Annotated in this window: 222 protein-coding genes and 9 pseudogenes (1 of these 231 cut by a window edge); 116 read left to right on the top strand and 115 right to left on the bottom strand. The window is 71.3% G+C overall.

The window, feature by feature from the left end:
• Positions 1-632 carry the 5' end (the start) of a cytochrome ubiquinol oxidase subunit I gene (locus ACQB60_RS20240; RefSeq protein WP_496927412.1) on the bottom strand. Its footprint begins 874 nt before the window's first position, so only the first 632 of its 1,506 coding nucleotides appear in the window; the start codon lies at positions 630-632; its stop codon lies beyond the left edge, outside the window.
• A gap of 358 nt (positions 633-990) precedes the next feature.
• Between ACQB60_RS20240 and ACQB60_RS20235 the strand changes: the two genes are divergently transcribed.
• Together ACQB60_RS20235 and ACQB60_RS20230 are read left to right on the top strand one after the other, a co-directional pair.
• A complete protein-coding gene (locus ACQB60_RS20235) occupies positions 991-1,725 on the top strand; it encodes an MgtC/SapB family protein (RefSeq protein WP_496927411.1) in 735 nt (244 codons plus the stop codon).
• Between the two features lie 101 nt (positions 1,726-1,826).
• Positions 1,827-2,738 (top strand): endonuclease/exonuclease/phosphatase family protein, encoded by a 912-nt coding sequence (locus ACQB60_RS20230; RefSeq protein ID WP_496927410.1) that lies wholly within the window; start codon positions 1,827-1,829, stop codon positions 2,736-2,738.
• Here ACQB60_RS20230 and ACQB60_RS20225 read toward each other — a convergent pair.
• Positions 2,735-4,495 (bottom strand): sigma-70 family RNA polymerase sigma factor, encoded by a 1,761-nt coding sequence (locus tag ACQB60_RS20225; protein ID WP_496927557.1) that lies wholly within the window; start codon positions 4,493-4,495, stop codon positions 2,735-2,737. The genes ACQB60_RS20230 and ACQB60_RS20225 overlap by 4 nt on opposite strands.
• Positions 4,496-4,752: 257 nt before the next feature.
• Here ACQB60_RS20225 and ACQB60_RS20220 point away from each other — a divergent pair, with 257 nt between their 5' ends.
• Positions 4,753-6,081: a cytochrome P450 gene (locus tag ACQB60_RS20220; RefSeq protein ID WP_496927409.1), complete on the top strand. Its 1,329-nt coding sequence runs from the start codon at positions 4,753-4,755 to the stop codon at positions 6,079-6,081.
• Between the two features lie 56 nt (positions 6,082-6,137).
• On the opposite strand, the gene ACQB60_RS20215 is transcribed toward ACQB60_RS20220, so the two are convergent.
• From ACQB60_RS20215 to ACQB60_RS20205, 3 genes are all read right to left on the bottom strand, one after another.
• A complete protein-coding gene (locus tag ACQB60_RS20215) occupies positions 6,138-6,986 on the bottom strand; it encodes an NAD-dependent epimerase/dehydratase family protein (RefSeq protein WP_496927408.1) in 849 nt (282 codons plus the stop codon).
• 75 nt (positions 6,987-7,061) lie between these two features.
• Positions 7,062-8,387, bottom strand: coding sequence for an MFS transporter (locus tag ACQB60_RS20210; RefSeq protein WP_496927407.1), 1,326 nt, complete (start codon positions 8,385-8,387; stop codon positions 7,062-7,064).
• A gap of 167 nt (positions 8,388-8,554) precedes the next feature.
• Entirely contained in the window at positions 8,555-9,385 is an 831-nt protein-coding gene (locus tag ACQB60_RS20205) for a maleylpyruvate isomerase family mycothiol-dependent enzyme (RefSeq protein ID WP_496927406.1), read from the bottom strand.
• A 62-nt stretch (positions 9,386-9,447) separates the two neighbouring features.
• Between ACQB60_RS20205 and ACQB60_RS20200 the strand changes: the two genes are divergently transcribed.
• The 4 genes from ACQB60_RS20200 to ACQB60_RS20185 all read left to right on the top strand — a co-directional run bounded on the left by ACQB60_RS20200 (position 9,448) and on the right by ACQB60_RS20185 (position 12,651).
• Positions 9,448-10,437: a MerR family transcriptional regulator gene (locus ACQB60_RS20200; protein ID WP_496927405.1), complete on the top strand. Its 990-nt coding sequence runs from the start codon at positions 9,448-9,450 to the stop codon at positions 10,435-10,437.
• A 43-nt stretch (positions 10,438-10,480) separates the two neighbouring features.
• Positions 10,481-10,978 (top strand): hypothetical protein, encoded by a 498-nt coding sequence (locus ACQB60_RS20195; RefSeq protein WP_496927404.1) that lies wholly within the window; start codon positions 10,481-10,483, stop codon positions 10,976-10,978.
• 227 nt (positions 10,979-11,205) lie between these two features.
• Positions 11,206-11,766, top strand: a complete 561-nt coding sequence (locus tag ACQB60_RS20190) for a DinB family protein (protein WP_496927403.1) — start codon at positions 11,206-11,208, stop codon at positions 11,764-11,766.
• A 66-nt stretch (positions 11,767-11,832) separates the two neighbouring features.
• Positions 11,833-12,651, top strand: a complete 819-nt coding sequence (locus ACQB60_RS20185; RefSeq protein ID WP_496927402.1) for an SDR family oxidoreductase — start codon at positions 11,833-11,835, stop codon at positions 12,649-12,651.
• A 67-nt stretch (positions 12,652-12,718) separates the two neighbouring features.
• Here ACQB60_RS20185 and ACQB60_RS20180 read toward each other — a convergent pair whose 3' ends face one another.
• Entirely contained in the window at positions 12,719-13,696 is a 978-nt protein-coding gene (locus tag ACQB60_RS20180; RefSeq protein WP_496927401.1) for a helix-turn-helix transcriptional regulator, read from the bottom strand.
• A gap of 145 nt (positions 13,697-13,841) precedes the next feature.
• Between ACQB60_RS20180 and ACQB60_RS20175 the strand changes: the two genes are divergently transcribed.
• Positions 13,842-14,237, top strand: coding sequence for a RidA family protein (locus ACQB60_RS20175; RefSeq protein ID WP_496927556.1), 396 nt, complete (start codon positions 13,842-13,844; stop codon positions 14,235-14,237).
• A gap of 16 nt (positions 14,238-14,253) precedes the next feature.
• On the opposite strand, the gene ACQB60_RS20170 is transcribed toward ACQB60_RS20175, so the two are convergent.
• The 6 genes from ACQB60_RS20170 to ACQB60_RS20145 form a co-directional block, all read right to left on the bottom strand.
• Positions 14,254-15,690: an FAD-dependent monooxygenase gene (locus ACQB60_RS20170; RefSeq protein WP_496927400.1), complete on the bottom strand. Its 1,437-nt coding sequence runs from the start codon at positions 15,688-15,690 to the stop codon at positions 14,254-14,256.
• A gap of 190 nt (positions 15,691-15,880) precedes the next feature.
• Positions 15,881-16,411, bottom strand: a complete 531-nt coding sequence (locus ACQB60_RS20165) for a VOC family protein (RefSeq protein WP_496927555.1) — start codon at positions 16,409-16,411, stop codon at positions 15,881-15,883.
• Between the two features lie 246 nt (positions 16,412-16,657).
• Entirely contained in the window at positions 16,658-17,851 is a 1,194-nt protein-coding gene (locus ACQB60_RS20160) for a 4-hydroxybenzoate 3-monooxygenase (protein WP_496927399.1), read from the bottom strand.
• 181 nt (positions 17,852-18,032) lie between these two features.
• Positions 18,033-18,710: a helix-turn-helix domain-containing protein gene (locus ACQB60_RS20155; protein ID WP_496927398.1), complete on the bottom strand. Its 678-nt coding sequence runs from the start codon at positions 18,708-18,710 to the stop codon at positions 18,033-18,035.
• A 312-nt stretch (positions 18,711-19,022) separates the two neighbouring features.
• Positions 19,023-19,502 (bottom strand): DUF5959 family protein, encoded by a 480-nt coding sequence (locus ACQB60_RS20150; protein WP_496927397.1) that lies wholly within the window; start codon positions 19,500-19,502, stop codon positions 19,023-19,025.
• A 27-nt stretch (positions 19,503-19,529) separates the two neighbouring features.
• Positions 19,530-20,504: a GlxA family transcriptional regulator gene (locus ACQB60_RS20145; protein WP_496927396.1), complete on the bottom strand. Its 975-nt coding sequence runs from the start codon at positions 20,502-20,504 to the stop codon at positions 19,530-19,532.
• Positions 20,505-20,755: 251 nt separating this feature from the next.
• Here ACQB60_RS20145 and ACQB60_RS20140 point away from each other — a divergent pair, with 251 nt between their 5' ends.
• Positions 20,756-21,703 (top strand): NADP-dependent oxidoreductase, encoded by a 948-nt coding sequence (locus ACQB60_RS20140; protein ID WP_496927554.1) that lies wholly within the window; start codon positions 20,756-20,758, stop codon positions 21,701-21,703.
• A 219-nt stretch (positions 21,704-21,922) separates the two neighbouring features.
• Positions 21,923-22,468 carry a hypothetical protein gene (locus tag ACQB60_RS20135; protein WP_496927395.1) on the top strand — a complete coding sequence of 182 codons (546 nt, stop codon included), beginning with the start codon at positions 21,923-21,925 and terminating at the stop codon, positions 22,466-22,468.
• A gap of 101 nt (positions 22,469-22,569) precedes the next feature.
• On the opposite strand, the gene ACQB60_RS20130 is transcribed toward ACQB60_RS20135, so the two are convergent.
• Complete coding sequence (locus tag ACQB60_RS20130) at positions 22,570-22,791, bottom strand: hypothetical protein (protein ID WP_496927394.1); 222 nt, start codon at positions 22,789-22,791, stop codon at positions 22,570-22,572.
• Positions 22,792-23,084: 293 nt separating this feature from the next.
• Here ACQB60_RS20130 and ACQB60_RS20125 point away from each other — a divergent pair, with 293 nt between their 5' ends.
• The 3 genes from ACQB60_RS20125 (at position 23,085) to ACQB60_RS20115 (ending at position 25,310) form a co-directional block, all read left to right on the top strand.
• Positions 23,085-23,858, top strand: coding sequence for an AraC family transcriptional regulator (locus ACQB60_RS20125; RefSeq protein WP_496927553.1), 774 nt, complete (start codon positions 23,085-23,087; stop codon positions 23,856-23,858).
• Positions 23,859-23,923: 65 nt separating this feature from the next.
• Positions 23,924-24,823, top strand: a complete 900-nt coding sequence (locus tag ACQB60_RS20120) for an NADP-dependent oxidoreductase (protein WP_496927393.1) — start codon at positions 23,924-23,926, stop codon at positions 24,821-24,823.
• Between the two features lie 31 nt (positions 24,824-24,854).
• A complete protein-coding gene (locus ACQB60_RS20115) occupies positions 24,855-25,310 on the top strand; it encodes an SRPBCC family protein (protein WP_496927392.1) in 456 nt (151 codons plus the stop codon).
• A gap of 52 nt (positions 25,311-25,362) precedes the next feature.
• Here the strand turns inward: ACQB60_RS20115 and ACQB60_RS20110 are convergent, their stop codons facing one another.
• Entirely contained in the window at positions 25,363-25,632 is a 270-nt protein-coding gene (locus ACQB60_RS20110) for a nuclear transport factor 2 family protein (protein ID WP_496927391.1), read from the bottom strand.
• Between ACQB60_RS20110 and ACQB60_RS20105 the strand changes: the two genes are divergently transcribed.
• Entirely contained in the window at positions 25,564-26,166 is a 603-nt protein-coding gene (locus ACQB60_RS20105; RefSeq protein WP_496927390.1) for a LysR family transcriptional regulator, read from the top strand. The two genes, ACQB60_RS20110 and ACQB60_RS20105, sit on opposite strands and share 69 nt — an antisense overlap.
• A gap of 218 nt (positions 26,167-26,384) precedes the next feature.
• Positions 26,385-26,747 (top strand): hypothetical protein, encoded by a 363-nt coding sequence (locus tag ACQB60_RS20100; protein WP_496927389.1) that lies wholly within the window; start codon positions 26,385-26,387, stop codon positions 26,745-26,747.
• Positions 26,748-26,772: 25 nt separating this feature from the next.
• On the opposite strand, the gene ACQB60_RS20095 is transcribed toward ACQB60_RS20100, so the two are convergent.
• The 3 genes from ACQB60_RS20095 to ACQB60_RS20085 all read right to left on the bottom strand — a co-directional run bounded on the left by ACQB60_RS20095 (position 26,773) and on the right by ACQB60_RS20085 (position 31,184).
• Positions 26,773-28,476 (bottom strand): FAD-dependent oxidoreductase, encoded by a 1,704-nt coding sequence (locus ACQB60_RS20095; protein ID WP_496927388.1) that lies wholly within the window; start codon positions 28,474-28,476, stop codon positions 26,773-26,775.
• Positions 28,477-28,570: 94 nt separating this feature from the next.
• Positions 28,571-29,626, bottom strand: a complete 1,056-nt coding sequence (locus tag ACQB60_RS20090; RefSeq protein WP_496927387.1) for an AurF N-oxygenase family protein — start codon at positions 29,624-29,626, stop codon at positions 28,571-28,573.
• A gap of 25 nt (positions 29,627-29,651) precedes the next feature.
• Positions 29,652-31,184 (bottom strand): flavin-containing monooxygenase, encoded by a 1,533-nt coding sequence (locus ACQB60_RS20085; protein WP_496927386.1) that lies wholly within the window; start codon positions 31,182-31,184, stop codon positions 29,652-29,654.
• Between the two features lie 332 nt (positions 31,185-31,516).
• On the opposite strand from ACQB60_RS20085, the gene ACQB60_RS20080 reads away from it, so the two are divergent.
• Together ACQB60_RS20080 and ACQB60_RS20075 are read left to right on the top strand one after the other, a co-directional pair.
• Positions 31,517-32,218 (top strand): TetR/AcrR family transcriptional regulator, encoded by a 702-nt coding sequence (locus ACQB60_RS20080; RefSeq protein ID WP_496927385.1) that lies wholly within the window; start codon positions 31,517-31,519, stop codon positions 32,216-32,218.
• 31 nt (positions 32,219-32,249) lie between these two features.
• Positions 32,250-32,990 carry a nucleotidyltransferase domain-containing protein gene (locus ACQB60_RS20075; RefSeq protein WP_496927384.1) on the top strand — a complete coding sequence of 247 codons (741 nt, stop codon included), beginning with the start codon at positions 32,250-32,252 and terminating at the stop codon, positions 32,988-32,990.
• A gap of 37 nt (positions 32,991-33,027) precedes the next feature.
• On the opposite strand, the gene ACQB60_RS20070 is transcribed toward ACQB60_RS20075, so the two are convergent.
• The gene (locus ACQB60_RS20070) at positions 33,028-33,882 is read right to left on the bottom strand and encodes an SDR family NAD(P)-dependent oxidoreductase (protein WP_496927383.1); all 855 of its coding nucleotides are present in this window, start codon (positions 33,880-33,882) and stop codon (positions 33,028-33,030) included.
• A 58-nt stretch (positions 33,883-33,940) separates the two neighbouring features.
• On the opposite strand from ACQB60_RS20070, the gene ACQB60_RS20065 reads away from it, so the two are divergent.
• Positions 33,941-34,609 carry a TetR/AcrR family transcriptional regulator gene (locus ACQB60_RS20065; protein WP_496927382.1) on the top strand — a complete coding sequence of 223 codons (669 nt, stop codon included), beginning with the start codon at positions 33,941-33,943 and terminating at the stop codon, positions 34,607-34,609.
• Between the two features lie 178 nt (positions 34,610-34,787).
• Here ACQB60_RS20065 and ACQB60_RS20060 read toward each other — a convergent pair whose 3' ends face one another.
• Positions 34,788-35,765, bottom strand: a complete 978-nt coding sequence (locus tag ACQB60_RS20060; protein WP_496927381.1) for a pyridoxal-phosphate dependent enzyme — start codon at positions 35,763-35,765, stop codon at positions 34,788-34,790.
• Between the two features lie 136 nt (positions 35,766-35,901).
• Positions 35,902-36,636, bottom strand: coding sequence for a TioE family transcriptional regulator (locus tag ACQB60_RS20055; RefSeq protein ID WP_496927380.1), 735 nt, complete (start codon positions 36,634-36,636; stop codon positions 35,902-35,904).
• A gap of 58 nt (positions 36,637-36,694) precedes the next feature.
• Between ACQB60_RS20055 and ACQB60_RS20050 the strand changes: the two are divergent.
• A pseudogene (locus ACQB60_RS20050) lies at positions 36,695-37,921 on the top strand (erythromycin esterase family protein).
• 6 nt (positions 37,922-37,927) lie between these two features.
• Here the strand turns inward: ACQB60_RS20050 and ACQB60_RS20045 are convergent.
• A complete protein-coding gene (locus ACQB60_RS20045) occupies positions 37,928-38,260 on the bottom strand; it encodes a hypothetical protein (RefSeq protein WP_496927379.1) in 333 nt (110 codons plus the stop codon).
• A gap of 96 nt (positions 38,261-38,356) precedes the next feature.
• Positions 38,357-39,160 (bottom strand): alpha/beta fold hydrolase, encoded by an 804-nt coding sequence (locus tag ACQB60_RS20040; protein ID WP_496927378.1) that lies wholly within the window; start codon positions 39,158-39,160, stop codon positions 38,357-38,359.
• A 178-nt stretch (positions 39,161-39,338) separates the two neighbouring features.
• On the opposite strand from ACQB60_RS20040, the gene ACQB60_RS20035 reads away from it, so the two are divergent.
• From ACQB60_RS20035 to ACQB60_RS20005, 7 genes and pseudogenes are all read left to right on the top strand, one after another.
• A complete protein-coding gene (locus tag ACQB60_RS20035; RefSeq protein ID WP_496927377.1) occupies positions 39,339-40,316 on the top strand; it encodes a LysR family transcriptional regulator in 978 nt (325 codons plus the stop codon).
• A gap of 449 nt (positions 40,317-40,765) precedes the next feature.
• A complete protein-coding gene (locus ACQB60_RS20030) occupies positions 40,766-41,887 on the top strand; it encodes a zinc-dependent alcohol dehydrogenase (protein ID WP_496927376.1) in 1,122 nt (373 codons plus the stop codon).
• Positions 41,884-43,128, top strand: a complete 1,245-nt coding sequence (locus ACQB60_RS20025; protein ID WP_496927375.1) for an MFS transporter — start codon at positions 41,884-41,886, stop codon at positions 43,126-43,128. Before ACQB60_RS20030 ends, ACQB60_RS20025 begins: the two co-directional genes overlap by 4 nt.
• A 13-nt stretch (positions 43,129-43,141) precedes the next feature.
• Positions 43,142-44,455 carry an amylo-alpha-1,6-glucosidase gene (locus tag ACQB60_RS20020; protein WP_496927374.1) on the top strand — a complete coding sequence of 438 codons (1,314 nt, stop codon included), beginning with the start codon at positions 43,142-43,144 and terminating at the stop codon, positions 44,453-44,455.
• Position 44,456: 1 nt separating this feature from the next.
• Positions 44,457-45,428 carry a Gfo/Idh/MocA family protein gene (locus ACQB60_RS20015; protein WP_496927373.1) on the top strand — a complete coding sequence of 324 codons (972 nt, stop codon included), beginning with the start codon at positions 44,457-44,459 and terminating at the stop codon, positions 45,426-45,428.
• A gap of 40 nt (positions 45,429-45,468) precedes the next feature.
• Positions 45,469-47,229 (top strand): annotated as a pseudogene (locus ACQB60_RS20010) (sugar phosphate nucleotidyltransferase); the annotation flags it as partial.
• A 1,048-nt stretch (positions 47,230-48,277) separates the two neighbouring features.
• A complete protein-coding gene (locus ACQB60_RS20005) occupies positions 48,278-48,967 on the top strand; it encodes an HAD family hydrolase (RefSeq protein ID WP_496927372.1) in 690 nt (229 codons plus the stop codon).
• On the opposite strand, the gene ACQB60_RS20000 is transcribed toward ACQB60_RS20005, so the two are convergent.
• The 4 genes from ACQB60_RS20000 to ACQB60_RS19985 all read right to left on the bottom strand — a co-directional run bounded on the left by ACQB60_RS20000 (position 48,957) and on the right by ACQB60_RS19985 (position 51,121).
• On the bottom strand, positions 48,957-49,688 hold the full coding sequence (locus ACQB60_RS20000) for a GntR family transcriptional regulator (protein ID WP_384840992.1): 732 nt from the start codon (positions 49,686-49,688) through the stop codon (positions 48,957-48,959). The two genes, ACQB60_RS20005 and ACQB60_RS20000, sit on opposite strands and share 11 nt — an antisense overlap.
• A gap of 180 nt (positions 49,689-49,868) precedes the next feature.
• Complete coding sequence (locus ACQB60_RS19995; RefSeq protein ID WP_496927371.1) at positions 49,869-50,108, bottom strand: DNA glycosylase AlkZ-like family protein; 240 nt, start codon at positions 50,106-50,108, stop codon at positions 49,869-49,871.
• The gene (locus ACQB60_RS19990) at positions 49,994-50,293 is read right to left on the bottom strand and encodes a DNA glycosylase AlkZ-like family protein (RefSeq protein ID WP_496927370.1); all 300 of its coding nucleotides are present in this window, start codon (positions 50,291-50,293) and stop codon (positions 49,994-49,996) included. The genes ACQB60_RS19995 and ACQB60_RS19990 overlap by 115 nt, the downstream gene beginning before the upstream one ends.
• A 228-nt stretch (positions 50,294-50,521) precedes the next feature.
• On the bottom strand, positions 50,522-51,121 hold the full coding sequence (locus tag ACQB60_RS19985) for a TetR/AcrR family transcriptional regulator (RefSeq protein ID WP_496927369.1): 600 nt from the start codon (positions 51,119-51,121) through the stop codon (positions 50,522-50,524).
• Positions 51,122-51,345: 224 nt separating this feature from the next.
• On the opposite strand from ACQB60_RS19985, the gene ACQB60_RS19980 reads away from it, so the two are divergent.
• Positions 51,346-52,077 carry an NADPH-dependent F420 reductase gene (locus ACQB60_RS19980; protein WP_496927368.1) on the top strand — a complete coding sequence of 244 codons (732 nt, stop codon included), beginning with the start codon at positions 51,346-51,348 and terminating at the stop codon, positions 52,075-52,077.
• 48 nt (positions 52,078-52,125) lie between these two features.
• On the opposite strand, the gene ACQB60_RS19975 is transcribed toward ACQB60_RS19980, so the two are convergent.
• The 7 genes from ACQB60_RS19975 to ACQB60_RS19945 all read right to left on the bottom strand — a co-directional run bounded on the left by ACQB60_RS19975 (position 52,126) and on the right by ACQB60_RS19945 (position 61,691).
• Entirely contained in the window at positions 52,126-52,563 is a 438-nt protein-coding gene (locus tag ACQB60_RS19975; RefSeq protein ID WP_496927367.1) for an STAS domain-containing protein, read from the bottom strand.
• A gap of 266 nt (positions 52,564-52,829) precedes the next feature.
• Positions 52,830-55,571, bottom strand: a complete 2,742-nt coding sequence (locus tag ACQB60_RS19970) for an AAA family ATPase (protein ID WP_496927366.1) — start codon at positions 55,569-55,571, stop codon at positions 52,830-52,832.
• A gap of 73 nt (positions 55,572-55,644) precedes the next feature.
• Positions 55,645-55,842: a hypothetical protein gene (locus tag ACQB60_RS19965; RefSeq protein WP_496927365.1), complete on the bottom strand. Its 198-nt coding sequence runs from the start codon at positions 55,840-55,842 to the stop codon at positions 55,645-55,647.
• A gap of 39 nt (positions 55,843-55,881) precedes the next feature.
• Entirely contained in the window at positions 55,882-57,372 is a 1,491-nt protein-coding gene (locus tag ACQB60_RS19960; RefSeq protein WP_496927364.1) for a peptidoglycan-binding domain-containing protein, read from the bottom strand.
• Between the two features lie 5 nt (positions 57,373-57,377).
• Positions 57,378-59,357, bottom strand: a complete 1,980-nt coding sequence (locus ACQB60_RS19955; RefSeq protein WP_496927363.1) for a hypothetical protein — start codon at positions 59,355-59,357, stop codon at positions 57,378-57,380.
• A gap of 10 nt (positions 59,358-59,367) precedes the next feature.
• The gene (locus ACQB60_RS19950; RefSeq protein ID WP_496927362.1) at positions 59,368-60,717 is read right to left on the bottom strand and encodes a hypothetical protein; all 1,350 of its coding nucleotides are present in this window, start codon (positions 60,715-60,717) and stop codon (positions 59,368-59,370) included.
• Positions 60,718-60,722: 5 nt separating this feature from the next.
• Positions 60,723-61,691 carry a hypothetical protein gene (locus ACQB60_RS19945; RefSeq protein ID WP_496927361.1) on the bottom strand — a complete coding sequence of 323 codons (969 nt, stop codon included), beginning with the start codon at positions 61,689-61,691 and terminating at the stop codon, positions 60,723-60,725.
• 186 nt (positions 61,692-61,877) lie between these two features.
• Between ACQB60_RS19945 and ppk2 the strand changes: the two genes are divergently transcribed.
• Positions 61,878-62,678, top strand: a complete 801-nt coding sequence (gene ppk2, locus ACQB60_RS19940) for a polyphosphate kinase 2 (RefSeq protein WP_496927360.1) — start codon at positions 61,878-61,880, stop codon at positions 62,676-62,678.
• Between the two features lie 55 nt (positions 62,679-62,733).
• On the opposite strand, the gene ACQB60_RS19935 is transcribed toward ppk2, so the two are convergent.
• On the bottom strand, positions 62,734-63,264 hold the full coding sequence (locus ACQB60_RS19935) for a flavodoxin domain-containing protein (protein WP_496927359.1): 531 nt from the start codon (positions 63,262-63,264) through the stop codon (positions 62,734-62,736).
• A 260-nt stretch (positions 63,265-63,524) separates the two neighbouring features.
• On the opposite strand from ACQB60_RS19935, the gene ACQB60_RS19930 reads away from it, so the two are divergent.
• From ACQB60_RS19930 to ACQB60_RS19915, 4 genes and pseudogenes are all read left to right on the top strand, one after another.
• Positions 63,525-64,388 carry a universal stress protein gene (locus tag ACQB60_RS19930; protein ID WP_496927358.1) on the top strand — a complete coding sequence of 288 codons (864 nt, stop codon included), beginning with the start codon at positions 63,525-63,527 and terminating at the stop codon, positions 64,386-64,388.
• A 79-nt stretch (positions 64,389-64,467) separates the two neighbouring features.
• Positions 64,468-66,840, top strand: coding sequence for a phosphoketolase family protein (locus tag ACQB60_RS19925; RefSeq protein ID WP_496927357.1), 2,373 nt, complete (start codon positions 64,468-64,470; stop codon positions 66,838-66,840).
• A gap of 209 nt (positions 66,841-67,049) precedes the next feature.
• Positions 67,050-68,885: pseudogene (locus tag ACQB60_RS19920) on the top strand (RICIN domain-containing protein); the annotation flags it as partial.
• A 293-nt stretch (positions 68,886-69,178) separates the two neighbouring features.
• Positions 69,179-69,658 (top strand): hypothetical protein, encoded by a 480-nt coding sequence (locus ACQB60_RS19915; protein WP_496927356.1) that lies wholly within the window; start codon positions 69,179-69,181, stop codon positions 69,656-69,658.
• Positions 69,659-69,688: 30 nt separating this feature from the next.
• On the opposite strand, the gene ACQB60_RS19910 is transcribed toward ACQB60_RS19915, so the two are convergent.
• The gene (locus tag ACQB60_RS19910) at positions 69,689-70,465 is read right to left on the bottom strand and encodes a polysaccharide deacetylase family protein (RefSeq protein ID WP_496927355.1); all 777 of its coding nucleotides are present in this window, start codon (positions 70,463-70,465) and stop codon (positions 69,689-69,691) included.
• A gap of 7 nt (positions 70,466-70,472) precedes the next feature.
• Positions 70,473-70,916: a GPI anchored serine-threonine rich family protein gene (locus tag ACQB60_RS19905; protein WP_496927354.1), complete on the bottom strand. Its 444-nt coding sequence runs from the start codon at positions 70,914-70,916 to the stop codon at positions 70,473-70,475.
• 590 nt (positions 70,917-71,506) lie between these two features.
• Between ACQB60_RS19905 and ACQB60_RS19900 the strand changes: the two genes are divergently transcribed.
• The 5 genes from ACQB60_RS19900 (at position 71,507) to ACQB60_RS19880 (ending at position 74,949) form a co-directional block, all read left to right on the top strand.
• Positions 71,507-72,022 carry a hypothetical protein gene (locus ACQB60_RS19900; RefSeq protein ID WP_496927353.1) on the top strand — a complete coding sequence of 172 codons (516 nt, stop codon included), beginning with the start codon at positions 71,507-71,509 and terminating at the stop codon, positions 72,020-72,022.
• A 121-nt stretch (positions 72,023-72,143) separates the two neighbouring features.
• A complete protein-coding gene (locus ACQB60_RS19895) occupies positions 72,144-73,277 on the top strand; it encodes an MFS transporter (RefSeq protein WP_496927552.1) in 1,134 nt (377 codons plus the stop codon).
• Between the two features lie 10 nt (positions 73,278-73,287).
• A complete protein-coding gene (locus tag ACQB60_RS19890; protein ID WP_496927352.1) occupies positions 73,288-73,740 on the top strand; it encodes a GNAT family N-acetyltransferase in 453 nt (150 codons plus the stop codon).
• A 192-nt stretch (positions 73,741-73,932) separates the two neighbouring features.
• Positions 73,933-74,307: a hypothetical protein gene (locus tag ACQB60_RS19885; RefSeq protein WP_496927351.1), complete on the top strand. Its 375-nt coding sequence runs from the start codon at positions 73,933-73,935 to the stop codon at positions 74,305-74,307.
• Positions 74,308-74,478: 171 nt separating this feature from the next.
• Positions 74,479-74,949 (top strand): nuclear transport factor 2 family protein, encoded by a 471-nt coding sequence (locus ACQB60_RS19880; protein ID WP_496927350.1) that lies wholly within the window; start codon positions 74,479-74,481, stop codon positions 74,947-74,949.
• A 78-nt stretch (positions 74,950-75,027) separates the two neighbouring features.
• Here the strand turns inward: ACQB60_RS19880 and ACQB60_RS19875 are convergent, their stop codons facing one another.
• The 8 genes and pseudogenes from ACQB60_RS19875 to ACQB60_RS19840 form a co-directional block, all read right to left on the bottom strand.
• Positions 75,028-75,645, bottom strand: a complete 618-nt coding sequence (locus tag ACQB60_RS19875; RefSeq protein WP_496927349.1) for a hypothetical protein — start codon at positions 75,643-75,645, stop codon at positions 75,028-75,030.
• 71 nt (positions 75,646-75,716) lie between these two features.
• Positions 75,717-76,397: a LysE family translocator gene (locus tag ACQB60_RS19870; protein WP_496927348.1), complete on the bottom strand. Its 681-nt coding sequence runs from the start codon at positions 76,395-76,397 to the stop codon at positions 75,717-75,719.
• 9 nt (positions 76,398-76,406) lie between these two features.
• Positions 76,407-78,026, bottom strand: a complete 1,620-nt coding sequence (locus ACQB60_RS19865) for a carboxylesterase/lipase family protein (protein ID WP_496927347.1) — start codon at positions 78,024-78,026, stop codon at positions 76,407-76,409.
• Between the two features lie 130 nt (positions 78,027-78,156).
• Positions 78,157-78,879, bottom strand: coding sequence for an RICIN domain-containing protein (locus ACQB60_RS19860; RefSeq protein WP_496927346.1), 723 nt, complete (start codon positions 78,877-78,879; stop codon positions 78,157-78,159).
• A 5-nt stretch (positions 78,880-78,884) separates the two neighbouring features.
• On the bottom strand, positions 78,885-79,559 hold the full coding sequence (locus ACQB60_RS19855) for an RICIN domain-containing protein (protein ID WP_496927345.1): 675 nt from the start codon (positions 79,557-79,559) through the stop codon (positions 78,885-78,887).
• A gap of 214 nt (positions 79,560-79,773) precedes the next feature.
• Positions 79,774-80,367, bottom strand: a complete 594-nt coding sequence (locus ACQB60_RS19850) for a DUF4291 domain-containing protein (RefSeq protein ID WP_496927344.1) — start codon at positions 80,365-80,367, stop codon at positions 79,774-79,776.
• Between the two features lie 209 nt (positions 80,368-80,576).
• Positions 80,577-81,118: pseudogene (locus ACQB60_RS19845) on the bottom strand (GNAT family N-acetyltransferase).
• A gap of 96 nt (positions 81,119-81,214) precedes the next feature.
• A complete protein-coding gene (locus ACQB60_RS19840) occupies positions 81,215-82,108 on the bottom strand; it encodes a DUF3626 domain-containing protein (RefSeq protein WP_496927343.1) in 894 nt (297 codons plus the stop codon).
• A 501-nt stretch (positions 82,109-82,609) separates the two neighbouring features.
• Here ACQB60_RS19840 and ACQB60_RS19835 point away from each other — a divergent pair.
• On the top strand, positions 82,610-83,581 hold the full coding sequence (locus tag ACQB60_RS19835; protein ID WP_496927342.1) for a hypothetical protein: 972 nt from the start codon (positions 82,610-82,612) through the stop codon (positions 83,579-83,581).
• A gap of 215 nt (positions 83,582-83,796) precedes the next feature.
• Entirely contained in the window at positions 83,797-84,639 is an 843-nt protein-coding gene (locus ACQB60_RS19830; protein ID WP_496927341.1) for a hypothetical protein, read from the top strand.
• 10 nt (positions 84,640-84,649) lie between these two features.
• Here the strand turns inward: ACQB60_RS19830 and ACQB60_RS19825 are convergent, their stop codons facing one another.
• Positions 84,650-85,228, bottom strand: coding sequence for a TetR/AcrR family transcriptional regulator (locus tag ACQB60_RS19825; RefSeq protein ID WP_496927551.1), 579 nt, complete (start codon positions 85,226-85,228; stop codon positions 84,650-84,652).
• A 217-nt stretch (positions 85,229-85,445) separates the two neighbouring features.
• Between ACQB60_RS19825 and ACQB60_RS19820 the strand changes: the two genes are divergently transcribed.
• The 6 genes from ACQB60_RS19820 to ACQB60_RS19795 all read left to right on the top strand — a co-directional run bounded on the left by ACQB60_RS19820 (position 85,446) and on the right by ACQB60_RS19795 (position 91,381).
• On the top strand, positions 85,446-86,492 hold the full coding sequence (locus ACQB60_RS19820; RefSeq protein WP_496927340.1) for an aldo/keto reductase: 1,047 nt from the start codon (positions 85,446-85,448) through the stop codon (positions 86,490-86,492).
• Between the two features lie 402 nt (positions 86,493-86,894).
• The gene (locus ACQB60_RS19815; RefSeq protein ID WP_496927339.1) at positions 86,895-88,073 is read left to right on the top strand and encodes a hypothetical protein; all 1,179 of its coding nucleotides are present in this window, start codon (positions 86,895-86,897) and stop codon (positions 88,071-88,073) included.
• A 2-nt stretch (positions 88,074-88,075) separates the two neighbouring features.
• Positions 88,076-89,212 carry a hypothetical protein gene (locus ACQB60_RS19810; protein ID WP_496927338.1) on the top strand — a complete coding sequence of 379 codons (1,137 nt, stop codon included), beginning with the start codon at positions 88,076-88,078 and terminating at the stop codon, positions 89,210-89,212.
• 228 nt (positions 89,213-89,440) lie between these two features.
• Entirely contained in the window at positions 89,441-89,710 is a 270-nt protein-coding gene (locus tag ACQB60_RS19805) for a hypothetical protein (protein ID WP_496927337.1), read from the top strand.
• Between the two features lie 44 nt (positions 89,711-89,754).
• The gene (locus tag ACQB60_RS19800) at positions 89,755-90,714 is read left to right on the top strand and encodes a TIGR03621 family F420-dependent LLM class oxidoreductase (RefSeq protein WP_496927336.1); all 960 of its coding nucleotides are present in this window, start codon (positions 89,755-89,757) and stop codon (positions 90,712-90,714) included.
• 79 nt (positions 90,715-90,793) lie between these two features.
• On the top strand, positions 90,794-91,381 hold the full coding sequence (locus ACQB60_RS19795; RefSeq protein WP_496927335.1) for a GNAT family N-acetyltransferase: 588 nt from the start codon (positions 90,794-90,796) through the stop codon (positions 91,379-91,381).
• A gap of 7 nt (positions 91,382-91,388) precedes the next feature.
• Here ACQB60_RS19795 and ACQB60_RS19790 read toward each other — a convergent pair whose 3' ends face one another.
• Positions 91,389-91,916, bottom strand: a complete 528-nt coding sequence (locus tag ACQB60_RS19790) for a DinB family protein (protein ID WP_496927334.1) — start codon at positions 91,914-91,916, stop codon at positions 91,389-91,391.
• Between the two features lie 253 nt (positions 91,917-92,169).
• Here ACQB60_RS19790 and ACQB60_RS19785 point away from each other — a divergent pair, with 253 nt between their 5' ends.
• From ACQB60_RS19785 to ACQB60_RS19765, 5 genes are all read left to right on the top strand, one after another.
• Positions 92,170-93,165 carry a hypothetical protein gene (locus ACQB60_RS19785; protein ID WP_496927333.1) on the top strand — a complete coding sequence of 332 codons (996 nt, stop codon included), beginning with the start codon at positions 92,170-92,172 and terminating at the stop codon, positions 93,163-93,165.
• A 204-nt stretch (positions 93,166-93,369) separates the two neighbouring features.
• Positions 93,370-93,678, top strand: coding sequence for a WhiB family transcriptional regulator (locus tag ACQB60_RS19780; RefSeq protein ID WP_496927332.1), 309 nt, complete (start codon positions 93,370-93,372; stop codon positions 93,676-93,678).
• Positions 93,679-93,752: 74 nt separating this feature from the next.
• Positions 93,753-94,631, top strand: coding sequence for an alpha/beta fold hydrolase (locus ACQB60_RS19775; RefSeq protein ID WP_496927331.1), 879 nt, complete (start codon positions 93,753-93,755; stop codon positions 94,629-94,631).
• Between the two features lie 106 nt (positions 94,632-94,737).
• On the top strand, positions 94,738-96,864 hold the full coding sequence (locus tag ACQB60_RS19770) for a glycosyltransferase (protein WP_496927330.1): 2,127 nt from the start codon (positions 94,738-94,740) through the stop codon (positions 96,862-96,864).
• A 107-nt stretch (positions 96,865-96,971) separates the two neighbouring features.
• Entirely contained in the window at positions 96,972-97,499 is a 528-nt protein-coding gene (locus ACQB60_RS19765; protein WP_496927329.1) for a hypothetical protein, read from the top strand.
• Between the two features lie 68 nt (positions 97,500-97,567).
• Here the strand turns inward: ACQB60_RS19765 and ACQB60_RS19760 are convergent, their stop codons facing one another.
• The 3 genes from ACQB60_RS19760 to ACQB60_RS19750 form a co-directional block, all read right to left on the bottom strand.
• Positions 97,568-97,801: a hypothetical protein gene (locus ACQB60_RS19760; protein WP_496927328.1), complete on the bottom strand. Its 234-nt coding sequence runs from the start codon at positions 97,799-97,801 to the stop codon at positions 97,568-97,570.
• A gap of 123 nt (positions 97,802-97,924) precedes the next feature.
• Entirely contained in the window at positions 97,925-98,482 is a 558-nt protein-coding gene (locus ACQB60_RS19755; RefSeq protein WP_496927327.1) for a hemerythrin domain-containing protein, read from the bottom strand.
• Positions 98,483-98,803: 321 nt separating this feature from the next.
• Positions 98,804-99,826 carry an NAD-dependent epimerase/dehydratase family protein gene (locus tag ACQB60_RS19750; RefSeq protein WP_496927326.1) on the bottom strand — a complete coding sequence of 341 codons (1,023 nt, stop codon included), beginning with the start codon at positions 99,824-99,826 and terminating at the stop codon, positions 98,804-98,806.
• Between the two features lie 190 nt (positions 99,827-100,016).
• On the opposite strand from ACQB60_RS19750, the gene ACQB60_RS19745 reads away from it, so the two are divergent.
• Positions 100,017-100,364 carry a DUF3040 domain-containing protein gene (locus ACQB60_RS19745; protein WP_496927325.1) on the top strand — a complete coding sequence of 116 codons (348 nt, stop codon included), beginning with the start codon at positions 100,017-100,019 and terminating at the stop codon, positions 100,362-100,364.
• 19 nt (positions 100,365-100,383) lie between these two features.
• Positions 100,384-101,628, top strand: a complete 1,245-nt coding sequence (locus ACQB60_RS19740; protein WP_496927324.1) for an FUSC family protein — start codon at positions 100,384-100,386, stop codon at positions 101,626-101,628.
• Between the two features lie 12 nt (positions 101,629-101,640).
• Here the strand turns inward: ACQB60_RS19740 and ACQB60_RS19735 are convergent, their stop codons facing one another.
• Positions 101,641-102,018, bottom strand: coding sequence for an STAS domain-containing protein (locus ACQB60_RS19735; RefSeq protein WP_496927323.1), 378 nt, complete (start codon positions 102,016-102,018; stop codon positions 101,641-101,643).
• Positions 102,019-102,149: 131 nt separating this feature from the next.
• On the opposite strand from ACQB60_RS19735, the gene ACQB60_RS19730 reads away from it, so the two are divergent.
• Entirely contained in the window at positions 102,150-102,938 is a 789-nt protein-coding gene (locus tag ACQB60_RS19730; protein ID WP_496927322.1) for an MBL fold metallo-hydrolase, read from the top strand.
• Between the two features lie 32 nt (positions 102,939-102,970).
• On the opposite strand, the gene ACQB60_RS19725 is transcribed toward ACQB60_RS19730, so the two are convergent.
• Positions 102,971-103,525, bottom strand: coding sequence for a GNAT family N-acetyltransferase (locus ACQB60_RS19725; protein WP_496927321.1), 555 nt, complete (start codon positions 103,523-103,525; stop codon positions 102,971-102,973).
• 138 nt (positions 103,526-103,663) lie between these two features.
• On the opposite strand from ACQB60_RS19725, the gene ACQB60_RS19720 reads away from it, so the two are divergent.
• The 4 genes from ACQB60_RS19720 to ACQB60_RS19705 all read left to right on the top strand — a co-directional run bounded on the left by ACQB60_RS19720 (position 103,664) and on the right by ACQB60_RS19705 (position 107,829).
• Positions 103,664-104,107 carry a helix-turn-helix transcriptional regulator gene (locus ACQB60_RS19720; protein ID WP_496927320.1) on the top strand — a complete coding sequence of 148 codons (444 nt, stop codon included), beginning with the start codon at positions 103,664-103,666 and terminating at the stop codon, positions 104,105-104,107.
• 60 nt (positions 104,108-104,167) lie between these two features.
• Positions 104,168-104,605: a VOC family protein gene (locus ACQB60_RS19715; protein WP_496927319.1), complete on the top strand. Its 438-nt coding sequence runs from the start codon at positions 104,168-104,170 to the stop codon at positions 104,603-104,605.
• A gap of 141 nt (positions 104,606-104,746) precedes the next feature.
• Positions 104,747-105,487, top strand: a complete 741-nt coding sequence (locus ACQB60_RS19710) for an HAD family hydrolase (protein WP_496927550.1) — start codon at positions 104,747-104,749, stop codon at positions 105,485-105,487.
• Positions 105,484-107,829: a glycoside hydrolase family 65 protein gene (locus ACQB60_RS19705; RefSeq protein ID WP_496927318.1), complete on the top strand. Its 2,346-nt coding sequence runs from the start codon at positions 105,484-105,486 to the stop codon at positions 107,827-107,829. The genes ACQB60_RS19710 and ACQB60_RS19705 overlap by 4 nt, the downstream gene beginning before the upstream one ends.
• Before the next feature lie 66 nt (positions 107,830-107,895).
• Here the strand turns inward: ACQB60_RS19705 and ACQB60_RS19700 are convergent, their stop codons facing one another.
• The gene (locus ACQB60_RS19700) at positions 107,896-108,999 is read right to left on the bottom strand and encodes a baeRF2 domain-containing protein (protein ID WP_496927317.1); all 1,104 of its coding nucleotides are present in this window, start codon (positions 108,997-108,999) and stop codon (positions 107,896-107,898) included.
• A 525-nt stretch (positions 109,000-109,524) separates the two neighbouring features.
• Between ACQB60_RS19700 and ACQB60_RS19695 the strand changes: the two genes are divergently transcribed.
• The 3 genes from ACQB60_RS19695 (at position 109,525) to ACQB60_RS19685 (ending at position 111,112) form a co-directional block, all read left to right on the top strand.
• Positions 109,525-109,965: a CBS domain-containing protein gene (locus ACQB60_RS19695; protein ID WP_496927316.1), complete on the top strand. Its 441-nt coding sequence runs from the start codon at positions 109,525-109,527 to the stop codon at positions 109,963-109,965.
• A 130-nt stretch (positions 109,966-110,095) separates the two neighbouring features.
• The gene (locus ACQB60_RS19690) at positions 110,096-110,761 is read left to right on the top strand and encodes an HAD family hydrolase (RefSeq protein WP_496927315.1); all 666 of its coding nucleotides are present in this window, start codon (positions 110,096-110,098) and stop codon (positions 110,759-110,761) included.
• A 144-nt stretch (positions 110,762-110,905) separates the two neighbouring features.
• On the top strand, positions 110,906-111,112 hold the full coding sequence (locus tag ACQB60_RS19685) for a hypothetical protein (protein ID WP_496927314.1): 207 nt from the start codon (positions 110,906-110,908) through the stop codon (positions 111,110-111,112).
• A 60-nt stretch (positions 111,113-111,172) separates the two neighbouring features.
• On the opposite strand, the gene ACQB60_RS19680 is transcribed toward ACQB60_RS19685, so the two are convergent.
• The 6 genes from ACQB60_RS19680 to ACQB60_RS19655 all read right to left on the bottom strand — a co-directional run bounded on the left by ACQB60_RS19680 (position 111,173) and on the right by ACQB60_RS19655 (position 115,741).
• Positions 111,173-111,454, bottom strand: a complete 282-nt coding sequence (locus ACQB60_RS19680) for a CDGSH iron-sulfur domain-containing protein (RefSeq protein ID WP_496927313.1) — start codon at positions 111,452-111,454, stop codon at positions 111,173-111,175.
• Positions 111,435-112,094 (bottom strand): HemK2/MTQ2 family protein methyltransferase, encoded by a 660-nt coding sequence (locus ACQB60_RS19675; protein ID WP_496927312.1) that lies wholly within the window; start codon positions 112,092-112,094, stop codon positions 111,435-111,437. Before ACQB60_RS19675 ends, ACQB60_RS19680 begins: the two co-directional genes overlap by 20 nt.
• The gene (locus tag ACQB60_RS19670) at positions 112,091-113,164 is read right to left on the bottom strand and encodes an iron-containing redox enzyme family protein (RefSeq protein ID WP_496927311.1); all 1,074 of its coding nucleotides are present in this window, start codon (positions 113,162-113,164) and stop codon (positions 112,091-112,093) included. Before ACQB60_RS19670 ends, ACQB60_RS19675 begins: the two co-directional genes overlap by 4 nt.
• 82 nt (positions 113,165-113,246) lie before the next feature.
• Positions 113,247-114,116, bottom strand: coding sequence for an endonuclease/exonuclease/phosphatase family protein (locus tag ACQB60_RS19665; RefSeq protein ID WP_496927310.1), 870 nt, complete (start codon positions 114,114-114,116; stop codon positions 113,247-113,249).
• A 30-nt stretch (positions 114,117-114,146) separates the two neighbouring features.
• Positions 114,147-114,485 carry an STAS domain-containing protein gene (locus ACQB60_RS19660; RefSeq protein WP_496927309.1) on the bottom strand — a complete coding sequence of 113 codons (339 nt, stop codon included), beginning with the start codon at positions 114,483-114,485 and terminating at the stop codon, positions 114,147-114,149.
• Between the two features lie 488 nt (positions 114,486-114,973).
• Positions 114,974-115,741, bottom strand: a complete 768-nt coding sequence (locus ACQB60_RS19655; protein WP_496927308.1) for a TrkA C-terminal domain-containing protein — start codon at positions 115,739-115,741, stop codon at positions 114,974-114,976.
• Positions 115,742-116,042: 301 nt separating this feature from the next.
• On the opposite strand from ACQB60_RS19655, the gene ACQB60_RS19650 reads away from it, so the two are divergent.
• Positions 116,043-116,213, top strand: coding sequence for a hypothetical protein (locus ACQB60_RS19650; RefSeq protein ID WP_496927307.1), 171 nt, complete (start codon positions 116,043-116,045; stop codon positions 116,211-116,213).
• Between the two features lie 67 nt (positions 116,214-116,280).
• On the opposite strand, the gene ACQB60_RS19645 is transcribed toward ACQB60_RS19650, so the two are convergent.
• A complete protein-coding gene (locus ACQB60_RS19645) occupies positions 116,281-116,757 on the bottom strand; it encodes an SRPBCC family protein (RefSeq protein ID WP_496927306.1) in 477 nt (158 codons plus the stop codon).
• A 156-nt stretch (positions 116,758-116,913) separates the two neighbouring features.
• Between ACQB60_RS19645 and ACQB60_RS19640 the strand changes: the two genes are divergently transcribed.
• Both ACQB60_RS19640 and ACQB60_RS19635 read left to right on the top strand, forming a co-directional pair.
• Positions 116,914-118,449, top strand: a complete 1,536-nt coding sequence (locus tag ACQB60_RS19640; protein ID WP_496927305.1) for an FAD-dependent oxidoreductase — start codon at positions 116,914-116,916, stop codon at positions 118,447-118,449.
• A gap of 232 nt (positions 118,450-118,681) precedes the next feature.
• A complete protein-coding gene (locus ACQB60_RS19635; protein ID WP_496927304.1) occupies positions 118,682-118,864 on the top strand; it encodes a hypothetical protein in 183 nt (60 codons plus the stop codon).
• A gap of 109 nt (positions 118,865-118,973) precedes the next feature.
• Here the strand turns inward: ACQB60_RS19635 and ACQB60_RS19630 are convergent, their stop codons facing one another.
• Complete coding sequence (locus ACQB60_RS19630) at positions 118,974-119,732, bottom strand: SDR family oxidoreductase (RefSeq protein ID WP_496927303.1); 759 nt, start codon at positions 119,730-119,732, stop codon at positions 118,974-118,976.
• A 100-nt stretch (positions 119,733-119,832) separates the two neighbouring features.
• Entirely contained in the window at positions 119,833-120,768 is a 936-nt protein-coding gene (locus ACQB60_RS19625) for a LysR family transcriptional regulator (protein WP_496927302.1), read from the bottom strand.
• A gap of 199 nt (positions 120,769-120,967) precedes the next feature.
• Between ACQB60_RS19625 and ACQB60_RS19620 the strand changes: the two genes are divergently transcribed.
• Positions 120,968-121,168, top strand: coding sequence for a hypothetical protein (locus ACQB60_RS19620; RefSeq protein WP_496927301.1), 201 nt, complete (start codon positions 120,968-120,970; stop codon positions 121,166-121,168).
• A complete protein-coding gene (locus tag ACQB60_RS19615) occupies positions 121,165-122,118 on the top strand; it encodes an EamA family transporter (RefSeq protein WP_496927300.1) in 954 nt (317 codons plus the stop codon). Before ACQB60_RS19620 ends, ACQB60_RS19615 begins: the two co-directional genes overlap by 4 nt.
• Positions 122,119-122,536: 418 nt before the next feature.
• On the opposite strand, the gene ACQB60_RS19610 is transcribed toward ACQB60_RS19615, so the two are convergent.
• A complete protein-coding gene (locus ACQB60_RS19610; RefSeq protein ID WP_496927299.1) occupies positions 122,537-123,403 on the bottom strand; it encodes a helix-turn-helix transcriptional regulator in 867 nt (288 codons plus the stop codon).
• A 140-nt stretch (positions 123,404-123,543) separates the two neighbouring features.
• Between ACQB60_RS19610 and ACQB60_RS19605 the strand changes: the two genes are divergently transcribed.
• From ACQB60_RS19605 to pspAB, 5 genes are all read left to right on the top strand, one after another.
• Entirely contained in the window at positions 123,544-123,759 is a 216-nt protein-coding gene (locus ACQB60_RS19605) for a tautomerase family protein (RefSeq protein WP_496927298.1), read from the top strand.
• A gap of 48 nt (positions 123,760-123,807) precedes the next feature.
• A complete protein-coding gene (locus tag ACQB60_RS19600; protein WP_496927297.1) occupies positions 123,808-124,230 on the top strand; it encodes a hypothetical protein in 423 nt (140 codons plus the stop codon).
• A gap of 50 nt (positions 124,231-124,280) precedes the next feature.
• Positions 124,281-124,526 carry a hypothetical protein gene (locus ACQB60_RS19595; protein ID WP_496927296.1) on the top strand — a complete coding sequence of 82 codons (246 nt, stop codon included), beginning with the start codon at positions 124,281-124,283 and terminating at the stop codon, positions 124,524-124,526.
• A 196-nt stretch (positions 124,527-124,722) separates the two neighbouring features.
• Complete coding sequence (gene htpX, locus ACQB60_RS19590; RefSeq protein WP_496927295.1) at positions 124,723-125,622, top strand: zinc metalloprotease HtpX; 900 nt, start codon at positions 124,723-124,725, stop codon at positions 125,620-125,622.
• 23 nt (positions 125,623-125,645) lie between these two features.
• Positions 125,646-126,218, top strand: coding sequence for a PspA-associated protein PspAB (gene pspAB / locus ACQB60_RS19585; protein WP_496927294.1), 573 nt, complete (start codon positions 125,646-125,648; stop codon positions 126,216-126,218).
• A gap of 14 nt (positions 126,219-126,232) precedes the next feature.
• Here pspAB and ACQB60_RS19580 read toward each other — a convergent pair whose 3' ends face one another.
• The gene (locus ACQB60_RS19580; protein WP_496927293.1) at positions 126,233-126,772 is read right to left on the bottom strand and encodes a nucleoside deaminase; all 540 of its coding nucleotides are present in this window, start codon (positions 126,770-126,772) and stop codon (positions 126,233-126,235) included.
• A 207-nt stretch (positions 126,773-126,979) separates the two neighbouring features.
• On the opposite strand from ACQB60_RS19580, the gene ACQB60_RS19575 reads away from it, so the two are divergent.
• Positions 126,980-127,624, top strand: coding sequence for a dihydrofolate reductase family protein (locus ACQB60_RS19575; protein ID WP_496927292.1), 645 nt, complete (start codon positions 126,980-126,982; stop codon positions 127,622-127,624).
• Between the two features lie 192 nt (positions 127,625-127,816).
• Positions 127,817-128,170, top strand: a complete 354-nt coding sequence (locus tag ACQB60_RS19570) for a DoxX family protein (protein WP_496927549.1) — start codon at positions 127,817-127,819, stop codon at positions 128,168-128,170.
• A gap of 75 nt (positions 128,171-128,245) precedes the next feature.
• Here the strand turns inward: ACQB60_RS19570 and ACQB60_RS19565 are convergent, their stop codons facing one another.
• Positions 128,246-129,034, bottom strand: coding sequence for an SAM-dependent methyltransferase (locus tag ACQB60_RS19565; RefSeq protein WP_496927291.1), 789 nt, complete (start codon positions 129,032-129,034; stop codon positions 128,246-128,248).
• A 298-nt stretch (positions 129,035-129,332) separates the two neighbouring features.
• Here ACQB60_RS19565 and ACQB60_RS19560 point away from each other — a divergent pair, with 298 nt between their 5' ends.
• The 3 genes from ACQB60_RS19560 to ACQB60_RS19550 all read left to right on the top strand — a co-directional run bounded on the left by ACQB60_RS19560 (position 129,333) and on the right by ACQB60_RS19550 (position 132,913).
• On the top strand, positions 129,333-130,823 hold the full coding sequence (locus ACQB60_RS19560) for an NCS1 family nucleobase:cation symporter-1 (protein WP_496927290.1): 1,491 nt from the start codon (positions 129,333-129,335) through the stop codon (positions 130,821-130,823).
• A gap of 87 nt (positions 130,824-130,910) precedes the next feature.
• On the top strand, positions 130,911-131,639 hold the full coding sequence (locus ACQB60_RS19555) for an aspartate/glutamate racemase family protein (RefSeq protein WP_496927289.1): 729 nt from the start codon (positions 130,911-130,913) through the stop codon (positions 131,637-131,639).
• Between the two features lie 104 nt (positions 131,640-131,743).
• Positions 131,744-132,913 (top strand): PQQ-dependent sugar dehydrogenase, encoded by a 1,170-nt coding sequence (locus ACQB60_RS19550; RefSeq protein ID WP_496927288.1) that lies wholly within the window; start codon positions 131,744-131,746, stop codon positions 132,911-132,913.
• A 307-nt stretch (positions 132,914-133,220) separates the two neighbouring features.
• Here ACQB60_RS19550 and ACQB60_RS19545 read toward each other — a convergent pair whose 3' ends face one another.
• Complete coding sequence (locus ACQB60_RS19545) at positions 133,221-133,853, bottom strand: type III effector protein (RefSeq protein ID WP_496927287.1); 633 nt, start codon at positions 133,851-133,853, stop codon at positions 133,221-133,223.
• Between the two features lie 126 nt (positions 133,854-133,979).
• Between ACQB60_RS19545 and ACQB60_RS19540 the strand changes: the two genes are divergently transcribed.
• From ACQB60_RS19540 to ACQB60_RS19530, 3 genes are all read left to right on the top strand, one after another.
• Positions 133,980-134,432, top strand: coding sequence for an Hsp20/alpha crystallin family protein (locus ACQB60_RS19540; protein WP_496927286.1), 453 nt, complete (start codon positions 133,980-133,982; stop codon positions 134,430-134,432).
• A gap of 82 nt (positions 134,433-134,514) precedes the next feature.
• A complete protein-coding gene (locus ACQB60_RS19535) occupies positions 134,515-134,910 on the top strand; it encodes a DUF2267 domain-containing protein (protein WP_496927548.1) in 396 nt (131 codons plus the stop codon).
• A 65-nt stretch (positions 134,911-134,975) separates the two neighbouring features.
• Complete coding sequence (locus ACQB60_RS19530) at positions 134,976-135,413, top strand: DUF2267 domain-containing protein (protein ID WP_496927285.1); 438 nt, start codon at positions 134,976-134,978, stop codon at positions 135,411-135,413.
• Between the two features lie 91 nt (positions 135,414-135,504).
• Here ACQB60_RS19530 and ACQB60_RS19525 read toward each other — a convergent pair whose 3' ends face one another.
• The 3 genes from ACQB60_RS19525 to ACQB60_RS19515 form a co-directional block, all read right to left on the bottom strand.
• Complete coding sequence (locus ACQB60_RS19525) at positions 135,505-136,005, bottom strand: nucleoside deaminase (protein ID WP_496927284.1); 501 nt, start codon at positions 136,003-136,005, stop codon at positions 135,505-135,507.
• Positions 136,006-136,043: 38 nt separating this feature from the next.
• Complete coding sequence (gene cynS / locus ACQB60_RS19520; RefSeq protein ID WP_496927283.1) at positions 136,044-136,514, bottom strand: cyanase; 471 nt, start codon at positions 136,512-136,514, stop codon at positions 136,044-136,046.
• A 78-nt stretch (positions 136,515-136,592) separates the two neighbouring features.
• Positions 136,593-137,186 (bottom strand): carbonic anhydrase, encoded by a 594-nt coding sequence (locus ACQB60_RS19515; protein WP_496927282.1) that lies wholly within the window; start codon positions 137,184-137,186, stop codon positions 136,593-136,595.
• Positions 137,187-137,354: 168 nt separating this feature from the next.
• On the opposite strand from ACQB60_RS19515, the gene cynR reads away from it, so the two are divergent.
• On the top strand, positions 137,355-138,290 hold the full coding sequence (cynR, locus tag ACQB60_RS19510) for a transcriptional regulator CynR (RefSeq protein WP_496927547.1): 936 nt from the start codon (positions 137,355-137,357) through the stop codon (positions 138,288-138,290).
• 131 nt (positions 138,291-138,421) lie between these two features.
• On the top strand, positions 138,422-139,645 hold the full coding sequence (locus tag ACQB60_RS19505; RefSeq protein WP_496927281.1) for an amidohydrolase: 1,224 nt from the start codon (positions 138,422-138,424) through the stop codon (positions 139,643-139,645).
• Between the two features lie 102 nt (positions 139,646-139,747).
• Here ACQB60_RS19505 and ACQB60_RS19500 read toward each other — a convergent pair whose 3' ends face one another.
• The gene (locus tag ACQB60_RS19500; protein WP_496927546.1) at positions 139,748-140,089 is read right to left on the bottom strand and encodes an InlB B-repeat-containing protein; all 342 of its coding nucleotides are present in this window, start codon (positions 140,087-140,089) and stop codon (positions 139,748-139,750) included.
• Positions 140,090-140,533: 444 nt separating this feature from the next.
• Here ACQB60_RS19500 and ACQB60_RS19495 point away from each other — a divergent pair, with 444 nt between their 5' ends.
• Positions 140,534-141,295: a bestrophin-like domain gene (locus tag ACQB60_RS19495; protein ID WP_496927280.1), complete on the top strand. Its 762-nt coding sequence runs from the start codon at positions 140,534-140,536 to the stop codon at positions 141,293-141,295.
• 42 nt (positions 141,296-141,337) lie between these two features.
• On the opposite strand, the gene ACQB60_RS19490 is transcribed toward ACQB60_RS19495, so the two are convergent.
• The 3 genes from ACQB60_RS19490 to ACQB60_RS19480 form a co-directional block, all read right to left on the bottom strand.
• Positions 141,338-142,003 (bottom strand): GntR family transcriptional regulator, encoded by a 666-nt coding sequence (locus ACQB60_RS19490; protein WP_496927279.1) that lies wholly within the window; start codon positions 142,001-142,003, stop codon positions 141,338-141,340.
• A 166-nt stretch (positions 142,004-142,169) separates the two neighbouring features.
• A complete protein-coding gene (locus tag ACQB60_RS19485; RefSeq protein WP_496927278.1) occupies positions 142,170-142,952 on the bottom strand; it encodes a sugar isomerase domain-containing protein in 783 nt (260 codons plus the stop codon).
• A gap of 94 nt (positions 142,953-143,046) precedes the next feature.
• Positions 143,047-144,117: an N-acetylglucosamine kinase gene (locus tag ACQB60_RS19480; protein ID WP_496927277.1), complete on the bottom strand. Its 1,071-nt coding sequence runs from the start codon at positions 144,115-144,117 to the stop codon at positions 143,047-143,049.
• A gap of 155 nt (positions 144,118-144,272) precedes the next feature.
• Here ACQB60_RS19480 and ACQB60_RS19475 point away from each other — a divergent pair, with 155 nt between their 5' ends.
• The gene (locus ACQB60_RS19475) at positions 144,273-145,145 is read left to right on the top strand and encodes a MurR/RpiR family transcriptional regulator (protein ID WP_496927276.1); all 873 of its coding nucleotides are present in this window, start codon (positions 144,273-144,275) and stop codon (positions 145,143-145,145) included.
• A gap of 94 nt (positions 145,146-145,239) precedes the next feature.
• Here the strand turns inward: ACQB60_RS19475 and ACQB60_RS19470 are convergent, their stop codons facing one another.
• Positions 145,240-145,575, bottom strand: a complete 336-nt coding sequence (locus ACQB60_RS19470) for an STAS domain-containing protein (protein WP_496927275.1) — start codon at positions 145,573-145,575, stop codon at positions 145,240-145,242.
• A gap of 1,007 nt (positions 145,576-146,582) precedes the next feature.
• The gene (locus ACQB60_RS19465; protein ID WP_496927274.1) at positions 146,583-147,203 is read right to left on the bottom strand and encodes a DJ-1/PfpI family protein; all 621 of its coding nucleotides are present in this window, start codon (positions 147,201-147,203) and stop codon (positions 146,583-146,585) included.
• Between the two features lie 552 nt (positions 147,204-147,755).
• Here ACQB60_RS19465 and ACQB60_RS19460 point away from each other — a divergent pair.
• On the top strand, positions 147,756-148,013 hold the full coding sequence (locus tag ACQB60_RS19460; protein WP_496927273.1) for a hypothetical protein: 258 nt from the start codon (positions 147,756-147,758) through the stop codon (positions 148,011-148,013).
• A gap of 230 nt (positions 148,014-148,243) precedes the next feature.
• Here the strand turns inward: ACQB60_RS19460 and ACQB60_RS19455 are convergent, their stop codons facing one another.
• Positions 148,244-148,981, bottom strand: coding sequence for an ANTAR domain-containing protein (locus ACQB60_RS19455; RefSeq protein WP_496927272.1), 738 nt, complete (start codon positions 148,979-148,981; stop codon positions 148,244-148,246).
• 201 nt (positions 148,982-149,182) lie between these two features.
• Positions 149,183-150,034, bottom strand: coding sequence for a GntR family transcriptional regulator (locus ACQB60_RS19450; protein ID WP_496927271.1), 852 nt, complete (start codon positions 150,032-150,034; stop codon positions 149,183-149,185).
• 297 nt (positions 150,035-150,331) lie between these two features.
• Here ACQB60_RS19450 and ACQB60_RS19445 point away from each other — a divergent pair, with 297 nt between their 5' ends.
• The 5 genes and pseudogenes from ACQB60_RS19445 to ACQB60_RS19425 all read left to right on the top strand — a co-directional run.
• Positions 150,332-151,609, top strand: coding sequence for an extracellular solute-binding protein (locus ACQB60_RS19445; RefSeq protein ID WP_496927270.1), 1,278 nt, complete (start codon positions 150,332-150,334; stop codon positions 151,607-151,609).
• Positions 151,610-151,681: 72 nt separating this feature from the next.
• Positions 151,682-152,680 carry a carbohydrate ABC transporter permease gene (locus ACQB60_RS19440; protein WP_496927545.1) on the top strand — a complete coding sequence of 333 codons (999 nt, stop codon included), beginning with the start codon at positions 151,682-151,684 and terminating at the stop codon, positions 152,678-152,680.
• A 65-nt stretch (positions 152,681-152,745) separates the two neighbouring features.
• Positions 152,746-153,573: a carbohydrate ABC transporter permease gene (locus ACQB60_RS19435; RefSeq protein ID WP_496927269.1), complete on the top strand. Its 828-nt coding sequence runs from the start codon at positions 152,746-152,748 to the stop codon at positions 153,571-153,573.
• Positions 153,574-153,655: 82 nt separating this feature from the next.
• Positions 153,656-155,248, top strand: coding sequence for a beta-N-acetylhexosaminidase (locus tag ACQB60_RS19430; protein WP_496927268.1), 1,593 nt, complete (start codon positions 153,656-153,658; stop codon positions 155,246-155,248).
• A gap of 226 nt (positions 155,249-155,474) precedes the next feature.
• Positions 155,475-156,326: pseudogene (locus ACQB60_RS19425) on the top strand (glycoside hydrolase family 16 protein); the annotation flags it as partial.
• Between the two features lie 33 nt (positions 156,327-156,359).
• On the opposite strand, the gene ACQB60_RS19420 reads toward ACQB60_RS19425, so the two are convergent.
• The 3 genes and pseudogenes from ACQB60_RS19420 to ACQB60_RS19410 all read right to left on the bottom strand — a co-directional run bounded on the left by ACQB60_RS19420 (position 156,360) and on the right by ACQB60_RS19410 (position 158,251).
• Entirely contained in the window at positions 156,360-156,509 is a 150-nt protein-coding gene (locus ACQB60_RS19420) for a hypothetical protein (RefSeq protein ID WP_496927267.1), read from the bottom strand.
• Positions 156,510-156,912: 403 nt separating this feature from the next.
• Positions 156,913-157,638: pseudogene (locus tag ACQB60_RS19415) on the bottom strand (GNAT family N-acetyltransferase); the annotation flags it as partial.
• Positions 157,639-157,858: 220 nt separating this feature from the next.
• Positions 157,859-158,251: a DUF3662 domain-containing protein gene (locus ACQB60_RS19410; protein WP_496927266.1), complete on the bottom strand. Its 393-nt coding sequence runs from the start codon at positions 158,249-158,251 to the stop codon at positions 157,859-157,861.
• Between the two features lie 182 nt (positions 158,252-158,433).
• Here ACQB60_RS19410 and ACQB60_RS19405 point away from each other — a divergent pair, with 182 nt between their 5' ends.
• Together ACQB60_RS19405 and ACQB60_RS19400 are read left to right on the top strand one after the other, a co-directional pair.
• On the top strand, positions 158,434-158,964 hold the full coding sequence (locus ACQB60_RS19405; RefSeq protein ID WP_496927265.1) for an STAS domain-containing protein: 531 nt from the start codon (positions 158,434-158,436) through the stop codon (positions 158,962-158,964).
• 141 nt (positions 158,965-159,105) lie between these two features.
• Positions 159,106-160,326 (top strand): cytochrome P450 family protein, encoded by a 1,221-nt coding sequence (locus ACQB60_RS19400; protein WP_496927264.1) that lies wholly within the window; start codon positions 159,106-159,108, stop codon positions 160,324-160,326.
• Positions 160,327-160,373: 47 nt separating this feature from the next.
• Here ACQB60_RS19400 and ACQB60_RS19395 read toward each other — a convergent pair whose 3' ends face one another.
• The 4 genes from ACQB60_RS19395 to ACQB60_RS19380 all read right to left on the bottom strand — a co-directional run bounded on the left by ACQB60_RS19395 (position 160,374) and on the right by ACQB60_RS19380 (position 163,888).
• Positions 160,374-161,234: a maleylpyruvate isomerase family mycothiol-dependent enzyme gene (locus ACQB60_RS19395; protein WP_496927263.1), complete on the bottom strand. Its 861-nt coding sequence runs from the start codon at positions 161,232-161,234 to the stop codon at positions 160,374-160,376.
• A 66-nt stretch (positions 161,235-161,300) separates the two neighbouring features.
• On the bottom strand, positions 161,301-162,170 hold the full coding sequence (locus ACQB60_RS19390; RefSeq protein WP_496927262.1) for a helix-turn-helix domain-containing protein: 870 nt from the start codon (positions 162,168-162,170) through the stop codon (positions 161,301-161,303).
• Positions 162,171-162,393: 223 nt separating this feature from the next.
• Entirely contained in the window at positions 162,394-163,305 is a 912-nt protein-coding gene (locus tag ACQB60_RS19385) for a SigB/SigF/SigG family RNA polymerase sigma factor (RefSeq protein ID WP_496927261.1), read from the bottom strand.
• 163 nt (positions 163,306-163,468) lie between these two features.
• Entirely contained in the window at positions 163,469-163,888 is a 420-nt protein-coding gene (locus tag ACQB60_RS19380; protein ID WP_496927260.1) for an ATP-binding protein, read from the bottom strand.
• 280 nt (positions 163,889-164,168) lie between these two features.
• On the opposite strand from ACQB60_RS19380, the gene ACQB60_RS19375 reads away from it, so the two are divergent.
• The gene (locus ACQB60_RS19375; protein ID WP_496927259.1) at positions 164,169-164,666 is read left to right on the top strand and encodes a hemerythrin domain-containing protein; all 498 of its coding nucleotides are present in this window, start codon (positions 164,169-164,171) and stop codon (positions 164,664-164,666) included.
• Between the two features lie 348 nt (positions 164,667-165,014).
• Positions 165,015-165,158 carry a hypothetical protein gene (locus tag ACQB60_RS19370; RefSeq protein WP_496927258.1) on the top strand — a complete coding sequence of 48 codons (144 nt, stop codon included), beginning with the start codon at positions 165,015-165,017 and terminating at the stop codon, positions 165,156-165,158.
• Positions 165,159-165,258: 100 nt separating this feature from the next.
• On the opposite strand, the gene ACQB60_RS19365 is transcribed toward ACQB60_RS19370, so the two are convergent.
• Positions 165,259-167,232 (bottom strand): InlB B-repeat-containing protein, encoded by a 1,974-nt coding sequence (locus ACQB60_RS19365; protein ID WP_496927257.1) that lies wholly within the window; start codon positions 167,230-167,232, stop codon positions 165,259-165,261.
• Between the two features lie 358 nt (positions 167,233-167,590).
• On the opposite strand from ACQB60_RS19365, the gene ACQB60_RS19360 reads away from it, so the two are divergent.
• Positions 167,591-167,959: a hypothetical protein gene (locus ACQB60_RS19360; protein WP_496927256.1), complete on the top strand. Its 369-nt coding sequence runs from the start codon at positions 167,591-167,593 to the stop codon at positions 167,957-167,959.
• 379 nt (positions 167,960-168,338) lie between these two features.
• Here the strand turns inward: ACQB60_RS19360 and ACQB60_RS19355 are convergent, their stop codons facing one another.
• The 3 genes from ACQB60_RS19355 to ACQB60_RS19345 form a co-directional block, all read right to left on the bottom strand.
• A complete protein-coding gene (locus ACQB60_RS19355; protein ID WP_496927255.1) occupies positions 168,339-169,529 on the bottom strand; it encodes a M20 family metallopeptidase in 1,191 nt (396 codons plus the stop codon).
• Positions 169,530-169,594: 65 nt separating this feature from the next.
• A complete protein-coding gene (locus tag ACQB60_RS19350) occupies positions 169,595-170,020 on the bottom strand; it encodes a pyridoxamine 5'-phosphate oxidase family protein (protein WP_496927254.1) in 426 nt (141 codons plus the stop codon).
• A 375-nt stretch (positions 170,021-170,395) separates the two neighbouring features.
• Positions 170,396-170,833 carry a nuclear transport factor 2 family protein gene (locus ACQB60_RS19345; RefSeq protein WP_496927253.1) on the bottom strand — a complete coding sequence of 146 codons (438 nt, stop codon included), beginning with the start codon at positions 170,831-170,833 and terminating at the stop codon, positions 170,396-170,398.
• On the opposite strand from ACQB60_RS19345, the pseudogene ACQB60_RS19340 reads away from it, so the two are divergent.
• Positions 170,832-171,164, top strand: a pseudogene (locus ACQB60_RS19340) (VOC family protein); the annotation flags it as partial. The gene ACQB60_RS19345 and the pseudogene ACQB60_RS19340 overlap by 2 nt on opposite strands.
• A gap of 83 nt (positions 171,165-171,247) precedes the next feature.
• Here ACQB60_RS19340 and ACQB60_RS19335 read toward each other — a convergent pair.
• From ACQB60_RS19335 to ACQB60_RS19325, 3 genes are all read right to left on the bottom strand, one after another.
• Entirely contained in the window at positions 171,248-171,481 is a 234-nt protein-coding gene (locus ACQB60_RS19335; protein WP_496927568.1) for a hypothetical protein, read from the bottom strand.
• A 592-nt stretch (positions 171,482-172,073) separates the two neighbouring features.
• Complete coding sequence (locus ACQB60_RS19330) at positions 172,074-172,616, bottom strand: NUDIX hydrolase (protein ID WP_496927252.1); 543 nt, start codon at positions 172,614-172,616, stop codon at positions 172,074-172,076.
• Positions 172,617-172,620: 4 nt separating this feature from the next.
• The gene (locus ACQB60_RS19325) at positions 172,621-173,742 is read right to left on the bottom strand and encodes an adenosylhomocysteinase (protein WP_496927251.1); all 1,122 of its coding nucleotides are present in this window, start codon (positions 173,740-173,742) and stop codon (positions 172,621-172,623) included.
• Between the two features lie 201 nt (positions 173,743-173,943).
• Here ACQB60_RS19325 and ACQB60_RS19320 point away from each other — a divergent pair, with 201 nt between their 5' ends.
• Positions 173,944-175,173, top strand: a complete 1,230-nt coding sequence (locus tag ACQB60_RS19320) for an NsdA family TPR-like regulatory protein (RefSeq protein ID WP_496927250.1) — start codon at positions 173,944-173,946, stop codon at positions 175,171-175,173.
• 106 nt (positions 175,174-175,279) lie between these two features.
• Here the strand turns inward: ACQB60_RS19320 and ACQB60_RS19315 are convergent, their stop codons facing one another.
• From ACQB60_RS19315 to ACQB60_RS19305, 3 genes are all read right to left on the bottom strand, one after another.
• On the bottom strand, positions 175,280-176,215 hold the full coding sequence (locus ACQB60_RS19315; RefSeq protein WP_496927249.1) for a major capsid protein: 936 nt from the start codon (positions 176,213-176,215) through the stop codon (positions 175,280-175,282).
• A 1,019-nt stretch (positions 176,216-177,234) separates the two neighbouring features.
• The gene (locus tag ACQB60_RS19310) at positions 177,235-177,381 is read right to left on the bottom strand and encodes an HNH endonuclease (protein ID WP_496927248.1); all 147 of its coding nucleotides are present in this window, start codon (positions 177,379-177,381) and stop codon (positions 177,235-177,237) included.
• Positions 177,382-178,376: 995 nt separating this feature from the next.
• A complete protein-coding gene (locus tag ACQB60_RS19305; RefSeq protein ID WP_496927247.1) occupies positions 178,377-180,131 on the bottom strand; it encodes a recombinase family protein in 1,755 nt (584 codons plus the stop codon).
• Between the two features lie 88 nt (positions 180,132-180,219).
• Between ACQB60_RS19305 and ACQB60_RS19300 the strand changes: the two are divergent.
• Positions 180,220-180,294: pseudogene (locus ACQB60_RS19300) on the top strand (VOC family protein); the annotation flags it as partial.
• A 138-nt stretch (positions 180,295-180,432) separates the two neighbouring features.
• Here ACQB60_RS19300 and ACQB60_RS19295 read toward each other — a convergent pair.
• Together ACQB60_RS19295 and ACQB60_RS19290 are read right to left on the bottom strand one after the other, a co-directional pair.
• Positions 180,433-181,299, bottom strand: a complete 867-nt coding sequence (locus ACQB60_RS19295; protein WP_496927246.1) for a GNAT family N-acetyltransferase — start codon at positions 181,297-181,299, stop codon at positions 180,433-180,435.
• Positions 181,300-181,374: 75 nt separating this feature from the next.
• Positions 181,375-181,905, bottom strand: coding sequence for a DUF2690 domain-containing protein (locus ACQB60_RS19290; protein ID WP_496927245.1), 531 nt, complete (start codon positions 181,903-181,905; stop codon positions 181,375-181,377).
• Between the two features lie 515 nt (positions 181,906-182,420).
• Here ACQB60_RS19290 and ACQB60_RS19285 point away from each other — a divergent pair.
• Complete coding sequence (locus ACQB60_RS19285) at positions 182,421-183,266, top strand: glycoside hydrolase domain-containing protein (protein WP_496927244.1); 846 nt, start codon at positions 182,421-182,423, stop codon at positions 183,264-183,266.
• Positions 183,267-183,425: 159 nt separating this feature from the next.
• Here the strand turns inward: ACQB60_RS19285 and ACQB60_RS19280 are convergent, their stop codons facing one another.
• Positions 183,426-183,854 carry a nuclear transport factor 2 family protein gene (locus ACQB60_RS19280; protein ID WP_496927243.1) on the bottom strand — a complete coding sequence of 143 codons (429 nt, stop codon included), beginning with the start codon at positions 183,852-183,854 and terminating at the stop codon, positions 183,426-183,428.
• A gap of 617 nt (positions 183,855-184,471) precedes the next feature.
• Here ACQB60_RS19280 and ACQB60_RS19275 point away from each other — a divergent pair.
• The 3 genes from ACQB60_RS19275 (at position 184,472) to ACQB60_RS19265 (ending at position 187,994) form a co-directional block, all read left to right on the top strand.
• On the top strand, positions 184,472-186,088 hold the full coding sequence (locus tag ACQB60_RS19275) for an eCIS core domain-containing protein (RefSeq protein ID WP_496927242.1): 1,617 nt from the start codon (positions 184,472-184,474) through the stop codon (positions 186,086-186,088).
• A gap of 137 nt (positions 186,089-186,225) precedes the next feature.
• Complete coding sequence (locus tag ACQB60_RS19270) at positions 186,226-186,831, top strand: dihydrofolate reductase family protein (protein ID WP_496927241.1); 606 nt, start codon at positions 186,226-186,228, stop codon at positions 186,829-186,831.
• Positions 186,832-187,007: 176 nt separating this feature from the next.
• On the top strand, positions 187,008-187,994 hold the full coding sequence (locus ACQB60_RS19265) for an aldo/keto reductase (RefSeq protein ID WP_496927240.1): 987 nt from the start codon (positions 187,008-187,010) through the stop codon (positions 187,992-187,994).
• Positions 187,995-188,080: 86 nt separating this feature from the next.
• On the opposite strand, the gene ACQB60_RS19260 is transcribed toward ACQB60_RS19265, so the two are convergent.
• Positions 188,081-188,728 carry an LUD domain-containing protein gene (locus ACQB60_RS19260; protein ID WP_496927239.1) on the bottom strand — a complete coding sequence of 216 codons (648 nt, stop codon included), beginning with the start codon at positions 188,726-188,728 and terminating at the stop codon, positions 188,081-188,083.
• 157 nt (positions 188,729-188,885) lie between these two features.
• On the opposite strand from ACQB60_RS19260, the gene sigJ reads away from it, so the two are divergent.
• Positions 188,886-189,881: an RNA polymerase sigma factor SigJ gene (sigJ, locus tag ACQB60_RS19255; protein ID WP_496927238.1), complete on the top strand. Its 996-nt coding sequence runs from the start codon at positions 188,886-188,888 to the stop codon at positions 189,879-189,881.
• A gap of 76 nt (positions 189,882-189,957) precedes the next feature.
• Here sigJ and ACQB60_RS19250 read toward each other — a convergent pair whose 3' ends face one another.
• Entirely contained in the window at positions 189,958-190,770 is an 813-nt protein-coding gene (locus ACQB60_RS19250) for a hypothetical protein (RefSeq protein WP_496927237.1), read from the bottom strand.
• 295 nt (positions 190,771-191,065) lie between these two features.
• On the opposite strand from ACQB60_RS19250, the gene ACQB60_RS19245 reads away from it, so the two are divergent.
• Positions 191,066-191,653, top strand: coding sequence for a DinB family protein (locus ACQB60_RS19245; protein WP_496927544.1), 588 nt, complete (start codon positions 191,066-191,068; stop codon positions 191,651-191,653).
• Positions 191,654-191,744: 91 nt separating this feature from the next.
• Here ACQB60_RS19245 and ACQB60_RS19240 read toward each other — a convergent pair.
• A pseudogene (locus tag ACQB60_RS19240) lies at positions 191,745-192,003 on the bottom strand (cupin domain-containing protein); the annotation flags it as partial.
• Between the two features lie 127 nt (positions 192,004-192,130).
• Between ACQB60_RS19240 and ACQB60_RS19235 the strand changes: the two are divergent.
• Entirely contained in the window at positions 192,131-192,541 is a 411-nt protein-coding gene (locus ACQB60_RS19235; protein WP_496927236.1) for an NADPH-dependent FMN reductase, read from the top strand.
• A 110-nt stretch (positions 192,542-192,651) separates the two neighbouring features.
• Here ACQB60_RS19235 and ACQB60_RS19230 read toward each other — a convergent pair whose 3' ends face one another.
• Positions 192,652-192,987: a cupin domain-containing protein gene (locus tag ACQB60_RS19230; protein ID WP_496927235.1), complete on the bottom strand. Its 336-nt coding sequence runs from the start codon at positions 192,985-192,987 to the stop codon at positions 192,652-192,654.
• A gap of 72 nt (positions 192,988-193,059) precedes the next feature.
• Here ACQB60_RS19230 and ACQB60_RS19225 point away from each other — a divergent pair, with 72 nt between their 5' ends.
• The 3 genes from ACQB60_RS19225 to ACQB60_RS19215 all read left to right on the top strand — a co-directional run bounded on the left by ACQB60_RS19225 (position 193,060) and on the right by ACQB60_RS19215 (position 195,565).
• Entirely contained in the window at positions 193,060-193,995 is a 936-nt protein-coding gene (locus ACQB60_RS19225) for a GlxA family transcriptional regulator (protein ID WP_496927234.1), read from the top strand.
• Positions 193,996-194,241: 246 nt separating this feature from the next.
• Positions 194,242-194,652 (top strand): RidA family protein, encoded by a 411-nt coding sequence (locus ACQB60_RS19220; RefSeq protein WP_496927233.1) that lies wholly within the window; start codon positions 194,242-194,244, stop codon positions 194,650-194,652.
• Between the two features lie 73 nt (positions 194,653-194,725).
• Entirely contained in the window at positions 194,726-195,565 is an 840-nt protein-coding gene (locus tag ACQB60_RS19215) for a polysaccharide deacetylase family protein (protein WP_496927232.1), read from the top strand.
• Here ACQB60_RS19215 and ACQB60_RS19210 read toward each other — a convergent pair.
• From ACQB60_RS19210 to ACQB60_RS19195, 4 genes are all read right to left on the bottom strand, one after another.
• The gene (locus ACQB60_RS19210; protein ID WP_496927543.1) at positions 195,489-196,181 is read right to left on the bottom strand and encodes a class I SAM-dependent methyltransferase; all 693 of its coding nucleotides are present in this window, start codon (positions 196,179-196,181) and stop codon (positions 195,489-195,491) included. The two genes, ACQB60_RS19215 and ACQB60_RS19210, sit on opposite strands and share 77 nt — an antisense overlap.
• Positions 196,182-196,382: 201 nt before the next feature.
• Complete coding sequence (locus tag ACQB60_RS19205) at positions 196,383-197,003, bottom strand: 2'-5' RNA ligase family protein (RefSeq protein WP_496927231.1); 621 nt, start codon at positions 197,001-197,003, stop codon at positions 196,383-196,385.
• Between the two features lie 57 nt (positions 197,004-197,060).
• Positions 197,061-197,780, bottom strand: coding sequence for a helix-turn-helix transcriptional regulator (locus ACQB60_RS19200; protein WP_496927230.1), 720 nt, complete (start codon positions 197,778-197,780; stop codon positions 197,061-197,063).
• 10 nt (positions 197,781-197,790) lie between these two features.
• On the bottom strand, positions 197,791-198,768 hold the full coding sequence (locus tag ACQB60_RS19195; protein WP_496927229.1) for an alpha/beta hydrolase: 978 nt from the start codon (positions 198,766-198,768) through the stop codon (positions 197,791-197,793).
• A gap of 260 nt (positions 198,769-199,028) precedes the next feature.
• On the opposite strand from ACQB60_RS19195, the gene ACQB60_RS19190 reads away from it, so the two are divergent.
• Positions 199,029-199,937, top strand: a complete 909-nt coding sequence (locus ACQB60_RS19190) for a lysylphosphatidylglycerol synthase transmembrane domain-containing protein (protein ID WP_496927228.1) — start codon at positions 199,029-199,031, stop codon at positions 199,935-199,937.
• A gap of 103 nt (positions 199,938-200,040) precedes the next feature.
• Here the strand turns inward: ACQB60_RS19190 and ACQB60_RS19185 are convergent, their stop codons facing one another.
• Positions 200,041-200,451 carry a BlaI/MecI/CopY family transcriptional regulator gene (locus ACQB60_RS19185; RefSeq protein ID WP_496927227.1) on the bottom strand — a complete coding sequence of 137 codons (411 nt, stop codon included), beginning with the start codon at positions 200,449-200,451 and terminating at the stop codon, positions 200,041-200,043.
• Between the two features lie 255 nt (positions 200,452-200,706).
• On the opposite strand from ACQB60_RS19185, the gene ACQB60_RS19180 reads away from it, so the two are divergent.
• Positions 200,707-200,955, top strand: a complete 249-nt coding sequence (locus tag ACQB60_RS19180; RefSeq protein ID WP_496927226.1) for a hypothetical protein — start codon at positions 200,707-200,709, stop codon at positions 200,953-200,955.
• Positions 200,956-201,100: 145 nt separating this feature from the next.
• Positions 201,101-201,472: an iron chaperone gene (locus ACQB60_RS19175; protein WP_496927225.1), complete on the top strand. Its 372-nt coding sequence runs from the start codon at positions 201,101-201,103 to the stop codon at positions 201,470-201,472.
• Positions 201,473-201,561: 89 nt separating this feature from the next.
• Here ACQB60_RS19175 and ACQB60_RS19170 read toward each other — a convergent pair whose 3' ends face one another.
• The 4 genes from ACQB60_RS19170 to ACQB60_RS19155 all read right to left on the bottom strand — a co-directional run bounded on the left by ACQB60_RS19170 (position 201,562) and on the right by ACQB60_RS19155 (position 204,418).
• Entirely contained in the window at positions 201,562-202,422 is an 861-nt protein-coding gene (locus ACQB60_RS19170) for an alpha/beta fold hydrolase (RefSeq protein ID WP_496927224.1), read from the bottom strand.
• Between the two features lie 32 nt (positions 202,423-202,454).
• Positions 202,455-202,775 carry an alpha-amylase inhibitor gene (locus ACQB60_RS19165; protein WP_496927223.1) on the bottom strand — a complete coding sequence of 107 codons (321 nt, stop codon included), beginning with the start codon at positions 202,773-202,775 and terminating at the stop codon, positions 202,455-202,457.
• Between the two features lie 187 nt (positions 202,776-202,962).
• A complete protein-coding gene (locus tag ACQB60_RS19160; protein ID WP_496927222.1) occupies positions 202,963-204,009 on the bottom strand; it encodes a methyltransferase in 1,047 nt (348 codons plus the stop codon).
• A gap of 160 nt (positions 204,010-204,169) precedes the next feature.
• The gene (locus ACQB60_RS19155) at positions 204,170-204,418 is read right to left on the bottom strand and encodes a hypothetical protein (protein WP_496927221.1); all 249 of its coding nucleotides are present in this window, start codon (positions 204,416-204,418) and stop codon (positions 204,170-204,172) included.
• A 401-nt stretch (positions 204,419-204,819) separates the two neighbouring features.
• Between ACQB60_RS19155 and ACQB60_RS19150 the strand changes: the two genes are divergently transcribed.
• Together ACQB60_RS19150 and ACQB60_RS19145 are read left to right on the top strand one after the other, a co-directional pair.
• Entirely contained in the window at positions 204,820-205,062 is a 243-nt protein-coding gene (locus ACQB60_RS19150) for a hypothetical protein (protein ID WP_496927220.1), read from the top strand.
• A 147-nt stretch (positions 205,063-205,209) separates the two neighbouring features.
• On the top strand, positions 205,210-205,839 hold the full coding sequence (locus tag ACQB60_RS19145) for an HdeD family acid-resistance protein (protein WP_496927219.1): 630 nt from the start codon (positions 205,210-205,212) through the stop codon (positions 205,837-205,839).
• Positions 205,840-205,860: 21 nt separating this feature from the next.
• Here ACQB60_RS19145 and ACQB60_RS19140 read toward each other — a convergent pair whose 3' ends face one another.
• A complete protein-coding gene (locus ACQB60_RS19140; protein WP_496927218.1) occupies positions 205,861-206,541 on the bottom strand; it encodes a TetR/AcrR family transcriptional regulator in 681 nt (226 codons plus the stop codon).
• Between the two features lie 71 nt (positions 206,542-206,612).
• Here ACQB60_RS19140 and ACQB60_RS19135 point away from each other — a divergent pair, with 71 nt between their 5' ends.
• Positions 206,613-207,728 carry an FAD-dependent oxidoreductase gene (locus ACQB60_RS19135; protein ID WP_496927217.1) on the top strand — a complete coding sequence of 372 codons (1,116 nt, stop codon included), beginning with the start codon at positions 206,613-206,615 and terminating at the stop codon, positions 207,726-207,728.
• Between the two features lie 65 nt (positions 207,729-207,793).
• On the opposite strand, the gene ACQB60_RS19130 is transcribed toward ACQB60_RS19135, so the two are convergent.
• Both ACQB60_RS19130 and ACQB60_RS19125 read right to left on the bottom strand, forming a co-directional pair.
• The gene (locus ACQB60_RS19130) at positions 207,794-209,383 is read right to left on the bottom strand and encodes a bifunctional phosphatase PAP2/diacylglycerol kinase family protein (RefSeq protein ID WP_496927542.1); all 1,590 of its coding nucleotides are present in this window, start codon (positions 209,381-209,383) and stop codon (positions 207,794-207,796) included.
• A gap of 126 nt (positions 209,384-209,509) precedes the next feature.
• Positions 209,510-210,862 carry an NsdA family TPR-like regulatory protein gene (locus ACQB60_RS19125; RefSeq protein WP_496927216.1) on the bottom strand — a complete coding sequence of 451 codons (1,353 nt, stop codon included), beginning with the start codon at positions 210,860-210,862 and terminating at the stop codon, positions 209,510-209,512.
• Between the two features lie 398 nt (positions 210,863-211,260).
• On the opposite strand from ACQB60_RS19125, the gene ispH reads away from it, so the two are divergent.
• From ispH to ispG, 3 genes are all read left to right on the top strand, one after another.
• A complete protein-coding gene (ispH, locus tag ACQB60_RS19120) occupies positions 211,261-212,256 on the top strand; it encodes a 4-hydroxy-3-methylbut-2-enyl diphosphate reductase (RefSeq protein ID WP_496927215.1) in 996 nt (331 codons plus the stop codon).
• A 116-nt stretch (positions 212,257-212,372) separates the two neighbouring features.
• Positions 212,373-214,364 carry a 1-deoxy-D-xylulose-5-phosphate synthase gene (dxs, locus tag ACQB60_RS19115; RefSeq protein ID WP_496927214.1) on the top strand — a complete coding sequence of 664 codons (1,992 nt, stop codon included), beginning with the start codon at positions 212,373-212,375 and terminating at the stop codon, positions 214,362-214,364.
• A 7-nt stretch (positions 214,365-214,371) separates the two neighbouring features.
• Positions 214,372-215,457, top strand: coding sequence for a flavodoxin-dependent (E)-4-hydroxy-3-methylbut-2-enyl-diphosphate synthase (ispG, locus tag ACQB60_RS19110; RefSeq protein WP_496927541.1), 1,086 nt, complete (start codon positions 214,372-214,374; stop codon positions 215,455-215,457).
• A 116-nt stretch (positions 215,458-215,573) separates the two neighbouring features.
• On the opposite strand, the gene ACQB60_RS19105 is transcribed toward ispG, so the two are convergent.
• The gene (locus ACQB60_RS19105) at positions 215,574-215,993 is read right to left on the bottom strand and encodes a TOBE domain-containing protein (protein WP_496927213.1); all 420 of its coding nucleotides are present in this window, start codon (positions 215,991-215,993) and stop codon (positions 215,574-215,576) included.
• Positions 215,994-216,380: 387 nt separating this feature from the next.
• Between ACQB60_RS19105 and ACQB60_RS19100 the strand changes: the two genes are divergently transcribed.
• A complete protein-coding gene (locus ACQB60_RS19100) occupies positions 216,381-217,178 on the top strand; it encodes a class I SAM-dependent methyltransferase (protein WP_496927212.1) in 798 nt (265 codons plus the stop codon).
• Between the two features lie 393 nt (positions 217,179-217,571).
• On the opposite strand, the gene ACQB60_RS19095 is transcribed toward ACQB60_RS19100, so the two are convergent.
• Together ACQB60_RS19095 and ACQB60_RS19090 are read right to left on the bottom strand one after the other, a co-directional pair.
• Positions 217,572-218,630, bottom strand: coding sequence for a cytochrome P450 (locus ACQB60_RS19095; RefSeq protein WP_496927211.1), 1,059 nt, complete (start codon positions 218,628-218,630; stop codon positions 217,572-217,574).
• 194 nt (positions 218,631-218,824) lie between these two features.
• Complete coding sequence (locus tag ACQB60_RS19090) at positions 218,825-220,405, bottom strand: threonine/serine exporter family protein (protein WP_496927210.1); 1,581 nt, start codon at positions 220,403-220,405, stop codon at positions 218,825-218,827.
• Positions 220,406-220,539: the final 134 nt, after the last annotated feature.

Here is a 220,539-nt window from a genome sequence, read left to right as displayed (position 1 = left end):
GCCAGGTGGTAGGCGGAGATGCCGACCATGAACGCGCCGCCAGCCAGGAAGCAGGAGGTGAGGGTGTGGAACACCTGGGTGAGGGTGGTGTTCTGGCTCAACACGTGCCAGAAGTCGGTGAGTTCGGCCCGCCCCGTCACCTTGTTGATCTTGTAGCCGACCGGGTGCTGCATCCACGAGTTGGCCGCGAGGATGAAGTACGCCGACAGGACCGTCCCGATCGACACCATCCACATGCAGGCCAGGTGGACCTTCTTCGGCAGCTTGTCCCAGCCGAAGATCCACAGGCCGATGAACGTCGACTCGAAGAAGAAGGCGATCAGCGCCTCGAAGGCGAGCGGCGCCCCGAAGATGTCACCGACGAACCGCGAGTAGTCCGACCAGTTCATGCCGAACTGGAACTCCTGCACGATGCCGGTGACCACCCCCATCGCGATATTGATCAGGAAGAGCTTGCCCCAGAACTTCGTCGCCCTGAGGTACTTCTGGTTCTCGGTGCGCACCCAGGCGGTCTGCAGTCCGGCGACCAGCGCCGCCAGCGAGATCGTCAGGGGGACGAACAAGAAGTGGTAGACGGTGGTGATCCCGAACTGCCAGCGCGCCAGCGTGTCAGGCGCCAGAGCCAGGTGCATGGGTAGTCCTCTCGTGCCACGGCGGCCAGGGCTGCGTGATCATGAGCACGCAGTCGCACCATTAAGCCGGGAAGGAATCCCTCAGAAAGGGACCATTGCTTACATGTCCGTCGGCGTCACCCGCGCGACACGCTCGCCGGGGCAGTGAGGGACCCGCCGGGAGCCCGGAGCAGGGACACACAGGATCTTGATGGGGGTCGACGGATACTGGAGCCGGCGCTCGGCCATGTGCGCGACGACTCGCGACGCGACGGCTCGACGAGTCGGGCCGGGCCAGGCGCGGACCGAACGGCACGGGTACGTGGGCCGGCAGCTCGCCCGCAGGTGGGTGAGAGCGGGCCCGGTGAGGCGGTGAAGCATGCGAGAGCTGATGGAGGCCGGAGGGCAGGGCTGGCGGCAGGTGGCCGAGTTCGGCGTGGCCCTGGCACTGTCCGGTGCCATCGGTCTGGAGCGGGAGATCCGCCAGAAGTCCGCCGGGCTGCGCACCTACACCACGGTCGGTGTCGGCGCCGCGCTGTTCACGCTGGTCAGCAAGTACGGCTTCAGCGACGTCCTGCACGCGGGCACCGTCGAGGTCGACCCCTCCCGGATGGCCGCCCAGATCGTGTCGGGGCTCGGCTTCATCGGCGCCGGGGTCATCTTCGTGCAGCGGGGCTCCGTGCAGGGGCTCACCACCGCGGCGACGATCTGGCTGACGGCCGCGGTCGGCGCCGCCGCGGGCGCCGGGCTGCCGCTGCTCGCGGTGCTGGCGACCGCCGCGTACTTCCTGGTCGCGTACGCCATACGGCCGCTGGCCCACCGGCTGTCCGTGCTGCGCTCGGCGCCCGTGCACTACCGCATCGCGTATCTGCGGCGCACAGGGCTGCTGCACGAACTCCTCGAGGCGTGCGACCAGAGCGGGTTCACGGTCGCCGAGCTGCGCGTCCTCGCGCCGCAGGGATCTCTCGCGACGTCGACGGACGACTCGGAACAGCTCGCCGAGGTGCACCTGGCGGTGATCGGCCGCGGCGGCGACGCCGGGACGCTGACCGCCCGGTTCGCGGAGGTTTCCGGGGTCGTGGCCTGCAGCCGCGGCGGCCAGGGCGATGAGTGACCGGATGCCTGGACCTGTGACTTCCCACTGCGCACAACCTTCACCGAAGCGTCAGGCCAACGCCTCGTCAGACAGGGCGATGTGACGGTAGAACTTCCGCCATGGTCACCCCCCGAAACTCCACCCCCTTCATAGCCGCAGCCTCCGCCGCCTGCCTGGCCGCCCTGGCGCTCCTGCCCGGCTCCGCCAGCGCGAGTTCGCGCGTGAGCGCGAACGCGCACCCGAAGTCGAGCGCGGTGCAGGCGAACACGCTGAAAGTGATGACGTTCAACACGTGGAACGGAGGCACGCACGTCAGCGACGGCATCGGCAAGATCTCCTCGGCGATCACCAGCTCCGGGGCGGACGTCGTCGCCCTCCAGGAGAGCAACGGTGACGTCGCCCAGCGGGTCGCCGACCGCCTGGGCTGGTACACCACCGCCACCGGCACCCACGTCGACATCGTCTCCCGCTTCCCGATCGAGAAGAAGGACTGGACGAACAGCGGCAACGGCGTCGCCGCGGCGAAGATCAAGGGATTCTGGATCTACTCCGTCCACTTCAACTACACCAAGTACGGTCCCTACAACGCCTGTTGGGACAACGACTCGTACGAGACGATCTACGCCGACGAGACCCTCCGGGGCCAACAGGCCAAGGAGACCGTCTCCTGGGCGGGCAGCAGCCCGGCCATCGTCGCCGGCGACTTCAACTCGCCCTCCCAGCTCGACTGGACCACCAAGACGAAGTCCAGCCACTGCAACTCCGTGGTCCAGTGGCCCGCGACCAAGGCGTTCTGGGACGGCGGCTACTGGGACTCGTACCGCGAGGTCCACCCCGACGAAGCGGCCACGCCCGGCAACACCTGGTCCCCGGTGGTCAAGGAGACCGACGGCAAGCGCGAGCCGCAGGACCGCATCGACTTCATCCAGTACAAGGGCTCGACGCTGGACGCGACCTCCTCCACGACCGTGGGCGGCGGCCCGGACTGGCCGAGCGACCACCTCGCCGTCGTCACCACCTTCACGTACTAGAAGCCGAACATCTGCGTCCAGGTCCAGTCGTCGTCGACCAGGCCGAGGCCCATCGTGGTCAGGTCGCAGTTGAGGATGTTGGCGCGGTGGCCGGGCGAGTTCATCCAGGACTGCATCACGGAATCGGGCGAGTTCTGGCCCCGCGCTATGTTCTCGGCGCCGGGCGTCTTGTAGCCCTGGGCCGTCGCCCGGTCGCTGAAGGTGCGTCCGTCCTGACTCGTGTGGTCGAAGTAGTGGTTCGTCGACATGTCCTCGCTGTGCAGCTGCGCGGCGCGCGAGAGGCGGCTGTCGAGCTTCAAGGGGCGGCAACCTGCCTTGGACCGCTCCGAGTTGACCAGGGCCAGGACCTTCTCCGCCGGGGTGTCGGCGGGGGCCGCAGTGGGCTTCGGGGTCGGCCGGGGCTTCGGCGGCGGCGTCTTGGTCTTCGACGGCTTCGGCGTCGGCTTGGGCTTGGCGTGGGTCTTGCGCGGCTTGGGCGAGCGGGACGTGTGGTGCGACGGCGAGGGTGTGGCCGTGGATGACGAGGGCGTCGCGTCCTCCGTGGGGGTCGCGGACGTGGAGTCGGCCGCGGAGCGCACCGTGTCGTCCTTGCGGTCCCCGTCGGACGGCATCGCCTCCAAAGTGGCGAGCGTTCCTCCGGCGATGAGCACGGCGATCGCCGCGGCCATGCCGGTGGTCCGGCGCCGCCTGCGTATTCGCTCCTGGGCACGGAGCTGCTGCCGGGCGCCGTGCGGCGGTCCGGCGGCGCCCGCCGCGTGCAGGACGGTCGTGTCATCCCCGGCATTCCCGGTATCCCCGGCATCCGCGGCATCCCCGAAGGACGGCGTCGGGGCCGTTTGCGCGTACGGGTATCCGAGGCCAGGCTCTCCCGCGGCGCCGACGTCGCCGCCGGGCCCCGTCACCGGTGTGCCGCCTCCCGTCGACGCGTGACCGGCCTCCGCCCCGTGGAAGGGGGCAAGCCCCGGAAGGCCGACCGCGGCGCCCACCACCGGCACCAGGGCCAATCCCACCAGCAGCCCCTCGGCGGGCACCAGTCCGGCCTGGTGCCCCGAGCACACGGTGCAGTCCCGCGCATGCCGGGCGATGCGCTTGCGCCACAGGGCCGAGGGACGGCGGTCCCAGTCCGCGGTCAGCCTGGCGAGACCGGGGCACGGCGGCGTGGCGGCGAGCGCGCGCACCACGAGGCGCGCGGTCTCCAGCTGTGCCTTCATGCGCTGGACGCGCACCCCGGTGTGCTGCGGCGAGAGGCCCAGCGCGGCGGCGACCTCGGCCCGGCTCAGTTCGCCCGCGGCCTCCAGCCACCACAGGGCGAGGAGCGCGCGGTCGTCGGTGTCGAGCCAGCGCGTGGCCTGCGCCACCTCGCGCCGCTGGCCCTCCAGTCCGAGGCGGACGATGGTCAGGTCCACGAAGTCCGCGCCGGGGTCGGCGACTTCGTAGGCGTCCTGCAGATCCGAACCCGGGACGGCGGCCTGCTGTCTCGACCAGTACGTGCGGACCTGGTTCATCGTGATCGCCACCAGCCAGGACCGGAACCCGGCCGGGTCGTGCAGCGCGCCGAGCCCGCGCAGGGCGCGCAGCATGGACTCCTGCACCACGTCGTCGACGTCCGCGTGGCCGTTCAGCGCCCGCCCGACGATGTTGTACACCAGGGGCAGATACGCGCTGACCAGCTCGTCCTGTGCCCACAGCGCCCCCTGCTGAGCCGCCTCGACCACCGCACGGTCGGCTTCGCCTGTCGCTGCCACGCCCGCACACATCCTTTCCACGTCCCGGCATTATCTGTCCGACACATGGGAGACCTTGGGGCAGGGGTGCTCATAACAAAAACAGCAGTGCTGCCTGGGACCGGAGCCGACGCAGGACGGGAGCGCCGCCCGGCAGGGCCGTACCGCCCCGTGGGGGAAATCCCTCAACTCCCCTTGCACTGCCCGGGGTTGCCCGGTGCCGACGGGGATTGACCCGGCCCCGTCCCCCTGATGCAATCGTTGATTACTTCCGCTGAAGGGGCCACCCGATGAAGCAGGACATATCCGCCAAGTCGCCTCTGCCCGACTTCGCCGCCTCGGCCGTCCGCTGGGGCATCTCCCAGCGCTTGCCCCGCACCGTGCTGCAGCTCGGGGCCCTGCGCGGCGACCCGCTCGCCCGTATCGCCCTGGAGCCCCAGCGCGCCGACCGCATGGCGCTCTACGCCGGACTGCGCCGCCGCGGCCCGGTGGTCCTCAGGCCCGGCCTCGGCGCGGTGGTATCGCATGCCGCCGCCAACACCGTGCTGCGCAGCGATCAGTTCGGCGTGGGCGGCGGGCACGGCGAACTGCCGGGCAGGGCGGCCCAGTTGCTGGAGCGGGTCACGCGCGACCAGGTCCGCGGCCCGCTGGATCCGCCCTCGATGCTGGCCGTCGACCCGCCCCTGCACTCGCGCTACCGCCGCCTGGTGTCGCAGGCGTTCACGCCCCGGCACGTGGCCGCCCTGGAGGAGCGGGTGACGAAGACCGCGGCGCAGCTCCTCGACTCGCTGGCGGGGAACGGGGCGAGGCGGTTCGACCTGGTCGAGCGGTTCGCCTCGCAGCTGCCGGTGGCGGTGATCGGCGACCTCCTGGGCGTCCGCCCTGCGGACCGGCCTGACCTGCTGCGCTGGGGCGACGCCGCGGCCCTGTTCCTGGACCCGGGGCTGACCTGGCGGCAGTACCGCTCGGCCGAGCGGGGTGTGACGGCCCTCGCCGAGTGGTTCACCGGCCATGTGCGGCGCCTGCGCGCGGACCCCGGCGACGACCTGCTGAGCCGCCTCGCGCTGCTCGACGGGGACGACGCACTCGACGAGGTCGAGCTGCGCGCGGTCGGGCTCCTGGTCCTCGGCGCCGGCTTCGAGACCACCGTGGGCCTGATCAGCAACGCGGTGGCCCTGTTCGACGGCCACCCCGCCCAGCTGGACGCCGTGCGCGCCGACCCCGGCCTGTGGGCGAACGCCGTGGACGAGGTGCTGCGCTTCGACGCACCGGTGCAGCTGACCCTGCGCGTCGCGTACGAGGACACGGCCGTCGACGGCGTCCGCGTGCCCCGGGGCCAGCCCCTGCTCGTCCTGCTCGCCGCCGCCAACCGGGACCCGGCCGTCTTCGACGACCCGCACCGCTTCGACGTGACGCGCGACAACGCCGCCGACCACATCGCGTTCTCCTCCGGCGTGCACTACTGCCTGGGGGCCGGTCTGGCTCGACTGGAGGCGCGGGTGGCGCTGCGCCAGCTCTACGAACGCTTCCCGGACCTGCGGATCGCCGGACCGCCCCGGCGGCGCCAGACCCGGGTCCTGCGGGGGTTCGCGCGGCTGCCGGTGGCCGTCGGCGGCTGATCCGCTGCTCCTCCGCCGCCTTGTCCGGCACCCGGACAGGCGCGCGCACGTGCCGGTCAGTCCTGGTTGCCGAAACCGGTGCGCCAGGTGGGGTGGTCGAGCGTCAGGCCCCGCGAGGCTGCCAGGGCGTTGGCCGCGCCGCGTTCCCAGGGAGCGCCGCCCCTGGTGCGGGCGGGCACGGGCCGGTCCAGGGCGGCGGCGAGGACGGGGACCCAGGCGTGGGCCGGGGCAGGTTCGTCATCGACGATGTTGACGGGACCGTCCGGCCAGGTCAGCGCCGCCACGGCGGCCCGGGCGGCGTCGTGGACATGCACGAACGAGGAGACACCGTCGTTCGCGGGCAGCTGTCCGGCGGCGAGCTTGTCGGCCATCAACCCGCCCGGGGCGAACCAGGTGCCGGGCCCGTAGAGGGTCCCGTAGCGCAGGACGACGTGCTCGGGCAGTTCGGCCACGGTGTCCTCCAGGGCGCGCACGCCCGCGATGGAGGTGGCCCTCGGTTCCGGGGCGGCCAGGTCCAGGGCGGCGCCCTCCCCGGCCGGTGCGCGCCCGGGAGCGTAGGCCCACGCGATGGACTGCGCGACGATGCGGCCGGTGCCCGCCTTCTTCGCGGCATCGACGAGATTGCGGGTGCCTTCGCTGCGGATGCGGGCGTTGTCGGCGGGGCTGCCGCCGCTCAGCGCGGTGAGCTGGTGGATGACGACGTCCGGCCGGAATCCGGTGAGCGCGGAGGTGACGGCGTCGGCATCGAAGACGTCGAGCTGAACCGCTCGCGCTCCGCCTCGCTCCAGGAGGGCGAGCCCGTGGGCGCTCCGGGTGGCGCCGAGGACGTCGTGCCCGGCCTGGACGAGCAGCGGCAGGAGGTGCCGGCCGATGGCGCCGGTCGCACCGGCGACGAAGATGCGCATTGCTGTGCCTTTCTGATCCTTGGAGATTCTTGGACGGACGGTTCGAAGGGCGGGGGCCCGTGTTCTCTTCAGGGCTCAGGCAGAGTCCGGCGTGCCGACCGTGCCGACCGTGCCGACATCCGTATGACGGGGCTCGGTCAGCCACAGCACGAGCGCGGCAGCCATGAGGACGCCTCCGGCCGCGCACACCCCGCCCCAGCCGGTGTCCGCGTACAGGCGCACCCCCAGCGCGCCGCCCACCGATCCGCCGAGGAAGTAGGCGGTCATGTACGCGGTGGTGACCCGCGACCGGATCTCCGGGCGGTACCCGAGGATCCGTGCCTGATTGAGTACGTGGATGCCCTGGACGCCGATGTCCAGCACGAGGATGCCCGCGATCAGCAAGGCCAGGTGCCCGCCGCCCGCGGCGAGCGCCCAGGCCAGGCCGATCGCCAGCAGGAAGCCCCCACTGGCCCGGTGTGCCAGGCCCCGGTCCATGAGCCGTCCGGCAGGCTGCGCGCACAGGGCTCCGGCGGCGCCGAGCAGCCCGAACAGGCCGATGGTGGCGGCACCGTAGTGGTACGGCGCGGTGTGCAGCAGGAACGGCATGGCGGTCCACAGGAGTTGGAAGCTGCAGAACCCGAGGGCGCCGATCATCATCCGGCGGCGCAGGAAGCCTTCGGTGCGCACCAACGAGGCGGTGGACACGAGCAGTTGCCGATACCGGGCGCCCCGTGTGATCTGGGCGCCCCCTGCCGTCCGGGGGCGCTCGGCGGCCGGAAGGTCGGGCATGCGCAGCCACAGCGTCACGGTGAGAGCGGCGATGACGACAGCGGCCACCCCGTACACCCAGCGCCATCCGGCGATCTCCTCGAGGGCGCCCGCGACGGTGCGGGCGAGCAGGATGCCCAGCAGGAGACCGGTCATGAGCGCCCCCACCACCTTTCCGCGCCGGGAGTCGGCGGCGAGGGTGGCGGCGAACGGGATCAGAACGTTGATGGCGGCGCCGGTGACCCCGACGACGGTGAGCGCGGCGACCAGGGCGGCGGCGCCGGGGGCGAGGGCCGCGGCGGCCAGAGCCAGGGTGTCGATGCCGAGCATCACCACGACCAGGCGGCGCCGGGAGAGCAGGTCGCCGAGCGGGACGAGCAGCACCAGCCCTGCGGCGTAACCGAGTTGGTTGAGGGTGACGGTCAGCCCCGCCGCGTCGAAGGAGGTGTGCAGGGCGGCGGCGATGTCGGGGAGCAGCGGCTGCGCGTAGTAGTTGTTGGCGACGATCAGGCCGCAGGCGAGGGCGAGGAGAAGGACGAGTGACGGTGGTATGCCGTCGCCGGGCACCGCTGGTCGGGCCCGGCGGCCGGGGCGTGGGCGGGGATCGGAGCCGGATGCGTCGCCGGTGGCGGCGAAGGTCTGGGGCGCCATGGCTGAACCTCCTTGTTCATCGCGGGATGTGGCGGCGGACCGGACCACGTGATCCGGTCCGTCCGCCGCCGGACACCGGGAACCTAAGGCGGCGCCACTGATCAAGGGAAAGTCCTCTTTCCGATGGCCCCAGAACGGGACGGCATAGCCACAGGTCAGCGCGGGAGCTAGAAGGCGGAGTGGGCCAGCCAGTGGTCCAGCAGCGCGCGGTCACCCGTCACCGACACCCCGCCGTCCCCGCCCGGGACCGGGACACGGCCGGACATCGCCAGCATCAGCTCCACGACCGCCCCCGACACCACCACGTCGGCCTCGACCGGCCCGCGCTCCCGCTCCCAACTCAGCCCCTCGGAAGCCCTGGTGATCACCCAGCCCTCCACGGAGGCGGCGGCGGGCCGCAGCCCGATCCGCTCTCCCCTCCCCCGCAGTTGACCGACGCCCGGCCTGACCGCTTCAAAGCCCGGCGTGGACAGCAGGTCCAAGGTCTCGCTGATGACCTCGGCCGCGAGGTCGTCGGCGATCTCGTGAGCGAACTCACTGGCGATCCCGCTGACGATCTCACTGGCGCTGTGCGTCGCCACCACCGCGTCGTAGTGGTGCACGCACGTGTCGCTCAGCACCCTGCGCAGCCAGAACCCGGCCGGGCGTGGCCCGAAGAGCGTGCGCACCTCGGTGTCCGCACCGAGGCACTCGACCGCACGGATCAGCTCCTCCGCGCCCTCGTACAACCACCGCGACCAGCCCTCAGGCGCACCGGGATCGGCGAGCTCCGGCACCGGTACGGGCAACTGCTCCCCCGTGCGGACGAGTTCGGCCGCCCACCGATGTTCCTGGCCGACGTGGCCGACCAGGGTGCGCAGCGACCACTTGGGGCAGGTGGGCACGGGCAGGTCCGAGGCCCCGCGGCTTCCGGCGACGCCCACCACCCGGGCCAGGCCCCCCGTCTGCTCCCTGAGCCCCTCCACGAGCCGGGCCATGGCCGGCGTCGACCTCATCATCAAGAACTCCCCTCACTCGGTGACGCCGGTACGGTAGAAACTCCAGCCCAGTGGAGATTCAAGTGCCTTTGCTCGACGAGACGTTCGGGATAGGCGACCTGTCGCGGCGGACCGGCGTCCCGGTGCGCACCATTCGCTTCTACTGCGACGAAGGCATCATCGATGCGGTGCGCAGCACGGGCGGACACCGCAGGTTCGCCCCGTCGGCGGTGGAGCGGCTCACCCTGGTCAGCCGCCTGCGTCGGCTGGGACTCGGGCTGCCCGCCATCCGCTGCGTACTCGCAGGCGAGCGCTCCATCGCGGAGGCCGTGGCCGCCGAACGGGCGGCGCTCGACGCCGAGTTCACGGACCTGGCGTGGCGACGGGCCGCACTGCGGGCGCTCGAAGAGACCGGCGGACCGACGCACCGAGCGGACCGCCTCCACCTGCTCCTCCACCTGCTGGCCGCCGTGCAGAACGGGAGCGCCGCCCGCGACGCGCTGATCGACTTCTGGAGACGGTCGATGGCCGCGCCGGTGTCGGAGGCGATGCTGAGCGCGTTCGTGACCCTGGCGGTGCCGGGACTGCCCGCCGACCCGACACCACGGCAAGTGGTGGCCTTCGCCGAGCTGTTCGCACTGGCCGGCGACCGGACGCTGACGCGCCGCCTGCGGGACAGGGCGCGGTCGACGGCCGAAGTGGTCGCGGACGAGGACGAGTTGATGACCGGGATCGGCGAGGCGTGCGCCCTGGCGGAGCCACTGCTGCACGCGGACGAACCTCCCTGCCCGGGCCCCGCCCTGGACCGCTTCGTCGCGGCACACGCCTGGGCGCGGGCGGACCGCGACACGCCACGCTTCAGGCGCCGACTGCTCACGTACGTGGCTCTGGACCGCGAGCCGCGCATGCGCCGCTACTGGCGCCTGGCGGCGGAGGCCGATGCCGCCCCCGTCACACCCGGAACGGCCTACCTGTGGCTGACCGACTCCCTCGCACGCTCAGTGGGCCCTGACGAGCGCTCAGGGCTCATTGCCCCAATGGACAATTGCGGGGAGCCCGGCGGTGATCGTTAGATGGCTGATGACGTCACCACCTTCCGTTGGAGGTCATCAGCACGTGTTGAACCACACGGGGAAGGCGCTCTTCCTTGGCGCCGCCACAGCACTCGCCGTCACGGCCGCGGTACCGGCGGCTCAGGCCCAGAGCCAGAGCCAGGGCCAGGGGTCCGGCCAGGTCCGGGCGAAGGCCGCCGCGCAGGTCGACCGGCACCAGGCCACGCCCTGTGCGCGCAAGAAGCACGGTACGTGCACGTACTCGGCCACCTTCTTCTACTGGAACAAGAAGGGGTCCAGCAAGCGTGGTCTGAACTACATCCAGACCTCCAAGTCCCCGTACAAGGCGGGCAAGGCCCGCTGGCTGTACAAGAAGCCGGGCCAGCGCAAGGCCCACGTCGGCATGGACTGGCGCAAGGCCCGCGCGGTGCAGCACGGCCAGACCGCCGAGGTCCAGTGGGGCAAGCCGAACGGCACGGGCGGCCCGAAGCTCCCCAAGGGCACGCTCGTGTGCGTGCAGTGGAAGCACGACTCGAAGAAGGCGTGCCACAAGCTCAAGTAGGCCGAGAGGGCTCAGCCGGCTGATGAGGGAGGCGGGATCGCGACCCCGGGCGCACAGTCACCGGGAACGCCACCCCGCCTCCTCTCATATCCCCTGTCACCCGTGCCTCACGGCCCGCGTGCCCGTATACCCGTTCCCGTGTCTCGTGTCCCGTGTCCGGTAACCAGAGGGCCCATTCCCTCAAAACTCGCTGGCGAGCACGGGCCCCACGAACGACGATGGCCCGCATGAGCGACCAACCCGAACGCTGGACCCAGGCGAATGTCTACCCCGACATGTGGGTCGACCCGGCCGACGACCCCCGCGAGCGCGAAGGAGACGGCCCCGAGGGCGAGCTCGCGACGCTGCAGGAGTACCTCGAGGACTACCGCACGACCTTGCGGATGAAGTGCGAGGGCCTGAACCCGGAGCAGCTGGCCCGCCGATCGGTGCCGCCGTCGACGATGTCGCTGCTCGGCCTGATCCGTCACCTCGCCGAGGTGGAGCGGGACTGGCTCAACTGGATCAGCGACGGCGAGCCGCTGCCGAAGCTGTACGGGGATCCCGACGGGGACTTCATCGGGGCGGTCGCCGAACAGACCGAGGTGGACGCCGCGTTCGCCACGCTCGAACGCGAGCAGGCCGCGACCGACGCCGAGCTGGCCCGGCACTCCGATCTGGGCGTGCGCCTGGGCAAGGACGAGATCGCCGTCCGGGAGCTCCTGGTGCACCGGATCGAGGAGTACGCCCGCCACTGCGGCCACGCCGACCTGTTGCGCGAGTGCGTCGACGGACGGGTGGGGCAGTGATCGACGGCGCAGCCGCATGAGGAGGGCGCTCCGCGCCGCCACGCGTTCTGGGGAGGGGCGTGATGCATGAACGTTCTGATCGTGGGCGGAAGCGGCTTCCTGGGCCGTGAGTTGGCTCGGCAGGCGCGGGCGGCCGGGCATGGGGTGACGGCGACCTTCGCGACCCGTGCCGGTGATGTCCCTGGCGTTCGCTGGCTGCCCCTGGACCTGCGCCGGGGCGACGAGATCACGCGGGCGCTCAAGACGGCTCGGCCGGAGGTCGTCATCAACGCGGCGTACCGCAAGGCCGACTGGGCGATCACAGCTGAGGGCGCGATCCGCCTGGCCATGGCCACCGTCCGGTACGGAGCCCGGCTGGTGCACATGTCCAGTGACGCCGTCTTCTCCGGCGCAGACGTCCACTACGACGAGTCCGCCCTGCCGGATCCGATCACTCCGTACGGGGCGGCGAAGGCCGCGGCAGAGACGGCGATCCGCCTGGTCGCGCCGGGCGCCTTGATCGCTCGCACCTCGCTCATCATCGGTGACGGTGGTTCCGAGCACGAGGTGCGCGTCCATGACTTGGCCATGGGGCGACGCGACGGTGTTCTCTTCGAGGATGACATCCGGTGCCCGGTGCATGTCGGCGATCTCGCAGGGGCCGTTCTTGAGTTGGCCGACTCCATGCATGCGGGCGTGGTGCACCTTGCCGGTTCAGATGCTGTGAGCCGTCATGAGCTCGGCGTGCTGATCGCCGCCCGTGATGGCCTGGATGTCTCCCGATTGGCCGTGGGCCGCCGCGCCGAGGTCGGTCCTCCGGGTCCGCTGGACGTTCGTCTGGACAGCACTCGGACACAACGTGCCCTGTCCACTGGGCTTCGCGGCGCCCGCGCCTTCTTGCAGTAGCACCAGGACCGACACCTCGTACCGCCCTGCTCCGGAGTCGTTGAGTCCGCCTTCCAGGTTCGTGCTGTCAGGTTCGGGCTTCGTAATGGGTGGCCATCGCGGTGGCGTGCCTGTGCAGGGCTGCGCGCAACGACTGCGGAGCCAGGGCTTCGGCGTCCGTGTTGAGCTGCCACAGCGCCCATTCGGCGTGGCGGGAGTCCTGGAAGGTCACCTCGAGGCGCAGCCAGCCGTCCGCGTCAGGGGCCTCCGCGCGGACCGCCAGCGCGGTGTCCAGCAGCTCCTCGCGCCGTGCCGGGTTCACCCGTACCTGCACGGTGATGTGGTCGCCGCCGGAGAGGAACTGTGCGGAGCGTTCGCGCCAGATCCGGTCCAGGTCGACCTGGTCGGGGCGCTGTGCCGGTTCGGGGAGCGCTTCCGCGGCCACCACTCGCGACAGCCTGTAGGTGCGGTCCGCGCCCGCTCTCGTGGCCAGCAGGTAGCCCCGGTCGCGCACCGTGACCAGGCCGATCGGGTCGACCGTGCGCCACTGTGCGCTCTGGCCCGTGGCCGCGTAGTGGATGCGCAGCTTGTGGCCGGAGAGCACCGCACGTCTGATCTCGATCATTGTCGTGCCGGATACCTCCTCCGTGGCCGGTTGGCGTGAGAGCAGGTCGGTCTCCGGGTCGACGAGGAATCGCCGGGCCGCTTCGTTCGCGGAGGTCCGGTGGTTCTCGGGCAGCGCGTCGACCACCTTCCGCATGGCCGAGGCCAACGCCGAGCCGAGGCCGAACACCTGCTCCCCGCCGCGCCCCGACCCGGCGGCCAGCAGGGCGAGCGCCTCGTCGTGGTTCAGTCCGGTGAGCTCGGTCTGGAAGCCGGGCAGCAGCGCGAAGCCGCCGTGCCTGCCGCGTTCGGCGTAGACCGGGACGCCGGCCGCGGACAGCGCCTCGATGTCGCGCAGCACGGTGCGGGTGGACACCTCCAGCTCGCGGGCCAGCGTGTCCGCCGTCAGCCGGCCGCGCCGGCGCAGCAGGAGGACCAGTGACACCAACCGGTCGGCACGCATGCGGGAACTCTATTCGAATACGTGACTGAAGGTGTCGTGATTTGTTGCCAGGCTCCTTGAGGCGACGGGCGTCAAGGGCCGGTGGCTGCGGCGCCGTTGGACGTACGCGCTTGTGATGAATGAATCGAATGGAGCTGATGTGGCAGTGGAAAGAACGGCGGTCAACCCGGTGCCGTGGTCGGTGGAGCTGGGCTTCAACCAGGGTGAAGTCGTCTCCGGGCACACGCGGACCCTGTACATCTCCGGGCAGACCGCGATGAGCAGCGACGGCAAGCCTCAGCATGAAGGCGACATGGCGGCGCAGTTGGCGTTGAGCGTCGACAACCTGGAGGCCGTGCTCGGCGAGGCCGGCATGACGCTCGCGAACCTCGTGCGGCTCAACGTCTACACGACCGACGTCGATCAGCTCTTCCCTCACTACGGTGTGCTGGCGGCGCGGTTGGGTGCCGCCGGGGTGGCGCCGACTTCCACGATGCTCGGGGTGACGCGGCTGGCGGTCCCCGGCCAGCTGGTCGAGCTGGAGGGGACCGCCGTCGCGTAGGAGGCGCACGCACGGCTCAGCGGGGTTCACCGAACCAGCGGTCGAGGGCCGGTTCCAGGTCGGACTCGCCTGCCCAGCACACGTAGCCGTCCGGCCGGATGAGCATCGGCTCGGTGTCGGCCCCTTGGCCCACCCGGTCCACCCGGTCCGACCACGGGTCGGCAGCCTTGGCGAACGCGTCGGCCGGGTCCAGCAGGATGCCGTGTCCGGAGCGCAGCAGTGCGTGTACCCGCGTCGGGCCGAGGTGCAGGTCCGGTGCGGGGCGGCCGACGAGTGGATGGGTTTCGGTGCCCGGCATCGGGTAGCGGTTGGCCATCCCGGACATCAGGTCGGCCAGATGGTGCTGGACGTCCGGGAGTTGGGCCATCGCCCTGAAGATCTCCCGGGCGGCCACCACCTCCGGGTCGCGGGTACCGGCCCAGTCCATCAGCAGGCTCTGGGCCCGTACGTTGCGCAGGACGGCGGCCCCGGCCGGGTGCCGTTCGTCGTGATAGGTGTCGAGCAGGTCCTTCGCCGCCCAGCCGTGCACGGCGGCGGCGAGCTTCCAGCCGAGGTTGAACGCGTCCTGCATCCCGGTGTTCATGCCCTGGGCGCCGAGCGGAAGGTGGACGTGGGCGGCATCGCCCGCGAGGAAGACCCGCCCGTGCCGGTACTGCTCGACCTGCCGTGACGCGTTGGTGATGCGGCGGGCGTAGCGCAGTTCGAGGAGGTGCACCCGCGTGCCGAACACGGTGCTCAGGCCGTCGCGGATGCCGTCCTCGGTGACCGGGGTCTCCCTCGGCCGTAACTGGTCCGGCCCGCCGAGGACCAGCCGCCGCAGCGGCCTGCCCTGCGGATCGGTGCCGAGCGGGAAGTGCGCCGCCCAGTGCCCGTCCTCGCTCCAGGTGTGCGACGCGCACTGCTCGATTCCGCTCAGTCGTACGTCGGCGGCGGTGACCGTCAACGTGCCCGGCTGACCGGGGAATTCGGCCCGCAGGAGAGACCGTACGGCGCTGTGGGCACCGTCGGCGGCGACGAGGTACCGGGAGCGGAGGGTGGTGCCGTCGGCGAAGGCCGCGGTGACCCCGTCGCCGTCCTGGGCGAGGCCGACCAGTTCCTTGTCCCTGCGGGCGTGGAGGCCGTGCGCGGCGAGGTGCTGCTCGAAGAACCCCTCGATCACCACCTGCGGTACGGCCCGCCAGGGCAGTTGGTGTCGGTGGGAGCGGTGCGGAAGTGGGACACCGGCGAAGTGGCCCGTGGTGACGGGGTGGTCTCCGGTGGCCAACAGGGGCTCCAGCAGCCCGCGTTGGTCGAGCGCTTCCAGTGTGCGGGACTGCACGCCTCCCGCCTTGGACAGGTCGCTGCGCTGCGACAATTTGTCGACCAGCATGGTCGACACCCCCGCCAGCAGCAGCTCGTTGGCCAGTGTCATGCCGGTGGGGCCGGCGCCGACGACGAGCACATCGGTGTCCACGGACTCTCCTCTGCCTGGGTCGATCAGGACAGAAGCCACGCTCCGCCTACCGCGCCGCCCAATCCAGAATCCGGCTCGACCACACCGCTTTCCGACACCACCCGACGTCAACTCGGCGGAATCCGACTACGACCCGCCGCCTCGTCGACTCGGTGCGCTGCGCGTCGGCGGCTCGGGCCGGCGGCGGAGGTCAGCGCCAGCGGTTGTTGCTGGTGTGGTCACCTGCGAGCCAGCGCGCGAGGTCGGCGTGTGCCGTGGTGCGCTGCTCGGCGTCGATCTTCTCCACGTCGGGGTGGTCGACAGCGAACTCCAGTATCAGCCCGTTGGGGTCCGTGACGTACAGCGAGACACAGAACCCGTGGTCGATCACATGGGCGTTCGCCTCCGCATGGCCGGCCGCGGTGATGCGCTTGAGCATGGCTTCCTGGGCCTCCGCCTCGACCTTGAAGGCGATGTGGCGCAAGGGGGTGGAATTGATCTCGGTCTTGAACTCCTCCTGGTCCTTGGGGTCGGCGAACTGGAAGAAGGCGAGCGCGCTGCCGTCGGCCAGCCCGTAGAGGGCATGACTGTAGGCGCGCTCGGCCCCGGACAGCACTTCGCGCTCGGTCCAGGTGGCCACCAGGGGCAGGCCGATCACGTCTTCGTAGAAGCGCCGGTTGGCTTCCTGGTCGTCGGTGATCCAGGCGTGGTGGTGGAGGCGAAGCGGAAGGGTCTGGCTCATGCTCATCTCGGGTCATCTCCGTTGGTCAGAGGGGGTGTTGCGCCGGACACCCGGGCGGTTGCCGACGCTCCGACCAGCATGCCGCCCCATACGGTTGAACGTTAAATCACTTTGAGCCATTGTTCGTACGCCGGAGGCGCCGACTGCCCACCGGTCGGTCCGCGAGGGGTCCGACCTGGTTCGATGGGCACCCGTCCACCCCGCGAACACCTCAGTGATCACCCGTCAGAACCCTTCAGACAGGCCCTAGTTCACTCCGGCCATGAATTCGGTGAAGAGGCGGTTCGCCGCGGGCGAGGTGAACTGGCGCTCCAGTTCCGCCCGGGCGATCTGCTTGCGGAACTCTCCTTCGTAGGCGGCGTCCCCGGCGTTGTGCATGAGGTCGGTGATCCAGGCCGCGAATGCCTGGTAGTTCCAGATGTGGCGCAGACAGGTCTCCGAGTAGCGGTCGAGCAGGCTCGCATCGCCCTTCTGCGCCTGCCTGATGACGGCACGGGCGAACACCTCGGCGTCGTGGAGCGCGAGGTGTATTCCCTTCGCGCTCATCGGCGGAACGATGTGTGCCGCGTCCCCGAGCAGGTAGAGCCTGCCGTGGCTCATCGGGCTGTAGACCACGCTGCGCAGCGGCACGAGCCGCTTGTCGATGATCGGGCCGCTCGTCACGGGGGTGCCGAATCGGGCGTCCAGTTCGCTCCAGATGCGGTCGTCCGGCCACTGCGCGAGCGTGTCGTCGCCTGCGCACTGGAGGTAGAGGCGGCTGGCGTGCGCGCCGCGGGGGATCACTCCGGCGAGGCCCCGTGCGTGGATGGCCATGCCCGAGGGGCTCGCCGGTACGTCGGCCAGGACGCTCAGCCAGGAGTACCCGTACTCGTGCGCGTAGCGCGTCAGGGCCTCTGCGGGCACGGACGCCCTGCTGACCCCGCGGTCGCCGTCGCAGCCTGCGACGAAGTCGCAGCTGAGGGTCTTCGTCGCGCCGTCGGTGTCCCGGTAGCGGACGCGGGGGCGCTCGCTGTCGAGATCGCTGTCGGGATCGGTGAGGGCGACGTCGGCAGCCTCGTAGCGGAGGTCTCCGCCCTCGCGCAGGAAGACGTTCGTGAGGTTGCGTACGAGGACCTGTTGGGGGCAGAAGACGCTTTCGCTGTCGTCGTCCTCAAAGTCGACCGGCAGTGCCTCTCCGTCGAGGAAGAAGCCGACGCCCCCGGTCTCCGCGACGGGGTTGCCCTCCAGCACCTCTTCGAGTCCCCACGCACGCAGCATGCGCACCCCGAAGGTGTCGATGGTCCCGGCGCGCTGGCGCTGCTCGACGTAGGCGCGGCTGTGCTTCTCCAGGACGATGCAGTCGACGCCGTTGCGGAGCAGGAAATTGCCGAGCGTGAGCCCTGCCACTCCGGCTCCGATGATGACGACGGCGGTGTTCTCGCTGGTGCTGGTCTCAACCATGGTGTGTTCCGGTTCTCTGTGCGGGCCGCTTCGGTGATCGTGCGGCGTCGTGCACCCCACTGTGGGCCGCACAGAGATAGCCGCCAACTGGTGAATGGACAGCCAATACCGGAAAGCCGCCAGCAGGCGAAGGCAGCCGTCGTCAGCCATCTGCCATCGGCCGTCGGCCGTCGGCCGCCTGTCAGCCGGGGCTCTTCGTCCTCGCGTCGTCGCGCAGGTCCGCCTGGTAGCGGCCCGGGGTCTGGCCCACGACCTCGGTGAACGCGTCGATGAAGCTGGAGGGGTTGGACCACCCGCACTCCATCGCCGTGTCGGTGACGGACATGCCGTTGGTGAGGTGGGCCAGGGCGTGGTGGATGCGCAGGGTGGTGCGCCAGCGGTGGAAGCTCATGCCGAGCTCGGTGTGGAACAGACGGCTCAGGGTGCGCTCGCTCGCCCCGGCGGAGCGGCCCAGCTCGGCCAGGGTCACGGACCGGCCGGGATCGGCGTGCAGGAGGTCGGTGACGGCGCGCAGCCGGTCGTCACGGGGTTCGGGCAGATGCAGGGACTGCTCAGGAGTCTCGGCGAGCTCGTCGACCACGACCGCCAGCAGCCGTCGGTGGGCGCCGGGGCGGGACTCCTGCCGGTCGGTCAGCGCCAGGAGGGCCTCACGCAGCAGGGGGCTCACCGCGAACACGCTGGGGTGTGCCACGAGCTCGTCGCACAACTCGGCCGGTACGGCGACGAGTCGGGCGTCGGTCCTGCCGTAGATGCGGTGGGAGTGCGCGAAGCCGGGCGGCGTCCACGTCACCCGGTGGGCGGGGGCGACCCAGGTGCCGCGTTCGGTCGTGGTGGCCAGGGCGCCTGCGGCGGCGTACACGAGCTGGCCCTGGGGGTGGGAGTGGGGGTCGAGGTGGAATCCGTGCGGGAGCCAGCCGCCGCCGCTGGGGGTCGCGGTCCAGGGTGTCGGGGGACGGGAGGTGGCGCGCGCGGAGGTCCTGGGGGAGGTCTTGGAGGAATTCCTGGAGGACGAACCGGGGGACGACCTGGGGAATGGCTCAGGTGCAGCCTGGCGGGATTTCGGCATCAGCTGGGTTCCTCGTCGACAGAGTCCGAGTCCAGGTTCCACTCCCCCGGAAGGTCCAGATCACAGAAGACACAGGCGTAGTGGTCCTCGCGCACGATGCTGCGCTCACGGCAGCCGGGACAGCGGCGGAATACGACCTCGTGCGTGAAGAAGTCCGGGTGCCCGAGGCCGACTTGACCGAGCGCCGCTGCCACGACCGGCCGTGACGCGGTGTCCGGGCAGTATCCGGTCGGCTGATTGCTGACCTCCTCCACCCGCCGGCGCTCCCCGTCGGCGCGGGGCCAGTCGCAGGGCTCCGTCCAGACCGACGACGAAGGTGAACGGCTCCGTCAGTTCCTCGGCGGTATGCCTGGCCGCCCACTGCGCGAAGTCGGCTTCAGGGCAGTCACGCTCACCGGCGAGCCGGATGCAGAGCGAGGCGCCACGGGACATCTCCATCCAGGCGATGTCCTCCCCCGCGTCGAGCGCGTCCAGCGCGGCCGCCCATGCGTCCAACTTCCGCTCGTAGAGGACCAGATCGACGCGGACGCTGTTGCCCTCGTCGTCGGCGAGATGCACGAGATCCATCGGCACGAAGCCGGCCACGGCTCCCCCCTCCCTCTCGTTCCTTCTCTACGGACTGACCGCGTGCGCAGGACGGAACGTACGCCGATACGCCTGCGGCGTGACCCCGAGCGCAGCGTGCAGGTGTTGGCGCAGGGAGACCCCCGTGCCGAAGCCCGCGCGGTCGGCGACGCGGTCGACCGGCCAGTCCGTGGTCTCCAGCAGGTGGCGGGCGAGGTCGACGCGTCGGCGGATGAGCCACTGGCCGGGGCTCATGCCGACCTCGTCGCGGAAGCGGCGGGTGAAGGTGCGCACGCTGACGTTCGCGTGGGCGGCCATGTCGGCCAGGGTGACGGGCTCGCCGATGCGTTCCATGACCCAGGCTTGGGTGGGGGCGGTGCCGGGCGCCGTGGGGTCGGGGACGGGGCGGCGGATGTACTGGGCCTGGCCGCCGTCGCGCCATGGCGGTACGACGCAGGAGCGGGCGACCTCGTTGGCGATGTCGCTGCCGTGGTCGCGGCGTACGACGTGCAGGCACAGATCGATGCCTGCGGCCACCCCGGCCGAGGTGAGGATGTCGCCGTCGTCCACGAAGAGGACGTCGGGGTCGATGCGCGCGGTCGTGTACATGCGCTGCAGCCGGTCGGCTTCCCGCCAGTGAGTGGTGGCGGGGCGGCCCTCCAGGAGTCCGGCGGCGGCCAGTACGTAGGTGCCCGTGCAGATCGCCATCACTCGGGTTCCGGGGCGCATGGCGGCCAGGGCCTCGCGCAGGGTGTCGGGCAGGCGGCCTTCTTCGCGGATGGGGCCCAGCGCGTGGGAGGGCGGGATGACCACGGTGTCGACGTCGGCGAGCAAGGACGCGTCGTGGGAAACGGTGAGCTGATAGTCGCCTTCGGTGCGGACGGCTCCCCCGTCGACGGTGCACGTGGTCACCGAGTACAGCTGATGGCCCTCGGTGTCGCGGGCGGCGCCGAAGATCCGTGCGGGGATGCCGAGTTCGAAGGGGACGACGCCGTCCAGGGCCAGTACGCCGACGCGGTGCATGACCCGATCCTTTCATTCCGTGGCCATCGGGCCACTACTGGGGGCCTCGCCGCTTGGACAGGCTGGGGGCGCGCCCGGGAGGACCGGGCGCGGACCACCGGAAGTCGCCTTCAGGATTTCCCGCAGAAGAGAGCGTCACCGCCATGCATGAGGCCGCCCCACCCACCGCCACCCCTACCGTCACCTCTTCCTCCACCGCCGCCCCTACCGTCACCTCTCCCTCCACCGTCACCTCTCCCTCCACCGTCACCATGCGCGCCATCTCCCAGGACACCGCCGGAGGACCCGATGTCCTCAAGCTCGTCGAAGTGCCGCGGCCCGTGCCGGGGCGGGGCGAGGTCCTCGTCCGCGTGCGCGCCGCGGGCGTGAACCCGGCGGACTGGAAGACGCGCGAGCGGGGCGTCTTCGCCGACGGCTCCCTCCCGCCCTTCACCCTCGGCTTCGACGTCGCCGGAGTGATCGAGCAGGTGGGCGACGGGGTCACCCTCTTCCAGGTCGGCGACGAGGTGCTCGGCATGCCCTGTTTCCCGCACCCGGCGGGCGCCTACGCCGAGTACGTCACCGGCCCGGCCCGCCACTTCGCCCCCGTCCCGCCGGGCCTCACCCCCGTCCAGGCAGGCGCCCTGCCGCTCGCCGCCCTCACCGCCTGGCAGGCCCTCGTCGACACGGCGGACGTCCGGCCGGGCCGGCGAGTGCTCGTTCACGCCGCCGCCGGTGGAGTCGGTCACCTGGCCGTGCAGATCGCCAAGGCCCGGGGCGCGTACGTCATCGGCACGGCCAGCGCCGCCAAGCACGGGCTGCTGCGTTCGCTGGGCGCCGACGAGTTGATCGACTACCGAGACGAGGACGTCGCCGGCGTACTCGGTGACGAGGGTGTCGATGTCGTCCTGGACTGCCTCGGCGGGGCGTCCTGGGCTCGGTCCCTGCGCGTGCTGCGGCCGGGCGGAACGCTGGTCTCGATCGTGCCGCCGGACGACGCCTTCCCCACCGAGGAGGCCAGGGCGGCGGGGGTGCGCGCGGTGTTCATGCTCGTCGAGCCCGACCAGGCGGGGCTGCGTGCGGTCACGTCCCTGGTCGAGGGCGGACACCTGCGCGTGCTCGTCGACGAGGTCTTCCCGCTGGCCGAGGCGGCCCGGGCCCACGAACGCGGGGAGACCGGCAGGACCACCGGCAAGCTCGTCCTCTCCGTCGCCCCCTGACCTGCGCGATCAGGGCCGCGGGCGGCGCCATGAGGACCCTGCGTGGCGCAGCCCGGCACACTGTGAGGTGCCCGCGCGGCAGTCGAGTAAAGGCCGTTACAAGACCTTGCAAAGCCGTAGATAAGCCGCATTTAGCTTAGAAGTGTCGGAAAGCGGACGGAACACGGGTCCGCACAACGGCGAAATCCCCCCACACTCAGCTATTCAAGGAGCACCGCCATGCGCAAGTCCCTGCGTACCGGAGTCATCGCCCTCGCGGCCACCGCCACCCTCGGCGCCTCTGCCGCCACCGCCCTGGCCTGCGAGCAGCCCACCGGCCCCGAGACCTCCACGGTCGCCAAGAAGCAGACCAAGCGCACGTACGTGAAGACCGTGAAGCTGCGCGGCGGCATGACCGCGAAGGTCTACAAGCTCTCCAAGGGCTACCAGGCCGAGATCTGGCTCGGGAAGACGCACCTGGGCACCCTCACGGCCGTCAACAAGGCCGCGGTGACCATCAACGACGGCGTGTACGTGAAGCTGACCCCGAACGGCACGGTCACCTCCTGGCAGTCGAAGGCCCCCGCCAACAAGACGAACAAGACGAACAAGCCGGTCAAGAAGGACCTGCGCAAGACGCACAAGGACAACAAGAACAAGATCCGCAAGCCGGGCAAGCCCTCGGTGAAGCCGGAGATCTGCCCGCCGGGCCCGACCCCGGAGATCTGCCCGCCCGGCCCGGTCACCACCGACCTGACCGACCCGGCGAACACGGGTGTTCTCTGAGTCGCCGGTAGCCCCTCTGCCGCATGTTCCGGTCCCCAGCCCTCCCCGGCCTCAGCGCCGCGGGCCGGGGACCGGGGCTTCGGCCTTGCCGCCGCCCCGCGTCACCGCGAGCACGGCACCGGCGCCGGGCCCACGGCCCCGACCCCCCGGTAGTAGAGGAGGTTGGCCACGGCCGCCGCACCGACGGCGAGGTAGGCGATGTTCCACCAGACGGCGGCCGGAAGCTCGCCCCACGCCACCTCCGGCACATCGGGGACCGCGAGCACGCCGAGCAGCACGGCCCCCGCGCACGTCGCGTACGTGGTGGCCCGCAGCGGGTCCATGCCCGCCAGCACGCGCGGGTCCGACCAGGGTGTAGGCCGCCCAGCACACCGCGCTGAGCAGAAAGAGCAGGTCGCCCAGAAGGCGGGACGGTCCCCCTCCCCCACAGCACCATGGTCACCATCAGCAGTACGTGCGGATTGCGCGCCTTGTATGCCTTGTATGCCTTGCGTGCCTTACCCGTCGCGCCAGCCGTAGCCGCGTTCCTCGCGTTCGTTGCCATGGCGCCGACTCTGTCCGACGGATCTCCCCGTGACTTGAACGCTGGCGCGATGAGGCCCGCCCCTTGGAGGCGATGCACGCGCACTTCTTCCGCCACGTGTACGCGCCGCACAGCCACGACACCTACTCCTTCGGCATCACCGACCTGGGCGCGCAGACCTTCCACTGTCGCGGGGCCGACCACACCAGTGGCGCGGGCATGGTGATGGCCTTCAACCCCGATGAGATCCACGACGGCCGTGCCGCCGCCGAGTTGGGGTACCAGTACCGCATCGTGCACATCGGTCCGTCCGTCGTGCGCGACATCCTGGGCGACGCGGCGGATCATGGCGCGGGAGCGATGCCGCTGTTCGTCCGCCCCGTGCTGGCGGACCCCCGGCTCACCGGGGTCCTGGCCCGCCTGCACGCGGCATTGGTGCGCCCTTGCGATGAGTTGGCGCGCGAGGAGCTGCTGACGACGACCGTGGTGACGCTCGCGCAGCGCGGCGCGACGCGGGCGCCCCGCACCCGCACGCTGGAAGGCGAGGCGCAGCGCCGGGCCGCGCGGCAAACGCACACGCTCCTCAACGACGCCTTCCTCGAGCCGCTTTCGGCGGACGGCCTGGCCGCCGCGGCGGGCTGCAGCCGCTTCGCCCTGTACCGAGCCTTCCGTACGGAGTACGGCGTGGCACCCAGCCACTACCAGCGCCTCCTGCGGCTCCGCCACGCACGGCACCTGCTGGCCGGCGGACGATCGGCGGCGGACGCGGCGGCAGCCGCCGGGTTCTCCGATCAGGCCCACTTCAACCGGTGGTTCAAGCGCGCGTACGGCATCACCCCGGGGACCTACCGGCGCGCGGCCCGCTGAGAGGCTACGTACGGTGTGAGGAACGCACAGCCTGGGACGTGCGATGAGCGAGGAGCGTGTGTGCGATGAAGGCGGCCCGTTTCAGCCGGTTCGGCGGCCCGGAGGTCCTCGAGATCGTGGAGCTGCCCGATCCGCACCCGGGCCCCGGCCAGGTGCGGATCGCGGTGCGCGCCGCCGGACTCAACCCGAGCGACTGGAAGAAGCGCGAGGGCCTGATGGACGAGCAGCTCCCGCAGACCCTGGGCTATGAGGCGGCGGGCGTCGTCGACGAGCTCGGCGAGGGCGTCACGGACGTGGCCGTCGGGGATCGCGTGTTCGGCTTCTGTGCCCAGGAGGGGGCCCAGGCCGAGCTGGCGGTGCTGGCCCACTACGCGCCGGTCCCGCCCTCGCTCGACTTCGCCGGCGCCGCCGCGCTGCCCGCCGCCATCGAGACATCGATGCGCGCGCTGGACCAGCTCGGCGTCGAGAGCGGCAGCACGCTGCTCGTCAACGGCGCGTCCGGCAGTGTCGGCAGCGCCGCGGTGCAGTTCGCCGTGGTCCGCGGCGCCCGCGTGATCGGCACGGCGAGTTCGGCCAACCATGACTACCTGCGCTCCTTGGGAGCCGAGCCCGTCGCGTACGGCGAGGGGATGGCCGAGCGGGTGCGCGCACTCGCACCGGACGGCGTCGGCCTGGCCCTCGACGTCGCGGGGAGCGGCGTCCTGCCCGAGCTGATCGACCTCGCCGGCGGCCCCGAACACGTCATCACGGTCGCCGACTTCGCGGGCGCGCAGCAGTACGGCGTGAGGTTCAGCCGGGGAGACGCGGGCCGCGCGGTGCATGTGCTCGGCGAGATCGGCGCGCTGATCGAGGCCGGACGGTTCTCGCTCCCGGTCGCGCAGACCTTCCCGCTGAGCGAGGTCGCGGAGGCGCACCGGGCCGGTGAGAACGGGCATGTGCGCGGGAAGCTCGTCCTGCTGGTCTGATGAGGAGAGTTCGAGACTTAAGGTCGAGGCCATGTACTCCACGCGGATCTCCCGGCGCGTGAACGCCCCGCGCACCGTCGTCTACCGAGCCCTCGTGGACGCCGAGGCGATCGTGAGGTGGCGGGTGCCGTCCGGCATGAGCAGCCAGGTCCATGAGTTCGACGCCCGCGTAGGCGGCGCCTTTCGGATCTCGCTGACCTATGACGCGCCGGGCGAGACCGGCAAGTCGGCCTCGCACACGGACACGTACCACGGCCACTTCACCGAACTCGTCCCGGACGAGCGTGTGGTCGAGGTCATGGAGTTCGAGACCGACGACCCCGCACTGCGCGGCGCCATGACGCTGACCACGACCCTGACCGACGTCGACGGCGGCACCGAGGTCGTCATCGTCCACGAGGGCATCCCCGACGCGATCGCCCCCGCCGACAACGAGACCGGCACCCGCATGGCGCTGGACAACCTGGCCGCCCTCGTGGAGGCATGAACCACGCGTACCCGGGCCTGCCGCGTCGCGTCAGCCGAAGATGGCGGTCGGGTCACCGGTCGGTCAACCAGGTGTTGTCGATGCGCAGGTGCCGGATGACCCAGCGGTCGTCCTCGCGCACCAGGTCGACGTCGTAGGGGTTCTTCAGGAGGGCGTGCTTGGCCGGGTCTGCGACGAGGAGGTGCTGGGCCTCGGCCAGGGCGGTGAGGCGTGCGGTGTCCCCGTCGATGGAGATGCGCGGGTTGGTGACCTGGTGGGTGGTGTCCACACGGCCGGTGAACATGCCCAGGATCGTGGTGACGATGGTGTCGCGCCCGCTCATCAGCGGCGGCTTGGCGCCCCACTTGGCGGCGGCCGGGCGGAAGTCCAGCTCGGCGCCGGCACCGGCCGCCGTGTCGAACTGCCGCTGGCGGGGCGGCAGTTGTACGAGGGGATACGCCCCGCCTGGTCGCAGATCACCGCGGCGTTCGAGCGGGCGGTCGACTCCGGGCGCGGCCTGACCGGCGCGCTGCGGGTCGCCTTCAACGGACCGGCCGCGAGGCAACTCCTCGTCGGCGTCACGCAGTTGTTCCGTGACCGGCACCCCGACTGCGACGTCCGGATCCGTGAGGCCGATCCGTCGGAGGTCCTGCCGTGGCTGCGCGCCGGTGAGGCGGATCTCGCGCCGGCCTGCCATCCGGTGCGGGAGGAGGACGTGGCCATGGGCCCGGTTCTCGTACGGGAGGCACGCATGCTCGCCGTTCCGGCGGGGCACCCCTTCGCCCGCCGGGCGGCGCCTCATCCCTCTGAGTCGCCTGCTCTGGCGCTCCGACGGCGCGACGGCCCGCGTCCGCGCCTTCAGCGACGCCGCCCTTGAAGTGGCTCAGGGACAGCTGAGGGCAGGCGACTCAGAGGAGGGAGGCGCCGCTCGGAGAGGGCGGAGGAGCGTGGAGCCAGAGCCCCACCGTCCCCTCCCCCAGGGTCCGTTGAGGCACACGAGGCGCCGTGCGCTAACGTGTTCGACTCTTGATCGTGTCCGGATGGATGTGGATCTCCCCGGACACATTCCGACAACAAACAAGACGGGGACGACATATGAGACTCAGGCAGATAGCTCCCGCCATCGCGTCGATTGCCCTCATCGGGTCCGCCATGACCGGTGGTGTCGCCGTGGCCGGCACGCCCAAGGCCGCCGGCACCACGGCCGCGTCCGCCTCCCCCTCCGCCGCCGAGTGCGTCTACGTCGAGGCGGCCGAGAGCGTGAAGATCCGTAAGACCAAGGCGGTGAACGGCACCGCGCTCGGTCTGCTCCCCAAGGGCTCCAAGGCATGCTCGACGGGCTCGACCTCCGAGGGCGGGTCCTACAACCTCTGCGGCCACAAGTCCAAGACCTGGAAGCCGATCTCCTACCGGGGTATCCGCGGCTGGATCCCCTACTACTGCACGCGCGGCCTGTAGTACCCGGCCGTCCCGCATCGCACCCTCAGCTCCCGTCGGCCTCGCCCTGCAAAGAGGCTTGAGGCCGACGGGAGTTGACGGGTGCACGCGTCTCGCGCCCTGCCGCCGGGCGCGCGGCATCGAGCAGCGCCTCCCCTTCCACGATCTTCACGCGCGGGCGTCCCGCGCGCGCACCCGCGGCTCGCTCGGCGCGGTCGATCGCCCGCCAGCCGTCGAGCCCGACGGCCCCCGGGGGCCGCGCGGCGGGCGACGGTGAGGCAGTCAGCCGACCCGCCTCGAAGTCGTCGAGGAGGGCGGCCACCGTCTCCTGTGCGCAGGACTTGTTGGTGCCGATGAATCCCGTACTGCCGCGCTTGATCCAGCCCGCCACATAGACGCCCGGCTCGACCCGGCCCCGCTCGTGCGGGACAGTGCCGGTCGCCTCGTCGAAGGGCAGCCCCGCCACGGGCTGGGCGCGGTAGCCCACCGCGCGCAGCACGAGCCCGGCCTCAAGGGTCTCAAAGGGCTCAAGGGGCTCAAGGGGCTCGTTGCGCTCAACTTCCACCGTGGAGACCGCCCTTACCGTGCCGTCCTCGTCGGTGCGCAGTTCGTTCCGTACGACTTCCAGGCCCTGCACCGCTCCCCCGCCGGCTATCCGCGCCGGACTCGTCAGGAAGCGCAGGACGATGCGGCGGCGCCCCCTCACCGGTGTGCGGGCGGCGAGTTCAGCGAGGATCTTCGTCTTCGGCGTGGCCTCCGCCTCGACGTCCTCGGGCCAGCCCTCCACCACGATGTCGATGTCGTCGACTGCCGCCAGGGCGATCAGTTCCGGGAGGGTGAACGACGCCTCGGCCGGGCCGCGGCGGCCGAGCACGACGACCTCGCGGATGCGGCTCGCCCGCAGGGCGGTGAGGGCGCTGTCGGAGATGTCGGTGCGGGCCAGGGTCTCGGGGTCGGTGGTCAGGATGCGGGCGACGTCCAGGGCGACGTTGCCGTTGCCGATGACGACCGCCCGTTCCCCGTCCAGCGGGTAGGTGGTGGCGCTGTGGTCGGGGTGGCCGTTGTACCAGGCCACGAAGTCGGTGGCGGAGTGGCTGCCGGGCAGGTCCTCGCCGTCGATGCCGAGGCGGCGGTCGGTGGCGGCGCCCACGGCGTAGATCACGGCGTGGTGGTCGCGCACCAGGTCCTCGTGGTGGAGGTCGCGGCCGACTTCCGTGTTGAGGCGGTACGTGAAGCCGGGCTGGCTCTCGATGGCGCGAAAGAGCCGGGCCACCTGCTGGGTGTCCTGGTGGTCGGGGGCGACCCCGGCGCGGGCGAGGCCGTAGGGGGTGGGCAGCCGGTCGTACACGGTCACGCCGACCCCGGAGTGGCGCAGCAGTTCGTCGGCGGCGAAGAGTCCGGCCGGTCCGGCGCCGACCACGGCGACCCTCAACTCGCCCTCGGGCTTGCGGCGTCCGGCGGGGACGAGCGCCATGGGGGTGCGGTCGGCGTGCGGTGCGGTGTCGTAGTAGGCGCGGTTGAGTTCGAGGAACGGCAGCTCTGCGGGGGCCAGTTGCGTGTGCGGCTTGAGCGCGTCGACCGGGCAGGCCGTGGTGCAGGCGCCGCAGTCCACGCAGGTGCGCGGGTCGACGTAGAGCATCTCGGTCTCGCCGAAGCCCGGTTCACCGGGGGCGGGGTGGATGCAGTTGACCGGGCAGGCCAGCACACACGACGCGTCGGCGCAGCACGACCGGGTGACGACGTAGGGCATGGGGAGGGAATCTCCGTTCAAGGACTGCGAGAGCCGGGGGGGGGCGGCCGGGCGGGCCCCGTTGCGGGCGCGTCGGGGGGCGCCGGTCAGGGGTTCAGGCGTTGCGCGGGGCGGGCTCGCCCCGGTAGCGGGACGGGCGGCCGTCGATGCGCAGCATCCGCCACACCCGCCGGGAGGTCCTGTTCATGAGGCCGATCTCCTCGGCGAGCATCCGTACGTCCGAGAAGAGGTCGCGGAGCAGCTTCTGGCCGTCGGGGGACTTCCAGAAGATGTCCTTGATGACCCAGTGGGGCACGCCGATCTTCGCGGCGGTCCTGCGGTCGGGGACGACGATGACGTCGCCGAGGACGCGCATGATGACCGGGAACGCCACCGACAGGGCGCCCTTGCGCGCCTTTCCGTAGCCGGGGACCTTCTGGCGCAGGAATTCGTGGGCGAAGGAGATGTGCCGCGCCTCTTCGGCGATGTGGATCTGCATCAGGCGCCGCATGAGGGGGTGGATGTCCGCGCCGCCGCGCAGGATCGCCTTCTGGACGTGGTCGATGGGTTCCTCGCCCGCGAGCACGCCGGTGAAGAAGGACTCGGGGAGCAGGGATCCGGCCAGCGGGAGGAAGCGGCTGACCACGCGGAAGGAGCGGCGTCCGCCGGGCACGTCGGCGCCCGAGCGGTTCACGAACTCCTGGAACATCTGCGTGTGGTGGCACTCCTCGGTGACCTCGTGGGTGAGGTAGCGGAACTCGGGGTTCTGGTTGCGCAGCGCGAAGAGGTAGTCCATCACCCCGCGGATGAGGACGTTCTCGAACTGCATGCCCACCTTGACGATGTTGGCGTACCGCCACAGGCCGATGCGGGTGCGGACCTCCAGGGGCTGCCTCTTGTACCAGGGGTGGGCGCCGAGCGGGTCGGCGTCCGGGAGCACCCAGCGGGGGTCGGTCGGGTCGATGGCGAAGTCGGGGTGGTCCCAGTCGATGTCGGTGAACGCGTCGAAGTGGATGTGCACCGACGCCTCGGAGAGGGTCTGCAGCCGCTCGTGGTACGTCAGTTTGCCGGTGTCGTGCGGCGCATGCTGTGCGGTGTCGTGCGGCGGCTTCTTGCCGGTGTCGTGCCGCGTCGGCGCGCCGGTGTTCTCGTACGTGGGTGAGGTGCTCATCGTTCGTCGTCCCTCGCTCTCTCGGTCAGGCCACCTGGGTCCGGTCCTGCTGATCGCTCTCGTGGTGGGGGGCCGCAGGCGTCGCCGCGCGGTCGAAGCGGAGGACGGGGTCCGCGATGGGGGCGCGCCGCAGCGTCTTGCGGTCGCGGTAGTAGTTGTTCCAGATCCGCCACGGGTCGCGGGTGCCCTGGCGGGGCATGATCGCGTCGCCGCGGGCGATGTATCCGGAGGACAGGGACTCCGCCATGACGGACACGTCGGCGCGGTCGGCGTCCGTGGCGACGGGCGTGACCTGGGTGAGGCCCCGCCGCTCCATGTAGGTGAGGAGCCTGCTCACGTAGGCGCTGGCGAGGTCGGCCTTGAGGGTCCAGGAGGCGTTGGTGTAGCCGATGACGACGGCCATGTTGGGGACGCCGTCGAGCAGCACGCCCTTGTAGAGGACGTGTTCGCGCGGGTTGACGGGGCGTCCGTCGACGGTCAGCTCCATGCCGCCGACGAGCTGGATGCGCAGGCCGGTCGCGGTGATGACGATGTCGGCGGGGATCTCCTCGCCGGACTTCACCTTGACGCCGGTCTCGGTGAACGTGTCGATGTGGTCGGTGACCACCGACGCCTTCCCCCTCTTCAGCGCGCGGAAGAGGTCACCGCCGGGCACGACGCACAGCCTCTGGTCCCAGGGCTTGTACGCGGGCGTGAAGTGCCGCATGTCGACCTGCGGGCCGACCTGGGCCCGTACCGCGCGCAGCAGCACCGTGCGCATGAGGCGCGGGGCCTTGCGGCAGGCGGCGTACAGTCCGCGCTGCATGGCGATGTTGCGGGTGCGGCCGACCCGGTGGACGAGCCCGGCCGGGACGCGCAGCCTGCGCAGGACGAGCGAGACGGGGTCGTCCTCGGGGAGCGCCAGGATGTACGTGGGTGAGCGCTGCACCATGGTGACGTGCGCGGCGTCGGCGGCCATCGCCGGGACCAGGGTGATGGCGGTGGCGCCGCTGCCGATGACGACCACGCGCTTACCGGTGTGGTCGAGGTCCTCGGGCCAGAACTGCGGATGGACGAGGGTGCCGCCGAAGCGGCCCTCGCCGGGGAACTCGGGGTGGTGGCCGGAGTCGTAGTCGTAGTAGCCGGTGGCGCCGAGGAGGAAGCGGGCGGTGTAGACCTCGCTCTCGCCGCCGGCCTCGTCCTGCACCTCGACCGTCCAACGCCCGTGCTCGCTGGACCAGTTGGCCCTGACGGCCCGGCGCCCGAAGCGGATGTGTTCCGAGACGCCGTGCGCGTCGGCGGTGTCCTGCACGTACCGGCGGATGTCGGGGCCCGCGGCGAGGACCTTGGTGCCGCGCCAGGCGCGGAAGCGGTAGCCGAAGGTGTACATGTCCGAGTCCGAGCGCACGCCCGGGTAGCGGAACAGGTCCCAGGTGCCGCCGATCCTGCCGCGCCGCTCCAGGATCACGTACGAGGTCTCGGGGTTGCCCTTGCGCAGGTGGCAGGCCGCGCTGATGCCGGACACCCCTGCGCCGACGATCAGTACGTCGACGTCCACATCGGCGTGCTGGTGCTCCATGTCCGTCCCCTTTGCTGCCTGTTGCGCGCTGCCTGGTGCCTGGTACCTGGTGCCGCTGCTTCCGATCGGGCTGTGCCGGGGTGGTGCTGGGAGTGCGCTCGCGACGGGCCCGTGCCTGCCTTCGCCACGGAGCCGCCACCCGCCAACTGCCGCTTCCGGGTGCCGCGTCGGGCCGGGCGGCTCCTCCTCCGTCTGTGCCCGCAATTTACCTGTGTCACTCTGTCGCAGGTACCGCTCAGAATGTGACCTGCGCCACTGACCGTCGCGCCCCGGGGACGCTGCATGATCCCGGGGTCCCTGCATGATCACGGCCGCGGCGTAGGATCCTCGCCGTGGTGAAGAGGAATACGCGCACGGACGAACGCCCGGACGGCCGGGACACGCGGTGGGACGACCATCGCGCCGAGCGCCGCGACCGGGTCCTCGCCGCCGCCCTCAACGCCATTGGCCGCGACGGGAGTTCGGTGAGCGTGGCGGCGATCGGCGACGAGGCCGGGATGCCCCGCTCGGTCGTCTACCGGATCTTCCGCAGCCGCGAGGACCTCGACGAACAGATCCGCGCCCGCATCCTCGACGACCTGATGGCCTCGCTGTCCCCGGCCCTCGACCCCCAGGGCACGATCCGCGAGGCCATCCGCCGCGCCGTCGCCACCTACGTGGGCTGGGCCGCGGAACACCCCCGCCTCCACCAGTTCCTCGGCACGGGTTCGGCCAGCCGCCGCCCCGCGAACTCCCGCGTGGTCACGGACACGCGCACGGCCATCGCCCTGCGCCTGACGCGGCTCCTGGACATCTACGCCGAGCGCCTGCTCGACGGCGCGCCGGCACCCAAGGGCTTCAGCCTCAACCTCGCGTTCGGCATGGTCGGCCTGGTGGACGCGGTGGTCAACCGCTGGGTGAACCACCCCGAATCACGCAGCTCCACCGACGACTTGACCGACTTCCTGAGCAACGCGCTGTGGGGCATGCTCTCGGGGGCCACCGCGGGCGTAGGGGTCCAACTCGACCGGGATCAGCCGCTGACGGCGCTGTGAAAGCCCGGCCGAGCTGGCACGATCAACACGCATGAACAGTCAGAACTCCCCCATGCCCGCTGCTACCGCCGCCATAACGGACGAAGCCCTCCACCTGGTCACGGCCCGCTTCCCCCACGCGTTGGGCGCCGTCCTCGGCGGCTCGGCCGCCCAGGGGCGCGCAACTCCCCTCAGCGACCTGGACCTTGCCGTCCTCCTCCCCCACGACGACGCCTCCCGCCGTGAAGTCATCCGCCACGAGGGCCGCCTGGCCGAGCTGTTCCTCCACACCGTGGCGGACGTCGGCGACGCCTTCGAGCGGGAGCGCACCCACCGCAGAGGCACCCTCGTGCACATCTACGCCCAGGGCCTGCCCCTGCTGGACCCGCACGGCGACCTGGCCCGCGTCCGCACGCAGGCGCGCACCGTTCTCGCGGCGGGACCCGTCCCGCTCACCTCCGCCGAGTGGGCTCGCGGCCGCTATCTCCTCACCTGCTTCATGGACGACCTGCTCGACACCCCCAGGACTGACCGCTACGACCAACTCGCCGTGGCCGACCACACGGTGCGCGAGGCGGCCCATCTCCTGACCGCGCACCACGGCGTCTGGACGGGCATCGGCAAGTGGCTGCCGCGCAGGCTGCTGGGCGCCGACACCCCGCGAGGCACCGCGCTCCTGGAGGGGCACCGGCTCGTGGCCGAGCGGGGCGACCCGGGGCCGTTGGCAGCGGCGGCGGAGGCGGTTCTGGACCTGGTGGGCGGGTCGCTCAGGGAGGGTTACGTCCAGACGTAGTGAGCGACAGGTCCGCCCGCGCGGGCACCGCCTTCCCCTACGCGACATCCGCCGGGAGTTCGACGGGGTGCTCCGCGCCGAAGTCGGCGGAGACGGACACCTCCTGCCAGGCTTCGGCCTCGGCCAGCTGCCGCCGCGCGTGGTCCAGCGCCATCCGTGCCGCGTCTCCGCCCAGGGGCAGGTGGGCGGGGAGGTGGTCGCGCTTGACCGTGCGGACGAGGATGTCGGCGGCGCGGTCCGGGTCGCCGGCGTCGCGGGCCCGGTCGGTGAAGGCGCCGACGGTCTTCTGGTACTCCTCCGGGACGGCCTGGATCTCCATGGAGGAGCCGGCCCAGTCGGTGGCGAAGCCGCTGGGCTCGACGACGAGGTAGCGGATGCCGAACGGCGCGGTCTCGGTGGCGAGGACACGGGTGAGCCCGTCAATGGCGAACTTGGCCGCCTGGTAGGAGCCGAGGCCCGGGGTGCCGCCCACCCGGCCGCCGATGGAGGAGAACTGCACGACGGTGCCGCCGCCTTGGGCCCTCAGCAAGGGAAGGGCCGCCTTGGAGACGTTGTACACGCCCCAGAAGTTCGTCTCGAACTGGCGGCGGAAGTCGTCCTCCGGGGCCGTCTCGACCGGGGCGACGTTCGCGTACCCGGCGTTGTTGACGATCACGTCGACGCGCCCGAAGCGGCCCTGGGCGGCCTCCAGCGCGGCGGCGGCCGCCTCCGCGTCGGTCACGTCGAGGGCGAGCGCGAGGACCTTGTCGCCGAACTGCTGCACCAGGTCGGCGAGTTGCTCCGGCCTGCGGGCGGTGGCGACGACCTGGTCACCGGCCTGGAGAGCGGCGACCGCGAGGGAGCGGCCGAAGCCGCGGGACGTACCGGTGATGAACCACGTCTGGGTTGTCATGCAGATAGCAAAACACCGTTTCGTTAATAGCGCAACCTCGTTGCGCTACGATGCCGCCATGGCCAGCAGCAGGAGTCAGAGTCAGCCCACGCGGGCCCGGAGCCCCGAGGCCAAGCGCGCCCGCGAGGCCGCGATCCTCGACGCGGCGGCCCGCCTGGCCACGGCGGCGGGCATCCGGTCGGTGACGCTGACCGACATCGCCGCCGAGGTCGGCATGCACAAGTCGGCGATGCTCCGCTACTTCGAGACGCGGGAAGAGATCTTTCTGCGACTGGCCGCCGCCGGGTGGGTGGAGTGGTCGCAGGCGGTGCGCGGGCAGCTCGCCGACGGCGGCGGCAAAGGGGCGGACCTGACCGCGGTCGCCGAAGTACTGGCCGAGTCACTGGTGGCCCGACCCCTGTTCTGCGACCTGCTCGCCCACACCCCGCTGAACCTGGAGCGCAACGTCTCGATGGAGACGGTCCGTTCGTTCAAGCTGACCGCGGTCGCCGAGGCCAGGGCCGTGAGCGAGGCGCTGCGCGAGGTGGCCCCGCTCGATCCGGAGCAGGCCGTCAACGTCGTCGCCACGGCCACGTCGATGGCCGGGGCGCTGTGGCAGATGGCCGCACCGGGCACCGAACTGCGCCGCCTGTACGAGTCGGACCCGGACCTGGCCCACGCCGTCGTCGACGTCGGCCCCCGGCTGACCGACATCCTCGGCGCACTGCTGCGGGGCTACAGGGGATAGAGCGGGCGGGGCGGGCAGAGCAGGACGGCCGCGCGCCTGGTCGCCGCGATCACCGATGCCGTGGCGGGAGCGCTCGACGACGAGGTACGCGAGCACGTGGCGGTGAGCCTGGTGTCTGTCCCCGAGGGGCGCTCCGGCCACGGCGGCCGCTTCGCCTGATCGTTCACCGGCCCCGGACTCAGGGCTGGATCCGCAGCAACTCCCCTGCCCTGCGCACCGCTTCCCCGTGGCCGAAGAGCCCCGGCAGGCCGCCGGTGTGGAGCAGCACGGTGCGTTCGCCGGGGCGGATGTCGCCCTCGCGTACGGCGGCGATCAGACCGGCGGCGGCGCGGCCGGTGTAGACGGGGTCCAGGATCATGCCCTCGGTGGCCGCGACGGTCGTGAGGGCGTCCAGGACCGGCTGGTGCAGTACCGCGTACGCCTCGCCGACCTGGTCCCCGCGCACCCGCAGCTCCGCCACCGGCTGTGCGCGGCCGGTGAGTTCGCCGAGGAACGCGGCGGCCGTGGCCGCCGGGTCGGGCAGGGCGCCGACGTCGACGCCCAGGACGCAGCCGGGGCCGAGGGCGGCGAGCAGTCCTGCCATGGTGCCGCCGGATCCGAGGGCGGTGACGACGTGCCGTACGCCGGGCTGCTGGTCCAGGATCTCCCGGCCCGACGCCAGGTAGCCGCGGGCGCCGAGCGCGCTGGAGCCGCCGAAGGGGACGAGGCAGGGGCGGGCGCCCTGGGCGCGCAGCGCCGCACAGGTCTCCTCCGCCGCCTTGGTCAACTCGGCGGCGCCCGACGCCCCTTCGGCCCGTACGATCCGGGCTCCGAGGAGGGCGTCGAGCAGGAGGTTCCCGGCGACCGGGGGCGGGGCGGGCGCGGCGTCCGGCATCACCAGGACCGCGTCGAGGCCGGTGCGGGCGGCGGCCGCGGCGGTGAGGCGGGCGTGGTTGCTCTGCGGGCCGCCGGTGGTGACGAGGGTGTCCGCGCCCTGCGCCAGGGCGTCGGCGACCAGCCACTCCAGTTTGCGGACCTTGTTTCCGCCGCCGCCGAGGCCGGTCAGGTCGTCGCGCTTGATCCACAGGTCGTCGGCGTGCAGCCCGACGGCCTCGGCCAGGCGGGGTGCGGGCTCCATCGGCGTCGGCCACGTCGACAGCGTCAGCTTCTCGGGCATCCCGGGCCCTCCTTCTCGTCTCGCGTGCCAGGAGGCACCGGGTGCGCAGCGGGGCGCGTGTGCCCGGCCAGCCTGTCAGCCGTCGTCGACATCCCGTAAGTCTCAGCCGCCTGCAAGTCTCAGCGGTTCGTACGTCTCAGCGGGCGCGTTCGTGCAGGTACGCGTCCAGTTCGGCGGCCCCGGTCAGCATCGCGCGTCCGCGGGCCGACAGCCGTCCGTGCCAGTCGCGCAGGGTGGCCGCCAGCGGTTCGAGGCCGCCCGCCGCCCGCACCTGGGCGATCAGCGGGGCGATCTGGTCCAGCGGGTAGCCGCCGCGCCGGAGTTGGTGCGTCAGCCGGGTGTCCCGTACGTCGGCCTCGTCGTAGACGCGGTACCCGGTGTGCGGGTCGCGGCGCGGGCGCACGAGTCCGGCGCGTTCCCAGGTGCGGAGCGTCGCCGGGCGGATGCCGAGCTCCTGCGCCAGGGGGCCGATGAACCGGCTCGCAGCCCCGGTCGCCGCGCCGGGCTGCTGGACCGTGGCCGGTTCCAGTCCTTGCAGGGCGCGCTCCACGGCCTGGAGGGTCCGCCGGTCGTCGAGGAGTTGGGCGTGGCTCTCGTCGACGAGGCGGAACGCCTCCTCGAGCTCGTCCCTGTTCACGGTCTGCATGATCGACGTCGCCGTGGGGTGGCCGTGGCCGGGGACGAGGGCGAGAAACGCGCGCAGGGCGGCGGCGTGCAGCGAGGTGTAGGTGCGGTAGCCGGTCGGGGTGCGAGCGGCTGCCGGAAGGATGCCGGCCTCTTCGTAATTCCTGATCGCCTGCGTGGACAGACCGTGGGCGCGGGCCAGATCGACCGGCCTGAGCCGTTCCTCGCTTTGAAGCTTTTTCCCCATGCGGCCGACGATACCGCGGAAAAGTTTCCACCGGATGTTCAACGATACCGTTGAAGGCATGGCTACCGACATCAAGGACACCGACGCCCACCCCGTCGAGGCCGCCGCCGTCATGGGGCTGCTGCGGGCCCGGCCCCGGCTGCTCGCCCTGGGCGAGCCCACGCACGGCGAGGACGCCCTGCTCGAACTGCGCAACGGCCTCTTCCGGCAGCTCGTCGAGCAGGAGGGCTACCGGACGATCACGATCGAGAGCGACTGCGTGAAGGGCCTTGCCGTCGACGCCTACGTCACCTCGGGCACGGGCTCGCTCGACGAGGTCATGGAGCACGGGTTCAGCCACGGCTGGGGCGCCTCGGCGGCCAATCGCGAACTCGTGCGCTGGATGCGCGCCTTCAACATCCGCTCCGACTAGGAGGGTCGGCCCGCCTCCGAGCGGCTGCGCTTCGCCGGGTTCGACGGACCGCTGGAGATCACCGCGGCGGCGAGCCCCCGCCAGTCCCTCACCGCCCTCCACGCCTACCTCGCGGCCCACATGGAGGCCGAGCTGATCCCCTGCACCGCGGAAACGCTCGACCGCTTGCTGGGCAGCGACGACCGCTGGACGAACCCCGACGCGATGATGGACCCGTCCCAGTCGGCGGGGCAGTCGTCCGAGGCGGCCCAACTCCGGGTGCTGGCCGACGACTTGGGCGCACTGCTCGACATGCAGACACCACACCTCGTCACGGCGGCCTCACGTGATGACCGGGACCGGGCACGCCTGTACGGGCGCACCGCAACCGGCCTGCTGCGCTACCACCACGCGATGGCCGACACATCACCGTCGCGCATGGCGCGGCTGTGCGCGCTGCGGGACCTGATGATGGCCCACAACCTCCTCGCCCTCGCCGACCGGGGCCCGGCCCTCGTGCACGCGCACAACTCCCATCTCCAGCGGGACAAGAGCTCGATGCGGATGTGGCAGGGACGGGTGGAGTGGTGGAGCGCCGGCGCGCTGGTGAGTTCCCGGCTCGGCGCCGGGGCGTACGCCTTCGTGCCGACGGCCCTCGGCACGATCCGGCACCAGGGCGTGGACACCCCGCCGCCGGACACCCTCGAAGGACTCCTGTACGCGCTCCCGGACGACGAGCGCTGCGTCCTCGACGCCCGGCACCTGGCCGCGGCCCTCACGGACACGCCGCCCGTGCCCCGCGTGTCCCCCTGGTTCGGCTACGCCCCGTTCGATCCGGCCCAGTTGGCGGCCAGTGACGGGCTCGTGTTCGTCAGGGACCTCCCGCAGCCGTAGGACGTCTCAGACGGTTGCGGTGGTGCGGGACGGGGTGATCCGGTTGCGCATCCAGGAACCGGCCGCGACGGCGGGCCAGAGCCAGGAGGCGGCGTTGCGGACGGCGACTCCGGCGCGGGTCGCGGGGACCATGAGCGCGGCGGCCGTCGTGACATCGCCCTGCCGGGGGTCGACCAGGGTGCGGTGCGCGGCCTCGTAGCGGGCGAAGGCCGTGTGCCGGTCGGCGGGCGTGGCGGCCGGCTCCTCGGCGAGGGTGCGGGCACCCGCCGTGGCCAGGGTGGAGCCGTCGCCGGACAGGGCCGTCACCTGGGTGGCGGCCTCCCGCAGCCGGGGCAGCACGCCCGTCTGCTCGGCGACCTGATCGACGCCGGTCGCGCCGAGTCGGGCCTTCCCGGGGAAGGCTGAGCGGCTTTCCCGGCCGCCCCCCGCACCCCCTCAAACCCCCGCCGACGCCATCCGCCCGACCGCCGCGCGCAGCACCGCGTTGAACTCCGCCGGGAGTTCCTGGTGCGGCATGTGTCCGGCGCCCTCGATGACCTGGAGTTCGCCCTGGGGGGCGAGCGCGGCCAGGGTGCGGGAGACCGCGACGGGGATCGCGTCGAGCGGCCCGTGCACGAAGAGCGCGGGGACGGCGAGGTGCGGGAGGGTCTCGCACAGGTCGCGCGGCGGGGTGTCGCCGATGATCTCGCGGAACAGGTCGTCGATGGCCGTGCCCGAGGCGAGCACCTGCTCGATCGTCGCGTCGACCGTCTCCCGCTCGGCAGCGGGCCCGAACCACGTGGGCACCCACTCCGCGACGGTCGCCGCGCGGTCCGACGCGAACCCGTCGAGCAGGCCGCGGATCACCTCGGTCATGCCCTCGCGCGCCCAGTGGCCGGGGCCGTCGACCGACACCACTGCCAGGACCCGTTGCGGCGCCGCGAGCGCGGCCTCCAGGGCGAAGGTCGCGCCCATCGAACTGCCCACCAGGACGGGGCGGTTGAGGCCGAGCATGTCGATGAGGGCGAGGATGTCGGCGGTGTTGCCCGCGGTCGTGTTGCCCTCGGCCGGGTGTGCCGAGCGGCCGCAGCCGCGCCAGTCCATCGTGACCACACGGTGGTCCCGGCCCAGATCCGCCACCTGCGCCTCCCACACGCGGCCGCTGGTGCCCCAGCCGTGCAGGAAGAGCAGCGCCTGGCCGGTGTCGGCCCCCTGGTCCTCGTAGTAGATGTCGGTTCCGTCGAGCTGCGCGTACGGCATGTCCGGCTGTCCCCTTCACGTGGTCGCGGTGGCTGCGGCTTTCGTGATCACTGCTGTGACCTGGGGACAGTTCACCGCGCCAACCACCCGCCACCAATGAGCACTTCGCTCTTACACTCATCAAGAACCGTGATCAATCACGGCCATGAGTCGCCCAGGTCGCCGGGGAGATGCCTTCGTGGAGCTGCGGCAAGCGCACTACTTCCTCGCCGTCGCCGAGGAGTTGCACTTCGGGCGGGCCGCCGAGCGGCTGCGGATCGTGCAGCCGACGGTCAGCCAGCAGATCCGGCGCCTGGAGCGGGAGGTGGGGCTCGACCTGTTCGAGCGCACCACCCGCAGCGTCCGGCTGACGCCTGCGGGCGAGGTCTTCCTGCCGCACGCACGCGCTCTGGTGGAGGCCGAGCGCGCGGGGCTCGCCGCGATGGCGGCCCTGCGGTCCGAGGAGGAGGCCGTGTTGCGCATCGGGACGAACGTCGGGCTGGGCGTGCGGCTCGACCGGCTCCTGGACGACCTGGCCGAGCGCGCGCCGCAGCTCGCCGTGGAGCTGGTCGGCGTCCCGGCCGCCGACCGGTTGCAGAAGGTGCGGGACGGGGAGCTCGACGCCGCCTTCATCCGGGGCCTTGCGCGCAGCCCCGGCCTGGACCTGCTTCCCGTCTGGCGCGATCCGCTGGTCGCGGCCCTGCCCGCGAGCCATCCCCTGGCGGCCGCCGACCGCGTGGCGCTCGCCGACCTGGCCGGCCTTCCGCTGCGCATCGCTCCGCGCGAGGCGAATCCCCATCTGGTCGACCTGATCGTCGGGGCCTGTCGGGAAGCGGGGTTCGAGCCGGTCATGGGGCCGGCCTTCTCCGCCTTCTCCACCGACCAGGACACCCTCGCCTCCATCGGCACGGGCCGGCCGAGCTGGACGGTGTTCTACGCCTCCAAGGCCGAGACCGTCCCCACGCCCCGTACGGCCTTCCGGCCCTTCACCCCTCCGGTACCGACCGCGCAGATGTTCCTGGCCGTCCGGCCTTCGGCACCCGTGCGCCGGCTCGCCGCTCTGCTCGACGCGTGCCGCGCCCAAGACGTACCGGCGGTTACCAGTAAAGGGGCGTCAGTGGCGAGTGCCGTGCGAGACGAGCGGCGCAGCGGGCGCTCGGAGGGGAACCCTTCGTGACGGGGGCTCAGGAGGCGGGAGGCGCACGCGAGGCTCCTGGGCGCGGGAGGAGAGGGCCGGGGGTGCCGCGGGGAGCAGGCGCGCCAGGGGTGTCCGCGGACTCCCGCCGTCCGCAGCGCCGTTGAGGCGGTCCGTCACGCATTCCAGGGATGGTCACGCAGGGTAGCGGAAAGCACTCAAGTCTGTGACTGGACTCACTTTGATCTTGGAAGTGTGGGCCGATCTTTCGCCCTAGAACGTTGATTTATGCCCGTTTTGTTGCCGCTGGCTAGACAGCCGAACATCTGCCAAAGTGTCGTCGCGTCGAAGATCACTTACGACCCAGCCGGCTGGCATCGAGTAGGGGGGCAGCGCCACCAGGCGCCTGCCTGCCGTGACTTGATGCCGCGTCAGCACGCCTGCTGTTACCACCTGTTGTGTTCCTTGGAGAGAGTGTGTACGCGTACCTCATGACGGCACCCGGTGAGATCGTTCGCTCACAGGTGCCCGACCTGAAATGCCAGTCGGATGAGGTGCTGTTGGAGACCGAAGCCGTCTCCATATGCTCCACCGACGTCTCGTACTTCAGGGGACATCTGTTTCCGGACGCCTGGCCGATCATTCCGGGACACGAGTACGTCGGCCGGGTGCTCGAGGTCGGCTCGCGCCTGAAGGGGCTCGTGGAGCCCGGTCAGCGCATCGGTTACTGGGGACAGACCGACTTCGGCGGGATGGCCGAGTACCGCGCCCTGCGGCCGCTCTTCCCGGGCCAGCTCGGCATGGAGACGAACTTCTACACCGAGCGGAACTTCTACGACGCCAACCAGGCCGCCGCGGTCATCCTCCCTGACTCGATCCCCTCCGACCTGGCGACGATCGTCGAGCCGCTCACCTCGGTGCTGCGCTCGCTGCTGATGAACCCGCCCAAGCCCGGCGACCACTGCGTGGTCCTCGGCGCCGGACCCAGCGCCCTGCTGGCCGTACAGGTGCTCGACCGCCACCTGGGCGCGGGCTCGGTCACCGTCATCGACCGCAACGACCAGCGCATGCGCCTGGCCCAACAGCACGGCGCCGCACGGGCGTTCAACGCGGAGAGCCAGGCCGAGGAGCTCGACACCTTCGTGCACGAGCACCACGACCAGTACGCGGACTACGTCTTCGACGCCCTGCCGCACATCGACGCCCCCGAGCACGGCGGCAAGGACATCCGCGAGCTGGCGATGGGCCTGCTGCGGCCGGGCGGCACGTACGTCCTGTACGGCGCCTCGATGACGCCGCAGCGCTTCAACACCTGGATGATCCTCGCCAAGGGGCTGCGCCTGCGCTCCACCCCCTTCGACGTCCGCGAGTTCCCCATGACGCGGTCGGCCCATGTGGCCTCCGTGGCCCTGCGGTTGATCGAGACGGGCCTCGTGGACGCGCGTCCCCTGGTCACCACCCGCGTGGGCCTCGGTGACGAGGCGGGCGTGCGCCAGGGCTTCACCGACTACGGCAACGGCGCCTCGATGAAGACGTCGATGCTCAGCGAGAGCGTGCTCCTCGACTACCTGGAGCGCGAGGCCGGCGTGGACGAGATCGGGGTCCCCGCTTGACCTCCGAGGTCGCGGACTTCCGCCGGGGGCCGGTGACCCGCATGGCCTATGCGGGTCTGGCCGTCTACGCCTTCGCCCTGTACCTGCAGGGCCCGCTCCTGCCGCTGCTGCGCGAGGACCTGGACTTCTCGTACGCGATGATGAGCACGCACTCCACGGTCTTCGCCGCGGGCGGCGTGCTGGTCAACGTGGCGTTCGAGCGCGTCCGGCGGCGGATCGGCTACCGCTCGGCCTTCTGGCTGTCCATCAGCGCGGTGGCGCTGGGGGCCGTGCTCATGGCGGTCGGCCCCGTGGTCGCGGTCACGCTCGCGGCCGCGGCCCTCATGGGGGTCAGCGGCGCGCTGCTGCAGACGGTGACGCTGTCGGTCCTGGCCGAGCACCACGGGCCGCTGCGCGAGCGGGCGTTGGTGGAGGCGAACGCCGCGGCCAGTGCCGCGGCGCTCGCCGCCCCGCTGGCCATCGGCGCGATGGAGATGCTGGGCGCGGACTGGCAGACGACGCTGTTCGTCCCGCTGGCCGCGTTCCTCGTGGTGTACGGGGTGTTCCGGCGCGAGCCGTTCCTGTCCGGACGCACGGAAGTCCCCGCCGGTGCCCCGGGGGACGCCGCCGCACCACGGAAGGACCACACCGCGCGGCTGCCAGGGCGGTTCTGGCTGGCGGGCGTTCTGTGCAGTGTCGTGGTGGGACTGGAGTTCTGCCTGGTGCTGTACGGATCGCCGCACCTGACCACCGGAGTCGGCATGTCGTCGGGCGCGGCGGGCACCGCCCTGAGCCTCTTCTACGGCGGCACGCTCGTGGGGCGTCTGGCCGGGAGCAGGCTGTCGGGCCGTCAGGGCGGGGCGTCCGCCCTTACCGGGTTCGCGCTGGCGCTGACCGCGGTGAGCTTCACGGTCTTGTGGGCGGCCAACTCCCCCTCCCTCGCCCTCCCTTCGCTCTTCTTCGCCGGACTCGGCGTGGCGAACCTCTTCCCGCTGACCCTGTCCATGGCCGTCGCCACGGCACCCGACCACGCGGCGCGGGCCACGGCCCGGGTCCAGCTCATGGTGTCCGCGGCGATCATGGTGGCGCCGTTCCTGCTGGGCGCGCTGTCCGACCGTGTGGGCGTGGAGCGCGCGTTCACGGTCGCCGCGGTGCTCATCGTGGCCGCCGCCGTCCTTCTCGCCGTGACCAGGTTCGCGCGGACCGAACAGGCCGTCGCCGAGCCCTCGCGGGCGCAGCCCGCCCCCTCCATGGAGTCTTGACCGAATGAATGTGATGACCGCGAGGCTGGCCGCGCAGGAGGCGGCCGCCACGCTCCGGGCCAACCACCGCAGCGGATTCTCCGCCGGTGCGGGACGCCCGTACTACTACACCTGTCCTTCGCCCGCGACCTATCCCTTCCAGTGGGCCTGGGACAGCAGTTACCACGCGATCGCCCTCACCCACCTGGATCCGGTGCGCGCCCAGCGGGAGCTCTCCTCACTGGTGTCGGCCGTCACCACCACGGGATTCCTGCCCCACATGATGCTGTGGCAGGACGACCTGCGCCCGCAGGCGACGCGGGAGTTCCGTATCGACGTGTGGGAGGAGTGGCGCTCGGTCACCATCGCTCCCCCGGTGCTCGCGCGGGCCGTCGAGCGGGTCTACGAGGCCACGGGCGACGACGTCTGGCTCCGCGAGGTCCTGCCGCCCGCCCTGCGCTTCTTCACCTGGCTGCACGAGCACCGCACCAGCCCGTCGACGGGTCTCCTGGAGATCTACCAGCCCGACGAGTCGGGTCTGGACATGAGCCCCAAGTACGACCGGGCACTCGGAATTGACGGTGTGTCACCGGACGGTGTCGCGGCGGCCTGGCACGGTGCCATGCGCGCACTGATCGACGGCTATGCGGGCGGGCGGCATCCGGAGAGCCCGCTGCGCCAGGCGCGGACGTTCGTGTGGAACGACGTCCTCGTCAACTCCATCTACGCCGACGGACTGGCCGCACTGGCCCGCCTCGCGCAGCACGCGGGGCTGCCCGCCGAGGCGTCGGCCGGTCTGCTGCGCCGCTCCGAGGACGTCTGCCACGCGCTCGTCGAGCACTGCTGGGACGAGGAGGCCGGAGCCTTCTTCGACCTCGACCTGGTGGCCGGGGAGCGGGTGCGGTCGCTCACCGCGAGCTGTCTGTTCCCGATCATCAACGACTTCGTTCCGGACGACATCGCCAAGCGGATCATCGAGGAACACCTGCTCAATGAGCGGGAGTTCTGGCACCGCTACCCGGTCTCCAGCGTGGCCGCGACGGAGCCCGCCTTCGACGCCGTCTTCGCCACCGAGGCGATCTTCCGCGGGTCGAGCTGGATGAATCTGAACTGGTATCTGCACGGCGGGCTGCGCAAGCGCGGCTACGCGGACCAGGCGCGTGAACTCGCCCTGCGCAGCGCCGAATGCGCGGCGCACGCGGGACTGCGGGAGTGCTACGGACCCCACGACGCGGACGGGCACGGAGCCGAGTCCTTCGGGTGGAGCTCCCTCGTTCTCGATCTCCTGGCCGCCGAAGGCGTACCGCTGCTCGGAGTCGACGGCAAGCAACTCTCTTTGGAGGACTGACATGGCCAACTGGGGATTTCTCGGGGCCGGTTCGATCGCCCAGTCGAGTCTGGGCCCGGCGGTGCACGCCGCGCAGGGCGCGACGCTGCACGCGGTCGCCGCGCGCGACGAGCGGCGGGCCCGCCTGCTCAAACCGGCGAAGACGTACGAGAGTTATCCGGATCTGCTGGCCGACCCGGACGTCGACATCGTGTACGTGGCCCTGCACAACTCCGCCCATCGGCTGTGGGTGGAGGAGGCGCTGGCCGCGGGCAAGCACGTGCTGTGCGAGAAGCCGCTGGGGCTCTCCGCCACCGAGGTCGACTCCATGATCCAGGCGGCGCACAAGGCGGACCGGATGCTGGTCGAGGCGGCCTGGAACCGCTGGCATCCGCGCACCCGGGACATGGAGGCGCTCCTGGAGACGCGTGAGGTCGGCACGGTCGAACACGTCGCGGCCGACTTCCACGGCATCGCCCCCGACGCCGGCAACTACCGCCGCGAGCACGCACTGGGCGGCGGCGCGCTCTACGACGTGGGCTTCTACGCGGTCTCCCTGGCGCTCGCCGCCTTCGACTGGCAGGTCCCGCAGGTGCGCCGGGTCCAGCACCAGCGCTGGTCGGCGACGTCCGCGGACTCCGCCATCGCCATGACGCTCGGGTTTCCCGGCGGGGGCACCGCCGACATCGCCTGCTCCCTGCTCGGCGACCTCAAGGAGGAGTTCACCCTCCGGGGCAGCGAGGGGACCGTGCGTCTGTCCGACCCCGCCTACACCGCGGGCGCCAAGCCGTGCGAGCTGGAACTCGCGCGGGCGAACGGCCCCGTGGACGTCTCGCCCTACCCCGCCACCGATCCGTACCAGTTGATGGTCGAGAACATCGACCGCGCTCTTTCCGGCAGGACCTCCTATGTCGTCCCCATCGAACAGTCCCTCCTTATCGCCCAGGTCATCGACGCGGCCCTGAAGGTCATGGGGACTCCCCCGGCGAAGTGACCGACCTTCTTTGGCTGATGTGAGAAAGGCTGCTGCTGCGATGAAAGCTGTTGTGATGGCGGGCGGTGAGGGCTCCCGCCTTCGCCCCATGACCTGTGACCTTCCCAAGCCCCTCCTGCCGATGGCGGGGCGCCCGATCATGGAGCACGTGCTGCGGCTGCTGGCCCGGCACGGGCTCGACGACACAGTGATCACTGTGCAGTTCCTCGCCCATCTGATCACCACGCGGTTCGGCGACGGCGACGACCTCGGCATGCGCCTGCAGTACGCGCACGAGACGACCCCGCTCGGCACGGCGGGCAGCGTCCTGAACGCCCGGGCCGAACTGCACGACGACGCCTTCGTCGTCATCTCCGGCGACGCGCTCACCGACATCGACCTGAGCGAGCTCATCGCGTTCCACCGCGCCAAGGGCGCCCTGGCCACCGTCTGTCTGACGCGGGTGCCCGATCCGCTGGAGTTCGGCATCACGGTGGTCGACGACGACGGCCGCGTCGAGCGCTTCCTGGAGAAGCCGACCTGGGGCCAGGTCTTCACCGACACCGTCAACACCGGCATCTACGTGATGGAACCCGAGATCTTCGACTACGTCCCCACGGACGGCCCGGCCGACTGGGCCAAGGACGTCTTCCCCCGCCTGCTCGCCGAGGGACGGCCCGTGTACGGCTACGTGGCCGAGGGCTACTGGGAGGACGTGGGCACCCACGACAGCTACGTCACGGCGCACGAGGACCTCCTCGACGGCAGGGTCCGCCTCGACCTCGGCGGATTCGAGCGGGCGCCGGGGATCCGGGTGCACCCGACGGCCCAGGTCCACCCGGACGCGGAGCTCCGGGCGCCGTGCTACATCGGCGAGAACGCGAGCGTCGAGGCGGGCGCCGTCGTCGGCGCGCACTCCGTCATCGGCCCCGGCACCGTGGTGGCGGCGCGGGCGGTCACCGAGCGGGCGATCGTGCACGGCGGGGTCTACCTCGGCCCGTCCGCCCGGCTGCGCGGCTGTGTGGTGGGAGAGCGGACCCGGGTGCTCGGCGGAGCCCAGATCGCCGAGGGCGCGGTCGTCGGAGCGGGCTGCACGGTCGGCGAACAGGCCGTCGTCGGGGGCGGCGTCCGCGTCTACCCGGAGAAGGTCATCGAGCCGAGGTCCGCCGTCAACTCCTCGCTGATCTGGGGCTCGCGCCAGCAGGCCAGCCTCTTCGGCGCCGACGGCATCGCGGGCGTCCTCAACGTCGAGATGACCGCCGACCTGATGGTCCGGCTCGCCGGCACGTATGCCGCGACCCTGCCCCAAGGCGCCCGCGTCACGGTTGCCCGCGACAGCTCCCCCGGCGCCCGGGCGCTGGCCCGCGCGTTCACGGCGACCCTGCAGTGCAACGCGGTCGACGTCCTCGACATCGAGAACGTCCCGCTGCCCGTGGCCCGCCAACAGACGTCCCGGCACAGCTCCGGCGGCGTGGTGGTCCACGCCGTACAGGGGGCGCCGGACCGGGTCCGCGTGCTGTTCCTGGACGAGCACGGATGCGAGCTGTCCCCGGCGGCCCGGCGCGCGCTCGACCGCGTCTACGCACGCCAGGAGTACCGCTCCGACCCGCACGCCGTCGGCAGCCTGCACAGCCCCGGCGGGGTCACCGACGCCTACGTGAGCACGCTGCTGGCGGGTGTGGACACCGCGGGTGTCGCCGGGGCCGGGCTGAAGGTCGTGGTGGACGCGGCGCACGACAGCGTGGCGGCGCTGCTGCCGGGGCTGCTCGGCTCCGTGGGCATCGAGTCGCTGGTCCTCAACTCCGGTCAGCAGGAGGCGCGTTCGGGTGGCGCGGAGGATGAGGGCGGCGCGGAGGATGACGGCGCCGCGGGTGGCGCAGGCAGCGCCGAGGGCAGGGGGCACGACCTCGGCTGGAACGCCCTGCGGGACATGGTGACCGCGGCCGGGGCCGACTTCGGCGTACGGATCGACGCGGCGGGCGAACGCCTCGACGTCATCGACGAGTTGGGACGCCCCGTCGCCGAGGACCGGCTGCCGCTGGTCTTCCTCGACCTCCTCACCGCGGCGGAGCCCGGCGGGCTCATCGCGCTTCCGGCGACCTACTCGCGCGGCGCCGAGCGCCTGGCCGCCGCCCGCGGCACCGAGGTGCGCCGGACCACCGACTCGGCGTACGCCCTCAGCCGCAGCGCGCGGGAGGAGAGCGTGCGGTGGGCCGCCGACGGGCGCGGCGGGTTCGTGCTGCCCGCCGTCTCCCCCACCTTCGACGCCCTCGCCGCGCTGGTGCACCTGGCCGGCCTCCTTGCGCGCTCGCGGGAGCCGCTGAGCGCGGTCGTCGACCGTGCGCCCCGCCCCCACGTGCTGCACCACACCGTGCCCACGCCCTGGCAGGCGAAGGGCTCTCTCATGCGCACCCTGGCGGAGGCGCTGCCCGCGGCCGACGGCACCCGGGACACCTCCGTCACGGAGGGCGTGCGGATCGTGGAGAGCGAGACCCGCTGGGTCATGGTCGTGCCCGACCCGGCCGAACCGGTCACCCACCTCTGGGCGGAGGGCGCCGACCACACCGAGGCGCAGGCGGTCCTCGACCGGTGGACGGCCCACGTACGGAAGGCGCTGCAGACTCCGCCCCCGGCCGCCCCTCGCCCCGACCCCGCCCAGCCGAAGGGGTCCCGGTCCACCGTCCGGTCCACCGCCCGGGACTGGATCTTCACGCAGCCGCAGTCGCGGCCGCAGCAGCCGCGCAGCGAGGAGGGGCCGCAGATCAGCGACGTCACCGTGCACTGAGCCGTGCACCGGGGGCGCCGGCGAGGCGCCGCGCACCCCCCCCTGCCCCACCCGCGTCCAAGGAACCCACGTCCAAGGAGTCACCGTGTCCGTCGTGCCCACCCCCCACCCCGTGGCGACGAAAGTCGACGCCGTCGTCTTCGACTGCGACGGCCTCCTGGTCGACACCGAATCGTGCTGGACGCGCGCCGAGAAGGCGCTCTTCGAACAGCACGGGCTCGCCTTCGGCCTGGACGAGAAGAAGATGCTCATCGGCCGGACGCCGACGGCCCTGGGCGTCATCCTCGCGCGGCACTTCGGGCGCCCGGGGGACGAAGCGGCCCTGACCGGCGCGCTCCTCGGGCGGGTGCAGCAGGAGGTGGAGCAGGGGGTGGCGACGCTGCCGGGGGCCGTGGACCTGGTCCGCGCCTGTGCCGCGCGGGTGCCCGTCGCGGTGGCAAGCAACAGCCCCCGCCCGCTGCTGCGGCTGACCTTGGAGTCCACCGGGCTTGCGGAGCTGCTGCCGGTGACGGTGTCCGTCGACGACGTGGCCGAGCCCAAGCCCGCGCCCGACATCTATCTGGCCGCGTGCGCCGCCGTGGGGGCGGTGCCCGATCGCTCGGTGGCGTTCGAGGACTCGCACACGGGCCTCGCCTCGGCCCAGGCGGCAGGGCTCTCGCCGGTCTTCGTCCCGTCGCTGCCGGACGGGGTCGGGGACACGGGCGGCGCCTGGCACCTGGACTCGCTGACCGAGCCCGCGGTGCACGAGTGGGCCGCCGCCCTGGTCACTGCGTAGGGCCGAGCGCCTCGACGTCGAACGACACGTCCAGTGCGTACCGGCTGCTGACATAGCGGGACTCGGCGAGTTCCAGCGGCTGGTCGTACTGGTCGAGGATGAGCCGCAGTTCGACGAGGAGCGCCGTGCCGGGCGGCACGGCCAGCAGGTCGGCCTCCTCCGCGCCGGCCACATCGGCCTTGATCGACGAGTGGCCGCGGGTGGGGATCTTGCCGAGGTCGTTGAGGGCCTCGTGCATGGAGTGGTTCGCGATGTCGGCCTCGAGCAGCGAGGTCAGGTCCGGCGGGAACACCGCGCTCTCGCGGGCCGTCGGGACGCCGTCGGCCAGGCGTATGCGGCTGATCTCGACGACGTCGACGGGCGGGAGCAGGAACAGCCGGTTCGCCTCGCTGTCCGTGGCGGGGCGCAGCGCCGCCGTGAGCACCTTGGACGAGGGTTCGCGCCCTTGCCGCCGCATCTGCTCACTGAAGCGCACGAGGCTCTCGGTGCGCCGGTGCGGCAGCGACTCGGCGACGAAGGTGCCCCGCCCGGAGACCCGGTAGACAAGGCCCGCCGCGACGAGCCGCTGCACGGCCGACCGCGCGGTCATCCGGCTCACCTTGAACTCGGCGCACAACTCCGCGTCCGACGGCAGCAGATCGTGCGGGCGCAGCCCCGCGATACGGAGACGCAGGGCCTGCTCGATTTGGTAGTACCTGGGCGTGAAGTCGGCTTTCGTCATGCAACCCTCCGACGGTGCGAGCCGCCCCTTGTCCGGCGACCCGCCCATCATGCCGGACCTCGGAGCAGGCCCCTCGCGCCGCTTCAGCCAGGGGGTCTCCGGCGTCCGTGCCAGCGCTCCGCGGGCGCGTTGTCCGGTCGCGATTGCATCGATGGGCCCCTTCTTCCGTAAGCCCCTTCCTCAGGCGGCGAGTTCACGCTCCAGCGGCGTGCGGTAGGCGGGCGTGAAGCGGCGGCCGCCGAGGAAGGCGGTGAGCCGGTCGGCCTCGGCCTCGACGGCGGAACGCGCCTCCCGGCCCGCGTCCGTCAGCAGCCGCCAGGCCAGGGTGCCGTCCTTGCGCTGTGCCCAGCCGCCGACGATGCGGCCCTCCCACCACACGGTCGGACCGATGTTGCCCATCCGGTCGAAGAGCGCGGGCACGAGCCCGCCACGGCCTTACGGGTGTCGGTGAGCGTCCAGCCCGTCCACCACTTCAGGTCCGCGAGGGTGCCGGGCCCGAACGCGGCGAGCCAGTGCCGGACCACTTCGCGCCGCCCCGCGCACGACGCGCCCTTCGGCCGCCAGCACGCACAGCACGTCGGCCGCCACGGTGCGACGCGACTCATAGGGCTTGCCCGGCGAGAGCACGAGCTGCCGCTCCAACCCCGGTACGGCGGCGGCCAGTTCGGCGGTGGTCGCAGCCCGCTCCGCCAGCAGCGCCAGGACGTCGCGCGACACCTTCTCCAGCCACCGCTCCCCCTCCGCCCCCGACAGCTCCAACTGCCGCAGCAGGCCCCCTTTCGTACGGCGGCGTGGGGGTCGGCGAGCCGGGCGGGAGCACTCATGGTCGGGCCTCAGTGATGGAGGGTGTCCGGCAGGGCGGGGTTGGGGGTCAGGATGCGGCGCAGGATGCCTTCCACCTCGGCGCGGCTCGGGGGTTCGCTCGCGGCGACGGCGCGCAGGGACAGCCCGTTGGCGGCCATCACGGCGGCCCGGGCGGTGAGCGGATCGACGTACCGGCACAGGGCGTTGACGCCCAGCTCGATGTACTGGTCGGCGAGCGGGCGCAGTTCCGGGCGGCGCATCGCGGCCACGTACAGCTCGGCCTCGGTGATCTGCTGGCCGCGCGAGGCGGCGTATCCGCCTATGAGGGAATCGGCGAGGAGCACGGTGAGCTGCTCGGGCGTGAGGTGCGGGCGCTGGGCGACCCAGTCGTCCAGGTAGGCGCCGTAGCGGTCGACGGAGCGGCGGAGCGCGGCCTGGATCAGGTCGTCCTTGCTCGCGAAGTGGTACGTGGTCGCCCCGAGCGGGACGCCGGCCTCCTCGGCCACCGCGCGGTGGGTCAGCCCTTCGATGCCGCGTGCGGCGATGATCCGCTCCGCTGCCGCGGTGACCTCCTCGACGCGCTGCTCCGGGGCGTACCGGCGTCGCTTGGCGCCGCGCTCGTCGGTCATGGCCACGTCCCTTCCGGATTCACTTCGACGTCCACTCCGACTGCGTCGACTGCTTCGACGCTCACTGCGACACCTGCATCCTGAACAGATGTATCAATCATCAATATAGCGGAAGCCAGGGAGGATGGTTACGCGTGCCCGTTTTGCGGCGAAATCTAGACATCACTTCAGTACGTGTGTACTAATTGAAACATCCCCCGTCCCCCAACCCCCAGGAGGCAGCCATGACCCCCACCAAGCGCACGAAGATCGCCGTCCTCGGCACCGGCGGCGGTGGCCGAGCCCACGCAGCCAAGCTGGCCGAGCTCGGCCACGAGGTCTTCGTCGGCACCCGCGACGTCGACGCCACGCTGGCCCGCACCGAGCCGGACATGATGGGCAACGCCCCGTACAAGGAGTGGCTCGCCGACCGCCCCGGCGTCACCCTGCTCCCCTTCGGTGAGGCCGCCGCGGCCGCCGACCAGGTCGTCATCAACGGCATCGACGGCCACAACGCGGTGGCGGCCCTGACCGGCATCGCCGACGCCCTGAGCGGCAAGGTCCTGATCGACTACGCGGTCCCCTACGTCTACAACCCCGAGCTCGAGCACCCCTGGCCCACGCCCTGGGGCGTCATGCCGAAGCTCGACCCCTGCGACAGCGACAGCCTCGGGGAGCAGATCCAGCGCTCCCTGCCCGGCGTGCGGGTCGTCAAGTCCTTCGTCACGCAGGAGCAGGAGACCGTCGTCGACCCGCGGGCGGTCGGCGGCGGGGACCACACCATGTTCGTGGCGGGCGAGGACGCCGACGCCAAGAAGGCCGTCACTGAGCTGCTGACGGCGTACGGCTGGAGCGACGTCCTCGACCTCGGCGGCATCGTCGGCTCGCGCGGCATGGAGATGTACGCGGGGATGCACAGCGCGATCGGCTTCGCGCTGGGCTTCGGGACGCCTTTCGGGATCAAGGTCGTGCGCTGACGCGGGGAGCGGCGGCCCGGTCGCGCAACGCCGCACGCGGAGCTCGCCTTACGCGGAGCTCGCCTCGCAGGCGGTGTCGGCATCGCCTGCCGCGTCGGCGCCGGTGCCCGCTCGCCCTCCCCCGGGCCGTCCCAGTGCGTCGCTGACGCTGCCCCTGATCACGAACACGCCCGACAGGCCGGCCAGGCGCAGGATGCGGCGGAAGAACGGCCGGTCGATGACGAGGGTGAGTTCGCCGTCGCGGGCCGCCACGTGGTGGCGTACGCGCATCAGCAGCGACAGGCCGCTGCAGTCCACGAAGGACACCGGGCGCAGGTCGAGGACCAGGCGGGGGTACGGCTCCTGGGCGAGGTGTTCGAGCTGGGGCGACAGCCGGGTGGCGGCGAGGATGTCGAGTTCGCCCCGCACCTCGACCACCAGTGTTTCCTGATCGCCGCGGACTCGCCGGGCCCGGACCCCGAACGCGGTCACTTCTTCCTCGGTCATGGCTTCCCTCTTGCGGCGCTGCGTGGTGCCTGGGGCCGGATGGTGGAGGGTGCCGCGACAGCGAAGAGGGCGAAGGAAGCAGATCTCCCGGGTGGGCGGACGCCACCCACATCACGGTCACATGCGGGTGTCTGTGGCGTGTGCCGAGACCACCGGGGTCCAGGGCGGCGTTGTGGTGGTGCCACAGGCATACCCCGTTGCGGTACGCCGCCAACCAACCTTCCCTGGAACAGAGGAAGTTGGCGTGAAGTGAGCGCCTCACCGCATCAGGGTTCCGAGGCCACGCCCGGAGTGGGCAGCGTCTTCGCGAGGTCCATCCGGGAAGCGATGCCCAGCTTGGTGTAGGCGTGGCTGAGGTGGAACTCGACGGTCTTGACGCTGAGGGCCAGTCTGCGGGCGATCTGGCGGTTCATCAGGCCGGTGCTGGCCAGCTGGGCGACGGTGAGTTCCTGCGGGGTGAGGTCGGCGGGAAGCTGTGCGGAGCGCCCGCAGGAGGCGAGTTCACGCTCGCAGCGGGCGGTGTAGGGGGCCGCCGCCAGGTCGGTGAGGACGTCGAGCGCGGGCAGCAGGTGCTCGGTCGCGGCGGCGCGTTTGCCGGTGCGGCGCAGGAACGCCCCGAAGTCGAGCTGGACTTGGGCCCGCGCGAACGGGTCGGGGACCGCCTGCGCGTGGTCGAGTGCGGCACGGAACACGGCCTCGGCTTCCTGGGGCCGCTGGCGGGCGGCCAGCAGGCAGCCGCGCAGCCGGCCCGCGGCGGCCCGTGCGGAGCGCCTGCCCTGGTGGGCCGAGGGGTCCTCCAAGTCGTCGAGGAGCGCGTCGGCGCGCTCGTGGTCGCCGAGCCCGATCAGCGCCTCCGCCAGGAGGTGGCGCCAGGGCGGCACGGCCGTGGCGCCCCGCAGGGCGAGCAGGGGGCGCAGCGCCTCCACCGCCTGGTCCAGCTCGCCCCGGGCCACGGCGAGATGGGCCTGGGCCCGGGCCACGTGCGCCAGGGCCGATGCGCTGTGGCCGTGTCCGATGCTGTCGCGGGCCGATCGGATGCGGGCGGCCGCCGCCTCCGTCTCGCCGCGCAGGGCCGGCACCAGCGCGGCGTCCGCGTAGGCCATCGGCTCCAGCCAGGCCAGGCCCGCTTCGGTGGCCACCGAGGCGGCCGACTCGAACTGGCTCATCGCCTCGTCCCAGTGTCCGAGCCGGAGTTCGGCCTCGCCGAGCAGCAGGGCCGTCACGGTCCGCTGGGGTGCGGGGCCGCCCCGGCAGATCCGGGCCGCCGCCCGCAGGTCCGCGCGGCTGCCGTCGAGGTCGTCCGCGCGCAGCCGCAGCGCGCTCCGCCCGAGCAGCAGGTCGATGTCCCCGGCCGGCACGAGGACCGGTTCGGGCAGCCGGGCGGCGAGCGCGCCGCCCCGCTCGGCGGCGCCGGTCATCCCCAGCGCGGCCAGCTGGGCGAAGCGCGGCATCCCGCAGCTGAACGGCGCGGGCGGCAGGCCGTCGGCCCGGTCGGCCCACAGCACCGCGTCCTCGGCCCGCCCCTGGGTGAGGCACACATAGGTCAGCCGTTCCGCGATGCGTCGTGCCAGGTCCGGGTCGGTGGCGCTGTCGCAGCGCCGCCAGGCGTCGTCAAGCAGCACCTGGGCCGTGGCGGTCTCGCCCTGGACGAAGGCCAGGTGCCCCTGGGCATAGCGCTGGGCGGCGGAGTGGGGGCCGGCCGGCAGGGTGTGGACCAGTTCGGCGGCCTCCTCCACCCGGCCGTCATTCAGCAGTGCGTCGGCCGCCTCGACGGTGAGCCGCTCCCGCTCCCGGGCGGTCGTGGCGAGACGGGAGGCGTGGCCCGCCAGGGACGCCCCGCTGGACCAGGAGCCGGCCTGGGCCTGCCTGCGGGCGTCGGCCGAGAGGTCGGCGACGAGCGCGGAGTCGGGGTCGCGGGCGGCCAGCATGCGATGCCACGTCCGGCGGAACAGGTCGTCGGTGATCAGTGCCGCTCCGGCATGCAGGGCGGCACGTCGCGCCGGGCCCAGGTGGTGGTAGACGGCGGCCCGGATCAGTGGGTGCGCGAAGACCAGTTCGGGCGGCCCGGCCGTCAGGTGCTCCTCCAACAGCTCCTGTTTGACGGCCTGTTCGACGGCCGCCATCGGGTGGTCGAGGCCGGCCAGACGTGCCGCCTTGTGGAGCGGGCTGCGCGGGCCGAGCACACTGGCCGCCGCGACGAGGTCCTGCGTCGGGTGCGCGCAGTGCGCCAGGCGCCCCAGGACGAGCAGGCCGTAGGAGCGGGGCGCGGGCAGCGGCGCGTCGACGGCGGCCAACAGCTCCGGCGGGACCTGGCGCAGCAGCGCTCTGATGTGGAGGGGGTTGCCCTCGGTGTGGGCGCGCAGCCGGGCGGCGGCGTGCCCGGGCAGGCGGGCGGGCAGGAGCCGGGCGCTCAGCGCCGCGGTCTGCTCGTCGCTCAGCCCGGCGAGCGTGAGGTGCAGGGTCTGGTCGTCCGTGGCCAACCGCCGTAATCCGTCGGGGAGATGGGTGTCGGCGGGGTGCTGCACGGCCAGCAGGGTGAGCACCCGACGGCTGCGCAGTCGGCGCAGCGCGAACGTGAGGGCCTGCAGGGAGGGCAGATCCGCCCAGTGCGCGTCGTCCACGACGACCACGGCGGCGGCGCCGTCGGGGATCTCCTCCAGCAAGGTGAGGAGCCGGGCGCCCGCCCGCCAGGGCTGCTCCTGCGGAGACGGGCCCGCACCTGCCGCGGGTGCGGGCAGGAGTTGGGTGAGGACGCCGTAGGCGAGGGTCGTCTCGCTCTCCTCGCCGCTGGCCTCCGACAGGCGTACGGACTCCGCCGTGCGCAGGAAGCGGCGGATCAGCGCCGTCTTGCCGATGCCCGGGGGACCCTCGACGACGACCAGTTGCGCGCGGCCGCCGCGCGCCGCGCGCAGGCGTTCCCGCAGGGCTTGCAGCTGGTGCTCGCGGCCGCAGAACAGCGGGTCCGTGTCGTCGGTCGGTGGTGCGCTCCGCTGCGGCTTGTCCGGCATGGCGACATCCCCCGTGATGGTCGTCCGTGCGCTTCCTCGCTGCCGTTCCATACGGAGGCGGGACCGGTGGCGTTCAGTCCGTGGGCCCCGGGTCGCCTCTCTCGCCGAGTGCCTCCCCTGCGGGCGACGGCAGCGGGGGCGGCGCAGGGCGCTCCAGGAGGCGCAGCAGGTCCAGCCAGCTGCTGAACGGGACCGGCCGGGCCGCGCCTTCGACGCGGACCCGGCCGTATGCCTCGTCCCCACGGTGGTGCAGTTCGATGAGCACGCGCATGTCCCCTCCCGACGGGCGTGCGAGACGCGGCGGCACGGCTCAGGGCGGCAGGACCCGCACCGCGCCGGCGGGCAGGGCGGCGAGCCTGCGCTGCACGAAGAAGGTGTTCTTCGTCTGGTCCAGGCCCGGCACGGGGCCGATCCACCGCCACCTCATCCGCGCCGCATACTCCTCGGTGAAGCGGCGCCACTGCGCCGCGTCGGGATACCGGTGGTGCGCGTCGTGGAAGTAGACGTACGTGGAGCCGAACTCGGTGGCGTTGCCGATCGGGTTGGCGAGGGCACCGGTGAGCGCGCGTGTGGCCACCGAACGTGCGGAGGCGGACAGTTGGGGCCAGGGGCGGCGCTGGAGGTCGAGATGGACGCGGCGCTGGCCCCGGGGGATGCCCGGCGGCGCGGGCGGGCCGAAGGTGCCTCCGGTGCGCACGTAGTCGGGCCGGTTCATGTTCCGCCTGCTCGCGCCCCAGCTCTTGAGCACCGGTTGCAGCGGCGTCGAGTAGGCCCGCAGGAAGGCGTGGAAGGTGCGGTAGTAGGGGCGGGTCAGCAGCGCGTACCGGTTGAGCATCGCCCAGATGACCGCATGGCTGTCGGCGTCGTCGCGGCCGCCCGCCTCGCCGATGACGAACCGGGCGGTCCACTCCAGGTCCTCGGCCGTGAAGCGGTAGGGCGGGGCGGCGGACCCCGTCCCCACTCCGGCTCCCACCACGGTGAGCGTGCCGAGGCGCGGTGGCCGCGCGGCCTCGCTCTCGCCCGCCCGCAGCACCGCCGTCTCGTCCTCGGGCGGCTCCGGCGGGGCGAACCGCACGTGCAGATGCGCGCCGTGGCCCGGTCGCGGCCGGACGCCGCGCACTTCGGGGTCGTCGAAGACGATGAGGTGCACGCGCAGGATGCCGTTGCCGCGCAGCAGGTCGACCAGTTCCTGCGTCAGCGCCCTGTCGTGTCCGGGGGCCCGCCGGTCCACGGCTCCCGGACGACCGGCGCCCCCCGCACGGCCCGCGGGGCGCGGGGGCCGGATGTCCACGTCCAGGCCGAGCCGGTGCGCGCGGCGTCCGGAGATCGGCCCGCCCCCGCGCGGGCCGATGCAGGTGATGTCGAGCACGGGGCCGCGGGGGTGGCGCCGTCGCCAGAGCGCCGCGACGGCCAGCAGGGCGCGGGCGGTCTCGGCCCTGCCCCAGCGGTGTTCGGGCCGGGCGGTGGCGCGGAAGCCCGGTCCGTACTCGGGGAGTTGGTAGGAGATCGCCGGGTCCTTGGCCACGCCCGCCGCGACCCTGAGCAGCGACCAGGTGGCCGGGCCCAGGACGCCGTCGGCCCGTACGCCGTGCGCCGCCTGCCACTTCATGACCTCGTCGCCGAGGGCGTTCCAGTCCCACGCCGAGCGGCGGTGCGGGTTCAACGTCCGTTCGATCACGGGCAGATGGCGCCCCCACCCCAGCGCGCGGGCGTACCCGCGGTTGGGCGCGGTCGTGGTCCACAGCCGTGTCGCGCGGCGGCCCGCACCGGGCGCCGGTTCGCTCACGGTGATGCCGGGCATGGCTCTCACTCCCCTTCCGGCCGGGCGCGGCGGCCGGGCGGCAGCTGGGCCCGGCGTCCGTCGCGGGGCTGTTCGGGCAGCGGGCGCGGGGCCCGTGCGGCGGGCAGGCGCGGAGCGGGTTCGCCCCATGCGGCGGGGCGCCCGTGCCGGTGGGCGACGGGGTCGGCCGGTGCGATGGCCCGGTGTTCGGCGCCGGGGGCGACGGCCTGCCGCTCGGGTCCTCGGGTGACGCCGTGGCGCCCCTGCTGCTCGGCCAGGCGGCGGCGCAGGTGGACGGCGGGCATGGTGGCGTCGATCTGCGTGTCCGTGCGTTCGATGCTCAGGTCGACCCCGGTCACCGAGCGGTAGGAGTGGAGGTAGCCCTGGATCTCGGAGCGCCAGTAGCGGGCCCAGTTCGCCGCCTGGGTGCGGTCGTTGACGGAGTTCCAGTTCCCGAAGCGGATCGACAGCAGCAGCTGCTCGCCGAAGCGCCCCAGATCGCGGAAGTGGATGACGGTGTCCGGGGTCCACCCCTGCAGCCGCTTCATGGTGTCGACGCGGTCCATCCAGCGCTCCGGGTAGGCGACCATCGTGCGGCCGGGAAGGAACTCCCGCATCTCCGGGCGCGCCAGGATCCACTCCTCCATCAGCATTTCCTGCCGGGCGGTCCACGGCAGATCGCCGTACTGGTTGTGCTGTCCCTCGGTGAGCAGCAGGTGGACGTCCTTGAGGGCGTTGAGCACCGGGAAGCCGTCCGCGATGACGGTGGTGTCGTCGTCCTCACGGAAGAACACCGAGGTGAGGCTGAGCAGTGTGTGGAACGCCTCCAGGAACCGCGGGCGGCTGTCCACCGGCCGCAACGGCGCCTGTCCGGCGGCGAGTTGGGTGACGCCGTACTGGTGGTCGTACTCGTAGGCGCGCCGCAGCGCCGACAGCCGGTTCTGCTCGTCCTGCACGTAGCCCCACATCACCTGGTTGAGGGCGCGCAGCGGGTCGATGTCGACGTGGGTGAGCGGGTCGTGGTCGCCGGGGCCGTGCAGGTTCTGGAAGCGGCGGGCGATCGCCTCGGCGGAGTTGACCAGCATCCCTTCCTCGTGCCAGTACGACCAGATCAGTTCGAGGAAGCAGGGGAAGGTGAGCTTGTCGCGCAGGATCCCGAAGCACTCGACGCCGAACTTGTCGGCGTCGGTGATGGCGAGTTCGCCGAGCTTGAGCCGGATCACGCCGAGATACGGCAGCAGGGCGAGGTCCTGCTCGTCCGGGCGCCGGTCGCCGGGCGTCGCGGAGGAGATGTAGCGGCGCCACCGCTCCTGGATGGCCCGCGCGAACGCGTCGCCGTCGGTCGCCTCCCCGTACCGCCGCCGCTCCTCCTCCAGGTCGACGCCCTCGAACGGTCCGGCCAGGTCGTCCTTGGACACCAGGACCCCGCAGCGCACGATCAGGAACACCTCGGTGGCGACCTTGAGCAGGCGGTACGCGTCCACTCCGGGGAAGGGCAGGGCGCGGAGGCCCGGCGGCTTGCGCGGATCGCGGGCGCCGGGCAGCGGGCCGCCGCACATGATGGGGTCGATGAAGTCGGCGTACTCGTTGAACGAGATCCGGTCGGTGCTGCGCCGGATCGCCGTCCACAGGGCCTGGTCGTCCGTGGGGTCCGAACCGGCCCTGCGCAGCTGGACGTTGATGCTGTCCCCGGCGGCGATGGGCCGGACGGTCACGGTGATGTCCGCGGCGCCCACGTCGGGCTGCGACCCGGCGGTGCGGAACGTCACCCGCGCGGTGTAGGAGCCGGGCCGCTGGTCCTCCGGCACGTCCCAGAAGGCGCGGGTGGGGTCCTGGTGATCCGAGGGGATCGGCCCGAACCCCACGACCTCCCAGTCGGCCTGGACGGCGGCGACGGTGGCGGGCGCCGTGGTCGCCTCGACGGCGCCGAGCGGCCGCGGCGTGCCGAACAGGGAGACGCGGCCGCCCTGTTGGATCAGCTGGGGCCGTACTTCGATCGTGGCCATGACGGCCTCCTCAACGGCTCTCGTGGGTCATGGATCGGGCTGTCGTGTACGTGGATGTCGGTGCCGGAGCACGCGGGGCGGCGCACCGCGAGGCGGTGTCGAGGGTGCCGGTCAGCGCCCAGTGGGTGAGCAGCCCGCCCAGGAGCCGGCTCTCCTGCTCCGGGGTGATGAGCGCGGCGGCCCTGGCCTGCCCCAGGACCGCTAGGACGAGGGTGGGCGCCGCCCCGTGCATCAGGTCGGGCCGCCGGGACCAGGCCCGGTGGCGGGCCAGCAGGATGCCCGGCGCGCGCACGGTGCGCGGCATCAGCTCGGCCAGCCGTGCGCCGCGCAGCGCGTGCGGCCGGTGCCCGGCGAGCAGGGACACGAACCTGGGCATGGACTGCTCCAGGGCGGCGATGAGGTCCCGCAGCTCCCGCGGGGCCCGTCGCGGCGGGTAGAGCTGCGCCCACAGGCGGCTCAGCTCCCGCCACTGCGGGTGCGGGTACAGGGCCTCGCCCATCGCACAGCTCAACCGCACGCGGATGTAGGGAAAGGGGTGCGGATCGCCCGCGACCGGGGTGAACACCAGCCTGCTGGGCAGGCTCACCACCGCCATCAGGCCGAGCGTGCCGCCGATGCCCAGCTTCCCCACGGCGTACAGGTCCGCAAGGACCTCGGAGAGCGTCTGCCCCCAGTAGCGGAAGGCGGTCTGCTGCGCCGTGGTGCGGGCGCGGTGCTCGGCCTCGTACAGGACGGGGCGCAGCGAGCCCACGAGGCCGAGTGTGGCGGCGGCCAGGTGGCCCACCTCGTGGGTCAGGGAGGAGCCGATGCCGTAGCCGACCATGCGTTCCCGGGGTATCCGGATCAGCGACACGGGGCTGCGGCCGCCGCCCGGCAGCCGGGTGTGCACCCGGCGGATGGCCCCGCCGGGCCCCCGCGCCAAGTAGCAGACCACGGGCGACGGTTCGGCCAGCGGGGTGCCCGGGGTGACGAGGGCGTCGCGCGCCGCCACGTCCAGGCCGGACAGCCACACCCCCACCGACCGCTCGCTGCGCTGGGTGACGGCCTCCTGGAAGAGGTCGAAGTGCGCGAGCACGGCATTGAACTGCCAGCGCAGCACCGAGAAGTGACGCTGCATCACCTCGGGCGGACGTTCGCTGCCGGGCCCGGCGAGCCAGTCGAGATAGCGCACGACCTGCTCGCGCAGCCGCTCCCGCCCCGCCGCCAGATGGCGCTCGATGGCCGTCTGTGCGGCGGGGGTCAGCGCGGCGGCGGGCACCATGGTCTCGTGCAGCGCGAACGGCTTGACCCGGGCCAGCCGGGTCAGCAGGGCACGGGCCTCGCCCTCGAGCAGCGCGGCGGCCGCCGACCGCACCTCCATGACGGTCAGACCCCCAGAATGACGATCTTGCGGCCGTGGCGCACCCAACGCCCCGACGTGGCACGCCCGCCCGCATGCCCAGGAGCGCGGACACCGCCGCTCCCGCCCGCGGCCGACCCCGCCTCGGCCCGTCCCCAGACCCGCTCCTCCTCTTCCCCCGAACTCCCCGCCCCCGCCCGGGCGCTGCCGTCCTCGATGTCGCCTCCCGACCGCGACATCGAGGCGTCGGCACAGACCGGCACGGGCGCGGGCCAGTACCAGGGCGCCGGACGGGCGAAGACGGGAAAGCGGCGGGCCACGCCGGGCGCGTACCTGCGCGCCGCCGAGTGCACCGCCTGACGCGCGAGGACCTGGGGTGCGGCCCTGCGCGAGCCGTGTGCGGCGTTGGCGGCAGCGGCGCCCGAGAACCGCACGAAGCGCCGGGCGGCCTCGAACTCGTACTCCTCGGGGTCGGCCCCCGCGGCCTCCAGCTCGAAGAGACTGCTCGCCCAGGAGCCGAGCTTGGAGCCGATCTGGCCGCCGACCCCCGGGACGATCGCGTTGCCCAGAGCACCGCCCAGGGTGGGCAGCGCCCTCTTGGCCACGTTCTTGAGCATGCCGCCGAGCTGCCGGCCGACCGACGAACGCAGCACTCCGCCGGCCTTCTTGGCGGCGGCCCTCAGCCAGTTCCCCAGAAACTGCTCGAGCTCCTCCTCCGAGACGACCCCCATCAGCTCGGTGGCGAGCTCGGCCTCCTCTTCCTCGCTGAAGGGGCTCTCCAGCGACTCGGGGACCTCCTCCTCGTGGCCGTGCCGCCCCTCCGCGCCGAATTCCTCTTCCTCCTCCCCGTACGAGCCACCCTCCTCATACGCCTCCCCGCCCGGATGCCGCTCCGCGCGGAAGGCCCGCTCCTCGTACGGGGTGTCCTCCTCATACGGGGTCCGCTCCTCGTACGGATCGCCCCCGCCGAAGCCGTTGATTTCGTACGGCTGCATGGTCATCAGCCCCTCTCGGCCTTGAGCCGACGTCTCCTGCCAGACCCCCAACCAGGGCCTGGGCTCACACGCTGGCAGCACGCCGGGCGCCGTGTCGCCAGGGTCGAACCTGGGAACACCCCCTGAGCCCGCCCCTGTACCGCCGCCCCGGCCCCGGGGGCGAGGTCCGCCGACGAGAGGGGACCCATGGTGCAGAGGGTGAACAGGGCTGCGTACGAGCGGGAGTTGTACCGCTTGCAGACGGAGCTGGTGAAGCTCCAGGAGTGGGTGCGCGCCGAGGCCGCCCGCCTGGTCGTGGTCTTCGAAGGGCGGGACGCGGCGGGCAAGGGCGGCACCATCAAGCGGGTCGCCGAGCATCTCAATCCCCGGGTCGCGCGGATCGTCGCGCTGCCCGCGCCGACGGAGCGTGAGCGCTCGCAGTGGTACTTCCAGCGCTACGTGGAGCACCTGCCCGCCGCCGGGGAGATCGTCCTGTTCGACCGGAGCTGGTACAACCGGGCCGGGGTGGAGCATGTGATGGGCTTCTGCACCCCGGCCGAGCACCGGCGCTTCCTGCACCAGTGCCCGCTCTTCGAGCGGCTCCTGGTGGAGGACGGCGTGCTGCTGCGCAAGTACTGGTTCTCGGTGAGCGACGCGGTGCAGGAGCAGCGGTTCCGGCGGCGCCTGGACGATCCCACCCGGCGCTGGAAGCTGTCCGCGATGGACCTGGAGTCGATCACGCGCTGGGAGGCGTACTCGCGAGCGAAGGACGAGATGCTGGTGCACACCGACATCGCGGAGGCACCCTGGTACATCGTCGAGAGCGACGACAAGCGCAGCGCACGCCTCAACATGATCGCGCACCTGCTGTCGACGCTGCCCTACCGTGACGTCCCGCCGCCCCGGCTCGACCTTCCGGCGCGCCCGCCCTCCTCGGGCTACCGGCGCCCGCCACGGGACCTGCAGACGTACGTGCCCGATCACGCGGCGGGACTGCGCTCCGGGTAGCTCGTCGGCTCACCGGTTCCGGGCCGGTGTCGGGTCGGTGTCGGGCAGCGTCCCGTCACGTCCCCTGGGGCGTGCCCGTGCGTGCCGCCACCTCCCGGGCGATCGTCTGCGCCCACCCCGTGATCTGCCCGAAGTCGCGGAAGTCACCGCCCTTGCCGGACTTGACGATCATGTGGGCCATCCGGCCCCGCGCGGACTCGTCGAGACGGCCGCCGAAGGTGATGTGCCCCTCCGCGTCGAGGCGGTCGGCGATGCGGCGCACGCCGCGGACCGGTGGGATCTCGCGCTCGGACGCCGAGGGGTCGAGCGGGCCGCTGCTGAACAGCCACACCGGGCGTGTGCGCAGCGAACGGCGGGCGCGGTGGGCCAGCCTGACGGCGTCGCGGTGCCAGCGCCCCGCGTACAGCCCGCCGCCGAGCACGACGGCGTCGTAGGCGGACAGGTCCGTGGCCGACTCCCCCGCGGGGCACACCGTGGTGGCGCAGCCGGCCTTGTTCAGGACCTCGCCGATGTGCACGGCGATCTCCCTGGTCGAGCCGTACTTCGACCCGTAGGCGATGAGCACGCGGGGTTCCTGGTTGTCCATCGTCGTCGACCTCCCTTGTCCAAGGGTTCGTTGTCACGCCGCACGGCGTCTCGCGGCGCGGGGGCTCGACCTCCGTTCGCTCCGCCCCTTCCACCTGCTTCCACCGTCGCGGGACCGCGCGGACTCGGCACGGGGCCGAACGTCCCGTACGGAGAGGCCGGTTCTCCCCTCCTCCGGCGGCGGCCGCGATGCCAGCGTGAACAAGGCGGGCCCACCGCCGAGGCCCGCCCGACCCGCCCGCCCCAAAGGAGGCCACCGTCATGGAGGGTCCGCTGATCGTGGGCGTCGACGGCTCCGAGCCGAGCCTGCAGGCCCTGGACTGGGCGACCGACGAGGCGCTGCGCCGCAGCGTCGAACTACGCGTCCTGCACGCCTCGCGCTGGGAGCGGTACGAGGGCCGTCAGCCCTCCCTGGGCACGGGCCGCGGGGCGGTGCGGCAGTACGCGGGGCACATCGCGGCCCAGGCCGTCGAACGCGCCCGGCGCCGTGCGCCCCTGGCCACGGTCAGCAGCCGGGTGGTGCCGGACGATCCCGCCTCGGCCCTGGTGGCGGCCGCCCGCGAGGCGTCGTTGGTGATCGTCGGCAGCCGGGGCCACGGCACGTTCAGCGGGCTGCTGCTCGGTTCGGTGAGCCTCCCGGTCGCCGCGCACGCCGACGCGCCGGTGATCGTCGTCCGCGGCAACGACAAGAACGTCCAAGGCGGCTTCGGGCAGATCGCCTTGGGTGTCTCGGTGCCTGAACGGGCCGCCGCTGCCGCCGAGTTCGCCCTGCACGAGGCCGAACTGCACGAGGCGTCCCTGCTCGCCGTGCGGGCCTGGCGCTGTCCTGCCCACGAGCTGCCCGACTACCCGACCGACGACTTCGAGGCCCACCGGGTCCGTGCCGAGGACGAGCTGGCCCTCGCGCTGCGCCAGCCGAGGCAGGCCCACGACGCGGTGGCCGTGCACGCGCAGCCGCAGGAGGGCCGGGCGCGCGACGTCCTGGTGGCGGCCTCCGCGCTCTGCGATCTCCTGGTCGTCGGCGCGCGGCGCCGCCGGAGCGGCTTCGGCCTGCAGCTCGGCCCGGTCGGCCACGCGGCGCTGCACCACTCCGCGTGCCCGGTCGCCGTGGTGCCCCACGACTGACGGCGGGCCCCGGCCCCGTGACCCACCGCTTCTTCCTCGTAACCCACCCCCTCTTCCTCTCTCTTCTGGAGACGCCCCGATGGCGAAGGCCCTGTCCAAGCATCAGCTGGCCGCGCTCGACGCGCACTGGCGTGCCGCCAACTACCTGACGGTCGGCCAGATCTATCTGCTCGGCAACCCGCTCCTGTCCGAGCCCCTGGCGCCCGAGCACATCAAGCCGCGCCTGCTGGGCCACTGGGGTACGTCGCCGGGCCTCAACCTCGTCCACACCCACCTCAACCGCGTCATCAAGGAACGCACCCTCGAGGCCCTGTGCGTCTGGGGTCCGGGCCACGGCGGCCCGGCCGTCCTCGCCAACTCCTGGCTGGAGGGCAGCTATACCGAGACCTACCCGGACGTGACCCGGGACGCGGCCGGGATGGCGCGCCTGTTCCGGCAGTTCTCCTTCCCCGGCGGCGTGCCGAGCCACGTGGCGCCCGAGACGCCGGGCTCGATCCATGAGGGCGGCGAGCTGGGCTACTCCCTCGCCCACGCCTACGGCGCCGCCCTGGACAACCCGCACCTCCTGGTCGCCTGCGTCATCGGGGACGGCGAGGCGGAGACCGGGCCGCTGGCGGCGTCCTGGCACGCCAACAAGTTCCTGGACCCGGTGCACGACGGCGCCGTCCTGCCGATCCTCCATCTGAACGGCTACAAGATCGCCAATCCGACGGTCCTGTCCCGCCTCACCGAGGCCGAACTCGACGACCTGCTGCGCGGCTACGGCCACGAGCCCTTCCACGTCTCGGGATCCGAACCCCTCCAGGTGCACCGCGAGTTCGCCCGCGTCATGGACCAGGCGCTCGACCGCATCGCCCGCATCCAGCACGTGACGCGGACCGCCCGCGCCTCCCGCCCCGGCGGCCGTCCGCGCTGGCCGGTCATCGTCCTGCGCACCCCCAAGGGCTGGACGGGCCCGGCAACGGTCGACGACGAACCGGTCGAGGGCACCTGGCGCTCCCACCAGGTGCCGCTCGCCGGCGTCCGCGAGAACCCCGAACATCTAGGGCAGTTGGAGAGCTGGATGCGTTCCTATCGGCCCGAGGAGCTCTTCGGTGCCGACGGCTGCCCCGCCCCCCTCGTCCTGACGTACGTGCCCGACGGCGCCCGACGCCTCGGCGCGACCCGGCACGCCAACGGGGGCCTGCTCACGCGCCCCCTGCCGATCGCCCCGCTGGAGCGCTTCGCCGTGCCCGTCGACAAGCCGGGCACCACCCTGCACGAGCCCACCCGGGTCCTCGGTGACCTCCTGGCCCAGGTCATGCGGGACACCGCGAAGCGCCGTGACTTCCGCGTGGTCGGCCCCGACGAGACGGCCTCCAACCGGCTCCAGGCCCTCTTCGACGTCACCGGACGGGCCTGGCAGGCGCGGACCCTCGCCACGGACGAGCACCTGGCCCGCGACGGCCGCGTCATGGAGGTCCTCTCCGAACACCTCTGCCAGGGCTGGCTGGAGGGCTACACGCTCACCGGCCGCCACGGGCTCTTCTCGTGCTACGAAGCCTTCATCCACATCGTCGACTCGATGACCAACCAGCACATCAAGTGGCTGAAGACGGCACGCCAGTTGCCCTGGCGCGCCCCGATCCCCTCCCTCAACTACCTGCTCACGTCCCATGTGTGGCGCCAGGACCACAACGGCTTCTCCCACCAGGACCCCGGCTTCGTGGACCACGTCCTCAACAAGAGCCCCGACGTCGTCCGCGTCTATCTGCCCCCGGACGCCAACACCCTGCTGTCCGTCGCCGAGCACGTCCTGCGCAGCCGCGACTACGTCAACGTCGTCGTCGCCGGGAAGCAGCCCTGCTTCGACTGGCTCTCCCTGGACGAGGCCCGCGCCCACTGCGCGCGCGGCGCGGGCGAGTGGACGTGGGCGGGCACCGACGACGGCTCCCGGGAACCGGACGTCGTGCTCGCCTGCGCCGGGGACGTGCCGACCCAGGAAGTGCTCGCCGCCGCGGGGCTGTTGCGGGCGCACCTGCCGCAGCTCGCGGTCCGCGTGGTCAACGTCGTCGACGTGACCCGCCTGCTGCCGCGCGAGGAACACCCGCACGGCATGCCGGACTTCGAGTACGACGCCCTGTTCACCACCGAACAGCCGGTGATCTTCGCGTATCACGGCTACCCGTGGCTGATCCACCGCCTCACCTACCGCCGCACCGGCCACTCCCACCTGCACGTGCGCGGCTACAAGGAGTCGGGGACGACCACCACCCCGTTCGACATGGTCGTGCGCAACGACCTCGACCGGTTCCGCCTCGTGATGGACGTCATCGACCGCGTCCCCGGGCTCGGCGTGCGCGCGTCGGCCGTACGCCAGCGCATGGCCGACGCCCGCACCCGCCACCACGCCTGGATCCGCGAGCACGGCACCGACCTGCCCGAGGTCGCGAACTGGTCCTGGTCCGGCTGACGGGCACGAGCGCGGACGCGAGGCGGACGCGAGGCGGAGGCGGAGGCGGGCGCGGGGCGGAGGCGGGCGCGGAGACGCCTTCGCTGCTACGCGGGTCGTGTCAGGTGTCTTGACAGCCCTTCAATTAGTTCGGATCCTAGCCGAACTAATTTGCGTGACCAGCTGCAGCTGTCAACACCCGTCCCTGTCCGGGGACTTAGGAGGTACGCGTGTCAGCCCGCCCCAGAACTAAGGCCGTCCTAGCACTGGCCGCCTCGGCCGCGGCCCTGTTCGCCACCCTGGGCGGCGCTCCGGCGTCGTCCGCGCAGCCGGGCCAGTCGGGCCCGTCGGCCGAGAAGGCCCACTCCCCCACGTACAGCATCGACATCGGCGCGAAGGGGCCGTGGGGCAACCCCGACGACACCCCGGCCTCCCCCTACATCGACAAGGACGGCTCGTTCCACTACCAGTCCGCGCACGCCCTTTACAGCGCCAAGGACCCGCGCAAGTGGACCTTCTACAGCGGCAAGGACTTCGACAGCGCCACCCGGGACGCGAAGCTGAGTGACGCGGTCAACCCGGCCAACTCCCAGGACCGCAACAACGACACCACGTGGCGCTGCAACAACAGCCCCACCGGCCGTGAGGCCACGAACGCCCCCGACACCTCGCACTACGCGCAGAAGAACTACTGCGACCTGATGGGCGTGTGGGTCGATCCCGACACGGGCGACTGGTACGGCCTGGTCCACAACGAGTTCACGCCCAGCCCCTTCGGCGACGGCCTGCACTACGACGCGATCGACTACACCGTCTCCAAGGACCAGGGCAAGACCTGGGACATCAAGGACCACGTCCTGACCTCGCCGTACAGCACCGAGCGCGGCGACGACAAGGCGTTCCCGAACGAGACGTACCACTACGGCAACGGTGACGCGCGGCTGTTCGTGGACACCGCCTCGGGCTACTTCTACGTCTACTACAACTCCCGCGTGATCCCGAAGGCCGGCAGTCCGGGCGGCTGGACCGACGCCAGCCGGGCGCACGTCGCCCGCGCGCCGATGTCCGCCAAGATGGCGCCGGGCTCATGGAAGAAGTGGTACGACGGCGCTTGGTCCCAGCCGGGGGTCGGCGGTAAGGAAAGCAACATGGAGCCGGTCGGCTCCGGCAACTCCACCGGCTACACGCCCGTCGAGCACGACTACGACCCCGCCAACAAGGGCTCGATCGCCGAGCAGCAGGCGGCCGGTGAACTGCCCGCCAAGGCAGACCTGTTGACCATGAACATCGCCTACGACGCCCATCTCGGTCTCTACATCGGCCAGCCCGAGGCCCTCAAGCAGGACAGCACCCAGCCCCAGCGCTTCTACGCCACCGACGACCTCGCCACCCAGAAGTGGCGGCTGCTCGGCGACTCCGGCGCCTACAAGTCGGGCTCCTGGTACCGCTGGATGCTGGACTCGGTGAACAACTCGGGCTCGACCGTCGTCGGCAAGAAGTTCCGCAGCTACTGCTCGTTCCAGTGCTCGGGCGGCGCCGACGGCGAGTACTACGAGACCACCATCAACACCAACTCCCCCGCCGCCCCCGTCCCTTCGGGCACGGCCTACACCATCAGCAACGGCGGCGGCCGCGTCCTCTCCCAGCCCTCCGGCGGCACAGCCACCACGTCCCTGCCCGCCGACGACCACGCCGCCCGCAGCCAGTGGGTGTTCACCTCGAACGGCGACGGCTCCTACCGGATCGCCAACGCCGCCACCAAGAAGCTCCTGGGCGTGGACTCCAGCCGCGACGCGGGCCGCGCGTGGGCCGCGAAGCCGACCGTGACCTCGGCGCCCGGCAGTGGGCCCACCGTGGGCCAGCAGTGGTTCGTCATCCCGAACAAGGACGTCAACGGCAAGCCGACCGGCACCTTCCGCCTGGTCAACCGCTACAGCGGCCTGGTCATCGGCCTGTCGGGGACGCAGGGCCGTCTCGCGGAGACCACGCCGACGCGGGCCTGGACCGCTCCGGGGGGCGGCGTCGGCGGGGCCCGCACAGCGGCCGAGCAGACGCTGACGCTCACGCGCGCCGCGCGGCACTGACCTGCGGGCAGCTCTCACGAGTCTGCGCCGGTGCCCCGCCGACCGCTGCGACGGCCGGCGGGGCACCGGCGCAGGCACAGGCACAGGCACAGGCACAGGCACGCGAGCAAAATGCCCAATTTTGTGCTGTTTTTCGCGACGTCTGGCTCTGTGCGCTGCACACATGACGGGCGATGAACGTGCCCTTACGCCGGGTCCACCTACTTGGTCCCGCCATCTACCTCTCTGGCCTTGAGCATCGTGGCAACGGACCGCTCGATGTGCGAAGGATCACGATGGGAGCACGGCATGCAGCACCCGACCGGAAGAGCGCACCGGAAGCGGCTCACCCTCGACAGTCCCGGCGCCCGGACCTCAGCGTCTCGCAGCTCGTGGGCGCGGGCTTCGGCGCGGCCGGGGGCATGACGCTCGCCTTCCAGCTGCACTTGTACGGCACGATGGCCGGCGCCATCGTCTTCTCGGTGGCGGCCACGGTGGGCGGGCCGCTCATCCAGCACGGGCTGCACCGTGCCGGTGACGGCTGCGGCCGACTGGGCCGACTGCTGCGGGCCCGCCGGGCGCACCGGGCAGCCGGCGCGGCGCGAGGGGCGGGCGCTACGGCGCGAGGGGCGGGCGGCGCGAGAGCGCCCCACCTCTTGGTCCCGCTGGCGGTGGGGGTGCTCGCCGTCGGCACGGTCGGCGCGGCCGCGATCCAGACAAGGCCACCGAGCCCCGCGCAGACGGCCGCAAGACCAAGGCGGCGCAGCGGAGGGTGAGTTGAGACCCGCAGGCTGCCTGCCGTCAGCTCAGTGCTTCGGGAAACCGAAGCCGTACCCCTGCTGCTTCATCCAGGGCAGCAACTGCTGCAGCGCCGCCAGGCTCTGGGAGCGGTCGCCGCCGCCGTCGTGCAGGAGCACGGTGGGCTTGGCGGGGGTGAGCTGGGCCTTCACGGAGCGGACGATCCGGTCGGTGCCGAGCCGCTGCCAGTCGTGGCTGTCGACGTTCCAGCCCAGCGGGCGCATGCCGTGGCCGGCGGCCGTCTTGCGGCTGTACGCGTCGAAGTCGCCGCCCGGTGCGCGGTAGTAGCTGACCGGGGCGCCGCCCGCCGCACTCTTGATCATCTTCTCGGCGTCGAGTATCTGGTGGGCCTGGTAGCTCTCGGGTTTCTTGGACATGGCCTCGTCGTGAGCGACGGTGTGGTCGCACAGGCGGTGCCCCGCGGCCACGACCTTCTTGACCAGATCGGCGTGCGCCTGGGCGCTGGGGCCGATCATGCAGAACGTCGCCTTCACCTCGTTGTCCTTGAGGACCTGGAGGAACTGCGGCGTCCACTCCGGGCTCGGGCCGTCGTCGATGGTGATGTTCACGCTCTTCCCCGGCCGGTCGGAGGCGTGCACGATGCTGTCCTTCGTGGCCGTGGCCTCGGCCGTGGCCGTGGCCTCGGCCGTGGCCGCCCCGCCGGGCCGTCCGTCCCCGACGCTCGTGCCCTCGTGGCCGCAGCCCGACACGGCGGCCAGGACCAGGACGAGTCCCGCGGCGCCGAGCCCCGTGATCCTCTTGCGATGGTTCCTGGGTCGGCTCATGGGTGGCTCACGCCTCACCGAGAGCGCTGGGGACTCCGGGAGCGGGGACTCCAGGAGCACCGGAAGCTCCCGGAGCGGTGACGCGGAGGGGGCGGCTGTAGGCGTCGAGCAGCGCCTGGGAGGTGACCATGACCAGGTACTCGCCGGGTGCCAACGCGGTGGGGACCGTGACCGCGACCTGGGTCTCGTGGGAGGGCAGGTCTTCGGCCAGGACCGCACGGGTCCGCGTCTGGGTCCCCTCCTTCTGTACGAGGTGGATGCTGACCGGGTCGACGGGCCCGGTGATGCGCCAGCGCACGGTCTGCCGACTGCCGCACGGCCACACGCTGCCCTCCGCAGGCGCCTCGACGAGGAGGTCGTCGGCCGCCAGGAGCACCGCACGCGAGGGGCCGCCCAGCCAGGAGTTCGCACGCTCGGCGATCCGGCGCAGCGGGGAAGGTGACGCTGTCATGGTGCTCCTCGGGTAGCGGACAGGGGCGGCGGGAACCCGGCTGGGACGTGGCTGGGCCATGGCCGCGATCCGGCCGGGACACGGTCTGACCAGTCACGCTAGGCAGCCCGGGGAGCGTCTGGATCAGCCGAAAGGCCAGCTTTGCGACCGGTCGTCCGCGGCGCCGAGGCTGCGGCTGGGGAGCGACCCGGGCGCGGCCGGGGGCGGCCGGGGGCGGCCGGGGGCGGCTCGTACCTTCGGCCAGAAGTTGTCCCGGGTCCGACGGCGCGAAGGGCCTTCGCGGGCGTGCGCCATGGCGTCGGCGCGCCGGTCGCGGCCCCGCGCCGACCCGTCAACGGCTGTTCCCCTGCGGCCGGTTCGGGCTGCTGACCTTCGCCCCTGGCTGTAGGACGGACGTCCCCTCCGGCCGAGGAGGGCCGGAAGGCCACGACCGGGCAGACGTGCACGTCTTCGTGCAAGTCTGGTGGGTGCTTCGCTGCCGGTTCACGGCGCGGGGCGTGGGCAGGCGGCGCGGCACCGTGCGCGCATCCCGTCTCGGCACCGGACGCGGCGGCGCTCATCGCGCCACCGGATCACAGAAAGCATCAGTGATGCCCACGTACTCCTCCCGCTCCATCCACTCCTCCCACTCCTCCCGCTCCTCCCACTCCTCCCGCTCCTCCCACTCCATCCGCTCCTCCCGCCGCTCGCTCGGCCTCGCCATCACCGCGTCGGCCGGTGCCCTCGCCCTGGTCACCGGCTGCGGTGGCGCCTCCCTCGACAGCGCGTCCACGAAGCCCCCGGCGGCCGACGGCACCGTGCCCGCCCCGACGGCGAACCTCACTGTCGGCACCAAGGAGGCCGACGCGGCCCTGTCCCAGTACCGGACCCGGTTCACGGCGTGCCTGACCTCGAAGGCCAAGGCCCACGGCCTGACTCCCGACATGAAGCGCCTCGACCGCCTCAACGGCAGCGCCGACGACCCGTGGCAGGAGAAGTGGACCGCCCTGGTCGAGGCTCCCTGGCGCGCCGAAGTCCCCCGGCCCCGGCTCCAAGAGCCCACGCACACGGGGCAGGAGCGACACCTCTCGCACCGCAGGGAGCTGTACCGCCGCCTGCCCCAGTAGGAGCCACCCGTCCGCGTACGGTTGCGCGAGCCCGCCCCCGACTCGTAAGAGCGCCGCTACCTTCTGCGACGTGACGGCCGATGCAACACCCCACGGGACAGCGAAGACGACCGCGCACCGCATGTGGCCGCTGTACGCGGCCGGGTTCACCACCGCGTTCGGCGCGCACGGCATCGCCGCCAACCTCGGGGCCGGTGACCGGGACCTGGTGGAGTCGGTGCTCTACCTCGGGGTGCTGCTTGCCTTGTACGACGGGGCCGAGGTGGTGCTCAAGCCGGTGTTCGGCACGCTCGCCGACGCGGTGGGCGCCAAGCCGGTGCTGGTGGGCGGGCTCGTCGGTTTCGCCGTCGCGTCCGGCCTCTTCGTCCTCGTACGGGATCCGGGGTGGCTGTGGGCGGCGCGCCTGGGACAGGGTGCGGCCGCCTCGGCGTTCTCCCCGGCCGCCTCCGCGCTGGTGGCGCGCCTCAATCCGGCGGCCAAGCACGGGCGTGCGTACGGGAGTTACGGGTTCTACAAGAGCATCGGCTACACGGCGGGGCCGCTGCTGGGCGGGGTGCTGGTGTGGGCCGGTGGCCTGACGCTGCTGTTCGTGGTCCTTGCCGTGCAAGCCGCGGTGGTGGCGGTGTGGGCCGTGCTCGCGGTACCGGTCATGGCGCCGCTGCCGAAGTCCCGCCAGACGCTGCTCGGTCTGGCCCGCCGACTCACCGACCCTCCGTTCGTACGGCCGGTCACGGCCCTGGCCGCCGCGACCGCCGCGCTCTCCGTCGGCGTGGGCTTCCTGCCGCTGTCCGGGGCCGCCGCGTCGCTGTCGCCCGTGGCCACCGGTGCGGCCGTCTCCGTGCTCGCCCTGTGCGCCGCCTTCACCCAGCCGTGGGCCGGGCGGGCCCTGGACCGGGGGCGGCTGAGCACCCGTACGGGGCCGGTCGTCGGGCTGCTGGTCACCGCGTGCGGGCTGGGTGCCGCGATGCTGCCGGGGGTGGCCGGGGTGCTGGCCGCCGCCGTCCTGACGGGGTGCGGCACCGGCCTGATCACCCCGCTCGGCTTCGCCGCCCTGGCCGCCGCGACGCCGCCCGAGCGGCTCGGGCAGACCATGGGCACCGCGGAGCTGGGCCGTGAACTCGGGGACGCGGGCGGCCCGTTGCTCGTCGCGACGGTCGCCGCGGCCGCGACGCTGACGTGGGGGTACGGGGTGCTGGCCGCCGTGACGGCGCTCGTGGCGCTCGCACTCCTTGGCCGGGGCAGGGCGCGGCTGTGATGCTGAGGCAGTGAACGAAACGATCTCTTACGCATGGCGTGGCCCCCTCACCGACGACGAGATGAGCGACCTCGTCCGCTCGCACGGCGGGCACCCCGAGGCGGGCTGGTGGCCCAAACTGCGGCAGCACAGCCTGGGTTGGGTCACCGCCCGCGACGGCGCGGGGCCGGGCGAGGGGCTGCTCGTCGGGTTCGTGAACGTGGCCTGGGACGGCTGTGACCACGCCTTCCTGATCGACACGAAGACGCGGGGCTCGTATCAGCGGCGCGGGATCGCCACGGCGGTCGTCCGCCTGGCCGCGGAGCGTGCGCGAGCGGCGGGCTGCGAGTGGCTGCACGTCGACTTCCAACCCGCCCTGCGGGCCTTCTACTTCGACGCCTGCGGCTTCCGCCCCACCGACGCGGGTCTGATCCACCTTCCGACGACGACGGCGGGACCGGGCGGCCAGGGGCACGACGTCTGAGCATGCATCTCGACCTCCGGGGCCGCCGCGCACGGGCAGGATGTGCACTCCTGGCGGGGGCACGGGGGTGGGAGCGCAGGAGTCGGAGCGCGAGGGGTGGGAGCGCGGGGGGGGTGGGAGCGCGGGGGCACGGTGCCGCCTCGCGCGCGTGCGGCGCCGCACCGCGAGTGGCACGATCGGAGGATGTCGCTCTTGAGCAAGTTGCAGATCAAACCCGGCCAGAGCGTCGCGGTCCTCGGCCGGCCCGACGACGTCCACCTCGACTTCGAGGGCGCGGGCGACCCGCCGTCGGGCGACGCGACTTCGACCGACCCGGCTTCGACCGACGCGGTGCTGGCCTTCGTGACCACCTCCGCCGACCTCGCCGGGCCCCATGCCGAGGCGGCACTCGCCGCCGCCCGACGCGACGCGCTCGCCTGGGTCGCGTACCCCAAGGGCGGCCGACTCGGAACGGACCTCAACCGTGACTCGCTGGCGGCCGCGCTCATCGAGCGGGGCGTGCGGCCGGTGCGGCAGATCGCCGTCGACGACACGTGGTCGGCGCTGCGGTTCCGCCCGCCCGCGTGACGCCGCGCGCCCGCGCGGGTGCGTGGCCGCATGGCCGCATGGCCGCATGGCCGCCAAGTGCCCACGTGCGCCGGGCCGTTACCTGGGAGGTAATGGTCATGGACGACGGACGCCGCCAAGAATGGTGATCACCGCGCCACCGGGCGTGGCTCCGAACGGGAGGCATCACCCATGGCGACGCTCACACCCACGACCACGACCACGACCACACTCTCCACCACCCGCGCCGTGGTCGAGGAACTGCTGCGCAGGATCGGCGAAGGAGACCCCGAGCGCATCGCCTCCCTGTACGCCGAGCAGGGCGACTGGAAGCTGAGCTGGCCGGAGGCGGAGCACGGGCGCTCCGCCACCCCGTGGATCCGCCACCGCTCCACCCGCGCGGACGCCGCCGCCCACTACCGCGAGCTCGCCGAGCACCATGTGCCCGGGGTACCTGGGGCCGCAGGCACCGAGATCGAGCGCATCCTCATCGACGGCGCCGACGCCGTCGTGCTCGGCGAGATCCGCCAGACCGCCCGGCCCACCACACGCGCCTACCGTGCCCGTTTCGCCCTCCACCTCACCGTCGAGGACGGCCTCGTCACCCGCCACCACGTGTACGAGGACAGTCTTGCGGTGGCCCAGGCGTTCGAGATCCACTGACCAACTGTTGCGACAGCAGGGCTGGTTGATGGGCTGGTTGACGGGCTGGTTGCTGATGACCGAGGCGGCAGGGGCCGGTCAGATCCCGGCGTCCACGACACCGTCCCGCACGAGTGCCCGGTGACGCCCCTCCCCGAAGAGCTCACCGATCACCATGCCCGGGAACTCCAACGGCTCACTCCTGCCCTCAAGTTGTACGCGCACCCGCCACACCTCACCCCGGTGCTCCACCAGGACGTCGGCGTGCGCACGGCCCGGCGCCTCGACGCCCAGCACGACGGGCCCGCCCTCCGGCCCGTACTCCCGAAAGGTGGCGACGAAGGGCAACTCCTGTAGCAGAAAGGAGAGATGAGCCCACCCCGGCGCCTCCGGCCGCGGTGTCCACACGATGCCGCCCCGCTCCCGGTCTTCCGTCGGCACCTCGACGCCCTCGACGCCACCGCCGCCCTCGACCGTCACCAGCGCTCTCGGATCGGGCTCACCGGCGTGCCGGAACGTGAATGTGCGCGCCGCCACGTCGAGAGCGGACAGCTCCATCCCCCGCGGGCCACCCTTGAACGTCATATCGGCCACGTCCTGCAGGAACGTGCCCACACCCGCATCGTGAGCGTCCGACGGTGGCTCCCCACCACCGGACAGCGGCTCGTACGAACCCACGGTGAAGGCGCCGTTCGACCGCCCCTTGCCTCGTCCCACCGGCTCTCCCTCTCCCTCTCTCCCCCTCCTACTCCTTCTCCTTCTCCTTCGTCTCGCTGAGGCGTACGGCTTCAGCCAGCCGTCGCCGTACGGATCCCCAGCGCGACCAGCACGGCTCCCGCCAGACGACTCGTGCGAAGCCTGAACTTCGGGGTGTCGACGACCGTACGCGCGGCGGCCACCACCGATGTCCAGAACAGCAGCCACACCAGCACGAGGGCCACATGCGCGACCGCGAGCGTCGCAATCTGGGGTGCGACGGGACGACTGGAGGTGAGGAACTGCGGGACCAGGGTGAGATAGACCGACGCGGCCTTGGGATTAAGGACGTTGGACCACAGTCCTTGTCCGAAGCCGCCGAGCCCCGCCCATGGCAGACGCGGAAGCTTCCCGCCCTCCTCTCCTCTCACCGTCACCTGTCCTCTTGGTTCCGCGCCGCGCCGCGCCGAGCGCCACGTGGTCACGCCGAGCCAGATGAGATAGCCGCCGCCCACGAGCTTGACCACCGTCAGTGCCTGTGCCGACGACATGACCAGGGCCGACAGTCCGATCACGGCGAACGTCGCGTGTACCACGAGCCCGCACGCGGAGCCCAGTGCGGCCCGCATGCCGTCGGCCCGGGAACCCGCGATCACCTGCTGCGTGACCAGGGTGAAGCTGGTGCCGGGGATCAAGGTGAGAGGCGTGACCGCGGCGACGAACGCCCATGTCTGATGCCACTGCTGCCACTGCTGTCCTTGCTGCCACTGCACACCGCGAGCCTAGGCGACCGGCGTCGGCGTCGGCGTCGGCGTCGGCCGGATCAGTGGCAGCGCGGCGAAGGCGTGGTCCTGCCAGATCCGGCGGGAGGGTTGCTCCGGATACGGGCAGGCGCTCCCCGCCGGTGTCGCGTCGAAGAGTTGGACGAGACACTGTTCCGTGTCGTACGTGTCGTACGTGTCGTACGGGGGCCAGCCCGGATCGCCGTGCGCGGCGAAGGCGGTCCATGCGGTGCGCATGCGCGCGGACAGGGCCTCGGCCTGCGACGTCGCCAAGGGTGACTCACCGATCAGGAGGGCCGGCTGGCCCCGGTCCAGGTTGCCGAAGACCAGAGGGACGTCCAGTCCGTGGCAGGCGCCGAGTGCACCGCCCATGCCCGGGGCGGGCCAGGTCAATTCGTAGACGTGCGCACGGCCTCCGGCGGCCACGTGGGACTCCGCGAGGTGGAGCGTCGGCATGCGGAACAGGCAGTCGGCGTGGACCAGTTCGTACAACTCTTCGGGGCCCGCTGCCGGGAAGGCGTCGCGGTAGCGCCGGGCGCCGTCCGGTTCCGGGGCGAAGATACGCAGGGCGGCTTCGGCCTGCTCCGCGCTCACCTCGCCGAGGAGCCCGGTGAGCGCGCTGAACAGGCGGTGCTCGTCGCGGGTGTGGCCCACGAGGAGGCCGATGTCCCGTGCGGCACCGTCGGACAGGGCTTGCCAGGGGGTGGCGGGCAGGATGTCGCCGTCCACGACTGGCGAGAAGGGGATGGAGCGGTGCGCGGGCAGTCCCCAACGGGCCGCGTGCTGCTCCATCTTGGCTCCGACCGCGTCCCCTGCGGCCGACAGCCGCTCCGGGGCGACCTCGGACAGGCCGGTCACCGTGGGCCGCGGAAGGCCCAGTTCGGCGGCGCAGGCGGCGCCGATGTCCGCGGCCAGTTCAGCCGAGAAGTACGTTCCCTGCACGCTTTGCGCGACGGCCCGGTGGAAGAGCCCGGCCGCACGGTCCATCGCCAGCAGCGCGGCGACCGATCCCCCGCCCGCCGACTGGCCGAAGACCGTGACCCGTCCGGGGTCCCCGCCGAAGGCCCGTATGTTCGCGCGCACCCACTCAAGGGCGGCGACCTGGTCGAGCAGTCCACGGTTGGCGGGAGCGCCCTCGATGTGCCCGAACCCCTCCATCCCCACCCGGTAGTTGAACGTCACGACCACGACGCCGCCGTCCCGCGACAGCCGACCGCCGTCGTACTCGGGCAGGCCGGACGTGCCGAACACATAGGCTCCGCCCTGGATCCACACCATGACCGGCAGGCCCGCGCCCGGTTCCGGCTCGGGCGTCCAGACGTTGAGCGTCAGCCAGTCGTCGCCCGGGGTGCTGTGCGCGAGCGCGTCCATGCCGAAGACAGCGGACTGCGGGGGCGGCGGCCCGTAGGAGACGGCCTCGCGCACGCCGCCCCACCCCCGCACCGGCTGGGGCGCACCAAATCGCAGCGCGCCGACCGGCGGCTCGGCGAACGGAACACCAAGGAAGACCGCGCCCCCGCCCCCGCCCTCACCCTCACTCGCACGGCGGCCACGCAACACCCCTGCCTGCGTGCGGACTTCAGGGCGGGACCCGTACTCCTTGGACGCGGGAACGGACATGGCGGCTTCCCCCAAACAACCAGAGAGGCGGAGCGGTGGAGAGGGTCCGCGGTGAACGCGGACCCTCCGCATCATTCCGCCGCGCCCGGATTGCGTGCCAGCCATTTACGGACGGCACGCACTCCTGCTGCTATCCCTTGCGGCTGAGATCCCACATCTGGTTCTGCCGGGAGTGGTCGCGCCACATGATCACGGGAGCGTTGTCGGCGTGGCTGCCGCCCTGGACGTCGACGACGAGCCGGGCGGTGACCGGGGTGCTGATCAGCTTCGTGGACCTGATCATGCCGGGGATGTAGCCGAAGATCTGGTTGTCCTGGCCCAGGCATTCCCACTGGGTGAGCTTGTGGCCCTTGCCGACCCCGCCGTGGACGGTGAGGCACTTGCCGCTGTTGCGGTTGCGCAGGACGACGCTGGCGCCGGACGGGTCACCGCCCGTGGACTCGAGGTGCCACTTCTGGTTGGCGGCGCCCACGCAGCGGTACTGGTTGGCGACCGCGCCGTTGGCCTTGCTCGCGCCCTGCACGGTCAGGCACTTGCCGCTCTCCTTGTTGATGACGTACCGGACCTGCTCCGGACCGCCCGCGGCCGGCGCACGGAACCCGGTCCGGGCACCGTCGGCCTTCGCGTCGGTGGTACGCAGGCGCGAGGCTTCCCTGCCCTTCGCGCCGTTCACTGACGCCCCGCCCTGCCTGGACGACCGCTCCCCTGCATGCGAAGTCCCGTACGCACGCGCGGTGTTGTCGTGCGGCTCCGCGTGGAGCGCCACGGTGATCCCGGCCGCCGCCACGACGACAGTCGCTGCCGCTGCGATCAGCAGAGGCCGCTTCTTCCCCTTGTTCGTACGGTCGGTCATGGCGCTCATCCCTTCAGCGTCCACGTCTGGTTGCTGCGGCCGTTGCACGTCCAGATGATCACCGGGGCGTTGTCGGCGTTGCTGGCGCCCTGGACGTCGAGGCAGAGCGTGCTGTTGTGGTGCTCGTACGGGAAGATCCGGCCGGTCTTGTGCCCCGCGCCCAGGTAGGCCCAGAAGACCTCGTCCGGGGCGCCGTCGTACTCGCTCTGGACGAGCGGGGCGCCCTTGCCCGCGCGGCCGACGACCGACAGCGAGAGGTGGCTCTTGAGGTTCTCGAACCGGCGTCCGACGCCGCCCTGGTTGTACATGATCCACATCTGGTTCTTGGCGCCGACGCAGCGGTACTGATTGACCTCCGCGCCCTCGTGGGTGGCGGCTCCCCTGACCGTCAGGCACTTCCCGCTGTGCTTGTTGACGATGTAGTAGATGTTGTCTGCGCCCGCGGCAGGCTTGAGGGCGGAGTTCTTGTTCTGCGCGGCGTCTTGGTTCTGCACGGCGTCCTTGTTCTGCGCCGTGCCCTTGTGCTCCACAGCCGCCTGCGCCACCAGGCCGGACGGGGCACGCGCCGCCGCATGCCGCCCGGTGTTCTCGTCACCACCGCCTGTGCTCTGGACGGCCACGAGGGTCCCCGCGAGCGCCAGCAAGGCGACGCCACCGCCGAGTGCGGTCCGACTCCGCACGGACCTTGGTCCTGCCGACTTTCCTGTCTCCACGATGTCTCCCATCGCTGATGTCCCCCATCGCTCCGCTTCGCCGCCGGTCGGCGGCACGGGAACCACCATCGGAGTGCGGGCCCGGCCACCACGAGCGATCTCCGCCACTGTGGGACGACACGGCTGTGAGCAGCGGGGACGCCCGCGCATGTGAGGTACTCGTGGGACGCGTCGGCGCTCTTCAGCGGATCAGGTGGGCCAGGAGCCCCTCCCGTACGGGATAGGGGTGTTCGGCGGGCAGGAGGTGCCGGGCGGCGTCCAACTCCCCGCCCCGTACGTGGTCATGGACGGAGCGCGCGAGCGGGGTGACGTCGGTGATGGAGACCGTCCACTCGTCCGCGTAGCGGCGTGCCGCTTCGCCTGTGAGGCCGAGTTGAAGGGAGCGGTGGGGCAGCGGCTGGAGGCGCAGGTCTCGTTCGGGGTCCCACTGCACCCGGGCCGGGGCCTGCTTCAACTGGCGCTTCCAGCTGGCGGGGTCGGGATGCAGGTCGCGCTCGTAGTGGGACAGGCAGGCGTGTTCCAGCGCCCACTCGAAGCCCTCGCGGCTGATCTCGACGGCAAGGACGGTCTCCTGGCCTTCCTTGGTGGCCCAGCCGCAGCGGTACATCATCCAGAGGAACGACGGTTTGATCCAGGTCATCCGGTCCCGCTGCCACGTCGCCGGGAACCGGCCCTCGCCGGCCGCGGGCAGCCCGATCTCTGGTCGGTACGCCTGGTAGACGGTGATCGTGGCGGGCGTGTGGAGGGCGCGGATCTGGTGTTCGGGTACTGCCATGATCACCAGGATGGGCGGACCGCTCCGCTGGACGCCAGCGATTATTTCCGGCGGGGCAAGTGGCCCTTCGCCCCGAACGAGTCGTACGAATCATGGGCCGCCACAACACGCTCCCGTTCCTCGCCGCCTCGCCATCTCGCCGCCTCGCCTCCTCGCCTCCTCGCCGGCCGCAACCCCAACGGGGCTGCTCGCTCACCGACTTGGGGCCTCTAGCTCGTCGCGTTCGGCTTCCAGTCCTGGGCGAGGAGCCCGAGGATCACCTCGTCCATGAACTCGCCGAGGACCCAGGCCGAGGAGCGCAGCACGCCCTCGCGGACGAAGCCGTTGCGCTCGGCGGAGCGCAGCATCGAGATGTTGTCCGACGCGTCTCGATCTGCAGCCGTTGCAGGCCGCGTACGACGAATCCGTAGTAGCACAGCACCGCGACCACGTCGGTGCCGTAGCCCTTGCCGCGGGCGGCGGGCAGCAGACCGAGGCCGATGTGCGCGGACCGGCTGTGGTTGTCGATGCCCCACAGCGTGGCGGTGCCGACCAGCGACTCGCCCTCGAGCTCGACCACGGAGAACTGGACGAGCCCCTCCTTCGTGTCGTCCACCACGAGCCGTGGGTCCTTCGAACCGGGCGTGATCGGCCGCCACGGCGAGCCCTCGGCCCGCGAGCCGTTGACCACGTCGTCGTAGAGCTCGGTCCGCAGTACCGGGATGTCTTCGTCGTACCGGGCCCTGAGCCCGACCTTGTCGCCCTTCAGCATGCAAGCTTCCTATCCGAACGCGCTGACCTGCGGCAACCCAGTTCGGGGACCATCAGCGGTCCATCAGAGACCCTTCAGAGATCCGTCAGAGATCCGTCAGAGATCCACCCGTTCCGAACTCCGCGATGCGGCAACGATCTTCGAAGGCGTCCCGAACCGCGCCAGGTAGTGCCACACCTTCTTGACCGCCTGGGGGTCGTGGCTGCCGTCCCGCGCCGCGTCTCCCACGATGCGCGGATCAAGGACGCCGTCGACCGCGATCTGCGTCCCCAGGTCGACGTGTTCCTGACCGCGATAGCCGGGATGACGGCGGAGTTCCTCGACGGTGAGGCGGAAGCCGGGGTGCCATTCCACGGGGCAGCCGAGCCGCAGGGCCGCCGCCTCGACCGCCGTGCGCCGGAAGCAGGGGTCCAGGACCAGCGCCTCTACGTGGCGGCTCGGCCGCACCGGTCCGTGCACCTGGGCCTCGACGTAGTCGTCGAGTTCGTCCTGACGGTCGGCGAGGGCGAGCTCGACGAGCCGCATACGGGCCGCGACACCGAAGTCCGAGGGTTCGAGATGGCTGTCCGGGTAGCAGAACGTGGTGCGCTCCAGCGTCTCGGCGGCCAGCCGGAAGTGGGCGGAGCCGAACCGCGGCGCCCCGCCGAACGGCTTGCCGCGGAAGTTCAACGCCCCATAGACGGGGCGTTCATGAGCAGGTGCTTCGTCGTACGCCCCGTTGAAGATCCGGCTCTCCCAGCGCCAGCGGTCGCCGCCGGGGTGCGCGGTGAGGCCGCCGTTGCTGGTCCCGGTGACGAACTGCGAGCGGTAGACGCCGTCTTCGGCCAGGGCGTCCAGGATCGGCTTGCCGTGCAGCAGGCGGTCCGGGTGGAAGTTGAGGGTGACTCGCAGCGCCGGGTCCATCGGGGAGCCCGACGCCAGTTCCTCGACGTGCCGAAGGGCCCGTTCCTGCGCCGTCGGGGAGGGTGCCGGGGAGGCTGCGGAGTTCATCGGCACAGTGTTCCCCAAGTCGATCAGGCGGTGCACGCGGATAACTTGTCCACCGGGTCCATCCGTACGGAAGACTCTGTCGGTGTTCTCGGCGCTGTCTGCGCTGTCCGCGCTGTCCGCGCTGTCGGTGGTGGAGCAGCACGCCGACGGTGAATCGTTCCGCTCGCCATAAGGCGCCGTAAGCGGCGCGCAGTCCCGCCTCACCCCATCAATTCGGCCCCATTTTCGAATGCCGTGCTCTTCAAGTTTCTTGCCCCCTTTCACCCTCCCGATCTTCCTTCAGGAATAGCATGCTGCCTGCATCGCCGGTGTGCTGGACCATGGGGGTGGGGGCGCATGGTGAACATGTTTCTCAACGGCTTGTCACGGCAGGCCAATTCGTGCCGCTGGAAGCCATTTTCCGCTGTCGCCGCGCTCGCGATATCAAGCGTCCTGGTGGCCGCCGGGTGCGGGTCGTCGAGCGACTCGGGGGGCCGGACCCCCGATGCTCCGGCCACGTCCATGGGCACGCCCGACGGCAACGGCTCGGACGGTGGCGGGGGCTCCGGCGCCTCCGGTGGTTCAGGGGGCGGCACGAACGGCGGCTCCAGCAGCGGCAGTTCGTCCGGCGGTGGCTCGAGCGTCGGCGGTACGTCCGGCTCGTCCTCGGGGTCCACCGGCGGCGAGACCTGGAACGGCGGCCGCGGCACCGGGGGTTCCACGTGGAAGCCCGGTCACACGAGCGGCGGGCACGGCGGCAACGGCGGCAACAGCGGCGGGCACAGCAACGGGGGCTCCGGCGGACACCACGACAGGTCCCAAGGACCGCCTCCCGACAAGGAGTTCTCCTGGGTTCCGTTCGGCCCCACCTCCCCCTCATGGGACGGCATCAACACCAACCACGTATACGACCTCGTACAAATCAGGGATTGCGGCGAAGCCAAACGCTGGTACGACGCCGCGGGCCCGAGGAATTGGCAAGCGAAACCTGCCGCTTGGAAGGCCCTGGAAGGACTCATCGCCGCCTGCTATGCCGTCGGCGGGCAGGAAAGCGAATGGCAGAAGGTGATCGACGCGTACGCCGTCGTCAGAAATCAGCCGTCGGGAGACTGCAAGTACGCGGCGGCTCGCCGCACTCTCGGCCAACTCGCCGAATTCCGGGCCGCGCACCCGGACGGGAAGGTGCGCATTCGCCCGTCGGGCAACGGAGTTCAGGCATGCCCGTCCACCATCACCGAGGTGTCTCCCCGACAGGCGGCGCCCGGGGCGAAGGTCGAGGTGAAGGGGACGTGGCCCAGCTCCGCGACGGTGTACGTGGGCGGCGTCCAAGCCCATCTCGTCGACAACGCCAACGCCATGGACCCCGTCTGCTGCCTCAACGCCACCGTGACCTTCGAAGTCCCCTCCAGCACGCCCACGGGCGCCGCGCGGATCGTCCTCAAGGCTCAGCGCGTCGAGCTGGACGCGGGCGAACTCGTCGTCACCGCTTCCTGATCATGGCCGCCCCGGACGACAGCTCCTGGTTCGGCCCCCTGACCGCCCGCCTGCGGCGCCTGCGACCCCCGACTCCCGATCCTGCGCCCGCCCCTGGGCCCGAGCCCGCCCCTGAGCCGGAACCGCCCCCTGATCCCACACCCCCACCCACACCCGCGCCCACCCCTACTCCCGCTCCCGACCCCGCCCCCGAGGACCCCCAGCACCCCGGCTGGATGGAACTCCTCGGCACCATCGGCTCCTTGGTGTCCCTCCTCGCGGCGGTCCTCTTCTACTTCGGATGGGCCAGCACCGACGCGGAGACCCGGGAACTCGGGCTGCGCGACAGCATCTTCCGCCTCTCCACCAGCGAGTATCTGCTCCGCAGCGTGGAGGCCCTCTTCCTGCCCGCCCTGCTGCTGGTCGGCGCTCTGTTCGCCGCCATCGGGCTGCAGCGCTGGATCCTGACCTCTCCCGGCCGGGCCGAGACCGCCGTGCGCCGCATGCGCTGGGGGTGGCTGCTCCCCGTCTCCCTCGCCCCCTTCTACACGCTCCACCCGGCCCTGTTCGAGCTGGTCCTCCCCCTCGTCACCATCCCCGGGCTGCTGGCGACCGCCTACGCGCTCACCCGCCCCGAGTCGCACGGGACCGCCCCGGAGGCCGCGTCCGGCACCGCGCGGCGGCGACTGCGCGTGCAGGTCTGGGCGCTGGCACTCGTCCTGTGCGTGCTGTCCCTGTTCTGGGCGGTCTCCTCGTACGCGGGGATCGTCGGCCGTGGCCGCGCCGAGAAGGCCGCGCGGTCCGTGAACACCTCCGCCTTCCCCAGCGTCGTGGTCTTCAGCAAGAAGGACCTCATGATTCGCGGGGGCGGTGCCTGTTATCAGCGCGTGCAGGCCGAGAACAGCGCGTACGCGTTCCGGTATTCGGGGTTGAGGCTGTTCTACGTCTCGGGTGACCGCGTGTACCTGGTGGACTGGAAGTGGCGCCCTTCCCAAGGCACGTTGTGGGTCGTGCGCGAGAGCGACTCGGTCCGGGTCGAGTACGTGAGTGGGCCCTTGGGCCGGGAACCGGAGTGCTAGGCCCTGCTGGTCAGATTCCCGCCTGCCCCGCGAGTCCGGCCGGAGCCCCGGCGCCGCGCAGCAGGGTGTCCACGACACGGGTGGCGAGCGCGTCCGCGTCGCCGCCTCCCGCTCCCTCCTTGGCCGCCTCGTGGATGAGGGCGTAGTAGACGCGCCGGGTCCAGTCGAGGTCGATGTCGGGGCGGAGCACTCCCGCCTCCTGGGCGCGGCGGAAGAGGCGAACGCAGGTGGCCCTGACCTCGGCATGAATGCGGGCCGCCTCGGGGTGGGCGTCCTCGGCCGCGCGGTTCATGGCGAACGACCAGTCGGTCTTCACGCGCAGGACGTTGGCGGTGACCTGGTACAGGGCGACGAGCGGCGGGGCGGCGTCCGGGCGCGCGGTGTCGACGGCGTCCGCGAACTGGCGGGCGGCCCAGCCGGTGAGCTCGTCCAAGAGCGCCTCACGGGTGGCGAACCGGCGGTGGACCGTGGTCCGTGCGACGCCGGCGGCCCGGGCGAGCTGCTCCATGGTCGCCGCCGGATTGGTGGCCAGGACGCGCTCGGCCGCTTCCAGGATCGTCCGGACGGTCCGTTCGGAGTCGGCCCGCAGGGGCCGCTTCGCCTGCTGCTCCGTCTGCCGCTCCTGCTGCTTCTGCTGCTTCTGTTCCGTCTGCTGCTTCTGCGCCGCCACGCCGACATGCTACATCCGACCTCCCCCAAGGGCACTACTTGCAACATCGATGTTGCATGTCATAGGTTCATGGCGTCGGAGAGGTAGCAACTCCGCACCCCGTCCGCGGGGAGGCGACATGAAGGAGCAGAGAGTGATGCAGCACAGGAAGCTGGGCCGCACCGGCATATCGGTCAGCAAGTTCGCGCTGGGCACCCTGCGCCTGGGGGCATGGGGCAACACGGATCACGACGACGCGACCCGCCTGATCCACACGGCCCTGGACGCCGGAATCAACCTCATCGACACCGCCGACCAGTACTCGGGCGGCGAGGCCGAGGAGATCGTGGGCAAGGCCATCCGCGACCGCCGCGACGAGGTCGTACTCGCGACCAAGGGGCACTTCCCGGTCCGCTTCAAGGACGAGGACCCCAACCGGCAGGGAAACTCGCGCCGTTGGCTCACCAAGGCCGTCGACGACAGCCTGCGCCGCCTGGGCACCGACCGCATCGACCTCTACCAGGTGCACCGCCCGGACCCGAGCACGGACATCGACGAGACGCTCTCGGTCCTGTCCGACCTGGTACGCGCGGGCAAGATCATGACCATCGGGACCTCGGACTTCCCCGCCGAACAGCTCGTCGAGGCCCAGTGGACCGCCGACCGCCGGGGCCACATTCCCTTCCGCACCGAGCAGCCCCCGTACTCCGTCTTCGTGCGCGGGATCGAGGCGGACGTGCTGCCCACCGCGCAGAAGTACGGGCTCGGCGTGCTGACCTGGAGTCCGCTCAACAGCGGCTGGCTGACCGGGCGGTTCCGTCGCGGCGAGCCGATCGAGATGAACGGGTTCCGGCAGGCGGTCGCCCACAAGTTCAACCTCGACCTGCCGGGCAACCAGCGCAAACTCGACGCCATCGAGCAGCTGTCGACCTTGGCGGACGAGGCGGGAATCTCCCTGACGCACCTGGCCCTGGCCTTCGCGACGACCCATCCGGGCGTCACCTCGGTGATCCTCGGCGCCCGCACGGTGGAGCAGCTCACCGACCAGCTCGCCGCCGCCGAGGTCCGGCTCGACGACGAGATCCTCGACCGCATCGACGAGATCGTCGCCCCCGGCGTCACGCTCAACCCCGCGGACATCGACTACCGGCGGCCGGCCCTGACCGACTCCGAGCAGCGCCGCAGGCCCGCCCACCACCGCTGACGGCGCTCCAGCCGCAACGAGTCCCTGGGGCACACACCAGTGAAGTGCTCGCCGGATCACCAGGCCGCGCATCGGCCACTGACGGCACGGGCAGCAGCAGCGGCGGGCCTGCCCGTGGCCGACATCGCGACCTCCCTTGCCCGATCTGTCCGTCACCTGCCTGATCTGTCCGTCGCCTCCAGCGCCTCGCCTCCAGCGCCTCGCCTGCGGCGCGGGCCGGGCAGAGGCCGGGCTTCCCCGCGCCGGGGCCGCAGGGCTCCGCCACACCGCCGCCCGCCGCCCGCCGCCCGGCGCGCCCGAATCCCGGCACCCCCGCCGAGTACAGCTGATTCACCGTCAGACACCTATTCACGGCCGGTACATGCCAATAGGCTGAGCGGCCTTCACGTCTGGGGAGGTCGCGTGAAAGGTCTCCGTGCGGTCCTTGTCTGCCTGGCGATCGCGTGTGCCGCAGTGGTCTCGCCGACCGCTGTGGGCCCGTCGGCCGCCGCTGTGACGCCCGCCGCGACACCGACCGTGACGCCCGCCTCGACCGGGGCGCCGGGCTGGTCGGCGCTGCCGGTTCCGGCCGCGTCCCCGCCGGTCACCGTGAAGTCCCTCGCCGCGCGCGGGCCGCGCGACGTCTGGGCCACCGGGTACGAGGGCGACGTCGGTGCGCTGCGGCCGCTGCTCTACCGGTGGGACGGCCGGGCATGGCGCCAGGACACCAGCTTCCCCGGCGCCGGTGAGCCGGGGTGGCTCGGCAAGGTGCAGTTCGTCGGCGACGAGGTGTGGATCTTCCACAACCACGACGGGAAGGGCGAGATCCTGCGCCGGTCGGCGGGAGGGACAGAAGAGACGGGAGAAACAGGAAGGACGAGAGAAGCAGGAGGGACGGGAGGCTGGAGTGTCATCCCGCTGCCCCACACCCTGTGGGTCTACCAGGACTTCGCCGCCGTACCGGGTGGAGCGTGGGTGGTCGGTGAGGACGACACCGGACTGAAAGTGCTGCACTACGACGGCTCCGGCTGGACCACCCAGCCCATGCCGGACGGCGTCCTGTTCCTGATGGGCGTCAACGGGCGTTCCGCCACCGACGTCTGGGCCTGGGCGGACACCAGCACCGGGGCGGGGACCGTCATCCTGCGCTGGGACGGCACGGCATGGCGGGACGCGAAGGTGCCGTTGCCGCCGAACAGCAACGTGCACACGGTCCTGCTCGAACCATCCGGCCGGGTCACGATGGGCGGCAGCCAGTACACCGACGGTGTGTCCCGCACCTACCTGATGACCAGGAACAAGCAGGAGAACGGGGCCTGGCGCACCAGCTATCCGCCGCTGGGCGACACCTACACCGAGGGCATGGTGCGCGGCCCGGATGGCGCGCTCTGGCTGCCGATGAACAGCGACCGGGCGTTCCAGTCGAAGTACGCGCGGGTCAACGGCTCGCGCACCACGTTCTCGTACGGCCCTGAACGCACCAATGCGATCGAGGTCAAGCCGGACGCGCTCACGAGCACCGGGACGTCACTGCTCTCCCTCGGGACCGTCGAGATCTACGGCTCGAAACCGAACCTGATGAGCGAGCGGCTGGGAGGCTGACCATGCACTGCAGTCGCAGAACCCTTCTCGTCGCGGCCCCCGCCTTCGCCCTGTCCCTCACGGCCGTCACCCCCGGCACGAGCTCGGCCGCGGCGGACACCTCGTCCTCCCCGTCCTGGCAACACGTTCCGGTCCCGGCCCAGGTGCGCCCGCAGGCCCAGCTCAACGAGGCCGTGGCGTTCGGGCCCGACCGGGCGTGGGCGGTGGGTGCGGACGCCGTCGGCCGGCAGGCGCCGGGCTTCCCGCTGCTGCTGCGCTGGAACGGAACCGCCTGGCAGCGCCAGAAGGTGCCCGGGGCCGAATGGCAGGGGGAGCTGCTGTCGATCGCCGCCACCTCACCGAAGGCGGCCTGGGCGGTCGGCCGCGACACGGCGGGCGGCTCCCGCGTGATCCGCTTCGACGGCACCGCCTGGCGCGAGAGCCGGCCGCCGCGCGACTTCGTTGTGGACAGGGTCGTGGCGGGCGGCGGCGAGACCTGGCTGATCGGTGCGCGCGGCGGCGGGCAGGCGCTGCTGCGCTGGGACGGGCGTGCCTGGCAGGACATGCCGGTGCCGCCGGGCGCCGTGTACGGCCTGCACATCCTGGCGGCCGACGACGTGTGGGCCGCGGGCGCCGCCGACTCGAGTGCGGCCGTGGCGCACTGGAACGGGCAGGGGTGGCAGCAGTCGAAGGTGGACGGGACCCCGCGGTCGTCGGTGAGCAGCGTGCTGGCGGTCTCGCCGACGGAGGTGTGGGCCGGGGGCACGGGCGGGTTCATCGGCGGACCTCCGGGCAGGCCGATCCCGGCGCTGCTGGTCCGCTGGGACGGGCAGGCGTGGAGCCGGGTGACCATCCCCACCAACTTCGGCTCGATCCACTCCCTGGCGCCCGCCGCGTCCGGAAAGCTGGGCTGGGTCTCGGTGGCCCGCTCGCTGAAGTGGGCCCCGCCGGGCAGCAGTCCGCCGCTGGAACCCGGACCGGACTTCCTCGCCTGGAACGGCCAGTCGTTCGCCGAGTACGACGAACCGACGGTGGCCGGGGAGGGTGACTCCCAGGTCCTGCGCCTGGCGCCGGTGCCGGGCACGTCCACGGTGTGGTCGGTCGGCCGCGCCGCCGGTCCCGAGAACACCTTCGCTCCGCGCATCCTGCGGTTCGACTGAGGTCTGCAGGATTCGGCGCAGTTCGGCAGAGTTCGGCAGAGTTCGGCAGAGTTCGGCAGGAACTGATACCTGGTGGCGCCTGCAGTGACCCGCCACCGATACAGGCGCCGGACATCCTTCGCAGTGGACAGCTCACCCGCTGCACGCGGGGGAGGCGGATCCCGTCCGCGTCCGCGTCCACGTCGCGTCGCGTCGCGTCGCGTCGCGTCTACAGGAAGGAACACCCACATGGCCTCCGACACCACCGTGCCCTCGGCCCAGGCCCCCGCCCGTGACCGCATCGCGACCGCCACACTGGCGGTCGCCGCGTTCCCCGCCCTCGCCTGCGTCTTCTTCGGGATCGGTGCCGTCACCGCGAACACGTCGTCCGGCGCCGATGGGCAGCCCGCCGCCGTGCTCTCGCTCATCGCCCTGTGCCTGACCACCGGGCTGTCCGCCCTGGGCATCGCCCTCCGCAACCGCGGTCGAGGGCGCACGGGCAACACCACGTCTCAGTAGCCACGAGCAACACCACGCCTCAAGCAACAAGGATGTCCGCGGTCATGAAGGATGCCCTCATGCCTCCTTTCCGCTTCCTCGCGACCGTCTCCGAGAACCGCCCCTTCGCCGAACTGACCGCCGTGGCCCGCAAGGCCGAGGCCGTCGGCTGTGCCACGTTCGTCTGGCCCGACCATCTCGGCGGCTACGCCCCGATCCCGCTGCTGTCGATGATCGCGGCGGCGACCGAGCGGCTGCGGGTGCAGACCTTCGTGCTCAACGTCGGCCTGCGCCACCCCGCCGTCCTCGCCCAGGAACTCGCCACGCTCGACGCGCTGTCCGGCGGGCGTCTGGAGATAGGCATCGGCGCGGGGTGGAACAAGCCCGAACACGACGCCATCGGCCTGCCCTTCGAGACCGTCGGCAGCCGCATCAAGCAGCTCACCGAGGCGATCGCGATCCTCAAGGGCTGCTTCGCCGAAGGGTCCTTCTCCTTCGCGGGCGAGCACTACACCCTCACCGACCACGGCGACACACCCGAGCCCGCGCAGCGCCCGCACCCGCCGCTGTTCCTGGGCGGTGGCGGCAGGCGGCTGTTGACCCTGGCCGCGCGCGAAGCCCAGATCGTCGGCCTCGCCCCTCGGCTGGTGCCGGGCGACCGGCCCCGGCTCGAACCCCGGAGTGTGACGGCCGCGGCGACCGAGGAGAAGGTGCGGTGGATCCGGGAGGCCGCGGGCGAGCGCTTCGGCGACCTGGAGCTCAACGTCTACCCGACCGGCGGGCCCACCGTCGTCACCGGCCGGCCGCTCGCCGAGGCGCGCCGCCGCGCCGACCGCATCCGTGAGCAGTCGGGCGTCGAGCTCACCGCCGAGGAGATCCTCGACTCGCCGCACGTGTACATCGGCACCGTCAAGGACCTCACCCAGAAGTTCCTGGACCTGAGGGAGCGCTTCGGTATCAGTTCGTTCCTCATCGACGATCTCGACGCGCTCGCGCCGGTCGTGGAGGAACTCGCCGGACGGTGAGCCGGGCGAGTTCAGGCAGCTGGGGGAGCCGGCGGAGGAACTCACTTGCCCAGCTGTCGCTCATACGCAGAATCGGCACATGGAGATCTTGAAATTCCCCGAAGCGGACACCCCGTACGAACTGCGCGCGCAGGTCCTGGAGATCCAGGACCAGGCGTGGCCACCCGCACAGCCGCGACGCGAGAGGGACGGGACGGCCACGCATGACCCGCGGCTGCGGCCGCTGTCGCTGCTGGCGGTGGAGCGCGGCGGGGTCGTCGTGGCCGCGCTCGACATCCTCCGCAAGGAACTGGTGCATGACGGCGTGGCGTACGCCGCCGGGGGACTGAGCACCGTCGCTACGCGCAAGGAGTCCCGCGGCCGGGGGTACGGGCGGCGACTCGTGGTCGCCGCCCGCACGGTCATGGCAGCCGAACTCGGCCTGGACATCGGCCTGTTCACCTGTGACCGGGAGCTTCAGTCCTTCTACGAGAGCGCCGGGTGGGAGGTCGTCGACGGGGCCGTGGTCGTCGGGGGCACCGAGGACGACCCCTTCCCCAGCGATCAGCCCGGCTTCGACAAGGTCACCATGGCGGGGTCCTTCACGGCCGCGGGAGAGCGGGCGCGGGAGGCGTTCCGGGGCCGTCGCATCGAGCTGTGTCCCGGGACCGTCGACAGGCTGTGGTGAGGCAGACTCAGTCGCCCGTCACCCCGTCGGTCCGCTCCCTCAGAAAGTCGGCGTGGCCGTTGTGGCGGGCGTACTCCTGGATCAGCAGCACGTACACCCACCGCAGACTGAGGACCACTCCGCGGGCGGAGGTGAACGTCTCGTCGAGATCATGCCCGGCTGACGCCCCGTCGCACGCTGTGATCTCGGCCTCGTACACCCCGAAGTCCCGTTCCGCGTCCGCCTCTTGAACCCCGTTGATCCCCTCATCGCCATCGTCCGGTCCGGTGAAGACGGCACCGACGCCCTCCCCCGCGAAGCTCCGCCGGAACCACCACCGCTCCACTTCCGCCATGTGACGGACCAGCCCCAGCAGAGTGAGGTTCGAGGGCTCCACGGTCGTCCGCACCAGCTGAGCAGGGGTCAGTCCGGCGCACTTGGCCAGCAGCGTCTCCCGGTGCCAGTTCAGCCAGCCTTCCAGCATCTGACGCTCGGGCATGTCACCCAGGTCACCGAGTTGAGTGGTGCGCTCCATGTGCGGTGCTGTCCATGTCATGGACCCACCTTGGCGGTCGCCTCCCGGCACCACCAAACAGTGACGCGCGGGCTTGGCTGAGGCCCGTGGGGTTCAGGGAGCCAAGAAGGCCAAGGGAGCCAGAGGGAGCCAGAGGGGTTCCCAGTGAAATATCACATGGCTATGTTGCGTGGCGTCACTCCACTGTTCGACTCACCGCTCGACTCACCGCTCGACTGACAGCTCACCTCATTGCTCAACTCCCCTCCCCCACACAGAAATCAGGGGTCACAGCATGAAGAGATCCAAGTCCGCGATAGCCGTGGGCTTCACAGCCGCCGCCCTCCTCTCCGGCACCTGGGGGTCAGGCGTCGCCGACGCCGACCCGGCCCCCGCGCCCGCCACCGGCCGCGCACCTCACTCAGCCCCGGCCGCCGCCGCCAACGTCTGCACCCAAGGCGCCGCGCCCTCCGGCCGGAAGGTCCCCGGGCAGCTGACCAAGGCCCAGGTGGACAAGGCCCTCGGCGGCCAGACCAAGACGCACCGTGAGGCACGCGGCTGGAAGAAGGGCGGGCACGCCCAACACCCCCTGAAGCAGAGGAAGTCGAGGAAGGGCGTCGGTCCCGCCGAGGACATCCACCCCGCCCAGGGCACCGCCTTCCTGCAGCGCGCGGGCAACGACGGGGGCTGCGCCACCCAGAGCGTCTCCACCCGGGTCAACGTCACCGAGGGCAGCACCACCATCTACACCCCCACCCTCTACCCCGCCGGCGGCTCCTGCATCGAGCTGGTGACCGTCTACGTGCGGGGCCGGGCCTCGGTCTCCGCCTGGGACTGGTGCGAGGCCATCAACTTCCAGGCGTCCGTACCCATCGACGAGGGGTTCCTGAAGAGGTACACCGACGGCTCCACCAGCCCCGCGTACTCCGGACGCGTCGTGCGCACCGACGCGTCCACCGGCACCTGGACCGCCGAGCTGTACAACCACGAGACCGGCCGGTGGGACGAGCTGTACACCAAGGGCGGTGTCACCCAGGGCCGCATGGACGGCTGGGACATCTACGAGCTCTACTCCAGCACCAACTCCCAGGGGCGCGCTTACAGTTGCGCCGCCATGGCGGGCCAGGTCTTCGAGTCCCGCGACATCTCCGTCCGCAACGGCGGCACATGGGCCGCGGCCGCTCCCGCCAACTCCAACACCGGGTACGACCAGCCCGACGCGGCCTTCAAGTGCCCCGAGCGCACGTACCAGATGCTGAACCAGTACGACCACTGGAAGGCCGTCGGCTGACCCGGGTCGGCGCCCCACGGTCACCGCCCGCAGTCGGCTGCGGGCGGTGACCACCGCGCTCCCCCGCCCTCCCCCGAGCCCGCGCCCCCACCAGCGATTCCGCCGCCGGGTTTTCGTCAGCCCTTCAAGGGCACTCGCGCTGCGCAATGCCAGGGGCCGGGAGTTACGACGGAGGCCGACGGCACGGCCCGGGGAAGGGGTGTCATGGAGTGGCTGCAGAGGGCGGCGTGCCGGGACGAGGATCCCGAGCTGTTCTTTCCGGTCGGCACGAAGGGGCCCGCGCTGCGTGACGTACGGGCGGCCAAGCGCATCTGTGCGCGCTGCCCGGTGCGCGGACAGTGTCTGCGCTGGGCGCTCGCCACCGGGCAGGACTCCGGGGTGTGGGGCGGGACCAGCCCGGAGGAGCGGATGACGCTGCGCCATGCGGCGTGCCGGGCCGGACCCCCGGGCCGGGCGTCCCGCGACCCGATGCCCACGTCCTCGTCCTCGCCCTCGTCATACGCACGTCCCTGAGCTCCGTCCCACTCGCCCTCGCTGAGTCCCGCGCCGCGAAACAATGGGGCCCGGCGATCCGAGGAGGCGCGGCGATGACCGAACGCATGGTGGACGCGGGTGGCGTCGAACTCTGCACCGAGTCGTTCGGTGATCCCTCCGACCCGCCCGTCCTGCTCGTCATGGGCACGGGGGCCTCGATGCTGTGGTGGAAAGAGGGCTTCTGCCGGATGCTCGCCGAGGGCGGGCGGTATGTGATCCGGTACGACCACCGCGACACCGGCCGATCGGTGACCCATGAGCCGGGCCGCCCCGGGTACACCGGCACCGACCTGGTCACGGACGCCGTCGGCGTGCTCGACGCGCTGGGGGTCCCGGCCGCCCATGTGGTGGGGGTCTCGGCCGGAGGGGGACTCGCGCAGCGGGTGGCGCTCGAGCATGCCGACCGGGTCCTCTCGCTCGTGCTGATCAGCACGACGTCCGTGGCGCCCGCGCCCGGCGAGCGCGAACTGCCGCCGCCCACCCAAGAGTTCCTGGGCTTCGTGTCGACCGCCGAGGCCGACTGGTCCGAGACCGAGTCGGTGATCGACCACCTCGTCGCGTACGCGCGCGTCCTCGCGGGCGGCTCGCGGCCGTTCGACGAGCCCGCCGCCCGTGAGCTCGTCCGTCGCGACGTCGCGCGTGCGCGCGACATCGCCGCCGTGCAGAACCACGACCTGCTCACCGACGGCGAGTCCGCACTCACGCTCGCGCCGTTGTCGTCGATCGCCGTGCCCACGCTCGTCATCCACGGGACCGCGGACCCGATGTTCCCGTTCGGGCACGGCGAGGCGCTCGCCGAAGCGATTCCCTCGGCGCGGCTGCTGGCCCTGGACGGCGCAGGACACGGGGTCGACCGGGCCGACTGGGGCACGATCGTCGGCGCGATCCTCCCGCATACCGCCACCGACGGCATGTCGGCTACCAGCGATTGACACATAAATACAAATTGGCTTCAACCGATCCCACGTGAACTAATTGCGCGAGCCACGTACAAACGGACGAAGGCTCACAGACGCACACCCCGCACGAAGGGCTCACGTGAAGATCGCGTTCCTCATCCACAACGCGTACGGGATCGGCGGCACGATCCGTTCCGCGGTGAACCTCTCGCAGGCTCTGGCCGACCGGCCGGACACCGAGGTTGAGGTGGTCAGCGTGCACCGCGTGGCCGACAGGCCGCAGCTCCCCTTCGACCCGCGGGTGCGTCTGACCTCGCTCATCGACATGCGCGAGGAGAGCGCCTCCTACGAGGGTGGCCACGAGCTCACCCGGCGGCCGAACACGATGTTCCCGGACAAGGGCGTCGACTTCGGGCGGCTGCACTACACCGCGCTGCACGACGAGCGCATCGCCGCGTGGCTGGCCCGCACGGACGCGGACGTCGTGATCGGCACCCGGCCCATCCTGAACGGCTACCTCGCCCGGCACGGCCGCCCCGACTGCCTGCTCATCGGCCAGGAGCACCTCTCCCTCGACGCGCACAGCGAGCAGCTGCGCACCGACCAGAACGCCGCCGCACGCGACCTCGACGCGTTCGTCACCGTCTCCGAGGCCGACGCCGCGCTCTACCGTGACGCCCTGTCCGACGCCGCCACGACGGTGCGGTGCATAGCCAACGCCGTCCCGGCGCCCGGCGTCGAGGCGTCCACCCTGCGCTCCAAGGTGATCGTGGCGGCCGGCCGCCTGGTCGCCGTCAAGCGTTACGACCGGCTCATCGACGCGTTCGCCGAGGTCGCGGACGACCACCCGGAGTGGACGCTGCGCATCCACGGCCGCGGCCCGGAAGAGAAGAAGCTGCGTCGGCGCATCGACGAACTCGGCCTGTACGAGCGGGCGTTCCTCATGGGCCCGGTCTCCCCCATCGAGACCGAGTGGTCCAAGGGCGCGATCGCCGCGGTCGCCTCCGACCGCGAGTCCTTCGGCATGACCATCGTCGAGGCCATGCACTGCGGCGTCCCGGTCGTCGCCACCGACTGCCCGCACGGTCCCGCCGAGATCATCACCGACGGCACCGACGGCCTCCTCGTCCCGCTCGACGGCGGCACCGCGGCGTATGCCGCCGCGCTGGCCCGGCTGATGGCCGACGACGCCGAGCGCGTGCGGCTCGGCGCCGCCGCACGCCTGCGGGCCATGGCCTACGAGCCGCGGACCATCGCCGACCATTACGTGGATCTGTTCCGGGAGCTGTACGCGGCGCGCGGCGCCAAGCTGCCGTCCCGGTCCTCGGCGGGCGCCCGACCGTCCCTCCTGAGCCGCCTGCGCAGCGCCGTGCGCCGCCCCGCCCCTCAAGCAGCCCCTGCGGCGCCCCCGGCCCCCGCGCGCCCGATCGCGCACACCCGCTCCTCGGACGAGGCGACTCTGTCCGTCCGTCTCCTGTCGAGCAGCCTGCCGGACGGCGACGCCTTCGACCTCGTGGTGCGCCTGCGCAAGGACCCCAAGGGCCGCGAGATCCGCGTCCCGCTGCCCGACACGGCGCCGGGCACCGACCCGGTGGTGGTCCTCGATCCGGCCGGCCACGATCTGCCCGAGGGCCGCTGGGACTGCTACGTCGCCCACCGGGGCACGCGCGACGCGGCCCACCGCCACCGCCTGACCTCGGCCCTGGCCGAACAGTCGCGGCTGGTCGGCCACCGCCCGGACGTCGACGACGACGGGGTGCGCGCCTGCATCCCGTACACCACCACCGACGGCTTCCTCGCCCTGCGCACCTGGCGGCGCGCCACGCACGCCGAGGTCGACCGGGTCACGGTCGACGACGAGGGCGTCGCCGTCGTGGCGCGCCTGCTCGGCCAGGACGCCGCCCAGCTGTCCGGGCGGGCCCGCGTCGTCGCCGTCTCGCGCACCGCGGAGCGCCACGACTTCTCGGTGGCGGTCACCGAACTCGGCCCGGGGCGCTTCGCGTTCACGCTCCCCCACACCGAGGTGTCGGCCCGGCGCGGCGCCGAGCACGACGTGTGGGACCTGCGTCTGAAGCTGGCTTCGCCGATCGCCGCACCCGTCCGGATCGGCCGCATCGGCGGCGACGTCGTCGACCGCAAACGAACCGACCGCCTCCCGGCGACCCGGCTGCCGCACCCCACGCGCGAGGCGATCCGTGTACGCCCCTTCTTCACCGTCACCAACGACCTGGCACTGAGCGCCCGCGACGCCGCGACGGCCTCCTGAAAGGTGCAGGTCACAGGCCAGTTCACGGAGCAGGGCCACGGGAGCCGGCGCAGCCGGCCGGGATAAGATCACCGCCACAGTCCGTCGACGGGGGAAGTGAGCAACGCATGGCCATGGTGGGCCTGTTCTGGATCGCCGAGGGCGACGTGTACGTGGGTGCGAAGCCGTCCGGTCTGGCTCCCGGGGTCCGGCTGACCCCCGAGGGCGTGCTCACCCTCGGCGACAAGCAGTCCGGCCTCCACCTGTGGGAGGACGTGCACGCCCTGACGGTGACGGACGTCCCCGTGAAGTCCCTGAAGCGGCGGGTCGGCGCGGTCACGAACCTGGCCATCGGCACCGTGAAGGAACTGGCCGCGCCCATGAGCCACTCCCTGGCGGAGGAGGCCCCGCCGCTGATGACGGTGCGGCTGGAGTCGTCCCGCGGCGACCACGAGCTGTCGGCCTACGTGGCCGCGGCCGTCGGCTACCCGCAGAGTGAGGTCGACCTCTCCCGTGCCCTGCTCGCCCGCCTGACCGAGGGCGCCGCGACGATGTCCACGACGCTGGCGGCGATGTCACAGTGGGGCCGTGCCCGGGAGGGCGGCTCGCCGCGCGGGGCCGAGCGGGAGGCGCTGCTGCGGGAGTGGGCGGACTGAAGCCTCCGCCCATGGGCGGAGGCTCGCGGTGAAGGGGGCGATCCGCCCCGGCCTCTGTGCCGGCCGCGCTAGTCGTCGAGCCGCGGACGCAGCAACTTCTTGCCCAGTTCGGCGCCCTTGCGGCTGTCTGCCTGGGCCTTGCGGAACAGGTCGGCCACCTCGGTGTCCTTCTCGCGCTCCGCGTCCTGGATGTAGGTCTCCAGGCGCAAGGCGTTGTCGAGGCACGACTCCACGTACCAGATCAAGTTGTAGTTCTTGTCCTGGGTGCCGGTCACGTGGCCGGTCTCCGCCGTGTGGGTCATGGCGGTGCTCCTCTCATGGTTGACGGCAGTCGTGTGGAAGGCGGTTCTGACGCCTGGGAGCTGTGTGCCGTGAGCGGGTATCCCCGCCGTGGCGCGCCACACATGCCAAGGCGCGGGAGTGTTTCAGCGCCCGCGGCCGGACAGGTAGTCGCGCACGCGGTCCACCAACCCGGCGCCCGGCGCGAGGAGTTTGTTCGCGGGCGGGGTGCTGGGGGTCTGCGGGTGCGGGCGGGTGGGGGCCGTCTTCTTCGCCGAGCGGACCTTGTCGCCGAGCTCGTCCAGCTCCTTGGTGTCGCAGACCTCGACCAGGCGGGGGAAGAGGTTGTTCTCCTCGTCGCGGACGTGCCCGGCGACCTCCGCCTGGAGCCTGATCACCAGGTCGTCGAACTCGTCGGCCTGCGGCTCGAACTTCTCGAGCCGCTTGAGGATCTTCTCCACGGTGGCGTGGTCCTCGGTCTCCTTGTCCGCCAGCGCGTCGCCGCCGGGGACGTGCGCGCGCACGGCCGGGTAGAGGTGCTCCTCCTCGGCCACGGAGTGGCGCACCAGCTCGATGGTGAACTCGTCCACGATGCGCCTGCGTTCGTCGCTGCCGTGCAGGGCCTTGTCGTACCGGGCGAACAGCTCCTCCGCCTCACGGTGGTCGCGGGCCAGTTCGGCTATGACGTTGTCCCGTCCACCCATCGCCACTCCTCCGTCCCGCCGGTGGTCGCGGGGCGCGCGCCCGGGCGGCGCGAGTCCCCGTGCCCGCTGCGAGTGCCCCGCACCCGGAGCCCGACACCGCCCGGCCGCGCCGACACTTCGGTCCCTGAGGCGGGCCACTTCCGCGCGCAGCCGCCGGTTGTCGGCGGCCAGCTCGCGGGCCGTCCGGATCAGCTCGCGCGAACACGCGTGGGCCACCAGCGCCCGCTCTCTCCAACCGTCCGACTGCGTCGGCGTTGTCATGGTGTCCGCGTGCCCGGACGCCACCGCGTCATGTCTCCTCCCGGGGATCGCGTGGGCCGCTCAGCCGCCCACCGCGCTCCCGTGCAGGGGCGCGGTCGGCGCCCCGGACCCCTCGCGCATGCCGTGCAGCACCTCTTCCACCGCTTCCAGAGCGGTCCGCCGCGGCTGCCAGTCCAGCACGGTGCGGGCGCGCGAGCAGTCCATCAGCGGCAGGCGCAGCACTGCGTCGAAGAGCTGGGGCGAGGTCGGCACGAGGTGCAGTCCGTACGCGGCGGCGAGCGCCGATCGGGCGGCCTTGCGCGGCACGGGAACCGAGCGGGAGTGGAACAGCTCGCCCAGCACGTGGGCGTCCAGGGCCGGTTCGGCCGCCAGGTTGAAGGGGCCCCGCGCGTCCCCGAGCGCGGCGGTGACGAAGGCGCGGGCCGCGTCGTCTGTGTGCAGGGTCTGCACCCGCAGGCCGGGGATGTCCGGCAGCAGGGGCAGCAGGTGCGGGCGGGCGAGCTGTCCAGACAGGAAGCGGCCGCCGAACAGCCGCCGTTGCTCGCTGGCGGACTCCTCCTTGAACAGGAACGCGGGCCTCATCCGCACCACACGGATCTCGCGGTGCGCCTGCTCGAAGGCGTCCAACGCCCGCTCCAGGTACGCCTTTTCCCGGCAGTAGGCCGCCTCGGGCCAGCCGTGGGTGGGCCAGGACTCGTCGACGGTGCGGTCCTTGGGGCCGGGCGAGTAGGCGCCGACGGACGAGGAGTGCACGAGGGCCGGGACGGCGGCCGCCGCGACGGCGTGCAGCACGCGGACGCCGCCGAGGACGTTGGTGCGCCAGGTCAGGGCGGGATCGCGGGCGGGCTGGAAGCGCCAGGCCAGATGCACCACGGCGTCGGCGCCGCGGAACAGCTCGGCCAGGCTGCCCTCGTCGGCCAGGTCGGCGCTCTCCCAGTGGGTCTTGGGCGGTGACCAGTCGGGCACCCTGCGGGCCAGGCCCACGATCGAGGCGACGCGCGGATCGTCGGCCAACTGCCGTACCACGCTGGTGCCGACGTTCCCGGTCGCTCCTGTGACGATGACGCGCTTGCCTTCCACCATGTGCTCCTTTCGGCGTGTGCAGGTGCGTGCAGGTGAGACGCGACGCGTGCCCACACCGCCGGGAGGTACACGGAGCGCGGTAGAGCCACTTCGGCGAGGCATCCCCGCCGCACCTCTGGGCACTCGCGGGCCATGACCTGTTCGCCGTATCCGTCCTCGCGTACGCGCCGTGTCCGGGAGGGGGTCGACGATGGACGACGTCCGTCTGTCTGATCACGAGCGTCTGCTCCTTCAGGGCATCGAGGAGTCTCTGCGCCAAGACCGTCGACTGCGGCGGGCGTTGCGTCCCTCGTGGGGGCACGTCCTGAGCCGCGTGGTGCGGGCGCTGAGCCGCGTGGTGCGGGCGACCGTGCCGGAGAGCCTGCGGCCGTCGCACCCGGCCGTGGTCGCGGCGCTGGGCGCGGCGTCGGTCGCGCTCATGGTTCTGGGCCTCATCACCTCGCGAACCGAGGTGGTCTGGGCGTTCGCCCTGTGCTGGCCCCTCAGCGCGTTCCTCGGGTTCCGCCTGCTGTGCCGCTGGTCGAGCCCGCCGCCATGACCCGCGCCGCGCCGTCCCCATGACACGCCCGCAGCCATGGAAGATGCTCGCCGCGGAGGCCGGTGCCGTGGCCCGCTCGGCCCGGCGTGCCGTGACGTCCACGGGCAGCGAACGCACCACGACCGTCCAGGCGTTGAAGGCCGCCGGTGCCGCGCTCATCGCGTGGGCGCTGGCCGGCTGGTGGTGGGACGCCCCGATGGCGATCCTCGCGCCCTGGACCGCGGTCGTCCTGGTCCATCACACCGTCTACCGGTCGCTGCGCTCGGCGGGCCAGCAGTTCCTGGTCGTCGCGGCGGGCACCCTCGTGGCGGCCGCGGCGGCCGCGCTCACCCACGACGTGATGGCCGCGATGGCGATCGCGATGCCCGCCACCGTGCTGATCGGCGCCTACGGCCGGTTCGGCGACCAGGGCTGGTACGGGCCCACGGCCGCCCTGTTCACCCTGACCTACGGCTCGTTCACCCCTCCGCAGATCCTGCACCGGCTGGCGGAGACCCTGCTCGGCGCCGTGATCGGCGTTCTGGTGAACGCGCTGGTGCTGCCCCCGGTCCACACGGCAAGTGCCCGTCGGCTGCACGGCCAGGTGCGGGCGGACTGCGCCGCGTTGCTGCACGACGTCGCGGACGGCATCGAGCACGGCTACGACGAGACGGAGGCGGAGGACTGGCACGGGCGGGCGCTGCGCCTGGGCTCCACCGTGTCCGAACTGCGCCGCGCGCGACGCCACGCCCACGAGAGCCGCCGGCTCAACCCCGGTCGGCGCATGCGCCGTTCACCGACCGCTCCCCCGCCGGCCGACGCCGTTCCCTGGCAACGGGTGGCCGATCACCTCGCGACGATCCTGCGCTCGCTGGCCGAGACCGCCCGCGAGACGCCCCGCTTCGCAGCTCCCACCGGCCGGGCCCTCGCCACGCTGGCCGTGCTGCTGCGCTCGGCGGGGCAGTGGTGCGAGGCGACCGCGGAGGACGTGCTGTCCGGGCGCGCCGATGATGACTTTCCCGATCGCCCAGGCCGACCCGACCGCCCCGACGCACCCCACCGACCCGGCCCGCCCAGCCGATCTGAACGCGCCCTCGTCGAGGCACAGGAGGCCGGCCGCCGCCTCGCCTCCCTCCTCGACGACCCCGCGCACGGTCCCAGCGCCGCCCTGGGCGAGCTGACCGCGGCGACGACACGCCTCCTCGACGATCTGCAGACGGCGACGGACGGTTCCGGCCCGCCACCCGGTTCCCGCCGCGCCGACCGGCTGAACCCCACGCGATAGGCGGCGACCGGGTCAACGCCGGCCAGCCGCGTCCGGGTCGGCCCGGCACGCCCGCTCGGCCTCGGCCACCGTGTCGTAGAACACACCGACGTGGTCAACGCCCAAGGCCCCCAAGACACTACGGATGTCCGGCCCGCCACTCAGGGCCAGCATGCCGCCCCGGCCGTGCACCCGCTCCCGTACGACCGTCAGGGCCTGCACACCGGAGCTGTGGAAGCGTCCGATGCGCGCGAAGTCCACGACGAACCAGCGGTGCCCCGTCATCGCCATCCGCAGGATCGGTTCGCACAGCAGGGGCGCGCTGGCCGCGTCGAAGTCCCCGTCGGCGTCGATCACCAGGACGCCGTGCTCGGCCCAGCGAGGGGTGAGGCGCAACGGTGCTTCTGGCATGTCACACTCCCGGTCGGTGTGACGTCACGGACGCGCCACCACGTCAGACGCGCCTGCCCCCTCCGCTACGGATCATGCCGAGACGACGGGACGAGGGGCCTTTGCGATCAAGCGTTCTATAGACTCCCGCGATGGCCAGCGCTCTTCTCCGTCTCACCGTCCTGGGATCCGCGACGCCGTATGCGAGCGTCGACAACCCGTGCTCGGGCTATCTGGTGTCCGGCGGCGGCACCCGCGTATGGGTGGACGCGGGCAGCGGCACGCTGGCACAGCTGCAGCGGCACGCGCGGCTCGACGAGGTGGACGCGATCTGGATCTCCCATCTGCACGCCGACCACAGCGCCGATCTGCTCACCGCCTACTACGCGGCGCTCTACGCCGACATCCAACTCCCGGCGCCCGTCCCCCTGTTCGGGCCACCGGGCATCGCCGACCGGCTGGCCCACTTCCTCACCAACACCGCCACGCGCAGCCCGGTCGAGGCCGCCTTCGCCGTCCACGAGCTGCACGACGGCCATCAGGCACGCATCGGCGCCCTCACCCTGACCAGCAGGTCGGTGGCGCACGGACTGCCTGCCTTCGCCGTGCGCATCGAGGCCGCGGACCGGTCGCTGGTCTACTCCGGGGACACCGCTCCGTGCGCGAGCCTCACGCAGCTCGCCGAGGGATGTGACGTGCTGCTGTGCGAGGCCGACAGCGACCGGGCTCCGGCCGAGGCGGAGCCGGTGCACCACACGCCCGAGGACGCCGGGGCCACGGCCCGTGCGGCGGGGGCGCGCCGGTTGATCGTCACCCATGTCGGGCGTTCCCTCACGCCGCAGGAGGCCGTGGCGCGCGCGTCGGTCCGGTACGAGGGGCCCGTCGCCCACGCCGCGCCGGGCGCGGTCTTCGAGATCGCTCAGGACGTCCCTCGCGATTGACGGCGGGCCGGTGCGCAGCCGGTCCTGTCAGCTCAGCCGTGTGCGTGGCGGTCGGGGGCGAGGTGGAGGACGAACTCGGCCATGCGGAGTCCCGGTTCGGGTTCGAAGTCGGCCGCGCGGTGGAAGCCGAGCCCGGTGTACAAGGCCGTGGCGGGCCGGTTGGCGGCGCCGGTGCTGACTCTGACCTCGCCGCCGTCGATCACGTTGGTGAGCAGGTGGTTGAGCAGCCGGGTCGCAAGGCCGCGGCGAAAGAAGTCGGGATCCACGCAGACCCGCTCGATCCAGGTGACCTGCGGGTCGGTGTCGCTCCGGGTCTGCCAGGCCACGAAGGCCGCCGGCCGACCGTCGTCGGTGAGCGCGCCCAGCCAGCGCAGGGGGCGGGCCTGCATGTCCTGGCGCGATTCACGCAGGGCGGGAATGCCGGTGAAGCCGATGATGTCGGCCTCGACCGCATAGGCGCGCCGTCCCGCCTCGTGGACGGCGGCCGCGGTCACCGCGTCGTTCAGATCCAGCTCACAGATCAGCGTGCCGCCCGGCGTCGGCACGCGGGACGGGACGGGAGCAGGGGCGGGAGCGTCGTCGGGCATGGGCCGATGCTAACCGGGCGTTCCCCGCACTCGGTCTTGACCGGAGGCGCGGGCTCCTGGCGCGGGTGGACCGGTGGTGTTCAGCAAGGAACCCGGCTCCTCCGCCGTGGGCCCGGCAGCTGTGGCATCGACCGCACAATGGATCCCGTGGCCCCCGTTCCGATCGCCCGCCATCTGCTCCGCGCCAAGGACCTCGCGGACTCCCGCTACGCCGAGCCGCTCACCGTGGCGGACCTGGCCGCGGCGGCCGCGCTGTCTCCGGCGCACTTCAGCCGCCGCTTCAAGGCCGCGTTCGGGGAGTCGCCGCACCAGTACCTGCTGACCCGCCGTCTGGAGCGCGCCGCCGCCCTGCTGCGTGCGACCGACTGGTCGGTGGCCGCGGTGGGCGTCGCCGTCGGGCTGCGGAGCATCGGCTCCTTCACGACGAGCTTTCGCCGGATGTACGGGGCGACCCCGCAGGCGTATCGGGACGCGCACCCGCCCTCCGCACGGCACGTGCGCATCCCCCGCTGTGTGGCCATGGCCTACGGCCGGCCGCAGAACCGCACGTTTCGAGAAGACACGGCGGATCCGGCTGCCTAGCGTCGGTCACGGACAACCGGCCGACCGGCCGACCGCGGCGAGGAGCAGTGAGGGGCAGCCATGACGAAGATCAAGATCGCCAACGCGCAGTTCTGGGTGCACGACCAGGACGAGGCGCTCGCCTTCTACACGACGAAGCTCGGCTGGGAGGTGCGGGCGGACGTGACGATGGAGGAGTGGAACTTCCGGTGGGTGTGTGTCGGCCCGCCCGGCGGGGAGGGCCCGGCCCTGGTGCTGATGCCGGTGCCCGGGGAGCCGATGCTGGACGGCACGAGCAGCGCGCAGCTGTCGGACCTGGTGGCCAAGGGCGCGGGCGGCACGCTGTTCCTGGAGACCGACGACTGCAAGGCCGCCTACGACGAACTGTCCGCGCGCGGCGTCGAGTTCAACGACCCGCCGACCGCGCAGCCGTACGGGATCGACACGTCGTTCCGGGATCCGTCGGGCAACAACATCCGCCTCACGCAGCTGCTGGAGTTCGATCCGGAGCGGCACTGACCCAGGCGGGGCGGGGCCGTCGTGCGGGTCGGGCTGATTCCGTCTTCCGATCACGGGTACTCCGTCGGAGCCTGTGAACATCGCGCCCGGCGACCAGTGCCGCAAAGGGAGGCTCCCGCCATGACGAACGACGGCCCGCACCTGACGAAACTCGGTCTCCCGGATGCCGTCCGGGCCTGTCTGTTCGACCTGGACGGGGTCATCACCAAGACGGCGGTCGTGCACGCCGCCGCCTGGAAGGAGACCTTCGACGCGTTCCTGCTCGGGTGGGAAGGGCCGGACTTCAGGCCCTTCGATCCGGTCGTCGAGTACGACGAGTACGTGGACGGCCTGCCGCGCGCCGAGGGGGTGCGTTCCTTCCTCGCCGCCCGCGGCATCGAACTGCCGCAGGGCGGGCCCGAGGACGCCCCGGACCTGCCGACCGTCCAGGGCCTGGCCAACCGCAAGAACGTCCTGGTGCTGGAGAAGATCCGCACCGGCGGCGTCGAGGCGTACGACGGGACGCTGCGCTATGTGGAGGCCGTGCGGGCCGCGGGTCTTGCCACGGCGGTGGTCTCCTCCAGTGCGAACTGCCGTGACGTGCTGCGCGCGGTCGATGCGGAGCCCCTGTTCGACGTGCGCATCGACGGGGTGGTGGCGGCCGAGCGTCGGCTGCCGGGCAAACCGCGGCCCGACACGTTCCTGGCGGCAGCGGGCGACCTCGGCGTCGAGCCCGCGCAGGCCGCGGTGTTCGAGGACGCGCTGGCCGGGATGGACGCCGGTCGCGCGGGCCGCTTCGGCTATGTCGTCGGCGTGGACCGCGTCGGCCAGGCGGACGCCCTCAAGGCCCACGGGGCGGACCGAGTGGTGGCCGACCTCGCGGAGCTCGGGGGCGCGGCATGATCACCCACGCCTCGTACGGCGTCGAGCCCTGGTGCCTGCGCGAGAAGACCCTCAACCTCGACGTGCTGCCGCAGAGCGAGTCCGTGTTCGCCCTGGCCAACGGCCATGTCGGCTGGCGCGGCAACCTGGACGAGGGCGAGCCGCACGGGCTGCCCGGCTCGTATCTCAACGGCGTCCATGAGACGCATGACCTGCCGTACGCGGAGGCCGGATACGGGTATCCGGAGTCCGGTCAGTCGATCATCAACGTGACCAACGGCAAGGTCATCCGCCTCCTCGTGGACGACGAGCCCTTCGATCTGCGCTACGGGCGCCTCGTGTCCCACGAGCGCGTCCTGGACCTGCGCGCGGGCGTGCTGCGGCGCACCTGCGAGTGGACGTCCCCGGCGGGCCGCACCGTGCGGGTGCGGTCGACGCGTCTGGTGTCGTTCACCCAGCGGTCGGTGGCCGCGGTCGCCTATGAGGTGGAGGCCGTCGACAGCCAGGCCCGCGTGGTGCTCCAGTCGGAGCTCGTGGCCAACGAACAGCTGCCCGCCCCGGCCAGGGATCCGCGCGCCGCGTCGGTCCTCGCCTCGCCGTTCGCCGCACAGGAGCACTTCGCGAAGGGACGGCGGCTGCGCCTGGTGCACGGCACGCGTCGCAGCGGGCTGCGGGTCGGCGCGGCCGCGGACCACACCGTCGACGGCCCCGAGCACACCCGCTGCGCCAGCGAGTCCGACGCCGACGTCGCCCGCCTCACCGTCACCTCCGTCCTGGAACCCGGCGAGCGGCTGCGCCTGGAGAAGTTCGTGGCCTACGGCTGGTCCAGTACGCGCTCCCTGCCCGCCGTGAGCGACCAGGTGGACGCGGCTCTTGCGGCGGCCGCGAACACCGGCTGGTCGGGCCTCGTGGACGAGCAGCGCGGCTATCTGGATTCCTTCTGGTCCCGGGCCGACGTCGAGGTGGACGGCGACGAGGAGATCCAGCAGGCCGTCCGCTTCGCGCTCTTCCACGTCCTGCAGGCCGGTGCGCGCGCCGAGCAGCGCGCCATCGGGGCCAAGGGGCTGACCGGCTCCGGCTACGGCGGCCACGCCTTCTGGGACACGGAGACGCTGGTCCTGCCCCTGTTGACGTACACCTCGCCGGACGCGGTCGCCGAGGCGCTGCGCTGGCGCCACTCGACCCTGCCCGCCGCGCGCGAGCGGGCCGCCCAACTGGGGCTGCGGGGCGCGGCGTTCCCCTGGCGCACGATCGAGGGTGCGGAGTGTTCGGCGTACTGGCCGGCCGGCACCGCCGCCTTCCACGTCAACGCCGACATCGCGGACGCGGTGGTGCGCTACCTCTGCGCCACCGGCGACGAGCGGTTCACCCGCGACACCGCGCTCGAACTCCTCGTGGAGACGGCCCGGTTGTGGCGCTCGCTCGGCCACCACGACGCGCACGGAGCGTTCCACATCGACGGGGTCACCGGCCCGGACGAGTACAGCGCGGTGGTGAACGACAACACGTACACGAATCTCATGGCCCGCTCGAACCTCCTCGCGGCGGCCGATCTTGTCGAGCGCCACCCCAAGGAAGCGGCCGCGCTGGGGGCCGACGCCGAGGAGAGCGCGTCGTGGCGGGACGCCGCGGAGGCCATGCACATCCCCTACAACCCCGATCTCGAAGTGCACGAACAGCACGCGGGGTTCACCCGCCACCAGCGCTGGGACTTCGCGGCCACCCGCCCCGACCAGTACCCGCTGATGCTGCACTTCCCCTACTTCGACCTCTACCGCAAGCAAGTGATCAAGCAGGCGGACCTGGTGCTCGCGATGTACACGTGTGCCGACTACTTCGACGAGGAGCACCAGGAGCGCAACTTCGTCTACTACGAGCCGCTCACCGTCCGCGACTCCTCCCTGTCCGCCTGCGGCCAGGCCGTCATCGCGGCCCGCACCGGCCATCTCGGCCTCGCCTACGACTACTTGGTGGAGTCGGCCCTGATGGACCTGGACGACCTGGAGAACAACACGCGCGACGGCCTGCACATCGCCTCCCTGGCCGGGACGTGGACGGCCCTGGTCGCCGGGTTCGGCGGCATGCGCCGCTGCGCGGACAGCCTGGAGTTCACGCCCCGCCTGCCGGAGAGGCTGAGCCGCATCGCCTTCAACCTGCAGGTGCGCGGCCGGTGTCTGCGCGTGGAGATACGCGCGACGGCGGTCACCTACACGCTGCTGTCCGGCCCGGAACTGACGATCAAGCATTACGGGGAGTCGCTCGTCCTCTCCCCCGACGCGTCCCGCAGCCGTGAGATCCCGGACCTCAAGCCGCTGCCCGCCCCGGACCAGCCGCCGCACCGCAGGCCGAACGCGCGCCGCTGAGGCGCGCGGCGGCGTAGTGCAGGGCGGCAGTGCGGGCCCGTCAGTGATCCGGTTCAGCGGTCCGGTTCAGCGGTCCGGTTCCGTCCAGCGCAGCAGCGCGCCGAGACCACCGGCCGGCCCGGTCTCGGGCGCGGCGGCCGCAACGGACAGGGCGGCTGCGCCACTTGCCGCCGCGCAGCGCAGCAGCGCGTCGTCAGCGCGCGCCGACGCCGGCTCGCCCGCGCCCAGGGCCATGGCGTCCGTGCGCCGCACAGCCACCTGGTCCGGCTCGTCGCCCACCCACACCTCGCGATGCGCGTCAGCTCCGTCCGGGCGTACGAGGAGTTCCGCGACGCGGTGCTCGCGAGCCGCGTCCACCAGGGCGGGCACGCCCGCCGCCGCGCCCTCCTGGCGGCCGCGCGCCTCGGCATAGCGCTCCATCTCGCGTGCGGCGCAGTACGCGACGTGCTCGGCGCGGGCTCGCTCCAACTCCTCGTCCAGCAGACGGCTCCCGGGCCCGTGCCGCGTCCTCATGGCGCGCTCCTGCAGGTCCTTGGGGAGCCGGTCCTGCACCGCGGCGCACTCCCGGTCGTCGCCGACGAGCAGCACCACGTCGGCCTGCGTCTCGGCCTGGCGGTCCGCCAACGACCGGGCGATCAGGTCGGCGTTGTGTTCCCAGGTGTTCTCCACCCGGAGCTGGAAGTGCCGCTCCGACCAGTCCGCGGTGGCCGTCCGGTGCACGGGCCACTGCCTCCCCGTCACCGTGCCGGCCTCGCGGTCCTCGCGGGCGGAGCGCAGTGCGAAGTCGGCGCCCGTGCGGTCGACGCAGGCGAGCAGGCACAGCGGATCCTCGCCCACGAGGTCGAGCAGCGGAGCCATGCGGGGCAGCGACGCCCACTGGGCCGACGACGTCGGCACCTTGCTCAGCGGAAGGTCGAGGACCACCTCGCCCTGGGCGGCGAACAGGGCCCGGCCCACCGGTTCACGGGTGCGCTTCAGGCCGTCGGCCGCGGCACGGACGGCATCGCAGGTCCCTTCGTCGGCACCGGCCGAGGCGAGAGCGCGCTGCATCCCGGCCGCGGCCACCGAACGCTGCTCGGCGGTGGATTCGGAGTGCTGCGAGGTATCGACGTAGACGCTGGCCCAGGGGCCGGGCCGCTCACACAGGGCAGTGAGGAACGCGAGGTCCATGATCGCCTCCCATGATGATCGGGTACGGCTTGAACCCGCCGCGTACCCCGTCTCACCGTCGGCAGACTCGTACCACCAGGACGCCTTGCGACCACACAGCCCCCGCCCCCGCCCTCGCCCTCGCCCTGCCCTCGGAGAACGCAAGCACCACGGGCACGGCGTGCTCGGCGCGCGCTGCCGCCTGCCGACGGGTGCCCGTCCCCCACTCCTCTGCCCGCGCTGGGGCATGGCTCTCATCGGCCGCCGGAGGGGGCGGAGTTCCGGGGGGGCGAGCCGCAACGCCACCCTGACTCCGTCCTGGGGCCCTGAACGTCACGGGGTGGGCTCCTGGCACCGCCCCGGATCCGAATGGGGCACAGGGTGGACCTTCCCCGCCCCGGGCTGCTGGACGGTCACTGCCAGCCGCGGCCGGACGGGCGCGGCGGTGCGTGAAGGAGCGGCTCCGGGGTACTCCGCGGCCGATGACCGAAACACCCGTGCACAGCGGACGAGTTGACGTGGGAAGCAGGGACGGAGGGCGTCGGAATGACCCAACTGGTGCGTGACGTGATGACCCAGGGCGTGACGGCGGTCCACTCGGACACACCGCTGGCCCAGGCCGCGCAGCTGATGCGTGACGAGGACGTCGGCACCGTGCTGGTATGCGCGGAGGACCGGCTGCTCGGCCTGATCACCGACCGGGACATCGCGCTGCGCGTCGTCGCCGACGGCGCGGACCCGCGGGTGATCGACGCGGGCACGGTGTGCACCCCGGACCCGCTGTCCGTGGGACCGGACGAGGAGGCGGAGCACGCTGCGGCCCTGATGCGCCGGCACGCGGTGCGTCGGCTCCCGGTCGTCGACGACGGCATCCCCGTCGGCATGGTCAGCCTCGGCGATCTGGTCGTGCACCACGACCCCGACTCGGCGCTCGCCGAGATCAGCCGGGCCGAGCCGAGCCCCGGGCAGGGCATGGTTGCGGGCTGAGAGCCACCCACATCCTCGTACGCGAGGAGCAGGAGCACGCGTACGAGGCACAGAGGACCACAGGAGCTGCCGTGATCGACGATCAACCACGAGCACACGACGACCAACCACGAGCACACCGGGAATCACCATGACCCGTGCCGCGCTCTTCGATGTCGACGGCACCCTGGTCGACACCAATCACCTTCATGTGACGGCCTGGTGGGAGGCGTTCCGTCAGGCCGGCCACCGGGTGCGCATGCACGACCTGCACCGGTCGGTGGGGCTCAGCGGCGACGATCTGATCGCCCGCCTGCTGGGCGAGGAGCGCGACCGCGACGCAGATGCCGGCATCAGCGCCGCACACAAGACCCTCTACGCCCAGTACTTCGAGCGGCTGCCGCCGTTCGACGCGGCGGGCGATCTGCTGCGGGCCTTGGCCGGGCGTGGCTGGCGCGTCGTGCTCGCCACCTCGGCGGGCGGCTCCGAACTGGCCGCCCTGCGCCGGGCGATCGGCGCGGACGACGTCATCGCAGGTGCGGCGAGCGCGGACGACGTGGCGGCGGGCAAGCCCGCGCCGGACCCGGTTCAGCGGGCCGTGGAGCTGGCGGACGTGCCGCCCGGCCGGGCGGTGTTCGTCGGCGACACGGTCTGGGACATGCGTGCCGCGGGCCGGGCGGGCGTGACTCCGGTGGGGGTGCTGTGCGGCGGCATCCCGCAGGAGTCACTGCGGGCGGCCGGGGCGCGGGCCCTGTTCTCCGATCCCGCGGACGTGCTGCGGCAGTTGGAGTCGAGCCCGTTCGGGGCGACGGGCTGAAGCGGCCAGTAGGCTCCGGGCTCCGGGCTCCGACCCCAAGCGTGGCTTGACGACGGCTGTGGGGAAGTCCTTTGACCTTTCAAGCGGTGACAGGTGCCTCTCATGGCGGACAGTCGTGCCTGGTCTCCGTCCAGGGTGTTGAGAATGCCGCTCGTCGACGTGACTTACGCGGCCACGGTGCCTGAGCCACCGAGCCCGCTGGACCGCAGCGGCCTGACGCTGGTGATCGAGATCAAGTCGAAGTGGACCGCAAGCAGGGAAGCCGGCCACCAAGAGCGCGTGGACATGCTGCACGCGGGCATCCGCGCCGCCACCGGGATCGTGGACGCCGCACGGCTCCGCCGCAGTTGAGGTGAATCCGGTGCGCCACGAAGCCCGGCAGCAGGCGTTCGGCCTCACGTCCCACTTCATTCACTCACGCCGGACGCGGCGGTGGCTGGCGTCGCACCACGGGTAGCGGCGGCTGCGGCGGCAGGTGCACACGGCGACCAGGAACCGGTCGGAGGTGACGGTGGTGCCGTCGTCGAGGGTGATCTCGATGGGGCCTTCCACCAGCAGGGGCCCCTGGCGGCGGGCGGTGATGCGGGTCGCCTCGCGGCCGGGACGGCTCGGCTGGCCCGGCCGGGGTGAGGGACTCGGACCTGATGGGCTCGCTCGACCCGGTGGGTTCGGTTCACTTGCTGCGTTCGGCACGTACGACCACCAGTTCCTCCCTCGATGCGCCGCCGGTGAGCAACTCCTGGCGGCGGAGCCAGTGTTGGCGGGCCCGCAGCACGGGCCCGAACGGGATCCAGTGCTGCCGTACGATCTCGGCGCGCAGCCCCTGGCCGGCGAGCAGGCCGAGGGTCCGGGCCGGGGTGCTCAGCGCCGAGTGCACCAGGAGCAGCCTGCCTCCCGGCCGCAGCAGGGCCGGAGCGCCGTGGCAGATCCGGTCCAGGACGAGGCGCCCGTCGCGCCCCGCGTCCCAGGCACGGGCGGGGCCGCGCGTGGGGACGCGCGGTGAAGAGGCGGGAACGTAGGGCGGGTTGGCGAGGATGAGATCGAAGGTCCGGTCCGTGACGGGCGCGAGGAGATCACCGCGCAGCACGCGCAGGGGCAGCCGGCTGCGCCACGCGTTGAGCCGGGCGGTGAGCACGGCGCGCCGGGAGATGTCGACGGCGGTGACGCGGGCCCCGAGTTCGGCCGCCGCCAGACCGACAGCGCCGGTCCCGGTGCCGATGTCGAGCACGTCCGCCCCGGCGGGCAGCGGTTCGCACCGCAGCTCGTCGGCGAGGAGGCGGGTGTCGTGCTGCGGGGCGTAGACGCCGGGCGGGGCGAGCAGCGCGGCGGTCACGGCGCACCTCCCCCGCCTGCCTGGTGTGCCGGGTCTCCCGCGTCCGGGCGCAGGGACGACTCCCCCGCCTCCCACGCCGCCCGCACCTGCTCGGCGAAGCGCGACTCCAGCCACGCGGTGGCGTCGATGCCGAAGGCGATGTCGGGCTCCAACTCCGGCTCCTGGCACAGGAGTCCGTCGACGATCTCGTGGCGCACGACCTGCTCGTGCACCGCGTCGGCCGCCACGTGCTCGTCGTAGAAGAAGACGGCCCGCTCCCCCGCGCCCACGCGGCGCAGGGCCTGGGCGAGGCGGTGCGAGCCGGGTGAGGAGGTGGTCTCGACGGCGGCGAAGTGGCCGACGAGGGCGCCGCGCAGGCAGCGGTGCAGCCCGAACAGCGACATCTGGTTGACCAGGGCGAGGGCCTCGGCCGAGGCCGCGTCGAGGTAGTGGCCGTAGGCGGTGGACAGGCCGAGGTCGCTCATGAGGTCGGCGAAGAGGCGGGCATGGACGCGGTCGGCCCGGCCGCCGCCGTACTCGTCGAACTCCACCGCCGCCATCCCCGCCTTGGGCCTTCCGTGGAGCCGGGGCAGCACCCAGGCGTGCGGGTCGGCTTCCTTCAGGTGATAGAGGGAGCGGTGGGCCGCGTACTCGCGCAGCTGCCACGCCTCGCCCTCATCGCGCAGGAAGTGGCTGATCCCGTCACCGTCGGCGGGCTCGACGAGCAACTCGGCGAGGGTGTCACGGGCCGGCCGGTGCCGGGCGGCGCGGGACCACAGTGCGCGCAGGAACGGCCCCTCCAGCGCGCGGCGTGTCCGCAGGAGTTCAGGGTCCCACTCGCACTCGTCGGGGACTTGGGCGAAGCCTCGGTAGTGGAGTTCGTAGCAGGTGTACAGGGCGAGCTGTGCGTCGTCGCCGAACGGGTCCGTGCGGGTCGTCTGCTCGGGCCCGGGCAGATCGGGCAGGGGGTGCGCCGGGTCGCGGAGATACGCGAGTACGGCGGCGGAGACGGGGCCCCTGGGGGCGGGCAGTGCGGGCGCCCGCCCGGTGGGGGCCGGGGTCGTGACCGGGTCGGCCGTGTCGATCCTCATCGGCGCCGGGTACCCGGCGCCGCGCAGACCACGCCCGGCCTGGGCTGATGTGCCCCATGCGTGGCGGTGGTTCCCCGACGTATCACTCCCGCCAGGAACCGGGATCGCTTCCCGGAACGGGGACCTCGAAGTCGGCCAGCACCCCGTAGTGGTCACTGGCCTGCACCCCGTTCACGGGCTCGACGAGGAACCGCTCGCAGCCGGCGACGCGCAGCACGGGTCCGTAGGGGCCGCAGCGCGCCAGCACGTGGTCGATGCGCCGCCCCGGCTCCAGGGGCATGTCCCCCGTCCGTACGAGAGGGTTGTCCGGGCTCATGGTGAGACCGGGGTGGCCGGGGTCGTCCGGGTGCGCGGCCTCCCAGGCGTCCTGGTAGCAGACGCTCATCCCGTCCAAGGAGCACAGTCCTCGCCAGAAGCGCAGGCTCGCCGCGTCCGGCCCGGCGTCGAAGTCCCCCAGGACCACGGCATGACGCACCCGCTCCCCCGCCGAGTCGACCATCTCCTCCGCGAGCACGGCCGCGGTCCGCGCCTGCATCTCCCGTTCGGCCTCGAAGCCGTAGGGCCAGGAGGGTTTGTGGTGGACGACGACAACGGTGCCGAGCGGATCACCGTAGGACAGCTCGGTGGCGGCCACGCCGCACCAGGGCGTGCGCCGCGTCCGGGCGGAGACCTGCAAGGGGTCGGTGCGGACGCGGCCGTGCGGAACCCGGGTGGCGAGGACCGCGCCGACGCCGTCCGGGGACGTGCGGGGGTGCGGCAGGACGTGCCAGCCGTCCGCCGCGAGACGCCGCACGTCGTCCTGGACCACCTCCTGCAGGGCCAGCACGTCGGGATCCGCCGCGGCCAGGGCGTCGGCGAGGACGCGGCGCCGGGAAGGCCCGTCGGCGAGCCGGGGTTCGAGGACGTTCATCGTCAGGACGCGCAGGGCGGTCTCCGTGCGGCGTGCGGTCATTCGGAGGTCGGCCGTCTTGGCCATCCGATGTCAGGCCGCCTGCAGGGCGGCGGGCAGATCGGTGTGCACCTCCAGGCAGCGGTCGGCCTCCGTGATGCGCAGGACCCGGCGGGTGAGCGCATGCGGGGCGGCGACCAGCAGCCGCAGCTCCAGGCGGTGGGCCAGTTCCTGGCCCGCTTCGAGGGCCTCGACGCCCGCCGTGGTCAGACAGCGGGTGCGCAGGTCGACGACCACGGCGCGGGCCCCGCGGCAGCTGCGCAGCATCAGGCTGAGGTCGTCGCGGAAGCGGTCCGCGTTGGCGACATCGATGATCTCGTACACCTTCGCGACCACGGCGCGGTCGGTGACGGGGAAAGCAGGCAACGACACGATCGGCTCCTGAACAGGTCCAGTCAGGCGGCGGCGCCACCCGAAGGACCGACGGCAACACCGGGAAGCGACCGGCCCGTTGGACTGCCACAGAGCGCACTGCGGCATGGATGGCACACATCGAGTACCTCACCCCCGTCCCCCACACCGGCGGTTCCGGCCATACTGATCCGCCCCTTCGAGCACGGGTGGGCCACCGTCACCCCGCCGTGAGCAGGTCTTGGTTGCCGCTCCCGCGGGCCGGGAGAAGTGATGCGTGTGGCCGGAATGGCGAGGGTGCCCGTCCGGAGTGGCGATCTCTCGGTGACTACTTCCCGCGGAGCCGGGCACCCAGCCGACGGTCTCCGGCACCCACCCCCATGGGCACCACCCCCGTGGCCCCCGTGGTGGTGCCGGAGGCGGGTGCGCGACGGGAGGGTGGGGCTTGCGTCGCGCACGTCGGCCGCCGCCGGAATCAGGGGCCCGGCGGCGGCCGCATCAGTCGCCGTTCATGCGGGCGGGTCGAGCCGTGCCTGCTCTTCGAGGGTGCGGCTGAACCGGGCACGGGCATCGGCCCGGGCGTCTTCGCCGACGCGGCCACGGCGGCGGTCATCCAGGTCGTCGAGCACGTCGTGCGGCCCGTACATCACCGCGGTGTCCCCGGGACGCAGGCAGGTGTCCGGTCCGGGCGCGCCGATCCACTGGCCGGTGCGGCGCGCGACGCCGAGCACGAGGACGCCCTCGCCGGGCAGGTCGAGCTCCCGCAGGGCCCGGCCGGAGATCCAGTCGTCCGCACGGACTCTGATCTCACCGACCGTCCAGTGGTCCGACAGGTGCAGCAGTCCCGCGTAGTCGCGGGCCTCCAGGTCGGTGAAGCGGGCCAACAGGCGGTGCAGGACGCGCGAGAGCCACCGGTCGGCGACCGACGTACTCAGGACGGCGAGCACGACCGCCATGCCCGCGACGACGACCGCGAGCCGTGCCAGCGCCGCGCCGCGACTGTGCAGGCCGGTGAACGACAGCAGCAGCGACGCGACGACGGAAGCGGTGCCCGCGCTGCCGAGCAGCATCAGGGCCATCGCGATCCGCCGCCGCACCGGGTGCCCGGCCACGCTCTCGGCCTCGGCGGTGGTGAAGCCGACTCCGGTGAAGGCCGAGCGGGCCTGGAACCGGGCCGCCTCCCTCGACATGCCCGTCAAGGTGAGCGCCACCGTCGCGACCCTGGTGATCAGCAGGGAGAGCACCATGACGGCGAAGAGGGACAGGATGCCGATCACGCGCACCACCTTCCACTGCCGCGCACCGCGCACCGGGACGCCCGGACACGGCACACAGGCGCCTCTTCTGCCGGCCGCTGCGCCCCGGCAGGAGATGTCGGGGGGCCGGCGAGGGGCGGCGGCGGACGACGGGCGCCGGACGGGGCGCGCTGGCGGCCTTGCCGTATGACCGATACGCCCAGTGGCCTTGTACGAAGCCACGCTCAGGCGGCGGTCCGGTCGTTCATCACGCCCGCGCGCCGGACGCGTCTGCTGACGCGGCTGGACGACCCGACGGCCGAGCAGTGGCACAAGTTCCGGCTTGAACTCAACGGCGGCTTCGGCCGGTTCCTCGACGAACGCCGGGCCAGAGCGCTGGACCCGCAGGAACAGCACGCCGACGCGGTGGCGCATCTCCTGCGTCCCCGGCGTGCTCGGCCACTACGAGTCGGAGGGCTGCGACCGCTATCTGCTGCACCGCCCCGCGCACTGACCCTCAGCGGGGCGTCACAGATACGGCAGGACCGGCGGCACCCCCGCGAAGACCAGCGCCCGGCCCCTCAGAGAGCCGAACCGGGGTTCTCGGGCCGGATGCGTCCACGCCAGCCGCCACCGGCGCTGCCGCCGCCCTCGACGTAGTCCTTGAAGCGGCGCATGTCCCCCGTCACCCGGCGGCCGATCACCCCCATCGCGTCCGCGCCCTTCTCGGCGACGCCCGTGGGCTCGACCTCCATCGTCAGCTCCACCCTGGTGCGCGTGTCGTCCAGTCGCTCGAAGCGGACGGATCCACGCTGCTGGGTGTCGCCGCCGATGGACCGCCAGGTGATCCGGTCGTCCGGCAGCTGGTCGACGATCTCCGTGTCGAACTCGCGCTTGATCCCGCCGATGCTGGTGGTCCAGTGGTTGTGCCGGTCGTCGAGCTGCCTGACTTCGTCGACGCCCTCCATGAACTGCGGGAATTGCTCGAACTGTGTCCACTGGTCGTACGCCGTGCGGAGCGGAACGTCCACGTCGACCGCTTCCCTGACCGTGCTCATGCATACCTCCTCGTGGGTCTCTCGCCCAGGCCGGCCGTGACCGGTCCGGGCACGTGCGGCACCGGGTACCCGGGAACGCGGCGCGAAGACCTTCCTCGAAGACCTTCCTCTCTCCGGTCCCGCGTGTCATCCCGTCAGGACGGGCACTCGGCGGCCATGAAAACCGACCCAGGTATCCGGGGACCGTATTGGCTCGACACCGCGCCTCCGGGCGAACCCGCTCCCCCGCCCGCCGCCGACTTCACCGTGGACGTCGCGGTGATCGGCGGCGGCATCGCCGGGCTGAGCACGGCCTGGGAGTTGGCCCGCCAGGGGCGCGAGGTGGCCGTGCTGGAGGCCGGCCGGCTCGCCGCCGGAGTGACCGGCCGCACCACGGCCAAGCTGAGCGCTCTGCACACCCTCGTCTACGACCGTCTCCGCCGCACCCGCGGTCCCGAGGGCGCCCGCCTGTACGCGACCTCCCAGACCGCCGCGATCCAGCACGCCGCCGCGCTCGTACAGGAGTTGGGCATCGACTGCGACTGGGAGGAGGCGTCCGCGCTCACGTATGCCGCGCACCCCCGCCAAGCAGGGAAGATGCGGGCCGAGGCCGAAGCGGCGCGGGAGGCGGGTCTGCCGGCCTCCTACGTCACCGACACGGAACTGCCCTTCCCGGTGGCGGGCGCGGTGCGGGTGACGGGGCAGGCCCAGTTCCATCCCCGCAAGTACCTGCTGGCGCTCGCGGACGACCTGCGGCGGCACGGCGGCGCGGTGTACGAGAACACCCGGGCCGTCGGGCTCTCCGAGGGTGAGCCGTGCGTCGTGTCGACCGACGCGGGGGTGTCGGTACGCGCGGACGAGGTGGTGGTCGCCACGCACTACCCCGTGTTCGACCGGGCCCTGCTCTTCACCCGGCTCTCTCCCCGCCGTGAGCTGGTCGTGGCCGGGACCGTCGACGAGGGCCGGGCTCCGCGCGACATGTACATCACGCCGGAGCGGTCCACACGATCCGTGCGCAGCGCCCCGTACGCAGACGGCAAACGCCTGTTGATCGTCACCGGTGAGCACTTCACTCCGGGCACAGCCGAAGCCGCCGGAGTCGACGAACGCTTCGCCCGGCTGTCCGCGTGGGCCGACGAGCACTTCCCCGGCCTCACGCTCACCCACCGCTGGGCCACGCAGGACAACGACTCCACCGACTCCGTTCCCCTCGTCGGACCGCTGCGCGTCGGCAGCCGCCACACCTACGTGGCCACCGGGTTCGGCGGGTGGGGCCTGAGCGGCGGCATCATGGCCGGCCGCCTCATCAGCGACCTCATCTCCGGCCGCGACGTCGCCTGGGCCGGCCTCTATGATCCGCGCCGCCTCGCCTCCGTGGTCCGCGAGGGAGGCGCCTTCCTGAAGCATCAGGCCCATGTGGCCCGGCACTTCATCGGCGACCGGCTGCCGCCTCGCAAGGCATCCGCGCTCGACGACATCGCCGCGGGCGACGGCGCCGTGGTGCGCCTGAACGGACACCAGTGCGCCGTGCACCGCGACGCGGACGGCAACCTCCAGGCGGTCTCGGCCAGTTGCACACACCTGGGCTGCCTTGTGGCCTTCAACCGCGCGGAACAGGCTTGGGAATGCCCCTGCCACGGGTCCCGGTTCACCCCGGACGGCCAGATTCTCCAGGGGCCTGCCGTACGTCCGTTGAAGAAGCGCGACATCTGACCGCCTGCAGCGTCGGGGTGTCCGGCGTCGGGGTGTCCGGCCGCCCTCGACATCGACCTGATCGAACCGATCCGGCCCGACGACGACTCGCTGTTCGGGAACCAGGACGCGGGGTGCCTCCCGGTGAGATGACACCGAGTTTCACCCACCGAGTCGTGGGAACTTGTCATGCCTTGTCTTGTTCGACATCGATAGTTCCTCTCAAGCAGAAGCAGGGAGAAGTGGAAGCGCCGTGACCACGCGCATGCTCAAGAAGGAAGTCCTGCACGTGCCCGAGAGCGGCTGGGCGAAGGCCCGCCGCCTGCGCGGAAAGCGCATCCGTACCTGTGTCGCCCCCGTCGAGACGGCCCCCGGCTCCGCCTCGCCCTCGGCGCCCCAGGGCGCCGAGGGGAACATCGTCAGGGGCGAAGACTGAGCGCGTGACGGACCGGGCCGCCGCCTTCTCCTGCGGCTCCCGGCCCCTGCGATTCCTGCGTCTCCTGCGTCTCCTGCACTGACGATTGCACTGACGTGTGCACTGACGTTCAGCGCAGTGCGTAGCCACCGTCCGGGTAGATCGTGGAGCCGGTCATGTAGGCGTTCGTGAACAGGAAGAGCACGGCGTCGGCGACATCGGACTCGGAGCCCGCACGGTGCAACAGGGTTGCCTCGCGCCACTGTTCGGCGGCCGGTTCCCGCACCTCGGCCGGGCGCCCGTTCCAGAGGTTGCCGTCGACCATGCCGGGCGAGACCACGTTGACCCGGACCGGCGCCAGCTCGGCCGCCAGTCCTCGGCCCAGCCCTTCGACGGCGGCGTTGCAGGCGACATACGCGGGCGCGGACCCGACGGGCCGCACACTCGCGGCGCCCGACATCAAGACCACCGATCCGTCCCGGGTGAGCTTGGGCGCGGCGTGCTTGACCGCGTAGTACTGACCCCAGAACTTGGAGACGAAGGGGCTCTCCGCGTCCTCGTCGCTCAGCTCGAGCATGGCTCCGGTCCGGTAGGAGGCGGCAGGGGTGAAGAGGTGGTCGATGCTCTCCAGCGGTGCGAAGAACTGCGCTATCGACGCCTTGTCGGTCGTGTCGACCGTGGCCCAACTCACCTGCTCCCCCAGCTCCTTGGCCGCCGCCTCCAGCCGGTCGGCGCTGCGGCCGCCGATGACGACGCGCGCGCCGGCGGCGACCGCCTTGCGGGCGACCTCCAGCCCCATGCCGGAGCCGCCGCCGATGATGACGACGGTGCGGTCGGCGAGTGCGGTCGCGTAGTGGGGATCGGCCGCGGAGTTGACGCTGGAAGTCATGGGAACCCTTCGTCGGTGGTGCACTTACGAGGGCGCCAACCATGGGCCGGCCTGCTGGATTCCCCGGGCGGGGGTGGCTCGCAGCCCCGAGTCGGCGGGATCACTCCAGGACATCGCGCCCCGCGCACGCCCGCAGCGCCGCCAACCCCGCCGCGATCACGTCTTGTTCAGCGCTTCCCCTCCGCACACAGGTATGGATGCGCCGGGCGGGAGGAGGGGTACCGCGTACCGGTATGCGCACCAGTCGCGGCCGTCCGGCGACGGAGGGGACCGAGGCGACGGTCGCGACGGGGACGAGCCGCGGCACCAGGCAGACGCCGAGCCCGTGGCCGATGAGGTCCAGGACCGCCTGCCATGCGTCCGCTTGGTGCACGATGCGGGGACTGAATCCGGCGAGGGCACACGCCGCGCGCATGAGGCGGCTCTGGTCGTGGTGGGGCGCGACCCAGTCCTCGTGCGCTGCCGCCGACAGATCGACGGACTCGTGGGCGGCGAGCGCGTGCTGGGCGGGGACCACCAGATCCAGGACGTCGTCGAGCAGCGGCTCCTGGTGGAAACGGGCGTCGTCGCTGCTCGGGCTGCCCGGCAAGGGGGTCAGCAGGGCGATGTCGACGCGGTCCGCGAGCAGCTTCCGGTAGCAGTCGCGGGTGTCCGCTTCCTCGACGGTGACATGCAACGGCGGTGTGGCCGCGCGGAGTTGACGGGCGACCGGAGCGAGCAGCGGACCGACGCCGGTGGCGAAGCCGGCCAGGCGCAGCGTCCGGTGTGCACGGGCGCCGTGCCGGGACAGTTCGGCCCGCGCCCGCTCCCACTGGGCGCACAGCGTGTCCGCGTGCGTGAGCAGCGTGCGCCCCGCAGCGGTCAGGCGCAGGCGGCGGCCGTCGGGTTCGAGCAGGTCCACGCCGGCCTGGCGGGCGAGCTGGCGGAGCTGCTGCGAGACGGCGGACGGCGACAGGTTCAGTGCCCGCGCGGCCGCCGTCACCGTGCCCTGGTCGTTCAGCACCCGGAAGGTCTGCAAGAGAACGAGGTCAATCATGCGGCCATACAACACAGTTCTGTGCCGAATTTTGCGATGGACGTGCACACTCGGCTGACTGAGCCTGGGGGCATGGCTGACTGTGACGCACCATCCGACCGCCCGTTCCTGTCCCGCACCGACCACCCGTGCCCGCCCCGCACCGCCCCCCCCTTATCGCTCACTCGCCAGCCGCCCGTGTCCTGCCTGCGGATGGGCCGTGGGCGAGTGCGAGAACATCGTCTCCCGCCATCCGGTGTCCGACGGCACCATCGTCTACGCCCGGTGCGTGTGCGGTCTGCTGCGGGTCTGGCACCGGCCGTCCCCGTCGGCCACCTCGCCGGGGCGGCTGCTCATCGAAGGCAACGAGCAGGCGGCGCTTCTCTGCCCGGCCACCGGGACGCGAAGGCGCGCGCAGTGAGCCGGGCGGGCGTCGGCCCTGACCGACCGCGCCCGTCCGTCCCGGCACCGCTGCTCGTCCTGGGCAGCGTCATCAGCGTCCAGACGGGTCAGGCCCTGGGCAAGCACCTGATGGATGCGGTGGGCGGGCCTCTGGGCGCGGTCGGATCACGGCTGCTGCTGGCTGCCGTCATGTTGCTGGTGCTCTGGCGGCCGCGCCATGTGCCCCGGGAGCGCGGGAGCCGCGTGCTGATCGTCGCTCTGGGCACGGCGATCGCCGGCATGAACCTCGTCTACGTCGCGATGGACCACCTGCCCTTGGGCGTGGCGATGACCATCCAGCTCACCGGACCGCAAGTGGTCGCCGTCCTGGCCTCCCGCCGCGCACCCGACGCCGCCTGGGCCCTGCTCGCGGCGGCGGGCATCGTCTGCTTCCTGCTTCCCGGTTCCTCGGCCGCGAACTCCCTCTCTCTGACCGGGCTGTTGTTCGCCATGGCGTCCGCGGTATCGATGGGTGGATACCTCGTGCTGAGCCGGCACACCGGTGCACGCATGTCCGGCGGTCAGCCGCTGGCTCTCGCCGTGCTGTGGGCCGCGCTGCTGACACTGCCCTTCGCCCTGGCGGACAGTGGCACCAGCCTGATCCGTCCCCCGGCCCTCCTGCTCGGACTTGCGGTGGCCCTGCTGTCCGCGGCCCTGCCCTACTCCCTGGAACTGACGGCCCTGCGCCGACTGCCGGTGCGTGTCGTAGGAGTCCTGCAGAGCCTGGAGCCCGTCGCGGCGGCCGTTGCCGGGCTGCTGCTCCTGCATGAGCAGCTCACCCCGCTCCAGTGGCTGGGCATCGGACTGATCAGCGGGGCCTCGGCAGGGACGGTCGCCGCACGACCCCGGCGCCGGCCGGAGCCGAAAGCAGCCGGTGCGCAGGACCTCCCGCGCAAGAACACGGCGCCGGAGTGCGGCGCAATCAGGTAATGCGCGGACGGAGACGGTCCGCGAGCCCGCCTCCATCCGCGAGCCCGTCCCCATCCGCGAGCCCGTCCCCATCCGCGAGCCCGTCTCCATCCGTGTCCCGGGCGGTCAGGGCCGCTCCACCTGGGCATCGGGCCGCTACCACCTCAACCTGGGGCGACGGCATCGGGAGGTTCATCGACCTCGTCGTCCAGCGCCCGGCGATCGTTCCCCGCAACTCCTCCGGCGGCCTGATCACCGTGCCGCGATGCTCGCCCAGGCCAAGGCGCCCGTCCTGATGACGCCTCACTTCCACCTGACCGACCCCGGCACCGGGCAGCTCATGGGCGCGATGACCGACATCCGGGCCCAGCAGGCCCGCCGCCCGCTCGAATCCACCGGTCGACCCGTCGCCTACGCGCCCTTGGACGGCCGCACCCCCTCAGGCCCGATGGCCGCCGGCCGCCGCGGCCAGGTCCTGGGTGCCGATGACCGAGAGGAGCTGCAGGAGGTCGGCGGCGTCGGTGCCCGGCGCGGGGGTGAACCACAGCAGCCGCTGGTGGCCGTCCTCGCTGAACAGACTGTGGCAGTCCACCGCGATGATCCCGAGCGACGGGTGGACGATCCGCTTGTGATCGGCGCGGCGCACCGCGACGTCACGGGTGCCCCAGAGGGCGGCGAACTCGGGACTGCGGCGCCGCAACGCGGTCACCATGCGGGCGACTTCGGCGTCGCGACCGTGCCGGGCGGCCACGGCGCGCAGGTCGGCCACGAACACCTGCGAGTGGTGCGGATGGTCCTCGACCGGGTAGATCGCCCGCGCGGCCGGGTCGGTGAACCAGCGGTGGACGAAGCTGGCGGCCAGTCCGCGGAACCGGGGCACCGGCCCGAACAGGGCGGTGGCCAGGTCGTTCTGGACCAGCGTCTCGTGCAGGTCGCTGACCACCAGGGCGGGTGTGGTGTCGGTGAGCCGGTCCAGGAGGCTGAGCAGACCGGGCTCGACATGGGCGGCCGGACCGTGGGCGGCCGGGGGCAGGCGCCTGTCGGCGAGGTGGAAGAGGTGGTCGCGTTCGTCACCGGTCAGCCGCAGCGCCCGGGCGAGCGCGGCGAGCGTCTGGTCGGAGGGCTGGACGCCCTGCCCCCGCTCCAACTCCGTGTAGTAGTCGGCGGAGAGCCCGGCGAGCTGGGACACCTCCTCGCGGCGCAGACCCGGTACGCGACGGCGCGGACCGGTCGGCAGCCCGACGTCGGCGGGCCGTATCCGGTCGCGTCGTGAGCGGAGGAAGGCGGCGAGTTCGGTGAGGTCCACCCGCCCATCCTGGCCTGCGCGGTGGGCCGGAGCCAGGGGGTGGCGACCCCTGGGTGGGCACAGCTCTGGCTGCCCGCGCGGCCCGCGCCGAGGGTGGTCCTCGTCAGCCCACCGTCCGACTGCCGGCACAGGAGCCCGTCATGCCGTTCGCGAACTTCAAGGTCCCCGCCGGAACGCTCGACATCGAGCAGAAGGAGAAGATCATCACGGCCGCCACCGAACTGTACGTACAGCTCTACGGGGAGCGCGCCCGCGCCACCACCCTGGTCCTCGTCGAGGAGGTCCCCGACGGCGGCTGGGGCATCGGCGGCGAGGTGCTGACCCTCGCCAAGCTCCAGCAGTCCACGGCCAGTTGAGCGCGCGGAGAAGGGGAGCAGAGGAGACGTCATGCATCGACGGACGGCATGGGGCGGCGGCGCGGCCCCGCTGGCCGCCTTGGCCATGCCTCCTGCGCGGGCCCTGGCCCACCCCGGTCCCCGCCCGCGCCCGGCACCACGCCGCGGCCGCCCGGCCCCTACGGTGTCGGCTGGACCGCGTTCCCCGCGTTCCCCGCGATCTCCGGCGGCCCCCGGCAGGAGCACGGGCTCGCCGCGCTCGACGACAAGGTGTACGTCGTCGGCGGCATCCACCCGGCCCCGGACGGCGCCTTCGTCACCACCGGCCGGATAGAGGTCTACGACACCCGCACCGGCACGTGGACGACGGCCGCCCCGCTGCCCGCGGGCACGGAGCGGGGCAGCGCGGCCGTCGCCGTGTCCGGGACCATCCACCTTCCCGGCGGCGGCACGGCCGGGGGCGCCACCTGGCGTGCCCCCATGGAACATTGAGCGGATCAGCCATGCGTTGCCGTCGCGAACGGCCTTGGTAGCGTCGAACGATGAGCGCGAGCATGAAGCAGGGCCAGTGCCCGGAGTGCGGGTCGGCCGAGATCTTCCCCGTCGAGGTCAACAAGCGTCTGAGCGGGGAGATATGGGTGCGTCTGCGGGACGACGAATCGCAGAAGGGCGTAGCTCTCACTACGCTCGTCTGCAGTGACTGCGGGCTCATACGCCAGTACGTCGCCGACGACGCGAAGAGCCGCAAGCTCTTGGCGCGGGCCCTGATCCGCCCTTCGGACGGATAGCCTCCGGCCATGCCGGCTTCGGCGAGGCGTGCCTCCGAGGCCCGGAGCGCTTCTCCCGCTGGAAGTCCTGTCCGTCTGAACGCGGACGGACGTGGCCCCTTGGACGGGGCGCGGGCGGGCGCACGCGGACGAGGCCGCTTATGTCGCCGAGACCGGCGAAGAGGGACAATAGAGGGGGAAAGGCTCTGGAGGCCCCATGGCACAGACCCGCTTCGCCCCCGATCGGGGGCTCACCTCTCGCATGGTCACGACCATGTTCTTCATCGGACTGCTGTACGTGGTGGTCGTGGGCGTGCTCATCGTCATGCTCAAGGGCGCGTGGGTGGTGATCCTGCTGCTCTCGGGCGCCCTGTTCATCGCGCAGTTCTGGTTCAGCGACCGGATCGCCGCGTTCAGCATGGGCGCGCGCGAGGTCACCCCCGAGCAGGCCCCCGAGCTGCACGGCGCGGTGGACCGGCTGTGCGCGCTCGCCGACATGCCCAAGCCGCGCGTCGCCATCGCCGAGTCGGACGTGCCCAATGCCTTCGCGACCGGGCGCAACCAGAAGAACTCGATGGTGTGTGCCACGACCGGCCTGCTGCGCCGCCTGGAGCCCGAGGAGCTGGAGGGGGTGCTCGCCCATGAGCTGTCGCACGTCGCCCACCGCGACGTGGTGGTGATGACCATCGCCTCGTTCCTGGGCGTGCTGGCCGGCCTGATCACGCGGTCCGCGCTGTGGAGCGGCATGAGCCGCGGCAACCGGGACAACAACGCGGCCGTGGCGGTCCTGGTGGTCACCGCCGTCAGCGCGGTCGTCTACGCCATCAGCTTCCTGCTCACCCGGCTCCTGTCGCGCTACCGCGAGCTGTCCGCCGACCGGGCCGCCGCGATCCTCACCGGCAAGCCGTCGGCGCTCGCCTCGGCGCTGACCAAGGTGACCGGGCAGATGGCGCAGATCCCGACCCGTGACCTGCGCAAGGCGGAGCCGTTCAACGCGTTCTTCTTCGCCCCCGCCTTCAACAAGGAGAGCGTCAGCCGGCTGCTGTCCTCGCACCCGACGCTGGAGCAGCGCCTCGACCAGCTGGGCCGCATCTCCGCCCAGCTCGGCCGGCCGTGACGAAGGGGAGGAACAGGCAGCGCATGGGATTCCTCGACGCCATTCTCGGGCGGAGCAAACCGGTCCGCCCCGACCTCGACCAGCTCTTCGCGCTGCCTTCGGCGGCCGTCACCCTGCAGGCGGCGGCCGGTTTCGTGCCGACGGGCCGCGGCTCCGTCTGCTTCGCGAGCGTCGAGGGCGGCGCCTTCGCCCGCATCGAACAGGAAGTACGTGAACTGCTCGACGCCCCGGTCGAGTTCAGCCAGGACGAGCACGGCTACACCTGGCTGCTCGCCCGCCACTCCCCGGACGATGTCGTCGGCCTGGTCAACGACCTGCATGCGGTCAACACGTCACTGGAGGAGGGCGGGTTCGGGCCGCACCTGCTGTGCTCCCTGATCGGCTTCCACGACGCGAGGGAAGACCGGAAGCGCGCGATGGCGCTGGTGTACCTCTACAAGCGCGGCACCTTCTACCCCTTCGCCCCCAAGGCCGCAGAGGCCAAGAAGCGGGACAACACGCTGGAGCTGGAGGTGCGCGCGATGCTCAGCGACGACCTGAACGTGGAGAAGGACCTCACCCGGTGGTTCCCGGTCTGGGGTGCCCCCGGGCTGTGAGGCGCCCGTGAGCGTCAGTTCCAGAAGCCGTCGTGCACCGCACGTGCCTCGGCGAGGTCGACCGGGCCGAGGACCGGAAGGTCGCGCTGACCGGCCTTGAAGACCTCGCGGCAGGGCAGGGCCATGGTGGGGTTCTCCTCGTTGGCGCCGGTCAGGGCGAGCAACTCGTCCTCACCCAGGGCGTAGACGACGCGGCCGATGTTGCCCCAGTAGATGGCGCCGGAGCACATCGCGCACGGCTCGGTGCTGGTGTACAGGGAGCAGGTGCGCAGGAAGTCGGGGTCGTACTTGGCGGTGGCGAGGCGGACCAGGTTGGTCTCGGCGTGGCCGGTGGCGTCACGTTCGGTGGTGACGCTGTTCTCCGCTTCCAGGAGGACCTCGCCGTCGGGCCCGGCGAGGAGGGCACCGAAGGGGTGGTTGCCGGCTTCGCGAGAGCGGCGGGCGATGGCAACGGTGGTGTGCAGCAGCTCGATGTCGGCGGCGGAGGGGACGCTCGTGCCGACGCTGGTGCTGGTGCTGGGACCGGTGCTGGTGCTGGTGGGGGCGTCGGCCATGCCGGGGCTCCTTTTTCGTACTTCGTACGTCGTGCAGGTGGTCCGGGTGATGTACTGCGTGCCAGTGTCGCCTGCTACCGGCGGAGGCGTGTCCCGGGGGTGCGCCTCCCTGTGATGAGTTGTGACGCGTCGCGATGAGTTTCTCCCGCCCCCGAAGTCTCACCATCGATACCGACCACACGGCACACGGCACCACAGGAGGAACAGATGACGCAGTTGCTGAGGGTGCAGAACTTCAACGTCTCCAGTGACGGCATCGGGGCAGGTGAGGACCAGACCTTCGAGAGGCCCTTCGGCCACGTCGACCCCGAGCGGCTGTTCTCCTGGGCCGGTGCCACGGCGAGCTGGCCCATGCGCACCGATCCCGGGGGCAGCCGGGGCCTCGACGACTACTTCACGCGGGACTACGCGCGCAACATCGGCGCCGAGATCATGGGCCGCAACAAGTTCGGGCCGCAGCGCGGACCTTGGCAGGACCACGAGTGGCGCGGCTGGTGGGGAGACGAACCCCCCTTCCGTACGCCGGTGTTCGTGATGACCCACCACAAGCGGCCCTCGTTCACGCTCTCCGACACCACCTTCCACTTCGTCGACGACGACCCGGCCACGGTCCTGGAGCGAGCCCGAGAGGCGGCGCGGGGCAAGGACGTGCGGCTCGGCGGCGGGGCGACCACGATCCGGGAGTTCCTCGACGCCGACCTGGTGGACACCCTGCATGTGGTGGTCTCGCCGATCAAGCTCGGTTCCGGCGTGCGGCTCTGGGAGTCGCCCGACGAGCTGCGCGACCGGTTCCACCTGGACGTGGTGCCGAGTCCGAGTGGGGTGACGCACCACCTGTTCTGGCGAAAGTGACCTTCGGGAGGCAGCCGCCGGCGGACGCGGCACCCGCGTAGCGCCTGGGTGCGATGGGGAAGCCCATCGCACCCAGGGCTGTTTCGCCGGAGTCTCCGCCCCCACTCCGCGCAGGTCACCTCTCGGACCGCCGTCTCGTCGATGAAGCGAACGCCGACCAGCGTTCCCCTCCCCCGGACGAAGAAGGTCTCCGTGTTCGCCGCCTACCTCGCCGTCACGCTCCTCACCGCGGCCGTCAACGGTTCCGCCGCCGTCGCCAACCTCATCGGCCACGACTACCCCAAGAGCCAGGCGGACAAGCTGAACGTGCCCCGGGCTCTGATGCGGCCGTTCGGCACACTGCTGGCCTTGGGAGCGCTCGGGCTCCTGGCCGGTCTCGCCGAGCCGCTCCTCGGCACACTCGCTGCCGTCGGGCTCGTGCTGTACTTCCTCGGCGCGCTCGGCGCCCATCTGCGCGTCCGGGACTACCAGTTGGGCATGTGGGCCGTGTTCTTCTGCCTGCCGCTGGCCGCGCTGGCCATGAATCTGACCCGTCACGGCGCCTAGGCGACCCCGCCCGTGAGGCTGCGGTCACCCGTCACCCGTCACCTTTCGCCCGGCTAGGGCTTGCGCTTCGCCCGGCTACGGCTTGCGCGCCACCCCGCCGAAGCAGTCGACCCCCTCGGCCGCACCGACCCGGCCGGGCCGCCACCGCGCCACGGACACCAGACCGGGCTCCATCAGCTCCAGGCCGTCGAAGAAGCGGGTGAGCTGCGGCGTGGTGCGGTTGGTGCGGGGGTTGTCCGAGGTGCGGTTCCACTGTTTGACCATCGCGCGCATCGCCTCGGGGTGGTAGACCTCCGTGCTGTCGCAGAAGACGAGGTAACTCCCCGCCGCCAGCGCGCCTTTGAGCTGGTCCACGATCGCGTAGGCGCGCTCTTCGGGGATGTGCGCGGCGATGCCGAGCAGCATCAGCGCGACGGGCCGGGTGAGGTCCAGCGTTCTGGCCGCGCCCTGCACGATGGCCTCGGGGGTGCGCAGGTCGGCGTCGATGTAGTCGGTGGCCCCCTCCGGAGCACTGGTGAGCAGGGCCTCGGCGTGCGCGAGGACGATGGGGTCGTGGTCGACGTACACGATCCGCGCCTCGGGGGCGATGGCCTGGGCGACCTCGTGGGTGTTGTTCGCGGTGGGCAGCCCGGTGCCGACGTCGAGGAACTGCCGGATGCCGGCCTCCCCGGCCAGGAAGGTCACCGCGCGCACGAGGAACGCCCGCTGGGCCCGGGCGATGTCGACGATCTCCGGGTTCACCTCGCGGATCTGGTCGCCGACCTGCCGGTCGACCTCATAGCAGTCCTTGCCGCCCAGCCAGTAGTTCCAGATCCGGGCCGAGTGCGGAACGTTCCTGCTGATCGGCGGGCCGTCGTGAGGCATGGGGGGTCTCCCAGAGTTGGCCAAGGGGCTCGACACGATAGCGGCGCCCCGCGCGGGCGCAGAGCGGCGGGGCGTTTGTATACCGCTCGCCCGGCAGGGCGCGTAGGGCGTGCCGAAATTGAGGCCCTTACAGGGTAGATAGCGCCGGGTCGTCGCTGTACTCTCACTCGAAACCCGCGCTTGGTATACCAAGTAGCGGCCGCCGGTGCGGCGGTGCGCCGCGCTGCCCGCAGCACCCCAACTCCCCCTCTGCACAGCAGAGTCAGCCTTCCCGATCCTGGACCTATGGGAGCGCCCTATGGCCGCCGTACAAGACCAGACAGCAGCGAACGCAGCCGACGACGGCCCCGTGACCAGCTCCGGGCTCTACAGCCATGACCTCGCTCCCACCAAGAAGGAGGGGCGGCGCTGGAGCGCGTACAACGTCTTCACGCTGTGGGGCAACGACGTGCACAGCCTGGGCAACTACGCCTTCGCCATCGGCCTGTTCGCGCTCGGGCTCAGCGTCTGGCACATCCTGCTGGCCTTCGCCGTCGCCTCCGTGCTGCTCTTCCTGCTGCTGACGCTTTCGGGATACATGGGGCACAAGACGGGTGTGCCGTTCCCGGTGATGAGCCGCATCGCCTTCGGGATCAAGGGGGCACAGATCCCGGCCGTCGTCCGCGGACTCGTGGCCATCGCCTGGTTCGGGATCCAGACCTACCTGGCGTCCTCCGTCCTCAGCACGCTCGCCAAGGCCATATCCCCGGGCCTGAGCAGCCTCGACGACAACTCCGTCCTCGGGCTCTCCACACTGGGCTGGATCACCTTCCTCGCCCTGTGGGCCGTGCAGGTCCTCATCGTCAGCTACGGCATGGAACTGATCCGCAAGTACATGGCGTTCGCGGCGCCGACGATCCTGATCACCATGTGCGCCCTGGCGATCTGGATGTTCATCCGGGCCGACGGCTCCATCGCCCTGTCCACGGGGCACGCGCCCACCGGCTGGGACATGTGGGGCGAGGTCCTCAAGAGCGCCGCCCTGTGGGTCGTCATCTACGGCACCTTCGTGCTCAACTTCTGCGACTTCACCCGCTCGGCCAAGAGCCGCACCGCGATCGTGCGCGGCAACCTCCTCGGCATCCCACTGAACATGCTCTTCTTCGCCGGGATCGTGGTCGTGCTCAGCGGCGCCCAGTTCAAGCTGAACGGCGAGATCCTCACCGGCCCCGAGGACGTCGTGCGCACGATCCCCAACCTCTTCCTGCTGACCGTGGCCTCGCTCGCCCTCATCGCCCTGACGATCGCCGTGAACCTCATGGCCAACTTCGTGGCGCCCATCTACGCCCTGGTCAACCTGTTCCCGCGCACCCTGACCTTCCGCCGCGCCGGACTGGTGAGCGCCGTCATCGGCCTGGTCATCCTGCCGTGGAACCTCTACGACAACCCCACCGTGGTCAACTACTTCCTCGGCGGACTCGGCGCGCTGCTCGGCCCGGTGTTCGGCGTCGTGATGGCCGACTACTGGCTGATCCGCAGGACCCGTGTGAACGTGCCCGCCCTGTACACCGACGACCAGCGGGGCGAGTACTTCTACCGGCGCGGGGTGAACCTCCGGGCCCTCGCCTCCTTCGTGCCGGCCGCCGCCGTCGCGGTCGTCGTCGCCCTGGCCCCCTTCTTCGACGCACTCTCCGGCTTCTCCTGGTTCATCGGCGCGGCCCTGTCCGCCGTGACCTACCTGGCCGTCTCCGACCGCCGCCCGCCCCTCCACGACATCGACGGCGAGTCCATCGCCGTGGCCTCCGACTGACCACGCCCCCTCCCCTCTTTCCTCTTTCCTCCCTCCTCTCCCCCCTCCCCGCTCCTCGCCTCACCCCGCACGAAAGGCCCGGCTGCCATGCGCATCCTCGTCGTCAACGTCAACACCACCGCCGCGATCACCGAGAGCATCGGTGCGCAGGCCGCGAGCGCAGCCTCCGAGGGGACCGAAATCGTGCCGCTCACCCCGGAGTTCGGGGCCGAGTCGATCGAGGGGAACTACGAGAGCTACCTGGCCGCGGTCGCGGTGATGGAGACGGTCCGCTCCTACCCGCACCCCTTCGACGCCGTCATCCAGGCCGGGTACGGCGAGCACGGCCGCGAGGGGCTCCAGGAGCTCCTGGACGTCCCCGTCGTCGACATCACCGAGGCCGCAGCCAGCACCGCGCAGTTCCTCGGACACTCATACGCCGTGGTGACCACGCTCGACCGCACGGTGCCGCTCATCGAGGACCGTCTCAAGCTCGCGGGCCTCTCGGACCGCTGCGCGTCGGTACGGGCCAGCGGCCTGGCCGTCCTGGACCTGGAGCGGGACCCGGACGCCGCCGTCGAGGCGATCGTGGACCAGGCCGTGCGCGCCGTCGAGGACGACAAGGCCGAGGTCGTCTGCCTGGGCTGCGGCGGCATGGCCGGGCTCGCCGAGCGGGTCGTCGAGCGCACCGGGGTCCCCGTCGTGGACGGCGTCACGGCGGCGGTGACCATCGCCGAGTCCCTGGTCCGCCTGGGCCTTTCGACTTCGAAGGTGCGCACGTACGCGACGCCGCGACGCAAGGTCATTGCCAACTGGCCGCCACAGCAGGCGAGTTGACCAGCCTCTTGGTCTATACCAGCAACATCCGTCCCCGTATCCTCGTCCGTGGCCAGTAGCACCCCTCCCCCACTCGGGCCATCGCCGCCTCCAGGAGGATCACGGTGTCATCACGCATACGCACCAGAAGCTCGGCGACCATCGGCGCCCTCTGCCTCGTCGCCTCCCTCGCCTCCCTCTCGCTGACCAGCGCGTCCGCGACCAGCGCGTCCGCCGACGATTCCGCCGCCGCACCCCAGGCGGCGCCGAAGGTCGCACTCACCAAGGTGGCCACGGGCCAGAACCCCGTCGCGGGCACCGCGGGCCCCGGCGGCAAGGTCTGGATCGCCGAACGCGCGGGAACCGTACGGGTCCTGGGCGCCGAGGGGCTCGGCGAGCCCGTCCTCGACATCACCAAGGAGACCACCACCGACGGCGAGCGCGGCCTGCTGGGCATCGCGTTCGACAAGAGGTTCGCGCACTTCTACATCTCGTTCACGAACCTCGAAGGCACCAGCACCATCGACGAGTTCGCCATGCGGCACGGCAAGATCCAGCCGGACACGCGGCGCACCGTCCTCACCCAGACGCAGCCCTACTCCAACCACAACGGCGGCGACATCAAGTTCGGCCCCGACGGCTACCTCTACATCGCGTTCGGCGACGGCGGCTCGGGGGGCGACCCGCACGGCAACGGGCAGAACCTCGACACCCAGCTCGGCAAGCTCCTGCGGATCGACCCGCGCGGCGGCAGGCCGTACGCGATCCCGAAGGACAACCCGTTCGTGAAGGATCCGAAGGCGAAGGACGAGATCTGGGCGTACGGGCTGCGCAACCCGTGGCGGTTCTCCTTCGACTCCGGCACGGGCGACCTGCTGATCGGTGACGTCGGCCAGAGCGCCTGGGAGGAGATCGACTGGGCCCCGGCGCGCAGCAAGGGCGGCGAGAACTACGGCTGGTCCCGGATGGAGGGCAACCACCCCTTCCGCGACAACACCGAGCCCGCGAACCACGTGCGGCCGGTCCACGAGTACGACCGCACCGGCCTGGGCTGCTCGGTGACCGGCGGCTTCGTCTACCGGGGCAAGGCGATCCCCGACCTCAAGGGCCAGTACGTGTACAGCGACTACTGCGACGGCACGATCCGCTCCCTGGAGATGAAGAACGGCAAGGTGACCGGCACCAACGACCTCGGGGTCAATGGCGGCGAGGTCGTCTCGTTCGTACAGGGCTGCGCGGGCGAGCTGTACGTGCTCGACATCGGCGGCGCCGTCTCCCGCATCGACCGGGCCTAGTGGAGGGTGACGGCAGCCGTCGCTACAAGGCACTGACCCCACCGTTGGCGGGGCGGTCGTTTCGAAGAGAACGGCCGCCGCCACGAACCCGTATGGCGGCGGCCGTTGTGCGCGAGGGGCGCGGCTCCCCTCTGTCGCCTCCTCGCGCGGGTGTCCTCCGTGGGCCGGCCGGGGACGCGGGAGTTTCCGGCCGACGCACCGGAGGACAGAGGCTGGAGCCGTGATGTCGGCGTTGCGGCTCCAGCGGGCCCTGCGGGGCATGAACTTGTGCAGCTCAGGGGGCAAGAAGCCCAGGCGAGGCGGCGGTTCAGGGCGTTGTCAGGGTGTCGAGTCGGGCGGCCAGGTCGGGGTGGGTGGCGGTCAGGTGGGGGCGGGTGGCATGGAGAGGGGGGATCAGGTCGGCGGGATCGTCGTGAGCGAGGGCCTCGTGGAGTTGGCCGACGGGGAGGCCGGCGGCGTCCGGCAGGTCGGTGAGGGCGGTGATCTGGCCGGCGATGCGGCGCAGGTCGGCCGCGTTGCGGCGGGCCCAGGTGGCGGTGGTGCGCTCGGCAGCGCGGCGTTCGCGGGTGGCCTGGACGCGTTGTTCGCCGGTGGTTCCAGCGGGGCCGGGCCGGTTGCGCAGGTAGCGCCGCTCGGCAGCCTGGCGGCTGGCGACGCCGAGGGGGTGGGCGAGGTCGGCCCAGCTGGCTCCCGCATCGCGGGCCGTTTCGATCAAGCCCGTCTCCCATCCGGCGAGTTGCTCGCGCACCTGCCGCAGCAGCAGGAGGGAGGCCAGGGCCTGATCCGTGCCGACCTCATGGGCTTCGGGGGTCTCGGGGGCCTCGTCGCGGGCGGCCCGCAGGGCTTCGTCTATGGCGTGCAGGGCTGCCGCGGCGGTGAGAAACGATGCGGGGCCGACCGCGTCGGCGCCGGCTGGGGTCGGCTGGTGGGCCGGGGTCATGGGCACCTCCCTCGCTCCGTCATCCATTGGATGACCTCGTGCTTGTCATCCAATGGATGACATGTTACAACACTGCCAGTGAGGCGCATTGGCAGCAACTGCCTGAACCTTCTGGAGGTGTTTTCCATGTTGATGCGCACTGACCCCTTCCGTGAACTCGACCGGCTGGCACAGCAGCTGACGGTCCCGGGCACGTGGTCGCGGCCGTCCGCGATGCCGATGGACGCCTATCGCGAGGGCGACCGGTACGTCGTGGCCTTCGACCTCCCCGGCGTCAGCGCGGACGCGATCGACATCGACGTCGAGCGGAACATGCTGACCGTCAAGGCCGAGCGCCGGCCGGTGACGAAGGCCGACAACGTGCAGATGGAACTGTCGGAGCGGCCGCTGGGTGTCTTCTCCCGCCAGCTCGTGCTGGCCGACTCCCTGGACACCGAGCGCATCGAGGCCGACTACGACGCAGGTGTACTCACCCTGCGCATCCCGATCGCCGAGCGCGCCAAGCCCCGCAAGATCTCCATCGGCATCGGTTCCAGCCACAAGGAGATCCCCGGTCACACCGGATCCGACAAGGACTGAACAGCGCCGGAGGACGGGCATCTGATCCCTCCCCTCGCCCGTCCTCCGCGCACCGCGGACCGAGGAAGGGGTGGTGGCCGAAGTGACGGTGCGACGGGAAGCGTTCCTCGGACACGTGAAGGAACGCGGTGAGTACGACACCCTGCTGGAAGCCGAACGCGCGTCCCGCGTGGTCCTCGCCCTGCTGGGCGCACACCTGGTCGGCGAGGTGCGCGCTCAACTGGCGACGCGACTGCCGGACGAGTTCGCCCTGATCCTGCTCAACCCGCTGCAGAGCGCCGAGCCGCTGTCCCCCGAGCGGTTCGTGCGGGCGACCGCGGCCTGGATCGAGGGCGCCAGCGAACAGACCGCGGCCTGGGACGTCAGCGCCGTACTCTCCACCGTCGCCGACGCCGCCGGCGACAGTCTCCTCACACAGATCCTGCTCCAGCTCCCCGCAGGCTACGACCTCCTCTTCGGGCGCCCCCAGCCCACGTGACCACCCGTACTCGGTGACCGCACACCGGCCACCGCGACCCCAGCAGCAGAAAGGCAACCACCACCGTGACGTCCGACCGGCACGCACCGCTCCAGCACTCCCACGGCAGGGCGTACGAGCAGATGCTGGACAAGGTCCGCTACGAAGGCGCCTACCCCACGCGCGAGAAGGCCGAGGAAGCCGTCCGCCTCGTCCTCGCGGGACTGGGACGCCAGCTGACCGGCGACGAACGCGTCGACCTGGCCGCCCGTCTGCCCCTCGAAGCCGCACGCGTGCTCACCGTCCAGATCCCCGACGTCCAGCCGCTGACCGGTTGGGCCTTCGTCAAAGACCTCGCCGCCCGCTCCGGTGCCTCCCTGGCCACCACCCGCTGGGACACCGGATCCGTCTTCTCCGCCGTCACCGCCTATGCCGGTCCCGACCTGACCACCCGCATTCTGCACCAGCTCCCTTCCGGCTACCCACTGCTGTTCGGCCGCCCCGAACTCACCCCGGCCGCCTAGAGGTCAGGGGCCCGACACGGCACGGCGCGAGCAGCCCCCACCGGCGGCGGCCGGTGGGGGCTGTGTCTCTCTGCGCCTTCCTCTGTCTCTGTCAGCTCGCGATGGGGGCGCCCGCCACGCGGCGTTCGCCGCCGTTGCGCTCCTGCCACAGCCGGTAGACCTCGACCGCGGAGTCCTGGGGCGCGTGCCGCATCGGCAGCCGGCGCTCGTCCCAGGGCTTGGCGAACTCGCCGTAGAACGTGTCCAGTTCGAAGTACGCGCGGTCGTCGACGTAGTGCGGCTCGTACGCCTCGCGGGTGGTCAGGAAGACGACCTCCGCCGGTGAGCAGTAGTACAGCGCGCCCAGGCACATCGGGCACGGCAGGGCGAGGATGTAGATGGTGGCGCCGGTCAGGTGCTCGGTGCCGAGCTTGGTGCACGCCTCGCGGATGGCGAGGATCTCCGCGTGCGCGGTGGGGTCGTTGGTCCGGGCGACCTGATTGGGGCTCTCGGCCAGGATCTCGCCGTCCTGGACGATGACGGTGGCGAAGGGTCGTCCGCCGTCGAGGACGTTGCGGCGGGCGAGGTCGATGGTGTGCTGCGCGAAGTCCATGAGGGTCTCCGAAGTCTGTGTCGTTGCCTGATGGAACGTCAGAAGGGCTTGGTGGGCAGGTACTTGCCGTCCAGAGTGATCACGGCCCGCTCCCCGCCCTCGGGGTCGGCGACCTTCTTGACGTCCAGCTTGAAGTTGATCGCGCTGATGATGCCGTCGCCGAACTGCTCGTGGACCAGGGCCTTGAGGGTGGTCCCGTAGACCTGGAGCATTTCGTAGAAGCGGTAGATCGTCGGGTCCGTGGGGATGCCGCCGGGGATCGAGCCGCGGGTCGGGATCGTCTGCAGCAGGACCACCGCGTCGTCGTCGAGCTCCAGGAGCTCCGCGACCGCGCGGGCCGACGCCTCGGGCAGCGCGTGCTGGCCCAGGACGGCGGCGGTGACGAAGGCCGGGGAGAGCCCGGCCGCGTCGGCCATCTGCTGCCAGGTGAGGTCCTTGCGGGTCTTGGCGGCCACGGCCTGCACGGCGAGGTCCTGGCGGGCGGTGGGGTCGAACTGGGCGTGGGACATGGGGAGTTCTCCTCTGAGATATGAGATGGAGGTGTGGGACAGGGGTGTGGGACAGGGGTGTGGGCGGGGGCCCGGTGGTCAGGCCGCCGGGGAGGCGGCCTCCGCGGCCGTGTCCAGGACCTCGACGCCGCCGGTGGCGATGTCGAAGACCCAGCCGCGCAGGGTGACGCGCTCCTGCGCCAGGGCGCGGGCGACCGACGGGTGCGTGGCCAGGTTGGCCAGTTGTGCGCGGACGTTCTCCCGTACGAGGGCGAGCACGTCCCCGGCCGCTGCGGTGCGGGCGCGGGAGGCGTCGGCGTGGCGCAGCCAGTCGGCGACCGCCGGGGCGGCGGTCAGGTCGTGACCCTCGGCCAGGGCCGTCATCGCGCCGCAGGCGGAGTGTCCGCACACCACGATGTCGGTGACGCCGAGCACGGCGACGGCGTACTCGATGCCCGCCGCCACCCCCTCGCTCCCGGGCGTGTAGGCGGGCACGAGGTTGCCGGTGGTGCGGACGACGAACAGCTCGCCCGGCTCGCTGCCGGTGATCAGCTCCGGGACGACCCGGGCGTCGCTGCACCCGATGAACAGCGTGTGCGGCGTGTGCTGCGAGGCCAGCGTGGCGAACAGTCCCGCCTTGGCCGGGAAGACGTCGCGCTGGAACCGTGTGACGCCCTGGCGGAGGTCTCGCATGGGGCCTTCCTCTCGCTTGCTGTGGCGACGTGTCGCCAGTGCTTACCGGATGTCGCCGGTGCTGTCCCGGCGACTTCTCCACCATGAATGACCTGGCGCTATAGCGTCCAATACGCACCAGGCATGCCTCCTATCGATGCCATCTATAGGAGATCTATAGTCGAGGGCATGGCCCTGGAACTACGTCACCTGCGCTACCTCCTCGCCGTGGCCGACCACGGCACCTTCACCCGCGCCGCCGAGGAGCTGCACGTCTCGCAGCCCACGCTGTCGCACCAGGTCAAGCAACTGGAGCGGACCCTGCACACCCAACTCCTCGACCGCACCGGGCGCACCGTGCGGCTCACCGATGCCGGGGCCGCCTACGTCGAGCACGCCCGGCGCGCACTGCGGGATCTGGCGGCCGCCGAGCGGTCGCTCCACGACGTGCGGGACCTCTCGTACGGACAGTTGCGGCTCGCGGCCACGCCCACGTTCACGGCGTACCTGATCGGCCCGCTCACTGCCGCGTTCCACACCCGGCACCCCGGCATCGCCCTGACCGTCCGCGAGATGCCGCAGGACCGCATCGAGTCCGGACTGCTCGCCGACGAGCTCGACCTGGGGATCGGCTTCGCGGGACCGCATCCGCCGACGATCGAGGCGGCGCCCCTGTTCACGGAGGCGCTCAGCCTCGTCGTCGGCTCCCCCGGCACCGCAGCGGACCACGCCGCACACCGCACCGGCCCACTCTCCGTCCACGACGTGGGACAGCACCGACTCGCCCTGCTCAGCGGCGACTTCGCCACCCGCCAGCACATCGACGCCTACTTCACCCGACACCGCGTCGGCCCGCGCATCACCGTCGAGGCCAACTCGGTCCACGCCCTCATCGACATCGTGCAGCGCACCCCGCTCGCCACGGTCCTGCCCGACGCCATCACGCACGACCACCCCCACCTCTCCCCCGTCCAGCTGGACCCGGCCCTGCCCACCCGCACGGCCACGCTCCTCACACGCGCCGACGCGTACCGCAGCGCCGCCGCCCGCGCCTTCGTCCGGCTGCTGCGGGAGCTGGTCGGGGAGCGGGGGTACGAGCTGGTGTCGAGCCCAGACCGCGACTGATCTCCGTATACAAAGACCGAAGATCACGGGACCGAAGTGGGAAATCACGCACCCGGCTGGAGAAGCGGCCCCAGTTTGGTATACAACCTGGGCTGCCGCTTCGCCCGCCCGCCGCCCCACAGGAGGCCCCCGTGCCCGACTCCACCGCCACCTCCACCTCCACCTCCGTCGTCTTCCGCGACGTCCGTCCCCTGGGAGGCGAGCCCACCGACCTGTACGTGGTCGACGGGCTGATCTCCGACACGGCCGACCAGAGCGCGACGGTGGAGACCGTCGACTGCGGCGGGAAGCTGGCGCTGCCCACGCTCGTGGACGCGCACATCCACCCGGACAAGACCAGTTGGGGCGAGAAGTGGGTCTCGCGGCGGCCCGCGCCCGGCGGCATCGCCGACTACGCAGCGCAGGACGTGGAGTTGAGCCGGAGCCTCGCGACGCCGGTCGCCGAGCGCGCACACCGGCTGCTCACCCACGCCGCCGCGCAGGGCACCCGCGGCATGCGCGCCCAGGTGGACGTGGCCCCGGCGTACGGCCTTGAGGGGCTCGAAGGCGTGAACGCCGCGCGCTACGCCCTGCGCGGGGTGGCCGACGTGCAGATCGTCGCGTTCCCGCAGCACGGGGTGCGTCGGGCGCCGGGCACGGCCGAGCTCCTGGAGGAGGCGGCACGCACCGGCCTGATCGACTTCGTCGGCGGCATCGACCCGATGGGCTTCGACGCCGACCCGGACCACCCGACGGCCCAGCTCGACACGGTCTTCGGGATCGCCGAACGGCACGGCGTCGGCGTGGACGTCCATCTGCACGACCAGGGCGAGGCGGGCCTCGTACCGCTCAAGGAAATCGCCGCGCGCACCCGTGCGTCGGGGCTGGGCGGCAAGGTCACGGTCAGCCACGCGTTCTGTGTGCCGGGGGTGCAGGGCGCCGAATTCGACCGGCTGGCGGAGGAGTTGGGCGAGGCGGGTGTCTCGCTCACGACGGTGGCGCCGGACAGCGCGCGCGTCCTGCCGTTCGCGCGGCTGCGCGGACACGGGGTGCGGGTCGGCATCGGCTCGGACGGGGTGCGCGACGCGTGGAGCCCGTACGGGAACGCCGACATGCTCTACCGCGCCCATCTCCTGGGCTACTTGGTCGACGCCCGCCTCGACGAGGAGCTGGAGGACTGCTACCTGACGGCCGCCCACGACGGCGCGGCCCTGCTCGGCCTCCCGCCCGCCGACCTCAAGCCGGGCTCCCCCGCGGACTTCCTGCTGGTGGACGGCGAGTGCCTGGCGCAGGTGGTGGTCGACATGCCGCGGCGCGACGTCGTGGTGCGGGGCGGGCGGGTCGTGGCGCGGGATGGGCGCCTCGTGGGTGCGTGACCTGCGGGTGTCGCACCCACGAGTCGCCCAGTGAGCCCTTCGGTGTCGTCCGGCAGTCGGCTCTGATGAACTTGGCCGTCAGCGTGCGGGCCTTGTCCAGGGTCACGGTCCGCTCCGGCGCGTGCGGCCAGGAGGCTCCTTGCCGTCCACGACCCAGGTCTCGAAGGCGTAGCCGGGCTTGGGCCAGGCGGTCACGGTGACCTCCGTGCCCGGCCGGTACGGTCCCCACAGGCTGGGGGCCAGGGTGCTGCCGTCGCCGGGCGCCACTCCGAGAGCCGGACCAGGAGAAGCGCGGCATCGTCGCGCACCACCGCGCGCAGGCGGAGTCGTAGCCCATGATGTCGTGCCACCGCTGGTCCTGATGTCGTGCCACCGCTGGTCCTGAGTGATGAACCCGGTGTTGAACGGGTACGTCCGACTGGGGCTTTCCCACTGCGCCTTCATCGTCCTGCGGCCTTGCTGCAGGCCGAAGAGGTGGCCCAGCTCGTGGCTGACGGTGTGGTCGACGATGCCGCCGTACTGGGAGGCGGCGTAGGCGTTCGGGCTGTAGTCCGGGCCGAGGATGTCCTCCGGCGGTCCTTGAAGGGCTTGTAGCCGCGGTAGCCGGTCAACTCCTCGGCGGCCACGGCGCCCCGGCCCGGGGATCTGGCCCGCGCGCGGGGACCGCTCCCCTCCGACGGAGTACCTGCTCGCGTCGGCCCGACACCCGCCGTCGCGGTCGGCCTCGGGGCCCCGTCCCTGCGCGTTCGGCGGCCTCGCCCGCACACGCTGGCGCCGAGTCACTCCACCGGGGAATGGATCATGCGGAGGGCGTCCGCGCACCATGAAGTCCGCACACGCCGCACGGGGATACGGGATACGGGATACGGGGATACGGGGGACGCGTCTATGCCGGTGTTCGGGATTCTGCTGGTCATCGTCGCGGCCGCCGCTCTCACCGCACTGCTCCCCGCCGTCATGCGTCTGGTTCCGGCAGACCGGCGCAAGGCCCACAATGACGTGCTCGGCTTCATCTATGCCGAGATCGGCGTGATCTACGCCGTGGTGCTCGCCCTGGTCGTCGTCGGCGTCTGGGACACCCGCGCCCAGGCGCACGCCAACACGTACACGGAGACCAACGCCCTGCTTCAGCTCACCTGGTACAGCCGCACGCTGCCGCAACCCGAGCGGGACCGGCTCGGCGGCCTCGTCGAGCAGTACACGACGACCGTCATCGACGACGAGTGGCCGCTCCTCGGTGAGCAGCGGGACGCTCCCGCCGCCTGGCGCGAGTTCACCGGAATCCGGGAGCTCGTCAACACGCGTGCGCCCCACGGCGACGGGGACGCGGCCCGCTTCCAGGGTGCTCTCGAAGCCGTCGCGCAGCTCGGAGACGCACGCCGGGAGCGGGTGAACGAGGCGGCGACGGCCGGGGTGCCCGGGCTGCTGTGGGCGGCACTGCTCGTCGGTGCCCTTGCCACCGTCGGCTTCGCGCTGCTCTTCGGTATGGAGAGCACGCGGGTGCACGCCGGGGTGGTGTTCTCGCTGGCGGTGACGGTGGGTGTGATGCTGCTGATCGTCTATGAGTTCAACTATCCGTTCAGCGGGCCCTTGAAGGTCTCCCCCACCGCGTTCGAGCTGGCCCTGGAACGGATACGGCCGCTCGTGTGAGAGCGGCCGCGCCACCCCCGTCGCCGGGGTCGGCGGTGCCGCTCACTGTTCCTCGACGAGTGACCGCAGGGCCCCGAGCCTGCTGTCCCGTACGTGGATCAGGGTCATCGCCCCGGCGGTGTCGGGATCGCCGGAGGCGATGTCGGCGTACATGCGGTGGTGCTGGGCGCGCATCGTGTCGGGCTCGTCGTTCAGGCCGAACAACAGGCGCAGCTGCCAGGCGAGTTGGTCCATGGTCCGGGTGAGCAGCGGGTTGCCCGCGAGGGTGACGACCGTGGCGTGGAAGTCGGCGTTCACGCCCGCCTCCGCCGTCGGCTCGCCGCGCTCCGCGGCCCGGTCCGCCTGGTCCAGGGCATCCCGCAGCAGTGCCATCTCCGCCGGTTCCTCCGGCGCGCACGCCGCGACGCGGCGGGCCGCGAGCCGTGACGCCTGGACGGCGAGGGGTTCCCACACCTCGTACAGGTGCTCCACGTCGGCGCGCTCCAGGCGGCGCACCCGCATGCCGCTGTGCGGCAGGAGCTCGAGGAGGCCCTCGGCGGCCAGGGCGCGCAGGGCCTCGCGCACGGGGACGCGGGACATGGCGAGCTCCTCGGCGACCTCGCGTTCGACGATGCGGGAGCCCTGCGGGTAGCGGCCGGTGACGATGCGCTCGCGGACGGCGTCGCGCGCCTGCTCGCTCAGCGGCGTCCGGCCGGGGGTGTCCGTCACGTGTGTCGCCTCTCCGACCGGGTCCTACGGGTGCCCCGTCACGATACGTGGCCGGAGGACGGGGTGCGGCGCGTCGCGGGCCGGTGAGCTGCGGTGCGCTGCGGTGGGTGCAGGGATGCCTCAGGTCCTGTCGGTGCCGGTCGCAAGGGTGGTGTGAGGGCGCTGTTCAGTGGCCCCCGCGGTGCAGCCGCTCGCCGTAGTGGGCCTCGAGGGCGGCGTTGCGCTCGAAGCCGCCGGGGAGGTTGGCGGAGACGTACACGGGCGGCTCGTGGCCCTCGGCGGACAGCAGTGCGACGGCCTCGGCGACCACCATCTGCACCAGCAGGGTCGACGTGATGGTGGAGACGCCGCAGGCGGCCGCGCCGCCCGGCACGGGCAGGATCGCGTCGCCGGGCGGGGCGCAGTTGTCGAGCACGGCGTCGGCGAGGTCGGCGAGGCGGTGCCCGCTGGGGTGCAGGGCGGGGACGGAGCGGGTGTGTTCCCTCGAGGTGAGCGCGATGAGGGGGTGCCCCTTCTCCTTCACCAGGAGTGCCATGTCGACGATGGAGTTGTTGACGCCGGAGTTCGAGATCACGACGAACAGGTCCTGCGGGCGCGGCGTGCTCAACTCGTAGAGCCGCTGGGCGAGTCCGGGGCGGCGCTCCAGGAGCGGGTCGGCGAGCACCGAGCGGTCCTCGCCGCCGCGCAGCACGAGGTCGGCGAGGCCGACGCGGGTCGTCGGGATCAGACCGCCGGCCCGCCCGGAGATCTCCAGTGCCGTCGCCTGGGAGTGGCCGGTGCCGAAGGCGTGGATGACGCCGTCGGCGGCGACGCAGTCGGCGAACAGGCGGGCGGTGGCGGCCACCGCGTCCTTGTTGGTCTCCACGGCGCGGTCGATCGTCGTGCGTACCTGGTCGGCCAACTCGGCGGCGCTCAGCTGGTGTTGCCCGGGGTTCCGTGATTCCGTCACGAGGACCGACCTCTCTCAGGTGGATGATTCGCTGACGCGCTCCGGGGCGCTGACTCACTGATTCAACTATCCGTGTGCAGTCTGAAACGATGAATCAGTGGCGAGGATGCGTCAAGAGGCGGGCGAGGGCCAGGGCACCTGCCCCGCCGTCCCGGACCGCGGCGACGCGCAGCCCCATCGCCTCCGCGCGTGCGGTCACCCGGGTCCGGAGCGGGCCGTCCGGCCCGGCGAGGCCGCCGGTCATGGCGAGCAGTTCGCCGGGGCTCGGCTCCAACGCGACGACGCTGGCGGCCAGTTCGTCGGCTGCCGCGTCCAGCAGGGCGTGCGCCGACGCGTCGCCCTCGTCGGCCGCCGCGGCCACGATCGGGCTCAGCGTGGCGAGGGTGACCGGAGGACGGGAGTAGGCCCAGGTGGCGATCCGGTTGCGTATCCGGCCGCGCTCCGCCCAGGAGCCGGGAGGTGCGGCAGCGGGGGTTCCCGGCGCCACCGCCTCAAGTATCCGGCGGGTCAGGGCAGTCCACGGTCCGCGCCCGTCCACCGCGCGCAACGTGGTCCGCAACGCCTCGCGCCCCAGCCAGAAGGCGCTGCCCGCGTCCCCGAGCAGCCAGCCGTCGCCGTCGACGCACCGCACGCGCCGTCGCCCCGCCACCCGGGCGGCGATCGCTCCGGTGCCCGCGATGAGGATGAGTCCGTCGGCGGGGGCGCCGGGCGCCGAGGCCAGCACGATGTCGGCGTCGCCGTACACCGCGACGCGGGCGCCGCCGATGCCGGTGGCGGCGAGCGCCTCGGCCACGGCGGCGGCGACCGCCCCGTGCCCACCGCCGCTCGTCTCCTCTTCGCTCCTCCCGCCTACTCCATCCGCCCCATCTACCTGATCTACCTGATCTACCCGATCTACCTGATCCGCCTGATCCGCCTCATCGCCACTACCCGCGAACCCGCCTGCGACGGCGGCCACTTGACCCCGAAGTGCGCGCGGCACGGCGGCATCCAGCGCCGCGGCCACATTCCGTACGAGCTCGGGGCGCGGCACACTCAGGGCGTTGCCGGGTCCGCCGTGGCCGCAGCCGAGCTCGCGGCCGCTCGCGTCGCCGAGGTAGGCGCGGATGCGGGTGCCACCGGCGTCGAGGCCGACGACGAAGGGGGGTTGGGGGGATTCATCCATGAGGTCGCATGGTGATTGATAGATTCACTCCCGGACAAGACCCGGACGCACTGCTCATGCCCGTACGACCTCCTCATGCCCGCACGACCCCGCACGCCCCCTCGCCACCCGCCCCCGACACACTCGCACCAGCCCGCATCCTGAGACGAGCCCCCATGGTCCCCGCCCTCATCACCGCCCACATCCGCGCCGAACTCCCGCGCATGACCGGTTCGTTGCGGAAGGTCGGCGAGGCGGTCCTCGCGGACCCCGACGCCGTGTGCCGTGCCTCGGCCGCCGACCTGGGACGCCGGGCGGGCACCTCCCAGGCCGCGGTCACCCGCTTCTGCCGCCTGCTCGGCCTCGACTCCTACCAGCAGCTGCTCCTCGAACTCGCCAAGGAGCAGGGCCGCAGCGACCGCGCGGACAGCCGGCCGCTGGGCCCGGACATCGGGCCCGACGACGACCTGGAGCACGTCATCGCCGTGGTCGCGGGCGCCGACCTCCAAGCGCTGCGCCGCACCGCCGACAGCCTGGACCGCACGGCGCTCGAGGGCGCCGCGCAGGCCCTCGCCAAGGCTCGCCGCATCGACATCTACGGCGTGGGCGGCTCCGGCATCCTCGCCCGCGAGGCGGAGGCCCACCTCTTCGGCATCGGCTGCGCGGCCCGCGGCTGGACCGAGGTGCACGCGGCCGAGACGTCCGCGGCGCTGCTCACGCCCGCCGACGCCGTCCTGGCCGTCTCCCACTCGGGCAGCACCCGCGAGGTCCTCGGCCCGCTGCGGCAGGCCGCCGCCCGGGGCGCCACCACGATCTCGCTGACCGGGGACGCCCGTTCACCCGTCGCGCGGGCCGCTGCGTTCCACCTCGCCTCCACGACGGCGGAGATCAGCTTCCGCCGCGGCAGCTTCGGCACCCGCCACTCGGCCCTGCTGATCCTGGACTGCCTGTACGCGCGCGTCGCCCAGCTCACGTACGAACGCGCGACGGCGTCCATCGCGCTGACGTCGCACATCACCCCGGATCATGCGGTGCGCACGCGCAGTTGAACAGCGCGTGGGTTCCTGCCGCTGAAGAGTGCGTGTGTGACTGCTGCTGAGGAGTGCGTTGCTGCCGCCTCCCGCGACGACAGGACGCCCACCGTCAGGCGGCAGAACTCACCCGCAGGGACTCGATCTTGTCCCATCCCTGAGCGGCGAGCCGGTCCTCCAGGCCGAGTTCGGGGCTGGTGCGCACGCAGAGGCGCTGGGCGGGGCCCAGGCGTTTCGCGAGGACGACGAGAGTCTCCAGGATGGCGTTGGAGACGTACTCGACCCGGGTGAGGTCAATGGTGATCTCTTCCGCGCTGCGGCTGTGTTCGGTCACGGCAACGGCCAACGGCGCCCTGTGCACGCCGATGGCCTCGCCGTACAAACGCACACCGACGGTGTCACGAAGGGGTGTGATCAAGAGGAGCTCGTCCACGAAGACGTCATGCATCGGGGGTCCTGAAGGCAGCGCACCACTGCGAAGTACCGATGGCAGGGGGTCCATCCACGCAGAATCACAGCGGTGCCGATGAAGCGGGTACCGAGTCCCGCAAAGGTTGCCGCTGGCGTGGAGGGCCTCCTTGAGCCCGAATGATCGCCGGAACCGCACCGTCGCGCTGACGGCGGTACACGTCCCACGGACTACTACGCAGATTACTCCCGCATTTTCCCCTCGGATAGTCCGTCACAGCCCGGCAACGCCGGGTGCTCCGGCACGAAGTGACCGCAGCGCCTCAACCGTCACTGCCGACGGGGCACCCGAAGGTCGGTTTGGCGCTGCCGGGCTCGGGCACCCGCAGCCGCAGCCGCACAGACCACTGTGAGACGGACGAGAGCCCAGGTACCTCCAGTGCCGCTCTCGCCCGAGGGGCCCAACCCTGCGCCCCGGAGCGCCTTCCCGCCCAGCTCCGGGGCGATGGGCCCCAGCGCGTGAACGCCCGTGGCCTCGGGAAGCGATGGGGCAGGCCGCGGGGGTTCTCGTGGGTGGCGGTCTGCCGCCGGGGGCTGCGGCGGCAGACCCCCACTACCCAGCCCCCCACCGGAAGTCGCACCCCCACTGTGCACACCCCCGCTGTGCACACCCCGGGCCCCGGCGCTCTGTCTGTTCGACGTGCCCCGGCACTGCTCTCGGCTCGAATGCGGCCTGAGCATGGCTCATTTCGCATGTTCTACAGCGCAGCATCCGGGCACTCGTTGCCGCACGAACCACTGCGAGACAACAGACCACTGCGAGACAGGCGAGAGCCAAGCACGTTCAGCTGCGCTCGCCCGACGGGTCCTGTCCCCAGCCGCCCCCGGAGTCCTCCCACACTGTGCTCCCGGAGCGAAGAGGGCCCTACGCGAGGACGTCCCTAGAGGTGGGGAACACCACGAGGTTCTCGCGCCCCGGCGGTCTGCCACCGAAGACTTTCACGGCGGCAGACCGCCGCTCTCATGTCCGTGCCCTCCTGACCCGCTCTAGCCCAGCCCGCGAGCCCGCTCAAGGACCTCGGCCGGGGCCTTGGCCACCGAGCCGGTGTCGAAGGGAGGTTGCGGGTCGTACTCGGTGTAGAGCTGGATCGCCTGGGCGGTCACCTCGTCGGTGAGCAGGGCGGACAGCCCTACGGCCATGTCGATGCCGGACGAGACCCCGGCCGAGGTGATCACCCGGCCCTGCCGGACGACCCGCTCGGGGGTGTAGACGGCACCGTACGACTCCAGTTGGGCGGCCGCGTCCCAGTGCGTGGTGGCGGTCAGCCCCTTCAGCAGGCCGGCCGCGCCGAGCACCAGGGAGCCGGTGCAGACCGAGGTGGTGAAGCGGGTGCCGGCATGGATCCGGCGCACCCATTCCAGGAAGTCGGGGTCGTCCACCATGGTCAGGAAGCTGCCCCCGCCCGGGATCAGCAGGACGTCGCACCGCTCCACGTCGGCGTAGGCCGTCGGGACGTGTACCGGCAGAGACCCCAACACGTCCTGAACCAGGCCCGGTTCGGCCGTGACGAACCGCACGGTGGCCCCGGGCACGTACGCGAGGATCTCGTAGGGACCGATCGCGTCGAGCGGCTCGAAGCGGTCGAAGAGCGGGATCACTATGTCCATGTGCCGCAGGATAGCCACGACCACTGGGGCACGCTCAGGCGATTCGGTGTGCGGGTTCCCGAAGAGCTTTCCTTCGGGGCAGCTGTAGTTCATGCGCCCGGCGGAATCGGTGAAGGTGCCGCCCGATACGAAGCGGCATCGCTGGCCGTTGGCGAGGGTGATCGTCAGGTAGCACGTCTTGCCCTCCCCGGGACCCGCACCGTCCGCTCTCCTCACCGCCGTACCCGCTCCGGCCGAGCCGCAGCGGTCTCCTTCGCTCCGTCCTCCCCTCCCACTGTGTCCGCAGCCGTCACCCTCCGCGCTGCGAGCGCCCCCACCCTGCTGACCCTGCAGGGTGGCGGGGCCGCGATCCGAGGACCGGGCCTCCGCCCGCACGCCGGGGCGCGCGCGGGCATGACCGCACGCACCAGAGGTGGCTCAGGGCAGCCGAGGGCAGAGCCCGAACGATCAAGGACACGCGCCGCACCGGCCGGTTTCTCCCGGCCCTCCCGCGGTACCCACCCGCCGGGCGCGGACATCACCGACAGGCAGGCCCGGCGAAGGGAGCACACCATGGCGGATCGACGCTACGAAGGACCCGACGAGAGCGAAGACCCCGTTCCCAGGGACCTCCCCGACCAGCAGAGCGAGCCGGAGGACGACGAGCGGGAGGATCCGCCCGCCGAGGCGGGGAACACGGACGACGACGCGGCCGGCCCGGATGGGGCCGACGCGCCCAGCCCGGATGAGGCCGGGGCACGGCGGCGGGGTGAGCACCGGTCGGACACCGTGCACCCCGAACATCCCGATCCCGACGAGTCGACCGGCTGAGCCGTACGCGGCGAGGACAGGACAACGGGCGCGACTTCCTCCCCGCCCCATACGAGCCGCCTCATACGAGCCGTGCCGTCGAGCCGTGCCGTCGAGCCGTATCGCCGAGGGGGTGCGCGCAGCCGACTTCTCCCGGGGCTGACACCTTGGTCGCCTACTGGTCCGAGGCGAGCGCGCCGGACAGCCGGTGCCTGACGGGCGCTCAGAACGCGAAGCTCAGAAGGCGAAGCTCAGAAGGCGAACGGGTCCTTGTCCGGGTCGCGGGAGGTCACTGCCTGGCACACCTCGTCGAGGCACACGCGTTGGCCGCGCGCATACCTGCGCAGCCGGTCGAAGGCGGCGTCGGCATCGGTCCGCCAGCGCTCGGCCAGCATGCCTTTGGCCTGCTCGATGCGGATTCTGCTGGTCAGCGCGTGTTCGAGCTGACCGATGGTGCGGCGGGAGTCCTCCAGAGCGCGCCGTTTCGTGAGCGCCACGGCCACGGCCTCCGCCAGGGTCTGCGCCGCTCCCACCCCGTCCTCGGACGGCTTGTTCACCTCGGACGCGAAGAGGTTCAGCGCCCCCAGCACCGGCCCGAAAGCGCGCCGCCGCAGCGGGACGGATCCCACCGCCGCGATCCCCATCGCGTCGGCCCGCCGGACGTAGTGCGGCCACCGGTCCGCCGCCGAGCGCAGGTCGCGCAGCAGTACCGGCGAGCCGCTGACGAAGCACCCCGGTCCCGGGCCCTCGCCACTGGTCGCCGCCAGCGACTGGAGGGCATGGACATCGGAGGCGGTCGCGGCCGCCACGTGCAAGCGGCCTTCCCCATCGGCCAGCAGCACGCCGGCTTCCCGTACGGCGAACTGGCCGGTGCACCACTCGGCCCACCCTTGCAGGACGTCTTCTTCCGCCACGGCCTCGTCGAGCAGCTGGTCCATCAAGAGGACGGCCGCTTCGGTCAGAGCGAGCGGAGGAGCTACGACGGTCACGGCTTTGTCCCTGTCGTCGGCATGGGTGCGGCGGCTAAGAATTCCGAAGAGTACGAGCGTGTACCCGCGTCACCGGATCCATGCCTGGGTTCACTCGACGTGACCGAAAGACGGCACAGGCAGCTCCGCTGGGGGCTCACCACTCGCGCATGCGGTTCACCACGCTCACGCAAGCGATGGGTCCAGCGGCACCCCGCCTCCTCAGCGATCCCCCTGCACATCACCGATCGTGGACGACGACGTGATGGGATCCCGATGTGCGAAGTCGCCCGGCGGGATGCCCGGGTGGTGGCCGTCCCTGGGGTGCGGGACCGCGGCACCGTCCGGGGTGGCGCCCAGGGTCAGGCGGGAGACGATGCGGTAGCGGTCGCCGCGGTAGATCGAGTGGCAGTACTCCACCGGGCGGCCCTCGGTGTCCGTGGTGAGGCGCTCGAAGAGGAGGGCGGGGGACAGTTCGGGCACGTCGAGCGGTTCGGCCTCGGCGCGGGTGACGACGGTCGGCTCGATGGCCTGGACCGCCTCGTGGACCCGTATGCCGTGGTGTGCGCGCAGGTGCTCGTACAGATCGCCGCTCTCCAGCTCCTCCGCGGACAGGTCGGGCACCAGCGCCGCCGGGATGTGCAGGTGCTCGATGGCCATGGGCGCCCCGTCGACGAGCCGCAGCCGCGCGATGTACACGATCTCCGCGGCGGGCGAGACGCGCAGCTTGCGGCCGACGCGGGCCCCGGCCGGGATGGTGGTGAACTCCAGGAGACGGCTCGACCAGGTGCCGCCCGCCGGCGGCGCGGTGAGCGTCTCCCGGCCGGAGACCAGCTCCTGGGTGATCTTCGCCGGGGCGACGAACATGCCCCGGCCGTGTTCGCGGATCAGCACCCCCGACGCGACCAGTTCGTCGACCGCGGCGCGCAACGTCGGCCGGGAGACGCCCAGTTCGGCGCAGAGGGTGCGCTCGGAGGGGATCGGGTCACCGGGGCTGCGTGACTCGACGAGCTCCAGGATGACGTCGCGGACCCGCTCCCGCTTCAGGACCGCCCCGGGCGCTTGAGTGTCCATGTGCTGGCCTTCCTTCCCCGAACCCCGAATCCCCGGTCCCTGTTCCCCGATTCCCGCATCACTGCCTGACCAGTCTGCCATGAGGCGGCGCCAAGAGGCCGCTGGTCAAGTCCAGTTGTGCCACTGGTCAGCCGCATCTGAGCGCCGGAGCCGCGTAAATCCCGCTGCCGCAGGGGGACTTGACGACCCTACTGGTCTATGCCACTTTCTTCCACCACCAACAGATTAGGTGACCAGTTGGCCCTAACTGGTCAGGTGTGTGGGTCTCAGTCGGATCTCTTCTCACAGAGGTGAACTGTGAAGTTCCGCTTGCTCGCTGGTGTTTCCGCGCTCGCGCTGACAGCCGGACTCAGCGCCTGTGGCTCCTCGGACGACTCCGGGGGATCGAAGGACGGCCGTACCACCATCGATGTGTGGCTGATGCGCGACAGCGTGTCGGCGGCGTTCCAGAAGGAGTTCGTGAAGGGCTTCGAGAAGGCCCACCCGGAGATCAGGGCGAAGGTCCAGATCCAGGAGTGGGACGGCATCGGCCAGAAGGTCACGGCCGCCCTCGCCAGCAATGACGCGCCGGACGTCATCGAGGTCGGCAACACCCAGGTCGCCCAGTTCGCCCAGAGCGGCGGCGTCACCGACCTCAGCGACAAGGTGGACGAGCTCGACGGCAAGGACTGGCTCAAGGGGCTGGCCGAGCCGGGGGCCTACGAGGGCAAGCAGTACGGGATCCCGTACTACGCGGCGAACCGCGTGGTCATCTACCGCACTGATCTCTTCAAGAAGGCCGGGGTCGATGCGAAAGCCATCAAGACCCGCAAGCAGTGGATCGCCGCCACCGAGAAGCTCAACAAGGGCGGCGGCAACGGGGTCCAGGGCATCTATCTGCCCGGACAGATGTGGTATGCCCTGGCCGGGTTCATCTGGGACGAGGGCGGCGACCTCGCCACCGAGTCGGGCGGCCGGTGGAAGGGCGCCCTGGACACCCCCGAGGCGCTGCGCGGCATGGAGTTCTACAAGGAGCTGCAGGCGCTGGGCAAGGGCCCCAAGGACTCCGACGAGGACGACCCACCACAGGCCGACGTCATGGCCAAGGGCAACGTCGCGCAGGTCATCTCCACGCCCGGCGGCGCCAACGTGATCGCCGAGGCCAACCCGGACCTCAAGCGAAAGCTCGCCTTCTTCCCGATCCCCGGCAAGACCGAGGCGCAGCCCGGCGCGGTCTTCACCGGCGGCTCCGACCTGATCATCCCCGCGGCATCCGGCAAGCAGGACGCCGCGCTCACCTTCATCAAGGAACTCACCGGCGACACCTGGCAGAAGAAGCTGGCGGTCGCGATGAGCTACGTGCCCAACCGGACGACCCTGGCCGGCGCCGTCTCCGGCGACCCGGGCGCCTCGGCGATGGCGGTGGGCGCCGCCAAGAACAGCCACGCCACGCCGAACACGCCGGGCTGGGCCGCCGTCGAGGCGGAGAACCCGATCAAGGACTACATGACGGCGGTCATCACGGGCGGCGATGCGAGGAGTGCGGCGGCCAAGGCGTCCGCGGCCGTCACCCGGGCCATGAAGAGCGGTTCCTGAGTCACCGTCACCCCCGTGGAGAGGAGGACCATCATGCCGGTCGCCCGGGAACCCCTGGAGCGGAGAACCACCGTGCCGGTCGCCCGGGGACGGACCGCACCCGACAAGATCCCCGTCCCGCCGGGGGTCCGGCCTCTCGCCAAGAGCCGCCGCCGGCACCGTCCGCCGCGCCCGCCCCGCCGACGGCGCGACAGTCTCTGGCCGTACGCCCTGATCGCCCCCGCGGTCCTCGGCACCCTGTATCTGCTCCTCTATCCGCTGATCCGCGCCGTGGTCATCTCCCTCCAGGACTTCGGACTGCGCCAGCTCATCCTGGGCGACGCCGAGTTCGTCGGGCTCGACAACTACCGGACCCTGCTCGGCGACCCCCGCTTCTGGGAGACGGTGCGGCGCACCTTCCTCTTCATGGGCGCCAACGTCGTTCTGATCATGGTGATCTCGACGCTCGTGGCGCTGATGACCGAGCGGCTCGGCCGGTTCGGGCGGACCGTCGTGCTCAGCGCGCTGGTCCTCGCCTGGGCGATGCCGGTGGTCGCGGCCACGACCGTCTTCCAGTGGCTGTTCCACTCCGAATTCGGCGTCGTCAACTGGGCGTTGAAGGGTTTCGGCTTCTCCTCCTTCGACCGCTACCCCTGGTTCGCCCACGGAACGGCGTCGTTCGTCATCCTCGTGCTGCTCATCGTGTGGCAGTCCGTGCCGTTCGCCGCGATCACCCTCTACTCCGCGCTCAGCACCGTCCCGGCCGAGCTGTACGAGTCGGCGCGGCTCGACGGCGCGGGGGCGCGCCGGATCTTCCGCTCCGTCACCTTCCCGATGATCCGGCCGATCTTCATGCTGGTCGTCTCGCTCGAAGTGATCTGGACCTTCAAGGCGTTCGTGCAGATCTGGGTGCTGACCCGCGGCGGCCCCGGCGACGCCACCACGATCCTGCCGGTGTACGCCGTGCAGTCCGCGCTCTCCGCCCAGCACTACGACCTCGGGGCGGCCGCGTCGATGGTGACCGTGGTGCTGATGTCCGGGGTCCTCATCGCGTACTTCCGTCAGATGCTGCGCCAGGAGGCCGAGCAGTGACTGTTCTGTCAGGGGACCGTGCGGCGGCCCGCTCCCACACGCGCCGCACACGCCGCACGCGCCGCATGCATCGCCTACGCCGGTTGCCGCTCCACACAGCCGCCACACTCACCGTCCTGATCTGCCTCTTCCCCGTGTACTGGATGATCGCCACGGCCTTCAAGCCGACCAAGGACATCCAGTCGGCCCACCCTCAACTCATCCCATACACCTGGACGTTGGCCCACTTCCGCACGGCCGTCGACGCCGATGGATTCGCGCTCTTCTGGCGCAACAGCATCCTGGTGACCGCGAGCGCGGTGCTGCTCGCCCTGATCGTCGCGCTCGGGGCCGCGTTCGCCGTGGCCCGGATGCGGTGGCGCGGACGGCGGCAGTTCATGCTGATGGTCTTCATCGCGCAGATGGCGCCCTGGGAGTCGTTGATCATCCCGATCTACATCATCTCCCGCGACACCGACATGCTGGACCGGCTGCCCACCCTCACCCTCGTGTACTTCATGATCACGCTGCCGTTCACCATCGTGGTCCTGCGCGGCTTCATCGCCACCATCCCGCCCGAGCTGGAGGAGTCCGCACAGGTCGACGGCTGCACCCGGACCGGCGCCTTCCGCCGGATCGCCTTCCCGCTGCTCGCGCCAGGGCTGATGGCCACGTCCCTGTTCGGCTACATCACGGCCTGGAACGAGTTCGCCTACGCCAACTTCCTGATCATCAAGCAGCAGGACAGCCGCACGCTCCCGGTCTGGCTCTCCTCCTTCCAGAACACCTTCGGCACGGACTGGGGCGCCACCATGGCCGCCTCCACGCTCTTCGCGCTCCCCGCCCTCGCCATCTTTCTGCTGCTGCAGCGCCATGTGACGTCGGGGCTGGCGGCGGGCGCCGTGAAGGGCTGAGCCGCACGCATCCTGCTCGCCCCCTCGTCCCCTCGTCCCGCTCGTCCCGTCCCGCGCGACCCCACCACGGAGGCCCCCCACCGTGCCCACTCCGCGCTCCGAGCCCTCCCTCGTCCCCCGGCCCACCCACTGCGTGCGACGCCCGGGCCACTTCGTCCTCGACTCCCGTACGACGGTCCGCGCCACCCCCGGCACGGAGGACGCCGCCGACCTGCTCCGCACCTACCTGGCCCCGGCCACCGCCCTGCCTCTCCGCCCCTCCCCGGACGGGGAGTTCACCCTGACCCTGGATGACGAGGGGATGAGCGAACTCGGCACGGAGGGCTACGGCCTCACCATCACCCCCGAGTCCCTCCTCCTGCGCGCCGCCCACCCGACCGGGCTCCTGCGCGGCATCCAGACCCTCCGCCAACTCCTGCCTCCCACCGCCCTGTTGGCGTCCCCGCAACCACGCCACGACTGGCCACTGCCCTGCGTCGAGATCACCGACCTACCGCGCCACCCCTGGCGCGGGGCCATGCTCGACGTGGCCCGCCACTTCCAGCCGGTCGACTTCCTCCACCGCTACGTCGACCTGCTCGCCCTCCACAAGCTCAACGTCTTCCACCTCCACCTCACCGACGACCAGGGCTGGCGGATGCCCGTCGCGGCCTACCCGCGCCTCACCGACGTCGGCGGCCGGCGCAGCCGGTCGATGGTCGGCCCGGCGGGCAGCACCACGTACGACGGGATCCCGCACGGCGGCCACTACACACGTACAGAACTGACCGGCCTCGTCGCGTACGCGGCCGAGCGGGGCGTCACCGTCGTCCCCGAGACAGAGATGCCGGGCCACACCCGCGCCGCCCTCGCCGCCTACCCGGAACTCGGCAACCACCCCGACCGGCGCCTCGACGTGTGGACCGAGTGGGGCGTGTGCGACACCGTCCTCGGCGTCCACGACCAGGCCCTCACCTTCTGCCGCGACGTCCTCGACGAGGTCATGGACGTCTTCCCGTCCCCGTACCTCCACATCGGCGGCGACGAGTGCCCCACCTCGGAGTGGGCGACGAGCCCGGCGGCACGCGACCGGGTAGCGGCCGAAGGGCTGGCCGGGCCCGATGAGTTGCACGGCTGGTTCATGTCCCGCGTCGGCGCGCACCTGCTCGCACACGGCCGTACGCCGGTGGGCTGGGCCGAGACGGGGACGAGCCTGCCGCCCGGCTTCACCGTGATGACGTGGCGCGACCTCGCACACGCCCGCACGGCCGCGAGCCTGGGCCACCAGGTGGTGACGGCCCACTACCTCTCCACCTACCTCGACTACGCCCAGTCCGCCGACCCGGACGAGCCGCCCGCCCAGCCCGGCGCGGTGGTCGACCTGCGCGCGGTCCACGGACACGACGCGGCGCCGCAGGAGTGGCAGCCCTCAGTGACGGCGCAAGTCCTCGGTGCACAGGCCCAGTTGTGGACGGAGTTCGCGGCCACCGCCGAACACGTCGAGTACCTCGCCTTTCCCCGGCTGTGCGCGATCGCCGACCGCGTGTGGAGCGGCGAGAGCTCCTTCACCGGCTCGTTCCTGCCGCGACTGCACGACCACACGGCCCGGCTCGACGCCCTCGGCGTGCACTACCGCCCCCTGTCTCCACGGCCCTCCCTGGCCGTGGCAGCGAAGACGGCACGACCCCGCACGTAACACGGCACCACCCAGCACAGCCCTCCCCCCCCACGAAGGAGAAGACATCGTGTCCGCAAAGCACCTGCACCGCAGCAGCACCCGCCGCCGCGTCCGTATCGCCCTGGCGACCGCCACAGCGCTGGCGGCAACGGGCCTGGCCGTGAACGCGAACGCCAGCACGTCCAGCACGGCCAGCGGCACAGGAACAAGCACAAGCACAAGCACCAACAGGGCCGCAGCAGCGGGCGAAGCCCTCTTCGACGACTTCAACTACACCAGCCACACCGACCCGGCGATCTCCGCCCACGGCTGGACCGTGCGCTCCAACTCCGGCGGCCCCGGAGTCCCGGGCGCGACCTGGGCACCCGAGAACATCACCTTCGCCAAGGACGGCGAGAACTCGGTGATGAACCTGGAGACGTCCACGGCGGGCACCGGCGAGTCGACGAAGCAGACCGAACTGCTCACCAAGTCAATGAAGTTCAAGAACGGCACGTACGCGGCCCGGGTCAAGTTCTCCGACACCCCGAAGTCGGGCCCGGACGGTGACCACGTCGTGCAGACCTTCTTCGCGCTCAACGACCTGACCGCGCCGATGGCGGACGACTACTCCGAGTACGACTTCGAGTATCTGCCGAACGGCGGCTGGGGCGAGTCCTCCAACATCCTCTACACCACGTCCTGGGAGACCTTCCGCCCCGACCCCTGGGAGGCCGTCAACCAGCACACCGAATCCCGTACGAGCTTCGCGGGCTGGCACGACGTGCAGTTCACCATCGACGACAGCAGCATCAAGTACTACGTCGACGGCCAACTGTTCGGCACCCACGACGCCAAGTACCTGCCCGAGCGCCCCATGGGCCTCTACTTCAACCAGTGGCTGATCGACTTCGGCGGCCAGAGCTCCACCGAGCCCCGCGCCTATGACGAGCAGGTCGACTACGTGCTGCACGTCAAGGACCAGGTGCTGAGCCCGGCGGAGGTGAAGTCGAAGGTCGACGGGTACCGCGCGGCGGGCACCGCGTTCGAGGACGGCGTCCCGGGCGCAGGCGCTGTGGCGGCGAAGGCGGGTGACACGGCGTCCGGCGGCCGCTGATCGACCGAAGGCGTACGGCAGCGGGGCTCGCGCTCACCGGCCCCGCTGCCGGTGCCCCTCCCCACGCGGACGTGAGCCGCCGACGGCCCCGCTCCGTGTCGGCACCGGTGGTTCGGCGCGCTCCAGGGCCGCGGAGAGGTCGTCCAGGGCGGTGAGCAGGAGCGCCCCGGTGCGGTGCACCATCTGGTCCGTGGGGCCGTCGGGGTGCCAGGTGGTGAGGGCGTCGCGGACGGGGGTCCAGATGGGGACGCGGCGGTTACGGGTGTGCTGCCGGGCGCGGGGAGGTGGGCCTCCAGGAGCATGGTGATGCGGGCGATCTCGGCCAGTGCCCGCTCGGCTCCCTCCTGGGTGGTGCGGGAGAGGCCGCGGTGGTGTGGGAGAGGCCGCGGTGGCGGAGAGTGGCCAGGCCACGGGGGTGGTCCCTGAAGGCGGCGGGACCGGAACCACCGCCGCCGTCCGCGATGGGGGAAGCCGCGTCGGCCATCGGCTGCGGGGCAGTGGCCGACTGCGACCCGTCCCTCATGAGCTCTGCCCTTACTGCGCGACTTGCTGCGCGACTTACTGTTTATGCGGTTTCGGTGACTGGCTCGTGGGCGTCCCCCTGGGGATCGCGCAGCTCGGTCAGCGAGTGCTTCTGCCGCCCGTCCTCGTGGAAGTTCTCCGGAGCCAGCCAGCGGCAGAAGGTCTCCCGGAGCGGGGGCCATTCGCCGTCGACGATCGAGTACCAGGCGGTGTCGCGGTTACGCCCCTTGTAGACCAGCGCCTGGCGGAAGACGCCCTCGAAGGTGAAGCCGAGGCGCTCGGCCGCCTTGCGCGACGGCGCGTTGAGGGCGTCGCACTTCCACTCGTAGCGCCGGTAGCCCAGCTTGTCGAAGGCGTAGGCCATCAACAGGTACTGCGCCTCCGTCGAGATGGGGGTGCGCTGCAGCAGCGGCGAGAACACGACGTAGCCGACCTCGACGACCCCGTCGGCCGGGTTGTGCCGCATCAGCGACATCGTGCCCACGGCCCGGCCCGTCCCCCGGTCGATGACCGCGTAGTGCAGCGGATCGGCGCTGCGGGCCGCGTCCTCGGCCCAGCGGCGGTACTCATCGGCGCTCTCGAAGGGCCCGACGGGCAGGTAGGTCCAGTTCCGGCCGTCGGTCTCGGTCGCGTACGCCGCGTAGAGGTCGTCCGCGTGGCGGTCGGCGTCGAGCGGTTCGAGGCGGCAGTACGTCCCCTCCAGGTCGACCCTGCCGGGGGCCGAGCGGGGCGTCCACCCCGGCAGGGGCTCTCCGACGGGCTGGTCGTAGGCATTGAGGCGAGGTGTCACCAGTTCTCCAAAACGATCGGCGTCGCTCGCCACGGTACGGCGTCGGAAGCGGCAGCCCCTGACCATGGGAGTGGCCGGGAAGGGCCTTTCGCCCCTTGCCGCACAGGTCGCGCGATCAAGCCCGATGCGCCGCACGACATGCGCAGCCTCCCGGCGCTTCTGCACAGCGGCCTCCCGCCCGGCCTCCAGGAGGGCCGGAAGCAAGGCGGGTCGTGCGCCCTCAGGCTCTGGTGCGCCGCTGCAAGGGGGCGATCCGGCTGTGGATGCGGAATCGGCCCACGTGCGCGCCGGGCGCCCCGGTGAGGTGGACGACCACCGGACCGGCGAAGGTGTACCCCCGCTCCGCCGCGTGCTTGCGGACCTGGGTGGCCAAGTGCCTGCCCAACTGGCCGCTGCAGGAGATGAGTTGCTGATGCGCATCGGGTGGCAGCTGAACCACGAAGGCGTTGGGCACCAGGGTGCGCTGCCGGTCGAGGATCAGCGCCCGGTCGTCGCACTCGGTGCGCAGCTTCGCCACCACCTCCGCCTGTTTGCGTGACGGCGGGATCAGCGTCTCCCACAGAACATTGCTCCACCGCTCCACGGATCGTTCGAACCCGATGAGGAATCTCATCTTGATCCGCTGCCCGCGCATATCCTGGGCAGGCTCACCCATAAGGGCGTCACTGTGCGCCGGGTGCGCCACGGAGGGTTCGCCGCGGCAGGAGCGGCAGGCCACCGCCACTCGTCGGCTGCCCGGACCGGCCCACCGTGCGCGCAGTTCGAGAGTTCCTGTGATGGCCGTACGGAGGTGCGATGTCCACACAGACCCAACGGCTGACCATCAGCACGAGCGCCAGCAGCGCCGACACCTCGGTGTTGCGCGCGCGAGGAGAGCTCGACCAAAGCGGCGAGAGCTACTTCCTGACCACCTGTGGGTCCAGCATCGACACCGGCCACCAGTATCTGGTCCTCGACGTCACCGCCCTCACGTTCTGTGACTCGCGCGGGCTGAACTGCCTGCTCGCCATACGGTGGTTGCTTGCGCGCCGCGGCGGGGACCTGCTGCTGGCCGGTGCGGGGCGCCGCCTCGTCGACCTGCTGGCCCAGACCGGCAGCGTCCGCTTGCTGCCCGCCTACCTCAGCGTGTCCCAGGCACTGGCACAACTGCCCGAAGCGAGCCGCCCCACCTGGCCCCCGGCCCAGCCCGCCGACCACGCCCCCCTTCGCGTACCCCGCCAGGCATCCCCGCCGCAGGAGGAACAGGCGGAGGAACAGGCGGAGGGACAAGCGAAGGGACAGGCGAAGGGACAGGCGTACGAGGGTGCTCAGCGCGAGGAATCGTAAGGGCGCTCTGGAGGGACGCTCCCGATCGGGTGGATGCTGACCTGCACGCGGTGCCGTGGGGATCCCCAACGGGGCGGTGCGGGTGGAGGATCCGGTGCGGTACACGTCGCCCCTGCCTGCCTCGGACCCCGGAGCCGCCTCGTGGACACCCCCACCCCGCTCATACGCCTCGACGTGACCGCCGGCGACCTCCACGGCGAGATCGCCCGCCTCCGCGCCCTCGGCCCCGCGGTGCGCGTGGAACTTCCCGGCGGCGTTCCCGCCTGGGCCATCACCCGCCACCAGGTCCTCCAGGACCTGCTCGCCGATCCCCGCGTCCTCAAGGACGCCTCGAACTGGGCCGCGTTGCGCGACGGACAGATACCCGAGGGGTGGCCGCTGATCGCCTTCATCACCAACCGCGGCATGACCACCGCCGACGGCGCGGACCACCTGCGCCTGCGCACCCTGGTCACGCAAGCCTTCACCCCGCGCCGCATCAACGCGATGCGCCCCCGCGTCGAAGCGCTCACCCACCGCCTCCTCGACGCCCTCACCGCGCACCCGTCCGGGCCGGTGGACCTGCGGGCCCACTTCGCCTACCCCCTGCCGATGCACGTGATCGGCGATCTCCTCGGCGTCCCCGAGGAACACTTCGATCAGTTCCGGGCGCTGTCCGCGAGCCTCACCAGCAGCACCACCTCGCCCGAGGAAACCCTGGCCACCAAGCGGCAACTCCACGCCATGCTCGCCGATCTCGTCGCGCGGCGGCGCGAGCGCCCGGGCGAGGACCTCACCAGCCACCTGATCGCCGCCCGCGACCAGGGCGACCGGCTCAGCGAGGACGAACTGACCGGCACCCTCATCCTGATCCTCGTCGCCGGACACGGCACCACCCTGAATCTGATCACCAACGCGGTCAGGGCGCTGCTCACCCACCCCGAGCAGCTCGCGGCCGTCACCGCGGGGCGGCAGACGTGGAGCGCGGTGATCGAGGAGACCCTGCGCTGGGACTCCCCCGTAGGGCACTTCCCGCTGCGCTACGCCGGCGACGACCTTCGCGTCGGCGACACGGTGATCCCGAAGGGGGAGGCGATCCTCGCGTCGTACGCGGCCGCGGGACGCGACCCCGGCCAATTCGGCGCCGATGCAGACGAGTTCGACACCACCCGCTCTGCGAGCAGGCACCTGTCGTTCGGGCACGGCGCGCACTACTGCCTCGGTGCCGCCCTCGCCCGCCTCGAAGCCGAGATCGCGCTCCCGGCGCTCTTCGCCCGCTTCCCGCACCTGGACCTCGCGGTGCCACCGCAGGAACTGGCGCCGCTGCCGTCGTTCGTCAGCAACAGCGTCCAAACCTTGCCGGTGCTCCTGCACCGCACGTAGCCGAGGCTGGTGGCTGGTGGCTGGTGGCTGCTGCGAACCAGCGGGTGTCAGTAGATGATGGACACGATCTGGCAGGCTGCCGCGGCCAGTTGGCGGTCGCCGTCGATGCGGGCGCGCTCCAGGGCGGTGTCCGGCTCGATGCCGCGCGTGCACAGGCGCCAGGCGGTCTCCGCGTCCACAGCGACGCGGGCGGCGGGACGCTCGGTGCCGCTCGGCTCGGCGAGCGACCAGCGGTCCCCGGTCGCCGTCACCGTCCAGGTGCCGTGGACCGGTCCGTCGATCTGCACCTGGATCTGCGCGCCGGTCGGGGCGGTGACCTCGCGCAGGGTGTGCGGCAGGGCCCGCAGGAAGGTGTCCAGGACGACGGACAGCAGGCGCGGATCGGGGTCGGTGGCCTGCCCGGTGGCATGGCGGATCTGTTGGCGGTGGGTCCAGAACTCGGTGAGGTCGCGGGCGCTGTCCAGCCACATCGGCGCCGGGTCGACTCCGGCCCAGGACACGCCCAGCGAGGGCGAATGGGGATCGGTGGCCTCGAAGAACCGGGCGGTCTGCCCGCCGATCAGGTCGAGGGTGTCGGTGAGAGCGGCGGGGCCGATCCGGCGGCAGGCGTCGACCCATTCCTGGTTGATGCGGTGGATGAACGCCTCCAGGGTCTCCCCCGGCGCGAAGGCGGGCCCTTCCTGGTGGCCGTCGCGGTCCCGGGCGAGGCGCCCGTAGAAGTCGCCCAGGAGGTGCGCGGCGAGATCCCGGATGGTCCAGCCCGGAACCGCCTCCCTGCTCCAGTCGGCGGGTGCCAGGCCGCGCAGCGTGGCCATCAGCGCGGCCTGCTCGGGCGCGAACAGGGGGCGGGCGTCGATCGGGGCGCCGAGCCAGGAGTGGTCCGGCACGCCAGTGGGCGGGGCGTTCATGGACCAAGCCTGCCGAGCGGACGACCGCCTCGCCAGCGAGTATCCCCGTACGCAGTCGCAGGGCTGTCACGCATCGCCCCGAAGCCATCCGGTGCGCAGGGCTTCCTCGGCACGTGCGTTGAGTCGTGCCGTCAGGCTCCTCAACTGGTGCGCGCGGTGGACCGGTACGCAGAGGGAGATGGCGGCGAACGCCCCTCCGACGGAGACCGGCACGGCGGCGGATGCGTGTCCCAGGGCGAACTCCTGCACCTCCACCACGGGTTGGAAGGGCGTGATCTGCGAGAGCCGGCGCAGTGCGGTCGCGGTGTCCGGCACCGTGTACGGGGTGAGGGGGAAGACGGGGTGGCGTCGGAAGTGGTCGCGGCGCTGCTGGTCGGTGAGCCGGGCGAGCAGACACTGTCCGGCCGCGTGCGCGTGTGCCGCCGCAGCGAAGGGGACCGGGGTGGCCGTCAGGACTTCCGGGGTGTTGCGCGAGCGCGCGAAGACCTGCACCTCGCCGTCCTGGTAGAGCGTGGCGTACGTCGTCGCGCGCAGATGGCGGCTGACGCGCTCCAGCCAGTCCTCGGGGGCCGACTTCTCCATCACCGGTGCGCAGGTGGGCAGTTCAGGCGCCGCGGGCGGCTGCATGTAGTGGCCGAAGGCGTTGAGCAGCATGCCTTCCTGCAGGAGCGTGCGCAGCAGGTGGTAGGTGGTGGGCAGCGGGATCTGCGTGTCGCGCGCCAGTTGCTTGGCCGTCGCCTGGCCGCCGCGCCGCTCCAACGCGGCGAGCAGGCGGCAGGCGCGCTGCACCGAGACGATGAGCGTGGGGCCGTTGGACGAGTGCCGCGGTGAGTCCCGCTGTGAGTCCGGCCGTGAGTCCGGCCGTGAGTCCGGCCGTGAGTCCGGTTGTGGGTCCGGCTGTTGCTCCCGCTGGGAGTTCTTCTGTGAGTTCTGCAAGATCTCTCCTCGAGGTTCGTCCCGTGGACTTCGAGCACGGGAGAGGCGACCTTGGAATCGGGCCTACGGATGCATGCCTCTGCGCTGCGGATGCATGGCTCTGCGCTGGCAGGCGGGAACGCGAGCCCGTCGGGGCTCGACCCGGCTCACTGGAGTGAAGAAGGTGTCAGCGAGCCGGGGAGCAACCGTCAGGACTCCGCGTGGCGAGGCAGGGACGCAGCGGCTAGCTTCGCGCGGTGAGCTGTGCCTCGAGCCGGTTCAGCAGACGCGTCAGGAGGCGCGAGACATGCATCTGGGAGATGCCCAGCTCCTCGCCGATCGCGCTCTGCGTCTTGTCCTCCGCGAAGCGCAGCGCGAGGATCCTGCGCTCGCGCTCGGAGAGCCCGGCGAGGAGGGGCTTGAGGGCGTGCAGGTCCTCGACCCGTTCCAGGTCAGCGTCCGTGTACCCGATGTGGTCGGCGAGGGTGTCTTCCGGCGACGAGACGTCGGTCGGGTGGTCCAGGGAGACCGTGGTGTGGCCGTTGGCGGCGATCAGCCCTTCGGTGACCTCGTCCTCGTCCAGGCGCAGGTGTTCGGCGAGTTCACTCACGCTCGGCGAGCGGCCGTTGGCCTGTTCCAGCTGGGCGGTGGCCTTGGACAGGAGCAGGCGCAGTTCCTGCAGGCGGCGCGGGACGCGCACGGCCCAGGTGGTGTCGCGGTAGAACCGCTTGATCTCGCCGAAGATGGTCGGCAGGGCGAAGGTGGGGAATTCGGTGCCGCGCTGCACCTGGAACCGGTCGATCGCCTTGATGAGCCCGATGGTGCCGACCTGAACGACGTCCTCGTGGGACTCCGCGCGTACGGTCATGCGGCCGATGGCGTAGTGGACCAGGGCGAGGTTGAACTCGACCAGGCAGTCGCGTACGTAGGAGTACTCCGGGGTTCCCTCCTCCAGTTCGTCGAGGCGGGCGAAGAGGGTCTTGGACAGCGCGCGGGCATCGGTGCCGTTGGTGCTCCTGGGGTCGGGCAGGGGCGGCAGGCTCTCCAGGCCCGGCAGGCCCGGCAGGCCCGCGAGTGCGGTGGCGTCCGGGCCGGTGGTATGTCGCCCGGCACCGGGGTGCGTGCGGCCGGGATGGCTGGGGATCGCGGTCACCATCGTCGCTCCCGTAACGAGAAGGGCGCTCCCCGGACGGGAGCGCGTCGTGGGCTGGCTGCTACCCACCAACGACCGTGACAATCCCGTGACTTGACTCTGCGTATAAGAATCCGAACACCATGCCGACAGTGCGTTACTGCGTACGGCCGCACCCGGCGTGACGTCAGTCGGCCAGCACCGCACGCACCGTCTTGCCGCCGCCCGCGACCGGGGTGACGGCGAAGTGCTGCGCCAGCATCCGCACCATGGCCAGCCCCCGTCCGCTCTCCCCCTCCGCGGTCAGCGGGCGGAGGCGCGGGCGGGCCGGGCTCGCGTCGTAGACCTCGACGACCACGTACGCATCGGCCACCTCCACCCGCAGCCGACACGGGCTGCGGCCGTGCAGCGCGGCATTGGTGACCAGTTCCGACACGATCAGCGCCGCGTCATCGACCCGCTCCGCGTCCACCCTCCGCACCCGACGGCGCGAACGATCGAGGAACCTGGACGTCAACTGGCGGGCTCGGCCGGCCGAGGCGGCTTCGTGGGGCAGCAGGTATTCGGCTCGGGCAGAACGCCGATGGGCGCGCTGAGGCGCACGCATGGCGGATCACTTCCCCTCCTGGGACAACCGGCACGTCCGCGGCATGGCCGCTCACCGGGGCCGCGGCATATTTTGCGCGGCAGGTCCTGCGGGGTACTCCTTCCCCGTCCCCCTGATCGACAACCCGCGGGTCCGCCGGCGGAACGCTCATGAAAAGGCGGAGCAGCGAACCCCGCACGGCTCCGAACAGGGGGATGAGGCATACGGGTCAGTGGGGCAATGTTTCGTCCGCGGATCGGGTAGCGGGATGCGAACCCACCGAGGCAGGAGGCGGACCGTCATGACCCCACCCCAAGATGTCGTCGAGCTGATCCTCGAAGACCACCAGACGCTGGAGGGCCTGCTGCGCCTGATGCGCAGCGTCGAGGCCGACCGGCACGCGGCCCTCCACGACTTCGCGGACCTCCTCACCGCGCACAGCCACGCCGAGGAATGCGTGCTGCATCCCCCGCTCCGCCCTTACGCGCACCACGACTTCTTCGAGCGCATCGAAGCAGAACACGACGAATCCACAAAGGTGTTGCTCGCACTGCTCGACGTGCCGGGCATCGGCTCGGCCGAGTGGGACCGGCGACTGCAGCAGATGGCCGCGGCCGTCTATCGCCACTCCGACGAAACCGAACGCACTCTCCTCAACCTGGCCCGCGCACAACTCGACGGTTTCCACCGGGCGGAGCTCGCGCAGGAGTTCACGGAGACGCGGCGCCGGATGCTGCGGGCGGGATGCGGCAGCGCCGACCTCGTACGCGGGCTGCTGTACGCCGACGTCCCGGCATGACCCGCGCGTCGGCCATGTCCCACCCCGCCCCAAGTACCCGCACCTCGAATGCCTGATTGGGGCTCCCCTCTCTGGTCCTGGAGCAAGGAAGGTAGGGGCGGGCCAACTGACGCGGGTATCCCCATGGGCAGCTGATGCTTGAGGCGGCGGCGCACAGCAGCACTCACTCCGCGGAACTGCTGCCCGACGGGGCGGTGGTCAGTGCGGCACCGCATGGAACGGCCGACGACGCCCGAGGCGAGGTCGGGGCGATCACCGTGCACCGGCGGCACCCCGTCCACGGCGGCGCACCACTGACCGACTGGCACGACCGGCTTCTTGCCCGGCCTGCCCACCCAGGACCCGGACATGACCGTGAACATCAACGCCGTGTTCCTCGGCCCGGACGGCGACCCGCGCTTCCTCGAGGACGCCCACTACGTCCAGTGCCGGTGGGGCGACGGCGACTGGGCCGAGGGGCCCTTGACGTGTTCAAGCTCTTCCCGGGCCTGACCTCGTAGCCGGTCCCCCACCGGTGGGGTGGGCGGTCTCAAGAGTGGTCTCTCGAGCGGCCGCGCACGCGATCTGGAGGCGGGTCCGCAGCCGCTGCGTGTCACTTCGGGGGCCAGACGGAAACCCGCTTGGTCCGCACGTCATACGTCAGCGCGCCACCCTCGAAACGCTGACGGACCGCCTTGCCGCCCCAGATCTTGTGCTCGTCGGTGGTGGGATAGCCGAGGCGCCCGCGCTCCCAGCCGAGCTTGCCGTACTCACCGCGGAAGGCGCCCCATACCGCGTGCGCGCCCGTCTTGTGCGACCAGTACAGGGAGCCGCCGTCGAAGTACTGGAGGGAGCCGCCCTTCAGTCTCCGCTCGGCCGCTTCGGGGCACTTCAGGCGGCCCTTGGCCCCGCCCAGGGCATGCCACTTCTTGGCGAACGCGCCCGTGACGGGATGGGCGCAGGACCGCGTGAAGCGGGCGGTCAGGGAGTGTGCGGAGTTCATCAGGAGCGACATGTCCGGTGTCGTGTTCGCGTGCGGTTTTCCGTCCAAGTCCCAGCCGCTGAAGGCGTATCCGGGCCTCGCCGTGGCCTTGACCACGACACGGGTGCCCGTGCGGTAGGGGCCCCAGACGAGGGGGCGCACGGTGCCGCCGGCCTTCGGGGACGTGTCGAGGGTGAGCTCCTGGCGTGGGCGCGGCTTGTCGGGGGTGCGGTATTCCTGGACGAGGTAGGCGGTCTGCCGCAGCACCCGGGTCTGGTCGTTGTTGCGGTCGCCGAGCGGCTGCCCGTGCCAGCGGTGGATGCGGTTGGCGTAGTAGTACGCGATGGGGCAGGTCTTGCGGCCCTGCTCGCAGTTCCACTCATAGGCCATGATCGTGGCCCAGTTCTGGTCGGGGGTGATCCAGCCCGGGTTGTACGGGTACTTGGTGCTCGGCGACCCGGAGCCGGCCTCGTCGTGCTTCAGCGTCCAGCGGTCGTGGGCGAGCGCGAGGTTGTGGCCCACCTCGTGGCTGAACGTCTGCAGGAAGATGGAGTCGTAGCTGATCACGGCGTTCGCGGAATTGTCGGCCGTCGTGTCCTTGTCCGGGGCGTCGGAACCGTTGCTGATGCCGCTGTTGCCCGTGTGCCCCGTGACGAGGACGGCCAGGTCGGCCGCTTTGCGGTTGCGCGCCTCGGAGACCTGGGCGCCGAGGTGCTTGTCCTGGGGATTCTCGAGCAGATTGAGCATGGCGCCGTCGTCCAGCTCGACGTCCTGTTGGCGCCCCTTGGGCTTCTTGGCGTCGACGGGGACCTTCCAGCCCTTGAAGGACTTGAGCTCCAGCGTGTCCACGACGTCGACCCGCGCCTTGACCTCGCTGTCCGACAGGGCCCGGTTCATCCGCGTCTCGGCGGTGCGGGCGGAGGCGGCAACAGACCTGAACTTCTTGTCGCCACGGGCCATCGCGGCGGCCTTCGGCGTGTAGACGAGCAGGATGTCGACCACGGCGGGCTTGGAGCGGTCGGGCTTCGTCCTGCCGCGCGGTCCCGGTGCATCGCTGTCGCCGTCCGAGGGCCGGCCAGGCGCGGTGCCGTCCTCGGCGGGCCGGCCGGGGTCGGTGTCGTCACCCGTGCGGCGCGGCAGCTTCGACAGGTCCCACTGCTCGAAGCGGGCCGTGCCGGGGTGGCCGGGATCGGGCTCGACGTGGAAATAGCCGCGCGGCCCCAAGTCGGCATAACCCTCAAGGTAGATGGGCCCCTTGCCGTCGCAGGCGTGGGTCACCTGCACGTGCACCGAGTGCTCGGGGATGCCCGCCTCGTGACCGTCCCAGATGATGGTGCCCTGCTGGTCGTCGTCGGCCTGGTCCTCCACCACACGCGCCTGCACCTTGTAGGGGAAGACGCTGAGGGTCGTGGCCGCGGGCGGACCCGCGTCGGGCCGGTCGCACAGGTAGGAGAAGTGCTCCCGGCGCAGCTCGACCGTGGTCGAACGCACCACCCACGGGTCCCCCGGGTCCGCGGCAGGCCGGGCCGATGCGGTCACGGCCGGGCCGGCGGTCAGGAGCAGGACGGTCATCACAGAGCCTGCCGTCAGGGACAAGCGGGGCATCAGGGCGGCCTCTCTTCGGAGGGGGTACGGAGCTCGGGAACTCGGAACGGTGAGCCGGGAGGCTCACCGGCTCCCTCCACCAGGGACCACCCGCTCACCGCGCCCCACCCGACGGGCACGCCCGCACACCGGCGAGGTTCACCCGGGTGCGAGAGGCATGAGCCGCCAATGGCCCACGTCGAGACAGGCGCCGTGCGGGCATACACCTCGGCGGCGGGAAGCGGGGCGACGGGACGTACTCCGTCCTCGCTGGTACATGTACGAGCCGGGCGGCGCCCCGTGAACAGAGCCAGCGGCAGCAGCAGACAGGTTCAGGCTGCCGCTTGAGTGCCGCGCTCAGCGGCTGAATACTGGCAAGGTGGGAACCGACTCTCCTGACGGCTCAGCCTTCAGCGATGTCATCGGCCCGTGGGCGGACGGCTCCGCTGAGCGGTCCCTTCACGCCGATGAGCGTGAGACCACCGCCGACGAACGAGAGGCGATCGCCGACGAACGCGAAGCCTCCGCCGACCAACGCGAACGCGCCCTGAGTGCCCGGGAGCAGCTCGTGGACGATCAGGCCCGTATCGTCGGCGAGGCGTCGCCCAGTTCTCTGCAGCGTTCCCAGGAAGCGAGCGACAGGGCGCGGGCTCTGCTCGCAGCCAGCGAAGCCCGGTTGGCGCACGCCGAGGCCAACGTGGCTCGCTCGCAGGCCCGCGAGGCACGCCAGGCTTGGGCCCGTCAGTAAGAGATCCTCACCTCCGACCGCTTGCTCGACACCGGAGCCACATCCCGGCGTACCAACCTGCACATCTATGTACAGCAGCTGCACGCGCGGTACCTCACTGCCGCCGCCACTCTGGCCGACGCACACGACATGGTGGCCCAGCATCATGAACGCCTCGCTCGAAGCGAGGCGTCAACCGCCGACGAACACCGGAGTCTGGCCCGCCGGGCTCGCCAGGCGGCACTGCACATCCGCACAGCCGCCCATCAAGCCACCTACCCGGAGGACGCCTCCCCGTCCGCCGCCGCGCCGCCCGATGCGCCTCCCACCCCATTGCGGGACGCTCACCCGTACCCGGAGGAATAGCGATCCTCATGAATGTGGGCACTCCGCCCGTTTGTCAGCCTTCCAGCAGGTTGAGCACAGCCCGCTGGTAGACGGCGTACACCGTGGGGAGTTCGGCTAGGTGGGCGCGCTCGTCGATGCCGTGCAGCCCCTCGTAGGGCACGCCGAAGCCGGCGGTGGCCGGGATGCCTTCCCCGGCGAGCAGGTTGCCGATGTTGGAGGGCCCCGCGGTCTTCGACTTCACCACGAGCCCGGCCTCGGCGGCCGCGTTCAGCAGGGCGGCGGCGGGCTGTTGGCCCTCGGCGAGACGGAAGGGGGGCCATGTGGCGATCGGGGTGATCTCGGTGGGTGTCGGGGCAGGCAGCTCTGCGTCCAGCTCGCCGACGGCCCTGCGTACCAGCGCCTCGGCATCATGGCCGTCGAAGCCCGGAGTGGTGCGGATGTCGACGTTCAGGTCGCAGCGGTCGGGGGTGACGGAGAAGCCATGGCCGCCGTGGAGCGAGGTGACCGACAGCTTCGGCGGCAGCGGGAAGCCCGAGACCCCCGTGGCGCCGGGGAGTCCGGCGTCGTCCAGGAGCTTGACGAGGTGGGCGGCGCGGGAGATCGCTCCCACCACGTGTGTGCTGGAGCCGGAGTGGCCGGACGGGGCATGCACGGCGATCGAAGCCCGCCACAGGCCCCGGCCGCCGGCCACGACGTCCTCCATGCCGGGGTAGCCGATCATCACCCCGGCGGGGCGCGGTGCCTGCGCGTCGGCGAGGTAGGCGCGGGCACCGCCGAAGCCGCCGGTGTGCTCGTCGACGTCCAACAGCACGGCGAGTCCGCCCTGCAGGCTCTCGGCCCGGGGCGCGAGGTCGGCGGCGATATGGCAGAACATCGCCGCGGCGAGCTTGGAATCCGCGGCCCCTCGCCCCAGCAGCCAGCCGTCCGCCACGTCCCCGGAGTCGGGCGGGAAGGACCAGGCCCGTTCGTCCCCGTACGAGGCGGTATCCAGGCACGCGTCCAGCGTCCACCAGGAGCCCGGACGGCCTCCGGGGACCTCGACCAGCAGCCCCACCAACTCACCGGCCCCGTCTCGCAGATGACGGTGCGCCAGGCCGCGCGCGGCAAGCCAGTCCTCCAGTACACCCAGGACGGGCCCGTAGTCGTCGATCCCGCCCCGGCTCGGCCGCTTGACCAGCTTCCGGGCGAGCTCCACCACCGATGCCGCACGGGCCTCGGCCCGCTGCTGAAGGCTCTCGCTCATGAGAGGAGCATCCCTTGTGCAGCCCTCACGAGTGGATGCCGCTGATGGCTGCGGTGAACGGCCGGCTAGAAGGAACCCATGTCCGCCGACAGCCACTTCTCCGGGCGCATCCTGACGATCACTTCCTCACCCAGCTCGGCCGCGGCGAACTCAAGGTACTTGGCCGCCGCCTCCGGGCCCAGGTAGTGCTCCGCGACCGCCCGCAGCTGTTCCGGTGTGCTCGGTTCGATCTCCACCGGTCCCTCCACCGTCACGTAGCGGACCGTGGGCTCGGTGCGCTGGGCCATCAGCGAGGCCCGGCCGGCCGCGCGCAGCGCCTTTGCCTTGGCCGAGTCGGCAGCGGTGACGAGCCACAGGTCGCCGCCGGGCTCGTACATGTACCAGACGGGCACGTTCAGCGGCGCGCGGTCCGCGCCGGGGCGGGCGATCGACAGGGCACCGATGTGCGGCTCCGTCAGAAAGGACTCACGTTCGGACTGGGTCAGGGGCATGCGGGGGCCTCTCGGTCCAGGATCAACAGGTGGTCCGCTTTGCGGTGTTCGTTCAACCGCAACCATCGCAACGTCCCGCCCGGTCCCGTTGTTCCCTGCAGGCAACCGGCCTGTCCGCCGACCGGCCGTCTGGCCTTCCTCAGTTTCGCGGTCTCGGGTCCTGCTGCTCGGTCCAGCCGAAGTGGTTTCGAGGAGTTCACTCACCCCCAGCGCATCGATGCCGGGCTCGTGCTGAGCTTCGGTCTCGGCGAATCCTGGCGCCAGGCGGCCCCGCGCAAACTCCTCGAGGCGCACCCGGAGGCGGGTGCGCCGTCCCACGACCGACCGGCGGGGCGGGACAGGCAGAGGACGGGCAGAGAACCCGGACGTGCGCGCCTACGCAGGCACGCCCGGACCGGTCCCTCCCCGCCCTCCCCACGCCCGCGCGACCTCCAGGCTGTCCTCGTAGAAGCGATAGCGCGTGATCAGCCCATCGGTCACGGTCACATGGAGGGCGAACCAGGTCTCGATCAGCGCGCCATGGGCCCTGACCCGGCTCTTGAGATGCCCGAGTGCCACCCCGTCCCGGTCGTCGGCCAGCACGCGCTCGACGACGAACTCCTCGCCGGCCACGTGTCCCGTGAGCGAGGTGAAGAAGTCCGCCACCTCCTCGCGCGTCGAACGCGCCCCGAGCCATGGAACTTCGTCCGCCCCGGGAACACTCCAGTCGACCTTCTCAGCGAAGAGCTCCAGCAGCCGCTCGCTGTAGCCGTTCCCCAGCTCCCGCAGATAGGCGTCCAGGATCTCTCGGGCCGTGCGCTGCGCTGTCGTCATGACGTGCCTCCCCTACGTTCGGGCCGAGCCCACCACGACTGGCGAACTCGCCGGAGCAGCACGCTATCAGGTTTTGGATCGTTCAGTACATAATGAACCAGGTGTCCGGGAGACTGAGGTGCTGCTCGCGGAGGGCCCAGTGCTGTACTTCAACCAGGTACCCGAGCCCAAGAAGATCAAGAACCGGATCCATCTGTGCTTGCGCCCAGAGACATCGCGTGAGCAGGAGGTGGAACGGCTGCCCGGCCTCGGTGCCACCTTCGTCACCGATCACCGGAATCCCGACGGCTCAGGCTGGGCAGTCCTTGCTGACCCCAACACTCCTGACTACCGGTTCTACGGTACAGCCCCACCAGCCCCGGAACAGCAGAAAGCCCCGCCCGGAACTTCCGGACGGGGCTTTGTTGTTGATCGTCAGCGCCGAGGGTTCCAGCGCATCGCGGGGAGTTCGTCCCACTGCGAGACCGGGGGGTACTCGTGCACGTGGTCCGGGCACACGTAGTGCGTGAACCAGGCGCCGCCGCTCGCCTTGGGGATCTCGCCCACCGGTACAGGGGCCGTGGTCCAGCAACCACAGACGCAGTGCACGCGCTGAGCGGGGGCGGTGGGCTCGCTGGTGACCGCCGCGGTGGCTTGCTCGTGAGTCATGCGGACACCACGGCGTGAACGCCCTTGGGCGTGTAGCCGTCCCAGTCAAGACCGAGTTCCGCAAACGCGGTGGCTACCTGTCGCAGACGGACACGTTCGCACTCGTCTATGCCGTGCGGCTCGTCCTCCTGCCGAATGCGCTCGGTGCGAGGCGGCCGTGTGTGCCCGTGGCGTTCGTGCTGCACCGGGGCAATGGGCATGGTCGCCTCGGCCCGGAACAATGCTTGGGCTTCCGCTTTGGTCGGTCCGGTGAACGGGCGGGCCCACGGATTCTCGCGCTCGGACGCTGGGGTGGGGGTGGGCTGGCTGTGTTCGGAGGGGAACGCTGCGGAGTGGCGTCCAGGCCGGGTGCAGCGGGTCCACGGCAGTACGGACAGCACCCATAAGAGAGTGCGGGCGATAGCATCACGCATGGTCGGTCAGCTCCTATGCAAGCTGGTCGGCAAGCCCCGGTAGACCGGCCCTAATCGGTCTGTCGGGGCGCTTCGGTGTATGGACTCTCTTTGCGGTGAATGAGCACCGGAACGACGTAACCCCGCCCGCCCACAGCGGAGGCATGCCGGGACGGACGGGGTGTCAGGAGATCGGTGCGTCAGCGCAGAGCGGTGAGGACGCGACTCCGCAGCGTCTCGTCAGCGATCGTCTCGATTGCCCGCCACGCGTACTCGCTGACCTCTTCCTGTTGCAGCTTCACCACCTGCTCTCCGGTAGCGCGGAAGACGTAGCGGAAGTCCGCGTGCCAGTGGGCCGGCTCGCCCTTGCTGGCATTGGCAGGGATCGGGTGCACGTCGATGTGGACAGGGGTCGGCTGGACTGGCGCGACGCTCAGAGTTACCCCGGTCTCCTCGATCAGTTCGCGCAGCGCAGCGCCCAACAAGTTCACGTCCTCGGGCTCCAAGTGCCCGCCCGGGGTCAGCCACTTGTCGAGTGCGACATGGTGGATGAACAGAGCCTCGCCCTTGTCGTTGACGAGCACAGCCCCCGCAGTGGCGTGCCCGCGGAACTCCTTGCGGCTGGTTACGTCGGCCCCCTGCTCCAGCAACTCGTGCAGGGGCGCGAGAGTGGGCTTCTCCTCGGGGTGCGCGTCGGCGTACTCGGCGAGGGTCGTACGGATGTGTTCTGCCGTGATGGGCATTCGATCACCTGTTGTAGTAGTGAAGCCAGGTAGCCGCAATGGCTGCCCGGTCGGTAGCGGGCACCTCGTGCATGGTGGCGTCCAACGCGCCGCGAGCCAGCATGGCCGCGCCCGCGAGGATTTCGGACTGAACGAGGAAGATGAACGGTCCAACGCTGGCTCCGTGCAGGAAGTTGACCGCGTTGCCCCCGTTCAGCAGATAGAAGTAGTGCCCCGTCGCGGTGTATCGGGTGACGTTCTCCCCGGCACCGTCCCGGGTGTAGCCCGCGGGCAGCCCCTCCAGCTCCAACTCGTCTTCCGAACTGGTCACGGTCGCCACATAGGCGCCGTTCTTGAGACGAGGGAAGTCCTCGCCGCGCAGACTGAGCGCCCCGGTTGCACACAGGACGAGTCCAGCGATCTCTACCGCCTGGTCCCGGTCCCGGGCCACCTCGAACCCTTGCGACATGGCCTGTGCGCGTCGTACCGGATCGATGTCAAAGACGATGACTCGTACGCCCTTGACGTGAAGTAGCCGGGCGATGCTGGAGCCGAGCTTGCCGAACCCGAGAACCAGGGCGGGGCGCCCATGGAAGATGTCACCGCGCCCCCGTAACAGGGCTTCCGCGGAGAACACCACGGACTGACCGACTAGGAAGTCTTCCGGGTCTTTGAGTGGGCTCCGGGCGACAGAGACCACTGGGCAGGGCAGCTTGTCCCGGTCCGCGTAGCGCTTGTGGCCGTTCTCGGTGTCCTCCACCACGCCGAGGACCGTTCCTGAGAATCGATCGCAGAGAGCATCCAGCGCGGGGGCGAAGTACCCGCCCACGTCGAGCAACACGACCGGTTCACCGGCCGCCCTGGTCTCCAAGTAGGTCACGGCAGTGTCCGGGTCGGCGAACATCTCGCGCGTCAGCTCATCGCACGCCACCGTTCCTTCAACCTCGCGGAGTGCTGCCGCGTTGATCGATTTCGGTTTGGGCAGCACCGCACGCAAGTTCGTGACCTTGCCTACCGCTCGCACGAATGCGGGACGCTCGGGCAACAGATGCGTGATCAGCAGCGAGGACGGACGCTCAGGCGTGCTGAACTTATCGGCGACCCTGCCGAAGTACGTTTCGAGCCGCGCACGGTCCACGGTTTCCATGGGCCCTCCCTCTAGGCGTGAACGAGTCGAGCGCCGCTGTGGGCGGTCGGGGGCCTGCTCCTGGGCGATTCCCCAGTACAAGGGGGCTCTCCGGGCAGCACCAGCGCGGGCATGCCGCATCTCTGACGCATCGTTGCCGCATACTGGACGCACCGGACCCCTGACCTGGTACAACGGCAATCCAGAGAGCGGGGAGGCGACGTGGCCAGGCGAGAGAGCTTCGTAGAGCGCCGCAAGGCGTTGGGATTCAGTCAGGAGTCGCTAGCTGCGGCCCTGGGGGTGGAACGCTCGACCGTGAGCCGTTGGGAGAATTGCGAGACCGAACCGCAGTCATTTCACCGGCCGAGCCTGTGTCGGGAATTGCGCGTCTCTGCCGTGCAACTAGACGGACTCATTAGAGACGCAGGAGTGTCTGGAAAATCGGTAGCGACGCATTCCGTCCAAGCTGCCCCTCCCTCGCTGATGTACGACGACGAGCTCGAAGCAATAGAACTGGCGCGCAGAGTTTCGGCGAGCGATGTAGGGAACGAAACTCTCTCGCGGATAGAGGAGATCTTCGACGAACTGGCCAGGAAGTACCCTTCATCGCACCCCCAGGATCTGCTAGAGCGCGTGCGGAAGTATTCCGCATACGTTGGGCATCTTCTGGATGCAAAGAAGACGCTATCCGAGCATCGGCAGCTACTCGTTCTTGGCGGATGGTTCTCGCTGCTCGGCGCCACTCTTCACATTGATCTAAACCAAGAGGATGCCGCAACGGCGCGCCTACAAACGGCCATGACGCTGGCCAAGCACGCCGGACATACTGAGATTCAGGCTTGGTGTTTTGAGACGGACGCTTGGCGCATCCTTACCGATGGCAATTACGCGAAAGCAGTAGAGCTGAGTAGGGCTGCGCAGTCTCTAGCGCCGAAGGGAAGTTCTGTCGAAATCCAATCGGCAGCTCAACAGGGTCGAGCGCATGCCAGGCTCGGGCAGCCGAAAGAGACCTACGATGCCATAAGTCGCGTGGAGTCGCTCGTCGCTGCTATGCAGTTCCCTGACGCACCGGAGCATCACTACCAGTACGACCCCGGGAAGTTCGTCTCTTACACAGCGACGACCCTTGCTTGGGTGGGTGACCCAGCAGCCGAAGACTATGCACGTGAGGTGATCGCCCGTCTCGCACCGCCGCATGACGTATCGAAATGGCCGCGGCGTGTCGCCTCGGCAAATATCGACCTTGCGCTCTCGCTCGTCGTATCTGATCGGGTAGACGAAGCTTGTGATGCAGCACAGCAAGCCATTCTCTCGGGCCGAATTGTGCCGTCTAACCGGTGGCGGGCCCTCGAAGTCGTACAGGCAGTCGAAGGGCGGAAAATCTCAGAGGCCAGGGACTTGCGCGAAGCGTACGAGGGCATGAAAAGGCCAGCCATAGAGTCGAGTAGCTAGCGCCTCTTGCGGGGGCATCCCTCGAATTTCCACCCGCCGGGACGCACAAAACCCCCGCACCCGTCTCCCTGGCGAGGGAGACGAGCACGGGGGCTCTCATGGTGCGTCAGCCATTCAGTACGCCAGTGAGGCGCGCCGCCGCCTTGCCGCCGAACAGGGCGAGGCCGCAGTAGAAGTCGATGCGAGTGCGGTAAACGGGCTTGTCGTGAGACTCGCCCAGGTCGGTGGCCTGCACGCCGCCGTTCGTCAGGCCAGTCACTCCGGCGTCGGCCTCGGTGGACCCAAAGCGCACGGCGTAGATATCTCCGGTCTGCTTGCCACCACTGCCGGTCGTCAGCGGGAGCACGTCGGTTCCGTCCAGCTTCTGACCGGCATCCAGCAGAGGGATGCCCTTCCACATGGTGGCGCGCTTACCTGCGATCTCGGCCGTGAGGAGTTCGGCGCCGCCGAGCCGACGGAAACCGGACTCAATCTTCGCCCGGAGTGCGGCATTCATGTACAGCGCGCCATTGGCTCCGGAGAGACCGCGCACCTGCGCAACCAGCGAATCCAACACGTCAAAGAAGTCATGGCCGTTGGCAACCGGTCCGACTCCCTTCGCATCGAGAACCTGGCTGCCGAGCAGCCGCTTGCGCAGCCCGTCGAACCCCTTGGGGTTCAACTCCACGTCACCGTTGAAGAATTGATCCGCGAAGTGCACCGAAGCGGCCTTGACCTTCATCGCGGTCTGAATGGCCCGCTGATCGTTTAGGTTGCCACGAGTCTGGACGATGAACTTGTCCACGTCTGCGTCTCCGCCAAGGATTGCGAGCGTCTCGATGCGCTGGTTCAGTGCGCCCGTGCTCTCCGGGTACGCCTCGTTCACGGCTCGGAAGGCAACCCCGGGAAGCGTGGATTCCTCGTTGTACCGGTAGGCGTTGCCTGCCACCTGGATCAGCGGGATTCGGTCCAGGATCGGCGATTCCTGAACGAATGTCTCAATCACGCCGCGTTGAAGCTGATCAAGAGAGAGCTTTGCGGATTCAGCAAGAGTCAGGGACATGTGAAATTCCTTTGATTCAGTCGAGAAAAAGAGAAAGGGCACCGCTGGCATTCGTTAGCAGCGCCCACCGAAACGGCCCAATGATCCACGCGAGTTTTTTGCCTCCCTGCCGATCTGGCTCGGCGAGGCGCAGGGGTCACCCCCTGGTCGCCGACTCAGAAGCGGCGAGGACGGACGCGCTCGGCAGCCCAACCACCCGGCTGATGCTTCGCGGTCTCGCGGTTGTGGCACGTCGTGCACAGCGGACGCAGACGAGACCACGCGTCCGGATCGGCCACGCCCCGAGCCACCAGCGAGCGGCGCGACTCAGGGAAGTGATCGGCCACCGTCGCGATGCGCGAGCACAGCACGCACCACGGATGCGCGTACAAGTAGCGGCGCCGGACGCGCTGCCAGCGGGTGTCATAGCCCCGCTCGGCGGTCGTGCCTCGCTGCCGCTGTGCCTCGCGCTCGTGTGCCGGGCAGCGTCCCCCGCTCGTCAGCTCGGGGCACCCGGGGATCGTGCAGGGGGTACGGGGCTTGCGGGGTATGGGCTTCTCCGGATAGTGGATGAGCAGAGACCCATCTGTTGGGCGTAAATCTCGCTACGCTCGACTCGCAGGTGAAATTCCGCATGCGATTCCGCCTCTCCTTCGCCACGGCCGTGCGCTGCGAAACTCGTCTCCGTCTCAGAGAAGAAGGGAATTCCGGAGCAAGGGAGCCTCGCCCTCCGGGGTGCGTTCCACCACTCCTATGAGGTATTGCTAGATCACCAGGGGTGTCTTCCCAGGGGTCGACATTCTCTGCATGCTGCGGCCATGTCTCGCAGTCAAGAAGTCACGCCCCAACAGCTTTGCGCCCCCGCCTTCGAACTCCGCTGCGGCGGGCTGCACTTGACCATCCAACGCATTCCGGCGCGACTGTTGATGGCCCTCACAACATACGGAGCTTCCGCGCTCACAGCGTGGTTCATGAGCCGTTGAGCCTTTGTCGCAGCTACAGGTTCTTGACGATGAGTGCCAGATGAACCAGCACTCGCCCTACGCCGCGGCCCCGAACTCCGTCGCCGTCTTCAACCCGTGGCACCCGGTGCACAGCACCTGAACGTTGCCCGCCGTGTCCGTCCCGCCCATCGAGAGCGGGCGCACGTGGTCCACGTCCACCGCATCCGCGGGGAAGTCGCCCAAGCACCAGTCACACCAGGCGTGACCGCGCTCCCGTATCCGTTGGCGGAGCCGCGCCGCCGCATCATGCCGCCCCGCACGGCGCCTACCGTGTGAACGGCGGACGCGAACCGAGGGACGGTCCTGATACGCGCGGTCGTGAACGTCGCAGCGTCCTCGGCGAGTTGCCGTGTCGCTGCACTCAACACATGGGGTCATGAGTCACCGCCTGGTCGTCGCTGTTGTCGAGTGCCCGCCCCCGGACTCGAACCGGGGAACTCTGCGGCCGACATCCCCCGAGGGGGCCGGTACCGCGCACCTCTAGCTGTTGGGTCAGCGGGCATGGGAGCCCTGAGCCGGCTCGGGCCAGTCCGGACAGGGTGGGGGCCGCACGCGCTTACAACCCCTTTCGGCGCCCTGGTCGGGGCGGTTACTCATGGGCGGTGCAGTCCCCCGTATGCGTTGCCTCACGACCCCCGCAGACCACCCCGAGTAACGCGGGGTGCGTGGTGCACGGGCAACGCTTAGAGAGTTCGGGCACTCGGTCCGCCGGGTTTCCCCCTTGGGGTGGGTGCGCGGTAGTCCCGCTCTCTCTGTGAGGCATGGGACCGGCGAGTTCCTGTCCGCCGTGGCGGACTCGGGCTCGCTGTTCCCTGGGTGCTCCAGTAGTAGGGACCGAAGGTTTCCCGCGTCCTGTCCGCTCGTGCGGTAGGCCGGTCGGGCTGGTCCCGTTTGCTGGGTGCTCCAGTAGTAGGGACCGAGGGTTTCCCGGAGCCTCAAGAGTGATGGGGTGTTGCCGATGACCCCGTTCTCTTTTCTCTCTATTTTTTCTATGCGTTCTAAAAAAGTGTCGTAAGTCGTCACCCTCAACACTCCTTGTCCCGCTGTTGAGCTGCCCGAGGGCGAGTCGGCGGGCAGTCCACGGGGCGCCCCGTACGCCCGTACGCCCGTGTGCGGGCACAAGACAGCCCCGGCGGGCACAGGAACCGACCGGGGCTGTCTCAGGGGCATAAAGGGAGCTATGCGGCGACCAGTTCGCGGACGGGCTCGGCAGCGGCAGCGGGTTCGGTCATACGCACGCTCGCGTTCGGGGTCGGGGTGTCCCCGCGTACATCGGACTCCAACGTCGTGGCGACCCCATCGAGTGCTTCCACGGCGGGGTCCAGCTCTCCCGACATGGTGAAGTCCACGCGCCGAGTGTCGAGCTTCCGCCACCCTCCGCGAGTGCCGCGCCGTACGTCCAGCCGAACCCCTGCCTCAATGAGCATGGCTCGGCGTCCCGCGGTGTCCTTGTCGGCCCACTCGTCCGCGAACGTGCGACCGGTCGGTGTGACCACGCGTTGCGGCTCGACCTTTTCGCGGGTCTCCAACTCGGCTATGCGGCTGTCGAGAGCGTCCGCGCGGGACTGCCATTCGGCCGCAGCGTGCTTGGACTTCTGGCGCCCCTTCTGTTCCTGGTGCTCGCGGAACTCGGCGAGGGTGGCGAGTAGTTCGGGCTCGGGGTCGTACCCGGGGATCTCGACCACGTGAGTCGTCTGGATGGTGCCGACTCGCCGCAGGAACTCGGCTTCAACGTACTCGTCCACCCAGTCACCGCGGACGTGCGCGGGTGCCTCGCAGTTGTCGCCCCGCGAGTGAAAGTTGCACTTGTAGACGTGCGCCTGGTTGTTCTTGCTCTCTTGCTTGTTGAGGTACATCCGGCCTCCGCACGAGTCGCAGTGGATCACGCGTAACAGAAGCGCGTCGGTGTCCTTGCGGTCCCCGTTCTCGATGCTGCGCGAGTTGAGCAGTGCGCCGATGCGGTCAAACTCTTCCCGCGTCATGATCGGGGTTTCACTCGCCATGATCGGGTTGCCCTCGGCGTCGCGCACGGGCTTGCCCTTGTGTATCTTCCAGCCGAGCAACGTCTCACTGCGGAGCATCCGAGTAATGGCCACGGGGGTCCATTTGAAGATTTCGCGCACGACGTGCGAGCCCTTGGCCCCGCCGGTCCTCCCGCCCTTGTTGCGCTTCATCTTCACGGCCCAGTAATCGCGCGGGCTCGGTACCTCATCCACGTTGAGCCCTGCGGCTACCGCGGAAACGGTCTTGCCTTCCAACAGCTCTCGGACGATCCGTTCAATGATCGTCACCGCGTCCGGGTCGGGTACGAGCGTCCAGCCCACCCCGCCGTGTTCCGCGGGCATGGGGGCGGACATGTAGCCGTACGGCGGACGCGAGCCACGCCACCGAAGCGGCATCTTGCGGATAGCGGCCATGGCTCCGGTCACGCGGTCTTTGATGCTCTGCGACTCGACCTGAGCGGCGAAAGCCAACATGAGCATCATGAGTTCGCTCATGGGGTCCATGGGGTTGCGGAAGTCGAACACGAGCCGACCCCCGCCGATGCCCTCGGCAAAGACGAGCATCTTTCGGTGTTCACGGGCCCACTTCGCAAGCTCATGCATGTGCGCCATGGACCGGATGGCACGGTCAAAGCGCCACCAGACAAGCGCGTCGAACTCGTCCGGGCGTGCGAGCCACCCGCCGAGCTGTTCCCGCTCGAACGGGCCGAACTTGGATGCGCTCACGTCAAGGTCTACGGCCTCGCGGAGCTGGTCACCCTCGCCAAAGTCGATGCCGAGGGCTGCGGCTGCGATGTCGTCTGCCTCGCGCTGACGCTCGGGGCTGGTGGTCTCGTCGGTGAGCACGGACAGGCGTACACAACGGACACCCCGAAGGGTCTCGGTTTCGTAGACCGTGCCCGCAAGCGGGTTTCGGAGTGTGCTGGTCATGCCCCCTGTAGGGACCGAAGGGTTCTCACTACCGGGCCTGACCAGCGTTGATGCCACCATGCCGACACTCCAGAACTACTAGTTCTGAGTGTTGGGAGACCCCGAGGGCAATGAATTCTGCGTTCTTCGCAGCGAGTCCGACCGAGCGGCCGAGCCGCGATGAGTTCCTGACGCCCCCACGCCATCCTGACCGGCTTCGCATGACCGCTGGTCACAGCCTCACAGCCGCTCTTTGATGGCCGCTACGAGGACGGTCGCCTCGTAGCGGACCGCGAGCTCGTCGTCCTTGTGGCCATCATTTTCAGGCGGCTCGGCTGACGTCCAGCCGTTCCGTCGACGGCTCGTATCCCGCCGCCCTGTAGGTGGCGACGGCGGCAGCGTTCGAGCTCGGGGTGCTGACGAGCGCGCTTGACGCACCCAGCTCACGCAGCGTCGCCGCAGCGGCGAGGCTGATCGCCGTCCCGTAGCCGCGACCGCGATGGTCGGCGTGCACGCCCACCGGCTCCAGCAGGCCGGGCTTGCCGGGCCCCGCCGACCAGACCGTCGCCGCGGCCACCGCGTTGTCCTGGTCGTCGTAGCCGATCAGGCAGCGGGCGTCGGCGTAGACCGGCCCGGCCGCGAGGACGTGCCAGACCTCCTCGGTGAACATCGGGCTGGCGAACGCCGAGCGGTGCACCGCGGTCCGCACCCCCGCCGTCTCCGGACCGGCCACCTCGATCCGCAGGCCGGACTCCTTCACCGGCCCGGAGAGGTCGCGGCGCAGCGGCGTCCACGGCTCGTCCGGATTCCAGCCCGCCTCCAGGAGGACCTCGCGGAGCAGGGCGCCGTTCGGGATTTCGAGGCCGACCTTCCCGGGCGGCAGGACCCCGCGCTCCGGATCATCGAGGTCCGTCAGCAACCGACGCGCCAGATCAGCGTCTTGTCGCAGGTCCGGCGCGGTCGTCAGGCGCAGCACATCAGGGCCGTCCAGGTATCCGACGGCAATGATCCGTCCGTCCACGCTCCAGGTGCGGACGGCCGCGGCCAGCCTCTCCGCGCCCAGCGCCCAGGCCCAGCCGAGGTCTCCCGGATGGAGCTGCAGCGGTGTGCGGTCGTCCTGCCACGCGCGGAGGGCATCCACGGCCCCGGTCAGCCCGTCGACGCCGGGCTCGTTCAGAAAGATCGTCATGTCCCGCATCCCACAGCATCGCGGCGACCGGCCGCACCTGGTTTTGCTCGGCCCGTCAGATCGCCAGGTCAGGCCCTAACCGGGCTTCGACCACGGCGACTTGTCGGATGCCTTCATGCAGTACCGGTCCCAGGTGCCCTTGCGGTTCGTCGCGTGGGTCGGCTCGACGCATGCCTTCACCTTGAAGGAGCGGGCGACAACCGTCATGGGAGTGAACTGGTCGTGGAAGGTCTCCACCACGGCGCTCTGCGCCGATCCGCCCTCGACCGAGACGCTGATGCTGTCTCCGACCTCGGCGGTGGTCACCCGGGCCCATATCGCGCCACAGCGCTTGGAGTAGCGCAGGTGCAGCGTGGCCGGGTTCTTCCCGGCCTTCGGGTAGGTCCGCGCGTCTGCGGTGCAGCCGCCGATCTTCTGCGGGTTCTTTCCCTCGCAGCCCTTCCCCGGGCACGAGGCCGCCTTGGGAGCCGGCTCGGGGCCGAAGAACTCGTCCCACAGACCAGTGAAGACGACTGCCGAGAGGCTGCCTGCGACAGCCACGACGACGCCGCCGGTCACCGCGGCGTGCGAGGCCGGAGTCCACGCGTACCGCCAGCCGTCGCGCATGCGCCGTATCGCGGCCCTGCACGCCCTCTTCAGAGACCCGGGACCTGGTGTCGGAGCCGGGTCGGGGTCACTCGTGCTCATCAGGGGCCCTCACCACTCCGGAGGAACGAGCCGGTGGGGGTGCGCCCACCGACATGGCTCGTCCAGCTCCCCTGCGGGCGGTCGGCGTAGGTGAGGAAATCCTGCTGCAGGTACCAGTGCACATGGTCCCATCCGGTCCGGTAATGCCCCTAGTCGTAGGAGGAGTCGCACGTGCCGTCGCTGCCGCCTGAGCCGTCCACCTCGTCGTAGCAGTCCCGGCCGGTGCCGTCGTGCCGCTCCTGGAACCACACGGATCCCCTCGGGCACCGTGCTGCCCTTTCGATCCTCGCGGGCTCCCTCACGGTGTGTCAGATGGATACCGGCCATTAACCGGGCTCACCCCTGGGGATCCCGCACCATCACACCGGATCTATCCTGCGGTGATCAGGAAGAACAGAAGTGCGCACCAGCGCGCATCAAGGGGTGGGGACCACATGTTCGGCACGTCGCGTAAGCCTGCGCACCGGCTGTCCAAGAGAAATCGCTACATCGCTTGGGGCGCCGCGGGCGCCACGATCGTCGCGGGTGGCGGCGCCCTCGTGCAGAGCGCGTCGGCGGGCACGACCTTGCCCGCGAAGAAGACGTACACCGGTCGCGCCTTCGACACCTGCACCGCTCCCTCGGCCGCCGCGATGAAGGCGTGGCGCACCGGGTTCTACGGCGCGGCCGCCGTCTACATCGGAGGCAAGAACCGCGGCTGCGCCCAGCCCAACCTCACCGCGCCCTGGGTGAAGAAGGTCACCGCCCAGGGGTGGAAGCTCATCCCCCTCTACGTGGGTGCTCAGCCGTACTGCCAGAGGGGCTCCAGTCCGGAGAAGATGACGGCGGCCAACGCCTCCTCCCTCGGCGTCGCCAATGGCAAGGACGCCGTGGCCAGGGCGTCCAGGCTCGGCATGAAGGCGGGCAGCGCGATCTACCTGGACATGGAGCCGTACGACGTCGCGAACGCCTCGTGCAACAAGGCGGTACTCACGTACGTGCGCGCCTTCACCAAGACCCTGCGCGCCAAGAAGTACCGGGCCGGGTACTACGGGTTCAGCAGTTCCAGCGCGAAGGCCGTGGCCACCGCCGCCAACCGCACCGATCTGCCGGAGAGCCTCTGGTATGCGAAGTGGGACAAGGTCAACACCACGACCAGTGACTGGCCGTGGTCGAAGTCGCTGTACACGAACCACAGCCGTGGCCACCAGTACATGGTCAACAGCAAGGAGAAGCGCGGCGGTTACACGATCACCGTCGACCGCAACGCCTGGGACGCGCCCGTGGCCATCGTCGGCTGAGTGCGTGATGGCGCCGTGCGCCCTTTGGCTGGTGACGGTGAAGCGGCTGCTCTGCCTCGACAGCCGCGTATGTCCGGCCCCCTGCGCCCGGCACGCCCGCGCGCGCGGGGGGGGTGTCACCCAGTGCCCCTGACACTCACCCGGCTCCGGGCATCGGGCTCAGGCCGACGCCGCCCGCCCCGGAGCCTGCCACGCCCGCGCGACCTCCAGGCTGTCCTCGTAGAAGCGATAACGCGTGATCAGCCCGTCGACCACCGTCACATGAATGGCGAACCAGCTCTCCATCGGCGCATTGTTGGCCCTGACCCGGCTCTTGAAGTGCCCGAGCACCACGCCGTCCCGGTCGTCGGCCAGCACCCGTTCGATGACGAACTCGTCCCGGGCCACATAGCCCGCGTGTGAGGTGAAGTAGTCGGCTATCTCCTCCCGCGTCGAGCGCTCACCGAGCCACGGGACTTCGTCCGCCCCGGGAACGCTCCAGTCGACCTTCTCGGCGAAGAGCTCCACCATCCGCTCGCTGTAGCCGCTCTCCAACTCACGCAGATACGCGTCCAGGACCTCTCGGGCCGTGCGCTGAGCTGTCGTCATGACATGCCTCCCCTAACGTTCGAACCGAGTCCGCCGCTGCTGGTGAACTCGCCGGAGCAGCACGCTATCAGGTTTTGGATCGTTCGGTACATAACTGTTTCGGCGGTCGTACGGAGCTACGGGATCAGGCATGTCAGACATGCCAGGCGTGCGGTGTGCCAGTGGGGCTCCGGTACGGACGGGCACGGACTGCCCTCTCGGCCGTCAACGCTGCCCTTGCGTCCCTGGCGTCCCGTGCATCCGCCCGCAAGGGTGCGAGGGTTGGTCCGCCCCCATTGATCGCCGGAGGAACGCAGATGGGCTTGGCCCGGGACGACAACAACAAGGCCGGGCCTCAGAAGGGTGGCGCGCACCAGCAGGCACGACCCTCAACTCCGCATGTCGATGCTCATGTTCAACGGATGCTCGACCTGAGCGGCTCCATCGGGAACAGAGGCGTCGTGCAGATGTTGCGCGAAGCCGGGCACAGGTGGGCGCAGCACCAGCACGGCCCCGGATGCGGGCATCAGGAGCGGCAGAACTCACCGGAGCAGGGGCCTCAAGTGCGCGGATCTCAAGTGCGCGGATCTCAAGTCCAGGCACCCCAGGAGCGGGGATCCCAGCTGCAGGGATCCCAGGTGCAGCGTTCCCCGAGCACCACGGTGGCGCGGCGCTTCGCGGCGCAGGACGCGCACGCCCACGAGGTGGTGCCGGACACCAGCCCCGAGGGGCAGGCGGCCTTGTTGGCCGCCGCCAAGAACTCCCCCAGCGAGTCCCTGCCCTCGGCCGTCGTGGCCAAGGCCGTGCCGTTCTACCAGAACGACAGGATCGCCTCCACCCGCGTGCACCGCGATCCGATCTCCCAGCGCGCCACCGCCGCCATGGGCGCCGAGGCCATGACGATCGACAACCACATCTTCCTGACCGCGGAGGCCGCCTCCAACGAAGAGACCATCGGCCACGAACTCAGCCACGTCGACAAGAACACCCGCGGCATCGTCGAGACGGGCCACGACAACGGAGCGGGAGCCGCCGTCACCGACCCCCGTCAGGGCTCCGAAGTGGCCGCCAAGACGGACGGCGCCGCCTTCAAGGCCGGGGAGACGACCGCCCCCTCCCTCACCGCCCAGCGCACAGCGACCACCGCCACGGACCGAGCCGTGCAGCGTGCGGCGGGGTCGCCGACCGTGCAGGGTGCGGCTCAGGCGCCGACCGTGCAGCGCATGGAGAGCCCGCCGCGGGGCCGCCGGGGCAGCGGGTCCTACGACGCCGACGCCTCCGCCTCGTCCTCCGAATCGGAACACGGCAGGGACGCCGACAGCTCCCCGGACCGCGAGGAACTTCACCGCCGCATCCTGCAGCATCAGGAGGAAAGCGGAAACATCGACGACCTCCTGGAACGGACGCAGAACCTGGCGAGCCTGGACATACCCCGGTTCCGGGCAGTACGGGGCCAGAATCGTGAGGCCGACACGCTGCCGGGGTCCTCGCCCGCATCCGCTCCGCCGACCACCACGTCGAGCTCGGCAGGCACGGCAGGCACGGCGCCGGCCGCTACAGCCACGGCGGCCCCGGAGCCGCTTCCCGAACTGCCGGAGAACACCCTCCTGGCGCCGCTGCGCACCCTGCTCATGCGCGAACTGCACGCCGGTGGCGCCCAGAAGAAGCTGAAGGTCACGCTCAAGGTGGACGCGGGGGACCTCCCGCGGAGGAACCTCGGTCACGTCTGGATCGAGATCAACGGATCGAAGGGGGAGCAGGCGTCGTTCGGCTTCTACCCGTTCGGGGCGATTCCGGCGATCAGCGATGTGCAGGGCGGTGTCAGGTGCCCCGACCCGCACCGCAAGACCACTCACCGGGAGTCGAAGAACGTCACACTGAGGCAGATCGCCAACGGATACCGGGTCGCCCATGAGAAGGCCCTGGCCGACTACAACCTCACCCAGCACAACTGCACGACTTTCGCGGGCGAGGCGTGGAAGGCCATCACCGGCCAGGACATCCCCCAGACCTGGCTCACGGGCTACGGCCTCCTCGGCACGGTCGTCCCGACCCCCGCAGGCGCCGCCGACGGCGTGGCCAGCCACCAGGCGCCGCGGCTGGAGAACAGGCGCGCCCGCATGCGTCCCTTCGCGGAAAGCCCCCTGCGCGGTGTGATTCCCGGCGCGGGCACCGCGGACCAGGTGGCCGACCGGATGGCCCGCGCAGGGCTCTCCCAGAGCAGTTCGTCCGAGTCCTCCGAGGAAGTGGACTGATCGGCGCGACGGTGCGGGGCAGCGTGCACCACACCGGACGGCCCCTGGACGCCCGCTGACTCGTACGGGGCTGCGCAAGTTCCACCGATGAGTTCTCGGCGGTTGCCCGGTCTACCCGTCGACGAAGGGAGCGCACCATGCGCAAGATCATCGTTTGTACGTTCCTGACGCTCGACGGCGTCATGCAGGCGCCGGGCGGTCCGGACGAGGACGCGGAGAGCGGCTTCGAGCACGGCGGCTGGCAGAAGCCCGTGTCCGACGACGAGGTCGGCACGGCCATCGCAGGATGGTACGAGCACTCCGACGCGATGCTGCTCGGACGCAAGACGTACGAGATCTTCGCGTCGTACTGGCCGACCGCCGATCCCGGCAACCCGTTCACCGAGCGGATGAACAGCATGCCCAAGTACGTGGCGTCCCGGACCCTGACGTCCGTCGGATGGCAGAACTCGACGCTGCTGGAGGGCGACGTCGTCGACGCCGTACACAAGCTCAAGGCGTCCGACGGCGGCAACATCAATGTGGTCGGCAGCGGCGACCTCGCCCAGACCCTCATGCGGCACGGTCTCGTCGACGAGTACCGGCTGACCATCCACCCGGTGATCATCGGCACCGGCAAGCGGCTGTTCGACGACGGAGCGATCCCCACCGCACTGGAGCCGGTCAGCGTCTCGACGACGAAGGGCGGCACCATCGTCGGCGTCTACCGGCCGAACGGCGAACCCAGCTACGACAGCTACTAGAGTCGCGCGCCGCGCAATGCGCCCGATGGCCGTCAACGAAACGACGCACGGGGGCCCACTCCCCTGTCCGGCCGCCCGTGCCCTGGGTCCCCATGCCGGTGATCGCGACTCCTTCACCATTGCCTCGGACCGAGGTGTTGCCTTCGTGTGCGCTCCAACTCCTAACGTGGGCAGGCATGGAGACCACGAGGACACTCGGTCGCAGCGGCATCCAGGTCAGCGCTCTCGGCTTCGGCTGCTGGGCCATCGGCGGGGAGTGGCAGGACGCGAACGGCCGGCCGCTGGGGTGGGGCAAGGTCGACGACGACGAGTCCGTACGGGCGATCCACCGCGCTCTCGACCTCGGCGTGACGTTCTTCGATACGGCGGACGCTTACGGCGCCGGGCACAGCGAGCGCGTGCTGGGGCGCGCGCTGGGCAAGCGGCGCGACGACGTCGTGATCGCCACCAAGTGGGGCAACGTCTTCGACGAGACCAGCCGCACCCTCACCGGCTCGGACGACTCCCCGCAGTACGCCCGCCGCGCCCTGGCCGCATCACTGCAGCGGCTCGGCACCGATCACATCGACCTCTACCAGCTGCACCTGTCCGACGCCGATCCACGACGGGGCGCCGAACTCCGCGACCTCTGCGAGGAGTTCGTACGCGAGGGACTCGTGCGCGCCTACGCATGGAGCACCGACGACCCCGAGCGGGCCCGGGGGTTCGCCGAAGGGGAACACTGCACCGCCGTGCAGCACGCGCTGAACGTACTGCAGGACGCGCCCGAAATGATCGCCCTGTGCGAGGAGTTGGGCCTTGCAGGCATCAACCGCAGTCCGCTCGCCATGGGCCTCCTGACGGGCAAACACGCGGCCGGGCGGGCGCTGGCGGCCGGGGACATCCGCAACTCCCCGCCCGCCTGGCTGCCGGGCTTCCGCGAGAACGCCGGAGCCGACCAGGACTGGGTCACCCGGGTCGACTCCTTGCGCGACATCCTGACCTCCGGCGGCCGCACCCCCGGCCAGGGCGCCCTGGCCTGGCTGTGGGCGCGCAGCCCGCGCACGATCCCGATTCCGGGGTTCCGCTCGGTCGAGCAGGCGGAGCAGAACGCGGCGGCCATGGAGAAGGGGCCGCTCACTGCAGCCCAGTTGACTGAGGTCGACCAGGTGCTCGGACGATGATCGACGTGCGGCGGCAGGCGCCAACTCTGCCCCTCCGCCATGAGTTGGCGCATCGACAGGAGGACCGTCCGGAACGCAGGGCGGGTTCAGAATCCGATCGCTTCGCGGAGCAGCAGGACGGTGCCTCGTCCGGGCTGGAATTCCGCATTGAGGATGAGGAGGCGATTGACGGCGCTGTCCCAGCCATACGCTTCCTGGGTGCGGGCGCTCTCCAGGGGCAGGCAGTGGTCCTCGACGCGGCGCAGCGCGGCGGGCAGGTCGGGAACCACCTTCTGCGCTCCGACGACCCAGATCGCACGGGCGGCGCCGCCCGCGTTGGCCGGCATCTGGCTTCCGCTGCCCGAGGCGATCACGAGGGAGCCGGTCTCCGTCACCGCGTGGACGCTGCCCACGACGACGTCGGGGGCAGCGGTCAGCCGTCGGATCTCGTGCATCCGGGTGGCGCGGTCCATGGCCAGGACGCGTGGCTTGATGGCGTCGTATCGCCCGCCGGCGTTGATGTCCTCGGCGATGCCGGACAGGCGGAGGCTCTCGCTGGCCCCGGTGAAGACGCTGGCGCCCTCCGGGATCAGATCCTTGATGCGCGTACGCGCGGCGGCGGCGTCATCGAGGAGCTCCACGGTGAATCCATGCGCGGTCAGCGCGGTGGCCGCCCTCTCCAGGCGCTGCGCGGGCGCCGGCACGGCGAACGGTGTGGTCGGGATCGAGGTCGGGGTCGGCAGTGATGTCGTCATGATGTCGGTGAGCTTCCTGTTCGCTGGATGATGTGCTCGTCTCAGCAGTCCGACACGGCAGCCCCCGGAAATGTGAGGTCGCTGCCTCGCCTCACATTTCCGGGGGCTGCGCTGTCGGACCGGTGAGGGCAGACGCGACCGAGGGAGCTGCGACACCATGACCACCCGATCCGAGGCAGAACACCACCGACCTGATCCGGACGTGGACATGCACACGGACCTGGGCACGGATATGAACCTGGGCATGGACGTGGACCTGGAGACGGTCATGGGCGAGCGGCGCCAGCTGATCAACCTCGCCTACCGCCTCCTGGGCTCCCTGGCCGAGGCCGAGGACGCCGTCCAGGAGACGTATGCCCGCTGGTACGCCATGTCGCGGCAGGAGCAGGACGCCATCAACTCCCCCGGCGCCTGGTTGACCACGGTCGCCAGCCGCATCTGCCTCAACCTGCTCGGCTCTGCACGGGCCCGGCGGGAGACCTACGTGGGTGAGTGGATCCCCGAGCCGCTGCCCGGGCGCACGGAGTGGGTCAGCGGCCGGGCGGGCGGTGCGGCCGTCGACCCGGCCGACCGGGTCACCCTGGACGAGTCGATCAACCTGGCCTTCCTGGTCGTACTCGAATCGATGACCCCTGCCGAGCGCGTCGCCTTCATCCTGCACGACGTCTTCTGCCACTCCTTCGCCGAAGTGGCCGAGATCGTCGGCCGCAGCCCCGCGGCATGCCGCCAACTGGCTTCCTCTGCCCGCCGCCGCATACGGACCGCACAGCCTTCCGCCACGCCCCCGCCGGCCCAACGCACGGCCATCGTCCGGGACTTCAAGCAGGCGTGGGAAGCCAAGGACATCGACGCCCTGATAAGTCTGCTCGACCCCGACGCCACAGCGGTCGCCGACGGCGGTGGCCTGGCCACGACCTTCCTGCACCCCATCGAAGGCGGCGTGCAGATCGCGCACGCCTGGATCGAGATCGCACAGCGCAGGCCCGCCGACATGACCTTCCTGGAACGGGTGGTCAACGGTCAGCCCGGTGTGGTGGCTCAGGTGGACGGCGTCACGGTGACGGTGTTCGCGTTCGACGTCGTCGGCGACCGGATCAAGCACATCTGGGTCGTGCGCAACCCCGAGAAGCTCCGTCACTGGGCGGAGGACTGAGGCACGTCTCCCCTCCGTTCGCGGGGAAGGCGGAGAGACCGATGCCCCGGCGGCTTGCCCTCCGCCGCCCGTGCGGTCAGCCGCCGAGGGTGTTCACCTGGTAGAGGTAGACGGCCTTGCCGCCCCCGTAGGCGTCGTCCTTGCTGTCGCCGCTCATCTGGTAGTAGAACTCCACGGGGTCCTGGTCCAGGCCGAGTTGGCCCTTCTTGTCCATCTCGCCCAGCTTGCTCAGGAACTTCTGGGTGTCCACTTCCTTGCCGCCCATCTCAGAGGCGAGCTGACCGGCCACGACGACCTTCAGGTGCTTCTCGTCGACGGCCATGTTCGTCGTGTGGTTGCCCCCGCCCTCCATCTTGAGGATCGGGTGGCTGCCGTCGCTGCAGTCGTACGAGCCGATGTGGAAGGTCAGCAGGTCGTTGCCTTCCTTGTCGTCGGTGCCGTCCTTGAGGTAGCCGACAAGCCTCCCGTACGGGCCCTTGCCGTGGTTGGCGCAGATCGGGCCGGGCGGGGTCTGCCGGTCCGCATAGTCGTCCTTGCCCGAACCTCCGCCGCTGCCACCGGAGTTGGCGCCCCCGGAGTTGGCGCCGCCGGAGTTGGCGCCGCCGGAGTTGGCGCCGCCGGAGTTGGCGCCGCCGGATCCCTCGATGTCGTCGCCCGTCTTCCCGGGGGCCGGCGTGCTCTTCCCCGGGGCCGGCTTGCTCGGCGAGGCCGTCTTGTCCGGGTCGGGCTTCGAGGGGTTCTCCGTGGACTTGGACACGGCCGGGGACGGCTTGGAATCGCCGCTGTCGTCGTCGCCCCCGGAGGGCTCACAGGCTGTGGTGGCCAGGGCGAGCGCGGCGGTGGCGCCCAACAGGCCGAGCTTCCAGTTCTTGCGGGTCTTCGTACGCATGGGGTTCCCCCGTAGGTCGAGCGAGAGCGGTGAGGGTGCTTGTCGCTTACCGGTACGCGGTCAATGAACCGGCTGCAGCAGTGTGAGGTGGGAGGGATGGGTTCCGGCCATGACGTACGCGATCGTTACCGATCACGGACAATAGTGACTTCACCGCCGAGTCCTGGCTGCCCAATCCTGACCGCCGCTGAACCCGCTGAGCCCGCTGAGCCCGCTGAGCCCGTTGAACTCGTTGAACTTGTTTCCCCGTTGAACCTGTTGAGCCTGTCATCGGCCGATGGCAGGCTCACGTCCCATGATCGACGACTACGCGAAGGACCACCTGCACAGCCAACTCCGAAGACTCCGCGAGGCGGTGATCTGGAAACTCGACGGGCTGTGCGAGTACGACATCCGTCGCCCGCTCACCGCCACGGGCACCAACCTTCTCGGCCTGGTCAAACACTTGGCGACGTGGGAGTCCCGCTACTTCGGCGAGGTCTTCGACCGCCCCTTCCCCGAACCTCTGCCCCGGTGGGACGACGCCGAGGAGCGCGGCACAGACATGTGGGCGACCGAGCACGAGACACGCGAGGAGATCATCGACCGCTACCGTCGCGTCGGGGAGCACTCCGACGCGACGATCGCCTCCCTCGCCCTCGACTCCCCCGGCCACGTCCCGTGGTGGCCCCACCCCGACGTGCACCTGTTCAACGTCCTGGTCCACATCCTCACCGAGACCAGCCGTCACGCCGGTCACGCCGACATCCTGCGCGAACAGCTCGACAACTCAACAGGGACCACGGCCGCGTACGCGACTCCCCACGACGCCGATTTCTGGGAGGCCCGCCGGGCGCACATCGAGCGAGCCGCCGAGGCAGCCGCAGCCACCGACAAGAGCTGACCACGCCCTTCGGTCGGCTGCGCCGTGTTCGTTCCTCCGACGCTCAGCGCGGCCGCCCGGCGGGGCTGTTACTTGGCGGCCTGGAGTGCGGCATGCCAGGGCTGAAGACGTACAGCGCGTCTGCCTCCCGGCCCGGGGCCGCGGCGAAGGCGTGCGGGGTGTGCGGCGGCACCAACAGAGAGTCCCCCTTCTCCAGGACAGTGCGCGGGAGCACCGACCGCCCTCTTGGCGAAGGTGGAGCGGTAGCTGGTCAGTTCACTGCCGTCGGTGCCGTGATCCCGGCGCCTTGTGAGCACGACTCTATGGCGGCAAAAGACCGTAGATGAGGTGCACTTGAGGGCATGAACCATGGGTCAATTCTCATCGGCGCTCACACGTTCCCTCCCTCGCCGCGTCGAGGAGGCAGGAGCAGTTCGTGGCGGTATAGATGATCCTTTCCTGTGTCAGCACATCAGCCGCACGCAGGGAAAGCCACAGATGACCGACGCCTCCGAGGCCGGAGCCGCCCGCCGTGAGGGCGCGACACAAGTGCAGGAACAGGACCGCGTCGCCGTCGTGATCGGCAGTACCCGCCCAGCGCGGATCTGTCCCGACATCGCTGCATGGGTTCGTGATGTGGCGCAGGAGGCCGGCCCGCTGCACTACGAACTCCTGGACTTGGCGGAGGTGGGCCTGCCGCTGCTGGACGAGCCGCTCAAGGCCGCGCTCCAGCAGTACAGCCACGAGCACACCCGGGCCTGGAGCCGGACGGTCGCGTCCTACACCGCAGATGACGACGTCGACGACAACTGGCAGCTCAAAGATGTCTACGCCACCCTGCGCCCCTTCCGTGACCAGGTCCGGGCCGTTGACGAGCAGATGCTCCAGGCTCTCAAGGACGGCCAGTAGCAGAGCCTGTCGGCACCGTCCCGTTGCCGCGATCCGACTCTGGCTCCGGCTCCGGCTCTGGCTCCGCCCGTGATCCGGTGGACCGCCAGCCCTCTGCTGAAAGCGCGCCGCTAGCCCTCTGGGTAAAAGAGGAACAGCGTGCAGCCGGTGGTGGTCGAGGGCACGTGCCACGACCCGGCCGGGGCATGCAGGAACGTGCCGGCAGGGTAGTCGCGTGCTCCGTCGTTGAAGGTGCCGGCGACCACGTAGACCTCCTCCGGGCCGGGCTCGTGGACGTCGCGGTGCGGCCAGGAGGTGCCCGCCTCCATCTCCAGCACGTTGGCGTGCGCGCCGGCCGGTCCCCGCCACAGGGGACGCAGCCGAATCCCGGGGAACAGCTCACGGACCGGGGATTCGTCGACAGAGACGGAGGTGTAACCCTCCTGCGTAAGGATCTCAGGGTGCATGCCTGCAACAGTTCCGCGTGCGGGCCGGGGCCGGACAGAGTCCGCGCTGACATCATGGGGTACTTTCCTGCCATGCATCGCGTGGTGGCCCTGGTACGGCCGGTGCAGTCGGTGTTCGAACTCGGCTGCGCCGTCGAGGTCTTCGGCACGAAGCGGCCCGGGGTGCCGCAGCACTACGAATTCGAGGCGTGTACGGAGACGCCCGGCCCCGTGCCGACCACGGGCGGGTACGCGATGTCCGTGTCACAGGACCTATCGGCGCTCGAGGCCGCGGACACCGTGATCATCCCCGGCTGGCTGCCGGTGGAGGAGCCGCTCTCGGATGTCGTGCGCCGCGCGCTGCTGCGGGCGCACGCGCGTGGGGCGCGGCTGGTCACGATCTGTTCCGGGGTGTTCGCGCTGGCCCGCACGGGACTGTTGGACGGCCGCTCGGCCACCACGCACTGGGCACGGGCCGAGCAGTTGCGGCGTGAGTTCCCCCGCGTGCGCGTGGAACCGGAGAGGCTCTACGTGGATCACGGCGACGTCGCCACCAGCGCCGGTGCGGGCGCGGGGTTCGACCTGTGCCTTCATCTGGTCCGGGAAGACCTTGGGGCCGCGTACGCCTCCCTGCTCACGCGGCACATGGTGCTGCCGCCGCATCGGGAGGCCGGTCAGGTGCAGGACACGCCGCCCCCACCGCCCGGGGACGCACTCAACGGCCTGCTCGCGTGGGTCGACGAGCGCCTCGGCACGCCACTCTCGGTGGACGACCTGGCCGCGTACCTCGGCGTCTCGCCCCGCACCCTGGCCCGACGCTTCGCCGACCGGCTCAACACGAGTCCGGGCGCATGGTTGCTCTCCCGTCGGGTGGCCGCAGCACGCACCCTGCTGGAGGACACGGAACTGCCGGTCGAGGCAATCGCAGCCCGCGTCGGCCTCACCTCGGCGGTGAACCTGCGCCGCCGCTTCCGCTCCGCGGTGGGCACGACCCCCGGCGCCTACCGGCGAGCGTTCCGAGTCCCGTAATCCGCCGGACAGGCCCTGGGCCCGCACGCTCATCGCGATCCTGATCGGCCATCTCTGGGGCCTGCCCGACGGATCACGCCTGGGGTGTGGCGTGCCCCGTAGGTGGTGGGGGGGTGCTGTCACCTGAGCTGTGCCGAGGCTGGCTGGGCTCTCGGGAATGAATCTCAGGGTCTCGTGGCTGTCGATCGGGTCGGGTGATCACGCTGCCCGGCTCCGCGTGTGAAGTTTTGAGGGAGTGTCAGCAGAATGTCCGTCACACAGCCTGCCGCCGAGCGCGTACGTGTCTCCGCAGAACCCGACTGGTACGAGTCGGCCGGCATATCGCTCGGCGTCCGCGTCGGGAACCTGGTCTTCACCTCAGGGCAGGCGCCGATCGATGCCCAGGGAGCCACGGTCGGTGCGGGCGACTTCGAGAGGCAAGCCCGTCAGGCGCTTGCGAATCTGTCGACGGTCCTGACCAACGCGGGCTCCAGCCTCGCCGAGGTGGTCAAGGCGACCGTGTTCGTCACGGACATCGCGCAGCAGGACACCTTCGCGAAGTTGCGTGCGGAACACTTCCCGGACAAGCCGCACCTCGCGGAGTCCTTCGTGGAAGTCTCCTCACTCGCCGACCCCGAGTGGATGATCGAAATTGAGGCCATCGGGCTCGTCCGGTGACGCTGGGCATCTGCACGCTCAGCTGATCCAACGGCCGCCGCGCCTACCGGACTTCGGACCCCAAGGAGCCCTCATGCCGCTCAACTTGCCCGAAGGCAAGCGTCTCGCGGTCAACATCGGCGTCGACTTCGACGCGCAGTGCGCACCCAACGGAGACACGTCCAAGCTCAGCCCCGCCTTCTTGTCGCGCGGAGAATTCGACGTCGAGGTGGGCACCCCCCGTCTGCTCGCGCTGTTCGAGAAGCATCAGATCCCGACGACCTGGTGCACCCCCGGGCACACGTTGATCACCTTCCCGGACAGCGTCCGGTCGGTGCTCGGCCACGGGCACGAGATCGCCGCGCACGGTGCGTACCACGAGTCGGTGCCTGCTCTCACCGAGCAGGAGGAACGTCGGCTGATGGAGTTGCAGCTCAGCCAGCACGAGCACATCGTCGGCCGGCGCCCCCGCGGCTACCGTTCACCGGCCTGGGACTTCTCCGACGCCACCCTCGGCATCCTGGAGGAGTTCGGCTTCGCCTGGGACAGCTCGTTGATGGGCCGCGACTTCACCCCCTACCGGCCGCGCCCCGTCGTGGTCCACCGCGAGGAACCGAACGAGTTCGGCCCGCCCAGTCCAGTGCTCGAACTGCCCGTGTCCTGGCACCTGGACGACGTCCCCGCACTCGACCATGTCCCGGGGATGCTCGCCGGACTCATGCCGACCGAGGGGGTCTTCGCGCGCTGGCGGGACACCTTCGACTACGCCTACGAGAACGAGCCCGGCGGCGTCGTGACCCTCACCGTGCACGGCATCGTCAGCGGGCGGGCACACGCGATCATGATGCTGGAGCGATTCATCCGCCACGTGCGGCAGCGCGACGACGTGTGGTTCGCGACGCTGAGCGAGATCCACGACCGCTGGAGCGACTGAGCTCATGAGCCGCGGAGCTCTCAGGACGTTGCGGCACGATCTGCGTCACCCGCCACAGCCGCCGCGGCAACTCGCCCTCCTCGAAGGCGTGGACCTCGATGAGGTTCCAGCCCTCGGCGAGGGCGTCGACCAGCTCCGTCGAGAAGAAGTGCACGGCGAAGCCACCGTGCTCGAAGATGTCGTCGCCGTGAGCGATGCCCGTCCCGCAGTGGGCGTCGCCGGTGTGCCGGACCGTGTAGACGAACGTCCCTCCGGGGCGCAGCACGCGGCGGATCTCGCCCACCAAGGCGTGGATCTCCTGGGTGGACAGCGCCATGCAGAGCAGCATGTGGGCGAAGACGGCGTCCACGGAGCCATCCGGCAGGGGCAACGGCTCGCGCACATCGTGTACGGCAGTACGCACCGACCCGGCGAGGCCCAACTCGGCTGCGGTGGACCGTAGTTGCGTGAGTCCGGTCGAACTGAAGTCGGTGGCCTGGACGGTGAAGCCCTCGTGGGCGAAGAACAGGGCGTCACGGCCGTGCCCGGCGCCCAGTTCCAGGACGTCCTCGGCGTCGGCCGCCCGGAAGACCTCGGCGGCGTGGCGGGCGGGGGCGGAGGGCTCGCTGCCGTACATCCCCGGGTGCGCGGTGTAGGTCTGCTGCCAGTGGGCCTGCTGAGCCGCGGCGAGAGCGTCGTCTTTGTGGTCCACGTACCGGTTCCGCCGCTCTCTCGCTCTACAGCTCTCCCGCTCCGTCTCTTCTTCCGGATCCTTGCACAAACGCCCGCCCCGTCAGCCCCGTCAGCCCCGTCAGCCCCGTCAGCCCCGTCAGCCCCGTCAGCCCAGCGGATACGCAGCCCGGTCGCACCACCGCGCGCCGTCCCACGTGATCAGGTCGACATGCCGGACCCGGGTGTGGAGCGGAAGTGCCGGGGCCAGACGGGCCGCGAGCGCGTCGTAGGCGGTGCGCCAGGTGTCCGGGCCCTCCCCCTTGGCGAGGGTGAGGTGGGGTGCGAGACCGCCGTCGCCGAATATCCCCCAGTACGGGACCACGTCGGGCCAGCACCGGGTCAGATCCTTGGCGAGCGCCGTGACCGGGTCGTGCGGCCACGGGTCGAGGTACAGCACCCCGGGGTAGCAGGCGAACTCCGCGAAGGTGAGGTCGAAGGCGTCATGGGCGCGGACCAGTTCGGCGAGCTTCCGCTCGGTCGCACCGTCGTCGAGACGCTCCTCGTGCAAGAACGGGAAGAGGACCGTGACGTGCGCCGGGAACTCCTCCTGCACGAGCGCGTCGGCCTCCGGCACCTTGATGGTCAGCGCCGTGTCCCCGGATACGAGCGGCCACCCTGCCGACCCGTCAGCCCCCTCGGTCGCGCCAGCCTCCTCGGCGCCCTTGCCGCCGTCCGCGCCACCCGTCCCGGCCACAACCCCCGCCTCGCACTCTCCGTCCGCTCCCACGGCGGGTCATGCTCGCACACGCGATCGGCCGGGCCTCGCGGGGTCCTCCCGCACAGTTCAGCGGCGGGGCGTGAGGGGCGCCAGCGTGGCGGGCTGCACGGCGTCGGCCCCGGCCGAGCCGCGCAGCAGTGCGGTCAGGTCATGGCTCCGAGCCCGCTCAGTCGTTGTCGCAGCTGCCGCGATGCGGTCGAGGCGGAAGCCGCGCCCGGCCTGGCGCGCGCGGCACCAGGCGATCAGGTACCACCGGCCATCCGCGGTGAGCAGCCCGGCCGGTTCCACCTCGCGGGCGCTCTGCTGCCCGGCCGCGTCCACGTACGACAGGCGCAGCACCGTGTTCGTGGTGAGGGACGCTTCCACCGCGTCGCGGACCGACGCGTCGGTCCGCGAGGGCAACGCGACGATCCGTGCGGCGAGTTCCTGTGCCGCCGCCGAGGCGGGACCGCTCATCGTGGCCGCGATCTTCTGGGCTGCCGTGTGGGCCGCACCGCCGTACGGGGCCGAGGCACCGGCCGCGGCGAGTGCGGCGGCCAGTGCCGAGGCTTCATCGGGGGTGAAGCGGATCGGCGGCAGGGTCATCTCCGGGTCGATCGACCAGCCGCCGCCGCGTCCTGTCGTGGTGCGCACCGGCACGCCGGTCTCCATCAGCGCCTGAAGGTCGCGCTGCACCGTGCGCGCGCTCACCTCGAACCGCGCGGCGAGCGCCGCGACCGTCAGCGGACGCGGAGCCGCCGCGCGCAGCTCTTCCACCAGTCCGTAGAGGCGGGCAGTGCGGTTCATGGCGGCGACGCTACCGCGCCCCTGCCGTGGCGGTGGCGCCGGCCGGGGCAGGTAGTCCTGCCGTGGACAAGAAGTCCTGCTGGCGCTGGTGTTCGCGCGCGGTGATGGTCAGCGGGAAGAGGGTGAAGCCGTGCATGGCCCCGGCGACGACGCCGAGCTGCACGGGCGCTCCCGCAGCCTCCCACCGTCCGGCCAGGAAGAGGGAGTCGTCGAGGAGGGGATCCGCGGTGCCGACGACGATGCGGGCCGGGGGCATGCCGTGGAGGTCCGCGTAGAGCGGCGAGATGTCGGGATTCCGGCGCTGCTCGGTGCCCATGCCCGGAGTGACCAGCTCATAGGTCCGCCGCAGCGAGTCGGTGTTGCTGAGCAACTGCCGGGATCCGAATGACCTCTGGCTGGGTGTCATCGACAGGTCGTAGGGGCCGAAGGCCAGCTGGGCCGCGCGGAACGCGCCGGTGATGCCGTGCCGGTCGCGCAGGCGCAGCAGCGTCACGACGCTGAGGTGGGCGCCGGCCGATTCGCCGCCGATCAGCAGCCGTTCGGTGCCGAATTCGGCTGCGGCGTGCCGCACCAGCCACCGCGCGGCGGCTTCGCAGTCGTCGGGCCCGGCGGGGAACGGGTGTTCCGGTGCGAGGCGGTATTCGACGCTCACCACGGCGAGCCGCGCCCGTTCGGCGAGCTGCCACAGTCTCTCGTCCTGTCCGTCGGCGGAACCGAACGTCCAACCGCCTCCGTGGATGTGCAGGTACACGCCGTCGACGCGGTCCGGCACGAAGACCCGTGCCTTCACCCCGTCTTCCACGACGCGGTCTTGGCCGTACGGCAGCCGTACGGGGGGTGTGTCGCCGCCGAGCCGGTTGCGTCGCAGGATCGCCAACACGGCGTCGTCCAAGGGCTGTTCGCGTGCCGGTCGACTCGCCGCAGCGGTCTCGAATTGTTTGTTGAACGCCAGGGTCTCGGAGAGGCAGTCCTCATCGGTGAACGTCATGCGCCCACGGTCGCAGCCCTCCGCGACAACGTCCTGTCACCCTTTTCCGGTGACCCGCATCACCCTTCACCGCCCCACAGTTCGGTGCACGGCCACGACAGGGCTTCCCCTACGCCTTGTAGGGTTTACGGCGGAAGTACAACGGAACGTGTAAGGGTGCAGGCCGGACCAGCAAGGCGCAGCGCGCTCACCGTACGGGAAGGTCGTAACGCATGGCGATGCCGTCGGAGACCCGGACGCGGGCACGTCAGATGCCTCAGATGCGATGGGCGCAGGGGGCGCGAGGGCGTGCGGCCGTGGCGCTCGTGGTCATGGCCGTGGCGGCGGTCGTCGCGGTGCGCCAGCGGGGCGTGGTCGCGGAGGGGGTCGACCGGCTCGCCGCCGCCGACCGCGGATGGCTGTTGGTGGCGGGGACGAGTGCGGTGCTGACGTGGGGGTGTTCGGCGCTGGCCCTGCAGGGAGCGGTGCGGGAGACGCTGCCCGCGGGGCGGCTGCTGGCAGGCCAGTTCGCGGCGTCGGCGGCCAATCACGTGCTGCCGTCCGGGCTCGGGGCGGGCGCGGTGAATGTGCGGCTGCTGCAACGGTGCGGGCTCTCCTTGCCCCGCGCGGCATCGGCGCTCGCGGTGAAGACCGGTGCGGGCGGCGCGGTGCGCGGCGCGCTCCTCGCTGTCTTGGCCTTGTCCTGCCCGGGGGTGCTGACCATGCCGGAGTCGGTGCCGTGGCTGCCGCTCGCCGGGGTCTGCGTGGCGGGCGCCGCGGTGGTTCCGCTGCGGGGCCGGGTGCGCGGTGCGGCAGCCCGGGTGCTGGCCGACGTACGGGATGTGCATCAACTCCCGAACAGGGCTGCCGCGTTGTGGGGTGGCTCGCTGGCCTTCGCCCTGCTCCACGCCACCGTGCTCATCGCGCTGACCCGGAGCCTGGACGTGGCGCTGCCCGCCCAGCAGGTGGCTCTCGCCTATCTCGCGGCGAGCAGTGCCGCGGTGCTGTTGCCGACGCCCGGCAATCTCGGCTCGCTGGACGCCGCGCTCCTGTTCGCGCTCGTGGCCGCCGGGGCGCCCGGGTCGGCGGCCGGTGCGGCGGTGATCGGCTACCGGCTGTTCACCGCGTGGCTGCCGCTGGTGCCGGGGCTTGCGGTGCTGGTCGTGCTGGTGCGCCGCAGGATCGTGTGATCCGACGGCGGCACCCCGGACAGGCCCTAGGGGCCACAGGCACGGGAGCGCTGCCGCGGGCAGGTGGCGCCCGCGATGACGAGCGGGGTGCAGACGTCGATCCTCATGGGCCGCCCTGGCCGAGCAGGTCACGCAGCGCGCGCTCCTCCTCGGGACTCAGGCCGGTGACGAACTGCTGCAGCGTGGCGATCGGATCCGGGCCGCGATCCAGGGCCTGGCGCATGGCCTCGGCGGTCATCTCGGCGGCGTTCTTCACCGGGCGGTACGCCCCGCGCCGCCCCTCCGCGTCACGCAGGACGAGGCCCTTGTCGTACAGACGCTTGAGGATGGTATGAACCGTGTTGTACGCGAGGTCACCACCGATCCCGCTCTGGATCTCGGCGGGGGTGAGTGCCTTGTCGGTGGCCCACAGGGCGGCGAGGACTTCGCTCTCCAATTCTCCGGCGCTGCGCCGCTGCGCTCGGCCTGCCCGGCCCGCTCTGCTCGCTCTGCCTCGGGGGTTGGTGCCTGCCATCCCGTCACCTTACAGCGCGTAGGGTCAGGGCCAGGCTGGGTCCATGGCCTCGGGTCGCCCGGGGACCGCCTACCGGCCGACGAGGGCGTTCGGTTGGCTCGCGCCGGGACATTGTTGCGTGCCCTTTCGCTTCCAAGGGGCTGCCCCTGGGGCTCTGGAGGCGTGGGGGCTCGACGCATCACGGTGGGGAGATCGGTTCGGCCCGCTCTCCGGGCGTGACCAGCTCAGAGCGGGAAGACAAGCAGGGAGATATCTGTGAAGACGTGGCGTACTCGCATAGGCATCGGTCTCGCTGTGGGGGCAGCGGCGGTTGCCGTTCCGCTCACCAGCACCTCCGCCTTCGCCGCAGGTCCCCCCGGCGCGGGCTGGGTGCTCCAGGGCGGCGAGGCTTACCCGTCGAAGGCGGCGTGCGAAGCCTCGGAGCTCCCGAACGCCAAGGCCAACGGGTTCAACGAGGTGTGGTGCGACGACAGCAAGACCATCATGACCATCTACTACCGCTGACATCGGTGGCGTCACCGACGTCACGTGGAGACGAATCGCTGCTTCTGGTGCGCCGCGCCGGTGGCAGCGGGCTCACCACGTCCCGCAGAACAACGCAGGGAAAGTTGGCCGGGTGCACTCGCCTGGGCAGTGCCACACTGGCGCCATGGGAAAGCCGCAGACGATCGACGAGTACATCGGGGGCTTCCCCGGAGAGGCCCGCGAGACCCTTGAGCAGGTACGTGCGCTGGCCGAGGAGGCGGTGCCCGACGCCGGCGAGGCGATCAAGTGGGGCTCTCCCGCCTGGGTGCACCCGTCTGGGACGATCTTGTTCGTGATGAGCGGGCACGCGAAGCACGCGAACGTCGTGTTCACGCCCAGCACCCGCGAGGCGTTCGACGCCGAACTCGCCGACTTCAGCACCGGCAAGGGTTCGGTCAAGCTCCCGTACGGCGAGCCTGTGCCAGATGATCTGCTGCGCCAGATGATCGCGTTCCGTGTACGTGAGCACGAGGACGACGGTGTGCTGTGGATGTGACGGCTGCGCACGGTCCCGGTAGATGACCTCCGCACCGGGACGCTCGCTCAGCGCGACGTCGTCCGCCCCCAGCACCCGGGGCGGCGCACCTACCCTTCACTGCCCCACAGTTCACGCAACGCCTCGTTGACGGCGTCGGGCTCCTGCGTGTGGGGGTAGAAACCGGGCACGCGCAGGAGATGGGCGCCCAGGGTCTCGGTGAGAGTCTCGGCCACGGCCACCAGCGGTTCACCGACGTAGGTGCGGTAGAGCTCCGGGGCGTCCTGCCAAGTCCCGCAGATCACCAGCGTCGGGAAGGGCGCCGCACGCAGGGGCTCGACGGGCACGTCGGCCTCCCAGATGGGCCGCTCCCGCATCGAGGTGGCCACGGCCCGCAGTCGCTCCGGAGTCGGCTCGGGCATGGGCATCCCGATGCCTTCGGTGGAGTTGCGCAGGAACTCCACCGGGCCCATGGGATCGGCCACTTGGGGCGCCGCGCCCGTCACCCGGCTCAAGAGCCGCGCCACGACAGGGTGTTGAGCGGCAGCGGTGAACGCGGAGGGCTGGATCAGCGTCAGCGACCGCACCAGATCGGCGCGGCGTACGGCGGCGAGCATGGCGATCACGCCGCCGTTGCCGTGCCCCACGAGATGCACGCCGTCCCCGCGTCCATTCCCGCGACCCTGCCCGTGCCCGTGCCCCTGCCCGCCGCCGTCAGACGCGGGCGACAACTCGTCGAGGAGCCCGACCACGTCATCGGCATCGACCTCGAAGTCGTTGCGCTCGACGTCCGGGCTGCGGCCGTACCCGCGCCGGTCCACCAGCAGCAGTCGGGCGCGGTCGGCCAACGGACGCTGCGCGGCGAAGCCGTAGGCGTCGTCACTGCCCCAGGTAAAGATGTTGTGCACGAAGACCGCGGGCGGACCCTGCCCCGCGGTCTCGTCCCACACCGTCACGTGTATCGGCGCCAACAGTCACGACTCCTCTCGCTCCACGGCTCGACTCAGCAGACCACCGTCCGGTCGTACGTGCCCGTGACCCCCTCGTAGATGTACAGCTTCGACTGCCCGGCACCGAGGGTGTAACACGGGCTGTCCCCCGCGTAGTTCACCACCACCTTGACCCGCATGGTGCGGCCGCAGTTGTTGGTGAGGTCGACGTCGAAGCCATTGGGGGTGTCGGTCACGTACCTGTTGATGCAGGCCGGTGCCGTTCCGTCCGCCGCGTGGGCCGCCGGGGCGGTCAGCACGCACATGCCGCCGAATGTCACGGCGGCGACGGAGACGGTGGCAGCCGCCCGGGGAATCCTCCTGCGCACGTTCATCTCACGCCCTCCTGTTGATCCTGTTCGCCCTGGCTGTCCTGGCCGTCCTGGGGTGCGGTGCGGTTCCCCCAGGACGTGCCCTGATCAGGAGAATCGGACGCCCCTCACACGAGCGACACCGGATCAAGCGGCGCCCGCCGACCGGCCGGTTGTGCGCCCCGGCGCGTCAGGCCGCACTCTCCGGGTGTCAGTCGGCGACCACCGCGATCAGCGCCGCGTTCGCCCCCGGCGCGTCGAGGTCGATGCGGCGCGGCGGACGGAATCCCGCCTCGACGAGCCACTCCCCGTACTCCCCCGCCGTGTAGTTCTCCCCGCCGACCGTCTCGACCAGCATGTTGAGCCCCATCAGCGCGGCCGCGGGCGGCCCGTCGCGCCGGTCGTCCACCATCAGCTCACTGATCACGACGGCACCGCCCGGCGCCAGCGCGCTTCGGCACCGGGAGAGCAGGGCCCGGCCGGTGTCGGCGTCCCAGTCGTGCAGGATCATCGAGAGCAGCATCAGGTCGTGCCCCTGCGGCAGGGGTTCGTCGCCGAGGAAGTCGCCGGGCCGCGTCGTGACGCGATCGGAGAGTCCGGCCTGCGCCGCGTGGGCATCGGCCACCGGGCACACGTGCGGCAGGTCGAGGACGGTGGCACGCAACTCCGGGTGGGCGCGGCACAGTTCGATGGAGTAGGCGCCCGAGCCGCCGCCCAGGTCCAGCAGATTGCGGTACGGCGTGAAGTCGGCGGACCGGGCCAGGACGCGGGCGGTCGAGGACGACAGGGAGTGCATCCCCTCCCAGAAGGAGTCCAGGAGTTCGGGGCTCTCGTTGTCGAAGAGGCTCTTCTGCCGGGCCGGGTCCCAGGTGGTGGGCGCGTTGGACCGGACCGCCTCCGTCAGCCTGCCCCACCCCGCGTACAGCCGCTGGTCCAGCATCCGCAGCCAGCCGCCGAAGTGGTACGGGCGGCCGGGGACCAAGTAGGCGTCGGCGAGCGGGGTGTTGCGGTACGTCACGCCGTCGTCGGACTCCAGCAGGTCGAGTGCTGCGCATGCCGTGAGGAGGAGACGGGTCGGCCGGGTCTCGACGCCCAGGTCCGCGGCGAGCCCGGCAGCGGTGATGCCACCCGCGGCGTCCACGCGTGCGAACACGTCGAGTTCGTGCGCCGTGGCCAGCGCCTTGAACGCCCAGAAGCCCGTACTGAGGGCCATCAGACGGTCGGGGGACGGGAGGGAGACTTCCTCGGGGGCCGTCATGGCTGCAGCACAACTCCTTGGGAAAGACGCAGGGAACGGAGAGATCGAGAACGGGGATACGGGATTACGGGATACGGGATTACGGGGATGAGGCGCAGGTCAGCACTGTGAGCAACGACCCCGTGCCGCCGAGGGTGCGGTGCCCGGGGTGCGGCACATGTCAGTTGGCCGCGCCGTCGAGCAGCCGGCAGTAGCGCATGCGAAGGGCACGCTCCATGCTGCCCAGCGCCGCCGCGACGCCGAGTGTGATGTTGAGCCAGAGCGGCAGGTCGACGGGTGACTCGAAGCTCCCGATGCGTGCGGCGACGGGAGGTGTCGCGGAGACGGGTTCAGCGATCTGCAGGACGAACAGGGCGGCACCGATGAGGAGCATCATCAGCGAGCCGAAGCCGATCAAGCGGCTGAGCACCGGCTGATCGCGGCCGAGGCCGGAACGACGTCCCTCAGCGGAGGCAGGGTCCGGGACTAGTGTCCCGATTTCGAGATTCCGCACCGCCACTCGCATGATCGGCGGGCCTCTGACCAGGCGCTTGGTGCTGGTCGCGCCTCACGTGGTGCGGCGGAAACTCAAAACCAGCTCACTAGTGCTGCGTTCCTCAAAGGGTGTAGGTGAACCGGCGGCGTTGGCGTCGTGGGGGTGGTGGTGGACGCCCGTCCCGAGGGCGGGATCCACGACCGTTCGGTGCCGGCGCGGGATCGGCTCGTGAACTGCCTGAGGCAGGTGCTCGCGCCGGCCGGGGTCGGGGACCAGGCACGGGACGCCTGGGGCAAGCTCTACGAGGCGTTCGTCGCCCCGAGCAGACCGACGAATTGCGCGCGGCGTATCTCGCCATGGACCGGGAGGGCCAACGCCGGGTCGAGTCCTGGCTGGCCGCCCTCACGCAAGAAGGCGCGCTGGCCCCGGGCGACAACACCCGACGCACACGGTTCCTGATGACGGTCCTCAACGGGCTCGCGACCGAGCGGGCGCTGCCCGCCGAGGAGTCGATCCTGCGATCCGAGACGGACACCCTGTACATGGCCGTCGACTGTGTCCTCGGCTCCCGGACGTAGCGCCTACTCGCCCTTGCCCGTGCCCGGCCGTCCTCAACGCTGTCGATCAAGAGGGCCGGGGTTCGGCACAGCCCAGCGCCCCGCACCCGTCGCTCCGACGGCCCCGCATCGCTGGCGCCCCTGCCCGGCCGGCCCCACTTTTGGATCATGAGCACTCCACCGTACGCCCCCGAAGACCGCGCCGACGGCGGGGCCCCGCCCGGCGACCAGGTGCCCGACGGGCCGCTGCGCCGCCTCTCGCGCGCCGCCTGGCAGGTGATCCTGCTGGCCGGGATCGCCTCGCTGATCCTCGGTGTGCTGGTGCTGGTCTGGCCCGGCGCGTCCCTGCTCGTCGCGGGCGTCTTCTTCGGCATCTACCTCGTCGTCAGCGGCATCGCCCAGCTCGCCTCCGCGTTCGGCACGCATGTGTCGACGGGGCTGCGCGTGCTGGCGTTCATCAGCGGCGCCCTGTCGATCCTGCTCGGCCTGCTCTGCTTCCGCGGCGCGCTGCAGTCGATCCTGCTGCTCGCCCTGTGGATCGGCATCGGCTGGCTGTTCCGGGGCATCGCCCAGACGATCGCCGCGGCCTCCGACCCGCACATGCCCGCACGGGGCTGGCAGGTCTTCATGGGCGTGATCAGCTTCCTCGCGGGCGTCGTCCTGATCACCTCACCCTTCGACTCGGTCGCGGTCCTGACGCTGCTGGCGGGCTGCTGGCTGGTCGCCCTCGGTGTCACCGAGATCATCACCGCCGTCCAGGTCCGCAGCCGCGCCCGGCACCTGCCGCCGGGAGCGTAGGACGGTCACCGCGCCCGCACGTCAGCCCGAGATGCGCGCCTCGACGCCGTCGAGCAGCAAGTCCAGTCCGCTCCAGAAGGTCTCGTCGGCGTCCAGGTGGGGGCCGTCGTGGACGACCGTGGCCAGCGCGGGGAACCGTCCCGTGGCCAAGGTGCGCGACAGATAGGGGCCGTAGGCGGCCTGCCACTGCCTCTTGTCCATGCCCGTGTCCCGCTCGGCGCGCAGCTCGGTGATCTCCCGGCGCACCGCGCCGATCACGTACGCGTCGACCGCGGCGACCACGGGCACGACGGTGTCCAGGTCGACACCGTCCATCGCGGCGTAGACGGCCTCTCCCCTGGCCAGGGCGTGCGGGCCGAGCCGGGGGCGCCCGCCGATCAGGTCGGCGAGCCATTCGTGCCGGTGCACGGCCTGCCGGGTGGCTTCGGCGAAGGAGCGCAGCGCCGCGCGCCAGCCGTCCCCCTCCGGCCGGATCTCGGCGTGGACCGCGTCGACCATCAGGTCGAGCAGCTCCTCCTTGGTGTCGATGTAGCCGTACAGCCGCATCGGCCCCACGCCCAGCGCGCCGGCGACCTTGCGCAGCGACACCGCCTCCATGCCGTCCGCGTCGGCCAGTTGGACCGCCGCTCGCACGATCCGCTCCCGGCTCAGCGGGGCCGGCACCGGTCGGTCCTGCGGCTCCGGCCGCTCCCACACCACCATGCCGCAGACGATACAGCGCCTTGAGCGATACAGTGTATCGACCAATACAGCGAATCGAGTGGGGGGCAACCATGACCACGACCATCGCCATTGTCGGAGCGGGGCCGGGCGGCCTGGCCCTTGCCCGGGTGCTGCACGTGCACGGCATCGACGCCGTCGTGTACGAGCGTGACGCCTCGCGCGGTGCGCGCGATCAGGGCGGCATGCTCGACATCCACTCGGGCCAGCGGGCGCTGCGCGAGGCCGGTCTGCTCGACGAGTTCTTCGCGATAGCCCGTGGTGAGGGCCAGGACATGCGGCTCCTCGAACCGGACGGCACCCTGCTGCTGCAGGAGGACACCCCCGACGACGCCCCGCTCGCGCGGCCCGAGGTGGACCGCGCCGATCTGCGCGACCTGCTGCTGGACTCCCTCCCCGAGGGCGTGGTGCGCTGGGGGCACGCCTTCGCGTCCGCCGCCGACGGCGTGCTGCACTTCGCCGACGGCAGCAGCGCCCGGTACGACCTGCTGGTCGGCGCCGACGGCGCGAACTCCCGGGTCCGCCCCCTGCTCACCGACGCCCGGCCGACGCACATGGGCCAGAACTTCGTCGAGCTCTGCATCTCCGACATCGACCGCACCCACCCCGACCTCGCGGCGATGGTCGGGCGCGGCAACTACTGGGTGCTCGGCAACGGACAGTCCCTGGCGGCGCAGCGCAACGGCGACGGCTGCGTACGCATCGGCCTCAACTTCTACAACACCGACCAGGACTGGTTCGCCACCAGCGGGATCCCCTTCGACGACCCGGCCGCCGCCCGGGCCCGCCTGATCGACCTGTTCTCCGGCTGGGACCCGCGCATCACCGCACTCATCGCGGCCTGTGACGACACGGTCGTACCGCGGTCGATCTCCACGCTCCCCATCGGGCTGACCTGGCCCTCGGCGCCGGACGTCACGCTGCTCGGCGATGCCGCGCACCTGATGCCGCCGGTGGGCCAGGGCGCCAACATGGCGCTGCTCGACGGCGCCCTGCTCGGCCTCGCGCTGGCCGCGCACCCGGACGACGTGCCCGCCGCCGTCAGGGAATACGAACGCGAGATGTTCGAGCGCACCGGCGCTGCCGCCCGGATGTCCGCGGACATCCAGGAGTTGCTGACGGCGCCGGACGCCGCCCAGAAGATGCTCGCCTTCTTCCAGCCGGGCTGAGGGTCACCGCGCGCCGGTCCGCGCGGCTCGCCTCCTGCTCCTGCTCCTCATCCCCTCGCCACCGTCTACACCTCGTCGCGTACGCGGCGGCTGCCGCCTCCGTAGGCCGCCGCCGTGACCGTGCGTGCCCGCTGCACGACTTCGTTCGGCGCGTTGCTGGGGCTGTAGACGACGAGGGCGCCGGGCTGCTTGGCCAGGGTGAGCGCGTCGGGTGCCGATGCCGTCTCGCCGTCGTACGCAAGGGAGTTGACCTCCGCGAGCTCGGTCAGGTCCAGTCGCCTCACCTGTCGCGCGTGGTAGACGCGGGAGCGGAGCAGCGAGCCGGTGAGGGCCGAGAGGACGACCCGCGTGCGGGCCAGCGGGGTGTCGGCGGAGACGGTGCGGATGTCCAGGGTGCCGTCGTCCAGGCGGGGGCGGTGGCTGGGGGCGAAGCCGTTGGGCAGGTAGTGGCCGTTGCCCGCGAACAGCAGCCAGATCAGGTGGGGTTCGCCGTCGATGCGCAGGTGGATCGGGGTGGCGGTGCGCAGGACGCGGGCCAGGGCGAGGGCGGCGGCGGGCGCCTTGCCGATGCGGCCCTCGATCCGCTCGCGCGCGGCGACCAGCTCCGGGTAGAGGCCGATGGAGAAGGTGTTGAGGAAGTGCTTGTCCTCGCCCGCCGGCACCTGCACCTGCGCCAGGTCCACGCGGATCGCCTGCCCGTACTCCACCGCGTGAGCCGTCTCCTCGAAGGTCTGCGTGTCCGCGTCCAGGGCGAAGTGGTTGAGGGTGCCGCCGGGGAAGACGGCGAGGGGCACGCCCGCCGCGGTCGCGCGCCGTGCCGCCGCGTTGACCGTGCCGTCGCCGCCGCACACACCCAGCGCGCCGCCGTCCTTCCTGGCGCGGTGCGCCGCCTCGTCCAGCAGCACCCCGAGATCGTCGCCGGGGGCGCTGACGACGATCTGCGCCTCGGGCAGCAGCAGCTTGAGGTGCTCGTCGGCGGGCAGACGGCCCGGAACCCCCGCGCCGGAGCGGGAGTTGACGATCACGGTCAGGCCCGCGCCCCGCGGCAGGGCCGGTGCCGCCTCGTCGGCGCGGGCCGTGCGCTCGCCGGGGGCGGTGACGCGCGGCGGCCACCAGTAGCAGGTGGCCGCGGCCGCCGCCGCGCCGATCGCACAGCCCGCGAGGACGTCGCTGGGGTAGTGGACACCGACGTACACCCGGGAGAACGCCACGGCGGCGGCGAGCGGGGCGACGACGAGGGCGCCGCGCCACGACTCCAGCGCCACGCCGCAGGCGAAGGCCGCGGCCGACGCGGAGTGCCCGGACGGGAACGAGGAGGTGTGCGGGTACTTCACCAGGCGCCGCACCAGCGGAACCGCGTCGAAGGCGGGGCGGGGTCTGCGGACCGCGTACTTCGCGACGGTGTTCGTGGCCAGCGAGGCGAGCGCGAGAGCCCCGGCCCCGCGGACCGCGGCCCGCCGAGCGCGGGGCCCGCCCGCGGCCGCGAGCGCCCCGGCGGTGGCGAACCACAGGCGGCCGTGGTTCGCGGCCCGCGACAGCCGCGGCAGCACCTGCTCCGCGCCCGGCAGCCGGGACTCGGCCACGCGCAGGAACATCCGGCGGTCCAGGACCCGGAAGCTGTCCAGGGCACGGAGACCGACCAGGGCGCGGGGCATGTTCGATGAGGAGACCATGATCTCTGGCTACCCTGTTCGACCATGGACCGCGCACGCGACGCGCCGCCCCCGGCCGTGGCAAACGTCTCACCGGGCGCGAGTTTTCACGGCGTGACGGACTGCCTCTCAGCGAGGGGTCGTCAGCTGCGCACGCACCAGCAGCAGCACGTGCTGGGCGCTGGCGTGGTGGCGGTAGGGGTACAGGCGGCGGACCAGGGCGCGGAGGATCCGGCGGGCCTGATGGGGCGGCAGGGTGGGCAGGAGAGCGAGGCAGTCGCGCCACTGGGCGCAGGCCGCGTCCAGGTGTCCGACCGACAGCAGGGCCTCGGCGTAGCGGGCGTGGCTGAGCGCGCGGGCCCTGCGGTGTTCGGCGTCGCGGTGCTCCAGGGACTCCTGAAAGGCGTGCAGCGCCCCGGTCCGGTCGCCGAGGACCAGGAGGGTGCGGGCGCGCTGGTAGTCCAGGCCCGCACGGGGGTACGCCGTGAAGGCGCCCGGGGCGCTGTCCTGCCCCGCCCGCGCGTGGTGGCGCTCGGCCTGGCGCAGGTCGTCGCGCGCCTCCCGGCCGAGACCGTGGGCGGCCCGGGCCAGGGCGCGTCCGGCCAGGAGGTAGGCCAGGGCCTCGGGGGGACTCTCACGGGGTGCCAGCAGCGCCGCGCGCTCGGCGAGGTCCAACGCGTGCATGGGGTGGCCCAGTTCGTCGGCCTGCGTGCTCATCGCGCGCACCGTGATCGCGTACGTGATGCGGTCCCCCGCCCGCGCGGACAGCGCGCAGGCCGTACGGAAGTAGTCCTGGGCGAGACCGTCGTGACCGGCCGCACCGCTCATCGAGCCCAAGAGATGGGCGAGTTGGGACAGCGGCACCAGGAGAGCGGCGTGGGACGGGGAGCGGGTCTGCGTGAAGAGCCCCGGTCCCGCTTCACCTGCGATGAAGGCCGCGGCGGCCGCCCTGGTGCGCGGGCCGGGGTGGCGCGCAGCCAGGTCGTGGAAGAGCGTCACCGCCTCCTCCAGGGACTGCGCCTCCCAGGGCGTGTGCGCGGTCGGGGACTGCTCGCCGGCGTCGTCCGGCGGCAGTGACCAGCGGGGCCTGAAGTCCGTGGTGTAGGGCGAGTTGAGGAGGACCGAGCGCAGTCCGGGGTGGATGTCGGTGCGGCACAGGGTCAGCAGGCGGCGGACCGGGTCGGTGCGGTCGGCGGCCGGGCTCAGCGCCTCGCCGCGCGCCCGGGCGAGCGGGGCGAGGCCGGTGTCGTCGGGGGTCACGGGCCGGCCGGTGGCCTGGCTGAGCACCTCGGCGACCACATCGGCGACCCGGCGCCGGGGGCGCGTCCCGGCCAGCCAGTGCGCGACCGCCGTACGGTCGTAGCGCAGGCGCAGGCCACGGGCGCTGCCCAAGGCGTTGACCCGGCGGGCGAGTTGGGCGGCGCTCCAGTCCGCTTCGGCGAGCAGGGCGGCCAGTTGGTGGTTGCGTCCGCGGCGGGTCATGCCTCGTCCCTCGGAGAGCTCTGCGGCTGATCGGCGTATGTCCTCGACCGGCCGCGCAGGACGGTTTTTTCTTGGGCTTTCAACATATTCACGCATGCAGCGGTACAGGCCACTTACTGGTGTCGATGTCCGGTGCTTAGGTGAATTCTGCCGCTCGCATGCCGGACGGGAAACAGCTCACCAGGCGCAACGTGGTGCCGAGTGGGGCCCACAGGGGTGTGGGGATTCACGGCGGGGAGTGTTTGCGGCGTGCACGCCTGCCCGCTCGGCCGGACCGACCATCCGGCCCTCCCGTCCAGCAGAGACGAACCGGCCCGGCCGGGCCGACCACCCGGCCGCACAGCTCCTGGCCCCCTTTCCGAGCAGACCGCCCCAGACCCTTGAGAGGAGGCGGAACCATGTCCGTCCCGCCGCATCCCCACGGCTCCGATCCCGGCCCGGCCTCCCCACCACCCCGCCCCCGCACGGTGGTTCTCGCCTCCCCCCGCTCCTTCTGTGCGGGGGTCGAGCGCGCCATCGACACCGTGGAGCGGCTCCTCGACAGCGCCGACGAGCCCGTCTACGTGCGCAAACAGATCGTCCACAACACGCACGTCGTGCGGCGGCTGACCGAGCGCGGCGCCCGCTTCGTCGACGAGCTCGACGAGATACCCGACGGCGCGCTGACCGTGTTCTCCGCGCACGGGGTCTCCCCGCAGGTTCGCGCAGAGGCCGGGCACCGGGGGCTGCGGGTCGTGGACGCGACGTGCCCGCTGGTGACCAAAGTGCACGCGGAGGCACGGCGGTTCGCGGGGCGCGGCCACACCGTCGTCCTCGTGGGGCACGCCGGGCACGAGGAGGTCGAGGGCACGCTGGGCGAGGCACCGGACCGCACCGTCCTGGTCGAGACCGCCGACGACGTCACGGCACTCACATCGCTCGAAATACCGGACAGCGACCGGATCGCCGTACTGACCCAGACCACCCTCGCCGTCCAGGAGACCCAGGAGGTCGTCGGCGCGCTGCGGGAACGCTTCCCGCTCCTCGCCGAGCCGGGCTCCGACGACATCTGTTACGCCACGACCAACCGGCAGCTGGCCGTGGAGGCGGTGGCGGCCGAGGTCGACGTGCTCCTCGTCGTCGGCTCGGCGAACTCCTCCAACTCGGTGCGTCTGGTGGAGGTGTGCCGCCGCCTCGGCACCGCCGCACACCTCATCGAGGACGCCGCCCGCATCGACCCGGCGTGGCTCGAGGGGGCGGACCGGGTCGGCCTGACCGCCGGGGCGTCGGCGCCGCCCGCCCTGGTGGACGGGGTGATCGAGTTCCTCGCGGGGCTGGGCCCCGTCACGGTCGTCGAGCGCACCACGACCGTCGAGGACCTGCACTTCGCGCCGCCCTCGGCCGTACGGACGTGAGCGCGCCCCGCCGCCGTACGGACGGAGCCCGTTCGCCGCCGTACGGACGTGAACTCCCCTCCCCCGCCGATCCGTTGAACGACCGCTCGCTCCTCGCATCGTAGGTAGGCACACCCATGGCTGCTGTGACCTCTGCTCCCGTGACCCACGACTACCCCGTGCTCCGCCGCGTGTCCGGCCCGGAGTCTCTGCGCTCGCTGTCCGGCGAGGAGCGAGAGCGACTCGCCGCCGAGATCCGGGGGTTCCTCATCGAGCACGTCTGTGCCTCGGGCGGCCACCTCGGCCCCAACCTCGGCGTCGTCGAGCTCACGCTCGCGCTGCACCTGGTCTTCGACTCCCCCGCGGACGCGCTGCTCTTCGACACCGGCCACCAGGCGTACGTGCACAAGCTGCTGACCGGGCGGGCTCCGGGATTCCGTGGGCTGCGCCAGGCCGGGGGCATGTCCGGCTACCCCTCGCGCGCCGAGTCCCCGCACGACGTCATCGAGAACTCCCATGCCTCGACGGCCCTTTCGTATGCCGACGGGCTCGCCAAGGCCCATCATCTGGCGGGCGAGGCGGACCGGTCCGTGGTCGCGGTCATCGGGGACGGGGCGCTGACCGGAGGCATGGCGTGGGAGGCGATGAACAACATCGGGGGCGCCCCGCACCGGCCCGTCATCGTCGTCCTCAACGACAACGAACGCTCCTACGCCCCGACCGTCGGCGCCCTCGCCGACCACCTCCAGCACCTGCGCGGCGACGCGACGGACACCGTCGACTGGCTGCTGGACGCGCCGGGTGCAGCGAACCGGCCGCCGGGCGGCGCGGGCGGCGGCATGAGCGGCACGGGCGGCGTGAGCGGGGTGAGCGGGGTGAATGGCGTGAGCGGTCCGCTTCCGGTGGCCCGCACCCTCTTCGAACTCCTCGGCTTCGCCTATCTCGGACCGGTCGACGGCCACCATCTGCCGTCCGTGGAGGAGGCGTTGCGCATCGCCCGCGACATGCGGGTGCCCGTCGTGGTGCACGTCGTGACCGTCAAGGGGAAGGGATACGAGCCGGCGGAGCAGGACGCGTCCGAGCGCATGCACGCGGTCGGGCCGCTCGACCCGCAGACGGGCGGACCGCTCGCCCCGCAGACAGGCCGTCCGCGCTCGTCCGCCCCCACGCCGCCCACCTGGACGCGGGTGTTCTCCGAGGAGATCTGCCGCCTCGGCGAGGACCGCCGCGACCTGGTGGCCCTCACCGCCGCGATGCCCGGCCCGACGGGGCTCGCCCCCTTCGGCGAGCGCTTCCCGGAGCGGTTCTTCGACGTCGGAATCGCCGAGCAGCACGCGGTGACGTCGGCGGCGGGCCTGGCCATGGCGGGGCTGCATCCCGTGATCGCCGTGTACGCCACCTTCCTGGGCCGCGCCTTCGACCAGGTGCTGATGGACGTGGCGCTGCACCGGCTCCCGGTCACCTTCGTCCTGGACCGGGCCGGGGTCACCGGTCCCGACGGGCCGAGCCACCACGGCATGTGGGACCTGACGGTGCTGGGCGCCGTGCCCGGGATGCGGGTCGCGGTGCCCCGGGACGCGGCGCGGCTGCGGGAGCTGCTCGGCGAGGCGATGGCCGACGGCAGGGGGCCGACCGCGCTGCGCTTCCCCAAGGCGACGGCGGGCGCGGACCTTTCGGCGGTGGAGCGGATCGGCACCGTCGACGTGCTGCGGCACTCCCGGAGCCGGGACGTCCTGCTGATCGCGGTGGGCCCGCTGGCCACCGAGGCGCTGGCGGCGGCGCAGCACCTGGCCGCGCTCGGCGTCGGCGTGACCGTCGTCGACCCGCGCTGGGTGCTGCCCGTCTCCGCCGACCTGACGCGGCTCGCCGCCCGGCACCGGCTGGTCGTCACCGTGGAGGACAACACCCGCGCGGGCGGCGCCGGTACGGCCGTCGCACGGGCGCTCGCGGATGCCGGAAGCACCGTGCCGGTACGGGTCCTCGGCCTGCCCGGGCGGTTCCTCGCCCACGGCGGGCGCGCCGACATCCTCGCCGCGGCCGGACTCGGCCGCAGCGGCATCGTCCACTCGGTCCTGCGCGCCCGCGCGGGCCATCCCCACCTGGAGCCGGAGGCCCTCCGTGACCACTGACCTGGGCATGCCCGCCCGTTCGCTGACCGCTCCGCGCCGCCGCACGCGCACCGTCCACGTGGGCTCCGTGCCCGTCGGCGGTGACGCCCCGGTCTCGGTGCAGTCCATGACGACGACGCTCACCGCCGACGTCGACGCCACGCTCCAGCAGATCGCCGAACTCACCGCCGCGGGCTGCCAGATCGTGCGCGTCGCGGTGCCCTCGCAGGACGACGCCGACGCGCTGCCCGCCATCGCCCGCAAGGCGCAGATCCCGGTGATCGCCGACATCCACTTCCAGCCCAAGTACGTGTTCGCCGCGATCGACGCGGGCTGCGCGGCGGTCCGGGTCAACCCGGGCAACATCAAGCGCTTCGACGACAAGGTCAAGGAGATAGCCCAGGCCGCCCGGGACGCGGCGACGCCCATCCGCATCGGCGTGAACGCGGGCTCCCTCGACAAGCGCCTGCTCCTCAAATACGGCCGGGTCACACCGGAGGCCCTCGTGGAATCGGCTCTCTGGGAGGCATCGCTCTTCGAGGAGCACGGTTTCACCGACCTCAAGATCTCCGTCAAGCACCACGACCCGCTCGTCATGACCGCCGCGTACACCGAGCTGGCCGAACGCTGCGACTACCCCCTGCACTTGGGCGTCACCGAGGCGGGCCCCGCTTTCCAGGGCACGGTCAAGTCGGCGGTCGCCTTCGGCGCGCTGCTCTCACGCGGCATCGGCGACACGATCCGGGTCTCGCTGTCCGCACCTCCGGTGGAGGAGGTCAAGGTCGGCATCGCCATCCTGCAGTCGATGGGCCTGCGCGAACGCCGCCTGGAAATCGTCTCCTGCCCGTCCTGCGGCCGCGCCCAGGTCGACGTGTACCGCCTGGCCGAGGCAGTGGAGGCGGCCTTCGACGGCTTCCCGCACCCCTTGCGCGTCGCCGTGATGGGCTGCGTGGTCAACGGCCCCGGGGAGGCCCGCGAGGCCGACATCGGCGTCTCCTCCGGCAATGGCAAGGGCCAGATCTTCGTCAAGGGCGAGGTCATCAAGACGGTGCCGGAGTCGAAGATCGTGGAGACGCTGGTGGAGGAGGCGTTGAGGCTGACCGATTCGGCGTGACGTCGACGATCCCGGGGCTTTGCCGGGCAGGCGATACAGAAGCCCCGGCCGTGGCACGCGCCGAGGGCCCCTCACCCGGCTGGGGTGAGGGGCCCTGGTCGTACCGGCGGGCCGGATCAGGCGGTGGCGAGCGAGATCTCCGTCGACTTGATCAGCGCGACGACGGAGGAGCCGGCGGCCAGGCCGAGGTCGGTGACCGCGTCCTTGGTGATGGCCGCGGTGAGCGCACCGCCCTCGACGTCGACCTTGACCGAGGCCATGGCGCCGCCGGCGGCGACGTCCGAGACGGTGCCCGGGATCTGGTTGCGGATGGACAGGCCCCGGACCGGGCCGGTGGCCAGGGAGACCTCGGTGGACTTCACGAGGGCCTTGACCGCGGAGCCCTCGGCGAGCCCGAGGTCCTTGACGGCCTCGGCGGTGATCGCGGCGGTGATGTCCTGGCCGCCGTCCAGGCGGACCCTGACCGTCGCCATGGCTTCGCCGGTGGTGACGGACGCGACGGTGCCGGCGATCTGGTTCCGGATGGACAGGCTCATGGGGTGGTGCCTCGCAAAGGTAGAGGGACGGAAGGGGTGAGCGGGCCGTTGTCGCGCGGCTCGCCGGACTTCATGGCTCCGAAGGTAATCCCTCCGCAAAAGTCCGGTTGTGGGCGCGCCGCATCCGAGAGCCAGAAGGGCCACAGTTCCTGGCAGATCGGGCCACGCCCACACTCCCGACCTCACCGGGATCCACCGGGAGCCACCGAGCCCGCCAGCGCAACATCCAACGACGACAGCGTATTTGCGACGCATATTGGCTGATCTGCCAAGCATGCGACAGGGGACTATGACAACTGCCGTGGCACATGCAGGATGAGAATGTTCTTCGGGACGCGGATGCCGAGGGATCCGCCCCCGGCCCGGGCCCAGCAGGCGAGGTCACCGATGGTCACACGCAGTCAGGACGAGCACCTCGGCCATTTCGGCCACGCCGGCCACGCCGGCCCGCGCGCGATCAGCCGCGACGCCGCCTCGTACCACCGCCCTGACGCGCGCATCGCCCACTACATCGACCGGGCACTGGGCGACGCACGCACCGTCCTCAACGTCGGCGCGGGCACCGGGTCCTACGAGAACGCGGCACACTCGATCACCGCCGTCGAGCCCTCCCTCGCCCTGCGGGCCCAGCGCCCCGCCGAACTCGCCACCGCCATCGACGCCGTCGCCGAACATCTCCCCTTCGACGACGGGCAGTTCGACGCCTCGATGACCCTCTTCAGCGTCCAGGAGTGGACCGACGTCACCGCCGGGCTGCGCGAGATGCGGCGCGTCACCCGAGGCCCCGTCACCGTGCTGACCTGCGACCCCCTGCGCGTGCGCGACTTCTGGCTGTACGAGTACGCCCCCGAGGTCCTCGACGCGGAGGCCCGCCGCCACCCGCCCCTGCACCGCCTGACGGCCGCGCTCGGGGGCACCACCACCATCCAGTTCGTCCCCATACCGCTGGACTGCACCGACGGCGGCTTCAACGAGGCGTACTACGGTCGCCCGGAACTCCTCCTCAACCCGGCCGCCCGCCGGGCCAGTTCGGCCTGGAGCTCCCTCGACGAGCAGGCCGCGCAGGACTTCGACACCTCCCTACGCCGGGCGCTGGGCTGCGGCGCCTGGGACGAAGCCTTCGGCCACCTGCGCAGCCGGCCGACGTACAGCGGTTCACTCGTGCTGCTGCGCGCCACGCCGTGACCGGCGCGGCCTCGGGGCCTCGGGGCCTCAGCGATAACACCCCGAGCGGCTGTCCGGAAGTACAGCCTTGTGGCGTTGCCGCGCCGTCCGTACGTAAGTGCGCCACGCAGTGGGGGCACAGGCGCTCATCGGGAGGTGACAGCTGTGAGGGGTCTCGGGTCGGCCGATGGTGAGTCCGTCCTCGATGAACCGGGTCCGGCCCGCAGTATCCGTAGAGAGGGGAGATCTCGCCTTCAGCCCGGTGCTTGTAGAACGCGACGGCGTCGATGACCTCCCGCTCGAAGGGGCTGATCCCCGGGAGAAGGGAGCGGAGCGCCAACCCTCCGGGCGTGAACACGTTGAACGCTTGTGCATTTGCGCAAGGTCATATACCTCGGCAGCGGTCAACCAGCCTCAGCCCAGAGCGCACGGCAAGGTCGCGTACCGCCGTACGAAGCTGCCGCCCGCGAAGGTGCCGCGCGCCGCGTCGACCGTGAACTCCGGAAAGCGGGCGAGGAGTTCCTCCAGGGCGACGCGGGCCTGGAGGCGGGCCGCGGCGGCGCCCAGGCAGTGGTGCGGGCCGAAGCCGAAGGCCGCGTGCTGACGGTGGCTTCGGTCGGTGTCGGGTACGTCGGCCGTGGGGCCGAACTCGCGCGGGTCACGGTTGGCGGACCCGTACAGCAGGAGCACTTTGCGGCCCGCCGGGACGGTGGCGCCGTGCAGGGTCACTTCCCTGGTGACCGTGCGGGCCAGCGCCTGCACGGGTGCGGCAAGGCGCAGAAACTCCTCGACGGCGTGCGGGATCAGGCCGGGTCGGGCGGCGAGCGCGTGCCGCAACTCCAGGTGTGCGGTGAGGAGTTCGGCAGCCGTGCCGAGCAGCCCCGTGGTGGTGTCGTTGCCGCCCGCGACCATCGTGAAGGCGAAGCCCAGGATGCGCAGCAGGCTCGCCTCGTCGTCGCCCATGACCTGGATCAGGTCGGAGACGGTGTCGTCGGCGGGGGTGGTGCGGCGGCGGTCGATGAGCTGCGTGAAGCAGTCGAAGAGACCGCCGACCGCCTCGGTCGCGTTCAGCGGGTCCCCCTGGGCGTTGGCGGCGACGATCTGCTCCGTCCAGCCGTCGAACCGCGCCCGGTCCGCTGCGTCGACGCCGAGGTAGCGCGCCACGACGAAGCTGGGCAGCGGCTTGAACAGGGCGGAGATCAGGTCCACTTCGGCGCCACCGCTCTCCTCCGCCAGCCGGTCGAGATGGTTCAGGCGGCCGCGGACGAAGCTTCGTATGTCCGGCTCGATGGCGGCGACGCGGCGCGGGGTGTACCCCTTGGTGATCAGCCTGCGGAAGTCGGTGTGCTCGGGCGGGTCGAGCATCACCATCGGCGTCGCCGCGTCCAGGCCGATGGCCTCCATGTCTCCGTACGTGAAGGTGAGCCCTTGACGGGAGGAGTACACCTCGGGGTCGCGCAGCGCCGCGTACATGGGGTACGGGTCGCGCCAACTCTCGCCGGAGCAGGGGACGAAGGCGGCGCGGGAGCGAGGCAGAGGTGGCGGAGGGGGTGACGGGGGTGACGGGGGTGACGAGGGCGTCATGGCGGCACGGTGGGGCGGCACTCCTGAGAAGTCAAGGCTCCGCAGAGATCAGGGCAGTTATCAGGGCAGTGGCCGACCGGAGGTCAGCGGGGCCCGTCTCCTCCCCCGGCCGCCGGAGGATCGGCGCCGCGACTGCCGGGCCCTTCGACCGTACGGGATTCGGTCGTACGGGCTTCGGTCGTACGGGAATCAGGCGCCCTGGAATCGGCGGACGGCGCCGCCGTGGCGAGTTCGAGGTGGGGGCGCTGCAGCAGGCCCGCTCCCACCAGCACGCCGAGCGCGATCGCGGCCACCGTGACGGTGGTGGTGATCAGGTCGGGCACGCTGTTGGCGTTGTGCTGGACGAAGAGTTCGGAGACGCCCAGCAGCCCGGTCGAGCCCGGGACCAGCATCCAGAAGCACGGCAAGAAGATCACCCGGTCCGGTGTGCTGGTCCGCCGCTGGATCGCGGCGGCCATCGGCGGCAGCAGCATGCCCGCGGCGAACGCCCCGAAGGCGGGCCCGAGGACGGTGGTGCCCAGCGACTGCACGAAGCGGGCCAGGAACAGGGCGCCGACCAGCCAGCCGATGACGCGGGGCGGGGCGATGCGGAAGAGCTGGAAGCCGAGGCCGAGCAGCAATAGTGCGCACCAAGGGGCCCAGCGCCCCAGGGTGTCGGGGTAGGGCTCGGCGACGGGGCGGGCGCCCACGGCGGTGGTGCCGACGAGGATGCCGAAGGCGAGCAGCAGCAGAACGTTGCCCGCCTTGGCGAGCCGGGCCATGCCGGACAGGACGGCCCCGGCGGCGAGTTCGATGACGCCCAGCGTCAGTGAGGCTCCCGGCAGGAAGGCGATCAGGGGCGGGATGAACAGGTTCGTCGGCGCCTCGTGCAGCACAGGTCCCGCCCAGCGCTGCGCCACCACCGTGACCAGCACGGCCGCGGCCACCGGCAGCCCGCTCCTGATCGCGGGGAAGCGGTCGCCGAGCAGGTGCAGCAGGCCGACCAGGACGCCCAGGACCGCGTAACCCACGATGGCCGGGACGGTGGGGTGGCGCACCACGCCCAGGCCGATGGTCAGCAGCGCGTACCCCAGGACGCGGGCGGCCGGGTTGAACCGGACGGTCAGGTCCTCGACTTCCCGCAGCGCGCCGCGCACTTCGGGCAGCGGTACGGGTTCGCGCCGCATCCGCTCGACCAGGAGCTGCAGGGCCTGGACCTGGTCGAGCCGGAGGTCGGGGCCCTCGACCGGCGCGAAGTCGACGATTCCGGCGGTGCTGCCCGGGCCGTGGGCGACGCGCACGAAGACGCCGGTGGGCACGGCGAAACAGCGCGCGGCGACGCCGTAGCGGGCCGCGATGTCCTTGATGGTGCTCTCGATCTGCGCGGTGCGCTCCGCCGCGCGCACGAGGTCCATGCCCACCGTGCTGAGCGTGGCGGCGAGCTCCTGCAGCATGCGCGGCTCCAGGTCCTCGCTGCGCGGGACCCGGATCGTGTCGGCGCCGAGCGGGGGCAGCCGCTTGCGAAGGGCGGCGGCGAGGTCGTGCGTGGACGCTTCGGACGACGGCGGACCATCTCCCGGGCCGACGACGCCGGAGGCCCCCGGGTCACCGGTCCGCGGCGGCGCCCCGTCCCTGCGGCGGCGCTGTCGCCCGGTGCGCCTCGCCCTCTCCCACCACCAGCTCATCCGCGCACGATCCGATCAGGACCGGGACCGGGACCGGGACCGGAGCCAGGGCTGGAGCTGGGGCCGGGACTGGGGCCGGGACTGGGGCCGGAAACAGCTCGCTGCGCCGCAGGGGACCAGGCAAACCTTGGTCA

The organism is Streptomyces odontotermitis (assembly GCF_050510915.1).
Classification (GTDB): Bacteria; Actinomycetota; Actinomycetes; order Streptomycetales; family Streptomycetaceae; genus Streptomyces.
This window is presented reverse-complemented; position numbering and strand designations above follow the sequence as displayed.

Bases quoted from the DNA above. Each gene is read 5' to 3' on its own strand.
- ACQB60_RS19580 (WP_496927293.1), bottom strand. From the start codon at position 126,772: ATGGCCGACGCCCCCACCAGCACCAGCACCGGTCCCAGCACCAGCACC.
- ACQB60_RS20075 (WP_496927384.1), top strand. From the start codon at position 32,250: ATGAACAGTCAGAACTCCCCCATGCCCGCTGCTACCGCCGCCATAACG.
- ACQB60_RS19395 (WP_496927263.1), bottom strand. From the start codon at position 161,234: ATGAACGCCCCGCCCACTGGCGTGCCGGACCACTCCTGGCTCGGCGCC.
- ACQB60_RS19350 (WP_496927254.1), bottom strand. From the start codon at position 170,020: ATGCCCCTGACCCAGTCCGAACGTGAGTCCTTTCTGACGGAGCCGCAC.
- ACQB60_RS19960 (WP_496927364.1), bottom strand. From the start codon at position 57,372: ATGCCCGGCATCACCGTGAGCGAACCGGCGCCCGGTGCGGGCCGCCGC.
- ACQB60_RS19335 (WP_496927568.1), bottom strand. From the start codon at position 171,481: ATGACTCACGAGCAAGCCACCGCGGCGGTCACCAGCGAGCCCACCGCC.
- ACQB60_RS19805 (WP_496927337.1), top strand. From the start codon at position 89,441: ATGGCCTCCGACACCACCGTGCCCTCGGCCCAGGCCCCCGCCCGTGAC.
- ACQB60_RS19265 (WP_496927240.1), top strand. From the start codon at position 187,008: ATGGAGACCACGAGGACACTCGGTCGCAGCGGCATCCAGGTCAGCGCT.
- ACQB60_RS20140 (WP_496927554.1), top strand. From the start codon at position 20,756: ATGCGCGCCATCTCCCAGGACACCGCCGGAGGACCCGATGTCCTCAAG.
- ACQB60_RS19685 (WP_496927314.1), top strand. From the start codon at position 110,906: ATGCCGCTCGTCGACGTGACTTACGCGGCCACGGTGCCTGAGCCACCG.
- ACQB60_RS19470 (WP_496927275.1), bottom strand. From the start codon at position 145,575: ATGCATGACGTCTTCGTGGACGAGCTCCTCTTGATCACACCCCTTCGT.
- ACQB60_RS19840 (WP_496927343.1), bottom strand. From the start codon at position 82,108: ATGAACTCCGCAGCCTCCCCGGCACCCTCCCCGACGGCGCAGGAACGG.
- ACQB60_RS19820 (WP_496927340.1), top strand. From the start codon at position 85,446: ATGCAGCACAGGAAGCTGGGCCGCACCGGCATATCGGTCAGCAAGTTC.
- ACQB60_RS19355 (WP_496927255.1), bottom strand. From the start codon at position 169,529: ATGAGCGAGAGCCTTCAGCAGCGGGCCGAGGCCCGTGCGGCATCGGTG.
- ACQB60_RS20190 (WP_496927403.1), top strand. From the start codon at position 11,206: ATGAGCGACCAACCCGAACGCTGGACCCAGGCGAATGTCTACCCCGAC.
- ACQB60_RS19625 (WP_496927302.1), bottom strand. From the start codon at position 120,768: ATGATTGACCTCGTTCTCTTGCAGACCTTCCGGGTGCTGAACGACCAG.
- ACQB60_RS20055 (WP_496927380.1), bottom strand. From the start codon at position 36,636: ATGGGGAAAAAGCTTCAAAGCGAGGAACGGCTCAGGCCGGTCGATCTG.
- ACQB60_RS19480 (WP_496927277.1), bottom strand. From the start codon at position 144,117: ATGGATGAATCCCCCCAACCCCCCTTCGTCGTCGGCCTCGACGCCGGT.
- ACQB60_RS19245 (WP_496927544.1), top strand. From the start codon at position 191,066: ATGATCGACGACTACGCGAAGGACCACCTGCACAGCCAACTCCGAAGA.
- ACQB60_RS19280 (WP_496927243.1), bottom strand. From the start codon at position 183,854: ATGACGACAGCTCAGCGCACGGCCCGAGAGGTCCTGGACGCGTATCTG.
- ACQB60_RS19990 (WP_496927370.1), bottom strand. From the start codon at position 50,293: ATGAGTCGCGTCGCACCGTGGCGGCCGACGTGCTGTGCGTGCTGGCGG.
- ACQB60_RS19165 (WP_496927223.1), bottom strand. From the start codon at position 202,775: ATGAACGTGCGCAGGAGGATTCCCCGGGCGGCTGCCACCGTCTCCGTC.
- ACQB60_RS20225 (WP_496927557.1), bottom strand. From the start codon at position 4,495: ATGTGTGCGGGCGTGGCAGCGACAGGCGAAGCCGACCGTGCGGTGGTC.
- ACQB60_RS19295 (WP_496927246.1), bottom strand. From the start codon at position 181,299: ATGACGATCTTTCTGAACGAGCCCGGCGTCGACGGGCTGACCGGGGCC.
- ACQB60_RS20210 (WP_496927407.1), bottom strand. From the start codon at position 8,387: ATGGCGCCCCAGACCTTCGCCGCCACCGGCGACGCATCCGGCTCCGAT.
- ppk2 (WP_496927360.1), top strand. From the start codon at position 61,878: ATGGTGCAGAGGGTGAACAGGGCTGCGTACGAGCGGGAGTTGTACCGC.
- ACQB60_RS19955 (WP_496927363.1), bottom strand. From the start codon at position 59,357: ATGGCCACGATCGAAGTACGGCCCCAGCTGATCCAACAGGGCGGCCGC.
- ACQB60_RS19135 (WP_496927217.1), top strand. From the start codon at position 206,613: ATGACCACGACCATCGCCATTGTCGGAGCGGGGCCGGGCGGCCTGGCC.
- ACQB60_RS19140 (WP_496927218.1), bottom strand. From the start codon at position 206,541: ATGGTGGTGTGGGAGCGGCCGGAGCCGCAGGACCGACCGGTGCCGGCC.
- ACQB60_RS19600 (WP_496927297.1), top strand. From the start codon at position 123,808: ATGGGGCGGCGGCGCGGCCCCGCTGGCCGCCTTGGCCATGCCTCCTGC.
- ACQB60_RS20125 (WP_496927553.1), top strand. From the start codon at position 23,085: ATGCACGCGCACTTCTTCCGCCACGTGTACGCGCCGCACAGCCACGAC.
- ACQB60_RS19325 (WP_496927251.1), bottom strand. From the start codon at position 173,742: ATGGAAACCGTGGACCGTGCGCGGCTCGAAACGTACTTCGGCAGGGTC.
- ACQB60_RS19305 (WP_496927247.1), bottom strand. From the start codon at position 180,131: ATGACCAGCACACTCCGAAACCCGCTTGCGGGCACGGTCTACGAAACC.
- ACQB60_RS20015 (WP_496927373.1), top strand. From the start codon at position 44,457: ATGGCCAACTGGGGATTTCTCGGGGCCGGTTCGATCGCCCAGTCGAGT.
- ACQB60_RS19665 (WP_496927310.1), bottom strand. From the start codon at position 114,116: ATGACCGCACGCCGCACGGAGACCGCCCTGCGCGTCCTGACGATGAAC.
- ACQB60_RS19290 (WP_496927245.1), bottom strand. From the start codon at position 181,905: ATGCGCGACGGCTGGCGGTACGCGTGGACTCCGGCCTCGCACGCCGCG.
- ACQB60_RS19645 (WP_496927306.1), bottom strand. From the start codon at position 116,757: ATGAGCACGGTCAGGGAAGCGGTCGACGTGGACGTTCCGCTCCGCACG.
- ACQB60_RS19210 (WP_496927543.1), bottom strand. From the start codon at position 196,181: ATGTACGGCAGCGAGCCCTCCGCCCCCGCCCGCCACGCCGCCGAGGTC.
- ACQB60_RS19745 (WP_496927325.1), top strand. From the start codon at position 100,017: ATGGACGACGTCCGTCTGTCTGATCACGAGCGTCTGCTCCTTCAGGGC.
- ACQB60_RS20130 (WP_496927394.1), bottom strand. From the start codon at position 22,791: ATGGACCCGCTGCGGGCCACCACGTACGCGACGTGCGCGGGGGCCGTG.
- ACQB60_RS19830 (WP_496927341.1), top strand. From the start codon at position 83,797: ATGGAACTCCTCGGCACCATCGGCTCCTTGGTGTCCCTCCTCGCGGCG.
- ACQB60_RS20120 (WP_496927393.1), top strand. From the start codon at position 23,924: ATGAAGGCGGCCCGTTTCAGCCGGTTCGGCGGCCCGGAGGTCCTCGAG.
- ACQB60_RS19930 (WP_496927358.1), top strand. From the start codon at position 63,525: ATGGAGGGTCCGCTGATCGTGGGCGTCGACGGCTCCGAGCCGAGCCTG.
- ACQB60_RS19190 (WP_496927228.1), top strand. From the start codon at position 199,029: ATGCGATGGGCGCAGGGGGCGCGAGGGCGTGCGGCCGTGGCGCTCGTG.
- ACQB60_RS19760 (WP_496927328.1), bottom strand. From the start codon at position 97,801: ATGACCCACACGGCGGAGACCGGCCACGTGACCGGCACCCAGGACAAG.
- ACQB60_RS19915 (WP_496927356.1), top strand. From the start codon at position 69,179: ATGGGAGCACGGCATGCAGCACCCGACCGGAAGAGCGCACCGGAAGCG.
- ACQB60_RS20085 (WP_496927386.1), bottom strand. From the start codon at position 31,184: ATGGAGCACCAGCACGCCGATGTGGACGTCGACGTACTGATCGTCGGC.
- ACQB60_RS20230 (WP_496927410.1), top strand. From the start codon at position 1,827: ATGGTCACCCCCCGAAACTCCACCCCCTTCATAGCCGCAGCCTCCGCC.
- ACQB60_RS19705 (WP_496927318.1), top strand. From the start codon at position 105,484: ATGATCACCCACGCCTCGTACGGCGTCGAGCCCTGGTGCCTGCGCGAG.
- ACQB60_RS20020 (WP_496927374.1), top strand. From the start codon at position 43,142: ATGACCGCGAGGCTGGCCGCGCAGGAGGCGGCCGCCACGCTCCGGGCC.
- ACQB60_RS19125 (WP_496927216.1), bottom strand. From the start codon at position 210,862: ATGACCCGCCGCGGACGCAACCACCAACTGGCCGCCCTGCTCGCCGAA.
- ACQB60_RS19095 (WP_496927211.1), bottom strand. From the start codon at position 218,630: ATGTACGCGGCGCTGCGCGACCCCGAGGTGTACTCCTCCCGTCAAGGG.
- ACQB60_RS19720 (WP_496927320.1), top strand. From the start codon at position 103,664: ATGGATCCCGTGGCCCCCGTTCCGATCGCCCGCCATCTGCTCCGCGCC.
- ACQB60_RS19270 (WP_496927241.1), top strand. From the start codon at position 186,226: ATGCGCAAGATCATCGTTTGTACGTTCCTGACGCTCGACGGCGTCATG.
- ACQB60_RS19230 (WP_496927235.1), bottom strand. From the start codon at position 192,987: ATGCACCCTGAGATCCTTACGCAGGAGGGTTACACCTCCGTCTCTGTC.
- ACQB60_RS19980 (WP_496927368.1), top strand. From the start codon at position 51,346: ATGACCCCCACCAAGCGCACGAAGATCGCCGTCCTCGGCACCGGCGGC.
- ACQB60_RS19715 (WP_496927319.1), top strand. From the start codon at position 104,168: ATGACGAAGATCAAGATCGCCAACGCGCAGTTCTGGGTGCACGACCAG.
- ACQB60_RS19565 (WP_496927291.1), bottom strand. From the start codon at position 129,034: ATGCCTCACGACGGCCCGCCGATCAGCAGGAACGTTCCGCACTCGGCC.
- sigJ (WP_496927238.1), top strand. From the start codon at position 188,886: ATGACCACCCGATCCGAGGCAGAACACCACCGACCTGATCCGGACGTG.
- ACQB60_RS19970 (WP_496927366.1), bottom strand. From the start codon at position 55,571: ATGCCGGACAAGCCGCAGCGGAGCGCACCACCGACCGACGACACGGAC.
- ACQB60_RS19985 (WP_496927369.1), bottom strand. From the start codon at position 51,121: ATGACCGACGAGCGCGGCGCCAAGCGACGCCGGTACGCCCCGGAGCAG.
- ACQB60_RS19860 (WP_496927346.1), bottom strand. From the start codon at position 78,879: ATGACCGACCGTACGAACAAGGGGAAGAAGCGGCCTCTGCTGATCGCA.
- ACQB60_RS20185 (WP_496927402.1), top strand. From the start codon at position 11,833: ATGAACGTTCTGATCGTGGGCGGAAGCGGCTTCCTGGGCCGTGAGTTG.
- ACQB60_RS19145 (WP_496927219.1), top strand. From the start codon at position 205,210: ATGAGCACTCCACCGTACGCCCCCGAAGACCGCGCCGACGGCGGGGCC.
- ACQB60_RS20030 (WP_496927376.1), top strand. From the start codon at position 40,766: ATGACGGCACCCGGTGAGATCGTTCGCTCACAGGTGCCCGACCTGAAA.
- ACQB60_RS19500 (WP_496927546.1), bottom strand. From the start codon at position 140,089: ATGAAGGCGCAGTGGGAAAGCCCCAGTCGGACGTACCCGTTCAACACC.
- ACQB60_RS19260 (WP_496927239.1), bottom strand. From the start codon at position 188,728: ATGACGACATCACTGCCGACCCCGACCTCGATCCCGACCACACCGTTC.
- ACQB60_RS19235 (WP_496927236.1), top strand. From the start codon at position 192,131: ATGACCGACGCCTCCGAGGCCGGAGCCGCCCGCCGTGAGGGCGCGACA.
- ACQB60_RS19370 (WP_496927258.1), top strand. From the start codon at position 165,015: ATGACCGTGAACATCAACGCCGTGTTCCTCGGCCCGGACGGCGACCCG.
- cynR (WP_496927547.1), top strand. From the start codon at position 137,355: ATGGCCCTGGAACTACGTCACCTGCGCTACCTCCTCGCCGTGGCCGAC.
- ACQB60_RS19495 (WP_496927280.1), top strand. From the start codon at position 140,534: ATGCCGGTGTTCGGGATTCTGCTGGTCATCGTCGCGGCCGCCGCTCTC.
- ispH (WP_496927215.1), top strand. From the start codon at position 211,261: ATGTCCGTCCCGCCGCATCCCCACGGCTCCGATCCCGGCCCGGCCTCC.
- ACQB60_RS20060 (WP_496927381.1), bottom strand. From the start codon at position 35,765: ATGCCCGAGAAGCTGACGCTGTCGACGTGGCCGACGCCGATGGAGCCC.
- ACQB60_RS20165 (WP_496927555.1), bottom strand. From the start codon at position 16,411: ATGAGCCAGACCCTTCCGCTTCGCCTCCACCACCACGCCTGGATCACC.
- ACQB60_RS19780 (WP_496927332.1), top strand. From the start codon at position 93,370: ATGGAGTGGCTGCAGAGGGCGGCGTGCCGGGACGAGGATCCCGAGCTG.
- ACQB60_RS19880 (WP_496927350.1), top strand. From the start codon at position 74,479: ATGGCGACGCTCACACCCACGACCACGACCACGACCACACTCTCCACC.
- ACQB60_RS19540 (WP_496927286.1), top strand. From the start codon at position 133,980: ATGTTGATGCGCACTGACCCCTTCCGTGAACTCGACCGGCTGGCACAG.
- ACQB60_RS19755 (WP_496927327.1), bottom strand. From the start codon at position 98,482: ATGGGTGGACGGGACAACGTCATAGCCGAACTGGCCCGCGACCACCGT.
- ACQB60_RS19795 (WP_496927335.1), top strand. From the start codon at position 90,794: ATGGAGATCTTGAAATTCCCCGAAGCGGACACCCCGTACGAACTGCGC.
- htpX (WP_496927295.1), top strand. From the start codon at position 124,723: ATGGCACAGACCCGCTTCGCCCCCGATCGGGGGCTCACCTCTCGCATG.
- ACQB60_RS19775 (WP_496927331.1), top strand. From the start codon at position 93,753: ATGACCGAACGCATGGTGGACGCGGGTGGCGTCGAACTCTGCACCGAG.
- ACQB60_RS19750 (WP_496927326.1), bottom strand. From the start codon at position 99,826: ATGGTGGAAGGCAAGCGCGTCATCGTCACAGGAGCGACCGGGAACGTC.
- ACQB60_RS19725 (WP_496927321.1), bottom strand. From the start codon at position 103,525: ATGCCCGACGACGCTCCCGCCCCTGCTCCCGTCCCGTCCCGCGTGCCG.
- ACQB60_RS19785 (WP_496927333.1), top strand. From the start codon at position 92,170: ATGAAGAGATCCAAGTCCGCGATAGCCGTGGGCTTCACAGCCGCCGCC.
- ACQB60_RS19250 (WP_496927237.1), bottom strand. From the start codon at position 190,770: ATGCGTACGAAGACCCGCAAGAACTGGAAGCTCGGCCTGTTGGGCGCC.
- ACQB60_RS19375 (WP_496927259.1), top strand. From the start codon at position 164,169: ATGACCCCACCCCAAGATGTCGTCGAGCTGATCCTCGAAGACCACCAG.
- ACQB60_RS19450 (WP_496927271.1), bottom strand. From the start codon at position 150,034: ATGGACACTCAAGCGCCCGGGGCGGTCCTGAAGCGGGAGCGGGTCCGC.
- ACQB60_RS19905 (WP_496927354.1), bottom strand. From the start codon at position 70,916: ATGACAGCGTCACCTTCCCCGCTGCGCCGGATCGCCGAGCGTGCGAAC.
- ACQB60_RS19835 (WP_496927342.1), top strand. From the start codon at position 82,610: ATGGGCACGCCCGACGGCAACGGCTCGGACGGTGGCGGGGGCTCCGGC.
- ACQB60_RS19215 (WP_496927232.1), top strand. From the start codon at position 194,726: ATGCCGCTCAACTTGCCCGAAGGCAAGCGTCTCGCGGTCAACATCGGC.
- ACQB60_RS19850 (WP_496927344.1), bottom strand. From the start codon at position 80,367: ATGGCAGTACCCGAACACCAGATCCGCGCCCTCCACACGCCCGCCACG.
- ACQB60_RS19515 (WP_496927282.1), bottom strand. From the start codon at position 137,186: ATGCGAGACCTCCGCCAGGGCGTCACACGGTTCCAGCGCGACGTCTTC.
- ACQB60_RS19910 (WP_496927355.1), bottom strand. From the start codon at position 70,465: ATGAGCCGACCCAGGAACCATCGCAAGAGGATCACGGGGCTCGGCGCC.
- ACQB60_RS20095 (WP_496927388.1), bottom strand. From the start codon at position 28,476: ATGCCCTACGTCGTCACCCGGTCGTGCTGCGCCGACGCGTCGTGTGTG.
- ACQB60_RS19365 (WP_496927257.1), bottom strand. From the start codon at position 167,232: ATGCCCCGCTTGTCCCTGACGGCAGGCTCTGTGATGACCGTCCTGCTC.
- ACQB60_RS19105 (WP_496927213.1), bottom strand. From the start codon at position 215,993: ATGAGCCTGTCCATCCGGAACCAGATCGCCGGCACCGTCGCGTCCGTC.
- ACQB60_RS19765 (WP_496927329.1), top strand. From the start codon at position 96,972: ATGGCCATGGTGGGCCTGTTCTGGATCGCCGAGGGCGACGTGTACGTG.
- ACQB60_RS19810 (WP_496927338.1), top strand. From the start codon at position 88,076: ATGCACTGCAGTCGCAGAACCCTTCTCGTCGCGGCCCCCGCCTTCGCC.
- ACQB60_RS19545 (WP_496927287.1), bottom strand. From the start codon at position 133,853: ATGACCCCGGCCCACCAGCCGACCCCAGCCGGCGCCGACGCGGTCGGC.
- ACQB60_RS19175 (WP_496927225.1), top strand. From the start codon at position 201,101: ATGGGAAAGCCGCAGACGATCGACGAGTACATCGGGGGCTTCCCCGGA.
- ACQB60_RS20235 (WP_496927411.1), top strand. From the start codon at position 991: ATGCGAGAGCTGATGGAGGCCGGAGGGCAGGGCTGGCGGCAGGTGGCC.
- ACQB60_RS20000 (WP_384840992.1), bottom strand. From the start codon at position 49,688: ATGACGAAAGCCGACTTCACGCCCAGGTACTACCAAATCGAGCAGGCC.
- ACQB60_RS19285 (WP_496927244.1), top strand. From the start codon at position 182,421: ATGTTCGGCACGTCGCGTAAGCCTGCGCACCGGCTGTCCAAGAGAAAT.
- ACQB60_RS19975 (WP_496927367.1), bottom strand. From the start codon at position 52,563: ATGACCGAGGAAGAAGTGACCGCGTTCGGGGTCCGGGCCCGGCGAGTC.
- ACQB60_RS19895 (WP_496927552.1), top strand. From the start codon at position 72,144: ATGTGGCCGCTGTACGCGGCCGGGTTCACCACCGCGTTCGGCGCGCAC.
- ACQB60_RS19100 (WP_496927212.1), top strand. From the start codon at position 216,381: ATGGTCACACGCAGTCAGGACGAGCACCTCGGCCATTTCGGCCACGCC.
- ACQB60_RS19640 (WP_496927305.1), top strand. From the start codon at position 116,914: ATGAAAACCGACCCAGGTATCCGGGGACCGTATTGGCTCGACACCGCG.
- ACQB60_RS19695 (WP_496927316.1), top strand. From the start codon at position 109,525: ATGACCCAACTGGTGCGTGACGTGATGACCCAGGGCGTGACGGCGGTC.
- ACQB60_RS19560 (WP_496927290.1), top strand. From the start codon at position 129,333: ATGGCCGCCGTACAAGACCAGACAGCAGCGAACGCAGCCGACGACGGC.
- ACQB60_RS20100 (WP_496927389.1), top strand. From the start codon at position 26,385: ATGAGACTCAGGCAGATAGCTCCCGCCATCGCGTCGATTGCCCTCATC.
- ACQB60_RS20040 (WP_496927378.1), bottom strand. From the start codon at position 39,160: ATGCCGTACGCGCAGCTCGACGGAACCGACATCTACTACGAGGACCAG.
- ACQB60_RS20115 (WP_496927392.1), top strand. From the start codon at position 24,855: ATGTACTCCACGCGGATCTCCCGGCGCGTGAACGCCCCGCGCACCGTC.
- ACQB60_RS19790 (WP_496927334.1), bottom strand. From the start codon at position 91,916: ATGACATGGACAGCACCGCACATGGAGCGCACCACTCAACTCGGTGAC.
- ACQB60_RS19160 (WP_496927222.1), bottom strand. From the start codon at position 204,009: ATGACGGCCCCCGAGGAAGTCTCCCTCCCGTCCCCCGACCGTCTGATG.
- ACQB60_RS19950 (WP_496927362.1), bottom strand. From the start codon at position 60,717: ATGGAGGTGCGGTCGGCGGCCGCCGCGCTGCTCGAGGGCGAGGCCCGT.
- ACQB60_RS19525 (WP_496927284.1), bottom strand. From the start codon at position 136,005: ATGGACTTCGCGCAGCACACCATCGACCTCGCCCGCCGCAACGTCCTC.
- ispG (WP_496927541.1), top strand. From the start codon at position 214,372: ATGCCCGCCCGTTCGCTGACCGCTCCGCGCCGCCGCACGCGCACCGTC.
- ACQB60_RS19690 (WP_496927315.1), top strand. From the start codon at position 110,096: ATGACCCGTGCCGCGCTCTTCGATGTCGACGGCACCCTGGTCGACACC.
- ACQB60_RS19330 (WP_496927252.1), bottom strand. From the start codon at position 172,616: ATGCCCATCACGGCAGAACACATCCGTACGACCCTCGCCGAGTACGCC.
- ACQB60_RS19220 (WP_496927233.1), top strand. From the start codon at position 194,242: ATGTCCGTCACACAGCCTGCCGCCGAGCGCGTACGTGTCTCCGCAGAA.
- ACQB60_RS20205 (WP_496927406.1), bottom strand. From the start codon at position 9,385: ATGATGAGGTCGACGCCGGCCATGGCCCGGCTCGTGGAGGGGCTCAGG.
- ACQB60_RS19420 (WP_496927267.1), bottom strand. From the start codon at position 156,509: ATGGTGCACCGCACCGGGGCGCTCCTGCTCACCGCCCTGGACGACCTC.
- ACQB60_RS19385 (WP_496927261.1), bottom strand. From the start codon at position 163,305: ATGGTGACCGCGATCCCCAGCCATCCCGGCCGCACGCACCCCGGTGCC.
- ACQB60_RS20180 (WP_496927401.1), bottom strand. From the start codon at position 13,696: ATGCGTGCCGACCGGTTGGTGTCACTGGTCCTCCTGCTGCGCCGGCGC.
- ACQB60_RS19735 (WP_496927323.1), bottom strand. From the start codon at position 102,018: ATGCCAGAAGCACCGTTGCGCCTCACCCCTCGCTGGGCCGAGCACGGC.
- ACQB60_RS19185 (WP_496927227.1), bottom strand. From the start codon at position 200,451: ATGGCAGGCACCAACCCCCGAGGCAGAGCGAGCAGAGCGGGCCGGGCA.
- ACQB60_RS20065 (WP_496927382.1), top strand. From the start codon at position 33,941: ATGGCCAGCAGCAGGAGTCAGAGTCAGCCCACGCGGGCCCGGAGCCCC.
- ACQB60_RS19090 (WP_496927210.1), bottom strand. From the start codon at position 220,405: ATGAGCTGGTGGTGGGAGAGGGCGAGGCGCACCGGGCGACAGCGCCGC.
- ACQB60_RS19575 (WP_496927292.1), top strand. From the start codon at position 126,980: ATGACGCAGTTGCTGAGGGTGCAGAACTTCAACGTCTCCAGTGACGGC.
- ACQB60_RS19630 (WP_496927303.1), bottom strand. From the start codon at position 119,732: ATGACTTCCAGCGTCAACTCCGCGGCCGATCCCCACTACGCGACCGCA.
- ACQB60_RS20220 (WP_496927409.1), top strand. From the start codon at position 4,753: ATGAAGCAGGACATATCCGCCAAGTCGCCTCTGCCCGACTTCGCCGCC.
- dxs (WP_496927214.1), top strand. From the start codon at position 212,373: ATGGCTGCTGTGACCTCTGCTCCCGTGACCCACGACTACCCCGTGCTC.
- ACQB60_RS19315 (WP_496927249.1), bottom strand. From the start codon at position 176,215: ATGTCCCTGACTCTTGCTGAATCCGCAAAGCTCTCTCTTGATCAGCTT.
- ACQB60_RS20070 (WP_496927383.1), bottom strand. From the start codon at position 33,882: ATGACAACCCAGACGTGGTTCATCACCGGTACGTCCCGCGGCTTCGGC.
- ACQB60_RS19195 (WP_496927229.1), bottom strand. From the start codon at position 198,768: ATGACGTTCACCGATGAGGACTGCCTCTCCGAGACCCTGGCGTTCAAC.
- ACQB60_RS19555 (WP_496927289.1), top strand. From the start codon at position 130,911: ATGCGCATCCTCGTCGTCAACGTCAACACCACCGCCGCGATCACCGAG.
- ACQB60_RS19800 (WP_496927336.1), top strand. From the start codon at position 89,755: ATGAAGGATGCCCTCATGCCTCCTTTCCGCTTCCTCGCGACCGTCTCC.
- ACQB60_RS20160 (WP_496927399.1), bottom strand. From the start codon at position 17,851: ATGGTTGAGACCAGCACCAGCGAGAACACCGCCGTCGTCATCATCGGA.
- ACQB60_RS19460 (WP_496927273.1), top strand. From the start codon at position 147,756: ATGGCGGATCGACGCTACGAAGGACCCGACGAGAGCGAAGACCCCGTT.
- ACQB60_RS19730 (WP_496927322.1), top strand. From the start codon at position 102,150: ATGGCCAGCGCTCTTCTCCGTCTCACCGTCCTGGGATCCGCGACGCCG.
- ACQB60_RS20135 (WP_496927395.1), top strand. From the start codon at position 21,923: ATGCGCAAGTCCCTGCGTACCGGAGTCATCGCCCTCGCGGCCACCGCC.
- ACQB60_RS20145 (WP_496927396.1), bottom strand. From the start codon at position 20,504: ATGCACCGCGTCGGCGTACTGGCCCTGGACGGCGTCGTCCCCTTCGAA.
- ACQB60_RS20215 (WP_496927408.1), bottom strand. From the start codon at position 6,986: ATGCGCATCTTCGTCGCCGGTGCGACCGGCGCCATCGGCCGGCACCTC.
- ACQB60_RS19200 (WP_496927230.1), bottom strand. From the start codon at position 197,780: ATGAACCGCACTGCCCGCCTCTACGGACTGGTGGAAGAGCTGCGCGCG.
- ACQB60_RS19670 (WP_496927311.1), bottom strand. From the start codon at position 113,164: ATGAGGATCGACACGGCCGACCCGGTCACGACCCCGGCCCCCACCGGG.
- ACQB60_RS19945 (WP_496927361.1), bottom strand. From the start codon at position 61,691: ATGCAGCCGTACGAAATCAACGGCTTCGGCGGGGGCGATCCGTACGAG.
- ACQB60_RS19595 (WP_496927296.1), top strand. From the start codon at position 124,281: ATGAGCGCGAGCATGAAGCAGGGCCAGTGCCCGGAGTGCGGGTCGGCC.
- ACQB60_RS19605 (WP_496927298.1), top strand. From the start codon at position 123,544: ATGCCGTTCGCGAACTTCAAGGTCCCCGCCGGAACGCTCGACATCGAG.
- cynS (WP_496927283.1), bottom strand. From the start codon at position 136,514: ATGTCCCACGCCCAGTTCGACCCCACCGCCCGCCAGGACCTCGCCGTG.
- ACQB60_RS19475 (WP_496927276.1), top strand. From the start codon at position 144,273: ATGGTCCCCGCCCTCATCACCGCCCACATCCGCGCCGAACTCCCGCGC.
- ACQB60_RS19700 (WP_496927317.1), bottom strand. From the start codon at position 108,999: ATGGACCTCGCGTTCCTCACTGCCCTGTGTGAGCGGCCCGGCCCCTGG.
- ACQB60_RS19465 (WP_496927274.1), bottom strand. From the start codon at position 147,203: ATGGACATAGTGATCCCGCTCTTCGACCGCTTCGAGCCGCTCGACGCG.
- ACQB60_RS19405 (WP_496927265.1), top strand. From the start codon at position 158,434: ATGTCCACACAGACCCAACGGCTGACCATCAGCACGAGCGCCAGCAGC.
- ACQB60_RS19410 (WP_496927266.1), bottom strand. From the start codon at position 158,251: ATGAGATTCCTCATCGGGTTCGAACGATCCGTGGAGCGGTGGAGCAAT.
- ACQB60_RS19345 (WP_496927253.1), bottom strand. From the start codon at position 170,833: ATGACGACAGCGCAGCGCACGGCCCGAGAGATCCTGGACGCCTATCTG.
- ACQB60_RS19380 (WP_496927260.1), bottom strand. From the start codon at position 163,888: ATGCGTGCGCCTCAGCGCGCCCATCGGCGTTCTGCCCGAGCCGAATAC.
- ACQB60_RS19935 (WP_496927359.1), bottom strand. From the start codon at position 63,264: ATGGACAACCAGGAACCCCGCGTGCTCATCGCCTACGGGTCGAAGTAC.
- ACQB60_RS19130 (WP_496927542.1), bottom strand. From the start codon at position 209,383: ATGCCCCGCGCCCTGGTCGGTCTCCGTGCCCTGGACAGCTTCCGGGTC.
- ACQB60_RS19435 (WP_496927269.1), top strand. From the start codon at position 152,746: ATGCATCGCCTACGCCGGTTGCCGCTCCACACAGCCGCCACACTCACC.
- ACQB60_RS20110 (WP_496927391.1), bottom strand. From the start codon at position 25,632: ATGAGCGGGCGCGACACCATCGTCACCACGATCCTGGGCATGTTCACC.
- ACQB60_RS19965 (WP_496927365.1), bottom strand. From the start codon at position 55,842: ATGCGCGTGCTCATCGAACTGCACCACCGTGGGGACGAGGCATACGGC.
- ACQB60_RS19900 (WP_496927353.1), top strand. From the start codon at position 71,507: ATGCCCACGTACTCCTCCCGCTCCATCCACTCCTCCCACTCCTCCCGC.
- ACQB60_RS19740 (WP_496927324.1), top strand. From the start codon at position 100,384: ATGACACGCCCGCAGCCATGGAAGATGCTCGCCGCGGAGGCCGGTGCC.
- ACQB60_RS19225 (WP_496927234.1), top strand. From the start codon at position 193,060: ATGCATCGCGTGGTGGCCCTGGTACGGCCGGTGCAGTCGGTGTTCGAA.
- pspAB (WP_496927294.1), top strand. From the start codon at position 125,646: ATGGGATTCCTCGACGCCATTCTCGGGCGGAGCAAACCGGTCCGCCCC.
- ACQB60_RS19865 (WP_496927347.1), bottom strand. From the start codon at position 78,026: ATGTCCGTTCCCGCGTCCAAGGAGTACGGGTCCCGCCCTGAAGTCCGC.
- ACQB60_RS19925 (WP_496927357.1), top strand. From the start codon at position 64,468: ATGGCGAAGGCCCTGTCCAAGCATCAGCTGGCCGCGCTCGACGCGCAC.
- ACQB60_RS20090 (WP_496927387.1), bottom strand. From the start codon at position 29,626: ATGAGCACCTCACCCACGTACGAGAACACCGGCGCGCCGACGCGGCAC.